The organism is Mesorhizobium sp. P2_C5_2, from assembly GCF_056404535.1.
The window spans coordinates 1-199,677 of sequence record NZ_JBFUDV010000009.1 but is presented as its reverse complement, the minus strand read 5'-3'; the positions used below and the strand labels follow the sequence as shown (position 1 = coordinate 199,677).

General features: G+C 63.5%; 197 protein-coding genes, 1 tRNA gene and 2 pseudogenes. 97 read left to right on the top strand and 103 right to left on the bottom strand.

What is annotated here, in order from left to right:
* Window positions 1-136: 136 nt before the first annotated feature.
* Window positions 137-213, top strand: a tRNA-Met gene (locus AC1D1B_RS28510).
* 131 nt (window positions 214-344) lie between these two features.
* Window positions 345-743 carry a RidA family protein gene (locus tag AC1D1B_RS28505; RefSeq protein WP_477336468.1) on the top strand — a complete coding sequence of 133 codons (399 nt, stop codon included), beginning with the start codon at window positions 345-347 and terminating at the stop codon, window positions 741-743.
* A gap of 346 nt (window positions 744-1,089) precedes the next feature.
* On the opposite strand, the gene AC1D1B_RS28500 is transcribed toward AC1D1B_RS28505, so the two are convergent.
* The 10 genes from AC1D1B_RS28500 to AC1D1B_RS28455 form a co-directional block, all read right to left on the bottom strand.
* The gene (locus AC1D1B_RS28500) at window positions 1,090-1,872 is read right to left on the bottom strand and encodes a SapC family protein (RefSeq protein WP_477336466.1); all 783 of its coding nucleotides are present in this window, start codon (window positions 1,870-1,872) and stop codon (window positions 1,090-1,092) included.
* Between the two features lie 178 nt (window positions 1,873-2,050).
* Window positions 2,051-3,559, bottom strand: a complete 1,509-nt coding sequence (locus AC1D1B_RS28495) for an aldehyde dehydrogenase family protein (protein WP_477336464.1) — start codon at window positions 3,557-3,559, stop codon at window positions 2,051-2,053.
* Window positions 3,560-3,579: 20 nt separating this feature from the next.
* Entirely contained in the window at window positions 3,580-3,924 is a 345-nt protein-coding gene (locus tag AC1D1B_RS28490; protein WP_477266744.1) for a cupin domain-containing protein, read from the bottom strand.
* A 22-nt stretch (window positions 3,925-3,946) separates the two neighbouring features.
* Window positions 3,947-4,318 carry a cupin domain-containing protein gene (locus tag AC1D1B_RS28485; protein ID WP_477336462.1) on the bottom strand — a complete coding sequence of 124 codons (372 nt, stop codon included), beginning with the start codon at window positions 4,316-4,318 and terminating at the stop codon, window positions 3,947-3,949.
* A gap of 44 nt (window positions 4,319-4,362) precedes the next feature.
* Window positions 4,363-4,713, bottom strand: a complete 351-nt coding sequence (locus AC1D1B_RS28480) for a cupin domain-containing protein (RefSeq protein ID WP_477336460.1) — start codon at window positions 4,711-4,713, stop codon at window positions 4,363-4,365.
* 226 nt (window positions 4,714-4,939) lie between these two features.
* Entirely contained in the window at window positions 4,940-6,214 is a 1,275-nt protein-coding gene (locus AC1D1B_RS28475; protein WP_477336458.1) for a glycosyltransferase, read from the bottom strand.
* Between the two features lie 10 nt (window positions 6,215-6,224).
* A complete protein-coding gene (locus tag AC1D1B_RS28470) occupies window positions 6,225-7,298 on the bottom strand; it encodes an ABC transporter ATP-binding protein (RefSeq protein WP_477336456.1) in 1,074 nt (357 codons plus the stop codon).
* Window positions 7,295-8,086, bottom strand: coding sequence for an ABC transporter permease (locus AC1D1B_RS28465; RefSeq protein ID WP_477336454.1), 792 nt, complete (start codon window positions 8,084-8,086; stop codon window positions 7,295-7,297). The genes AC1D1B_RS28470 and AC1D1B_RS28465 overlap by 4 nt, the downstream gene beginning before the upstream one ends.
* A gap of 186 nt (window positions 8,087-8,272) precedes the next feature.
* Window positions 8,273-9,115, bottom strand: coding sequence for an ABC transporter permease (locus AC1D1B_RS28460; RefSeq protein WP_477336476.1), 843 nt, complete (start codon window positions 9,113-9,115; stop codon window positions 8,273-8,275).
* 94 nt (window positions 9,116-9,209) lie between these two features.
* Window positions 9,210-10,274, bottom strand: a complete 1,065-nt coding sequence (locus AC1D1B_RS28455; RefSeq protein ID WP_477336452.1) for a polyamine ABC transporter substrate-binding protein — start codon at window positions 10,272-10,274, stop codon at window positions 9,210-9,212.
* Window positions 10,275-10,510: 236 nt separating this feature from the next.
* Here AC1D1B_RS28455 and AC1D1B_RS28450 point away from each other — a divergent pair, with 236 nt between their 5' ends.
* The 4 genes from AC1D1B_RS28450 to AC1D1B_RS28435 are packed head-to-tail and all read left to right on the top strand — an operon-like array spanning window position 10,511 to window position 15,436.
* Complete coding sequence (locus tag AC1D1B_RS28450) at window positions 10,511-11,449, top strand: GntR family transcriptional regulator (RefSeq protein ID WP_477336450.1); 939 nt, start codon at window positions 10,511-10,513, stop codon at window positions 11,447-11,449.
* 10 nt (window positions 11,450-11,459) lie between these two features.
* Window positions 11,460-12,743 carry a glycosyltransferase gene (locus AC1D1B_RS28445; RefSeq protein ID WP_477336448.1) on the top strand — a complete coding sequence of 428 codons (1,284 nt, stop codon included), beginning with the start codon at window positions 11,460-11,462 and terminating at the stop codon, window positions 12,741-12,743.
* 6 nt (window positions 12,744-12,749) lie between these two features.
* Window positions 12,750-14,132, top strand: a complete 1,383-nt coding sequence (locus AC1D1B_RS28440) for a glutamine synthetase family protein (RefSeq protein WP_477336446.1) — start codon at window positions 12,750-12,752, stop codon at window positions 14,130-14,132.
* Window positions 14,133-14,134: 2 nt separating this feature from the next.
* Window positions 14,135-15,436 (top strand): NAD(P)/FAD-dependent oxidoreductase, encoded by a 1,302-nt coding sequence (locus AC1D1B_RS28435; protein ID WP_477336444.1) that lies wholly within the window; start codon window positions 14,135-14,137, stop codon window positions 15,434-15,436.
* Window positions 15,437-15,471: 35 nt separating this feature from the next.
* On the opposite strand, the gene AC1D1B_RS28430 is transcribed toward AC1D1B_RS28435, so the two are convergent.
* Entirely contained in the window at window positions 15,472-16,173 is a 702-nt protein-coding gene (locus tag AC1D1B_RS28430) for a GntR family transcriptional regulator (RefSeq protein ID WP_181059760.1), read from the bottom strand.
* Window positions 16,174-16,422: 249 nt separating this feature from the next.
* On the opposite strand from AC1D1B_RS28430, the gene AC1D1B_RS28425 reads away from it, so the two are divergent.
* The 5 genes from AC1D1B_RS28425 to ggt all read left to right on the top strand — a co-directional run bounded on the left by AC1D1B_RS28425 (window position 16,423) and on the right by ggt (window position 22,061).
* Window positions 16,423-17,460 (top strand): ABC transporter substrate-binding protein, encoded by a 1,038-nt coding sequence (locus tag AC1D1B_RS28425; RefSeq protein WP_477336443.1) that lies wholly within the window; start codon window positions 16,423-16,425, stop codon window positions 17,458-17,460.
* 97 nt (window positions 17,461-17,557) lie between these two features.
* Window positions 17,558-18,643 carry an ABC transporter ATP-binding protein gene (locus AC1D1B_RS28420; protein WP_477336441.1) on the top strand — a complete coding sequence of 362 codons (1,086 nt, stop codon included), beginning with the start codon at window positions 17,558-17,560 and terminating at the stop codon, window positions 18,641-18,643.
* A complete protein-coding gene (locus AC1D1B_RS28415) occupies window positions 18,640-19,551 on the top strand; it encodes an ABC transporter permease (protein ID WP_477336439.1) in 912 nt (303 codons plus the stop codon). Before AC1D1B_RS28420 ends, AC1D1B_RS28415 begins: the two co-directional genes overlap by 4 nt.
* A complete protein-coding gene (locus tag AC1D1B_RS28410; RefSeq protein WP_477336437.1) occupies window positions 19,548-20,462 on the top strand; it encodes an ABC transporter permease in 915 nt (304 codons plus the stop codon). Before AC1D1B_RS28415 ends, AC1D1B_RS28410 begins: the two co-directional genes overlap by 4 nt.
* A 12-nt stretch (window positions 20,463-20,474) precedes the next feature.
* Window positions 20,475-22,061: a gamma-glutamyltransferase gene (ggt, locus tag AC1D1B_RS28405; protein ID WP_477336436.1), complete on the top strand. Its 1,587-nt coding sequence runs from the start codon at window positions 20,475-20,477 to the stop codon at window positions 22,059-22,061.
* A 22-nt stretch (window positions 22,062-22,083) separates the two neighbouring features.
* Here ggt and AC1D1B_RS28400 read toward each other — a convergent pair whose 3' ends face one another.
* The 5 genes from AC1D1B_RS28400 to AC1D1B_RS28380 all read right to left on the bottom strand — a co-directional run bounded on the left by AC1D1B_RS28400 (window position 22,084) and on the right by AC1D1B_RS28380 (window position 26,534).
* The gene (locus tag AC1D1B_RS28400; protein ID WP_477336434.1) at window positions 22,084-22,248 is read right to left on the bottom strand and encodes a hypothetical protein; all 165 of its coding nucleotides are present in this window, start codon (window positions 22,246-22,248) and stop codon (window positions 22,084-22,086) included.
* On the bottom strand, window positions 22,245-23,300 hold the full coding sequence (locus AC1D1B_RS28395; RefSeq protein WP_477336432.1) for an ABC transporter ATP-binding protein: 1,056 nt from the start codon (window positions 23,298-23,300) through the stop codon (window positions 22,245-22,247). The genes AC1D1B_RS28400 and AC1D1B_RS28395 overlap by 4 nt, the downstream gene beginning before the upstream one ends.
* 11 nt (window positions 23,301-23,311) lie before the next feature.
* Entirely contained in the window at window positions 23,312-24,145 is an 834-nt protein-coding gene (locus tag AC1D1B_RS28390; protein WP_181059742.1) for a carbohydrate ABC transporter permease, read from the bottom strand.
* A gap of 10 nt (window positions 24,146-24,155) precedes the next feature.
* Window positions 24,156-25,085, bottom strand: a complete 930-nt coding sequence (locus AC1D1B_RS28385; protein ID WP_477266762.1) for a carbohydrate ABC transporter permease — start codon at window positions 25,083-25,085, stop codon at window positions 24,156-24,158.
* 66 nt (window positions 25,086-25,151) lie between these two features.
* Window positions 25,152-26,534, bottom strand: coding sequence for an ABC transporter substrate-binding protein (locus AC1D1B_RS28380; protein WP_477336430.1), 1,383 nt, complete (start codon window positions 26,532-26,534; stop codon window positions 25,152-25,154).
* Window positions 26,535-26,696: 162 nt separating this feature from the next.
* Here AC1D1B_RS28380 and AC1D1B_RS28375 point away from each other — a divergent pair, with 162 nt between their 5' ends.
* Genes AC1D1B_RS28375 through AC1D1B_RS28355 form a run of 5 tightly spaced genes read left to right on the top strand, consistent with a single transcriptional unit; the run spans window position 26,697 to window position 31,735 of the window.
* The gene (locus AC1D1B_RS28375) at window positions 26,697-27,374 is read left to right on the top strand and encodes a 4-hydroxythreonine-4-phosphate dehydrogenase (protein WP_477336428.1); all 678 of its coding nucleotides are present in this window, start codon (window positions 26,697-26,699) and stop codon (window positions 27,372-27,374) included.
* Window positions 27,374-28,831, top strand: a complete 1,458-nt coding sequence (locus AC1D1B_RS28370; RefSeq protein ID WP_477336426.1) for a xylulokinase — start codon at window positions 27,374-27,376, stop codon at window positions 28,829-28,831. Before AC1D1B_RS28375 ends, AC1D1B_RS28370 begins: the two co-directional genes overlap by 1 nt.
* Window positions 28,832-28,846: 15 nt before the next feature.
* On the top strand, window positions 28,847-30,139 hold the full coding sequence (locus AC1D1B_RS28365; protein WP_477336424.1) for an iron-containing alcohol dehydrogenase: 1,293 nt from the start codon (window positions 28,847-28,849) through the stop codon (window positions 30,137-30,139).
* A gap of 7 nt (window positions 30,140-30,146) precedes the next feature.
* Window positions 30,147-30,950: an HAD-IIB family hydrolase gene (locus tag AC1D1B_RS28360; protein ID WP_477336474.1), complete on the top strand. Its 804-nt coding sequence runs from the start codon at window positions 30,147-30,149 to the stop codon at window positions 30,948-30,950.
* Between the two features lie 2 nt (window positions 30,951-30,952).
* Window positions 30,953-31,735, top strand: a complete 783-nt coding sequence (locus AC1D1B_RS28355) for a DeoR/GlpR family DNA-binding transcription regulator (RefSeq protein WP_181059722.1) — start codon at window positions 30,953-30,955, stop codon at window positions 31,733-31,735.
* 17 nt (window positions 31,736-31,752) lie between these two features.
* On the opposite strand, the gene AC1D1B_RS28350 is transcribed toward AC1D1B_RS28355, so the two are convergent.
* The 6 genes from AC1D1B_RS28350 to AC1D1B_RS28325 all read right to left on the bottom strand — a co-directional run bounded on the left by AC1D1B_RS28350 (window position 31,753) and on the right by AC1D1B_RS28325 (window position 37,726).
* Window positions 31,753-32,262, bottom strand: a complete 510-nt coding sequence (locus tag AC1D1B_RS28350; RefSeq protein WP_477336422.1) for an L-2-amino-thiazoline-4-carboxylic acid hydrolase — start codon at window positions 32,260-32,262, stop codon at window positions 31,753-31,755.
* Complete coding sequence (locus AC1D1B_RS28345) at window positions 32,259-33,044, bottom strand: ATP-binding cassette domain-containing protein (RefSeq protein WP_477336420.1); 786 nt, start codon at window positions 33,042-33,044, stop codon at window positions 32,259-32,261. The genes AC1D1B_RS28350 and AC1D1B_RS28345 overlap by 4 nt, the downstream gene beginning before the upstream one ends.
* Window positions 33,041-34,033, bottom strand: a complete 993-nt coding sequence (locus tag AC1D1B_RS28340) for an ABC transporter ATP-binding protein (protein ID WP_477336418.1) — start codon at window positions 34,031-34,033, stop codon at window positions 33,041-33,043. The genes AC1D1B_RS28345 and AC1D1B_RS28340 overlap by 4 nt, the downstream gene beginning before the upstream one ends.
* A complete protein-coding gene (locus AC1D1B_RS28335; RefSeq protein WP_477336416.1) occupies window positions 34,030-34,860 on the bottom strand; it encodes an ABC transporter permease in 831 nt (276 codons plus the stop codon). Before AC1D1B_RS28335 ends, AC1D1B_RS28340 begins: the two co-directional genes overlap by 4 nt.
* Entirely contained in the window at window positions 34,857-35,843 is a 987-nt protein-coding gene (locus tag AC1D1B_RS28330) for an ABC transporter permease (protein ID WP_477336414.1), read from the bottom strand. The genes AC1D1B_RS28335 and AC1D1B_RS28330 overlap by 4 nt, the downstream gene beginning before the upstream one ends.
* A gap of 272 nt (window positions 35,844-36,115) precedes the next feature.
* Window positions 36,116-37,726, bottom strand: coding sequence for an ABC transporter substrate-binding protein (locus AC1D1B_RS28325; protein WP_477336412.1), 1,611 nt, complete (start codon window positions 37,724-37,726; stop codon window positions 36,116-36,118).
* A gap of 365 nt (window positions 37,727-38,091) precedes the next feature.
* Here AC1D1B_RS28325 and AC1D1B_RS28320 point away from each other — a divergent pair, with 365 nt between their 5' ends.
* Complete coding sequence (locus AC1D1B_RS28320; RefSeq protein ID WP_477336410.1) at window positions 38,092-39,276, top strand: M24 family metallopeptidase; 1,185 nt, start codon at window positions 38,092-38,094, stop codon at window positions 39,274-39,276.
* Between the two features lie 117 nt (window positions 39,277-39,393).
* Here the strand turns inward: AC1D1B_RS28320 and AC1D1B_RS28315 are convergent, their stop codons facing one another.
* The 3 genes from AC1D1B_RS28315 to AC1D1B_RS28305 are packed head-to-tail and all read right to left on the bottom strand — an operon-like array spanning window position 39,394 to window position 41,889.
* A complete protein-coding gene (locus tag AC1D1B_RS28315; protein ID WP_477336408.1) occupies window positions 39,394-39,813 on the bottom strand; it encodes a cupin domain-containing protein in 420 nt (139 codons plus the stop codon).
* Between the two features lie 3 nt (window positions 39,814-39,816).
* On the bottom strand, window positions 39,817-40,683 hold the full coding sequence (locus AC1D1B_RS28310) for a phosphoenolpyruvate hydrolase family protein (RefSeq protein ID WP_477336406.1): 867 nt from the start codon (window positions 40,681-40,683) through the stop codon (window positions 39,817-39,819).
* Window positions 40,684-40,692: 9 nt separating this feature from the next.
* The gene (locus AC1D1B_RS28305; protein WP_477336404.1) at window positions 40,693-41,889 is read right to left on the bottom strand and encodes a Tm-1-like ATP-binding domain-containing protein; all 1,197 of its coding nucleotides are present in this window, start codon (window positions 41,887-41,889) and stop codon (window positions 40,693-40,695) included.
* A gap of 283 nt (window positions 41,890-42,172) precedes the next feature.
* On the opposite strand from AC1D1B_RS28305, the gene AC1D1B_RS28300 reads away from it, so the two are divergent.
* The 7 genes from AC1D1B_RS28300 (at window position 42,173) to AC1D1B_RS28270 (ending at window position 48,889) form a co-directional block, all read left to right on the top strand.
* Window positions 42,173-42,856, top strand: coding sequence for a TetR/AcrR family transcriptional regulator (locus AC1D1B_RS28300; protein ID WP_477336402.1), 684 nt, complete (start codon window positions 42,173-42,175; stop codon window positions 42,854-42,856).
* Window positions 42,857-43,216: 360 nt separating this feature from the next.
* Window positions 43,217-44,533 (top strand): ABC transporter substrate-binding protein, encoded by a 1,317-nt coding sequence (locus AC1D1B_RS28295; protein WP_181059689.1) that lies wholly within the window; start codon window positions 43,217-43,219, stop codon window positions 44,531-44,533.
* 68 nt (window positions 44,534-44,601) lie between these two features.
* On the top strand, window positions 44,602-45,507 hold the full coding sequence (locus AC1D1B_RS28290) for a carbohydrate ABC transporter permease (RefSeq protein ID WP_181059686.1): 906 nt from the start codon (window positions 44,602-44,604) through the stop codon (window positions 45,505-45,507).
* Between the two features lies 1 nt (window position 45,508).
* Window positions 45,509-46,468: a carbohydrate ABC transporter permease gene (locus tag AC1D1B_RS28285; protein WP_477336400.1), complete on the top strand. Its 960-nt coding sequence runs from the start codon at window positions 45,509-45,511 to the stop codon at window positions 46,466-46,468.
* The gene (locus tag AC1D1B_RS28280) at window positions 46,465-46,686 is read left to right on the top strand and encodes a hypothetical protein (protein ID WP_477336398.1); all 222 of its coding nucleotides are present in this window, start codon (window positions 46,465-46,467) and stop codon (window positions 46,684-46,686) included. The genes AC1D1B_RS28285 and AC1D1B_RS28280 overlap by 4 nt, the downstream gene beginning before the upstream one ends.
* The gene (locus AC1D1B_RS28275; protein ID WP_477336396.1) at window positions 46,683-47,786 is read left to right on the top strand and encodes an ABC transporter ATP-binding protein; all 1,104 of its coding nucleotides are present in this window, start codon (window positions 46,683-46,685) and stop codon (window positions 47,784-47,786) included. The genes AC1D1B_RS28280 and AC1D1B_RS28275 overlap by 4 nt, the downstream gene beginning before the upstream one ends.
* Complete coding sequence (locus tag AC1D1B_RS28270) at window positions 47,786-48,889, top strand: ABC transporter ATP-binding protein (protein WP_181059676.1); 1,104 nt, start codon at window positions 47,786-47,788, stop codon at window positions 48,887-48,889. Before AC1D1B_RS28275 ends, AC1D1B_RS28270 begins: the two co-directional genes overlap by 1 nt.
* Window positions 48,890-48,916: 27 nt before the next feature.
* On the opposite strand, the gene AC1D1B_RS28265 is transcribed toward AC1D1B_RS28270, so the two are convergent.
* Together AC1D1B_RS28265 and AC1D1B_RS28260 are read right to left on the bottom strand one after the other, a co-directional pair.
* The gene (locus AC1D1B_RS28265) at window positions 48,917-49,348 is read right to left on the bottom strand and encodes a DUF4437 domain-containing protein (protein WP_477336394.1); all 432 of its coding nucleotides are present in this window, start codon (window positions 49,346-49,348) and stop codon (window positions 48,917-48,919) included.
* 149 nt (window positions 49,349-49,497) lie between these two features.
* A complete protein-coding gene (locus AC1D1B_RS28260) occupies window positions 49,498-50,469 on the bottom strand; it encodes an AraC family transcriptional regulator (RefSeq protein ID WP_477336392.1) in 972 nt (323 codons plus the stop codon).
* Window positions 50,470-50,643: 174 nt separating this feature from the next.
* Here AC1D1B_RS28260 and AC1D1B_RS28255 point away from each other — a divergent pair, with 174 nt between their 5' ends.
* Window positions 50,644-51,858 (top strand): MFS transporter, encoded by a 1,215-nt coding sequence (locus tag AC1D1B_RS28255; RefSeq protein ID WP_477336390.1) that lies wholly within the window; start codon window positions 50,644-50,646, stop codon window positions 51,856-51,858.
* A gap of 88 nt (window positions 51,859-51,946) precedes the next feature.
* On the opposite strand, the gene AC1D1B_RS28250 is transcribed toward AC1D1B_RS28255, so the two are convergent.
* On the bottom strand, window positions 51,947-52,294 hold the full coding sequence (locus tag AC1D1B_RS28250) for a GFA family protein (protein WP_477336388.1): 348 nt from the start codon (window positions 52,292-52,294) through the stop codon (window positions 51,947-51,949).
* Between the two features lie 122 nt (window positions 52,295-52,416).
* Here AC1D1B_RS28250 and AC1D1B_RS28245 point away from each other — a divergent pair, with 122 nt between their 5' ends.
* Entirely contained in the window at window positions 52,417-53,715 is a 1,299-nt protein-coding gene (locus AC1D1B_RS28245; protein WP_477336386.1) for an amidase, read from the top strand.
* A 12-nt stretch (window positions 53,716-53,727) separates the two neighbouring features.
* Here AC1D1B_RS28245 and AC1D1B_RS28240 read toward each other — a convergent pair whose 3' ends face one another.
* The 5 genes from AC1D1B_RS28240 to AC1D1B_RS28220 all read right to left on the bottom strand — a co-directional run bounded on the left by AC1D1B_RS28240 (window position 53,728) and on the right by AC1D1B_RS28220 (window position 58,066).
* Window positions 53,728-54,114 (bottom strand): hypothetical protein, encoded by a 387-nt coding sequence (locus tag AC1D1B_RS28240; RefSeq protein WP_477336384.1) that lies wholly within the window; start codon window positions 54,112-54,114, stop codon window positions 53,728-53,730.
* Window positions 54,115-54,166: 52 nt separating this feature from the next.
* A complete protein-coding gene (locus AC1D1B_RS28235) occupies window positions 54,167-55,144 on the bottom strand; it encodes an NAD(P)-dependent oxidoreductase (RefSeq protein WP_477336382.1) in 978 nt (325 codons plus the stop codon).
* Between the two features lie 89 nt (window positions 55,145-55,233).
* The gene (locus AC1D1B_RS28230; protein ID WP_477336380.1) at window positions 55,234-55,950 is read right to left on the bottom strand and encodes a FadR/GntR family transcriptional regulator; all 717 of its coding nucleotides are present in this window, start codon (window positions 55,948-55,950) and stop codon (window positions 55,234-55,236) included.
* Window positions 55,951-55,952: 2 nt separating this feature from the next.
* On the bottom strand, window positions 55,953-57,122 hold the full coding sequence (locus tag AC1D1B_RS28225; protein WP_477336378.1) for a mandelate racemase/muconate lactonizing enzyme family protein: 1,170 nt from the start codon (window positions 57,120-57,122) through the stop codon (window positions 55,953-55,955).
* Window positions 57,123-57,178: 56 nt separating this feature from the next.
* A complete protein-coding gene (locus tag AC1D1B_RS28220) occupies window positions 57,179-58,066 on the bottom strand; it encodes a sugar phosphate isomerase/epimerase family protein (protein WP_477266792.1) in 888 nt (295 codons plus the stop codon).
* 401 nt (window positions 58,067-58,467) lie between these two features.
* Here AC1D1B_RS28220 and AC1D1B_RS28215 point away from each other — a divergent pair, with 401 nt between their 5' ends.
* The 3 genes from AC1D1B_RS28215 (at window position 58,468) to AC1D1B_RS28205 (ending at window position 61,924) form a co-directional block, all read left to right on the top strand.
* Window positions 58,468-59,523 carry a sugar phosphate isomerase/epimerase family protein gene (locus AC1D1B_RS28215; RefSeq protein ID WP_477336376.1) on the top strand — a complete coding sequence of 352 codons (1,056 nt, stop codon included), beginning with the start codon at window positions 58,468-58,470 and terminating at the stop codon, window positions 59,521-59,523.
* 148 nt (window positions 59,524-59,671) lie between these two features.
* Window positions 59,672-60,859, top strand: coding sequence for a Gfo/Idh/MocA family protein (locus AC1D1B_RS28210; RefSeq protein WP_477336374.1), 1,188 nt, complete (start codon window positions 59,672-59,674; stop codon window positions 60,857-60,859).
* Window positions 60,860-61,072: 213 nt separating this feature from the next.
* Window positions 61,073-61,924 carry a sugar phosphate isomerase/epimerase family protein gene (locus AC1D1B_RS28205; RefSeq protein ID WP_477336372.1) on the top strand — a complete coding sequence of 284 codons (852 nt, stop codon included), beginning with the start codon at window positions 61,073-61,075 and terminating at the stop codon, window positions 61,922-61,924.
* 237 nt (window positions 61,925-62,161) lie between these two features.
* On the opposite strand, the gene phnE (AC1D1B_RS28200) is transcribed toward AC1D1B_RS28205, so the two are convergent.
* From phnE (AC1D1B_RS28200) to AC1D1B_RS28160, 9 genes are all read right to left on the bottom strand, one after another.
* Window positions 62,162-63,520 carry a phosphonate ABC transporter, permease protein PhnE gene (gene phnE, locus AC1D1B_RS28200; protein ID WP_477336472.1) on the bottom strand — a complete coding sequence of 453 codons (1,359 nt, stop codon included), beginning with the start codon at window positions 63,518-63,520 and terminating at the stop codon, window positions 62,162-62,164.
* Between the two features lie 8 nt (window positions 63,521-63,528).
* Window positions 63,529-64,488 (bottom strand): phosphonate ABC transporter, permease protein PhnE, encoded by a 960-nt coding sequence (gene phnE / locus AC1D1B_RS28195; RefSeq protein WP_477336370.1) that lies wholly within the window; start codon window positions 64,486-64,488, stop codon window positions 63,529-63,531.
* A 56-nt stretch (window positions 64,489-64,544) separates the two neighbouring features.
* Window positions 64,545-65,453, bottom strand: coding sequence for a phosphonate ABC transporter substrate-binding protein (gene phnD, locus AC1D1B_RS28190; RefSeq protein WP_477266796.1), 909 nt, complete (start codon window positions 65,451-65,453; stop codon window positions 64,545-64,547).
* Window positions 65,454-65,539: 86 nt separating this feature from the next.
* Complete coding sequence (gene phnC, locus AC1D1B_RS28185) at window positions 65,540-66,388, bottom strand: phosphonate ABC transporter ATP-binding protein (RefSeq protein WP_477336368.1); 849 nt, start codon at window positions 66,386-66,388, stop codon at window positions 65,540-65,542.
* 135 nt (window positions 66,389-66,523) lie between these two features.
* Entirely contained in the window at window positions 66,524-67,234 is a 711-nt protein-coding gene (locus AC1D1B_RS28180; protein ID WP_477336366.1) for a DUF1868 domain-containing protein, read from the bottom strand.
* An 88-nt stretch (window positions 67,235-67,322) separates the two neighbouring features.
* Window positions 67,323-67,940 (bottom strand): DapH/DapD/GlmU-related protein, encoded by a 618-nt coding sequence (locus AC1D1B_RS28175; protein WP_477336364.1) that lies wholly within the window; start codon window positions 67,938-67,940, stop codon window positions 67,323-67,325.
* The gene (gene phnL, locus AC1D1B_RS28170; protein WP_477336362.1) at window positions 67,937-68,644 is read right to left on the bottom strand and encodes a phosphonate C-P lyase system protein PhnL; all 708 of its coding nucleotides are present in this window, start codon (window positions 68,642-68,644) and stop codon (window positions 67,937-67,939) included. The genes AC1D1B_RS28175 and phnL overlap by 4 nt, the downstream gene beginning before the upstream one ends.
* A gap of 2 nt (window positions 68,645-68,646) precedes the next feature.
* Entirely contained in the window at window positions 68,647-69,423 is a 777-nt protein-coding gene (gene phnK / locus AC1D1B_RS28165; protein ID WP_065009749.1) for a phosphonate C-P lyase system protein PhnK, read from the bottom strand.
* Window positions 69,420-70,310 carry an alpha-D-ribose 1-methylphosphonate 5-phosphate C-P-lyase PhnJ gene (locus AC1D1B_RS28160; protein ID WP_477336360.1) on the bottom strand — a complete coding sequence of 297 codons (891 nt, stop codon included), beginning with the start codon at window positions 70,308-70,310 and terminating at the stop codon, window positions 69,420-69,422. The genes phnK and AC1D1B_RS28160 overlap by 4 nt, the downstream gene beginning before the upstream one ends.
* A 65-nt stretch (window positions 70,311-70,375) precedes the next feature.
* Between AC1D1B_RS28160 and AC1D1B_RS28155 the strand changes: the two genes are divergently transcribed.
* The gene (locus AC1D1B_RS28155; RefSeq protein ID WP_477336358.1) at window positions 70,376-70,579 is read left to right on the top strand and encodes a hypothetical protein; all 204 of its coding nucleotides are present in this window, start codon (window positions 70,376-70,378) and stop codon (window positions 70,577-70,579) included.
* Between the two features lie 2 nt (window positions 70,580-70,581).
* Here the strand turns inward: AC1D1B_RS28155 and AC1D1B_RS28150 are convergent, their stop codons facing one another.
* The 3 genes from AC1D1B_RS28150 to phnG are packed head-to-tail and all read right to left on the bottom strand — an operon-like array spanning window position 70,582 to window position 72,767.
* A complete protein-coding gene (locus AC1D1B_RS28150) occupies window positions 70,582-71,694 on the bottom strand; it encodes a carbon-phosphorus lyase complex subunit (RefSeq protein ID WP_477336356.1) in 1,113 nt (370 codons plus the stop codon).
* Window positions 71,695-72,306, bottom strand: a complete 612-nt coding sequence (gene phnH, locus AC1D1B_RS28145; protein WP_477336354.1) for a phosphonate C-P lyase system protein PhnH — start codon at window positions 72,304-72,306, stop codon at window positions 71,695-71,697.
* A complete protein-coding gene (gene phnG, locus AC1D1B_RS28140) occupies window positions 72,306-72,767 on the bottom strand; it encodes a phosphonate C-P lyase system protein PhnG (RefSeq protein WP_477336352.1) in 462 nt (153 codons plus the stop codon). The genes phnH and phnG overlap by 1 nt, the downstream gene beginning before the upstream one ends.
* A 119-nt stretch (window positions 72,768-72,886) precedes the next feature.
* Between phnG and phnF the strand changes: the two genes are divergently transcribed.
* Window positions 72,887-73,636: a phosphonate metabolism transcriptional regulator PhnF gene (gene phnF, locus AC1D1B_RS28135; RefSeq protein WP_477336350.1), complete on the top strand. Its 750-nt coding sequence runs from the start codon at window positions 72,887-72,889 to the stop codon at window positions 73,634-73,636.
* A gap of 266 nt (window positions 73,637-73,902) precedes the next feature.
* Here phnF and AC1D1B_RS28130 read toward each other — a convergent pair whose 3' ends face one another.
* The 6 genes from AC1D1B_RS28130 to AC1D1B_RS28105 form a co-directional block, all read right to left on the bottom strand.
* Entirely contained in the window at window positions 73,903-74,919 is a 1,017-nt protein-coding gene (locus AC1D1B_RS28130) for a zinc-binding alcohol dehydrogenase family protein (RefSeq protein ID WP_477336348.1), read from the bottom strand.
* Between the two features lie 70 nt (window positions 74,920-74,989).
* Complete coding sequence (locus AC1D1B_RS28125; RefSeq protein WP_477336346.1) at window positions 74,990-75,955, bottom strand: ABC transporter permease; 966 nt, start codon at window positions 75,953-75,955, stop codon at window positions 74,990-74,992.
* Window positions 75,952-77,505: a sugar ABC transporter ATP-binding protein gene (locus AC1D1B_RS28120; RefSeq protein ID WP_477336344.1), complete on the bottom strand. Its 1,554-nt coding sequence runs from the start codon at window positions 77,503-77,505 to the stop codon at window positions 75,952-75,954. Before AC1D1B_RS28120 ends, AC1D1B_RS28125 begins: the two co-directional genes overlap by 4 nt.
* 157 nt (window positions 77,506-77,662) lie before the next feature.
* On the bottom strand, window positions 77,663-78,655 hold the full coding sequence (locus AC1D1B_RS28115) for a substrate-binding domain-containing protein (protein ID WP_477336342.1): 993 nt from the start codon (window positions 78,653-78,655) through the stop codon (window positions 77,663-77,665).
* 302 nt (window positions 78,656-78,957) lie between these two features.
* The gene (locus AC1D1B_RS28110) at window positions 78,958-79,956 is read right to left on the bottom strand and encodes an aldo/keto reductase (protein ID WP_477336340.1); all 999 of its coding nucleotides are present in this window, start codon (window positions 79,954-79,956) and stop codon (window positions 78,958-78,960) included.
* Window positions 79,957-80,007: 51 nt separating this feature from the next.
* Window positions 80,008-81,513 (bottom strand): UxaA family hydrolase, encoded by a 1,506-nt coding sequence (locus AC1D1B_RS28105; protein WP_477336338.1) that lies wholly within the window; start codon window positions 81,511-81,513, stop codon window positions 80,008-80,010.
* 260 nt (window positions 81,514-81,773) lie between these two features.
* Here AC1D1B_RS28105 and AC1D1B_RS28100 point away from each other — a divergent pair, with 260 nt between their 5' ends.
* The 6 genes from AC1D1B_RS28100 (at window position 81,774) to AC1D1B_RS28075 (ending at window position 86,828) form a co-directional block, all read left to right on the top strand.
* Window positions 81,774-82,676, top strand: coding sequence for a GntR family transcriptional regulator (locus tag AC1D1B_RS28100; RefSeq protein WP_477336336.1), 903 nt, complete (start codon window positions 81,774-81,776; stop codon window positions 82,674-82,676).
* Between the two features lie 216 nt (window positions 82,677-82,892).
* Entirely contained in the window at window positions 82,893-83,249 is a 357-nt protein-coding gene (locus AC1D1B_RS28095; RefSeq protein WP_477336334.1) for a DUF2946 family protein, read from the top strand.
* Between the two features lie 105 nt (window positions 83,250-83,354).
* On the top strand, window positions 83,355-83,837 hold the full coding sequence (locus AC1D1B_RS28090) for a copper chaperone PCu(A)C (protein WP_477336332.1): 483 nt from the start codon (window positions 83,355-83,357) through the stop codon (window positions 83,835-83,837).
* A gap of 36 nt (window positions 83,838-83,873) precedes the next feature.
* Window positions 83,874-84,392 carry a YcnI family copper-binding membrane protein gene (locus tag AC1D1B_RS28085; protein ID WP_477336330.1) on the top strand — a complete coding sequence of 173 codons (519 nt, stop codon included), beginning with the start codon at window positions 83,874-83,876 and terminating at the stop codon, window positions 84,390-84,392.
* Between the two features lie 53 nt (window positions 84,393-84,445).
* Window positions 84,446-86,071 (top strand): copper resistance CopC/CopD family protein, encoded by a 1,626-nt coding sequence (locus AC1D1B_RS28080; RefSeq protein WP_477336328.1) that lies wholly within the window; start codon window positions 84,446-84,448, stop codon window positions 86,069-86,071.
* Between the two features lie 100 nt (window positions 86,072-86,171).
* Complete coding sequence (locus AC1D1B_RS28075; RefSeq protein ID WP_477336326.1) at window positions 86,172-86,828, top strand: hypothetical protein; 657 nt, start codon at window positions 86,172-86,174, stop codon at window positions 86,826-86,828.
* Window positions 86,829-86,877: 49 nt separating this feature from the next.
* Here AC1D1B_RS28075 and AC1D1B_RS28070 read toward each other — a convergent pair whose 3' ends face one another.
* Window positions 86,878-87,315 (bottom strand): VOC family protein, encoded by a 438-nt coding sequence (locus AC1D1B_RS28070; RefSeq protein WP_477336324.1) that lies wholly within the window; start codon window positions 87,313-87,315, stop codon window positions 86,878-86,880.
* Between the two features lie 190 nt (window positions 87,316-87,505).
* On the opposite strand from AC1D1B_RS28070, the gene gndA reads away from it, so the two are divergent.
* Window positions 87,506-88,933, top strand: a complete 1,428-nt coding sequence (gene gndA / locus AC1D1B_RS28065; protein WP_477336322.1) for an NADP-dependent phosphogluconate dehydrogenase — start codon at window positions 87,506-87,508, stop codon at window positions 88,931-88,933.
* Between the two features lie 218 nt (window positions 88,934-89,151).
* Here gndA and AC1D1B_RS28060 read toward each other — a convergent pair whose 3' ends face one another.
* Window positions 89,152-90,195: a LacI family transcriptional regulator gene (locus AC1D1B_RS28060; protein ID WP_477336320.1), complete on the bottom strand. Its 1,044-nt coding sequence runs from the start codon at window positions 90,193-90,195 to the stop codon at window positions 89,152-89,154.
* A 393-nt stretch (window positions 90,196-90,588) separates the two neighbouring features.
* Here AC1D1B_RS28060 and AC1D1B_RS28055 point away from each other — a divergent pair, with 393 nt between their 5' ends.
* The 7 genes from AC1D1B_RS28055 (at window position 90,589) to mgrA (ending at window position 97,911) form a co-directional block, all read left to right on the top strand.
* A complete protein-coding gene (locus AC1D1B_RS28055) occupies window positions 90,589-91,827 on the top strand; it encodes an ABC transporter substrate-binding protein (RefSeq protein ID WP_477336318.1) in 1,239 nt (412 codons plus the stop codon).
* Between the two features lie 82 nt (window positions 91,828-91,909).
* Entirely contained in the window at window positions 91,910-92,803 is an 894-nt protein-coding gene (locus AC1D1B_RS28050; protein ID WP_142870207.1) for a carbohydrate ABC transporter permease, read from the top strand.
* Window positions 92,796-93,731, top strand: a complete 936-nt coding sequence (locus tag AC1D1B_RS28045; RefSeq protein ID WP_477266822.1) for a carbohydrate ABC transporter permease — start codon at window positions 92,796-92,798, stop codon at window positions 93,729-93,731. Before AC1D1B_RS28050 ends, AC1D1B_RS28045 begins: the two co-directional genes overlap by 8 nt.
* Window positions 93,732-93,736: 5 nt before the next feature.
* Window positions 93,737-94,831 carry an ABC transporter ATP-binding protein gene (locus AC1D1B_RS28040; RefSeq protein ID WP_477336316.1) on the top strand — a complete coding sequence of 365 codons (1,095 nt, stop codon included), beginning with the start codon at window positions 93,737-93,739 and terminating at the stop codon, window positions 94,829-94,831.
* A 77-nt stretch (window positions 94,832-94,908) separates the two neighbouring features.
* The gene (locus tag AC1D1B_RS28035; protein WP_477336314.1) at window positions 94,909-95,655 is read left to right on the top strand and encodes a sugar phosphate isomerase/epimerase family protein; all 747 of its coding nucleotides are present in this window, start codon (window positions 94,909-94,911) and stop codon (window positions 95,653-95,655) included.
* A 10-nt stretch (window positions 95,656-95,665) separates the two neighbouring features.
* Window positions 95,666-96,808: a Gfo/Idh/MocA family protein gene (locus AC1D1B_RS28030; protein ID WP_477336312.1), complete on the top strand. Its 1,143-nt coding sequence runs from the start codon at window positions 95,666-95,668 to the stop codon at window positions 96,806-96,808.
* Window positions 96,809-96,864: 56 nt separating this feature from the next.
* Window positions 96,865-97,911, top strand: a complete 1,047-nt coding sequence (gene mgrA / locus AC1D1B_RS28025; protein ID WP_477266826.1) for an L-glyceraldehyde 3-phosphate reductase — start codon at window positions 96,865-96,867, stop codon at window positions 97,909-97,911.
* 90 nt (window positions 97,912-98,001) lie between these two features.
* Here mgrA and AC1D1B_RS28020 read toward each other — a convergent pair whose 3' ends face one another.
* Entirely contained in the window at window positions 98,002-99,093 is a 1,092-nt protein-coding gene (locus AC1D1B_RS28020; protein ID WP_477336310.1) for a S1 family serine peptidase, read from the bottom strand.
* Window positions 99,094-99,493: 400 nt separating this feature from the next.
* Between AC1D1B_RS28020 and AC1D1B_RS28015 the strand changes: the two genes are divergently transcribed.
* Both AC1D1B_RS28015 and AC1D1B_RS28010 read left to right on the top strand, forming a co-directional pair.
* Entirely contained in the window at window positions 99,494-100,573 is a 1,080-nt protein-coding gene (locus AC1D1B_RS28015) for a trypsin-like serine peptidase (protein ID WP_477336308.1), read from the top strand.
* Between the two features lie 151 nt (window positions 100,574-100,724).
* Entirely contained in the window at window positions 100,725-102,563 is a 1,839-nt protein-coding gene (locus AC1D1B_RS28010; protein WP_477336306.1) for an MORN repeat-containing protein, read from the top strand.
* A gap of 25 nt (window positions 102,564-102,588) precedes the next feature.
* On the opposite strand, the gene amrB is transcribed toward AC1D1B_RS28010, so the two are convergent.
* The 5 genes from amrB to AC1D1B_RS27985 all read right to left on the bottom strand — a co-directional run bounded on the left by amrB (window position 102,589) and on the right by AC1D1B_RS27985 (window position 110,928).
* On the bottom strand, window positions 102,589-104,304 hold the full coding sequence (amrB, locus tag AC1D1B_RS28005; protein ID WP_477336304.1) for an AmmeMemoRadiSam system protein B: 1,716 nt from the start codon (window positions 104,302-104,304) through the stop codon (window positions 102,589-102,591).
* Between the two features lie 155 nt (window positions 104,305-104,459).
* A complete protein-coding gene (locus AC1D1B_RS28000; RefSeq protein ID WP_477336302.1) occupies window positions 104,460-107,438 on the bottom strand; it encodes a caspase family protein in 2,979 nt (992 codons plus the stop codon).
* A 57-nt stretch (window positions 107,439-107,495) separates the two neighbouring features.
* On the bottom strand, window positions 107,496-108,209 hold the full coding sequence (locus tag AC1D1B_RS27995) for a DUF4760 domain-containing protein (protein WP_477336300.1): 714 nt from the start codon (window positions 108,207-108,209) through the stop codon (window positions 107,496-107,498).
* Window positions 108,206-108,586 (bottom strand): hypothetical protein, encoded by a 381-nt coding sequence (locus AC1D1B_RS27990; protein WP_477336298.1) that lies wholly within the window; start codon window positions 108,584-108,586, stop codon window positions 108,206-108,208. The genes AC1D1B_RS27995 and AC1D1B_RS27990 overlap by 4 nt, the downstream gene beginning before the upstream one ends.
* A gap of 122 nt (window positions 108,587-108,708) precedes the next feature.
* On the bottom strand, window positions 108,709-110,928 hold the full coding sequence (locus AC1D1B_RS27985; RefSeq protein WP_477336296.1) for a caspase family protein: 2,220 nt from the start codon (window positions 110,926-110,928) through the stop codon (window positions 108,709-108,711).
* Between the two features lie 257 nt (window positions 110,929-111,185).
* Here AC1D1B_RS27985 and AC1D1B_RS27980 point away from each other — a divergent pair, with 257 nt between their 5' ends.
* Window positions 111,186-111,590, top strand: a complete 405-nt coding sequence (locus AC1D1B_RS27980; protein ID WP_112562754.1) for a Fur family transcriptional regulator — start codon at window positions 111,186-111,188, stop codon at window positions 111,588-111,590.
* Between the two features lie 200 nt (window positions 111,591-111,790).
* Here AC1D1B_RS27980 and polA read toward each other — a convergent pair whose 3' ends face one another.
* Window positions 111,791-114,730, bottom strand: coding sequence for a DNA polymerase I (gene polA / locus AC1D1B_RS27975; RefSeq protein WP_477336470.1), 2,940 nt, complete (start codon window positions 114,728-114,730; stop codon window positions 111,791-111,793).
* Window positions 114,731-115,150: 420 nt separating this feature from the next.
* On the opposite strand from polA, the gene AC1D1B_RS27970 reads away from it, so the two are divergent.
* The 8 genes from AC1D1B_RS27970 to AC1D1B_RS27935 all read left to right on the top strand — a co-directional run bounded on the left by AC1D1B_RS27970 (window position 115,151) and on the right by AC1D1B_RS27935 (window position 122,072).
* Window positions 115,151-116,536, top strand: coding sequence for a dipeptidase (locus AC1D1B_RS27970; RefSeq protein ID WP_477336294.1), 1,386 nt, complete (start codon window positions 115,151-115,153; stop codon window positions 116,534-116,536).
* Between the two features lie 94 nt (window positions 116,537-116,630).
* Window positions 116,631-117,251 (top strand): ribonuclease D, encoded by a 621-nt coding sequence (locus AC1D1B_RS27965; protein WP_477336292.1) that lies wholly within the window; start codon window positions 116,631-116,633, stop codon window positions 117,249-117,251.
* A gap of 81 nt (window positions 117,252-117,332) precedes the next feature.
* Window positions 117,333-117,539, top strand: a complete 207-nt coding sequence (locus AC1D1B_RS27960; protein ID WP_477336290.1) for a hypothetical protein — start codon at window positions 117,333-117,335, stop codon at window positions 117,537-117,539.
* Window positions 117,540-117,647: 108 nt separating this feature from the next.
* The gene (locus AC1D1B_RS27955) at window positions 117,648-117,902 is read left to right on the top strand and encodes a GlsB/YeaQ/YmgE family stress response membrane protein (RefSeq protein WP_181059576.1); all 255 of its coding nucleotides are present in this window, start codon (window positions 117,648-117,650) and stop codon (window positions 117,900-117,902) included.
* A gap of 25 nt (window positions 117,903-117,927) precedes the next feature.
* On the top strand, window positions 117,928-118,074 hold the full coding sequence (locus tag AC1D1B_RS27950; protein WP_019861232.1) for a hypothetical protein: 147 nt from the start codon (window positions 117,928-117,930) through the stop codon (window positions 118,072-118,074).
* Window positions 118,075-118,242: 168 nt separating this feature from the next.
* Window positions 118,243-118,623, top strand: coding sequence for a hypothetical protein (locus tag AC1D1B_RS27945; RefSeq protein ID WP_112562746.1), 381 nt, complete (start codon window positions 118,243-118,245; stop codon window positions 118,621-118,623).
* 356 nt (window positions 118,624-118,979) lie between these two features.
* Entirely contained in the window at window positions 118,980-121,256 is a 2,277-nt protein-coding gene (locus tag AC1D1B_RS27940) for a transglycosylase domain-containing protein (protein WP_477336287.1), read from the top strand.
* Window positions 121,257-121,319: 63 nt separating this feature from the next.
* The gene (locus AC1D1B_RS27935; RefSeq protein ID WP_023733595.1) at window positions 121,320-122,072 is read left to right on the top strand and encodes an SDR family NAD(P)-dependent oxidoreductase; all 753 of its coding nucleotides are present in this window, start codon (window positions 121,320-121,322) and stop codon (window positions 122,070-122,072) included.
* Between the two features lie 29 nt (window positions 122,073-122,101).
* Here the strand turns inward: AC1D1B_RS27935 and AC1D1B_RS27930 are convergent, their stop codons facing one another.
* Window positions 122,102-123,022 carry a zinc-binding dehydrogenase gene (locus AC1D1B_RS27930; protein ID WP_477336285.1) on the bottom strand — a complete coding sequence of 307 codons (921 nt, stop codon included), beginning with the start codon at window positions 123,020-123,022 and terminating at the stop codon, window positions 122,102-122,104.
* A gap of 103 nt (window positions 123,023-123,125) precedes the next feature.
* Here AC1D1B_RS27930 and AC1D1B_RS27925 point away from each other — a divergent pair, with 103 nt between their 5' ends.
* Entirely contained in the window at window positions 123,126-123,935 is an 810-nt protein-coding gene (locus AC1D1B_RS27925; RefSeq protein WP_477336283.1) for an AraC family transcriptional regulator, read from the top strand.
* A 21-nt stretch (window positions 123,936-123,956) separates the two neighbouring features.
* Here the strand turns inward: AC1D1B_RS27925 and AC1D1B_RS27920 are convergent, their stop codons facing one another.
* The 3 genes from AC1D1B_RS27920 to AC1D1B_RS27910 all read right to left on the bottom strand — a co-directional run bounded on the left by AC1D1B_RS27920 (window position 123,957) and on the right by AC1D1B_RS27910 (window position 126,822).
* Complete coding sequence (locus tag AC1D1B_RS27920) at window positions 123,957-125,747, bottom strand: cation:proton antiporter domain-containing protein (RefSeq protein WP_477336281.1); 1,791 nt, start codon at window positions 125,745-125,747, stop codon at window positions 123,957-123,959.
* A gap of 204 nt (window positions 125,748-125,951) precedes the next feature.
* Complete coding sequence (locus AC1D1B_RS27915; RefSeq protein WP_477336279.1) at window positions 125,952-126,401, bottom strand: baeRF12 domain-containing protein; 450 nt, start codon at window positions 126,399-126,401, stop codon at window positions 125,952-125,954.
* Window positions 126,402-126,567: 166 nt separating this feature from the next.
* Window positions 126,568-126,822, bottom strand: a complete 255-nt coding sequence (locus tag AC1D1B_RS27910) for a hypothetical protein (protein ID WP_477336277.1) — start codon at window positions 126,820-126,822, stop codon at window positions 126,568-126,570.
* Between AC1D1B_RS27910 and cysG the strand changes: the two genes are divergently transcribed.
* The 7 genes from cysG to AC1D1B_RS27875 all read left to right on the top strand — a co-directional run bounded on the left by cysG (window position 126,821) and on the right by AC1D1B_RS27875 (window position 134,188).
* Window positions 126,821-128,272, top strand: coding sequence for a siroheme synthase CysG (gene cysG / locus AC1D1B_RS27905; protein WP_477336275.1), 1,452 nt, complete (start codon window positions 126,821-126,823; stop codon window positions 128,270-128,272). The genes AC1D1B_RS27910 and cysG overlap by 2 nt on opposite strands.
* Window positions 128,269-128,562, top strand: coding sequence for a DUF2849 domain-containing protein (locus AC1D1B_RS27900; RefSeq protein WP_477336273.1), 294 nt, complete (start codon window positions 128,269-128,271; stop codon window positions 128,560-128,562). The genes cysG and AC1D1B_RS27900 overlap by 4 nt, the downstream gene beginning before the upstream one ends.
* 46 nt (window positions 128,563-128,608) lie before the next feature.
* A complete protein-coding gene (locus AC1D1B_RS27895) occupies window positions 128,609-130,279 on the top strand; it encodes a nitrite/sulfite reductase (RefSeq protein WP_477336271.1) in 1,671 nt (556 codons plus the stop codon).
* Entirely contained in the window at window positions 130,254-131,018 is a 765-nt protein-coding gene (locus AC1D1B_RS27890) for a phosphoadenylyl-sulfate reductase (RefSeq protein WP_477336269.1), read from the top strand. The genes AC1D1B_RS27895 and AC1D1B_RS27890 overlap by 26 nt, the downstream gene beginning before the upstream one ends.
* A gap of 119 nt (window positions 131,019-131,137) precedes the next feature.
* The gene (locus AC1D1B_RS27885) at window positions 131,138-131,671 is read left to right on the top strand and encodes a DUF934 domain-containing protein (protein WP_477336267.1); all 534 of its coding nucleotides are present in this window, start codon (window positions 131,138-131,140) and stop codon (window positions 131,669-131,671) included.
* A 93-nt stretch (window positions 131,672-131,764) separates the two neighbouring features.
* Window positions 131,765-133,372: a GMC family oxidoreductase gene (locus tag AC1D1B_RS27880; protein ID WP_477336265.1), complete on the top strand. Its 1,608-nt coding sequence runs from the start codon at window positions 131,765-131,767 to the stop codon at window positions 133,370-133,372.
* 195 nt (window positions 133,373-133,567) lie between these two features.
* Window positions 133,568-134,188, top strand: coding sequence for a DJ-1/PfpI family protein (locus AC1D1B_RS27875; RefSeq protein WP_142868981.1), 621 nt, complete (start codon window positions 133,568-133,570; stop codon window positions 134,186-134,188).
* A 48-nt stretch (window positions 134,189-134,236) separates the two neighbouring features.
* On the opposite strand, the gene AC1D1B_RS27870 is transcribed toward AC1D1B_RS27875, so the two are convergent.
* Both AC1D1B_RS27870 and AC1D1B_RS27865 read right to left on the bottom strand, forming a co-directional pair.
* Complete coding sequence (locus AC1D1B_RS27870; protein ID WP_477336263.1) at window positions 134,237-135,259, bottom strand: fatty acid desaturase; 1,023 nt, start codon at window positions 135,257-135,259, stop codon at window positions 134,237-134,239.
* 84 nt (window positions 135,260-135,343) lie between these two features.
* A complete protein-coding gene (locus AC1D1B_RS27865) occupies window positions 135,344-135,544 on the bottom strand; it encodes a hypothetical protein (protein WP_477266854.1) in 201 nt (66 codons plus the stop codon).
* Between the two features lie 239 nt (window positions 135,545-135,783).
* Between AC1D1B_RS27865 and grpE the strand changes: the two genes are divergently transcribed.
* Both grpE and AC1D1B_RS27855 read left to right on the top strand, forming a co-directional pair.
* Window positions 135,784-136,413 carry a nucleotide exchange factor GrpE gene (grpE, locus tag AC1D1B_RS27860; RefSeq protein ID WP_477336261.1) on the top strand — a complete coding sequence of 210 codons (630 nt, stop codon included), beginning with the start codon at window positions 135,784-135,786 and terminating at the stop codon, window positions 136,411-136,413.
* Window positions 136,414-136,513: 100 nt separating this feature from the next.
* On the top strand, window positions 136,514-137,152 hold the full coding sequence (locus AC1D1B_RS27855) for a trimeric intracellular cation channel family protein (protein ID WP_477336259.1): 639 nt from the start codon (window positions 136,514-136,516) through the stop codon (window positions 137,150-137,152).
* An 85-nt stretch (window positions 137,153-137,237) separates the two neighbouring features.
* On the opposite strand, the gene olsB is transcribed toward AC1D1B_RS27855, so the two are convergent.
* From olsB to AC1D1B_RS27825, 6 genes are all read right to left on the bottom strand, one after another.
* On the bottom strand, window positions 137,238-138,113 hold the full coding sequence (olsB, locus tag AC1D1B_RS27850) for a l-ornithine N(alpha)-acyltransferase (RefSeq protein WP_210285015.1): 876 nt from the start codon (window positions 138,111-138,113) through the stop codon (window positions 137,238-137,240).
* 175 nt (window positions 138,114-138,288) lie between these two features.
* Window positions 138,289-140,580 (bottom strand): response regulator, encoded by a 2,292-nt coding sequence (locus AC1D1B_RS27845; RefSeq protein WP_477336257.1) that lies wholly within the window; start codon window positions 140,578-140,580, stop codon window positions 138,289-138,291.
* Window positions 140,581-140,681: 101 nt separating this feature from the next.
* Window positions 140,682-141,671 carry an acrylyl-CoA reductase (NADPH) gene (gene acuI, locus AC1D1B_RS27840; RefSeq protein WP_477336255.1) on the bottom strand — a complete coding sequence of 330 codons (990 nt, stop codon included), beginning with the start codon at window positions 141,669-141,671 and terminating at the stop codon, window positions 140,682-140,684.
* A gap of 83 nt (window positions 141,672-141,754) precedes the next feature.
* Window positions 141,755-142,243 (bottom strand): signal peptidase II, encoded by a 489-nt coding sequence (gene lspA / locus AC1D1B_RS27835; RefSeq protein WP_477336253.1) that lies wholly within the window; start codon window positions 142,241-142,243, stop codon window positions 141,755-141,757.
* Window positions 142,240-143,097, bottom strand: a complete 858-nt coding sequence (locus AC1D1B_RS27830) for a TrmH family RNA methyltransferase (RefSeq protein ID WP_181059532.1) — start codon at window positions 143,095-143,097, stop codon at window positions 142,240-142,242. The genes lspA and AC1D1B_RS27830 overlap by 4 nt, the downstream gene beginning before the upstream one ends.
* A gap of 34 nt (window positions 143,098-143,131) precedes the next feature.
* The gene (locus AC1D1B_RS27825) at window positions 143,132-144,214 is read right to left on the bottom strand and encodes an RsmD family RNA methyltransferase (RefSeq protein WP_477336251.1); all 1,083 of its coding nucleotides are present in this window, start codon (window positions 144,212-144,214) and stop codon (window positions 143,132-143,134) included.
* 127 nt (window positions 144,215-144,341) lie between these two features.
* On the opposite strand from AC1D1B_RS27825, the gene AC1D1B_RS27820 reads away from it, so the two are divergent.
* The 5 genes from AC1D1B_RS27820 (at window position 144,342) to AC1D1B_RS27800 (ending at window position 146,473) form a co-directional block, all read left to right on the top strand.
* Window positions 144,342-145,028: a helix-turn-helix transcriptional regulator gene (locus AC1D1B_RS27820; RefSeq protein WP_477336249.1), complete on the top strand. Its 687-nt coding sequence runs from the start codon at window positions 144,342-144,344 to the stop codon at window positions 145,026-145,028.
* Between the two features lie 74 nt (window positions 145,029-145,102).
* Window positions 145,103-145,471: a VOC family protein gene (locus AC1D1B_RS27815; RefSeq protein WP_477336248.1), complete on the top strand. Its 369-nt coding sequence runs from the start codon at window positions 145,103-145,105 to the stop codon at window positions 145,469-145,471.
* 11 nt (window positions 145,472-145,482) lie between these two features.
* On the top strand, window positions 145,483-145,917 hold the full coding sequence (locus AC1D1B_RS27810) for an EVE domain-containing protein (protein WP_477336246.1): 435 nt from the start codon (window positions 145,483-145,485) through the stop codon (window positions 145,915-145,917).
* A 122-nt stretch (window positions 145,918-146,039) separates the two neighbouring features.
* Window positions 146,040-146,246 (top strand): hypothetical protein, encoded by a 207-nt coding sequence (locus AC1D1B_RS27805; protein WP_477336244.1) that lies wholly within the window; start codon window positions 146,040-146,042, stop codon window positions 146,244-146,246.
* Window positions 146,216-146,473, top strand: a complete 258-nt coding sequence (locus tag AC1D1B_RS27800) for a VOC family protein (RefSeq protein WP_477336242.1) — start codon at window positions 146,216-146,218, stop codon at window positions 146,471-146,473. The genes AC1D1B_RS27805 and AC1D1B_RS27800 overlap by 31 nt, the downstream gene beginning before the upstream one ends.
* Here the strand turns inward: AC1D1B_RS27800 and lhpI are convergent.
* From lhpI to sppA, 4 genes are all read right to left on the bottom strand, one after another.
* Window positions 146,463-147,428 (bottom strand): bifunctional Delta(1)-pyrroline-2-carboxylate/Delta(1)-piperideine-2-carboxylate reductase, encoded by a 966-nt coding sequence (gene lhpI / locus AC1D1B_RS27795; RefSeq protein WP_477336240.1) that lies wholly within the window; start codon window positions 147,426-147,428, stop codon window positions 146,463-146,465. The genes AC1D1B_RS27800 and lhpI overlap by 11 nt on opposite strands.
* A gap of 30 nt (window positions 147,429-147,458) precedes the next feature.
* A complete protein-coding gene (locus AC1D1B_RS27790; RefSeq protein ID WP_477266866.1) occupies window positions 147,459-147,803 on the bottom strand; it encodes a DUF1049 domain-containing protein in 345 nt (114 codons plus the stop codon).
* A gap of 54 nt (window positions 147,804-147,857) precedes the next feature.
* Window positions 147,858-148,142 (bottom strand): integration host factor subunit beta, encoded by a 285-nt coding sequence (locus AC1D1B_RS27785; protein ID WP_006200394.1) that lies wholly within the window; start codon window positions 148,140-148,142, stop codon window positions 147,858-147,860.
* A gap of 80 nt (window positions 148,143-148,222) precedes the next feature.
* The gene (sppA, locus tag AC1D1B_RS27780) at window positions 148,223-149,179 is read right to left on the bottom strand and encodes a signal peptide peptidase SppA (RefSeq protein WP_477336238.1); all 957 of its coding nucleotides are present in this window, start codon (window positions 149,177-149,179) and stop codon (window positions 148,223-148,225) included.
* 296 nt (window positions 149,180-149,475) lie between these two features.
* On the opposite strand from sppA, the gene lptC reads away from it, so the two are divergent.
* The 6 genes from lptC to ptsN all read left to right on the top strand — a co-directional run bounded on the left by lptC (window position 149,476) and on the right by ptsN (window position 154,757).
* A complete protein-coding gene (lptC, locus tag AC1D1B_RS27775) occupies window positions 149,476-150,189 on the top strand; it encodes an LPS export ABC transporter periplasmic protein LptC (RefSeq protein ID WP_477336236.1) in 714 nt (237 codons plus the stop codon).
* Window positions 150,176-150,769: an LptA/OstA family protein gene (locus tag AC1D1B_RS27770; protein WP_477336234.1), complete on the top strand. Its 594-nt coding sequence runs from the start codon at window positions 150,176-150,178 to the stop codon at window positions 150,767-150,769. Before lptC ends, AC1D1B_RS27770 begins: the two co-directional genes overlap by 14 nt.
* Before the next feature lie 2 nt (window positions 150,770-150,771).
* Window positions 150,772-151,590 carry an LPS export ABC transporter ATP-binding protein gene (gene lptB, locus AC1D1B_RS27765; protein WP_477336232.1) on the top strand — a complete coding sequence of 273 codons (819 nt, stop codon included), beginning with the start codon at window positions 150,772-150,774 and terminating at the stop codon, window positions 151,588-151,590.
* Between the two features lie 215 nt (window positions 151,591-151,805).
* Window positions 151,806-153,332, top strand: coding sequence for an RNA polymerase factor sigma-54 (gene rpoN, locus AC1D1B_RS27760; RefSeq protein ID WP_477336230.1), 1,527 nt, complete (start codon window positions 151,806-151,808; stop codon window positions 153,330-153,332).
* Window positions 153,333-153,625: 293 nt separating this feature from the next.
* Complete coding sequence (gene hpf / locus AC1D1B_RS27755) at window positions 153,626-154,210, top strand: ribosome hibernation-promoting factor, HPF/YfiA family (protein WP_477336228.1); 585 nt, start codon at window positions 153,626-153,628, stop codon at window positions 154,208-154,210.
* Window positions 154,211-154,292: 82 nt separating this feature from the next.
* Entirely contained in the window at window positions 154,293-154,757 is a 465-nt protein-coding gene (ptsN, locus tag AC1D1B_RS27750; RefSeq protein ID WP_135898701.1) for a PTS IIA-like nitrogen regulatory protein PtsN, read from the top strand.
* A gap of 79 nt (window positions 154,758-154,836) precedes the next feature.
* Here the strand turns inward: ptsN and AC1D1B_RS27745 are convergent, their stop codons facing one another.
* Both AC1D1B_RS27745 and AC1D1B_RS27740 read right to left on the bottom strand, forming a co-directional pair.
* Window positions 154,837-155,094, bottom strand: coding sequence for a BQ00720 family protein (locus AC1D1B_RS27745; protein WP_023683072.1), 258 nt, complete (start codon window positions 155,092-155,094; stop codon window positions 154,837-154,839).
* Between the two features lie 65 nt (window positions 155,095-155,159).
* Window positions 155,160-155,585 carry an Hsp20 family protein gene (locus AC1D1B_RS27740; RefSeq protein ID WP_477336226.1) on the bottom strand — a complete coding sequence of 142 codons (426 nt, stop codon included), beginning with the start codon at window positions 155,583-155,585 and terminating at the stop codon, window positions 155,160-155,162.
* A 144-nt stretch (window positions 155,586-155,729) separates the two neighbouring features.
* Here AC1D1B_RS27740 and AC1D1B_RS27735 point away from each other — a divergent pair, with 144 nt between their 5' ends.
* Window positions 155,730-156,671 (top strand): nucleoside hydrolase, encoded by a 942-nt coding sequence (locus AC1D1B_RS27735; RefSeq protein ID WP_477336224.1) that lies wholly within the window; start codon window positions 155,730-155,732, stop codon window positions 156,669-156,671.
* A 150-nt stretch (window positions 156,672-156,821) separates the two neighbouring features.
* Here AC1D1B_RS27735 and AC1D1B_RS27730 read toward each other — a convergent pair whose 3' ends face one another.
* The 4 genes from AC1D1B_RS27730 to AC1D1B_RS27715 form a co-directional block, all read right to left on the bottom strand.
* Window positions 156,822-157,436 (bottom strand): LysE family translocator, encoded by a 615-nt coding sequence (locus AC1D1B_RS27730; protein ID WP_477336222.1) that lies wholly within the window; start codon window positions 157,434-157,436, stop codon window positions 156,822-156,824.
* A gap of 96 nt (window positions 157,437-157,532) precedes the next feature.
* Entirely contained in the window at window positions 157,533-158,984 is a 1,452-nt protein-coding gene (locus AC1D1B_RS27725; RefSeq protein WP_477336220.1) for an amidase, read from the bottom strand.
* Window positions 158,985-158,989: 5 nt separating this feature from the next.
* Complete coding sequence (locus AC1D1B_RS27720; protein ID WP_477336218.1) at window positions 158,990-159,898, bottom strand: ribokinase; 909 nt, start codon at window positions 159,896-159,898, stop codon at window positions 158,990-158,992.
* Window positions 159,899-160,051: 153 nt separating this feature from the next.
* A complete protein-coding gene (locus tag AC1D1B_RS27715; protein WP_477336216.1) occupies window positions 160,052-160,957 on the bottom strand; it encodes a methylated-DNA--[protein]-cysteine S-methyltransferase in 906 nt (301 codons plus the stop codon).
* Between the two features lie 131 nt (window positions 160,958-161,088).
* Here AC1D1B_RS27715 and AC1D1B_RS27710 point away from each other — a divergent pair, with 131 nt between their 5' ends.
* Window positions 161,089-161,904, top strand: coding sequence for a class I SAM-dependent methyltransferase (locus AC1D1B_RS27710; protein WP_477336214.1), 816 nt, complete (start codon window positions 161,089-161,091; stop codon window positions 161,902-161,904).
* 294 nt (window positions 161,905-162,198) lie between these two features.
* Here AC1D1B_RS27710 and AC1D1B_RS27705 read toward each other — a convergent pair whose 3' ends face one another.
* Window positions 162,199-162,690: a DUF2244 domain-containing protein gene (locus AC1D1B_RS27705; protein WP_477336212.1), complete on the bottom strand. Its 492-nt coding sequence runs from the start codon at window positions 162,688-162,690 to the stop codon at window positions 162,199-162,201.
* A 22-nt stretch (window positions 162,691-162,712) separates the two neighbouring features.
* Here AC1D1B_RS27705 and nth point away from each other — a divergent pair, with 22 nt between their 5' ends.
* Window positions 162,713-163,510 carry an endonuclease III gene (nth, locus tag AC1D1B_RS27700; protein WP_477336210.1) on the top strand — a complete coding sequence of 266 codons (798 nt, stop codon included), beginning with the start codon at window positions 162,713-162,715 and terminating at the stop codon, window positions 163,508-163,510.
* On the opposite strand, the gene AC1D1B_RS27695 is transcribed toward nth, so the two are convergent.
* The 4 genes from AC1D1B_RS27695 to AC1D1B_RS27680 form a co-directional block, all read right to left on the bottom strand.
* Window positions 163,507-165,015 (bottom strand): tripartite tricarboxylate transporter permease, encoded by a 1,509-nt coding sequence (locus AC1D1B_RS27695; RefSeq protein ID WP_477336208.1) that lies wholly within the window; start codon window positions 165,013-165,015, stop codon window positions 163,507-163,509. The genes nth and AC1D1B_RS27695 overlap by 4 nt on opposite strands.
* A 9-nt stretch (window positions 165,016-165,024) precedes the next feature.
* Entirely contained in the window at window positions 165,025-165,498 is a 474-nt protein-coding gene (locus AC1D1B_RS27690; RefSeq protein WP_477336206.1) for a tripartite tricarboxylate transporter TctB family protein, read from the bottom strand.
* 93 nt (window positions 165,499-165,591) lie between these two features.
* Complete coding sequence (locus tag AC1D1B_RS27685; RefSeq protein ID WP_210285008.1) at window positions 165,592-166,569, bottom strand: tripartite tricarboxylate transporter substrate-binding protein; 978 nt, start codon at window positions 166,567-166,569, stop codon at window positions 165,592-165,594.
* Between the two features lie 242 nt (window positions 166,570-166,811).
* Window positions 166,812-167,267, bottom strand: coding sequence for a DUF2214 family protein (locus tag AC1D1B_RS27680; RefSeq protein WP_477336204.1), 456 nt, complete (start codon window positions 167,265-167,267; stop codon window positions 166,812-166,814).
* Between the two features lie 152 nt (window positions 167,268-167,419).
* On the opposite strand from AC1D1B_RS27680, the gene AC1D1B_RS27675 reads away from it, so the two are divergent.
* The 3 genes from AC1D1B_RS27675 to AC1D1B_RS27665 all read left to right on the top strand — a co-directional run bounded on the left by AC1D1B_RS27675 (window position 167,420) and on the right by AC1D1B_RS27665 (window position 169,542).
* Entirely contained in the window at window positions 167,420-167,650 is a 231-nt protein-coding gene (locus tag AC1D1B_RS27675) for a YdeI/OmpD-associated family protein (protein ID WP_477336202.1), read from the top strand.
* A 132-nt stretch (window positions 167,651-167,782) separates the two neighbouring features.
* Entirely contained in the window at window positions 167,783-168,322 is a 540-nt protein-coding gene (locus AC1D1B_RS27670; protein WP_477336200.1) for a GNAT family N-acetyltransferase, read from the top strand.
* Window positions 168,323-168,441: 119 nt separating this feature from the next.
* Complete coding sequence (locus AC1D1B_RS27665; RefSeq protein ID WP_477336198.1) at window positions 168,442-169,542, top strand: OmpA family protein; 1,101 nt, start codon at window positions 168,442-168,444, stop codon at window positions 169,540-169,542.
* Here the strand turns inward: AC1D1B_RS27665 and AC1D1B_RS27660 are convergent.
* The gene (locus AC1D1B_RS27660) at window positions 169,529-170,299 is read right to left on the bottom strand and encodes an IclR family transcriptional regulator (protein ID WP_477336196.1); all 771 of its coding nucleotides are present in this window, start codon (window positions 170,297-170,299) and stop codon (window positions 169,529-169,531) included. The genes AC1D1B_RS27665 and AC1D1B_RS27660 overlap by 14 nt on opposite strands.
* A 205-nt stretch (window positions 170,300-170,504) precedes the next feature.
* On the opposite strand from AC1D1B_RS27660, the gene AC1D1B_RS27655 reads away from it, so the two are divergent.
* The 5 genes from AC1D1B_RS27655 to AC1D1B_RS27635 all read left to right on the top strand — a co-directional run bounded on the left by AC1D1B_RS27655 (window position 170,505) and on the right by AC1D1B_RS27635 (window position 175,713).
* On the top strand, window positions 170,505-171,482 hold the full coding sequence (locus AC1D1B_RS27655) for a Bug family tripartite tricarboxylate transporter substrate binding protein (protein WP_477336194.1): 978 nt from the start codon (window positions 170,505-170,507) through the stop codon (window positions 171,480-171,482).
* 124 nt (window positions 171,483-171,606) lie between these two features.
* A complete protein-coding gene (locus tag AC1D1B_RS27650) occupies window positions 171,607-172,143 on the top strand; it encodes a tripartite tricarboxylate transporter TctB family protein (RefSeq protein WP_477336192.1) in 537 nt (178 codons plus the stop codon).
* 4 nt (window positions 172,144-172,147) lie between these two features.
* A complete protein-coding gene (locus AC1D1B_RS27645) occupies window positions 172,148-173,671 on the top strand; it encodes a tripartite tricarboxylate transporter permease (protein ID WP_477336190.1) in 1,524 nt (507 codons plus the stop codon).
* Window positions 173,672-173,686: 15 nt separating this feature from the next.
* Window positions 173,687-174,865: a CaiB/BaiF CoA transferase family protein gene (locus AC1D1B_RS27640; protein ID WP_477336189.1), complete on the top strand. Its 1,179-nt coding sequence runs from the start codon at window positions 173,687-173,689 to the stop codon at window positions 174,863-174,865.
* On the top strand, window positions 174,862-175,713 hold the full coding sequence (locus AC1D1B_RS27635; RefSeq protein WP_477336187.1) for a citryl-CoA lyase: 852 nt from the start codon (window positions 174,862-174,864) through the stop codon (window positions 175,711-175,713). Before AC1D1B_RS27640 ends, AC1D1B_RS27635 begins: the two co-directional genes overlap by 4 nt.
* 3 nt (window positions 175,714-175,716) lie before the next feature.
* Here AC1D1B_RS27635 and AC1D1B_RS27630 read toward each other — a convergent pair whose 3' ends face one another.
* The 9 genes from AC1D1B_RS27630 to AC1D1B_RS27590 all read right to left on the bottom strand — a co-directional run bounded on the left by AC1D1B_RS27630 (window position 175,717) and on the right by AC1D1B_RS27590 (window position 184,950).
* Window positions 175,717-176,193 carry an NUDIX hydrolase gene (locus AC1D1B_RS27630; protein ID WP_477336185.1) on the bottom strand — a complete coding sequence of 159 codons (477 nt, stop codon included), beginning with the start codon at window positions 176,191-176,193 and terminating at the stop codon, window positions 175,717-175,719.
* Window positions 176,194-176,315: 122 nt separating this feature from the next.
* On the bottom strand, window positions 176,316-176,588 hold the full coding sequence (locus AC1D1B_RS27625; protein ID WP_477336183.1) for a hypothetical protein: 273 nt from the start codon (window positions 176,586-176,588) through the stop codon (window positions 176,316-176,318).
* A 171-nt stretch (window positions 176,589-176,759) separates the two neighbouring features.
* Window positions 176,760-177,452: a response regulator transcription factor gene (locus AC1D1B_RS27620; RefSeq protein ID WP_477336181.1), complete on the bottom strand. Its 693-nt coding sequence runs from the start codon at window positions 177,450-177,452 to the stop codon at window positions 176,760-176,762.
* Window positions 177,449-180,184 (bottom strand): DUF4118 domain-containing protein, encoded by a 2,736-nt coding sequence (locus AC1D1B_RS27615; RefSeq protein WP_477336179.1) that lies wholly within the window; start codon window positions 180,182-180,184, stop codon window positions 177,449-177,451. The genes AC1D1B_RS27620 and AC1D1B_RS27615 overlap by 4 nt, the downstream gene beginning before the upstream one ends.
* Window positions 180,185-180,237: 53 nt before the next feature.
* Window positions 180,238-180,804, bottom strand: a complete 567-nt coding sequence (gene kdpC, locus AC1D1B_RS27610) for a potassium-transporting ATPase subunit KdpC (protein ID WP_477336177.1) — start codon at window positions 180,802-180,804, stop codon at window positions 180,238-180,240.
* Window positions 180,805-180,816: 12 nt separating this feature from the next.
* On the bottom strand, window positions 180,817-182,910 hold the full coding sequence (gene kdpB, locus AC1D1B_RS27605; RefSeq protein WP_477336175.1) for a potassium-transporting ATPase subunit KdpB: 2,094 nt from the start codon (window positions 182,908-182,910) through the stop codon (window positions 180,817-180,819).
* Window positions 182,907-183,122 carry a hypothetical protein gene (locus AC1D1B_RS27600; RefSeq protein ID WP_477336173.1) on the bottom strand — a complete coding sequence of 72 codons (216 nt, stop codon included), beginning with the start codon at window positions 183,120-183,122 and terminating at the stop codon, window positions 182,907-182,909. The genes kdpB and AC1D1B_RS27600 overlap by 4 nt, the downstream gene beginning before the upstream one ends.
* 10 nt (window positions 183,123-183,132) lie before the next feature.
* On the bottom strand, window positions 183,133-184,836 hold the full coding sequence (gene kdpA / locus AC1D1B_RS27595; protein ID WP_477336171.1) for a potassium-transporting ATPase subunit KdpA: 1,704 nt from the start codon (window positions 184,834-184,836) through the stop codon (window positions 183,133-183,135).
* 24 nt (window positions 184,837-184,860) lie between these two features.
* Entirely contained in the window at window positions 184,861-184,950 is a 90-nt protein-coding gene (locus AC1D1B_RS27590) for a K(+)-transporting ATPase subunit F (RefSeq protein ID WP_023669708.1), read from the bottom strand.
* A 401-nt stretch (window positions 184,951-185,351) separates the two neighbouring features.
* Between AC1D1B_RS27590 and AC1D1B_RS27585 the strand changes: the two genes are divergently transcribed.
* Window positions 185,352-187,145, top strand: coding sequence for a flavin-containing monooxygenase (locus AC1D1B_RS27585; RefSeq protein ID WP_477336169.1), 1,794 nt, complete (start codon window positions 185,352-185,354; stop codon window positions 187,143-187,145).
* A 148-nt stretch (window positions 187,146-187,293) separates the two neighbouring features.
* On the opposite strand, the gene AC1D1B_RS27580 is transcribed toward AC1D1B_RS27585, so the two are convergent.
* Window positions 187,294-188,520, bottom strand: coding sequence for an amidohydrolase/deacetylase family metallohydrolase (locus AC1D1B_RS27580; RefSeq protein ID WP_477336167.1), 1,227 nt, complete (start codon window positions 188,518-188,520; stop codon window positions 187,294-187,296).
* Between the two features lie 31 nt (window positions 188,521-188,551).
* Window positions 188,552-188,917 carry a RidA family protein gene (locus AC1D1B_RS27575; RefSeq protein ID WP_477336165.1) on the bottom strand — a complete coding sequence of 122 codons (366 nt, stop codon included), beginning with the start codon at window positions 188,915-188,917 and terminating at the stop codon, window positions 188,552-188,554.
* 188 nt (window positions 188,918-189,105) lie between these two features.
* Between AC1D1B_RS27575 and AC1D1B_RS27570 the strand changes: the two genes are divergently transcribed.
* On the top strand, window positions 189,106-189,591 hold the full coding sequence (locus AC1D1B_RS27570; protein ID WP_477336163.1) for a hypothetical protein: 486 nt from the start codon (window positions 189,106-189,108) through the stop codon (window positions 189,589-189,591).
* Here AC1D1B_RS27570 and AC1D1B_RS27565 read toward each other — a convergent pair.
* Both AC1D1B_RS27565 and AC1D1B_RS27560 read right to left on the bottom strand, forming a co-directional pair.
* Window positions 189,564-189,851 (bottom strand): DUF982 domain-containing protein, encoded by a 288-nt coding sequence (locus AC1D1B_RS27565; RefSeq protein ID WP_477336161.1) that lies wholly within the window; start codon window positions 189,849-189,851, stop codon window positions 189,564-189,566. The two genes, AC1D1B_RS27570 and AC1D1B_RS27565, sit on opposite strands and share 28 nt — an antisense overlap.
* 73 nt (window positions 189,852-189,924) lie before the next feature.
* Window positions 189,925-190,155, bottom strand: coding sequence for a hypothetical protein (locus tag AC1D1B_RS27560; RefSeq protein ID WP_477336159.1), 231 nt, complete (start codon window positions 190,153-190,155; stop codon window positions 189,925-189,927).
* A 151-nt stretch (window positions 190,156-190,306) separates the two neighbouring features.
* On the opposite strand from AC1D1B_RS27560, the pseudogene AC1D1B_RS27555 reads away from it, so the two are divergent.
* From AC1D1B_RS27555 to AC1D1B_RS27545, 3 genes and pseudogenes are all read left to right on the top strand, one after another.
* A pseudogene (locus tag AC1D1B_RS27555) lies at window positions 190,307-190,947 on the top strand (glutathione S-transferase family protein).
* A 138-nt stretch (window positions 190,948-191,085) separates the two neighbouring features.
* Complete coding sequence (locus tag AC1D1B_RS27550; protein ID WP_477336157.1) at window positions 191,086-192,588, top strand: helicase HerA domain-containing protein; 1,503 nt, start codon at window positions 191,086-191,088, stop codon at window positions 192,586-192,588.
* Between the two features lie 114 nt (window positions 192,589-192,702).
* Entirely contained in the window at window positions 192,703-193,668 is a 966-nt protein-coding gene (locus tag AC1D1B_RS27545; RefSeq protein WP_477336155.1) for a hypothetical protein, read from the top strand.
* Between the two features lie 70 nt (window positions 193,669-193,738).
* Here AC1D1B_RS27545 and AC1D1B_RS27540 read toward each other — a convergent pair whose 3' ends face one another.
* Window positions 193,739-194,182 (bottom strand): SRPBCC family protein, encoded by a 444-nt coding sequence (locus tag AC1D1B_RS27540; protein ID WP_477336153.1) that lies wholly within the window; start codon window positions 194,180-194,182, stop codon window positions 193,739-193,741.
* Between the two features lie 417 nt (window positions 194,183-194,599).
* Between AC1D1B_RS27540 and eglC the strand changes: the two genes are divergently transcribed.
* The 3 genes from eglC to AC1D1B_RS27525 are packed head-to-tail and all read left to right on the top strand — an operon-like array spanning window position 194,600 to window position 199,111.
* The gene (gene eglC, locus AC1D1B_RS27535; protein WP_477336151.1) at window positions 194,600-196,021 is read left to right on the top strand and encodes an endo-1,3-1,4-beta-glycanase EglC; all 1,422 of its coding nucleotides are present in this window, start codon (window positions 194,600-194,602) and stop codon (window positions 196,019-196,021) included.
* Window positions 196,022-197,788 carry a type I secretion system permease/ATPase gene (locus AC1D1B_RS27530; protein WP_477336149.1) on the top strand — a complete coding sequence of 589 codons (1,767 nt, stop codon included), beginning with the start codon at window positions 196,022-196,024 and terminating at the stop codon, window positions 197,786-197,788.
* 3 nt (window positions 197,789-197,791) lie between these two features.
* Window positions 197,792-199,111 carry an HlyD family type I secretion periplasmic adaptor subunit gene (locus AC1D1B_RS27525; RefSeq protein ID WP_477336147.1) on the top strand — a complete coding sequence of 440 codons (1,320 nt, stop codon included), beginning with the start codon at window positions 197,792-197,794 and terminating at the stop codon, window positions 199,109-199,111.
* On the opposite strand, the gene AC1D1B_RS27520 is transcribed toward AC1D1B_RS27525, so the two are convergent.
* Window positions 199,098-199,412, bottom strand: coding sequence for a type II toxin-antitoxin system RelE/ParE family toxin (locus AC1D1B_RS27520; RefSeq protein ID WP_477336145.1), 315 nt, complete (start codon window positions 199,410-199,412; stop codon window positions 199,098-199,100). The two genes, AC1D1B_RS27525 and AC1D1B_RS27520, sit on opposite strands and share 14 nt — an antisense overlap.
* A gap of 135 nt (window positions 199,413-199,547) precedes the next feature.
* On the opposite strand from AC1D1B_RS27520, the pseudogene AC1D1B_RS27515 reads away from it, so the two are divergent.
* Window positions 199,548-199,677, top strand: a pseudogene (locus tag AC1D1B_RS27515) (ISAs1 family transposase); the annotation flags it as partial.

Genomic DNA, 199,677 nt, shown 5'->3' with positions numbered 1-199,677 from the left:
CACATCCAGAAATTGGATGGAGTGGAATCTTCTCTTTTACGATAGGCCCGCCAAACGGGAGCTCGGGCCGCGCAAGCGGCCCTTTCATTTGGCGGCCCTTCTAATCCAGTAAGCCTCGGCTTACTTGTAAGGTTGACGCGGGGTGGAGCAGCCCGGTAGCTCGTCAGGCTCATAACCTGAAGGTCACAGGTTCAAATCCTGTCCCCGCAACCAAATCAAAAGGCCCGCCTCGTGCGGGCCTTTTTGTATCCGCTGCCGGTTGGACTGGTTCAACCACCGCCGCCTGCCCTAGTATTTCGATCTGCGCGAAGCAGCCAGCTCCCATCAGCCAGGAGACTTATCCAATGCCGCTCGAATGCATAAATCCCAGTGATCTGCCGGTGCCGGAAATCTACAGCCAGGTCGTCATCGCGACAGGAAGCAAGCTGGTGTTCGTCTCGGGCCAACAGCCGGAAGACATACACGGCAAGCTCGTTGGCTATGGTGATTTCGCGATCCAGGCGCGCCTGGCGTTCGGGAATCTTGGCCGCGCGCTTGCTGCCGTCGGCGCTCGGCCTGAGCACGTCTGCAAGATCACAATTTACATCGTCGATTACAAACGCGACGAACACGTGCCGATCATCGAACAGGCCCAGATCGAGTTGTTCGGGGAGCACAAGCCAGCAAACGTGGTGGTCGGCATAGCTGTGATGTCTCCTGGCTACCTGATAGAGGTCGATGCGATCGCGGTCATCGACTCCTAGGGCTAAGTGAGGACGCGTAAAGCCGCCAAAGCGGCCTGAAGCGAACATCCTTTTCTGCCGCCTGCCGAAGCCGCTTGTCAGCGGTCTGCTCGACCTCGGGTTTCACTTCTACCACGACCGCTGGGAGCCAGGCATCGTCCGCTTTGTGACCTCGTTTTCGACCACGACCGAAGACGTCGCCGATCTGGCCGGAGCGGCGTCATCGCTGCAGCATGGCAGGAAATCCGCCTCGACCGCATAGCGCCAACCAGCGTTATCAGTAAGGTTTGGCTTACTTTCTGATCCTGGCTCAGATCCAAAAACGGCCCGCTCTGTGCGGGCCGTTTTCGTTTGTGTCCGTTGCCACTCAATTCCGCAACGATGCCTGATAGATCAGCGAGGTCCAGCTATTGCTGGAAGCGAGGTGGCAATAGAGCAGCGCCAGCGCGCCGGATTTCCTCAGATCGAGAAATGCCTCGTCGCTCAATTTGTTGAAGGCCGGCTCGTCGATCACCTGGAAGTCGGTGAGGTTGAGGGTCTCGCCGCCTTCCAGCGTCACCTTGCTCTGGCGCGGCGCGAACAGGCCGTGCGCGTCGATCTTGTCGATCATGGCGCGCGTGGCGTTGAAGTCGGTCTGGAACTGGCTGCAGAAGGCGAGCGCCTGTTTCGAGGCCTCGGCTGGCTCATTGCCGTCGAAGAAGGGCGCGATCTTGCCGCCGTCTGCGCGCGATGATGCCTGATCAACGACGCGATCGCTGGTGCGGTCGACGCACAGTGTCAGCCGGCCGGTCGTCTTCGATTCATCGGCGAGGATGAAGGGATAGCGGCGGACATAGGCGGGAATGTAATGCGGCTCCGCCCATTTGCCGTCGGCGCCGACGAACAGGTTCTGGTCCTGGCGCAGGCCCGTGATGATAACAGGCGCCCTGGCGGCGCCAATAAAGACGATGGGGTAGGAGCGCATCGCCGCCGGCATCTCCGAGGCGACCACGGGTATTGCGTGCGCGGTGCGGGCAAAGGAGAAATCGGCCCGCGCGGTCAGGCCAAGCGAACTGTGCCGTGCCGGATTGAGCGCCTCGGGCTTTGCGTAGAACAATGGCAACGCGTTGACCGCCGGGGCCGGGGCCGTCTCCTGTTTCGCATCGGTCATCGTCGTTGCTCTCCTCTTGCGCCCAACCCGGGTTTAGGCCCGCAGCGGCTAGGGTGCAATGTGCCGCCAGCGCCTATGGGCAGCTTGTCGCCGAGCGGCGACATTGGCGGGCAAGGGAGGCGATTCAAGGCGAGCGAGCGGCACGGCATCGGCTGACGCAAAGCCCTGCCGCATCACCTCACACGTGCTTGCGGCCGCCGCTCGCGCGGAACCAGCTGTCGGGGTAGGGATACCACCAGTCCTGGATTGCCGGCTTGTGGTCGATGATCACCATCTTCGAGCGGCGGAAGGCATCGAGCCCCTGGCGGCCGAGTTCGCGGCCAAGGCCTGAGGCCTTCCAGCCGCCGAAGGGCAGGGCGTCATTGTCGATCAGCGGGTTGTTGACCCAGACCATGCCGGCCTCGAGCCGCTCGGCCGCCTCATGCGCCTCGGTAAGATCGGTGGTGAAGACCGAAGCGCCGAGCCCGAACGGGCTGTCATTGGCAAGCCGGATCGCCTCGTCGAAATCCTTCACGCGGCAGATCGCGGCGACCGGCCCGAAACACTCTTCGCGCACGATCGCCATATCGGGGGTGACGCTGGTCAGGATCGTCGGTTCGTAGAACCAGCCTGTGTTGTGCGCCGGCGGGATGCGGCCGCCGGTAACGGCTGTGGCGCCGTTGCTGATAGCATCGTCGACCAGCCGCATTACTTTCGCCCGGGCCGCCTCGCTGACCAGCGGGCCGATCTCGGTCTTGTCCATGCCGTTGCCGATGCGAAGCGCTCGCGTCTTCTCGGCGAAAAGTTCGACGAAACGATCATGCACGGAATCTACGACGAAGAAGCGCTCGGCCGAAGTGCAGACCTGGCCGGTGAGGTGGAAGGCGGCGGTGACGCTGCCGGCCGCGGCCACCTCCAGCGGTGCGTGTTGGCTGATGATCAGCGGATCGCTGCCGCCGGCCTCGATGACGCAAGGCTTCATGCGTTCGGCGCAGGCGACCGCGACCGCCTTGCCGGCGGCGACCGAGCCGGTGAAGGCAACGGCGTGGGTGCGGTCGGAAGCGATCAATGCCTGCGCGGTGGCGGCTGCGCCGGGCAGGCAGGAGACAAGTCCCTGCGGCAGCGAGCGGAACACCATCATGTAGTCGAGCGTGGACAGCGTCGTCGCCTCGGCCGGCTTGATGATGCAGGCATTGCCGGCGGCAAGCGAGGCCGCGACCGTCCAACACATCAACAGGATCGGGAAATTGTAGGGCATGATGTGGACGGAGACGCCATAGGGCTCGTAGCGCGCATACTGGAACGAGCCGGCCTGCGTCGTGCCGGCGACCTTGCCGGCATCGTCGCGCGCCATTTCGGCGTAGTAGCGGAAGATCGGCGCGCAATTGGCGATCTCGCCGATCGCTTCGGGATAGGGCTTGCCCATCTCGCGCACCATCAGTTCGGCGCAGCGGGTGAAGTCCGCCGCCTCGATGGCGTTGGCGACGGCATGCAAGTGCTTGGCCCTGCTCTTGGCGTCGAGTTTCTTCCAGGCGGCCTGCGCCTTGGTTGCGGCAGTCAGCGCGGCGTCGATCTCGCCATCGCTGGCCGCGGCGATGGCGCCAACCGTTTCCAGCGTCGCCGGGTCGATCACCGGTTTTGCCGCGCCGGTCATCGGCCGGTAGTCCGGATTGACGAAGAAAGCCGGCCGGTCAGCGGAGAAATGCATGGTTGTCCTTTCAGGTCCGCTCAGCGGATCATGTAGACCTTCTTGATTGTCTCATGGACGGTGCAGACGCCTTTCCAGTCCTGCGGAAAGAAGGCGGCCGTGTCCGGCTCGATCTCGATCACTTCGCCGGATTCATGGACATAGGTGCAGCGCCCTTCGAGGAAGTGGCAGAACTCGTCGCGGGTGACATGGCAGTGCCATTTGCCGGGGGTGCAGACCCAGAGGCCGCATTCGGAGCGGCCTTCCGGACCCTTGTAGAGCAGCTTGCCCGAAGTGTGGGACTCTCCTTCGATCATGGTCGGGATGACGCCCCAGTCGACGAGGTCGGTGATGGCGAGCGGCGATTTCATGATGGGCGTGGTCATAGCGATTTCCTTGAAAAAGAGCTCAGCGGCACATGAAGGCCTTGGTTAGCGTTTGGGTGACTGTCGAGGTGCCGGTCCAGCCGGCCGGGAAGAACACCAGCGTGCCGGCCTCGACCGGAATTTCTTCGCCATTCTCGTGGACATAAGTCCCGTGGCCGGACAGGAAATGGCAGAACTCGTCAGCGGCAAAGGTGACCTTGCGGCTGCCCGGCGTGCATGACCACAGGCCGCATTCGCTCGACCCGTCCGGGTTCTGCGACAGGATCTTGCCCGAGGCTCGCGGTGAGCCGGCCAGCGTGTTGCTGCCCGCCCCCCAATCCTCCAGTTCTACGGTCGAGGCTTTTGGCCAGTGCGGTGTCGGCATGTCGTGCTCCCTGGATTCTTGGTTAAGCATGATCTCGTCCGAAAACCGGTTCCCACTTTTCGGGATCAAGCTTCTCAAGCCAGCATGTAGACGTTGCGCATGGTCTCATGCACCGTGCACTCGCCAGTCCAGCCGGCGGGGAACATGACCACGGTCCCGGCAGCGACTTCTATCACTTCCCCGACATCCGACCGGTAGGTCGCGCGGCCGGCGACGAAATGGCACAATTCGTCGTGCGGGATCGAGAGGCGCCAGCTGCCGGGGGTGCACACCCAGATGCCGGCTTCCGGCTGGTTGTCAGGTCCCTTGTGAACGAGCTTGCCGGTCGAGTGCGAAGCGCCGTCCAGCGCATCCGGCTGGACGCCCCAGTCGACGAGGTCAGTGCGGGAGGAAGCCTGATAGAGGTGCGGGGCGGAGGAGGTCATGCGGATGCTCCGGCTGCGCGAGGCCTCACGCTGACATGTCGCGCCAGGGCACCCCCCTCTGGCCTGCCGGCCATCTCCCCCGCAAGGAGGGAGATCAGATGTCGTCTCGGCTTTCGCCAATCACCAAGGCTGCAGGGTGAGAACCGGCGGTGAAGCCGCCAATCTCCCCCCTTGCGGGGGAGATGTCCGGCAGGACAGAGGGGGGTGCTCAGGCTCGACATCGCACTCACAGCAGCGCCTCCAGCAGCCCGGCAGCCTTTTCCGGACCGTTCTGCGCCTGCATCTGCGCCGAGGTCTTGGCCAGCTTCGCCTTCATCTTCGGGTCGGTCAGGCAGGTCTCGATCTTGCTGATCAGCTGGGCATCGCTCCAGTCATAGCGCGGCATGCCGAAGCCGTGGCCGGTTTCCTGGACCCTTGTGGCGTTGTCGTGGCCGTCCCAGACGTAGGGCATGATGATGGCCGGCTTGCCGAAGTAGAGGCACTCGGTGAACGAGTTGTTGCCGCCATGGTGGATGACAGCATCGACCTGCGGGATGACTGACGGCTGCGGGAACCAGCTCTCGACAATGACGTTGCCGGGCACATCGGTATACTGGTCCTTGTAGCCGCCGACATTGACCAGCGCGCGGTAGCGCGTCTTGCCCAGCGTCGCGATGATGCGCTTCAACAAATCGACGTCGCCGGCGCCGAGGCTGCCGAAGGAGACATAGAGCAGCGGCCCGTCATTGTTCTCGGCGAAGGTCGGTATTGCGTAGGGTTTCTCCTGCCGGACGCAGCCTTCCAGATACTGGAACTTCGCCGGGTCGAGCGGGTCTCGGCGCTTGAATTTTGCCGCTTCGGGGTAGAGCAGCAGATTGAGATAGGGCGAGGCCTCGAAGAACTGACCGATCGGATAGGGCGCCTCGTTGTTGGCGGTGAGGAAGGCGTTGAAGTCGTCATGGATCGGCTTGATCACCGCGTTGAAGTGATCGCGGTAGCGCTGATGGCCGACATGGTCGTTCTCGCCGCAGCCCGAGAGATGCGGCGGGATGTCCTCATCCTCGATCTCGTTTTCGGAGCAGGAGATGACGCGCACCCACGGCTTGCCGAACTGTTTTATGCCCGGGAACAGGATGACATTGTCGACGCAGATGACGTCCGGCTTTATGGCGGCCAGAACGCGCGGCAGATCCTTCTGCGCCCATTTGGCGCTGTCGACGATCGCCGTCCAGCAATCCTTCACATAATTGTCGACCTGGTCGTAGGGCGACTTGCGGAAGTTCGGGATGTGGCCGTTGATAAAGTCTTCCCAGAATTTCGCCATCTGCTCGGGCGGCATCGGCTCCGACAGGTTCACCGGATGCGCCTCGAAGCCGTAGCCCTTGTAGACATCGACGAAGCCGGGATCGGACAGGAACACAGCCTTGTGGCCGCGTGCCTCGACGGCTTGCGCGATGCCGACGGAATTGAGCGCCGGGCCGTAGGCCGCTTCGGGAAAAAACGCGATCGTCTTCTGCGCCATCAGGCTTCTCCTATTCTGCGAAAATTCTGACATCGGCAGCGTCCCAGCCGAGTTCGACCTGGTCGCCCGACGCGACCGGCCGGCGGTCTGCCGCATCGGCAGTGACACGTACCAGGAAAGGTTTCGGCGACAGGGCAGTGCGGACATGCAACTGCAGGTCCAGCCCATGATAGGCCAGCGCCTCGACCGTGCCCGTGGTGCGGTTGGCGGTCTCGGCTGAGGGGAACAATCGGATGCGCTCGGGCCGTACCGAGGCGACAGCGGAAGCACCGGCCGAAAGCGTTGCGGGAACCTTGCCCGTGATGTGTGCGCCGTTCGCCGCTATCACGCCGTCGGCTGATGCCTTGCTCGGCACGAAATTCATCACGCCGATGAAGTCGGCGACGAAACGGTCGGCGGGGTGTTCGTAGATCGCGTGCGGCGTGTCGCATTGCAGCAGTCTGCCGTCTTTCAGCACCGCCATGCGGTCAGCCATGACAAGCGACTCCTCCTGATCATGGGTGACGATGACGAAGGTGATGCCGACCTCGTGCTGCAAGCGCTTCAGTTCCAGCTGCATGGCGCCGCGCAGCTTCTTGTCGAGCGCGCCGAGCGGCTCGTCGAGCAGCAGCAGGCGGGGCCGCTTGACCAGGGCGCGGGCGAGCGCAACGCGCTGCTTCTGGCCGCCCGACAACTGCTCCGGCTTGCGGTCGGCGAACGGGACGAGTTCGGTGGTCGCCAGAATGGCGTCAACGCGGGAGCGAATTTCAGCCGCCGGCAGGCGCTCCATCTCCAGGCCGTAGGAGACATTGGCGCGAACGCTCATATGCGGGAACAGCGCGTAGGACTGGAACATCAGATTGACCGGCCGCTTGTTGGGCGGGGTGCGGGCGATGTCCTTGCGATCGAGTAGGATGCGTCCGTCCGTGGGCGTCTCGAAGCCAGCCAGCATGCGCAACAGCGTGGTCTTGCCGCAGCCGGAGGGACCAAGCAGGGCGAAGAACTCGTTTTCCCTGATATCGAGCGAGATACCGTCGACGGCGGTGACGCGGCCGAAATTCTTCGACACGTTGTCGATGGCGAGCAGCGTGCGCGGTTCGCTCATTGGCCGATGATCCCACGGTTGAGCCGCTGCGACAGGGTGAGCGCGGTGATCGAAACCGCCATGACGATGGTCGCCAGTGCGTTGATCTCCGGCGTGATGCCGAAGCGGATCATGGCGTAGATCTGCATCGGCAGCGTGGTCGAGGCGCGGCCGGCGCCGGCGGTGAAGAAGGCGATGATGAACTCGTCGACCGAGAGCGTGAAGGCAAGCAGGGCGCCGGCGATCACCGCCGGCGCGATGACCGGCAAGGTCACGCGCCGGAAGGTGGTGATGGCCGAGGCGCCGAGATCGGCGGAGGCCTCGACGATCGACCAGTCGAAACTCTTCAGCCTTGCACGCACCACCGAGCAGACGAAGGCGAGGTTGAAGACGACATGGGCGAGGATGATGGTGTGCAGGCCCATGGTCAGGTTGAGCATGGAAAAGAACGACAGCAGCGCGATCGCCAGCACGATGTCGGGGATGATCATCGGCGCGAAGATCAGGGCTTCGAGCCCCTTGCCGTATTGCCGGCGCATCTCGACGCCGATGGCCAGCAGCGTGCCGAGCAGCGTGGCGATGGCCGTTGAAACCAGCGCCACGATCAGCGTGTTGAGCGCGGCGGACAGGATCGCGGAATTACTGGCCAGAGAAATGTACCATTTCAGCGAAAAGCCCGACCACGCCGTCGGCAGCCCGCCTTCGTTGAAGGACAGCGCCACCAGCACGGCGATCGGGATGTAGAGGAAGGCGAAGACGAGAATCAGGATCGTCCGCATGCCGAGCGTACGGGTGAAGGAATGGGTCATCGCTAGCCTCCGACAATTGGGAGGCTAGCGAACGACCAGAGTCCTTCTCCCCGTTCACGGGGAGAAGATGCCGGCAGGCAGATGAGGGGCAGCGCTGAGCGTCGCAAAGGTTGACGCGGCCCCTCATCCGCCCCTTCGGGGCACCTTCTCCCCGTGAACGGGGAGAAGGCAAGGATCGCGCCGCGCTCAGCCATCGGCGTCACCCTTTGCCTCAGCCGCACGCCCCGAGGCGCGGTCGGCGGCGAGCGCCTGCGCCATCAGCACCAGAAGCATGATGGCGATCAGCGCCATGGCAAGCGCTGCGCCGAACGGCCAGTCGTTGGCGGTCAGGAACTGATCGTAGACAAGGTTGCCGATCATCTGGAAACGCCCGCCGCCAAGCAGTGCCGGGGTGACGAAATTGCCGATCGACAGCACGAAGACGAAGACGGCGCCGGCCGCAATGCCCGGCACGGTCAGCGGCAGGATGACACGGCGGAAGGTGGTCGCTGCCGACGCGCCGAGATCGCGCGAGGCCTCCGCGAGTTCCGGGTTGAGCCGCGACAGCGGCGCGTAGCAGGCGAGGATGACGAAGGGGAGGTAGTTGTAGACTAGGCCGGCGATGACGGCGCCTTCGGTGTAGAGCATCGATGGCGGCTCGCCGGTGTAGCCGAACCAGCGCAACAGCTGCGTGATCAGACCTTCGCGGTTAAGCAGCACGATCCAGGCATAGGTGCGGATCAGATAGTTGGACCAGAACGGCAGCACGGCGAAGAACAGGAAGATTGGCTGCCACCGGCGCGGGGCGGCCGCGATCGCATAGGCGGCGGCATAGCCGATCACCACCGCGATCAGGGTCGCGGTGCCGGCGATGCGCGCCGAATTGAGGAAAATGCCGGCATAGAGCGGGTCGAAGACCAGGCCGAAATTTTCCAGCGTAAAGGTGTAGTCGATGCCGCCATAGATGCCGCGCCGGAAGAAGGCGAGCGCCAGCACCAGCGCACATGGAATAACCATCAGCGCAGTCAGCCAGACCAGCGCCGGGGCCATCAGCAAGGAGGAACGAAGTCGGGTCTGGGACAATTCTTCAGGTACCGCTCAGGACCGGCAGCAGAAGCACCGCCGGCCGTGATGTCTGCGCCGCTTACTGCGCGGCCTTGATCTCGCTGACGATCTTGGAATAGTCGCGCTGGGCTTCGCCGACGTCACGCAGCTGTTCGAACTTGACGAGGTCGGCCACCGGCATCGCCATATTGGGGAATTTGGCCAGGAAGTCGGCCGGCAGGCTTTCCATGGCCGGCTTGTTCGGCACCTTGTAATCAATGTTCTGTGCCGCCCAGGCGTGGTTCTTGGCGTCGAGCATGAAGTTGATGAACTTGAAAGCGTCGTCCTTGTGCTCGGACGCCTTCATCACCACCATCGTGTCGACCCAGAGATCCGAGCCCTCTTTCGGGATGACGTATTTGATCTCGGGCTTGTCGGCGATGCCGTAATTGCACCAGCCGTCCCAGGCCTGCACCATCAGCGCCTCGCCGGACACCAGCTTGGAGTAGAAGGTGGTGTCGTCATAGGCGAGCAGGGTTTTCTTGGCCGAGATCAAGAGGTCCTTGACCTCGGCCATCTTGGCCGGGTCGGTCTCGTTGACCGAATAGCCCTTGTCCAACTGCCCGGCGGCCAGCAGCCAGCGATCGGTCGCCAACATGGTGGTCTTGCCCTTCAGCTCATCGGAAGGCGCCAGCAGGTCGCTCCAGCTGGTGGGCGCTACCTTGACCAGGTCCGAGCGATAGCAAAGGCCTGTCGTGCCCCAGGTGTAGGGCACGGAGAAATTGTTGCCGACATCGTGCGGCAGCTTGGTCGCTTCGGGGTAGAGGTTGGCAAGGTTGGGGATCTTGGCGTGATCGACCGGCTCGGTCAGGCCGAGCTTGTTCAGCACCTCGGCGAAGGGCGAGGAGACGAAGACCACGTCATAGCCCTTGCCGCCGGCGGCAATCAGCTTGCCCATGATCTCTTCATTGGTGGCGTGCACCACCACTTCGCCGGAGACGCCGGTGGCGGTCTTGAAGGCGGCCATGGCGTCGGGCGCCATGTAGCCGTCCCAGTTGGAAATGACGAGGTCGGCGGCCATCGCCGGCGCCGAGAGCGTCAGAGCGAAGCCGAGAGCGATTGAAGATATATTGAGCGCACGGCGCCGCAGGCTGGTAGCGGTCATGGCAGACTCCCATTCGGTTTGATCGTCGAAATCATTTGCCGGACCAAAGCCGGCGACCCGCGCCGCTGCCTCGATCCTGTTCCCTCGGTCTTTTCTCGCCGATTGTGCTGACAGTACTATTGCAGAAAAAAGTACGTCAATCCATAATTTGTCGACCGACCCAGGAATCTGGCCGATTGCACCCGTTCCGGCAGCCGGCCAAACCAATGCGGTCACATTCGTATTCGGGAATTGTCATGCAAGCCGTAGCCCGACGACCTCGCACCAACCATCTCGATCTGGCGCAGCGCATCCTGGATGTGGCGCGCCAGCGCCGCTTCGAGCCCGGCGCGCGCCTGCCCGAACAGCAGATCGCCTCGCTATGCAATGTCTCGCGCACGCCGGTACGTGCTGCGCTCAGTCTGCTCGCAGAGCGGGGCGTGGTGCGCTGGGAGGCCGATACCGGTTATCATCTGGCGGTCGACCTCGCCGCGCAGCCGGCTATCGCAGCCGAGCTTCCCAACGCCGAGGAAGACGAGCTTGCTGAAGCGATCCTGCGCGACCGCTCGGCGCGCAGGCTGGACCAGACGGTGACCGTCGCGGGGCTGATGCGGCGCTATGATGCCGAGCGCAAGACGGTACTAAAAGCGCTCAACAAACTGACCGATGAGAATCTTCTGGACCGCGCACCCGGCCAGTCCTGGCTGTTCCGCCGCGCGCCCGACGATCCGGAGGCGCAGGGTGAAAGCTACGAGTTTCGGCTGCTGCTGGAGCCGGCAGCGATCCTGATGCCGGGCTTCCGGCTTGACGGCACGCGGGCGGCAGCGTTGCGCCAGGGCATGGAAGCGCTGTCGGCATTGCCGGACGCGTCATTCGACACGCGCGAGTTCCAGCGGGTGGACATGGATTTCCATGGCATGATCGCCGAGGGCTGCGCCAACCGCTTTGTGTCCGATGCTCTGGCCGACCATCTGAGACTGCGCCGGCTGCCGGGCATCTATGCCGGCGTCAATGTGTTCCGGCTGCGGCAATCGCTGCGCGAACACTTAGGCATACTCGACTATCTTGAAAGCCGGCAGTATGAGGTGGCTGCCGATCTGCTTCGCATCCACCTGCGGCTCTCCCGCAACCAGCGACCGCAAGCGGCCAGCCGCGGAGCTCCCGCACTGTTCGGCATGATCAGCCGGCCGGACTGAAGAGGAATAATTGACGCGTAAAGCCAGCCCGACCATCGCGCTGTTCCCCGAAGCCAGTTTCGGCGCCGCATTGAATTGCGTCGGTATCGCACAGGCATTGCGCGCACGGGGCGCCCGGCCCGTCTTCATCTGCCATGCCGGTTTCTCCGGCGTCTTTGCCGACTATGGTTTCCAGGAATACCAGCTGCCGACCGACGAGCCGCTGAGCGACAGCGAACGCCAGAGCTATTGGCAGGCCTTCGTGCGCCGGCATCTGCCGCATTTCAGGTTGAGCCCGATCGACCAGCTCGAAACCTATGTCGCGCCGACCTGGCAGGCGATCGTCGACACCGCGGTCAATGCCGAGGCGCCGCTGCGCCAATTGCTGGCGCGGCTGAAGCCGGATGCAGTGGTGCTCGACAATGTCATCATGTTTCCGGCGATTGCTGCCGCCGGCTGTCCGTGGGTGCGCGTCGTCTCCTGCGCCGAGACGGAACTGCCCGATGCCGAGGTGCCACCTTACCTCTCAGGGATGGCTGCCGATGACCCGAAACGTGGGGCGTTCGAAGCGCGCTATCTCTCTGCATCGGCGCCGGCACATGACCGCTTCAACCGTTTTCGCGCGGATGCCGGCCTGGCGCCTTTGCCCAAGGGCCTGTTCCTGGAGACATCGCCCGACCTCAATCTGCTGCTGACGCCGGCGATCGTACGGCGCGGGCGCGCCGAGCCGCTCGACCCGGATCGCTTCATCTATCTCGAAGGCTGCGTTCGGTCGGAAGGACCGTTCGAAGTGCCGGTGTTTCCGCGCAATGGCGGGCCGCTGGTCTATGTCAGCTTCGGCAGCCTCGGCGCCATGGATGTGGGACTGATCGAGCGCATGCTCGCGGTCTTCGACCGGCTGCCGGCGCGCTTCATCGTCAATGCCGGCGGTCTGCGCGACGCCTATCGCGCGGTGCCGGACAATGTCTATCTCGACGCCTGGTTTCCGCAGCCTTCGGTGGTGGCGAAGTCGGACCTGTTTATTCATCACGGAGGAAACAACAGTTTTTGCGAGGCGCTGCGGTTCGGCGTGCCGTCGCTGATCATGCCCTATTGCTGGGACGGTCACGACAATGCGCAACGCGCGGGAGAGACGGACGTCGGCGACCATATCGGCCGCGACGCCTGGACCGAAGGGGGATTGGAGAGAGCCATTCTCGGCCTGTTGGCCGACGACGCCATGCGCGCCCGCCTCAGGGACAATGCTCCCAAGATGGCGCTGACCCCTGGAACGGATGTGGCCGCGCAAGCCATACTCTCTCTCATAGGTACGTGAACCAAAATGCAGGACAAAAATACGAACACCGCTCTCTTCACCGGCAACGATCCCAAGAGCTGGCTCGCCCAGCACGGCATCACGGAAGTCGAGTGCCTGGTGCCCGACATGAACGGCGTGCTGCGCGGCAAGGCGCTGCCGACGGCCAAATTCCTCAAGGCGCTCGAAGACCGCGCTCTCTATCTGCCGAGCAGCGCTTTCCTGGTCAGCATCGATGGCCGCTATTCCGGCTCGATCGACGAGGGCTTTGCCTATCAGGACCCGGATATGCGCATGGTGCCTGACGTCTCGACGCTGTGCCTGGCGCCGGGCGGCGGTGCCGGCAAAGCCTATGTCTTCGCCGATGCCTTCCACATGGACGGCAGGCCATGGATGGCCTCGCCACGCCATGTGCTGCGCGCCGTGCTCGATCTCTACCGCCAGCGCGGCTGGCGCGCGGTGGTGGCGCCCGAGGTCGAATTCTATCTGACCGCGCCCAACCCAAACCCCGATCAGCCGCTGACCGCGCCGGTCGGCGCCAATGGCCGCGCCGAAGGCTCGCAGCATCCCTATGACATGGTGGCGCTGGAAGAATTCGAACCGGTGATAAGGCGCGTCTATGACTGTGCCGCGGCCGCCGGCCTGCCGCTCGACACGCTGATCCATGAATCCGGCACGGCGCAGCTGGAAATCAATCTGCTGCATGGCGACGCGGTGCCGCTGGCCGACCAGGTGCTGCTGTTCAAACGGCTGACGCGTCAGGCGGCGCAGCAGAGCGGCATGCACGCCACCTTCATGGCCAAGCCGATCGCGGCGCAGGCGGGAAGCTCGATGCACCTGCACATGTCCATCATCGATGAGAAGACGGGTGCAGCGCTGTTTGCCAACGCTGACGATACCGACACCGAAATGTTCGGCCACTTCATCGGCGGCCTGCAGAAATACGTGCCCGAGATCATGCCGCTGTTTGCGCCGAACGTGAATTCGTTCCGCCGCATAAGGCCAAACCACAGCGCGCCGGCCAACATCGAATGGTCGCATGACAACCGCTCCTGCGGCCTGCGCGTGCCGGCCGGTGGCCGCGCCGCACGGCGGGTGGAGAACCGGCTGCCGGGTGCGGATTGCAATCCCTATCTGGCAATCGCCGGTTCGCTGCTCGCCGGCTATCTCGGCGTCGAGCAGAAACTGGCGCGCTCGGCCGAAGCGTCGGGCAATGCCTACAAGATCAAAAGCACGCTGCCGAAAACCATGGAGGAGGCGCTTGATCGTTTCACCGCTTGCGAGCCGGTGCGGGCGCTGCTGGGCGAGGATTTCTTCCAGACCTATCTGCGCGTCAAGAGCGTCGAGCTCGACCTGTTCCAGAGCGTGGTGACGAGCTGGGAACGTGACCACCTGCTGCTGAAGGTGTGATCATGGCCTCCAGTTCAACGGGTTTCAATTCCGGTCTCGATATCGGCAAATCCTATTATGTCGCCACCGCCAATCCGGCGCCGGATCATCCGGCGCTGGTGGGCGATGTCGACGCCGACCTGGTGGTGGTCGGCGGCGGCTGCACCGGCCTGTCGGCCGCCCTTCATGCCGCCGAGCGCGGCCTGAAGGTGGTGCTGCTCGAAGGCGGCAAGATCGGCTGGGGCGCATCGGGCCGCAATGGCGGCCAGATGATCCCCGGCCTGCGCAAGGGCGCCAAGGGGCTGGTCAAGCTCTATGGGCCCGAGCGGGCGAAGGTGCTGTTCGACCTCGCCTTCGAGGCGCGCGGCCTGGTGCTCGACATCATCGAGCGCCACGCCATCGATTGCGATCTGAGGCTGACCGGCCATCTGGTCGGTGCAGTCAACAGTTCGGACCTTAGGGACCTCGAAGAAGAGGCGAAATGCCTCGAGACCGCGATGAAGTTTCGTGACGTCGAGATTCTGTCGGCGGCGCAGGCACGCGACAAGGTGGACACGCCTTACCATGGCGCGATGTATGAGCCGCTCGGCGGCCATATGCATCCGCTGAACTATACGCTCGGCCTTGCCCGTGCAGCCGTGGCCGCCGGCGTCGTCATCCATGAGAATTCGGTGGCGGTGAAGCTGGAACGCGAGCCTTCGATCCGGGTCTCGACAGCAAAGGGGTCGGTCAGGGCCAAGCATGTCGTGCTGGCGGGCGACGCGCTGCTGCATGGGCTGGAGCCGCGCGTCAACAGCCGGATTATGCCGGTCGGCAACTATATCGTCGCCACCGAGCCGCTGGAGGGCAAGCGCAATGTCATTCCGGCCAATGTCGCGGTGTCCGACACACGCTTCGTCGTCAACTATTACCGTATGTCGGCGGATGGACGCCTGCTGTTCGGTGGCGGCGAGCGCTACACGCCGTCGCCGCCGGCCGATATTGCGGGCTTCGTGCGGCCGCATATGGAAGCCACCTTTCCGCAGCTCAAGGGCTGCCGCATCGACCATGCCTGGGGCGGGCTGGTGTCGGTGACGACATCGCGGCTGCCGCATGTCGGGCACTATGGCGAGGTCTATTTCGCGCATGGCTATTCCGGCAAGGGCGTCATCCTGTCGACGCTCCCGGGCAAGCTGCTCGCCGAAGCCATCACCGGTGATGCCTCACGGCTCGATCTGTTCTCGACGCTGACGCCGATGCCGTTCCCGGGCGGAACGGCATTGCGCGGTCCGCTCTATGTGCTGGGCATGTTGTGGTACGCCATGCGCGACCGCATCAAGCATTGAGGCTGCGGAGAGACGATGGAGAGGTTTGCGCCGCGCTACGATGCGCGGGCAAGAAAGGTCTGGTAGTCGGATTTTGCCTGCAGCAAACGAAGGATGTTGTTGCGTGATCCGCGGATGTGCGCGCGGGTCAACTCGACGGCCCGCGCCGCGTCGCCAGCGCAGATGGCCTCGACGATCTCGAAGTGCTCGTCGCGGGCTATTCCCCATTCGTCCAGCCTGAGCAGTTCCATCCAGACATAGTGCTGGCATTTGTCGAGGATGCCGTTCAGCAAACCGCTCAGCATCACATTGCCGCTGATTTGAGCAATGGTGCGGTGGATGTCCATGCCGATCTGCAGTTCCTGGAACATGTCATCCGAACTGCGTGTCGGCAGCGCGGCCAGCCGCTCGCATTCCCGCACCATTTCGCGAAGGCGTTCCTTGTCCGCGGCCGTGACCTTGGCGGTCGCCAGCTCGGTCGCATAGCCGTCCAGCAATTCCCTGATCTCGAATGCCTCGCGGAACATATGGATGTCGAATTCCTTGACGAGGTAGCCCTGGCGCGGGCGGCCGACAACCAGGCCGTCCTGTTCAAGCCGGTTGAGCGCCTCGCGCACCGGCGTGCGGCTGACCTTCAACCTGATCGCCAGATCGTTCTCGGTGACGCGCGCTCCGGGAGGTAGCTGTCCGGTGACGATCATCGCTTTCATCGATCCGTAAACGGATTCGCGAAGCGTGTTCTTTTTTCTCGTGGGCATTGCGATGTTCCGTCTCCCGTACCGGTCGTCGAGGCCTGATCCAAAAGGCCTTGCGCTGACGAAGTCACGCCCGGACGGCGTGGCTGCGAACCCTGCGAAGACCAAGGTGCATCTTCCGCCATGGCGCGGCAAGCCTGTTGGAAAAAGCGCGATCTTTCAAGTTGACATCCGTTTTCTGAGCAAGTTACATTCGAAATTGTATACAAAATAGAATGCCAGATCAACAAATGGCTTCAGGGGAACACGACGATGAGAAAATCGAGAGTTGCCAGCGCGTTAGCTGTGATTGGGATAACCATACCTGTTGCACAGGCGCTTGCCGCAGATACGATTGCGGTGGCTTCCTGGGGCGGTACTTATCAGGAAGCGCAGGCCAAGGCGTTCTTCAAGCCGACCGCCGATGCGCTCGGCATTACGATCAAGGAAGACACCACCAACGGTCTCGACGACGTCCGACTTCAGGTAACCGGCAATGCCGTCAAATGGGACATCACCGAGCTTGGCGCGGATGAATGCGCGCGGGGCTCCAAAGAAGGCCTGTTCGAGAAACTTGACTACAATGTCATCGACAAGAGCGGGATCAATCCGAAGCTTGTGCATGATGACTGGGTTGGCATCTCCTATACCTCGGTCGTGCTGATCTACAGGACCGATGTCTTCGGCGAAAAAGGACCGAAGACCTGGGCCGATTTCTGGAACGTCGAGAAGTTTCCGGGCCGGCGTGCACTGAGCGGAAGCCAGGCGACTGAAACGCTCAGCGTAGCAGCGCTTGCGGAAGGCATCCCCATCGACAAGGTCTATCCCGTAGACGTCGACGGCGCGCTGAAATCCGTCGACAAGATCCGCGGGCATATCGATGCCTGGTGGACCTCCGGCGCCCAGGCCATGCAGTTGGTCAAGGACGGCGAAGTCGACATGGCAAGCATCTGGAACGGACGCGCCGGCACCTTGAAGAAAGAAGGGGCCCCGGTCAGCTTCTCGTTCGATCAGGGTGTGCTGACAGCAGACTGCATGGTCATTCCCAAAGGTTCGAAAAACAAGGACATCGCTATGAAGGCGCTTGCCATGTTCGTGAGCCCGCAACTCCAGGCCAACCTGCCATTGTATGTCGACAATGGGCCAGTGAACGAGAAGGCTTTCGAAACCGGCAAGATTCCGCAGGAGAGGATCAAGGACATCAATTCCGCTCCCGAGAACGTCAAGAAACAAGTTCTGCAGGATGCGGAATTCTGGCGCGACAACCTCGTGGAGGCCACGGAGAAATTCGACAATTTGATCCAGCAGTGAGCAGGCCAATCGATGATTGGCTGATCCAGCGGACCGACGCAGGTTCGATCGGCCGGCTGTCCGCTTCGCGCCGCAAGTATCCGAAGGAGCACTGAAATTGTCCATTGCGCGTTCGGCGCCGCCGATCAACATTCGAGGGATCGCCAAGCGTTTTGGCAGCGTGCCAGTCCTCAGCGACCTCAACCTCGATGTGGCTCCCGGCGAATTCCTGACGCTGCTGGGTCCATCGGGATCGGGCAAGACCACACTGCTGATGATCTTGGCCGGGTTCGTCCGCGCCAATGCCGGAAGCATCGGCATTGGCGGCGAGGAAGTCATCGCCAAGCCGCCGCACAAGCGCAACATCGGCATGGTGTTCCAGAACTATGCGCTTTTCCCGCATATGAACGTCTTCCACAACATCGCCTTTCCGTTGAAGCAGCGCCGCACGCCCGCGGCGGAAACGGCCGAGCGCGTGGAGAAGGCGCTTGATCTGGTGCAGTTGCAGGGTCTGGCCGACCGTGGTGTCGACCAATTGTCGGGCGGACAGCGTCAGCGCGTCGCGCTGGCGCGGGCGATCGTGTTCGAGCCGCGCATCGTGCTGATGGACGAGCCGCTTTCGGCGCTCGACAAGGGGTTGCGCGAACATATGCAGATCGAGCTGCGCAGCCTGCACCGCCGGCTCGGCATGACCACTGTCTATGTGACCCACGACCAGCGCGAAGCGATCACCATGTCGGACCGCATCGCGGTCATGAACAAAGGCCGCATCGAGCAGCTCGACCGGCCCGAAACGCTCTACGCCAGGCCCCGCACCAGGTTCGTCGCCGGCTTCATCGGCGAATCGAACTTCATTCCCGTCGAATGCCGCAACGACAGTGTCTGGTATGCGGCAAAGCGTGTTTACACCGCTTCGCCCTTGCCCTCGCCGGGGCGGCACTGGCTGGTGGTGAGGCCGGAAAGGGTGCGGCTCGCCGCCGATGCCGAACCAGTTGCCAACGCCAACCTGCTCGACGCCACGGTGCGCGATGTCGTCTATCAAGGCGACAGCTTCATCTGCTACGCCACGCTGGCGGATGGCCAGCAGATCGCGCTGCGCGATTACTGCCGTGGCGACGTGCTGACCCGTCTGCCGGGCGCCGGCCAACCGGTGCGGCTTCGCATCGAGGCGGAGGATGCGATCCTGTTGGCGGACGAGATATGAGCGCAGCACCCGCAGACCTTCCAGACCGCGGCGGCCTGAACGCGGACGTGCTGAGCGCCGACGCCCGGCGTGAGTCTTTGGCTCTGCTTGGCCTGTGCTCTCCCGGTATCGTCCTGGTGGGCATCATCATCGTCCTGCCGATCGGATGGCTGTTCTGGCTCTCGCTGTTCGACGAGACAGGAATGCTGAGCGGCGCGAACTACGCCCGCTTCGTCGAGCAGGCTTCCTATGTCAGGACCTTCATCACGACATTCGAGGTGGCGTTCATCGTCACCGGTCTGTGCGTTCTCCTCGGTTATCCGCTGGCCTATATGCTGTCGCAGCTGCCACGGCGCGCCGCCTCCATCTGCCTGATCTTCGTCATCCTGCCGTTCTGGACATCGGTGCTGGTACGCACCTACGCCTGGCTGGTGATCCTGCAGCGCAAGGGCCTGTTGAACACCTGGCTCATGGATCTTGGTGTGATCAGCCAGCCGCTGCCGCTCGCGCATAACTTCACCGGCGTCGTCATCGGCATGACGCACATATTGCTGCCGTTCCTCGTGCTGCCGCTCTACGCTTCGATGAAGGCGATCGATGCCGACTATCTGCGCGCGGCGATGAACCTCGGCGCACCGCCAACGGCGACTTTCTGGCAGATATTTTTTCCGCTTTCGCTTCCGGGTCTCGCCGCCGGCGTGGTCATCGTCTTCATCCTGTGCCTCGGGTTCTTCGTTACCCCCGCCTTGATGGGCGGCGGCAAGGTCATCATGTGGGCAATGCGCATGGAGCAGACCACCAGCCTCTATTCCAACTGGGGCGCCGGCAGTGCGCTGGGTGTCGTTTTGCTCGCCGTCACGCTCGGCTTGCTCGGCGTGTTCCGGTGGCTGTTGGGCGCGCGGGCGACCAGCGCGTGGGGTGCGCGATGAACGACGATCTCGGCCTGCCGATTTCGCACGGGCGACGGCTTTGGCTCTATACAGTTGGCGCCCTTGTGCTGTTGTTCCTGATCGTGCCGTCGCTGATCATCGTGCCGATGTCATTCTCCGGCTCGACGCTGTTGCAATTCCCGCCGGAAAGCTGGTCGCTGCGATGGTACGAAGCCTATTTCCAGTCGGTCGAATGGCGCGACGCGACGATTGTCTCGCTGAAGGCGGCGGTGTTGACGACCATGGTCGCGACACCGATCGGTGTCGCCGCCGCCTATGCGCTCAATTCGGGGGCGCTGCGTCTCGCCGGGTTCATCAATGCGGTGCTGACCGCCTCGCTGATCATTCCGGTTATCCTGATCGGCATCGGCACGTTCTTTCTCTATGCGCGCATCGGCCTCAACAACACGCTGACCGGCCTGGTGCTGGCGCACACGGTGCAAGCGCTGCCGCTGGTCGTGCTGACGGTCCTTTCGGGCTTTCGGTCCTACGACATGAACCAGGAGCGCGTCGCACGCAGCCTGGGTGCCGGGCGCCTGGCGGCCTTCTGGCAAGTGACCGTGCCGCAGATCCGGTTTTCCATCGTTTCCGGCGCATTGTTTGCCTTCATAACCTCATTCGACGAGGTGGTGGTGTCGCTATTCATATCAGGCGGCGAGACGACAACCCTGACGCGTCGCATGTTCAGCGCGCTGCGCGATCAGATCGATCCGACGATCGCCGCGATTTCGACATGCCTGATCGTGCTGTCGGTGGTCCTGCTTTCGGCAGCACAGCTTTTTGGCCGCAAGCGTTGGAGCATGACGCAAAAAAGTGGAATCCGGTTTTCGGAAAAGATCATGCTCAAACAGAAAGTAGAGGCCCATCCCAATTCCATCGGGGTGGCACAGGCTCGGAATTTTCCTCGGTAGATTGGACAGTGCATGCGTGATTTTCAGTTCCCCGGCCGCTCGCCGGTTCGTGCCACGGAAGCTATGGCGGCGACATCGCATCCGCTGGCGACGCTGGCCGCTATCGACATGCTGCGCTCCGGCGGCAACGCCATGGACGCCGCCGTCTGCGCGGCGGCGGTACAAGGGGTGGTCGAACCGCAATCGACCGGCATCGGCGGCGACTGTTTTGTGCTCTACTGTCCCAAGGGCGAGGGCGAGGTGCTGGCCTTCAATGGCTCAGGGCGCTCGCCCGCTGCCGCGACAGCGGATTGGTATCTCGGCAAGGGATATGCGGAACTGCCCGGAACCGGACCGCATGCAGTCACCGTGCCCGGTGCCATCGATGCCTGGTGCCGATTGCTCGAGGATCACGGCAAGAAGGGCATCGACGCCGCCTTGGCGCCGGCCATTCGCTATGCCGAACAGGGCTATGTCGTTCACGATCGCGTCGCCTTCGATTGGGCGGACGATGCCGCCCTGCTCGCTGCCGACGAACATGCCACGCGCATCTTTCTGCCGGAGGGAAAGGCGCCGCTAGCTGGCGATATGCATCGGCAACCAGAACTCGCGAAAACCCTGCGCATCATCGCGAGCCAAGGCCGCGTCGGTTTCTATGAAGGCGAGGTCGCGGACGATCTGGTGGCGCGTCTTCGCGCGCTTGGCGGGTTGCATGCGTTGGACGATTTCGCCGAGACGAAAGGCGACTACGTTCAGTCAGTGAACTCGTCCTATCGCGGCTACGACATCCATCAGATGCCACCGAACAATCAGGGCATGACGGCGCTGATCATGCTCAACGTGCTGTCCGGCTTTGCGCTTAATTCGCTGGAGCCGAACAGCGCCGAGCGGCTGCATCTGGAGATCGAAGCCGGCCGGCTTGCCTATCAGGACCGCGACACTTTCATCGGTGATCAGAATTTCGTCAATGTGCCGGTGGAGCAATTGCTGTCCGGCGCCTATGCCGACCGGCTGCGCGCCGCCATCGATCCGGCTCGCGCCATGACGCATCTGCCACGGCTCGAGCTTCCGCGCAGCGACACCGTCTATATCTCGGTGGTCGACCGCGACCGCAACGCGGTCAGCTTCATCAACTCGACCTTCGGCTCGTTCGGCAGCGGCGTCGTCGGTCCCAAGACCGGAGTCATACTGCAGAATCGCGGCAGCAGTTTTCGACTGGCGGAAGGCCATCCAAATCGCATCGCGCCGCGAAAGCGACCGATGCACACCATCATGCCCGGCATGGCGACGCGAGGGGGTAAGGTGGTGATGCCGTTCGGGGTGATGGGCGGCGGTTACCAGCCTTTCGGTCATGTCCATCTCCTCACCAACATGTTCGATTTCGGGATGGACCCGCAGCAGGCGCTGGATGCGCCAAGGGTGTTTTACAAAGACAATGCGGTATTGGCGGAGCGCGGCATCCCCGCCGAGGCGATCGCCGGCTTGCGCCAACGCGGTCATCAGGTTTCCATTGCAGAAGAGCCATATGGCGGCGGTCAGCTGGTGCTGATCGATTGGGAGAAGGGCACGCTGACCGGCGCCTCCGATCCACGCAAGGACGGCTGCGCGCTCGGCTACTGATCTGCACTACTGGTATGGGTATTCAGAACCAGATCAGCCAGACCAGTTGCAGGATGACCAGGGCAATGGCGTCCCAGAAAATGAGTTCGCCGGTCGAGAACCAGTGCCTCGACCGGTTGAAGCTGTAGAACAGCCGCCAGACCAAGACTGCAACGGCCAGAGGCACCAAAGCGAGCAGCGTGCTCACGGCAGTCGTGCTCCCGACACGGAATCGAACACATGCAGCGCTGCCGGCGGAAAACGCAGATGCAAAGGCTGGCCGGGATTGTAGGCGCTGTCATCGTTGACTGTCCTGACGATTAGCGTGTTCGCCTCGCTCTTGGCGAAGATCAGCACGTCCGGCTCGACCGGCTCGACGACATCGACGGTAAACCGGATCGCATCGGCGGCGGAGACGTCGACAAGCTGGATCTGCTCGGGGCGGATGCCGAGCGTAATCGGACCGTCAGGCTTTCCCGGCAACGGGCAGGTAAAGCCGCTGGCGTGGAAGACGCCGTCGCGGACATCGCCGTCGAATGTGTTCATCGCCGGACGGCCGATGAATTCGGCGATGAAGCGGTTGGCCGGTCGCCGATAGATTTCGCGCGGGTCGTCGTACTGGATCAGTGCGCCTTCGCGCAGCACCGCGACCCTGGTCGCCAGCGTCATCGCTTCTTCCTGATCGTGGGTGACGAAGACGAAGGTCTTTTTCAGTTCGCGATGCAGCCGCTTCAGCTCGGTGCGCATGTGGAGCCGCAGTAAGGCGTCGAGGTTGGACAGCGGTTCGTCCATCAGGCAGAGGCTCGGCTGCCAGACCAGCGCGCGGGCCACCGCGACGCGCTGCGCCTGGCCGCCCGACAGTTGCGAGGGGCGGCGGTCGAGGTAGCGGGCGATTTCGAGCAGTTCGGCCATGGCGCGCACGCAGCGGTCGAGCTCGGCGGTCGGCATCTTTCGGATGCGCAAGGGATAGGCGATGTTCTCGTAGACGCTCTTGTGGCTGTAGAGCGCGTAGTTCTGGAACACCATGCCCATGCCGCGCAGCCGCGGCGGCAGGTCGGTGACATCGCGACCTTCGACCATGATGCGGCCGGCTGTGGGACGTTCGAGGCCGGCAAGCAGCCGGCAGGCCGTCGTCTTGCCGGATCCCGACGGGCCGAGCAGGACCAGGAATTCGCCGGGCTCGAAAGCAAGGTCGAGCGCCTGCAACGCCACCGTCCCGTCCGGGAAGGCCTTGGTGACGCCGTCGAAAACAATTGCCATGCAAGATCCCTTCAACCCTTGACCGCGCCGAAGGTGAGGCCGCGGACGAGCTGTTTCTGGACAAGGAAAGTGAAAAGCACGATCGGCAGCGTCGCCACGATAGCGACCGCCGCGACCTGGCCCCAAAGCGTGCCGTGCGGTGTCACCAATCCCGGTATGCCGACGGTCAGCGGCCGCCCGTCGAAGGCGACGAGAATGAAGGCATAGAGGAACTCGTTCCACGACAGGATGAAGCAGAGCACGGCGGTGGCGCCGATGCCGGGAGCGGCCAGCGGTGCGACGACAAACAAGAAAGCGCCGAGCCGCGAGCGGCCGTCCATCATCGCGGCTTCGTCGATCTCCCTGGGGATTTCGGCGAAGAAGCCGCGCATCATCCAGACGACGAGCGACAGGTTGAAGGAGGTGTGGGCGATCACCACGGCATAGATAGTGTCGATCAGGCCCAGCGACGTGAAGAACAGGAACAGCGGCACGGCGATCGAGATCGGCGGCGCCATGCGCGTGGTCAGGAAGAAGAAGAACAGGTCTTCCTTCCCCGGAAAATCCGAGCGGGCAAAGCCGTACGCCGCCGGCGCGCCGATGACGATGCACAGCACCGTCGACGACACCGAGATCAGCACCGAATTGATCGCCAGCGGCCAGTATTCCTTGTCTATGAAGACGGCCGGATAATTGGCGAGTGTCGGCGCGAAGCTCCATTTCGGTACCGACGACAGAAGGTCGACGCGGTTCTTGAACGAGGCCAGCACCATCCAGACGTAAGGTGTCAGCGCCACCACCACGGCGACCAGAAGTACCGCCCAGGCAAAGCTCTTCCAGGCGCGGTTCGAGGATTGGTCGATCATCGCGGCGTCCTCAAAACGCCGCCGCCGGCTTGCGGCTCGACCAGTAGACGGCCTTGTAGAAGACCGAGCACAGGATCAGCACGACGAGATAGATCATGAAGGCGACCGCCGCGCCGTAGCCGAGGTCCCAATTGCGGAAATTGACGCGGTAGGCGTAGATCGAGACCAGCTCGGTCAGCGTTCCCGGACCGCCGCCGGTCATCAGGAACACCTTGTCGAATTCCTTGAAGGCGTCGATGCCGCGCAACAGCAGCACCAGCGCGATCACGGGCCGCAGCAGCGGCAGCATGACGTCGCGAAAAATCTGGAACGGTTTGGCGCCGTCCATCATCGCCGCCTCGAATGGCGCGCGCGGCAGGCTCATCATCCCGGCCAGCATGATCAGGGTGACGAAAGGCGTCCACTGCCAGACGTCGATGGCGACGATGGTCGGAAACACCAGGTCGGGCGCCGAAAGCACTGCGGCGTTCTGCGCCAGCAGGCCGACCTTCCGCATGTAGAACGTGAGCATGCCGAAATCGCCCTGCAAAAGCAGGCGCCAGATCAGCCCGACGGCGATCGGCGCAATCATCATCGGGATGAGCAGCAGCGTGGTCAAAAGCCGCTGGCTGGCGACGAAGCGGAAGATCAGGAAGGCCAGCGCAAAGCCGAGTAGAAATTCGAGCCCCACGGCGATGATGACGAATTTCAGCGTCAGCAGAAACGACGCCCAGAAGAACGGGTCGTTGCGCATCAGCTTGCGAAAATTGTCGAAGCCGACGAAGGCGCCGGCATGGCTGGCATCGGCGAAGCTGAGGTCGGTCAGCGCTGTGTAGACCATGTAGTAGAACGGGCCGACCAGGAAGACGACGACGAGCAACGTCGCCGGCAGCATCAGCAGCGGTCCCACCCCACGGTCGAGAAGCGGCATTCCGCGCGGCGATGGAGTGCGGTTCGTCACGGGCGTTTCCTGCGGACAAGAACGGCTACCCGCTTGTGCGGGTAGCCTCTGCGCGACATTTGAGACCTATCGTGCCGGATAGGTCATGGGTGCGCAAGAACCGAGCAATGTCGAGATGTCGGTGGCGGCGGTGTCGAGGGCAGCCTGCGCTTCCTTCTCGCCGGCGAGGTAGGACGACAGCTCGCGCACCAGTATGTCGGTCATCTCGGCCGATTGCGGCAGCGTCGCCTTCGGCACCGCATGCTCGTTGGCCTCCATCGATGCCTTGGCGTAGGGCAGCTTCTGCACCTCCGCCGAGGCGTAGACATCGGGCCGGCCGGAAGCGCCGCCATTGAGATGCTGCTCGAGCTGGCGGTCATAGCCCATCATCCACTGGACGAAGAGGAAGGCGGCTTGCTGGTTCTTCGAATAGACCGGGATGAGATAGGTCCAACCCTCGACCTGGCCGATCTTGCCGCCGTCGCCTTGCGGCACCAGATCGAAGCCGACCTTGCCGACGACGGTGGAAGCCGTCGTGTCGACCGACACAGCATAGGTGGCGTCATTCCACATGATCAGCTCGGCGACCTTGGCCTGCTGCATCAGCGCCATGACGTCATCCCAGAAATAGTTGAGGCTGTCCGGCGGCGAGAATTGCAGCAGGCTCTTGTAATATTCGAGCGAGGCGACAGCCTTGGGGCTGTTGACGATGACCGGGCCGCAGGCCGAGCCGCTCTTCACGTCGAGCACGTCGCCGCCGAAGGAATAGAGGAAGTTGAGCCACTCATACCACAGCGCCTCGTGGCGCTTGCCCTGCAGGGCGGTGCCGTAAAAGCCCTGGTCGGGGCGATAGAACCATTCGGCGATATCGCGATACTGCTTCCAGTCCTTTGCAGGCGCCAGGTCGTAGCCGTACTTGGCCTTGAAGCCGGCCTGCTCCTTGGGATCGGCGAGCAGGTCCGAGCGATACCACATGAACATGTTGAGCACGGTGAAGGGGAAGCCGTACTCCTTGCCGTCATACCAGGAGATTTCGTGCCAGGCGGTCTGGTAGAGTTGCTTCTCCGGCTCGAACGTCGGATCGCGCAAAGCCGGGTCGGCCATCATCTTGGCGATTTCCACCAGATGGTTGTTGGTGGCGAACTTGCCGAGTTCGCGGTGCGGCTGGATGATGACGTCGTAGCGGCCGCGATGCGAATTGAGATCGAGCTGCACCTTGTTGACGGCTTCCGAGTGCTCATACATCTCGACTTCGACATGGATGCCGGTCTGCTTTTCGAACTCCGGCGCCATCTTCTTCAGCGCTTCGAGCGGCGGCAGCGCCTCGCCGACCATGCGGATGGTCTGGCCGCTGTAAGGCTTCGACGCCTCCGTCAGGTCCCACGCCGCAGCCTGTGTGATTTGCCACATAAGGGCGGCGACGACGAGCAGTCCGGATGCGGTACTCCCACGTCTCAGCGGCTTGAGCATTCTTCCCTCTCCCTAGAAGTCGTGCCTGGCGGGCCGGCGCCCGTTCTGTCACAAAATGTGTGGTACTGCAATTTAAAATGTGGCACCTTGCAACAAATGGTTGGGAGATGTTAACGACCGGCAGCAAGCCGGCATTCCCGACCCAGGCGAGGGACCTTTCGGATGGACTTCATCTTCATGCTGACTCGAAACGATCGCACGGTCGAGGACTGTCTCGACCTCGTCGACCTGATCGAGCCGGTCGGCCTGAAGCATGTAGGCTTCAAGGATGTTGGCGTTTCGCCGGATGTGCTGCGAAGGCTCGCCGGCGCCATTCGCCGGACAGGCGCTACCACTTACATGGAAGTTGTCTCGACGACGGCCGAGGCCTGCCTCAATTCCGCGCGCATCGCGAGGGATCTCGGCATCCAACGCTTGCTCGGCGGCACCCAGGTCGATGAGATCATGGCGCTGCTGGAAGGGAGCGACACCGAATACTACCCTTTTCCGGGTCGGCCGGTCGGCCATCCGACCAAGCTCGGCGGCTCCCCCGGAGATGTCGAGGCCGACTGCCGCACCTTTGCCGAGAAGGGCTGTGCGGGATGCGACATCCTCGCCTATCGAGCCACCGAGGCCGACCCGGCCGAACTGGTTCGCGCCGCCCGACGCGGGCTTGGTCCGACGCGGCATCTGATCGTCGCCGGCGCCGTTGCCTCGGCCGATCGGATCAAGGCAATCAAGCAGGCCGGCGCAGACGCTTTTACCATTGGCACAGCGGTTTTCGACGGTTCCTATTCGCCGACGAAAGGTTCTATCCTCTCGCAACTGCGGGATGTCCTCGCGGATTGCGAGCGTGTCTAATGCCAGTCATCGGCATCGATCTCGGCACACAAAGCCTGAAGGCGATCGTCGTCGATGACGAATTGCGGCTGCGTGGCGAGGCCAGTGTGCTTTATCAACCGGCCTTCCCGGCGCCGGGATGGGCCGAACAGAACCCGGCGCTGTGGCTGGCTGCGCTCAAGCCGGCCATTGCCGGCGCGCTCGACAAGGCTGGGCTTGCACCGTCCGACATCAAAGGCATTGCCATTGCCGGTCAGCTCGACGGCTGCGTCGCGGTCGACGGCAGTGGTGAGGCACTGGCGCCGTGCATCATCTGGATAGACCGGCGCGCATCGGGAGAGATCGCGGGCATAGATCCCGGTTTCATCCGCGAGCGCACCGGTCTCGTCCTCGACGCCACCCATATGGCGGCGAAAATCCGCTGGGCAGCGCGCAACCTGCCCGAAGCGCGCCGCGTGGCGCTCTGGCACCAGCCGGTTTCGTTCGTGGTCGCTGCGCTGTGCGGTCGTGCCGTCATCGACCACGCACTTGCCTCGACGACCATGCTCTATGGGCTGAAGGAGCGCGACTATGCCAGCGATCTGCTCGCGGCCTTCGACATCGATGCGGATAGGCTGCCCGGCATCGACGATGCATCGGCGGTCGCCGGCGCCTTGACTGCGGCCGGCGCCGGACTGACCGGCCTGCCGGTGGGGATGCCGCTGGCAGTCGGTACCGGCGATGATTTTTCCGCCGCCATCGGCGCCGGCGTTGTCGTGCCCGGTGTCGTTGCCTGCAATCTCGGCACGGCCGAAGTGGTCGGTGCAGTGTCCGACACGCTTCGCCTCGATCCCGGCGGCCTGGTCGAGACGCATGGTTTTCTCGGTGACCGCTATTTCGTCTCCAATCCCGGATGGCTCTCGGGCGGCGCGGTAACCTGGTTTCTATCCACCTTTGGTGTCGATTCGCCGGCGGCGATGTCGGAGCTGGCGGCGACGGTGGTTGCCGGCAGCGATGACCTGCTGTTCCTGCCGGCATTGTCCGGCGCTATGGCGCCGCGCTGGATCGCCGAGGCGCGAGGCGCATTCTACGGGCTCACATCCTTCCACGGCAAAGCGGCCTGCGCCCGCGCAGTGCTGGAAGGCTGCGCGTTCGCCATGCGCGACGTGGTCGACCGGCTGGACGAGCTTGGCATCGCCACAGGGCGCATCAGGCTTTCCGGCGGCGGCGCCCGCAGTCGGGTGTGGGCGCATATTCGCGCCGATGTCAGCGGCAGGCCGGTGGAAATCGCCGACGCCGCCGATGCCTCGCCGATCGGTGCGGCAATCCTTGCCGCCACAGCCATCGGCCTTTCCTCCTCGGTGCAGCAGGCGACCGAAAGGCTGAGCGGCGGCATCGAGACGATCGATCCCAATCCTTCGGCCAAGGCCGCCTACGAAAGAGGTTACCGCCGGTATCGGACCCTGTTCGATGCCTTGACCCCCCTTTATGCTGACTGATTGGACGGCATCCCGATGTCCAGACAAATGCTCGATCGCCTCATCGCCGGTACCCTGCCTGACCCGGATAGCGAGGGGATGCTGTCGGTGCCTCTGAAGACCATCGTCATCGGGCGCGGTCTCGGCGACGAGGCCGATGCGCTGGTCAAGCCGCTGCCGCTCGGCCGCAAGCTCGCCGTGGTGATGGATCCCGACACCCGCCTGGCGCTGGGCGAGAGGGTGTCGATTGCGCTGCGCGGCTCGAGCGATGTCGACAAGATCATCCTGCCGCGCCATCCGCATCCGGACATGGACGCCGTGCGGTCGGTGATCGCCCGCACGCAGAATGCCAGCGGCCTGGTTGCGGTCGGATCGGGCTCGATCAACGACATCACCAAATATGCCGCGCATCTGACCCAAAAACCTTATGCGGTGTTCGGCACCGCGCCGTCTATGAACGGCTACACCTCTGTGTCAGCGGCAATCACCGAGGACGGTCTCAAGAAATCGCTGACGGCGAGCCTGCCGGTGGGCGTATTCCTCGATCTCGATGTGATGGCGCGGGCGCCGCACCGGCTGATCGCCGCCGGCTTCGGCGATTCGATGGCGCGGCCGACCGCCCAGACCGACTGGCTGATGGCGCATCTTTTGATCGGCACGCCCTACAGACAGGCGCCGTTCATGCTTCTGGCCGAAGACGAGAAGGCACTCATCGCCAAGGCCGGCGACCTCAGGACAGGCGACCTTGAGGCAATGGAAGTGCTGGTGCGCACGCTGGTCATGTCCGGCCTCGGCATGACACTGTGCGGTGGCTCTTATCCGGCCAGCCAGGGCGAACATCTGATCGCCCACTATATCGACATGCGGGGCAAGGGATTGCCCGAGGCGCATCACGGCGAACACATAGCCGTGACGACGTTGACGATGGCGCGGCTGCAGGAGCGGGTGTTGGCATTGCCGGAACTGCAGCTTGCGCCGTCCGCCGATACACCGGACCGTTTCATCGAGATCTTTGGCGAAACCCTCGGACGCTCCTGCTGGGCAGCGTTCAAGCCCAAGCTGCTCGACCATGAGCGGGCGACTGCCCTCAACACCATGCTGACCGAGCAATGGCGTTCGTATCGCGAAAGGCTTTCCCGCGTGGCCCGCCCGGCGCGTGAGATCGCAGCAGCACTGCGTGCCGCCGGCGCGCCGACGACGCCGCAGGAGGTCGCCATACCGGCTGCCTTCTACGAAGAGGCGGTCGCCAATGCCCGGCTGATACGCGACAGGTTTACGATGCTCGATGTCGCCGCCGCTTCGCTCGAAACGGTCGCGGCGGGAGCCTGAGCGGGTGCTGCGTCCGCTCGCCGACTTCACCGCCCTGGACCGGCGCAGGATCGCCGTCGTGCTGACCGATATCGACGACACCTTGACCGATAAGGGACGGCTGCCGGCAAAGGCCTATGCGGCACTGGAGCGGCTGAAGCAGGCCGGATTCATCGTCGCGCCTGTCACCGGCCGGCCGGCCGGCTGGTGCGACCTGATCGCGCGGCAATGGCCGGTGGATGGCGTGATCGGTGAAAACGGCGCGTTCTATTTTCGCTACGACGACGCCCAAAAGCGGATTGTTCGCCACTACGCCAAAAGCGCTGCCGAACGGCAGGCCGATGCCGCGCGCCTCAAGGAGATCGAGCAGACCGTGCTTGCGGAAATTCCGGGCGCGGCGGTCGCTGCCGACCAGGCCTATCGTGAGGCCGATCTGGCGATCGATTTCTGCGAGGACGTGGCGCCGCTGCCCAAAACCGAGGTGCTGAAGATCGTCGGCATCTTCCAGCGCTATGGCGCGACGGCGAAAATTTCGTCGATCCATGTCAATGGCTGGTTCGGCAAATACGACAAACTGTCGACAAGCCGGCTATTCTTGCGCGACTGTTTTGGTATAGACATAGACCACGACAAGGACAGCATTGTCTTCGTCGGCGATAGTCCAAACGATGCACCAATGTTCGGCTTCTTCCCCAACAGCGTCGGCGTCGCTAATGTGCTGGACTTCGCCGGCGAACTTCTTGCGTCTCCCGCCTTCGTCACAAGCGGGCGAGGTGCGGAAGGATTTGCCGAGCTTGCCGACGCACTGATTGCTGCAAAGGGAATGGAATAGTCATGGATCAAGGCCGACTGACGAAGAAGGAGCGGCACGCGCTTATCCTTTCGGAAGTGCGCCGGTCGGCGTCCATACGCATCTCCAAGCTCGCCCGGCGAATCGGCGTCGCCGGCGAGACCATCCGCCGCGATCTCATCGAACTCGGTGATGCCGGGCTGATCAACCGCACTTATGGCGGCGCGACGATCTCGCTGGTGACGTCCGAACCGGTGATTTCCGAGCGCGGCCTGACACTTGTCGAGGAGCGCGCTCGCATCGGCCGCGGCGCGGCGGGCCTGGTTCAGAAGGGCCAGATCGTGATGATCGATGGCGGTTCGACTACCTATGAGGTGGCGCGCAACCTTTCGCAGTTGAAGCGCGACCTGACTATCATCACCAATTCTACCGGCGTGGCCTCGGTAGCCGGCGCCAATCCGACCTTCCGCGTGCTGCTTTGCCCCGGGACCTATGACAGCCGGGAAGGCAGCGTGCTTGGCGAAGACACAGTCGAGTTCGTGCGCCGCTACAATGCCGACGTCGCCATCATCGGGGCGTCGGGACTAAGTGCCGACGGTCCGAGCGACATGATCTCGGGCGCCGCGGCAGTCAAGCGCGCAATGATATCGCGTTCACTGTCCGCGGTGCTGGTGGTGACCCACGACAAGTTCGGCCGCTCCAGCCTGGAACGCATCTGCGGACTTGACGACATTGCCGATATCGTCACCGACAGCGAACCGAAGGCCGACCTGCGCACTGCCGCCGAACAAGCGGGTACGGAGCTGCATGTGTTTGCCGGCGACTGATCAGCAACTGCCGCGGCCTATCCGGCGGCATCCCGGTTGGTCAGCGCGATGTGGCAGCAGCCGGAGCCGTGGCCCGGCGTCCAGGTGACATTGTCGAAGCGCACGCCCGTCGCCTCGAACAGGCCGCGGTCGAAAGCGCCGGCGATGCGGCAGAGCGTGGCAAGCTTTTCGTCACCGACGCCGGCCTCGACCCAGGCGTCTTTCAGTGGACAACGCTTCACCTTGAAGGCGATGTGGTCCGGCCCGCGCTCGACATCGGTCGGATACATCAGGCCGCCATCCGGGCTGACAGCCAGGAACGCTTCGCCGATGGCCGGTGCGTCGTTGGGTCCGAAGCGGCCAAAGGCCGCCGCCGCCACTTCCTTGCCGCGCTGTTCAATGGTGCGGATCATGATCGCCTCGGCCTTCTCCGCGCCAAGTTCGCCAGTCAGCTCGTCGAGAAACAAACGGTAGAGATCGGCGCGGTTGCGGAAGGCGGAATCGAGTTCTCGCGAGAGTTTTTCAGCTCTGGCTTCTGGGTCGGTCATGGTACCTGCCTGCTGCTTCTGTTCAATCTTGGCGCCGCCACCACCAGCGCCTTGCCGATTGCCGATTGCGGCGCGTCGATGACGGCGCGGGCATCGCCGCCCTCGGCGATCCGCCCGGCGTCGAGAAGGACGACGCGATGGGCGATGGCACGGACCACGCCGAGATCATGCGAAATGAAGAGATAAGCGATCCGTTCCCTGGCTTGCAGGTCAAGCAGCAGCTCGAGGATTTGCCCGCGCACCGAAACGTCGAGCGCCGACACCGCCTCGTCGAGCACGATCAGCGACGGGTTTGTGGCGATGGCGCGGGCAATCGCCACACGCTGACGCTGGCCGCCTGAGATTTCGTGGATGGCGCGCGGGGCGAGATCGACTGCCAGCCCAACGCGCTCAAGCAAGGCAGCGATGCGGGCCGGCCGCTCGGTGCGAGAAGCTATGCCATGAATGCGCAAGGGGTCGTCAAGCACGCGCGCCACCGTGGCGCGCGGGTTGAAGGCGGAAAGCGGATCCTGGAACACCATCTGCAGGCGAGCGCGGCGCGCGCGCAAGGCCGTACCACTCAGGGCCAGGAAGTCATCGCCTTCGAACTGGACGCTTCCGGCATCGGGTTCGATCAATCGTAGCACCAGCCGCGCAATTGTCGACTTGCCGCTGCCGGAGGGGCCGGCCAGCGCCAGCGTTTCGCCGGGTTCGATGGCAAAGGAGACGCCGTCGACGGCGGCGATGGTCTTGCCGCCGCGGCGATAGCGCTTGGTGAGGTCGCGGACGGCGAGCAGGCTCATGCCGGCGTCCGTCGCAGCAGCGGCGATGCGTCGAGGCCAAGATGGGCGTCGAGCAGTGCACGCGTGTAGGCCTGGCGCGGGGCGGTGACGATTTGCTCCGTCGCGCCGATCTCGACCAGTTCGCCATGCCGGAACACAGCGATGCGCTCGGCAAGCTCGGCGGCAAGTGCGATGTCGTGGCTGATGAACAGCAGCGTCATGCCGTCCTCTGCCACCAGTTGCCGAATGAGGCTGACGATCTCGGCTTGTACGATGGTGTCGAGCGCGCTGGTCGCCTCGTCGGCGATCAGCAGTTTCGGTCCGGCGGCAATCGCGGCGGCAATCGCGACACGCTGTTTCTGGCCGCCGGAGAGCTGATGCGGGAAGGCGCGCATGGCCGAGTCCGGGTCGGGCAGGCGAACACGTTGAAGCAGGTGCTTTGCCTTGGCATAGGCCTGCGGCCAGTTGAGGCCGAGATGGGTGCGGGCGACTTCGGCGATCTGTTTGCCGATGGTCATGACTGGATCGAGGCTGGCGGAGGGGTCCTGGAAGACGAAGCCGATATCGCGGCCGGGGAGGGGACTTGCGCCGGATAGGGCGCGTTCTGTCGCGCCCCCCTCTGTCCTGCCGGACATCTCCCCCACAAGGGGGGAGATTGCATTGTCGCTTCCGTTTTCGCCAATCTCCAACGCTGCAGACCGAGAGCCGGCGGCGGAGGAGCTGCCAATCTCCCCCCTTGTGGGGGAGATGTCCGGCAGGACAGAGGGGGGCGCGAAGGAATGAGAAGATTCCGATATGTACCAATCGATGCGCCCATCAACCCTGACTGACCCCGGCAACAGCCCCGCAATCGCCAGCGCCAGCGTGCTCTTGCCCGAACCGCTTTCGCCGATGATCGCCAGCCGCTCGCCTGCGACGACATCAAAGCTTATCCCCTTCAGCGCCGTCACCTTGTTGCCATCGTGGCGATAACGCACCGACAAATCGCGTATCTCAGCCAGCGCGGTCACGACAGGCTTCTCCTCACGGCCGTCGTCTCGACCACGCCTTCGCCGGCGAGGTAGACGCCGAGCACGGTCAGCACGAGTGCCACGCCCGGGACGATCGACAGGAAGGGTGCGGTGCGCAGAACGGTGCGGCCCTCGGCGATCATACCGCCCCAGGTGACGCGGTTGGGGTCGCCGAGGCCGAGGAAAGACAGTGCTGCTTCGGTGAGGATCGCGGCGGCGACGATCACCGAGGACAACGCCAGCACCGGCGGCAGAGCGTTGGGCAGCACTTCGCGGAAAGCGATCGCAAGCGGATGCATGCCGATGACGCGGGCGCCGGCGACGTAGTCGCGCTCGCGGATCGACAGCACTTCGGCGCGCGCCACACGCGCCGGTCCGGTCCAGGCGCCAAGCGCGATGGCCGCGACGACGATGCCGAGCGAGGGGCCGACGACGCTGACGAAGGCCAGCGCCAGCAGGAAACTCGGCACGGTCTGGAAAGCATCGGTGATGCGCATCAGCACCTCATCGACGAAGCCACCGGCAAAGCCGGCCAGCGTGCCGACAACCGCACCGATGAAGAGCGCGGCTGCTGCTGCTGCCAGCCCAACCGCCAGCGAGGTGCGGGCGCCGTGGAAAAGCTCGGCCAGCACATCGCGGCCGAGCCGGTCGGTGCCGAGCGGCAGCGACCAGTCCTTGAACGGCGGCAGCAGCGCCGGTCCGGCAATCGCCTGTGGGTCGCCGGGGAACAGCAGCGACGCAAACAGTGCCATGGCGAACAGCAGCGCCAGGATGATCGCGCCGGCGACCGCTTCCGGCCGGCGCAGGAGCCGACTGAGCGGGCTCACGCGCCGGCCTCGCTGGCGCCGACGCGCGGGTCGAGGAAGGCGTAGGCGATGTCGACGGCAAGGTTGATGGCGATGACCAGCACAGCGCTGGTGAGGATGATGCCGAGCAGCAGCGGCGTGTCACGCGATGCCACCGCCTCCTGTGCCAGCCGGCCGAGACCGGGCACGGCAAAGACGCTTTCGATGACGACGCTGCCGCCCAGCATCTGCGCCGATTGCAGACCGAGCATGGTGATGAGCGGCAGCAGTGCGTTGCGGGCGACATGGGCAAGCACGACGCGGCGCCGTGACAATCCTCTGGCGCGGGCAGCGAGGACAAAATCCTGCCGCCAGGCCTCCGCCATGCCGGCGCGCATCATGCGCAGATAGAGCGCGAGATAGATGAAGCCGAGGGCGGAAACTGGCAGCACGAGATGGACGGCGATGTCTGCGGCGCGGGCGAGCCCGGTCTTGTCCGAGGCCAGGCTCTCGATGCCGCCGATCGGCAACCAACGCAGGTCGACGGCGAAGATCACGATCAGCACCAGGCCGAGCCAGAATCCCGGCACGGCATAGAGTGCGAGCGAGCCGATGGACAGGAAGCGGTCGCGAAAGCTGCCGGGTCTGGCGCCGGCATAGATGCCGAGCGCCGAGCCCAGACCGAAGGAGAGCGCGGTGGCGCTGACCATCAGGAGCAGTGTCGTCGGCAAGCGCTCGAGGATGATGTCGCGGATCGGCCTGGAGAAGGTTACGGACTGGCCGAGGTCGAGATGCAGCAGCGCCCAGAGATAGTTGGCCAGCCGCGTCAGCTCCGACTGGTCGAGGCCCCAGCGATGGCGCAGCAATTCGATCATGCCGGCGTCGCCGCCAGTCGAGACAATGTAGGCATCGACGGCGTCGCCAGGCGCGGCTTCGAGCAAAAGGAAAGTGCCGATGACGACGATCAATAGTACGAAGATGCTGCCGACGAGGCGACGGCGGATGAGGGTGAGGGCGCGGGTCATAGGGAAAAGGGGTCGCGCGCAGGCATCTGAAGTTGCGCTCTACGGCGCCCCCCTCTGTCCTGCCGGACATCTCCCCCACGAGGAGGGAGATCAGCTGTCATCGCTGCCTTCGCCAATCTCCAACGCTGCAGGACTGAGCGGGCGGCGAAAACTGCCAATCTCCCCCCTTGTGGGGGAGATGTCCGGCAGGACAGAGGGGGGCGCGAAGGAACTCTCATCCCTGATGATGAACATTCGTCCAAACGATGCGCAAGCATCCCATGCGGATCGTGCTAACCCGCCAGATACGTGTCCGCCCAGTTCGAAACCGCCCAGCGCGGGTTGTTGGCGATGTTGCCGACCGTATCGCGCGCAACGCTGATGAAACTCCATTCGGCGACGTTGATCAGCGGCAGGTCGGCGGCCACCTCCTTCTGGAATTCCTTGTACAGATCGGTGCGTGCCGTGGTGTCGAGCGTCTCGGATGCCTTGGCGATCAGCGCGTCGAGCGCGGCGTTCTTGTAGCCACCCTGGTTGGAGAACGGCACGCCGTCGGGAATGCCGCTCTGGACCAGAATGGTGGTCGAGATCGCCGGGTCGCCGCGGAACACCGGCGGGCCGACGGCGAGGTCGAAGGCGTGGTCGGTGTAGACTGCCTTGATGTGCGCTGCGGAGTCGTTGTTGACGATCTCGGCGTCGATGCCGATGGCTGCCAGCGCCTGGCGCAGATAGTCGCCGAACTGTTTTGTCTCGTTGAAGTAGGGCGCCGGCAAAAGCCTCAGCGCAAAGCGCTTGCCGTCATCGGCCCTGGTATAGCCGGCGGCATCCAGCAAGGCGTTGGCCTTGGCGACGTCGAATGGATAGGTCGGCACGTCGGCTGTGTAGAATTGCGGATCGTTCTTCGGCACCGGGCCGGTGGCGGTGGCGGCATAGCCGAGGAACACCGTCTTGACGACGAAATCCTTGTCGATGGCATGCGCGATCGCCTGCCGCACGTTCAAATCGGCCAGTTCCTTGCGGCGATGGTTGATCTCGACGACGAGCTGATAGGTCAGCCCCTCATAGCCCTTGGAGATGACCTTCAGGCCGGGCACCTTGGAGATGCGGTCGAGGTCGGCCAGCGGCACGGCGGAGAAGGCGGCGAGCTGGATCTCTTCGGCCTCGAGCGCAGCTGCAGCCGAGGTGCGGTCGGGCAGCACCTGATAGATGATCTCGTCGAGATAGGGCTCGTCCTTGCCCCAGTAGTCCGCATTCCTGGTCAGCTTGTAATATTGGCCGGCCTTGTACTCGCCGAACTTGAACGGCCCGGTGCCGATGGGCGCGTTGTTGGCCGGGTTGTCCTCGATCTTGCCGACCTCGTAAATGTGCTTCGGCACCACGCTCGACAACGCCGGCAGCGCGTTGCGGATGAGCTGGAACGGCGTCGGCTTGGCGAATTTGAACACGGCGGTGAGATCGTCGGGGGTGTCGACGCTGGCCAGATCCTTGAACACGGTGCGGCCGAGATTCTGCAGCGGCTTCCAGATCTGGAGCGCCGAGAAGGCGACGTCGGCCGAGGTGAACGGCTTGCCGTCATGCCATTTGACGCCGTCGCGCAGTTTGAACGTCACTGAGAGCCCGTCGGCGGCACCTTCCCAGGAGAGCGCAAGGCGCGGCTCGAGCCCGTCCTTGCCGTCGAACGAGGCTTCGGCCAGCGTTTCGACGATCTTGCTGGAGATGAAGAAGACGCCGTTGGAGGCGACGATCGCCGGATTGAGGTTGCGCGGTTCGGAATCGGCGGCGAGCACGAGGCGGCCGCCCTTCTTCGGTGTCTGCGCCCAGCCAATCGCCGGCATGGCGGTGGAGGCCAGCAGCAAGGCTGATCCCGAAAGCAACGTGCGCCTGGAAATGGTGAAATCTGACATGATCGAACTCCGTCCTCTCCGCGACCCAATTGGGCGCGCCCCTTGATGCCGGCGGCCCCGCCAGCATCCTTGCGGCGATTATGGCCCTTGCCAAGGGTTTCGCCAGAGACGGAATTGGCGCATCCTTGCTTGGCTTTGAAATTTTCGTCCGCTGGACCAGTTTTAGAGGTGGCCTTCCATTCTGATATTCTGGTAGGACCAGAATTGCCTTGATGTGCATCAATGACGACTTGGTGACCGCCTGCTGAAGCAATTTGACCTGTTTCTGGCTGGACCAGAGTGGACAAAATGGTGCAGATTTGACCGACAGCCAAGGGATCGGGCGCAGCGCGACCGGCGATCCCGGACAATTCAGGGAGGGAGAGATGAACATTGCCCCGGGCAAGAATGCCGTCAGCAATATCCCGTTCGACCAGGCGAGAGTCGACCGGCTGATGGAAGAGGCCGGCATCGAAGTTCTGCTGGCGACCTCCAAACACAACACGCAATACCTGCTCGGCGGCTACAAGTTCATCTTCTTTGCCGCCATGGATGCGATCGGCCACAGCCGCTATCTGCCTGTCGTTGTCTATGAGAAGGGCGGGCCGGACCATGCCGCCTATATCGGCAACCGCATGGAAGGCGCCGAGCACCAGAACAACCCGTTCTGGACGCCGACGCTGCACGCTGCCTGCTGGGGCACCCTCGACGCCGCCAATCTTGCGGTCGAGCACGTGCGCAAGATCGGCAAGGCAGGCGCCCGCATTGGCATCGAACCGGCTTTCCTGCCATCGGATGCCTATGCGTTGATCCGCAAGGCGCTGCCGGATGCCAAGCTTGTCGACGCGACCGACATGCTGGAGCGCATGCGCGCCATCAAGACCGATGCTGAGCTGGAAAAACTGCGCATCGCCTCCGAGCTGATCACCGATTCCATGCTGGCAACCATCCAGTGGGCGCGCGAAGGCACGACCAAGGCCGAAATGATCGAGCAGTTGCGGCGCGAGGAAACCAATCGCGGCGCGCATTTCGAATATTGCCTGCTGACGCTGGGCGCCAGCCACAACCGCGCCGCCTCACCGCAAGCGTGGAAGAAGGGCGAGGTGCTGTCGATCGATTCCGGCGGCAACTATCACGGCTATATTGGTGACCTCTGCCGCATGGGTATTCTGGGCGAACCGGATGCCGAGCTGGAAGATCTGCTGGCCGAGGTAGAGACGGTACAGCAGGCGGCATTCTCCAAGGTCAAGGCAGGCACAATCGGCGGTGACATGATTTCGCATGCGGAGGGCGTGCTGAAGGCGTCGAAGGTCGCGCCCTACACCGATTTCTTCGCCCACGGCATGGGGCTGATCACACATGAAGCGCCGTTCCTGATGACCAACCATCCGGTGACCTACGAAGGCACCTACGCGGCCAAGCCGTTGGAGACGAACATGGTGCTGTCGGTGGAGACGACCATGCTTCATCCGACGCGAGGGTTCATCAAGCTGGAGGATACGCTGGCGGTGACGGATGCGGGGTATGTGATGTTTGGGGATAGGGCGAGAGGCTGGAACAGGGGTGGGTGAGCAGCCGGTTCGCGAAGCGAATTCATCGTGCCAGTGGCACGATGAAAGGCCGGCGATCGCCGGGACGCTGCGAAGCAGCGGGGACCGGCTGGGCAACCGTCGTACCGTCTGAAACGCTTACTTCCCGCCCGCCGGAATCAGCCTGAAATCCGGCAGTTCCCGCAGCACCAGTTCCGGCCCGGCCGGCGAGTAGACGACGAAGAGCTGCATCGGCCCGTCGCCCGTGTTCAGCGTCGAGTGGAAACGGCTTTCCGGCACATAGACGGTGCAGCCGGGCCCGACCTTGGCGACGACCGGATTGCCGTCCTCGTCCTCGACCATCTGCTCGCCATTGCCCGAGATGACGAAGATGATCTCTTCCGCGCCGGGATGATTATGGCGCGTGTGGCCCTGGCCCGGAGGCAGGTCGACGACGCCACCGGAAAAACGCTCAGCGCCATTCACTTCCGGAGCGACTGTCAACGACAGTTTCCCCCAGTCGAAGCCGAAAGCGCTGACGTCTTTCGGGTATACGAATACCTTGCTATTGTCGGCCATCTCTCATCCCTTCTTCCTGTTCGGCGTTGTCTTGCGGTCATGCAGCGTGACGGCCTTGAAATCAGCAGTCTGCCTGGCGATCGCGGCTTCCGCCGGCAGCCGTTCCATCGAGCTTGCGCCATAAAAGCCATGCAGGCCCTTGCAGCGGTCGAGGATGTAGCGGGCGTCGTCCGGCATCGAGATCGGCCCGCCATGGCAAAGCAGGATGACGTCCTTGCGAACCGAACGCGCGGCGTTGGCGATGGCGTCGATCTGGACGACGCAGTCGTCGAGCGACTTGGCCGACGTGGCGCCGATCGAGCCGCCTGTGGTCACCCCCATATGGGCGACGATGATGTCGGCGCCGGCCTTGGTCATGGCGCGGGCCTCGTCCGGGTTGAAGACATAGGGAGTGGTCAAAAGGTCGAGCTTGTGCGCCTCGGCGATCATGTCGACCTCGAGGCCGAAGCCCATGCCCGTCTCTTCAAAACTCTGGCGCATGCTGCCGTCGAACAGGCCGATGGTGGGAAAATTCTGGACACCCGAAAAGCCCATCGTCTTCAGCTCGTTTAGAAGCAGCGGCATGATGACGAAGGGATCGGTGCCGTTGACGCCGGCCAGCACCGGCGTCTTCTTCACCACCGGCAGCACCTCGTAGGCCATTTCCTTGACGATCTCGTTGGCATTGCCATAGGCCAGCAGGCCGGCGGCCGAGCCGCGCCCGGCCATGCGATAGCGGCCGGAATTGTAGATGATGATGAGGTCGATGCCGCCGGCCTCCTCGGCCTTGGCCGACAGGCCGGTACCGGCGCCGCCGCCGACGATGGGCACGCCGTCGGCGATCATCGCCTTGAACTTCTTCAGTATGTCCTTGCGCGGTATGGCGGGCATGTCTGGATCTCACTGTCTGGCGATGTCGAGGAAGGCCGCGGTTGCGGCCCTGGCAAATTCCGGGTCGTTGATATGCAACGGCAGCCGCGTCACGCGGCGCGTGGCGTTCGGCTTGATGGTGCGCTCGATAGCCTCGAACAACACTGCGTCGGCCTCCGGATCGAAAAAGGCGCCGCCCTCGATGTCGAGCGCCGAGACGCCCTTTTCCGGGATCAGAAATTGAACGGGACCCTCGCAGCGGGCGAGCCGGCCGCCGATCCATTCGCCGATGCTGCGGCATTCGTCCGCGGTGGTGCGCATCAGTGTGACGTTGGGATTGTGCTCGTAAAACAGCCGGCCCCGATATTTCTCAGGAATGGTCGGCGGCGCCCAGAAATTGACCATGTCGAGCGCGCCGACCGAACCGACATAGGGCAAGCCGGCGCGGGCGATGGCGCCGAAGCGATCCTCGGTTGCCGGCAGCACGCCGCCGAACAGCAGGTCGCAGACCTCCGTCGTGGTGATGTCGATGACGCCGGCGAGCAGGCCCGAATCGGACAGCTTCTCCATCGAGCGGCCACCGGTGCCGGTGGCGTGGAACACCATGCAGTCGTAGTCCCCGCGCAGCTGGTCGGCGATGGCTGTCACGCAAGGGGTGGTGACGCCGAACATGGTAAGCCCGAGCGCCGGCTTACCGGTTGCGGCCGGCGCCGGCTTGGCAGCCATTCCCGCGATGGCCTGCGCCGCATTGTGCAGCACTGTGCGGGAGAGCCGGTTCAGTCCCGCCATGTCGGTGACCGACGGCATCATGATGATGTCGGAGACGTCGACATAGGGTGCGGTGTCGCCTGAGGCGAGCGTCGAGACCATGACCTTGGGTAGCCCAAGCGGCAGTGCGCGCATGCCGGCAGTGATGATCGACGTGCCACCGCCGCCGCCAATGCCGATCACGCCTGAGATGTCGTCGCGCGACTGGATGAAACTGGTGAAGGCGGCGCCCATGCCGGCCACTGCCGTGCCGCGATCGTCGATGCCGAGCACGCCGCCGGCTCCAGCCGGATGATGTGCCGCGACCTCGCCGGCGGGAATATCGACCGGCACGGTGGCGCCGCGCGTGCCGATGTCGACGCGGGCTACAGGGCTGCCGGTGGCAGCAATCGCATCGGCCAGGAAGGCAAGCTCCTCGCCCTTGGTGTCGGCCGTGCCCACCACGTAGATGCGCTTCATCTGCGCCTCCCGGTGCTGGCTAGCGCATGAGAATGCAGCGCTCTACGGCGCCCCCCTCTGTCCTGCCGGACATCTCCCCCACTTGGGGGGAGATTGGCTGGCGCGGACCACAACACTTGTTCCGCAACGTTGGTAGTTGGCGAAAGCGGAGACAAAGTTCGATCTCCCCCCAAGTGGGGGAGATGTCCGGCAGGACAGAGGGGGGCGCCGTAGAGTGTCAACATAACCACTCCGAAACTGGGGAGGCCATTGCAATTTTTTGAGACGCGCGTATCGTATTGATATGAATGTCTCACGTCAACAAGCGGCAGTGAACGACGACACCAAGGAGGCTGCCGAACGCGGCCCCCGTGCCCGCACAAAACGGTTGATGCTGGAGACGGCGACAAGGCTGATGCAGGCGGGCGTCACCCCATCAGTCAGCGAAGTCGCGGAGGCGGCTGAAGTGTCGCGCGCCACCGCCTATCGCTATTTCCCGAGCCAGGCAGCCCTGGTGCATGCCGTGGTCGACGAGGGGCTGGGGCCGATCCTGACCTGGCACTCGGCCTCGAAAGATCCACAACGCCGCGTCGCCGAACTGTTCGACACCGCCATGCCGCGCATCGAGGCCTTCGAGGCGACCTTCAAGGCGGCGCTGAAACTGTCGCTCGACCAGTGGGCGCAGCGCCAGGCGGGTACGTTGGGGGGCGAACCGCAGTTCACACGCGGTCATCGCGTCGAGCTGTTGAAGGATGCCATTGCGCCGCTCAAGGGGCAGCTGCCGCCGCGCGAATTCAAGCGCCTGGCGCAGGCGCTGTCGATGATGTTCGGCGTCGAATTGCTGATCGTGCTGAAGGACATATGGGGGCTCGACAGCCGCGGCATGCGGTCGGTCGCGCAATGGGCGGCGGGCGCCCTGGTGCGCACGGCGATGGCGGAATCGATGACAGAAGCGGATGCGGTTCGGCCGGCGGCGGCGGCGACATAGCGCCAATCTGGTTCGACCAGATTTGAGCGACCACTACTGATGTTAACCAGGATGCAGGTGCCGAAACAAGGCTCTCCTATATCAAGGAGTAGGAAAATTAAGGGAAAACAGTCGGATACATGGAGAATCCGGTCATACAAGCTCCGGTAGCGATCCAAGAAAGAGCTTGACGGCTATCCAAAATTGGTAATACCAGATCAGGACAGAAAAAGCGGATCGAAAGTGAGAGCTGCGATCCATTTTCCGGCAGGGCGAGGAGGCCCGGAACCGGAAAGGCGCGATCTCGGGAGGAACTACCAGGGCCGGCTTTATCGCCGGCTCGCATGACAAGGTAGAATGCGCACAAGGGAGGAAATCATTATGCGCAAGACAATGACCAGCCTGCTTGCTGGTATCGGCTTAGTGCTTGCCTGCGGAACGTCCGTTTACGCGCAGGACAAGGAACTCACCATCTTCTGGGCGGAATGGGATCCGGCCAATTACCTGCAGGAACTCGGCAACGAGTACGAGAAGGAAACCGGCGTCAAGATCACGGTGGAAACCACGCCCTGGTCGGACTTTCAGACCAAGGCCTTCACCGAGTTCAACGCCCATGGCGACGCCTATGATATGGTCGTCGGCGACTCGCAATGGCTCGGTGCCGGCTCGACCGGCGGCCACTATGTCGACCTGACCGACTTCTTCAACAAGCACAAGGTCGGCGAAGTGATGGCACCGGCGACGGTGAAATACTACGCCGAATATCCGGGCGGCAGCAGCAAGTACTGGGCGATTCCGCTCGAAGGCGATGCCGTCGGCTGGTCCTATCGCAAGGACTGGTTCGAAGACCCCAAGGAAAAGGAAGCCTTCAAGGCCAAGTACGGCTACGATCTCGACGTGCCGAAGGATTTCAAGGCGCTGCGCGACATCGCCGAATTCTTCTACCGGCCGGATCAGAAGAAATACGGCATCGCCATCTACACCGATAATTCCTATGACGCGATGGCGATGGGCTTCGAGAACGCGCTGTTCTCGTATGGCGGCGAGCTGGGTGACTATTCGACCTACAAAGTCGATGGCATCATCAACTCCGACAAGGCGATCGCGGCGCTCGATGCCTACAAGGAACTCTACAAGTTCACGCCTCCGGGCTGGGCCAAGTCATTCTTCGTCGAGGACAACCAGGCGATCACTGAAAACCTGGCCGCGATGAGCATGAACTACTTCGCGTTCTTCCCCTCGCTGATCAACGAGGCGTCGAATCCGAACGCCAAGAACACCGGCTTCTTCGCCAATCCTCCAGGCCCCGGCGGCGACCAGTTCGCCGCGCTCGGCGGTCAGGGCATCTCCATCGTTTCCTACTCCAAGAAGCAGGAAGAGGCGACGAAGTTCCTTGAGTGGTTCATCAAGGACGAGACCCAGAAGAAGTGGGCAGCGCTCGGCGGCTACACCTGCAGCGCCGCCGTGCTCAAATCGGAGGAGTTCCAGAACGCCACGCCGTACAACAAGGCCTTCTACGAGACCATGTTCAAGGTGAAGGACTTCTGGGCGGTGCCGGAATATGCCGAACTGCTGCAGCAGCTCAACCAGCGCGTCTATCCCTACATGATCGGCGGCGAAGGCACCGCCAAGGAAACGCTGGACGCACTCGCAGCCGACTGGAACGCGACCTTCAAGAAATACGGCCGCGGTCAATAAACAATATATCTCGCGGAGGGGGTCCTTGTGCCTCCTCCGTTTTCTTTTTGTGAAACGGGAGCAGGGTCTTGGCGACCACGATGATCACCACGCTGGACAGGACCTCACGGGCCGCCGCGCGCGGCCTGAGCGACATGTCGATCCGCAATCTCTTCATCATTCCGACGATCCTGTTCCTGATCGTCTTCAACATTTTCCCGCTGATCTATTCGCTCGGCTATTCCTTCACCGATTTCCGCGCGTCGACCAACGCGCCGGCAAATTTCGTCGGGCTGCAGAATTATCGCGACCTGCTCAATGACCCCTATGTCTGGTCCAACTTCGCCATCACCGCGAAGTACGTCATCATCTCGGTCGCCGGCCAGCTGCTCGTCGGCTTCGGCGTGGCCATGCTGCTCAACCGGGATATTCCCCTCAAGGGTCTCATCACAACGCTGCTGTTGCTGCCGATGATGCTGTCGATGGCCGTCGTCGGTCTGTTCTGGAAACTGCTCTATGATCCGTCATGGGGGGTCATCAACTATGCGCTCGGCCTCGGCAATTTCGAGTGGCTGGCCGACCCCAAGATGGCGCTCTATGCGGTTGCGCTGACCGACATCTGGATGTGGTCGCCCTTCGTCATGCTGTTGTCGCTGGCCGGCCTTTCGGCGGTGCCGAAGCATCTCTACGAAGCAGCGGCGATCGACCGCGCCGGACCGTTCTACACCTTCTTCCGCATCACGCTGCCGCTGGTCGCGCCGATCCTGATGATCGCGGTCATCTTCCGCACCATGGAAGCGTTCAAGACCTTCGACCTTGCCTACATCCTGACCAGCCAGCCGACGGCCGAGCTGATCTCGATCCGGCTCTACAAGATGGCGTTCCAGGAATGGCAGACCGGGCGCTCCTGCGCGCTCGCCTACATCGTGCTGATCATGGTGCTGGCCATCACCAACATCTACGTCAAGTACCTCAACAAAGTGAAGGAGCGCTGAGATGGCCGCCGTCCGCACTTCTTCCGAAATAGGCTTCAACCGCGTCGCCATCGTCGCCGTCCTTTTGGTGACGATCATCTTCCTGGCGCCAATCTACTGGATCGCCTCGACGGCGTTCAAGCCGCGCAATCTTGCCACGACGATCCCGCCGACGGTGGTGTTCCAGCCGGAGATTTCGCCCTTCGTCAAGCTGTTCACCAAGCGCTCGCAAATGCGCAACCCGCCGTCGCCTGAAGAGTATGCAGCAGCGCCGTGGTGGGAACGTGTCGTCTTCGACGGCGGTGAAAAAATCGTGCGCGACGGTAAGGGCCAGGTGCAATGGTCGGGTTATCCGAGCCGCTTCATGAACTCGCTGATCATTGCCATCACCTCCACCGTGCTGGCTGTCGGCATGGGCACCTTCACCGCCTACGGCTTCTCGCGCTTCAAGGTGAAGGGAGAGGCGGACCTGCTCTTCTTCATCCTGTCGACGCGCATGCTGCCGCCGGTGGTCGTCGCCATCCCGATGTTCCTGATGTACCGGGCGGTAGGGCTCAACGATTCCCATGTCGGGCTGATCATCCTCTATACCGCCTTCAACCTGTCCTTCTCGGTCTGGCTGATGAAAGGCTTCATGGACGAAATTCCGAAGGAGTATGAGGAAGCAGCCCTCGTCGACGGCTATACGCGCATGGAAGCCTTCTTCAAGATCGTGCTGCCGGAGGCCGCCACCGGCATCGCCGCCACTGCGGTTTTCTGCTTCATCACGGCGTGGAACGAATATGCCTTCGCGCTGATCATGACCAACCGCCGCGCCCAGACGGCACCGCCCTTCATTCCCAGCCAGGTTGGCGCCGGCTTGCCGGACTGGACGGTGATCGCTGCCGGAACCTTCCTGTTCCTGCTGCCGGTCGCAATCTTCACCTTCCTGCTCCGCAACCATTTGCTGCGCGGCATGTCCTTCGGAGCGATCCGCAAATGAGCTTTCGTGACATCAACCAGAAATATCTCGAACCCGGCTCGCAGATCCTGATGGTGCTCGGCATCATCGCGCTTTGCCAGCCCTGGAACCTCCTGCTGCACAGCTATGGCGTGACCATCATCCTGATCGGCCTGATCGGCTTCAACATCACCTCGAAGATTGCGCCGGAGGAGAAGGCCGGTACCGGCCAGGTGCGCAATCCGGGAGCAGAGCATTGACCCAGATCGAGCTTCGCGGCGTGCAAAAATATTTCGGCGCCGTCCAGGTCATCAAGGACCTCAACCTCAAGATCGACGACAACGAGTTCATCGTGCTGCTCGGTCAGTCGGGTTGCGGCAAGACGACGACGCTGCGCGCCATTGCGGGGCTGGAGACGATCGACGGCGGTGACATCCTCATTGACGGCAAGCCGGTGCAACACCTCAAGGCCGCCGACCGCGACATCGCCATGGTGTTCCAGTCGTTCTCGCTCTATCCGCATATGAGCGTCTACGAGAACATTGCCTTTCCCTTGCGTGCCACACGCAAGAGCAAGGCCGAGATAGACCAGGAAGTACGCTCGGTCGCCAAGACGCTTCAGATCACCGACCTGCTGGGCAAGAAGCCGTCGGCGCTGTCGGGTGGCGACATGCAGCGCGTCGCCATCGGCAGGGCGCTGGTGCGGCGTCCGAAGGCAATGCTGATGGACGAGCCGATCGGCGCGCTCGACGCCAAATTGCGCGAGGAAATGCGGGCCGAGATCAAGCGGCTGCACATCAAGCAGGGCTCGACCACCATCTATGTCACCCACGACCAGATCGAGGCGATGAGCCTCGCGGACCGCATCGTCATCATGCATGAAGGCGTGCTGCAGCAGGTCGGCTCACCGGACGAGGTTTATTCGCGGCCGGCCAATCTGTTCGTGGCGCAATTCGTCGGCAGCCCGGTGATGAATGTCGCCGATGCGTCGGTCGCCGAAACGGCGTCGTCGGCCTCGGTCACGGTTGGCGGTGCTGCCACAGGTTTCGAATTTCCGCGCGCGCTTTTGTCCAAGCTCAACGGCCATGCCGGCGGCCAGCTTGCGCTCGGCATCCGGCCGGAAGGTGTGCTGGTTCGCCACGAGGCGGCGGAAGGGTTTTTGCCGGTCGAGACGCAGATCGTCGAGCCGCTCGGCTCCTTCGACATTGTCGACCTCAAGGTCGGCACCGAGATGCTGCGCGCACGCACCAAGAGCGGTTTTGTCGGCGGTCCGGGTGAAAAAGTCTTCGCCAGGATCGATCCGACGCAGGCGCATTTCTTCGATACGGCAAGCGGCAAGTCGCTCGAGGTGAGGCTCTGATGGCTCATATCCAGCTCAAGAATATTTCCAAGAGCTTCGGCAACCACACCGCGCTGACCGGGCTCAATCTCGAGATCGGCGATGGCGAGTTCTTCGTGCTGCTCGGCGAGACCGGCGCGGGCAAGACGACGACGCTGCGCATGATCGCCGGTCTGGAGAAGCCGACCGAGGGCCAGGTCTTCATCGACGGCGTCGACGTCGCCGACTGGGGCGCTGCCGAGCGCGACGTGGCGCTGGTGCTGCAGCAATATTCGCTCTACCCGCGCTATACGGTGCGCGAGAATCTCGAATTCCCGCTGAAGCCGAAGATCCGCCGGCTGCCCGACGCCGAGATCAAGGACCGGGTTGCGCGCGCCGCCAAGACACTGCGGATCGAGCATCTGCTCGACCGCAAGACCGATCGCCTCTCGGGCGGCGAGATGCAGCGCGTCTCCATCGGCCGCGCCATCGTGCGCAAGCCGCGCGTGTTCCTGATGGATGAGCCGCTGTCGGCGCTCGACGCCAAGCTGCGCGAAGCGCTGCGCACGGAACTGAAGAACCTGCAGATACAGCTTGGCGCCACCTTCCTGTTCGTCACCCACGACCAGATCGAGGCGATGTCGATGGGCGACAAGGTCGGTGTGTTGAACCATGGCCGCATCGTCCAGACCGGCACGCCGCACGAGATCTACAACAATCCGCGCGACACCTATGTGGCGAGCTTCGTCGGCTCGCCGCCGATGAACCTCATCGACGGTCGGCTGGTCAACAACCGTGCGGTGATGGCGCCGATGAATTTCGAGCTGCCACTTACAATCGGGGCCAAGACTTTTGGGGGAGCCAAGACGGGCGCGGCGACGGAGGGGCGCCCGCTCGTCTTCGGTATCCGTCCCGAGGACGTCTATCTCGAGAGCGGCGCGCCGGTCGAGGCGCGCGTCCATGACGTCGAGAACCATGGCGTCGAAAAAATCCTGACTCTGCGGGTCGGCGACACCACGCTGCGCGCTACCGTGCCGGCAAGGACCGATGTGGCGATCGAGCAATCGGTGCGCTTCGCCTGGAATGCGGACAAGGTCGTGCTGTTCGACAAGGGCAGCGGCGTGAGCTTGCGGCACGCCAGCTAGTTGCGGTCGAACGACGGTACCGCCTGACTATTTCTGGAAATAGGTCTCGTAGGGCGTGTCGTTGATCAGCAGGATCACGCACTCTGTCTCCGACAGGCAGGCGTCGTCGTGCATCTCATTGGCCTTCTGGGTCCAGTAAGACCCCGGCGGCAGTTCGACCTTGGTCGCTTCGCCACCCTCCATCTGCCAATGCGCCCACAGCCCTTTTATGACCACCGCGCGGTAGTCGGCGGTGTGCGCATGGACCGGCGCTCGCCAGTTGCCCGGAACTTTCAGCAAGGTGCCGGCCGGGCCCTTGGGGCGCTCACCCCATAGTGGGCCAAGGCGATGCGGCTGGTCGGGCACTTCGGCGACATAGGGGATCTTGCCGGCCGGGAGGTAGCTGTCCTCGAGGGCAAAGGCGCGAGCGGGAAAGACGCATAGAATGGCGAGCGCCAGAAACGCAGAACGATTGGTCATGGCGGGTTTCCTCCACCTCCCAGACTATGGACGTTCGGGCGGCTTGCAATGACATGCCGTCCAAAAGATTTGGCAATTTCTCCAGCCCGCAGGGGACTGACGGGACGTCCGAATCGCAGGAGTGCCTGAATCTCAGGGGTGTCTGAAGCTCAGGGGTGAATGTTGCCGTCGCCGGTGTTGCGCAGGTGGCTCGGCGCCACGCCCATCACCCGTTTAAAGGCGCGGCTGAAGGAAGCTTCCGAATCGTACCCGAGTTTTGCCGCCGCCACCGACACTCTCAAACCGTCGCGGGTAAGCCATTGCCGGGCCTGATGCATGCGCACGCGCAGCACGTATTTGGCCGGCGTCTCGCCGACGACGGTGGCGAAGCGCTGGGCGAAGGCGGAGCGCGAAGCTCCCATCATCCTGGCCAGCGCCTCGACCGTCCAGTCACGGTCGGGCTGCAGGTGAATGGCGGCGAGCACCTTGCCGACATCGGGATTGCGGACGGCGGCAATCCAGCCGGAGGCATCGCCGCAGCCATTCTCCACCCAGGAGCGGATGATGGTGGCGGCGAGGACGTCGGCAAGACGCGCCAGAATGCCGCCGGAGCCGACCCGGTCCATCGTCACTTCGCCTGCCATGGCATCGAGCAAATGCTGGATGCCCGGCGCGTTGGTCATCAGTTTATGCGCCTGCATCAGATTGGGCATCATGTCGAGCAGCGGGTGCGAACCGTCGAGGTTGAAATGCATGCTGCCGCAGAACAACAACGTCTTGCAGCCATCGCAGCCGTTGGAGACGTCGTAGATGTTCTCGCATACCGGTTCGATTGAGTAGCGGCCGATCGGGACGGGCGGCACGCCTGGCGCGCTGGCCAGAATATGCTCGTCGCCGCGCGGGATCAGCAGCGCGTCGCCGACCGACAGTTCGATCCACTCCTTCGACGGCGAGAACAGCCAGCAGCGTTGCTGTCCAATGAAATGGAACCGCGCCGCTTTCTGCGCGGGAAAGGAAACGGCCCAAGGCTCGCCAAGCACGCAGCGGCCATAGTCGACACCATCGAGGCGCAAGCCGCGCAGCATGTCGGTCAGCGGGTCGCCGGACGCGGGTAAAGCGGCTTTGGACGAATTGTAGTTCATTTCGGTGTTTTTAATATGGAAACTCCAGGCCGTCACTCCCTATGTTGCAGTGCAGCGCCGCAGACAGATCAGGGAACGGCCTCATAGCCAAGCCGCGACGGCAAGGCATGTAACGGGTGGAGCCTCCATCCGGTCGTTCCCTATGTGGCGCTGCAAACAGATCGGAGACTGACCATGGCCGAATCCTCGACGGGCGTCATCGACGCCACAGTTCTAAACCCTGCCGAATCCGATGAGCGAACCGAGCCTGCCTGGGGCGCCGTGGTCTCGCTGGCGCTTGGTGTGTTCGGTTTGGTGACGGCGGAATTCCTGCCAGCCAGCCTGCTGACGCCGATGGCGCGCGATCTCGGCGTCAGCGAAGGCATTGCCGGACAGGCGGTGACGGCAACGGCAATCGTCGGCGCCATCGCCGCCCCCACAATGGCCATCATCACTAGGCGGATGGACCGCCGGCTGGTGATGTGGATGCTGTCGAGCTTCCTGATCGTCTCCAATCTTCTTGCCGCCTTTGCCTCGTCGCTGCCGATGCTGCTGCTCGCCCGCGTCATACTCGGTGTGGCGCTTGGCGGCTTCTGGGCGATGTCGGCAGCCATGGCGCTGCGGCTGGTGCCGATGCGGTTGATGCCGCGCGCCATGTCGATCATCCTGACCGGCGTTTCGCTGGCCACCGTCACCGCTGCGCCGGTCGGCGCCTATGTCGGCGACATCTGGGGTTGGCGCACGGCGTTCATGATCGCGACCATCGTCGGCGGCCTGGCCTTGCTGGTGCAACTGGCGACCATTCCGAGGCTTCCGCCGGTCGGCGTCGCAAGCTTCCGCACCTTGCTCGAAGTGCTGGAGCGGCCGTCGATCCGCGTGGCGCTGCTGGTCGTGCTGCTGGTCGCATCCGGCCACTTCGCCGGCTTCACCTATGTCCGCCCCTTCCTTGAGAAAGTGCCTCTCTTGCACATCGAGACGATCTCGCTGGTGCTGCTCGCCTATGGCATTGGCGGCTTCTTCGGCAACATCGTCGGCGGCATCGTGGCCGAACGCAGCCTCAAGGCGGCCGTGGCGCTGGCGCCGTTGCTGATTGCGGTCGCCGCCGCCTCGATGCTGTTCCTCGGCGCCTCGCCGACGATCGCAGCGGCTTCGGTTGCCATTTGGGGCTTTGCCTTCGGCGCGGTTCCGGTCGGGCTGCAGAGCTGGCTGGTGCGGGCCGCACCCGACCAGGCTGAAAGCGCCGGCGGACTGATGGTCGCGACGTTCCAGATCGCGATTGCGCTCGGCGCAGTCTTCGGCGGCCTGCTGGTCGACAATGCAGGTGTAGCCAGCGCCTTCGCCTATTGCGGTGCGGCAACCTTGCTGGCGGCGATCGTGGTGTTCGCGCGCGGCCCGAATAGCGTTGAGTAGCCAATACCCGTCCGCGGCTTTCGAAGCGGCTCGAGAACCATCAAGGTTTTCGGGCCGTTGTTTTTATGGTGAGCGGCTACCGGTAAGGTCAGACCGCGCGGCCGTCGAAGTCGAAGACCGTCAGGCTGGTCGGATCGATATCTGCAACGCAGTTGAGGTTGATGTAGGCGCTGCGTTCACCGCCTTGGCGAACATCCTCGGCAAAGGGATGGATGCCGCAGGTGCGGCAGAAGCGATGCGCCATTGCGTGATTGCCGAATGTATAGGTGCCGAGATCGTCGCCCCAGGCGAGCAGCCTCAGGCTGTCATGCGGGATGGCGCATAGAAGCGCGCCCTTGCGCGAGCAGATCGAACAATTGCACCGCACGGCGCCGGTCAGCTCCGCCTTGAATTCGAACGCGACCTTGCCGCAATGACAGCTGCCTTTATGGAGCATTGGTTTTCTTCCTTCCGTCCGGCAGGATATGAAACGACCTGCGCAAGTTTCAAGTTTCGGCAAGCCATGCGCTGGCCTCTACCCCTTAAGACGTTGCAGCCATCCGGAGTCCGACATCCAAAATGCAATCCGTGCGCGATCATCTGGAAACCTTGCTTGCGCGCCTTGCCGCCCGTGCCGGTGACGAACGCGTGTTCACCAGGCTCTATGCCGAAGCCGCGCGGGCCGCGGCCGATGCCAGCGATGCCCGCAAACGGGTCGGTGTGAGCCTCGGGCCGCTCGACGGCACAATTGTCTCGATCAAGGATCTATTCGACGTCGCCGGCGAGCCGACCACGGCTGGTTCGCTGATGCTAAGGGACACCGCACCCCGTCGGCACGACGCGGCAATCGTCAATCGGCTGCGGCAGGCCGGCGCTGTCATCATAGGCAAGACCAACATGACCGAATTCGCCTTCACCGCGATCGGTGACAACATGCACTACGGCACACCGGGTAATGCCGCCGATGCCAGCTTGATACCTGGCGGTTCGTCGTCCGGCGCCGGCGTTTCCGTGGCCGAGGGCACTTGCGACATCGCCATCGGCTCCGACACCGGCGGCTCGGTGCGCATCCCGGCATCGCTGAACGGTGTCGTCGGTTTCAAGCCGACGGCGCGGCGCGTGCCGCTAACCGGCGCCTATCCCCTGTCCGGGACGCTGGATTCGATCGGGCCGCTTGCGCTGAGCGTTGCCGCCTGTGCGCTTGCCGACGCGGCGATGTCGGGCGACGATCTGCCACCATTGCACCTGACGCTGCCGCTTGCCGGGCTTCGTGTCGGCATCCCGCGCGGCCTGCTTTTCGAAGACACCGAAAGCGGGATCGGCACGGCGTTCGATCGCAGCCTTGTCAAAATCGAGCAGGCAGGCGCGCGGCTGACGGATGTTTCGATCGACGATCTCGTTGCCGACCTGCGCGCGGCCACCAAACGCGCTTCGATCGCGGCCATGGAAGGCGCGGAAATCCACGCCGACTGGCTGGCGACAGGCGCATCGGTGCCGGTCGATCCCTATGTCAGCGGACCGCTGTCGCGGGCGGCGGCAATACCGACGCCGGTCTATATCAGGGCGATGCGCCGCCGTGCGGCACTGTGCATTGCCATGGACGAGCGATTGGTCTCGGTCGATGTGCTGGCGCTGCCGACCACACCGGTAACGGCGCCGACCATCATCTCGATGGCCGGGGATTCCGCCCTGCATGAACGCACAGAAGGCCTGCTTCTGCGCAACACCCAGGTCGCCAACCAGTTCGATCTCTGCGCCATCTCTCTGCCGATGCCCGGCATGACGCTGCCGGCCGGGCTGATGCTGGTGGCGCGCAACGGTCATGACCATCATTTGCTGCGCATCGCGGCTGAAGTCGAGCGCTTGCTTGGCCGCTGATCGGCGTGCTCGTCAGGGCGACGAGCAGCGCTTGCGTTCGCTGTCCTTGGCTGTGCGTAGGATACCGGTCGCGACCAATGTCGGCAGGCTGTACCGCTTGCCGTTGAAGCTGTGCGGCCGGTTCTCGATCGTACCCGTGACAACAAGCTTGCCGGCATAGAGCTTGTCGGACAGGTCGAGCGCCTTGTCCTGCTGCGGCAGGCCGTCAGTATCGACCCACACCCCTTTGACGATCTTGCCGGTGGTGAGGTCGAGCGCGCTGGTGGAAGGGCAGGGCGCCATCACGCAACGCAAGCCATTGTCGCAGGGCACGTAGCTGCCTTGCCCATCGGCGTGAGCCTCAGCCACCACGCAGGTGCCGGCAATCAGAACAAGAATTCTGGCGACGCTCTTGAGCATGGCGGCGAAGGTCGTCGTCAAATCCGCGAAAATTGAGGCGGCTCGCAGAACGTCAGTCTGCCGGAAACCGCCTGCGGTAGTGCTCGACCACGTCGGGGTTGCGCAGATTGACCGGCAGCCGGTTCGCCAGCACCAGCAGCGTTTCGCCGGCCGCGCCGACGCCCATGCGCATCATCGACTGCTCCGTAATCCCGGCCATGTGCGGGGTGACAATGACATTGTCGAAACTGAAATAGGGATGATTTGCCGGCAGCGGCTGCGTCGCAAAGACATCGAGCGCGGCGCCGCCAATGCGGTCTTTGCGCAAGGCATCGATGAGCGCCTCATCATCGATCACCGGCCCGCGCGAAATGTTGATCAGCAGCGCATCGGGCTTCATGCGCGCGATGCGTTCGCGGTTGATCAGGCCGCGCGTCTCCTCGGTCAGTGGGCAGCAGAGCACGATGATATCGCTCTGTTCGACCAGCGCGTCGATCGACAGGAAGCCGATCCTGTCGGGTGCCGGCTGCATGCTGCGCGTCGTCGCCACGACGTTGAGGCCGAAGCCATGCGCGGCGATGTGGGCAACCGCCTGGCCGATGGCACCGAAGCCGATGATGCCGATGGTCTTGCCGGCAAGCTCGTTGGCATGGCTGGCGTGGTCGCGGCCGGCATTCCAGCCCCTGGCGCGCAGATCGCGGTCGACCGAGCGGAAGCGGCGAAGCAAAGCGAGCGCTGCGAACATCACATATTCGGCGACCGAGCGCGCATTGACCGCCGGCACGTTGGCGACCAGCACGCCGGCGGCTGCCGCGGCCTCCATCGGCACCATATCGAGCCCGGCGCCGTGGCGGACCGCTGCCCGAAGCTTCGTTGCGTTTTCGAACAGCGCCGGAGGCAGCGGCGCGCGAACGATGATGACGTCGGCGTTCTTCGCCTCGTTGGTCAGCGTTGCGGCATCGAGGGCCGAGGCGACGACGAGTTCGCCGGCGCCCGCCAGCATGGCGGAGGCACGCGGATGCAGCGTGTGCGTCGACAGGATTCTGGGCATGGGGCTCCCGTTTTTTTGTCGCAATTCCCTAGGGAAAACGCCACGCGCTTTTCCCGGGAAAGCGTTTTCACACTTTTCCCGGAATTGCTCTAGACCTTTTCGAGCGCGGCGGTTTTCTGCTCCATGCCGCGGCCCTCGATGATGCCCTTCCAGTAGCTTTCCGCGCCTTGCAGATGGGCGCTCATCAGCGCCTGGGCGAGGTTGCCGTCGCGACGCAGCAGCGCCTCGTAGATCTGGATGTGCTCGGCATGCGAGCGCACTGAGCGCTCGGGATCGTTGAAGTAGATCGGCAGCCGCTGTTCGCCCATCAGATAGTAGACACTGCAGATGTTATGGAAGACGCCGTTCTTGGTCGCCCGGACGATCTCGAGGTGGAATTCGCGGTCCTCCTTAGCGAGGCCTTCGCCGGCGGCGATGCGCTCCTCCGAGGCTTTCAGGATTTCGCGCAGGCGCTCGAAATTCTCCTCGGTGGCGCGCGAACAGGCAAGTTCGGCGGCCTTGATCTCATGGATCTTGCGCAGTTCGACGGTCTCGTAGATCTGCACCGGATCGAGCGGCAGGCCGGCGCGGGCAAAAAGGGCCAAGGCTTCCACACTGGCCTGCCTGGTGTCGACATAGATGCCGGATTTGGCGCGGCGTTCGACGATGCGCATGGCTTCGAGAATGGCCAGCGCCTCGCGGATCTGGCCGCGGCTGACGCTGAAATGCTCGGCCAGTTCGCGCTCCGAGGGCGTGCGGCCGGTCTCCTTGTCCGAATGGGAGAACAGATAGGCTGCGAGTTCGGCGAGAAGGTTCTTTTCTTTCATCGTCAACCGCGTTGCGCGTGCGCCTCCAGGAACCGCTCCGAAATGGTGAATCCCAGACCCGGCTTTTCAGGGATCGCTATCATACCGTCCTTTGCTTCGACAGTCTCTTCGATAAGATCGTGGATCATCGGGTTGGCGCCGAGCGAATATTCGACCGTGAAGCTAGCCGGCGAAGCAGCGCAGACATGCAGCCCGGCAAAGAAGCATGGCGCGCCGGCCCACAGATGCGGCGCGAAGCGCAGGTTGAAGGCGCTAGCGATGGTGCCGATCTTCATAGCTTCGCTGATGCCGCCGCAAAAGGCCGGATCGGGCTGGAATATGTCGGCCGATTTCAGCACGGCGAGATCGCGGAAGGCATAGCGCGTCGCTTCGCTCTCGCCGGTGGCGATCGGGATCGAGCCGGAGGCGCGCACCTCTGCCATACCAGCCTTGTCGTCGGCGATGACCGGCTCCTCGAACCAGGCGAGGTCGAGATCGGCGGCGAGGTGGATGAAGCGCTTGGCTTCGGCCACCGTATAGGTGCCATGCGCGTCGACCATGAGCTCGACATCGGGGCCGAGCGCCTGCCGTGCGGCGCGGGCGCGGGCGGCGGAAATATGCGGGGCGCCGTCCATGGCGCCGACGCGCATCTTCAGCGCCTTGAAGCCGCCCTTGGCGATGTAGGATTTCAACTGCTCGCCGATGGCGTCGGCGGCAGCCCAGCCGCCCGAGGCATAGGCCTGCATGCGGTCGACCTTGCGGCCGCCGAGAAGCCGCCACACCGGCTGTCCCAGCGATTTGCCCAAGATGTCCCACAACGCGATGTCGACGGCGCTGATGGCCGCAACGCTCATGCCGCGCCGCGCCAGTTGCGGCATGGCGTGGCCGGCATGCGCAGCTGTCTCGTGGCGGACGCCATTGTAGAGCATCTCCCAGATGATGCCGATATCGGCGGGATCTCGGCCGATCAATTGCGGGCCGACCTCGTGGTTCAGCATGTGGACCAGCGCGCCGTAGCTGCCGGCACTGCCGGCGGCGTTCTTGCCTTCGCCCCAGCCGACCAGCCCGTCATCGGTCTCGATGCGCAAAATGGCGGCGTCGAACGTCGTCACCTGGCCGAAGTCGCTGCGATGCTGCTTCGCGGCTTCGATCGGTATGCGGACCCACCAGGCCTGGACGTTTCTGATGCGCATGGTCATCCCCGGCCCCACCGCCGGCAGGCGGAAGGGCGCATTCCAAATCGGATCGGCTACTTGATCAGCGGCAATATTGTTTCGGCGGTAATGCGCATCTGGTCGGTGTAGAATTTCTCCGTCAGCACGCTGGAGCCGTGATCCTGGATGAACTTCAGCTGTTCGGGCGAGATGTCGACCGGATGGCGCTCGACCATGTCGGGATAGGGCGCGGCCGGTGTGCGGTCGACGGGTGCGACGAACTCGTTGGTCAGCGCGCCGTCATAGCCGACTTCCCTCAGCGTCTGCACGATCCGTGGCCAGTCGATCTGGCCGAGGCCGGCGGCAAAGCGGTTGTTGTCGGCGACGTGGAAATCGAACAGGCGTTTGCCGACCTGACGGATGGCGTCATGGACGTTAAATTCTTCCATGTGGATGTGGTAGGCGTCGAGGCAGACGCCGCATTCGGGGCTGACCGCGTCGGCCAGCGCCAGCGCCTGGGCGCCGCGGTTGAACAGATAGGTCTCGAACCGGTTGAGCGGCTCGACCGCAATCTTGACGCCGACCTTCTTGGCATGGGTGAAGCATTCGCGGGTGGCGTCGACCACCCACTTCCACTCCTCTTCTTCGGTGCCGTCAGGCACCACCTTGCCGACGGTCGCAGGCACCAGCGTGATGATCTCGCCGTCGAGTTCGCTGATCATGGTCAGCACGTCCTTGACGTACTGCACCGAGCGCTCGCGCTGGCCTTGATCCCTGGCGGCCAGGTTGCGTTCGCCAAGCATCAGCGTCACCGCGCCCCAGCAGCGTATGCCGTGTTCTTTCAGCAGCGCGCGGGTCTCCTTGGTCTTGTATTGCTCGGGCTCACCGGAAATCTCGATCGACTCGTAGCCGAATTTCTTGATGCGCTTCAGCGTCACCTCCAACGGCTCCGCGCGCATCCAGTTGTGCGTTGAAAGATGCATGGTCTATCCTTCCCAGAATTCGTCTGTGCCAGTTCGCCTGCGATGCGCCTCAGCGAAGCGCGTCTCATGATTCCTCCCCAAGGCGCTCCAGCATTTTTAAGCAAACTGGTTCGACCAATTGGGCCTGAATGGAGGTCTACAGCAATTTTCTTCGCGCGGCAAGAACTGCCGCTGCGCGATCGCGGCATCCATGTACTGTGTTGATTATGCTTGCATATGTTCCGCGTTTTAGGGTGCGCGGTCTGCTGCGCTCGGGAGTCAAATGGCTTGACCCATTTTCGGTATTTGGTAATACCAGAATGGCAATACGAGAATGGACATCACAAAAGACCAAAGAGGCTGGCCCTGCTTTCATCAGGCGCTATGCTTGGTCCTTGGAAAAATGAATTGGGAGGATGCCGATGCCGTCGACAATGAAAGGTCCGGGGCTGTTTCTGGCGCAGTTCGCGGGCGATGCCGCGCCGTTCAATTCGCTGGCCTCGATCACCAAATGGGCGGCCGGTCTCGGCTACAAGGGAGTACAGATCCCGACTTGGGACGCACGCCTGTTCGATCTCAAGAAAGCGGCGTCTTCCAAGACCTATTGCGACGAGGTGAAAGGCATCTGCGCTGACGCCGGCGTCGAGATCACCGAGTTGTCGACGCATCTTCAGGGGCAGCTGGTGGCGGTGCATCCGGCCTATGACGGGCAGTTCGACGGTTTTGCGCCGGCGTCGGTGCACAACAACCCGAAGGCGCGGCAGAAATGGGCGGTCGAACAGATGAAGTTCGGCGCCAAGGCTTCGAAGAATCTCGGCCTCAAGGCGTCGGTGACGTTTTCCGGAGCGCTGGCCTTCCCTTACCTCTATCCCTGGCCGCAGCGGCCGGCCGGCTTGATCGAAGAGGCCTTTGCCGAACTCGGCAAACGCTGGAAGCCGATCCTCGACGTCTATGACGAGAACGGCGTCGATGTCGGCTATGAGATCCATCCGGGCGAAGACATCTTCGATGGCGCCACCTTCGAGATGTTCCTCGACGCGGTCGGTGGCCACAAGCGCTGCAACATCAACTACGACCCGTCTCATTTCCTGCTGCAGCAGCTCGACTATCTCGAATTCATCGACATTTATCACGAGCGCATCAAGGCCTTCCACGCCAAGGACGCCGAGTTCAATCCGACCGGGCGGCAGGGCGTCTATTCCGGCTACCAGAGCTGGACCAACCGCGCCGGCCGCTTCCGCTCGCTGGGCGACGGGCAGGTCGATTTCGGCGGCATCTTCTCCAAGCTCACCCAGTATGGTTACGATTCCTGGGCGGTGCTGGAATGGGAATGCTGCCTGAAGCATCCGGAGGACGGTGCGGCCGAAGGCGCGCCCTTCATCCAGCACCACATCATAAGGGTGACGGAGAAGGCATTCGACGATTTCGCCGGCGGCACGACTGACAAGAAGATGCTGCGCGCGATGATGGGAATTTAGCGTTATTTCCCCTCCCCCTCGAGGGGAGGGTGGCCCGAAGGGCCGGGTGGGGTCGGTTCGTACTGGGCTCTACTTTTCAACGACCCCACCCGATCCGCTGTGCGGATCGACCTCCCTAAAGGGGGAGGTGAACAACGAGGAGAGAAAAATGGTCGGCGCATCGAAGTCGGAAGCGGGAGGCGGTCCGATCCGCTATGGCATGGTCGGTGGCGGCCAGGGCGCCTTCATCGGCGCCGTGCACCGGATCGCGGCGCGCATGGACAATGACTTCGTGCTGGTGGCCGGCGCGCTGTCGGCCAATCCCGAGCGCGCCAAGGCTTCCGCCGCCGAACTCGGGCTCGATCCGGCGCGCAGCTATGCTTCCTATGCCGAGATGGCCAAGGCCGAGGCCAAGCGTCCGGACGGCATCGAGGCGGTGGCGATCGTCACGCCCAACAATGTGCATGTGCCGGCGGCCAAGGCGTTTCTCGAGGCCGGCATCCACGTCATCTGCGACAAGCCTCTGGCCACGACACTGGCCGAGGCCAAGAAGCTTGCGGCCGTGGTCGAGAAGACCGGCAAGGTGTTCGTGCTGACACACAACTACACCGCCTATCCGATGATCCGGCAGGCACGCGAGATGGTGGCCAAGGGCCAGCTTGGCGATATCCGCATCGTGCAATCCGAGTACCCGCAGGACTGGCTGACCGAAGATCTTGCCGCCACCGGCCAGAAGCAGGCGGCATGGCGCTCCGATCCCAAGCAGGCAGGGGCGGGCGGCGCGCTCGGCGACATCGGCACGCATGCCTACAATCTCGCCCGCTTCGTCTCCGGGCTGGAACTCGATTCGCTCTCGGCCGATCTCGACGCCTTCGTGCCGGGGCGGCAGCTCGACGACAATGTCAACGTCATGCTGCGCTTCAAAGCGGTCGGCAAGACGCACCCGGCCAAGGGCATGATCTGGGCGAGCCAGGTGGCGCCCGGCCACGAGAACGGTCTGAAGCTGCGCATCTATGGCTCGAAGGGCGGGCTGGAATGGGTGCAGGCCGATCCGAACTATCTCTGGTACACGCCGTTCGGCCAGCCCAAGCAGCTGCTCACCCGCAACGGCGCCGGCGCGCTGCCGGTCGCCGGCCGCGTCAGCCGCGTGCCGTCGGGCCATCCGGAGGGCTATCTCGAAGGCTTCGCCAACATTTATCAGGAGGCCGCGCGGGCGATCCGGGCTGCACGCAAGAAGGGCGGCAAGCCGGGCAAGGAGGTTGTGTTCCCGACCATCGAAGACGGCGTCGAAGGCATGGCCTTTATCGAGGCCTGCGTGAAGTCTTCGAAGAAGAATGGGGCGTGGACGAAGCTTTAAGCGGCGCCTTCCCCTCACCCGGATTACCAGCCGAATTGCGAAGCGCAATTCGGGGCAATCCGACCTCTCCCCGGGAGGAGAGGAGGTGCTGGCGCCGACGCTAAGTCTCTTCTTCCCTCGGGGAGAAGGTGGCCGCGAAGCGGCCGGATGAGGGGGCATGGCGCGAAGCTGGCGAAAGAGACCAGCGCGCCGTCACATGGGGAGGAATTGTCGATGAAAATCGGCATGTGCATGTTCTTGTGGACCACCAGCGTCTCGAAGAAGCACGAGGCGCTGCTTCGGGACATCAAGGCGACAGGTTTCGACGGCGTCGAGATCCCGGTCTTTGCCGGCGCGCCTGACGACTATAGAAAGCTCAGCGATCTGCTCGATCGCATCGGACTGGAGCGCACCGCTGTTACGGCGATGGGCGATCCGGCGATGAATCTGATCTCGCCGGATGCGGCGACCCGCAAGGCCGGCATCGACTACATGAAATGGGCGATCGACTGCAGCGTGGCATTGGGCGCGGATAGGCTGAGCGGTCCGTTGCATTCCACGCTCGGCGCCTTTTCCGGCAGCGGTCCGACTGCGGCGGAAAAGAAGCGCTCAATCGCCTCGCAGCGCGCCATCGGCGATCATGCCGGCAAGCGGGGGGTCACGATCGGGTTGGAAGCGCTCAACCGCTTCGAATGCTATCTGCTCAACACGATGGCGGATCTGTCAGAGCATATCGACGCCATCGACCGGCCGCACATCAAGGCGATGTACGATACGTTCCACGCCAATATCGAGGAGGCCGATCCGATCGGCGCCTATACGAAGCATCGCAGGAATATCGTGCACATCCACATTTCCGAGAACGATCGCGGCGTGCCGGGGCGCGGCAACATTCCGTGGAAGGAAACGTTCTCGGCTATCCGCAAGAGCGGCTATGACGACTGGCTGACCATCGAGGCGTTCGGGCGTTCGCTGAAGGATTTGGCCGCGGCGACGAAGGTGTGGCGCGATTTTTCGGAGAGCCCGGAAGCGGTTTATCGCGAGGGGTACAGGCATATCAGGGATGGGTGGAAGAAGGCGGCTTAGGGTAACGATGCGCCGTCTGACGAGCGCCGCGTTCCCTCACACCCCCCTCTGTCCTGCCGGACATCTCCCCCGCTAGGGGGGAGATTGGCGGTTCCGCTGGCGGCGCCGTTCTTCCAACGCTGAAGATTAGCGAAGGCCGATGGACATCCGATCTCCCCCCTTGCGGGGGAGATGCCCGGCAGGGCAGAGGGGGGTGTTGTCCCGCCGACCTCTCCCTCGATCACTCCACCGCAGCGATCACCCCTGCTCGGCCTGGATCCTGTTGTAATCATGGATCGTGCGGCTCAGCCTGCGGCGCAGGAAATTCGAGATGTTGTCGAAGATGAAGACGACAAGCAGCGTCAGCAGCACCATGTAGAAGACGTTGGCCCAGTTGGAATTGGTGCGCATCGCTTCCCAGAGTTTCAGGCCGATGCCGCCGGCGCCGACGGCGCCGATGATCGTGGCGCCTCTTGTGTTGGATTCCCACTGGTAGAGCGTCTGGCTGATGAAGACCGGGATGACTTCCGGCATCACGCCGTAGCGCTGCACCAGCAGGCCGTTGGCGCCCGTCGACTTGATGCCTTCGCGCGGTTTGTCGTCGATGTTTTCCAGGCTTTCCGAATAGGTTTTGCCGAGCGTGCCGATCTCGGTAAAGAAGATCGCCGCGCTGCCGGCGAGCGGGCCGGGGCCGAATGCGCGGGTGAAGAACAGTGCCCAGATCAGCATGTCGACCGAGCGCATGAAATCGAAGAAGCGCTTGAGCACCTGGCTGAGCAATCCGCTCGGCGTGATGTTGCGGGCGGCGAAGAAGGCCAGCGGGAAGGCGACGAAAGCGCCGAGCAAGGTGCCGAGAAACGCCATGACGATGGTCTGCAGCAGCTTCGTCCAGACGTCGCCATGCTGCCACTGCGCATTGTTCCAGATGTTGTCGCCGGCCAGTGCGAGGTTCGAGGTGCCCGCTTTCAGTTCCGGTCCGGACCAGATCAGCGAGATCACTTCACCGGCCGATTTGCCGAAGAAGGGCGAACGGGTGTCGAAGACGAAATTCGCCCAGCCGAGGAAGCGCTTGCGAACTTTCACGCGGTCGACGGTGACGCGCACTTCGCCGACAAAGCCCATCTTGGCGACGACCTCGTCGTCATGCGCGGTGATCCAGTCGGGCACCGGACCTGATATCACCGGCTTGCCGCTGGTCAGGGCGACAGGCACCGTTTCGCCATTGGCGACAATCGTCGCCTTGGTCTTGTCGAAGGTGACGGACTTGGCCTGGCCGTCGATCAACACGGTGAAAGTGCCGTCGGCGTTCCTGATGACCCAGTCAGGATTGGGGTTGTCGCCAAGGGCGGAGAAGCGCGGGTATTTCGGCGTGATCTCGGGCTGGTCGAGGCGGAATTCCGGCTGCAGGTCGTAGCTGATCCATTGCGACAGGAAGAGCGGCAGGCGCTCCCAATGCGATTCCCTCAGCACCTGCGGCAGGCTGAAGAACCACAAGGCATAGATAAGGTAAAGCACGGTGCCGGCAACCAGGAACAGCGGCCAGAAGCGCTGGAGGAACGGGCGATGGAACACGTGCGGAAAGCGTTCTTCGATCGCTTTGATTTCGTCGACAGTCATGGCCATGGTCACGCGCCTCCCATCAGGAAGGCCTGCTCACCCACCAGCTTGCGGCGCAGCCAGGCGGAGAACTGGTCGATGATGAAGATGGTCGTGAACAAGAGCAGCACCAGCGCCAGCGTCTTGGCGCCGAAGCCGCGCGAGATGGAGAGCTTCAGTTCCTCGCCGATGCCGCCGCCGCCGACGGCGCCGATGATGGTCGATGCCCGTACGTTGATCTCGACGCGCAGCAGCGTGTAGGACATGAAATTAGGCAGCACCTGCGGCAGGTCGGCGAAGCGCACCCGCTCGAACCAGTTGGCGCCGACCGCTTTCAGGCCTTCCTCGGCGCGCATGTCGATGTTCTCGTTGATCTCGTAGAACAGTTTGCCCAGCGCGCCGATCGAATGCAGGCCGATGGCGATGATGGCGGCGATCGGCCCGGTTGACACGATGGCCGCGAACAGGCCGGCAATGACGATCTCCGGAAAGGCGCGCAGCAGCTCCATGAAGCGCTTGACGACGAGCCGCAGCGCCGGATGCGGCGTCAAATTGCGCGCGGCGATGAAGGAAAACGGCACGGCGAAGATGAAGCCGATGAAGGTCGAGACCAGCGCCACGTTCACCGTGGTCAGCATCAGCTCGAAATATTCGGGGATGTAGAAGCCGCCCCAGATATAGACGCGGCCAAGCGGAAAGTTGAATTCCTGGGTGCCGGTATCATGCGGCGAGGCGATGTCGAACAGCGCCCGCCAGACATCGTTCCAGTCCTTGGGGACCAGCCAGCTAAGAAAGTCGAGGAGATGCGGCAGCCGGTCGAAGAAGTGTCCGGCATTGGCCTCGTCGGCGAACCACATGCTGGAAAACATGGCGGCAAGCAGCAGGCCGATGCCGAGCACTGTATAGAGCCGACGCAACGATGTCTGGCGTCGCCAGGCATCGGCCATCTGGTGGGTGACGCCGGAGGGCGCTGTCACGGAAAGGGTCATGATCGGAGATGCAAAAAGGGCGGTGTTTTAGAACACCGCCCTTTCCGATTTCGCCGTTAGCCGCCGATGGCTGCCTTACGGGCTTCGACGATGACGCTGTAGAAGTCAGGCTTGACGGGAACGTAGCCGGTGAAGTCGCCACCTTCGACGCCTTCGAAGCAGGCCTTGTCCTTCTTCGGCAGGTCGGTGAAGAACGCGGTCAGCTTGGCGGTCATGTCGTCACCGAGCGCGGTGCGCACGACCAGCGGGCCGTTCGGGATCAGGCCCGAGCGCCAGACTTCGACGAAGTCGTTGGGGTCGACGGCGCCCTTGGCGACTTCCTTGTGGAAGGTGCCGGAGGTGTAGCCGTTCTTGAAGTCGCCGATGCCCGAGGAATCGTCCACCGCCACGTCGACCTTGCCGTCGCGGACAGCCAGAACGTTGTTCTCATGGCCGCCATTGAACTGGGTCGAAGCGAAGAAGGTTTCGTTCGAGGCGCCAGTGTCCTTCGGGATCTGGGTCAGCGGGATCAGGTAGCCCGAGGTCGAATCCGGATCGGCATAGCCGAGCTTCTTGCCCTTGGCCGACTTGATGTCGGTGATGCCCGAGGACTTGAGCGCCAGGCCGATCGAATAGTAGCCGGTGGCGCCGTCGGTCTGCTGGGTGGTGAGGATCGGGGTGACCGCCTTCGGGTCCTTGATGTAGACGCTGGCGTAGCCGGAAGCGCCGAGTTCGGCGAAGTCGAGCGTACCGCCGAGCAGGCCCTGGATAACGCCGTCATAGTCGGCGGCCGGGAACAGCGAGACCTTTTCGAAGCCGAATTCGGTCTTCAGGTGGTCGGCCAGGCACTGGTAGTTGCGCAGACGGTCGGTTTCGTTTTCACCGCCGAGGATGCCGACGCGGAATTCCTTGAGGTCGGCCGCGTGAGCCATGCTGGTTGCCATGGCGAGCACCGATACGGCGCCGAATACCATCTTCCTGAACATTTTATCTCTCCTGTAGGTTCCGGCCCCGCGCCGGCAGCGTTCTTGATTTGAAGGTGCCCTTGACGCGGGCTGGCGATCCCAGCCGCTCAGTATCCCGGGAATGCGGGCTCGAGCGGGCTGGCGGATGCTTCGATCTTTTGCTTGTAGGCGATGCTGGTCGAGGTGATGGCCTCGGAGATTTCAGCGCCGTTGGCGTCGGCGCCATAGACCTGGCGCACGGCTTCGCGGTTGAGCGCTTCAGGCGGGCCGTCGAAGACGATTTTGCCGGCAGCCATGCCGATGATGCGGTTGCAGTAGGTGCGGGCGGTGTCCAGCGTGTGCAGATTGGTGACGACGGTGATGCCTTCGCGCAGATTGATGTCCTGCAGCGAGTCCATCACCACCTTGGCGTTGAGCGGATCGAGCGAAGCGATCGGCTCGTCGGCGAGCAGCACCTTGGGCTGCTGCATCATGGCGCGGGCGATGGCGACGCGCTGCTGCTGGCCGCCGGACAGCGTGCCGGCCGGCTGGAGTGCAGTGCGGGCGATGTCGAGGCGTTCGAGCGCGGCGACGGCTTCGGCGCATTCGGCGCGGGTGAACATGCCAAGCAAATTGGAAACGGTCGAACGGTGGTTGAGTCGGCCGAGCAGCACGTTGGTCAAGACGTCGAGGCGCGGCACCAAATTGAACTGCTGGAAGATCATGGCGCAGTCGCGCTGCCAGCGCCTGAGCGGCGAGCCGCGCAGCCGCGAGACTTCGGCGCCGTCAAAAAAAATCGACCCCTGGCTGGGGTCGATGAGACGGTTGATCATGCGAAGGAGGGTGGATTTGCCGGCGCCCGAACGGCCGATAATGCCGACCATCTGGCCCTGCGGGATCGACAGGTCGATGGCGCTGACGGCGGTGTTCTTGCCAAATCGGCGGGAGACGCCGCGGATTTCGAGCGTTGCTGACATGGCGTAACTTTCAGTCCGGTCGCAGTTCGAAGGTCTGTTAACCTTCGCTAGCGCAGCCGCATGAACCTGCGGTGTCGGATTGATGTCAGTTTTGTTACTGCCCACAGGCGCGGGCGGCGGCGATAGTGCGGATGGTCAGCCCAGCACCAGCAGCTCCTCGAAATGCTTCATGTCCTTGAAGTTGCAGAAGGCTGGCGGCTGCAACTCGATCACCTGTGCCCTGCGGGTGAACTCGGCGAGACTGTCGTCGAACAACTCCTGCCACGCGGCAGCCCGGTCATCGGCGAGGCGCTGGATCTGGTAGGCGAAGGTGACGTGGAAGGCGTAGCTGTCGTGATCGGGATGGCGGTAGCCGAACGGCACCGACAGCGCATCGCGCCACGCGCCCATGACGCGCCGGTCTTCCTCGGTTGCGCCAGCAACGGTCAGCCCGGTCGGCACGACTTCGATGACTTCGACATTGAATGCACCGCGGCCCTCAAAGCCCTTGAGCCGCTCCAGATAGAGACTGGTCATGTCGTCGATGCTGGTGTCGAGCGGCACGTCCTGCGGCCAGTAGGGCAGGCGGCGACGGTATTCAATGATGCCCTGGAACAGCGTCATGTGCAGGCTGGAGATCGGCGTGAAGGCCAGCCGGTCGGCATCCGGCATGGCACGCATGCGCTCACGCACCTCGATGACGACGGCCTCCGAAGGCGATCCACTTACGAGATGGCTGACGACGGTGTTGCCAGGCTCAAGCAGGAAGTTGCCCGCTGTGTCGTAGCGGGTGCCGAGATGCACAGGTGGCTTGGGGTTGGTGCCTTCGAAGAAGCCGGCGAGCGAGGGTCTGATGGATTGAGGCATTGCGATCTCCTTGGGAAGACCGCTTCCTGTCCCGAGTCCTGTGTCAGGGATATGAATCGGGCCGGTCTTATGACGATGATGTGATCGGCTATCCGCCGTATTTTTCCAAGAAGGCGTCCGCTTCCAGCTCGCGGAAATCATCGAGCGCGGCGCGCAGCCTGGCGTGGTCCCAGTCCCACCAGGCAAGCGCCTGGTAGCGCTCGGCAGTGCGGCGGTCGAAACGCTCGCGGATCGGCTTTGCCGGCACGCCGCCGACGATGGTGTAGGGCGCGACATCCTTCGACACCACCGCACCCGCACCGACCGCGGCACCGTCGCCGACAGTCACGCCGGGCAGGATGGTCGAGCCGTGGCCGAGCCAGGTGTCGTGGCCGATGGTGACGCGTTTGGCACGGCGCTGGGCGAAGAATTCTGTTTCGTGCTCGGCGTCGTCCCAATAGTCGGAGGCGCGGTAGGTGAAGTGGTGCAGCGTCGGCCGCCATGTCGGGTGGTTGGTGGCGTTGATGCGGACGCTTGCTGCAATGTTGGAGAACTTGCCGATGGTCGCGCACCAGACGGCGCAGTCTTGCATCATGTAGGAATAGTCGCCGAGGATGCTCTCGGACACCCGACTGCGGTCGGCGATCTCGGTCCAGCGCCCCAATGTCGAATTCTCGACCTGCGCCGTCTCATGGACGAATGGCGCTTCCGACAATTTCCGGCTCATGCGGCGATTTTTCCAGCGGCGAAAGAGGTGACGTCGATGATGCGATCGGCGACGGCGTCACGCACATCCAGGTCGTGGAAGATGCCAAGCAAAGCGACACCGGCTGCCTTCTTGGCGGCGATCAGGGCAACCACCACGTCACGGTTTTTCGCATCGAGCGAAGCGGTAGGCTCGTCGAGCAACAGAACCGGATGTTCGGTGATGAAACCGCGCGCGATGTTGACGCGCTGCTGTTCGCCGCCGGAGAAAGTCGCCGGCGGCAGCGCCCAGAGTTTTTCGGGCAGGTTGAGCTGGGAGAGCAAGGCGCGGGCCTTTTCGCGCGCACTCTCGCGCTCTTCGCCGCGCTCGACCAGTGGCTCGGCAACGACATCCAGTGCCGAGACGCGCGGCACGGTGCGCAGGAACTGGCTGACATAGCCGATCGTCTGCCGGCGCACGGCGAGCACCGTGCGCGGGCTGGCATTGGCGAGATCGATCAGGCCGCCCTCATGCTGGACGATGATCTGGCCCTCGTCGACGGCATAGTTGCCGTAGAGCATTTTCAGGATCGAGCTCTTGCCGGCGCCCGAGGGGCCGCCAAGCACAGCGCATTCGCCGGCCCGGATCGAGAACGAGACACCAGCGACGACCGGCAGTTTGATGCCGTCGCGTAGATGCATTGTGAAGCTCTTGGCGACGTCGGAGACAACGAGGGGCGTAGCCATGGTCACACCTGGAGAATCGAGGAAACGAGAAGCTGGGTGTAGGGCGCGCGCGGATCGTCGAGGACGCGGTCGGTGAGACCGCTTTCGACGACGCGTCCATCTTTCATCACCATCATGCGCTGCGACAGAAGCCGCGCCACCGCGAGGTCGTGGGTGACGACGATCGCCGCCAGGCCGAGATCGGTGACCAGGCCGCGCAAGAGGTCGAGCAGGCGTGCCTGCACCGAGACGTCGAGGCCGCCGGTCGGCTCGTCCATGAACACTAGCCGCGGTCCGGTGACGAGGTTGCGGGCGATCTGCAGGCGCTGGCGCATGCCGCCGGAAAAGGCGCGCGGCTCGTCGTCGATACGGTCCTCGTCGATCTCGACGCGCGACAGCCAGTCGACAGCCGTTGCGCGGATCTTGCCGTAGTGGCGGTCGCCGACCGCCATCAGCCGCTCGCCGACATTGGCGCCGGCCGATACCGTCATGCGCAGGCCGTCGGCGGGGTTCTGGTGGACAAAGCCCCAGTCGGTGCGCATCAGGAAGCGGCGCTCGGCCTCGCTCATGCGGTAGAGTTCGCGAAACTGGCCATCGCGCATGCGGTAGCTGGCGGTGCCGGAGCTTGGCAGCAGCCGCGTCGACAGGCAGTTGAGCAGCGTCGTCTTGCCGGAGCCGGACTCGCCGACCACCGCCAGGACTTCACCCGGCCACAGGTCGAAGGTGACGTTCTCGCAGCCGACGCGCGAGCCGTAGAATTTGGACAGTGCTGAGACGCGCAGCAGCGGTTCGTCGGTCATTGCGCCGGCTCCATGGTTTCCGAGGTTTCGGGAGCAAGGTGACCGCGATGGCCATCGGCACGCCGCTTCTCGCAATGGTCGGTGTCTGAGCAGACGAACATGTGGCCGCCATGGTCGTCGAGGATGACCTCGTCGAGATAGACATTCTCGGCCGCGCACAGCGCGCAGGGCTGGTCGAAGGTCTGCACCTCGAACGGATGATCCTCGAAGTCGAGGCTGACGACATCGGTGAACGGCGGCACGGCGTAAATGCGCTTTTCGCGTCCGGCGCCGAACAGCTGCAAAGCCGGTGAGCGGTGCATTTTCGGATTGTCGAATTTCGGCGTCGGCGACGGGTCCATTACATAGCGGCCCTCGACCTTGACCGGATAGGCATAGGTTGTGGCGATGCGGCCGTGTTTGGCGATGTCCTCATAGAGCTTCACATGCATGAGGCCATATTCCTCCAGCGCATGCATTTTGCGGGTCTCGGTCTCGCGCGGCTCGAGGAAGCGCAGCGGCTCGGGGATCGGCACCTGATAGACCAGAATTTGGCCGGCGCTGAGCGGATGCTCAGGGATGCGGTGGCGGGTCTGGATAATCGTGGCGGTTGCCGTGTCGGTGGTGACGGCGACATTGGCGACCTTCTTGAAGAAGGCGCGGATCGAGACGGCATTGGTAGTGTCGTCGGCGCCCTGGTCGATGACCTTCAGCACATCATCCGGGCCGATGATCGAGGCGGTGACCTGCACGCCGCCGGTGCCCCAGCCATAGGGCATCGGCATTTCACGCGACGCGAACGGAACCTGATAGCCGGGGATGGCGATGCCCTTGAGGATCGCCCGGCGGATCATCCTTTTGGTCTGTTCGTCGAGATAAGCGAAGTTGTAGGTGGCGATGTCGGTCATGGCGATCACATCCACATTGTGCTATCGAATTGGCGTCCAGGACGCGCAAACAAGGGCGAAATCGGATGACCCAAACCGGTTGGATGCATCTTGGAATTCTGCTGCTGGCATTCGTCGGCGTGGTCGCTTTTCTTCTTCGAAGAATGGTTCTGCCTGCCCCAAGGGAGGGCGCGCATGGCGAGAACATCGGCGGCAGCGACAATTACGGCGGGGGGTATGGCGGCCATTCCCATGATGGCGGCGGCGGTCATAACGGGTCGGGCGACTAGGCTCATTCCGCGGCCTCTTTCTTTTCTTCCAGCACGTCGGTATTTTCGCGCGCTTCGTACTCGGCGCGCATGCGGCGCACGAGGTCGAGTTCGGCCTGGAAGTCGACATAGTGTGGCAGCTTCAGATGCTCGACAAAGCCGGTCGCCTGGACATTGTCGGAGTGCGAGATGACGAACTCCTCATCCTGCGCGGCGGCGACGACATCCTCTCCCAGTTCGGCAGCGCGCAGCGCGCGGTCGCAGAGCGCCATGGCCATCGCCTTGCGCTCGCTCTGGCCGAAGACCAGGCCATAGCCGCGGGTGAATTGCGGCGGTGCCTTGGCCGAACCCTTGAACTGGTTGACCATCTGGCACTCGGTGACGCGGACCGAGCCGAGCGGCACGGCGAAGGGCAGTTCCGGCACGTCGAGCTCCAGCTCGACCTCGCCGATGCGGACCTCGCCGACAAAGGGATGGTTGCGGGCATAGCCGCGCTGGGTCGAATAGCCGAGCGCCAGCAGAAAACCTTCATCGCCGCGCGACAGCGCCTGCAGGCGGATGTCGCGCGCCATCGGGAATTCCAGCGGCTCGCGGGTGATGTCGCCGGGAACATGGTCCTGCGGCATCTCACCATCCGGCTCGATCAGGCCTTCACGGGCGAGGATCGCCGAGACGCGCGGCATGGCCTGCGCTTCGGTTTCGCGCTGCAGCGGTTCGGCGACGTCGGCGCCGGCGGCAAGCTCGGGATCGAGTAGCCGGTGGGTGTAGTCGAAGGTGGGTCCAAGCAACTGGCCACCCGGCAGGTCCTTATAGGTCGCCGACACGCGCCGCTCGACCAGCATGGCGCCGGTATCGATGGGATTGCTGTAGCCGAAGCGCGGCAGCGTGGTGCGATAGGCGCGGACCAGGAAGATCGCCTCGATCATGTCGCCACGCGCCTGGACGATGGCCAGCGCGGCCAGTTCGCTGTCGTAGAGCGAACCCTCGCTCATCACCCGGTCGACGCCGAGCGCCAGCTGCTCGACGATCTGGTCGAGGCGCAGTGCCGGCACCGAACGGTCGCCGCGCCGGCGGTCGGCGAGCAGGCTGTGGGCATTGGCAATTGCGGCTTCGCCGCCTTTTACCGCGACATACATTTACGCCTCCATCGTCTTGATGCGTGTCGTGCGCGGCAGGCAGGCGATACCGTTGGGTGCCGCCAGGATGATGTCGACGCCGCGTGGAAAGCGTTGGCTGTTCTGCTTCCACTGTTCGACGAAATGACGCGGCATCTGTGCCGGCGCGATGGTGGTAGAGGTTTCGATGCCGGGACCTTCGAGCAGCAGCGGCGCGCCGGAGACGAGATCGCTGACCTGCAGGATCAGCGTCGTCGACCGGTCGGGATAGTCCTGCGTGCCTTGCGAAAAGCCGTCGAGGGCCGCCATCTCCGCCGGGTTGGCGATCACAGCGAAATGCGCATCGGCCGGGGTGTTGGCGAGCGGCGCGCCTGTGTGGAAGCCGAGCCAGGACTTGACCGCCGCGGACCCTTGCAGAGCGGGGTCGAGCCAGAGCGGGGTGTCGTTGTCGCACAGCGCCAGCGCGATGGCGCCGGCGGTGGCCGACAGCGGCGCCGGCGGGCGGGCGAAGGCCGGCAAAGGCTGTACGCTGCCCGGCCGCGCCATGGCGTCCATGACGGCGCGGAAGACGGTCTGGGCGTTGAACACCGGATCGGCGAAACCGCCATCGATCGATTGGGCTGCGATGTCCATCAGTCTTCTCCGCGCACCATGGTGAAGAAATCCACTTTCGTTGCCGCTGTCTCGGCGCGGCGTTTTTCGCGCGCCTCGCCTTGGGCGGCGCGTAGCGGTGCGACCAGCGCGGCCTCGACCGTCTGGCGCTGCGCCGGGTCCTGCCAGAGCGCGTCGGCGATTGCCGCGAGCCTCGCCTTCTTACGGTCGCGGCCGAGCGTGTAACTGTGGCCGACCTGCCCGGAGGGGAGCCGGACGGTGGCGCGCGTGACCGTGGTTTCACCGACATTGAACGGCGCGCCGCCGCCGCCGATGCGGCCACGCACGGTCACCAGGCCGGTTTCCGGCCCGCGCAAAAGTTCGGCTTCAGAGGTCAGGCCGGCCTCGTTCCAGAGCCGGGCGATGTCGTCGCCGCTCGCCTGCGCCAGCGTCGCCATGACGGCCTTGCGCTCGGCCTGGTCGCGGGCTTCCTGTCCTCGCATGGGTAACTCCCTGAATGTGTGAAATTTGTCTAGTGATATAGACAACTATACAAATTATACCTATTATCTAACCCGTGTCCATGACGGGTGGATGACATGGGTGTGATCGGGGGGCAAAAATGGCTGGCCAACAGATGGTGAGCAGCATCGAGCGGCGCAGCGGTGTCTCGCTATGGCGGCAGATCGCCGACCAGATCCTGCATTCGATCGCCGCCGGCGACTTTGCCGAGAATGCCGCTCTGCCGCCCGAAGTGACGCTGGCCGAGCGCTACGGCGTCAACCGCCACACGGTGCGCAGCGCCATATCAGCGCTGGTGCAGGACGGGGTGCTGAGGGCCGAGCAGGGGCGCGGCACTTTCGTCTTGTCGCGCAAGCGGCTGTCCTATCCGATCGGAGCCCGCACGCGGTTTTCGACCGGCCTGCAAGGGCAGACATCGGAACGGCATATCGTGCTGCTCACATCCGCGATCGAGCCGGCCAATCAGCGCGTCGCCGAGGGGCTCAGCCTTGCGAGGGGTACTGAAGTGATCCGGCTGGAGACGCGCGGCGAAGCCGACGGACGGCCAGTGTCGCGGGCTGCCAGCTGGTACGAGGCCAAGCGTTTCGCCGGCATCGATGCCGCGATGGGCGAGACCGGTTCGATCACCGCCTCGCTCCGGCGTTTCGGCGTGGACGATTATCTCAGGCAATCGACAGTTCTGTCGGCGCGCCATGCCGATGCCGCCGACCTTGCCGCCCTCAACCTGCAGCCGGGGGCCATCGTGCTGGTCGCGGTCGCCGTCAACGTCACGCCGGATGGCCGACCGATCCAGTTTTCCGAAACGCGGTTTCCGGCGGAGCGGGTGGAACTGAAGCTATCTGCGCTGTAGCTAACGTCGTCATCCTTGGCGAAGCAGGAGCGTAGCTCCGTCGCGGAGACCCAAGGATCCATGCCGCGATCTCGGGCGAAGAGCGCAGCGGAGCAGAATTCTGCACCGAAGCAACGCTTCGAGGTCACGGCATGGATCCTATGGTCTGCGCCGCGTCGCTTCGCTCCTTGCTCCGCCATAGGATGACGAAGCGAGGGATGTTTCGGCTAGTTGCCAAGGCAGACTCAGAGCGCAACGATCCGCCGAATTCGTGTCGGAACGACGTCTTATCCGATCTCTATCACAGCTTTGATCAGCCCAGATTTCTCGTGCGCCCAGCGCGCGAGATCGTGCGGCGTACCGGCCAGCGTGGTGCGGTGGGTGACAAGTTTTGCCAGCGGCACAGCGCCGTTGCGGATGGAGGCGGCGACGTGGTCGAAGTCGGCTTTGAGCGCGTTGCGGCTGCCGACCAGTGTCATCTCGCGCTTGTGAAACTCAGGATCGGAAAAGACGATATCGTCCTTGACGACGCTGACCAGAACCAGCGTGCCGCCATGCGCGACATGGGCGAAGGCCGACTGCACGGAAGCAGTATTGCCGGTGGCGTCGAAGACGACGTCGAAACCTTCGCCGCCAGTTGCCTCGCTCACCAGCTCCGTTGCCGGTTTTTGTGAGCCGTCGAGGGTGGCGAAGCCGAGTTCGCTTTCGGCAAAATCCAGCCGCTCGCTGCTCATGTCGAGCAGGCTGACATCGAGCCCGGCGATACGGGCAAACAGGGCTGCGCCGAGCCCGATCGGTCCGGCGCCGATGACCAGTGTGCGGGCGCCTGGTTCGGCGCGGGCGCGGCGCACGGCATGTGCGCCGATAGCGAGGAACTCTATCGCCGCGGCATCGGCGAGCGACAGACCATTCGCCGGATAAAGATTCTCGGCCGGCACCAGGATCTGCTCGGCCATGGCGCCGTCGCGATGCACGCCGAGCACTTCGATCCTGACACAGCAATTCGGCTTGCCCTGGCGGCAGGCGATGCATTTGCCGCAAGCGAGATAGGGGTTGATGATGACGGGCTCGCCGACGGACAGGTCAATCCCTTCGCCGGTCTCGACGACGGTGCCCGACACTTCGTGGCCCATGATGCGGGGATAGGCGAGGAACGGGTGCTTGCCTTCGAAGATGTGGTAGTCGGTGCCGCAGATGCCGACATGGCTGACGGCGACCAAGGCCCAGCCGGCAGGCGGCGCGCCGGGTGCGGCGCGGTCTTCCAGGACAAGGTCGCCGGGTGAGCGGCAAACGACGGCTTTCATGTGCAATTCCAGTGTTCAAAAAGGCGCCGGCCCGTTGAATGATCGGACCGGCGCAGAAGTCAGGGAGGATTCATTTGCTGCGACGGCGCAGCCCGTCGAAATAGACGATGATGATGATCAGTGCGCCGGTGATGATGCGCTGCCAAAACGAGTTGACGTTGAGCAGATTGGCGCCGTTGTTGATCGTGGCCAGGATAAAGGCGCCGAGCAGCGGACCATGCACCGAGCCGACGGCGCCGAACAGCGAGGTGCCGCCGATCACCGACGACGCGATCGCCTGCAGTTCCCAGCCCTCGGCCTGGGTCGGATTGCCGATGCCGATGCGGGCGGCGAGCAGCACGCCGACGAAGGCGGCGCAGAGGCCCGACAGTGTGTAGGCCATGTAGATGGTGCGCTGGACGTTGACGCCGGACAGGCGCGAGGCCTCGGCATTGGACCCCACCGAGAAGAGATAGCGGCCCCAGCGGCTGTGGTGGAGGAAGATGTAGGCCGGAATGCCGACCAGGATCACCATCCAGAACAGATTGGGGATGCCGATAAAGGAGTTGCGCGAGAATGCCGTGAAGCTATCGCTGTTGATGTTGATCGAATTGCCGTTGGTCATCAACAGGCCGATGCCGCGCAGCGAGGTCAGAGTCGCCAGCGTGATGATGAAAGGCGGCAAGCCCATCTTGACGATGCCGAAGCCATGGAACAGGCCGATGGCGACGCCAACCAGCAGTGTCGCCAGAATGGCGACCCAGATCGGGAAGCCGGCATTGATCATCATGGCAACGATGACGGTGGCGAAGCCGACCACGGCGCCGACCGACAGGTCGATGCCGCCGGTGATGATGACGAAGGTCTGGCCGACCGCCATGATGGCGATCATCGAACCCTGGCGCAAAAGGTTGGCGATGTTGTTGGAGGAGGCGAAGCTCGGCGTCGCCACCGACAGAACGATCCAGAGCAGAACCAGCAACGCCAGAAGTGTCAACCCGAACAGGACGTTGTAGTTCCGTTTCGGCTTTTCGGCTGCAATCGCCTCGGTGCTCATATCTGTCCTCCCAGCTTTTCTTGTTTCTCGGCGAGCGCCTGCGTGAGAATGTCCTCGTGATTGGCGGTGCGGAACCCATGTGTGGCCACAAGTTTGCCGCGCCGGAACACGTGCAGCGTGTCGGCGAGTTCATAGACCTCCGGCAAATAGGACGAGATCAGGATGATGCCGGCGCCCTTGGACAGAAGCTCCCCGAACAGGCGGTAGATCTCGGCCTTGGTGCCGACATCGACGCCGACCGTCGGCTCGTCGAAGATGAACAGCTTGGCGCCGTGCGCCAGCCATTTGCCGATGACGATCTTCTGCTGGTTGCCGCCGGACAGGCTGGAGGCCAGCGCACCGCGCGTCGGCGTCTTGATGCGGAGACCTGCGATCTGGCGATCGGCCTCGGCCTTTTCCTTCGCGCCAGAGATCAGCAGGTTGCTGGAGATGCGCTTGTAGATCGGCAGATTGAGGTTGAGGCCGACCGGCAGGTTCAGGCACAGGCCCTGGTCGCGGCGGCTTTCCGGCGCCAGCGCCATGCCGAGCTTGATCGCGTCATGCTCGGAATTGATGTGGACCGGCTTGCCTTCCCAAAGGACCTGGCCGGCGGACTTGTGATGACGGCCATAGAGCGTGGTGACGAACTCGCTGCGCCCGGCGCCGATCAAGCCGTAGAGCCCGACGATCTCGCCGGCGCGCACCGTCATCGAGACATTTTCAAAACCCTTGCCCGACAGGCTTTTCGCTTCGACGATCACGGCGCCCGGGGTGAAATGCTCCTTGTGGTAGACCTGCTCGATCGAGCGGTTGATCATCATCTTGACCAGCTCGGCGTCGTTGGTCTCGGCAATGTTCCTGGTGCCGACCAGCGTGCCGTCGCGCAGCACTGAGACGCGGTCGGCGAGTTCGAACACCTCTTCCATGCGATGGCTGATATAGATGATGGTGACGCCTTCGCCTTTGAGCCTGCGGATCAGCGTGAACAGCTGGTCGGCTTCCTTGCGGGTGAGATAGGCGGTCGGCTCGTCGAAGATGAGGAATTTCGTGCCGCGCACGGTGGCGCGGGCGGCGGCGATCAGCTGCTGCTGGCCGATGGTGAGGTCACCCAGCATGACATGCGCCGGCAGGTCGAAGCCGAGACCGTCGATGATCTTCTGCGCTTCCTTGACCATGGCGCGCTGCTGCAGGATGCCGAAGCGGGAATTCTCCTCGCCGAGGAACATGTTGGCGGCGACGGTGAGATGGCGGCAGAGCACCACCTCCTGATGCACGGCGTTGATGCCGAGCGCCATCGCTTCATGCGGGGTCGCCAGCGCTGCCGGCTTGCCCTCCCAGATGACATCGCCGGAGGTGCGCGGCATGACGCCGGTCAGAAGCTTGATCAGGGTGGATTTACCGGCGCCGTTTTCGCCGACGATGGCGTGGATCTCACCTGCCTTGAAGGCAAGGTGCACCGGCTTCAACGCATGTGTGCCGGGATAGCGCTTTTCCAGCCCATGCAGTTCGAGGATCGTCCTGCCTGGCTCCAGCGTCGGGGCCGGGTGCAGTTCCTGCGCCGTGGACGTCATGACAATCCTCCCAGATTGGTCTTACGATTGGCACGCGGCGAGGCAAGGGATGCCTCTAAAATCAGCCTAGCCGAAGCCTGTATATTGCCAAGCCGTTTGTGCCGGCGGCCGGTGTTTCCGGGGCGCGAGGCCCCGGAAACGATTTGGATTGACGGGCTCAGAGCTTCGGGTTGAGCAAGGCGTCGATCTTGGGGTCTTTCATGTTGGCCTTGGTCACCAGATTGGCGCCGGTGTCGACATTGGCTTCGACCTTCTCGCCCTTCGAGGCGGCGAGCGCGGTCTTGATGCCGTCATAGCCCATCCGGTAGGGGTCCTGGACGACGAGCGCGGAAATGACGCCGTCATTGAGGAACTTGATCAGCTTCTCGTCGCTGTCGAAGCCGACCAGCGCCAGCTTGCCGCCAAGGTTGTTTTCAGCGACAGCCTGACCGACGCCCTGCGCCATGATCAGGTTGGACGCGAAGATGCCCTTGAGGTTCGGGTTGGCGGTGATCAGGTCGGTGGCGATGTTGAGACCGGTCGTTGCCTGGCCGTCGGCATATTTGTCGGCGACGAGCTTGAGGCCCGGATATTTCGCGGCCAGCTGCTCGGTGAAGCCCTGCTTGCGCTGCTCCAGCGAACCGGCGCCCGGTGCGTTGGTGATCAGGGCGACGTCGCCCTCGATCTTGCCGCCATTGGCGGCGCCGATGGCTGCTGCGAGACCGTCGGCGGCGACGCGTCCGCCCTGGACATTGTCAGTGGTCAGGAACGAGGTGAAGGCCTTGGAGTCGGCGCCGGAGTCGATGCCGATGACCTTGACCTTGCTGGCTGCTTCATCGATCGGCTTGCCGAGCGCCTTGAATTCGGTCGGGGCGATGACGATCGCGGCCGGGTTGCCGGCGACGGCGTTCTCAAGGATCGAGACCTGGCCGTTGACGTCGGTTTCAGCCTGGGCACCAAGTTCCGGCACGTTGACGCCGAGATCCTTGCCGGCCTTGCGGGCGCCGGCCAGAACGATCTGCCAGTAGAAGGACGTGGTGTCCTTGACGATGATCGGAATGGTCACATCCGCCGCCGAAGCCGGCGCCGTGTGCAGCGCGCCGGCAAGCATCGAGGCGGCTGCAAGCGCCACAAGTGAGCGGCGGTTGAGAATGCTGGTCACGAATTTCATTAGGAATCCTCCCTAGATCGCCCGGTGAAGGTTACGGAAGCTCCATTCGGATAGGCGCGGCCCAAACAGAACTTTATCAATAAAAAACAGTTGCCGCTTTTTGATAGTGCATCGGTCCGGCCGACGCAAGCGGTGTTTCATATCGGCCTGCGCATGGCTCGGCGAAGAAGCCTCCCGCCGATCCTCAATGCCACGTCCAGACGCTCCCGATCCTCCTTGATCATCATGGAATATTAATTCCACTCTCTAGTCAATATGGAATGTTCATTCTTTCTTGAGGATCGCGTGATCGTGGCGTTTCGTCAGCCGAGCTCCTGCACGATGGTGTAGGGAGCGTATTTGGCGAATTCCGCTTGCGGCACCTTGATGTCGAACAGGTCGAGGTTGCGTGTCAGGTTGGCAGGCTTTGCCGTTCCGGTTAGCACGCTGGCCACGACAGGCTCGTGCAGCGGAAACTGCAACGCCGCTGCCGCCAGCGAATAGCCACCCTCGGTGGCAATTTTCTCCATCGCGCCGACGCGCTCGAGTATGTCCTGCGTCGCCGGCACATAGTCGAAATGCGCGCCGTTCACCGGCCCGGTCGCCAGGATGCCGGAGTTGAAAACGCCGCCGATGATCAGCGAGGTCTGCCGCTGCCGGCAGAGCGGCAAAAGGTCGGCTTCGGCCGAGCGGTCGAGCAGCGAATAGCGACTGGCGAGCAGGATACAGTCGAGCGGGGCGCGGCTGAGCACGTCGAGGCAGATTTGCACCTCGTTGACGCCGAGCCCGTAGGCGGAAATGATGCCCGACGATTTCAGCTCGTCCAGCGCCTTCAGACCGCCATCCATCAGCTGGCGAAAGTGCAGCTTCGTCTTCTCGACGCCATGCGTGTAGGTGCCGATGTCGTGAACAAACAGGATGTCTATCCGGTTCAGCCCGAGCCGCGCATAGGAGAACTCGACCGAGCGCATGATGCCGTCATAGGAATAGTCGTAGTCGAGCGCGAAAGGCAGCGGGTCGACATAGGAGTGATCGGGAACCTGGTCTTCCGGTACCGGGCGTAACAGCCGCCCGACCTTGGTCGACAGCACATAGGAGTCTCGCGGCTTGTAGCGCAGGAAATCGCCGGTCCGGCGTTCCGACAGGCCAAAGCCATAGAATGGCGCGGTGTCGAAATAGCGCAGGCCGGCCTCCCAGGCGGTCTGCAGCGTCTCCATCGCCGCTTCGCGCGGACAGGCCCGGTAGAGCCCGCCGATCGCCGCCCCGCCGAAGCTTATCTCGGTGACCTCGAGCGCAGTCGTGCCGATGCGGCGTTTGTCCATCCAAAGCCTCCCCTTGCCGGTTCTTTCGACCGGCTCTGTTCTTGACGGTGTTTACAGTGTCGCGCCGAGGTGCCACGGCACGAACTCGTTGTCGCCGTAGCCGAACGCCTCGCTCTTGGTCTTGCGGCCCGACGCGGTTTCGACGATCAGTTCGAAGAGCTCGCGGCCCATGCCGGCGATGGTCTTTTCACCCGAAGCGATGACGCCGCAATTGACGTCCATGTCCTCTTCCATCTGGTGGTACATGGTCGAGTTGGTGGCGACCTTGATCGACGGCGTCGGCCGGCAGCCGAAGCAGGAACCGCGGCCGGTGGTGAAGACGATGATGTTGGCGCCGCCCGCCACCTGGCCGGTTGCCGAGACCGGGTCGTAGCCGGGCGTGTCCATGAACACCAGGCCGCTGCCGGTGACCTTCTCGGCATAGCCGAAGACGCCGTTGAGCGGCGTCTGGCCGCCCTTGGCGACGGCGCCTAGCGACTTCTCCAGAATGGTGGTCAGGCCGCCACGCTTGTTGCCGGGCGAGGGGTTGTTGTCGATCGAGGCGCCATGCTTGGCGACGTGATCCTCCCACCACTTGACGAACCCGTCGAGCTTCTTGGCGATCTCCGGCGTTGCGGCGCGATAGGCGAGCAGATGTTCGGCGCCATAGATCTCCGTCGTCTCGGACAGGATGCCGATGCCGCCGACGCCGGCCAGGATGTCGACGGCGGCGCCCAGTGCGGGATTGGCTGTGATGCCCGACATGCCGTCGGAGCCGCCGCATTGCAGGCCGACGACGATCTCGCTGACCGGGATCGGCTCACGCTGAAACTGGCCGACTTCCTCGGCGATTTCAGCCAGCACGCCCATGGCCTTTTCCACCGATTTGCGCGAGCCGCCGGCATCCTGGATGTTGAAATGGCGTTTTCCCGCCGCCGCACCCTTCTGGCCGTAAAGGGTAAGCTGATTGACCTCGCAGCCCAAACCGACCATCAGCGCGCCGCCGAAATTCGGGTGGCGGGTGTAGCCGGCGAGCGTCCGGTGCAGCACCATCATGCCGTCGCCGGTGCCGCTCATGCCGCAGCCCTGGCCATGGACGATCGGCACGAAACCGTCGATCCCGGGATATTTCGGCAACAGCACGCGATTGGCTTCGTCGGCAATGGCGTGGCAGACGGTGGCCGAGCAATTGACGCTGGCAATGATGCCGATGAAGTTGCGGGTGCCGGCACGGCCATCGGCGCGGCGGTAGCCCATGAAGGTGCGGGCGCGATCGGCCTCCGTCGCGTGCTCGGCCTCGCTCGGCGGCACCACCGGCAGGCGGCCGGACTCAAAAACCAGATTGTGCGAATGGACATGGTCGCCGGGCGCGATGTCCTGCGTGGCGCGACCGATGGCCTGGGCATACTTGACCACCGCCTCGCCGGTGGCGATAGGCTTGATCGCCACCTTGTGGCCGGGCTCGATCAAGGCCGTGGCGACGGCGCCGCCGGGCAGAGCGGTGCCGATCTCGATGCGGCCATTGGCGACCGCGACATTGTCGGCGGGGGACAGAAGAATGCTGTTCGAGGCGTTCACGGGCAGTTTCCTGGGTCTGTTCCTGGGGGGATGCGCGGATTGACACGCGTTTGTTTACATATAATGTCTTTTATCGGGAAAAAACATTTGTGCGTCAATTGTTTTTTCAGGAGGAGACCAAGCGTCCGATGGACGCCTGGGTTGCAGGGAGCGGCGTCTGGCACGCAAAGCGTTTTGCTTTGCCGGGTCATGCGCTAGGACATGTGTGATATCGCGCTTCAAGCCAGCCACAGCAAGCGCCGGCGCGCAACGGGGCAGGGATGTCGAAGAGCAACAACGTCTACAAGGACGCTTACAACAGGGGTCTGCGGCTGCTCGGTGAGACGCAGAGCCTGCCGTCCGAGCCGGAGCTGGGAACTCTGCTTGGTGTCAGCCGCACCACCGTGCGCACCATCTTGGCGCGCATGGAAGAGACCGGGCTGATCGCCTGGAACAAACGCAGCAAGACAGTGCTCAGGGCACCGAAGCCGGACGATTTCTTCCCCGAAGAAGAGACCGACACGCTGGCCCAGATCATCGAGCGCTCGTTCATGCGCAGGCTGCTTGCCGGCGGCGCCGAGGCCGGCATGCAGATCAACGAGCTCGAGCTGGCGCGCGAGATCGGCGTCGGCACCACCAGCGTGCGCGAATTCCTGATCCGATTCTCCCGCTTCGGCCTGATCGAGAAGCGGCGCAACAGCCATTGGGTGCTGAAAGGCTTTACCCGCGCCTTTGCGCTCGAACTCACCGAAATCCGCGAGATGTTCGAGATACGCTCGGCGGCGGCCTTTGCCGCCTTGCCGCAGGACAGTCCGGTCTGGGCCGATCTCGACCGCCTGGAGGACGAGCACCGGCTTCTGGCCAGCGAGATCGCCACCCGCTTCAACGAATTCTCGGAGCTCGACGAGCGCTTCCACCGGCTGATCCACCGGGCGTCGCACAACCGCTTCATCGTCGATTTCTACGACGTCATCGCCATGATCTTCCACTACCACTACCAGTGGAACAAGGCGCAGGAGCGGGAGCGCAATGAAGTCGCGGTGAGCGAGCATCTCGCCTATATCGCAGCGCTGAAGTCGCGCGATCTCGGCAAGGTCGACGCCGCCTGCCGCAAGCATCTCAAGTCGGCGCGCAACACGCTGCTGACCTCGATCCCTGAAATTGGCGGCCGCCCGGTTTCCTGAGCGAGCGACGTCCGAAGGGACGCTATGTGCTCAAGGTCTTTGCCTATGCATGTCGTTATCCCAAAACCGCTGCGCACTTTTGGGCGACATGCATTGAACGCGCCGCGTTGCCGCAGCGATGATTTGGCGATTTTCCGGCCGCGTGGCACGTGCTAGGTATCTGCCGTCGCTGCGTGAAGAGGCAGATCTTTGAACATCCGGCGTAAGAGATGGAGCATGACGGCCGCGTTTGTCGCGGCCTGTGTGTTGCTGCTCCAGTCGACGCTCGGCGTGTTTGCTTTCGGCATTGCGCCGGATGCGTCACAGATCGACGCCTTCGGCAATGTCATCTGCACCCATGAGGGAGCGGTTAAGCTTCCCGGCGGCGATCCGCACCAGCAGCACATGCCGGCATGCTGCATGCTCGGCTGCAGCATGGCTTTCGTGGCCTATGCGCCGCCGGCCGGCGCCGGCATAGCGCCGGCCAGCCTGTCCTTTGAGACCGTCGCCTTTGTGCTTGCTTCTGTCAGGCATCCCGACGTCACGCGTGAGCGCTCTCCGGCCAATCCGCGCGCGCCGCCGCTTGCGGGCTGAAAACTGGCGCTCGCCCTCGCGTAACCTGCACAGGCGACAATCATCCAATGACAGACAAGTTCGTGGCCGGGCAACGGCGCGACCTCATATTCATGGAGCTTTATTATGTACCATTTTCTTCGTGCCGCCGCGCTCGCCTTTGCGCTTGTGTTGACAGGCGCTCATTGCGTCCTTGCGCATGAGTTCAAGGCTGGCGACATCGAGATCGAGCATCCCTGGTCGCGCGCCACGCCGGCCGGCGCCAAGGTCGCCGGCGGCTATTTCACCATTGTCAACAAAGGCAGCGCGCCGGACCGGCTGCTGTCAATTGCCTCCGACATTTCGGCAAAAGCCGAACTGCATGAAATGAGGGTGAAGGACGGCATCATGACCATGCGCCCGGTCAGTGGCGGCCTGGAAATTCCGGGGGGCGGCAAGGTCACGCTGGGTCCCGGCGCCTACCACATAATGTTCATGGATCTGAAGCAGCCGCCTAGGGAAGGCCAGATGTTTGCCGCCACGCTCACCTTCGAGAAGGCCGGGACGGTGACCGTCGAGTTTGCCGTGCAAGCCATCGGCAGCGCGCCGCCCCAGGAAGACAACGACTGACCAATTATTTGCCAACCGATTTTTCGAGGGACCATCATGAACAAGTATCTTTTGCCGGCCGCTGCATGCCTCGTCCTGGGGACGAGTGCCGCCTTCGCCCATATCACGCTTGAAACCCAGGAAGCGCCGGTCGGTTCGACCTACAAGGCCGTGCTGCGGGTGCCGCATGGCTGCGACGGCAAGGCGACGATTGCCGTGCGCGTGCAAATCCCGGAAGGGGTGATCGCGGTGAAGCCGATGCCGAAGCCGGGCTGGACGCTGCAGGTCAAGAAAGGCAAGTACGAGAAATCCTACCAGCTCTACGGCGAGGCGGTGACGTCGGGCGTCAAGGAAGTCGACTGGAGCGGCGGCAGCCTGCCGGATGAATTTTATGACGAGTTCGTCTTCCGCGGCACGCTGGCCGCCGATCTGCCGACCGGTCAAAAGATCTATTTTCCGGTGGTACAGGAATGCGATGGCGCCACGACTCGTTGGATAGAGATTCCTGCGGCGGGTCAGGATGAGGATGCGCTGGAAGATCCGGCGCCTGGCCTCAATCTGCTGCCGAAGAAGTGATGCATCGGCGGCGCGCTGCTTCGACGCGGCGCGCCGCTGTTTTGGTGGGTGGCATGAGCGTGGCCTATTTCCAGCTGATGGAACGAACAACCGGCAGGTGCTTCGGCCTGCTGGCCGCGATCGTGCTGCTTGCCGTCCTCGCCACGCCAAACGCGGCCCTTGCCCATGCGGCGCTGATCAAGGCCGAGCCGGCCGACGGTGCGGTGCTGGCGCTAGCGCCTACGCAATTTTCGCTGACCTTCAGCGAGCCGGTGTCGCCGCTGGTGCTGACGCTGGTGCGGCCCGACGGCACGCCTGTCGCGCTGACCTCCTTTCGCCTCGACGAGCAGACGGTCGAGATCGACAACCCTCAGAAGCTCGGGTCGGGCACGCATGTCTTGAGCTGGCGGGTGATTTCCGCCGACGGTCATCCGGTTGGCGGCTCGGTGCTGTTTTCCGTCGGCGCGCCAAGTGCGGCGCCTGCGGTGGCGGACGCCGTTGACCTGGATCTGCGGTCGGCGATCTGGACCGGCAAGGTTCTTCTCTACATCGGCCTTTTCCTCGGCGTCGGCGGCGCCTTCGCGCTTGTCTGGCTGGCGCAAGGCGTGCGCTCAGGCCAGCGTTTCGTCATTGCCGCCATCCTGTGCGGCCTGGTCGCCGCACCGCTGTCGCTCGGGTTCCAGGGGCTGGATGCTCTGGGCGCGCCGCTTGCGCGGCTGGCGCAACCGGTGGTCTGGCAAACCGGGCTCTGCACCAGCTTCGGCTGGACGGTGCTGATTGCGCTGGCGGCGCTCGGGTTTGGCCTTTTGTCGCTGGTCGGGCCGCGCGCCACCGCCCGGCCGCTGGCGCTCGCCGGACTGGCCGGCGTGGGCGCAGCGCTTGCCGTCAGCGGCCATGCGAGTGCGGCCGAACCGCAATGGCTGACGCGGCCGATGGTGTTCCTGCATGGCGCCGGCATCGCTTTCTGGGCCGGGGCGCTGCTGCCGCTCGGTCTGGCGCTGAACAGCCAGTCGGCGGAGGCCGGCACGTTCCTGCGCCGGTTTTCACGCACGATCATGCCCGTGGTGGCGGTGCTTGCCGCCGCCGGCATCGTGCTCGCCATCATCCAGGTGCAGACACCGGCAGCACTGGTCGACACCGCCTATGGCCGGCTGTTGCTGATCAAGCTGGCGTTGTTGGTGTTTCTATTCACGCTGGCGGCGGTCAACCGCTGGCGGCTGACCGCCTCGGCCGAGGCAGGTGCGACGGAAGTGCGGCGCCGGCTCACCCGATCGATCTCAGTCGAGACGCTGATCGTGCTGTTGATCTTTGGCGTTGCCGCCGGCTGGCGCTTCACGCCGCCGCCACGGGCGCTGGCGATCGCCGCGGCGCAGCCGACATCAACCCATATCCATACGCTGAAGGCGATGGCCGACATCGACATCACGCCTGGCCACACCGGAGAGGTCGCTGCCTCCATCGTCATCATGACCGGCGATTTCGGACCGCTCGACGCCAAGGAAGTGACGCTGGTGCTGTCCAAGCCCGACTCCGGCATCGAGCCGATAAAGCGTCCGGCGACCAAGCCCGGCGACGGCACCTGGCGCGTCGACGATCTCGTCATCCCGGTTCCCGGCCGGTGGACGGCGCGGCTCGATATTCTGGTTTCGGATTTCGAGGTGGTAAAGATCGAGGCGCCTATCGATATTCGCGCTGAGTGATGGCTATGTTTTCGGTTCCCGCACATGTTGCGGGTCGCCTTGTGCAGTTCATTGGTGTTACTAATGCTTTGAGATGTTCGGGATCGGGACGGTGCCACAGATGGTTGTATCAACCCGGTATATACTGAAAGCATGTTGCGGCCTTCTGGTCTTTTTTCTTGTCTGCGGATGCGATCTCACAGGTAAATCAAGCTTGATGCAGCCGAGTTTGACCCGTGAGGAGCGTCTGAAATTTGCCGCAGACTCCTACTTCAAAGACCAATGTAAAAAGCAGTGGGCGCTGCTTTGGCCCATGGCGCGAGAAGGCGATGGCGAAGCCCTTTCAGAGCTTGCCTCTGAGCTTGGAACAAGGCTTCAGATGCCTGCCTCGGATTCGGATATCAAAGCTGATCGGGGAGATCAGTCATTTGCCAATGTGCTTGTCATGACGATCTACGGTGCGACAGCGTCAAAACATCCTGGCAAGCCCAATCTTCACTACATCTTTGACCCTGCTCAATGGAACAGGGGAGATGTCACGGTTGTATCCATTCGTTCAGGCTCGATCAGTTATAGCTCGATCAAGGCTCCTCCTCCGGTTTTAATGACAAAGTTGGAAGATTGCCTTTCTCAGGCAAACTCCTCGAACGTTGGCGACAGATGCGTCGCCCAAGCCAGCAAATTGGGGCTCATTCCAAACTTTTCCGAATACAGCAAAGCCTTGGACGCAGTCCTGACCACATACCGCCCGGAGAGCTGCATTCCTCGTCCCTGGTAAGAGGATAGCACCCAATGTCAGAGCGTAAACTTCTCCCTGGGAAGTGCGCTCAGCCGAGTTCCTCGGCCAGTCCGATGAGATGCCCTTCAGGCCCGCGGATGTAGCAGAGCCGATAAACGTCCTGGTAACGGACGACTTCGCCGACGAGCTGCGCGCCGCGCTTGCGGAGCCTTTCAAGCGTGTCGTCGATGTCGTCCACGGTAAACATGACGCGGAGGTAGCCCAGAGCGTTCACCGGGGCGTTGCGATGATCCGCGACGACAGGCGGCGTGAGGAAGCGGGAGAGCTCGAGCCGGCTGTGGCCGTCCGGCGTGCGCATCATGGCAATCTCGACGCGCTGATCGCCCAGTCCGGTGACACGTCCGGCCCATTCTCCCTCGATCGTCGCCCGCCCTTCGAACTCGAGGCCGAGCTCGGGAAAGAAAGCAACCGTCGCTTCGAGGTCCTCGACGACGATACCTACATTGTCCATTCGTTTGACTGCCATAAGTCCAATCTATCGCCATATCTCCAATCGACAAGGCGTCGCCTGATCCACCAACGAACCCTTCTTGGCTCGGCCCGACCTCAGCGCGGGGTCGTCACAATTCAGCGAAGCGGTTGACGCGGCGCGAAAGGCCCGTCAATCATCCCGGCAAAACGCGACCTCAACAAAATCCGAAAGCAGGGAAGAAACGATGGAAAAAGCCGAAATCGGCCTGATCGGCCTTGGCACGATGGGCTCCAACCTGGCGCTCAACATTGCCGAGCACGGGCACCGCATCGCCGTCTTCAACCGCACCAAGGCGCGCACCGACGCCTTCCTCGAAAGCGCCGGGGAGCTCAGGGACAGGGTGGTGCCTTGCTACAGCCTGGAGGAACTGGCTGAAGCCATCCGGCCGCCGCGTCCAATCATCATCATGGTGCTGGCCGGCAAGCCGGTCGACGAACAGATCGAAGCGCTGCGCGGCGTGCTGTCTGACAACGACATCGTCATCGATGCCGGCAACGCCAATTTCCGCGACACGATGCGGCGCTTTTCCGAGCTTTCCGGCTCCGGCCTCACCTTCATTGGCATGGGCGTGTCCGGCGGCGAGGAAGGCGCGCGCCACGGGCCGTCGATCATGGTCGGCGGCACCGAAGAATCCTGGAAGCGCGTCGAAAGCGTGCTGACCGCGATTTCGGCCAAGTTCAAGGACGAACCGTGCGCTGCCTGGCTCGGCACCGACGGCGCCGGGCATTTCGTCAAAACCATCCACAACGGCATCGAATATGCCGACATGCAGATGATCGCCGAGATCTACGGCATTCTGCGCGACGGTCTCGGCATGGGGCCGAAGGAGATCGGCGTCGTCTTTGAAAACTGGAACAAGGGCCGGCTTAACTCCTACCTGATCGAGATCACCGCCAAGGTGCTGGCCGCGGACGACGAGAAGACCGGCAAGCCGGTGGTCGACATCATCGTCGACCGCGCCGGACAGAAGGGCACCGGCAAATGGTCGGTCATCGAGGCGCAGCAGCTCGGCATTCCGGCGACAGCGATCGAGGCGGCGGTTGCTGCGCGCGTGCTGTCGTCGATCAAGGACGAGCGCCAGGCGGCCGAGAAAGCCTACGGCAATATCGGCGTCACCAAGATTTCCGGCGACAAGGCGGCGCTTCTCAAGGACCTGGAACTGGCGCTGTTCGCCGGCAAGATCGCCGCTTACGCGCAAGGTTTCGCGGTGATGAGCGGCGCTTCGAAGGAGTTCAACTGGAACCTGCCGATGCCGACCATCGCCAAGATCTGGCGCGCCGGCTGCATCATCCGCTCGCAGATGCTCGATACGATGGCGGAAGCCTTCGGCTCCGGCGGCGCTTCCACCAACCTTCTGATGGCGCCGGCCTTCATCACCATGATGCAGGAAGCGCATCCGTCGCTCCGGCGCATCGTCGCCAAGGCTTCCGAAGCGGGCTCACCGGTCCCGGCTCTGGCGTCGGCACTTGCCTATTTCGACAGCTATCGCCAGGGCCGTGGCACCTCAAACCTGATCCAGGCGCAGCGCGATTTCTTCGGTGCGCATGGCTTCGAGCGTATCGGCGAGCAGGGGGCGTTCCATGGACCATGGGGCAGCGGCGCGGCTGGCTAGAGTCAGGCGAGGCCGGCCTGCAAATGGCTGATACCTGCGCTTCCGGCCTTCGCCGGCCGAAGCCCTCAGGAGGGTTGAGGTAGCTAAGGCTACGGTCGGCGTAGGCCGGTGCGCACGTACGAAAAGTACGCTCCGCTCCGGTTCTCGGTATCAACCCAGTTTGGTCGCTTCGCGCCCGTCTTCGACTCCGACTGACCTGCCTCTCAGGGTAGCGCAAGTCAGCCGCGATAGGCGACGACGTCGCCCGGCTTGACCACAGTCTGCAAAGAACCGGGTGCGCCGCCGCCTATCCAGCCCAGAACGGCGCGGGCAAGTTCGGTGCCTGCGAGCCGGAAGTCTTCGTTGACGACCAGCAATTCTCGACGAAACAAATGCAGCAGTTCGGACGACTGCTTGGACACCACGTCGACGTCGCGGCCGAGTTTCAGGCCGGCATCCTCGATGCCGGCAACGATGGCCAGCGTTGCCGCGGCGGCACTGCTGACGAAACCGTCCGGCCGGACGTCGCGGCGCATCAATTGCGCGGTCCGCGTCCTGATCTGATCGATCGACTGGTCGATTGAAACGGTGTTGAACGGCACTTCGCTGGCGTCGACCTCGCCCAGCGCATCGGCAAAGCCGTTCACCGTATGGCCGTAATAGGTGAGCCCCACAGGGGGTGTCACCAGGGCCAGCCGGCGCCGGCCGATGCCGGCCAGGTGCCGCACCGCCTCGGCGGCAAAGGCGTAGTTGTCGAAGTCATGATAGGGGTGGACGAGCCCCATATCGGTGCGGCCATGCGTGGCAAAGGGAATGCCGCGCTCCAGCATGTACCGGGCGCGTGGGTCATTGGGCTGCGTGCGCGAAATGATGACGCCGTCGGCCGAGCCGGACTCGACCAGGTACTTCACCGGATCGAGCGGATCCTGCGAGCGTGAATAGGGCGTGACAATCAGGTGATAGGGCGTGTCGGCAATGACCTCCGAGACACCGTAGATGATGTCGGAGACAAAGCTCATGATCTCGCGCTCGGTGTTGAGCACCAGGCTGATGACATTGGTCTTGCCGGTCCGCAGGCGCACGCCGGCGCGGTTCGGCCGGTAGCCAATCTGCCTGGCGACGAGCTGAACCCGCCGCCTGGTCTCGGCGCCGATCTCGGGCGCGTCCTTCAACGCTCGCGAGACGGTGGTGACGCCGAGCCCGGTCATGAAGGCAAGCGTCTTCAGCGTCGGCCGCTCATGCGCCGACGCCTCGTCGTCCTTGTCCGTCTGGTCCCTGTCCATTCGTCCCGCCCGTCAGGCGCTTAGCAGCCGCCGGGTCTGCCGACAATCGTTTACATGACGATGTGGCACGGCAGTCCGCCCGCTAAGCGTCAGTATACTGAAACGTTACAGATTGCCAATCTTGCCACCGCAGACTGCCTAATTCATGGTTCCGACAGGGTTTTCAGGCCCGGTCGACGCCGCGCGAGAAACGAGACTCGAGGTGGATTTCTTGCACTGCAGCATGATTTTGCAGCGCAACAGCCGCTTTTGTGCGGAGTTTGCCGGCTTACGCGAAAGGAATTTGTTCGCGCCTCGAAAAAATATCGGACCGCTTTTGTCCGAGGGGTTGCGCGCACCGCACAATTGCCGTATCGAAAATCTGTAACGTTTCAGATTCTGGGAGGAACCGAAATGCGCTATAAACTTTTGACCGCTGCTTTTGCCGCGACGGCCGCGCTGCAGTTTGCCGGCCCGGCAGCCGCGACCGACCTGGAAGTCACCCATTGGTGGACTTCGGGCGGCGAGGCAGCGGCGGTTGCGGAATTGGCCAAGGCCTTCGATGCGACCGGCAATCACTGGGTTGACGGTGCCATCGCCGGGTCCGGCGGCACGGCGCGACCGATCATGATCAGCCGCATCACCGGCGGCGACCCGATGGGCGCCACCCAGTTCAACCACGGCCGGCAGGCCGAAGAGTTAGTGCAGGCCGGCCTGATGCGCGACCTCACCGATGTCGCCACCAAGGGCAAGTGGACGGAAATCGTGCGGCCGAAGAGCCTGCTCGACAGCTGCACCATCAACGGCAAGATCTATTGCGTTCCGGTCAATATCCATTCCTGGCAGTGGCTGTGGCTGTCGAACGAGGCCTTCGAGAAGGCCGGCGTGCCGCTGCCGAAGGACTGGAATGAATTCGTCGCGGCAGCGCCCGCCCTGGAAAAGGCCGGCATCATCCCGCTCGCCGTCGGCGGGCAGGCATGGCAGTCCTCAGGCGCCTTTGACGTGCTGCTGGCGGCCGTGGGCGGCTCCGATGCATTCCTCAAGGTCTACAAGGACAAGGATGCCAAGTTCGCCGCCGGGCCTGAGATCGCCAAGGTCTTCAAGGCCGCCGACGATGCCCGCAAGATGGCCAAGAACACCAATGTCCAGGACTGGAACCAGGCGACCAATCTGGTCATCACCGGCAAGGCCGGCGGCCAGATCATGGGCGACTGGGCGCAGGGCGAATTCCAGGTTGCCGGCAAGGTCGCGGGCAAGGACTACACCTGCTTGCCGGGCCTCGGCCTGAACGAAGTCATCGCCACCGGCGGCGATGCCTTCTACTTCCCGCTGCTCAAGGATGCCGACAAGTCCAAGGCGCAGGAGGTGCTGGCCGAAACGCTGCTCGATCCCAAGACACAGGTCGCCTTCAACCTGAAGAAGGGCTCGCTGCCGGTGCGCGGCGACGTCGATCTCAATGCCGCCAACGACTGCATGAAGAAGGGCCTCGCCATCCTCGCCAAGGGCGCCGTCATCCCGTGGACGGACCAGCTGATGTCGCAGGACACCCAGAAGCAGAAGGAGGATCTCTTCGCCGAATTCTTCGCCAAGCCGGACATGACGGTGGAAGAGGCGCAGAAGCGCTTCGCCGACCTCATAGCGGCGGCAGACTGACGTTGGCGGCAATCCATTTCGCTCCCGGCCTTGCCGCAAGCAGGGCCGGGACCGCACCGCCCTTACCCAGCCGGCTGACGAGATGAGCAAGAGCGAGCGCCCCAACCCGCTGTTCCGCAACCTCAATGCGAAGGTCGCCTCGATCCCGATGATCCTCACCGCGTCGGTGGTCTTCGTTGGCGGGACGTTGTGGACGGTGCTCTATTCCTTCACCAATTCGAAGCTGTTGCCGCGGCTGAATTTCGTCGGTCTCGACCAGTATTACCGGCTGTGGTCGACGCCGCGCTGGCTGATCTCGATCGAGAATCTGCTGATCTACGGCGCGATCTCGCTGGTGTTCTCGCTGGTCATCGGCTTCCTGCTGGCGGCACTTCTCGATCAGAAGATCCGCTTCGAGGACACGTTCCGCACCATCTTCCTCTATCCGTTCGCGCTCTCTTTCATCGTCACCGGCCTTGTCTGGCAGTGGCTGCTCAATCCGGATTTCGGCATCCAGCACGTCGTCAGGGACCTCGGCTGGACAAGCTTCAGTTTTGATCCGCTCTACAACTCCAGCATCGTCATCTACGGCATTTCGATCGCGGCATTGTGGCAAGGGACCGGGCTCATCATGTGCCTGATGCTGGCCGGCCTGCGCGGCATCGACGAGGACATCTGGAAGGCGGCGCGCGTCGACGGCATCCCGATGTGGAAGACCTATCTGTTCATCGTCATCCCGATGATGCGGCCGGTCTTCATCACCACGCTGGTCATCATCGCCTCCGGCATCGTCAAGGTCTACGACCTCGTCGTCGCCCAGACCAGCGGTGGTCCGGGCATCGCCTCCGAAGTCCCGGCAAAGTACGTCTACGACTACATGTTCTTCGCCCAGAATCTTGGCCAGGGTTTTGCCGCCTCAACCATGATGCTGCTCTCGGTGGTGATCGTCATCGTGCCGTGGGCCTATCTCGAGTTCGGAGGCAAGAAGCGTGGCTGACCCGGCCGTCTCCTTGCCCGCCGGCGCGGGTGCCGCCGAGCGCGAAGCCTTGGGGCCGAGTGGGCCACGGCCGCGGCATGTCTTCTCGCGTCGCAACATCTTCCTCTATGGCACGCTCTTCGTGGTGGCGGTCTACTATCTGCTACCGCTCTACGTGATGGTCGTCACCTCGCTTAAAGGCATGCCCGAGATACGGCTCGGCAACATCTTCTCGCCGCCGCTCGAAATCACTTTCGAGCCGTGGGTCAAGGCGTGGGCGACAGCCTGCACCGGCCTCAATTGCGACGGGCTGTCGCGCGGCTTCTGGAATTCGGTGCGCATCACCGTGCCGTCGGTGCTGCTGTCGATCGCCATTGCCTCGGTCAACGGCTACGCGCTCGCCAACTGGCGGTTCAAGGGGGCCGACACGTTCTTCGTCATCCTGATCGTCGGCGCCTTCATCCCCTACCAGGTGATGATCTATCCGATCGTCATCATCCTGCGCGAGATCGGTCTCTATGGCAGCCTTAGCGGGCTGGTGATCGTGCATTCGATCTTCGGCATGCCGATCCTGACGCTCCTGTTCCGCAATTATTTCGCTTCGATGCCGGAAGAACTGTTCCGGGCGGCGCGCGTCGACGGTGCCGGCTTCTGGGGCATCTTCCTGCGCATCATGGCGCCGATGTCGCTGCCGATCTTCGTCGTCGCCATCATCCTGCAGGTGACCGGCATCTGGAACGACTTCCTGTTCGGTGTCGTCTACACCCGCCCCGACACCTATCCGATGACGGTGCAGCTCAACAACATCGTCAACTCGGTGCAAGGCGTGAAGGAGTACAACGTCAATATGGCCGCCACCATCCTGACCGGCCTTGTGCCACTCATCGTCTACTTCATTTCCGGCAAGCTTTTCGTGCGCGGCATCGCCGCCGGTGCGGTGAAAGGGTGATGGCGATGACGGCAGCCAACGGCACCAGCGTTTCGATACAGGACCTGTCGTTGAATTTCGGCGCTGTATCGGTGCTGCAGACCCTCAACCTCGATGTCGCCGAGGGCGAGTTCATCGTGCTGCTCGGTCCCTCAGGCTGCGGCAAGTCGACCTTGCTCAACTGCATCGCCGGGCTGCTCGACATTTCCGAAGGCCGCATCTTCATCAAGGGCAAGAATGTCACCTGGGAAGAGCCCAAGGACCGCGGCATCGGCATGGTGTTCCAGTCCTACGCGCTTTACCCGCAGATGACGGTTGAGAAGAACCTGTCCTTCGGCCTGCGCGTCGCCGGCGTCCCCAAGGACGAGATCGCCAAGCGCATCGCGCGCGCCGCCGAGATCCTGCAGATCGAGCCGCTGCTGCAGCGCAAGCCGGCCGCCTTGTCGGGCGGCCAGCGCCAGCGCGTGGCGATTGGGCGGGCGCTGGTGCGCGACGTCGATGTCTTCCTGTTCGACGAGCCGCTGTCCAATCTCGATGCCAAGCTGCGCTCGGAACTGCGCGTCGAAATCAAGCTGCTGCACCGCAAGCTGCAGAACACCATGATCTATGTCACCCACGACCAGATCGAGGCGATGACATTGGCCGATCGCATTGCGGTCATGCGCGGCGGCGTCATCCAGCAGCTCGATGCGCCGCAGACGATCTACAACCGGCCGGTCAACCGGTTTGTCGCCGGCTTCCTCGGTTCGCCGGCGATGAATTTCCTCGAAGGGCAGTTGGAGGCCGGTCCGACGTTCAAGACCGACGGTATTTCGGTGCCGCTTGAGCGCTATGCCTTTGACGGCACGGAGCGTTCCACGGGTACTTGCGTGCTCGGCATCCGGCCCGAACACATCGCCTTCGGCGACGCGGCAAAGTCGTTGCCGTTTTCCGCCAGCGGTTCGGTCGAGATCGTCGAGCCGATGGGCTCCGACACGTTGGTGTGGACGAAGCTCGGCGGCCGCAACCTGTCGTTCCGCGTCGAGGCGGAACGGACGCTGCGCAGCGGCGACCCGGTCCAGTTCGGTTTCGATCCGGCACGCGCCTCGCTGTTCGATGCCGCCACCGGCAATCGCCTGTAACTTTTGAAAATCATCCCAATCACATCCCCCCAAGAACGATCCCCCAAGACCCACCACCCAAGAAACGGACAGAGACGATGAACTGGTCATTCCAACTCTACAGCGCCCGCAATTTCCTGCCCTGGGACGGCATCCTGAAAATGCTGGGCAAGCTTGGCTACAAGGAAGTCGAAGGCTTCGGCGGCGTCTATGACGACCCCAAGGCATTCCGCGCCGAGCTCGACAAGAACGGGCTTGCAATGCCGACCGGGCATTTCTCTATCGATGCGCTGGAGAATGATTTCGATGGCGTGCGCAAAACGGCCGACGCGCTCGGCATCACGCTCGTCATTTGTCCCTTTCTCATGCCCGATTCCAGGCCGGCCGACGCGGCTGGCTGGCGCGGTTTTGGCGAGCGTCTGGCCAAGGTCGGCGAGACGGCCAAAAAGGCCGGCTACGGCTTTGCCTGGCACAACCACGATTTCGAGTTCAAGAAGCTCGCCGACGGTTCGGTGCCGCAGGATCATATCCTGGCGGCCGCACCTGACATCGGCTGGGAGATGGATGTCGCCTGGGTGATCCGTGGCGGCGTCGACCCGCTGCCGTGGATCGAGAAGTACGGCAAGCGCATCAGCGCCGTCCATGTCAAGGACATGGCCAAACCGGGCGAGGGCCTCGACGAAGACGGCTGGGCCGATGTCGGCCACGGCACCATCGACTGGGCCGGCCTGATCAAGACGCTGCGCGCCAAGAGCGCGGCCAAATATTTCGTCATGGAACAGGACAATCCCAACGACATCGAGCGTTTCGCCAGCCGCTCGCTCGCTTCCGTCAAGGCTTACTAGGAACATCATCATGGCAAAGAAACTGGGTATCGGCGTCATCGGCTGCGGCAACATCTCGAAGGCGTATTTCTCGCTGGCGCCGCTGTTTCGCGGCATCGAGATGCGCGCCTGCGCCGACATCAACATGGACGCAGCAAGGGCGCGGGCGAAGGAATTCAAGCTGCGCGCCGAGACAGTCGACGGGCTGCTCGGGGCCGACGACATCGACATCATCGTCAACCTGACCATTCCGGCGGTCCATTATGAGGTGTCGAAGCAGATCCTCGACGCCGGCAAGCATGTCTATTCGGAAAAGCCGTTCGTGCTGTCGGTCAAGGAGGGGCTCGACCTGAAGAGTCGCGCCGAGAAGAAAGGGCTGCGCATCGGCTCGGCGCCGGACACTTTCCTCGGCGGCGCGCATCAGCTGGTGCGCGCGCTCATAGACACCGGTGCACTCGGCAAGATCACCAGCGGCACCTGTCACGTGATGGGCCATGGCATGGAACACTGGCATCCCAATCCGGACTTTTTCTTCCAGCCGGGCGCCGGGCCGGTGCTCGATATCGGGCCTTACTACGTCACCAACCTGATTCAGCTGATCGGACCGGTGAAGCAGGTGGCGGCCTTCGCGACGACGCCTGCCAAGGAACGCACCATTTCGTCGAAGCCGCGCGCGGGCGAGAAAATCCCGGTCAACACGCCGACGACGATTCACGGGCTGCTGGAGTTCGAGAACGGCGCCGTGATCACACTCAACACCAGCTGGGACGTCTGGGCCCATGGTCACGCGCCGATGGAACTCTATGGCGAGGCGGGTACGGTGTATGTGCCGGATCCGAATTTCTTCGGCGGCGACGTGCGCATCACCGAGGCGGCCAAGCCGGTGAAGAAACTGCCAAAGTGGAAGCATCCGTTCGGCGTGCCGAACGAAATGCACGGCCAGGGCATGATGGCCAACTACCGCACCGCTGGCCTAGCCGACATGGCGCTGGCGATCGCCGAGGGTCGGCCGCACCGCTGCTCGATGGAACTGGCGCTGCATGCCGTCGACGTCATGACCGGCCTGTTGCGGTCGGGCGAGACCGGCAAGTTCGTCGCCATGCAGACCACATGCGAGCGGCCGGCCGCGCTTGGCGTCAAGGACGCAAAAGGGCTGTTGGCGAAGAAGAAATGAGGTAGAAGGGTGTCGGTGCTTTCGCGCCGACACCCATTCAATCCAGGATATGACCCATGCGCTGGCAGCCGGCTGAAAACCGCTATGAGAAAATGCTCTACAACAGGTGCGGGCGATCCGGCCTGAAACTGCCGGCGATCTCGCTCGGGCTGTGGCACAATTTCGGCAACGACACGCCGCACAAGACCAAGCAGGCGATTGCACGTAAAGCTTTCGATCTCGGCATCACCCATTTCGATCTTGCGAACAATTACGGCCCGCCGCCCGGCTCGGCCGAGATCGCCTTCGGCGACATATTGCGCACCGATTTCGCCGGCTATCGCGATGAGCTGATCATTTCGACCAAGGCCGGTTACGAGATGTGGGCCGGCCCTTACGGCGAATGGGGCAGCCGCAAATATGTGCTGGCCAGCCTCGACCAGAGCCTGAAGCGGATGGGGCTCGACTATGTCGACATCTTCTATTCGCATCGCTTCGATCCGGATACGCCGCTGGAAGAAACGATGGGGGCGCTCGACCATGCGGTGCGTTCGGGCAAGGCGCTTTATGCCGGCATCTCGTCCTACAATTCGCAGCGCACGCGCGAGGCGGCCGACATATTGAAGCAGCTCGGCACGCCCTGCATCATCCATCAGCCGAGCTATTCGATGCTCAACCGCTGGGTGGAAGAGGACGGACTGCTCGATACGCTCGAAGGTCTGGGCGTCGGCTCGATCGTGTTCTCGCCGCTGGCGCAAGGGATGCTGACCGACAAATATCTGGGCGGCATTCCCGAGGGCAGCCGCGCTTCTCAGGGTAAGTCGCTGCGGCCCGCCTTCATCAACGACAAGACTATCGCCAACATCCAGGCGCTGAATGCGATCGCCGGCAAGCGTGGCCAGACGCTGGCGCAGATGGCGCTGGCCTGGGTGTTGCGCAAGGGACGTGTGACCTCGGCGCTGATAGGCGCCAGCCGGCCCGAACAGGTCGAGGACTGCGTCGGTGCGCTCAAGGTGCTCGACTTCAGCGATGCCGAGCTCGCCGAGATCGACACTTACGCGCGCGAGTCCGACATCAATCTGTGGGCGGCCTCGGCGGAGCGCAAAGGTCCGCCGCGGAAGTAAGCCAAAACATAGCCGGCAAACGATACGAATCAAAACGGCGGGGAGATCCCGCCGGTTTTCGTTTTCATGAGACGATGTACCGCTCTTGCCTCAGGGCTTCTTGGCCGTGCCGAGACCAGCCTTGGGCGCCGCTGCGGCTGCCGGAGCCGGGGTCTTCATCTTGGCTTCGATCCAGCCAGTGTAGTTGGCCAGCCGCGTGTAGATGCCATAGGCGTTCTTGTGGCCGCAGGCTGCGGTGCCGTCCGACGGGCCTTCGCCCCAGGAGACGACGCCGACCTGGACCGGACCGTCGGCACCGGTCATGAACAGCGGCCCACCGCTGTCGCCGTTGCAGGCGTCGCGTTCGCCGCTGTCGGTGCCGGCGCAGATCATGTTGTTGGTCAGCGGATCCGACATATCGGCGGCAATCGCATTGGCGGCGGCGTCGATGCCCTTTTCCGAATAGCGCATGCGACGCGAAAGATCGCTGAGCGCCGCCTTCAGGTCATGTGCGTAGATCGACTTGATGCCGCTGTTGCAGGCTGCGCTCGGCTCGAGATCGAGATCGGCGACCATCAGTGCGGTCGGGAAGGTGCCGTCCTGCATTTTGCCCCAGCCGATGACCGTGGTCTTGCCACTATCGGGCGTCGGCTCATGCGTGATCTTGATGACCGGCGCATCGGCGGGTTCGGCCAGCCGGAGCAGGCCGAGATCGTTGTCCAGCGTCTGTTCGCTGTAGCCCTCGTTGACGATGACCTCGACCACCTTGTAGCGCTTGCCCTCGGTGAGATCGGTGGCACCGGTCAGCACAGTCACCGTGTCGGGCGAAATCGGCCGACCCTTGTCGTTGAGGCAGTGCGCCGCTGTCAGCACCCATTGCGGTGCAATCAGGCTGCCGCCACAAAATTGCGCGTTCGGCTGCGAGGCCGGGCTGGGGTCGAGCCGGGCGGTGGTCAGCAGCGCCACCTGGAACGGATAGGCGCCCTTGTCGGCTTCCTTGCCGCCATAGACACGGTCGGCGCCGTCGGGGTTCTCGGCCTTGGCCCTGTCCCGGGCTTCGGCGACGCGTTGCATCGGCGAGACCGCCGCTTCCGGCCTGACGGCGTCGTCTGCCGCATGCAGCGCGTTGACGGCGGGAAAGGTGGCTGCGATGCCCAACAGCGATGCAGCGGCAAGCGGCCTGAACCGATGGAAAATGTTCACCTTGAAACCTCCTGACGACAATTGGCGGGCGATGCCAGCCTAGCGCAAAACCAGCCTGAGCGAACCCGGTACGCAGATCGCACACTCCGCCAGATCGAACGGCGCCCGCGCGGTCATAAAACCGAATACGACTTTTGCTAATCGTGCCCCGTCGGGCAGAGCCCACCCAAACCCTATAGCCCCCCACGGGCTACGTGGAAGCGATTTGTCATTGCCAATGTTGGATTATTTTAGGCAGTATATCGACGCGGGTGCGTTTGGCGGAGGGCTTTAACGGGGCCGCCTGGCACGATGATCCGACACAAGCCAGTAACCAATTTGATTTTTTGGGGTCACCACGATCTCGACAATATTTCTGTATTTTGATCCAGTCCTTGCTGACTTTTGGGAGAGTCTCACCATGACGAAACTGACAAGCACTATCATTGCGTCCGCATTGCTATCCACCGCACTATGGGCGATGCCTGCCTTCGCCGCCGATCCCGGCTCCGCGAATGCCGGCAACGGCGAAAGCATGCGCGATGTCGGGACGGGCGACTACCAGCCTGGCCGGGCAAAACCGATCGCACCACCGAGACTGACCGAAGACGAAGCCAGCCGGGCGGCACCGCTGACCGACGAGGCGACGGCGGTCAAATCCTATGGCATCGTCGGCCGTTCCGCCGATGGCAAGGACATCAAGATCGATGCCGGCGAGACGCTGAAGGACCTTGTCATCAAGGAACTGAATGCGCCTGCCAACGCACCGAATGCCGACAAGACCGGGCTGACGGGTGGCGACGAAGCCGGCCGCCAGGTGTTCGGGGCCGACGACCGCGAGCAGATCAAGAACACCAAGACCTATCCGTTCACCGCGATCGGCTATCTCGAAGGCAAAGCCAAGAGCGGCTATGGCAGCTGCTCGGCGACGCTGATCGGCCCGCGCACGGTGCTCACCGCCGCGCATTGCCTCTACAGCAACGAAGACAAGGCCTGGCTCGACGACGTCATCTTCGTGCCGGCGCTCAACGGCAACACCGCCGACGATGCTCCGTTCGGCGCTTTCAGCTATGAGAGCGTCTATATCCTGCAGGGCTTCATCGACAATTATCAGGGCTACTACGGCTCGGTCATTCCGTGGGACCTCGGCATTGTCACGCTGAAGCAGGATGTCGGCACCAATCTCGGCTGGCTGGGTTATGCCAACTACGAGAACCTGGGCGATTTCACCGCCAACATCATCGGTTATCCCGGCGACAAGCCGATGGGCACGATGTGGAAGGCGACCTGCGAAGTGCACGCCGAAAATATCGGCCCGGAGTATTTCCAGTACGACTGTGATACCTATCCGGGTTCGAGCGGAAGCTCGGTCTACGCCTATGACAATGGCGCCAAGCAGCGCGTCGTCACCGGCGTGAACGTGGCCGAAAGCCCCAACGCCAACACCGCGGTGCGCCTGAGCGCCGCCAACATCGAGTGGATCAACGGCCTGTACAAATAAGGCCCGATCTTTCGCCGGCAAACAGCGGCGAAAACCAGCAATACCAAACCGGCGGCGGGACTTTCCCGCGGCCGGTTTTTTGTATCGAAATCGCTCCCTTGCACAGTTTTGCGGCGGCGCTTACGCTAGGCGATCCAAGGGGTTGGGAACGATGGCGCGGGCAAGAATGATCTTCGGGGTCAGGGCGATGGCGGCTGCATCCATGCTGGCCGCGCTGACATGTTTTTCCGCTATGGCCGACCAAGGCGGAACCTCGTCGGGCGGCGCCTGGGCCGAGCGGGTGCAAATTCTCTATCAGAGCCAGACGCGGTCAGTGCTTCGCAAGAATGTGCGGGTCTGGGATTTCCATCCGGAACTCGGCCTCGACTTCGTCTGGGAGCCGGCCGCCGGCCAGTCACCGGACCGAACGGTCGCGGCCGACGGCATCGTCAACGGCAAGGGCAGGCTGGTCTGGCGCGTGCGTGGCTCCGCGAGCTACGACCCCAAGACCATCTATTCCAGTTATTTCGGCGAGATCAGGAATGGCCGGGCCGATGGGCAGGGCCGACTGGAACTGCGCTCGGGCGAGATCCTCGACGGCCATTGGGTCGCCGGCCAGCTCGACGGCCACGGCATCCACGTCGATGCCGACGGCAATCGCTATGAGGGGGAATTCAGGGCTGGCGTGCCGAATGGCGAGGGCCGGCTGGAGACGAAAACGGGCGAGATATTCGTCGGCTCATTTGTCGATGGACTGAAGAATGGCAAGGGCCGCACCCGGCTGCCGGGCGGCACCGTCTACTGGTCGCAATGGGTGATGGGCAAGGAGATCGGCGGCGCGCGCCCCGATGTGCTGGCCGATACCAGGGTGGGCGGGCTGCTCAAGGCGCAGACCGGCGGTGGTGCGGCCGACAAGGTCGAGATCGGCATTGCCGTCGACCAGCGCATGACGCAGCAGGCCGACATGCAGTACCAGCATCTGGTGCGCGACGAAGACATTGCGATCTATCCGGTGTCGGACGAGTACAATGACGCCTGGAACGGCACCGGACAGGTTCGTACCGGCAATGTCTATGACGGCATGGATTGGGAGCAGGCGCCGGCCTTCGCCGAAGTCGACCTCAAGACCACCGATCAGTCCAGGGTCAAGCTCGACAGTCTGGAAATCAAGGTCGCTTCCAGCGAAGCCTACCGCAAGCCGATGCTGTCGATCAGCGAGCACTATGGCTGCGTCGGCTTCCGCCCTGACTTTTCGATCGTCAACAATGGCTGGGGCGACGTGAAGGACATGAAGATGTCGATCCAGTTCACCAGGACCGACGAGGAGGACAACGCGACCGGCGAGCCGAGCCGCATGTTCACAAAAGACATCGGCAATTTTGGTGACGGCGTCGATGTGTCGGTCAAGAACGTACTGGCCGAGGCGGGCGTCGACACCACCACGCTCGAGACCCAGCGCTTTACGTGTCCGTCACGGGACAGCCTCGATGTCTGCCGCGCCCAGGTGGCCAACAAGGTCAAGTTCGGCGATGTTGCCGATTACATCAGTGGCAGCGTCGAGAAGATGAGCGTGACCGGGATCGGCAAGCTCGATTATTCCTGGGCCGACGATCAGGGCGCTGTCACCCAGCAGAGCGAGCCGTTTCGCGTCGTCGTTTCGCTGGTCAGCATCGAGGTTCCCGAATCGCTGGCCGAATGCGGCGATGGCGGCGGCGCTTCACCCGAAGCCCTGCGTTACCAGAACATCGAATTTCCGATCGGCAAGACCGATTACAGCATCCCCATGGCGGTGCGCGGCAACAAGAACCTCAGCAGCTACACGGCGCGGCTGAAGATGTGGTCATCGATGTCGTCGATCCATCGCTTCAGCATCGCTGCCCATTTCGCCGACGGCAGCACGCGCGAGAGCAAGCCGTCGACATTCTTCTATTTCAGGCCGAAGCAATCCCTGTTCGAAACCAGGACCAAGCCGGCGGTCTGCTACCTGCCGGCCGATCTTGAGGGCTGCTGAACCGTCTCCTGGTTTTGGACCGGCGCTATTTCGAGCCCATCTCGAAGTAATTGGGCAGCGGGATGAGCCTGGCAAAGATCGTGCCCTGGCCGAAGACCCTGAGTTCCAGCATTGAGCCGGACGATCGCTCGGCCTTCTGGTCGAACAGGAAATTGCCGAGCGAATAGACCTCCGCGACATCGCCGCCGGCGAGCGGAAGGATCGCCTCGCTCGACACATGCGGATGGCCGCCGACAATGGCGGTGATACCGCGCAGCCGCATCTGGTCGGCCAGCATCTCCTCGCGCGGCGACGGCTCGGTCTTGTACTCGCGTCCCCAATGGACGAAGGCAACCACCGGCCGCTCGGCATTGTCGTGCAGCAGCCGGTCGAGCAAGGCAGGCGTCAAGAGGTCGGTGTTCCTGGAGCCGTTGGTGTCGATGTCGGTCAGCCCGACAATGTCGAGATCGGCAAGCGCCAGCGTCTCGCCCTGGCCGAAATGGGCGATGCCGGCGGCATCGAGCGCGGCCAGCGTTTCGGCATAACCGGATGGCCCGAGGTCGTAGGCATGGTTGTTGGCAAGGCTGACGGCGGCGACATGCAATTTCTTCAACATGCCGATGGCGAGGTCCGCCGGCATGGCCAGTGTCATGTCGTCGATCGCTTCGGGCACATTAGGCAGGATGACGCCTTCGAGATTGACGATCAGCGGCCGCGAGCGGGTTAGGGCAAGCACGCTGTCGACGACCTTCTCGGCAACACCGTCGCGGACCAGGACCTTTTTCATGGCGCGGCCGAAATTCACGTCGCCGGCGAAATAATAGAGCTTGTCGTCGGGCCGGGCCGGGCTGTTGAAACCGGGGCCGAAGGTGCCGAACAGGGCCACGACATAGCTGGTGGTGCGCTCGACATAGTCGCTTGAATGCGCCTGCGAATTCTCGTTGGCGACGACCAGCGGCGCAGCACTGAACAGCTCGCGCTGCAGCCTGGTCTGGATGTAGAGGGCACCGACCGAGTCGGCATGCGCTGGCTGCTGCAGCGCCGCAATGCCGTCGAGCGAGCTGGCGGCAAGCGTGTTCAACGTCTGCTGGTCGAAACGCCGGGCCTCATGCTGCGGCAGATAGTGCGAGAAATCGGTGGATTCGACGATCAGCGTGTCCTTGTCGACGATCGCTTTCAGGGCCTGCGCCAACCGGTCCCAGTCGGCGCGCTTGGCTTTGACCGACATTGCCACCGGAACGATTTCGGCCTCGGGGAAGTAGTGATGCAGGAAGGGCAGCATGGCCTGCACGCCATGCTCCTTGGCGAACAGGCAGGACTCTTCGATGTCGCTGTTTGCTTCGAGAAGGCGCACAGCCGCCGTATCAGCCAGGACCGGACCAAGCGGTGTCTCGAAACCGCGCGTCGTGGTGGCGAAGAGTTTTTGCGTCTTGTGGAAATGGTCCGGCGACAGGATCACGATGCGCTTGTAGCGGAAGCCGGACGAGGCATGGAAACCGAGCGCGACGAGGTCGGCGACGAGCAGGTGGTGCGGCACGGTGATGCCGGTGAGACGTTGGTTGGAGGGCTCGATTTTGGCGACGGCAGCGATGGCTTCGGTGAAGAGGGTGGGGTCGGAGTAGAAGGACGGGAAGTTGGCGTCGCCTGGTGGGCAGGGGATGGGGGCTGCTGATGCATGAGGAGAAAACAAGGTGAGAAGGGTGACTGCAAGGATCAGCAGAAAGGTCTGCGTCCAGGCACCCCCCTCTGTCCTGCCGGACATCTCCCCCTCAAGGGGGGAGATCGGCTGTTTTGCGGCTTTCGCGAATCTCCAACGTTGAAGAAAAAAGCGCCGCCAAAGAAGCAGCCAATCTCCCCCCTTGAGGGGGAGATGCCCGGCAGGGCAGAGGGGGGTGTCTTGGCGCTGGCGTTTCACTCTCACGGCTCGGCGAGCACGATGTTTTCGACGCCGCCGACATAATAGAACGGCTTCTGCTTGGAAGCGGTCAGCCGCACCACTTCGCGCGAGATATAGTCGGCGAGGCCGAACAGCGTCACGCCGCCATCGGAGGTCTTGGCCCGGCCGCGCAGGCCTTCGAGGATCGAATAGGTGAAGACGCCATGGCCGAGCTCGGGCAGTTCGGCGGCGGTGTTGTTGGCGGCGGTGGCTGAGAACACGACGATGCGTGCGTCCTGCGCGTCCTTTTCCAGGCGCGGATTGAAGGCGTTGGCGGCATGGCAGGTGTCGAGCAGCATGAAGCGCATGCCCTTGGCCCGCTCGACCGATTTCTGGATGTCGCCCCAGTCGACCAGCGACGAGCGTTTCCAGCGGTCGGCGTCTTGTTTGCGGCCGTCGGTAGGGATGAAATAATAGTCTTCGTCGATGTTGATGCCGTGGCCGGCGACGAAGATGATGGTGGTGTCGTTCTCGCCGGGCTTGTCGAGGAAATCGGCAAGCTGGTCATCGATGGTGTCGGAATCCGGTTCCAGGATGCTGTCGGCGCTGGCGACCTTGAACACGTCTTTGCCGGCGTCGGGCGCCTCGTCCAGCGCTTCGCGGTTGACCAGCACCAGCGTCTCCATCGACGAGAACAGAGGTGCGGATTTCTGCGCAATCACCCTGAGGAATTCCGTCGCGTCGTCGACGGGATAGCGCAGATCGCAGGCGCGGCCGGCGCAGGCATCGGTCAGGAAAGGATACTTGTCGACGCCGATCACGGCGACGTAGAGCTTGCCCTTGTTGGCGGGCTTTTCGGTTTTCCGGCCAAGGGCTGTGACGCTGCGCTCGGTCAAATAGCCGAATTCATTGGTGCCGGTGATGCGGATGGTGTTTTCGCCATTCTCGACCGGCACTTCGACGATGGTGCTTTTGCCGCCATCGGCCGAGCGTGCCGTGACATCGCCGACATTGCGGCTGTTCGACAGGATCGAGAAACCGGCGACATCGGCGCCGGCTTCCTGTGCGCCCGTGATCTCGACGGCGACATAGCCGTCGCGCACATTGCTCTGGTCGGTGGCAAGCTTGATACCGAATTCCGGCGGCTTGCGCTCAAGCAGCTTTTCCAGTTCGCGGTCGACGCCGGGCCGCATTTCCTGGACGGCTTGTTCGGCGCTGCGCAGGACGATGGCCCGGCGCACCATTTCCGGGCTCCAGAGATACTTTTTCAACTGGCCGGCGCTGATGAAACGGCCCTCATGATCGCGGCCCTGATTGACCTGCCAGCCGATCAACTTGTCGCCGTCGGCGGAGGAATAGTAGTAACCCTGCGGCATCCAGACGATCCATTCGGAGCCGGCAAAAAACATCGAGACGATCAGCTTGTGGGTCTTCAAATTCCACAGCCGCACGGTCTGGTCGGCACTGCCGGTGACCAGAAGTCCTTCCTTCCCGGAGGCGGCAATAGCGTTGATCTCGCCGGTGTGACCGGTGAATTCGCCTGACACCTCGGCGGTGGCGGTCTTGTATTCCAGCAGCGTCCCATCGCTGCCGCCGGTGATCAGGCCAAGCCCTTTGTCGATCAGCGTATAGGCCGAATGGACGAAGCCATTGGTGGCGGCGTTCTCGATGCTGTGCACCACCTTGCCGCCGCTGGCGATTTCCAGCACGGCGTTCTCCAGGCCGTCCTTGCCGCCGGGGACGGCATGAAGCGACCGCTCACCGTCGGCCAATGCGGCGCGGGCATAGGCGCCCTGTTCAGCCAACGCTTCCGGATCTTCGAAGAACCGCTCGGCCGTCGGCAGTGCCAGCGTCTTGTCCAACGTGCCCTGGAGTTCAGGACAGGACACGCGTTCGGGGCAGGGGTTGGCATTGCCCCAGGCGATGGAGTTGCTTACCCCATCGAAGCCGACGGCCGTTACCGGTTCGCCAACCCCTTGCAGCAGCGCCTTGCGTTCGCCGGTCGCGGGGTCCCAGAGCTGGATGGCGTTGCGGGTGCCGCCGGCGGTCGCCATCAGCGAACCGTCGGTATTGCTGGCGCTGGCAAACACTGTGCCGTCATGGCCGGCATAGTCGAGTACCTGCTCGCCGCTGTCCGTATTCCAGACCACCGTGCGATACTTGTCGGCGCAGCGATAGCTGCAGGACGCGACAAGCCGCGAACCGGTAGCGAAGCTCAGCGCGCCGATCTGGAAATCCTGCTTGGGCATGGCGCGGACGAGCTTGCCGTCGCTGGCCTGCCAGAGCTGGACATCGCCGTCCTTGCTGCCGGAGGCGAAGAGGTTGCCATCCAGCGAGACAGCGAGGGCGGCGACGCTGACGTCGCGCAGCGGTTCGGCCTCGTCGGGCAAGGCGATTTCCTCGCCCTTGGCGACATCCCAGAGCCTGATGCCATTGTCGGTGGTCGTCGCTGCCAGCCGGGTTCCGGCGGCGGCGAAGGCGAGCTTTTCGACACGCCAGGAATCGGCATCGAGTTTTGCGGCCAGCGTCCAGCCCGAAGCGGAGTTGTCGTCCGCTCGCCAGAGATAGACGAAGCCGTCGCCACCGCCGGCGGCGAGCATGTTTCCGTCGGGCGCGAAGGCGACATCATAGATCGCATAGTCGGCGACCTTGAGCACGGCCTTGATCTTGCCGGTGGCGAAATCGAACAGCCTGACATCGCCATAGGGCGGCTTGTCGCCGATGCCCGCGCCGAAATAACCGCCGGCGGCGATCGTCTTGCCATCCGGCGACACGGCGATCGCAAAGATCTTGCCGTCATTGCCGTTGCCGAGATAGCCGCGGATGGTGCGCAGCGTCACCCCACTCTGCCAGTCCCAGATGCGGATGGTCTTGTCGTCAGACGCCGAGACCAGTTCCTGGCCATCCGGCGTGAAGGCAAGGTCGCTGATCCTGGCGCTATGACCGCCGGTGTTGAGATCGAGATGGAAATCGAGCTCTTCGGCACGGGCGACGGACGCCAGCGCCAGAAGACCGACCATGATCAGCCACCGGAAAGCACGCAAGGGGTGAGAGCTGCCCGGCACCTTGTCGCGCCGCTATTTGGAGTCAGCGGGCGGCGGCGACCCGTGGCGCACGTAATTTTCAATCGCCTGGGCATAATTCGCCGAGCCGGTCTTGCGTTCCTTTTCTATGTAGCCGGCAAAGTAGCTCCAGAACGACACGGCATAGTCGCGAAAATAGGCGTCGGCGACATCGCGCGAGCAGAGCTTGCCTTCGACGCAGATGGACAGACGGTTGAGGAAATAGACGATGCGGTCGAAATTGTCGTTGAAATCGGCGATCGGCATGGTGCCGCCGCTGGCGGTCATCGCCTCGATGCCGATGCGTTGCCGAAACACCTGTTCCTCGGTCGGCGACGGCGTGGCGCTGAGCAGATTGTCGTATTTGGCGTTGAGTGCGGCCAGCCGTTCCTTGAGCGCGCGTTGTGCCTGCTGGAAATCCTTGCTTTCCCAAAGCTCGACCAGCGACATCGTCTGCTCGACGCGCTTCTGTTCCTGGCTTGCCAGAAACTGGAAGACCGAGAAGCCGAGGGTGAAGATGATCGCCAGGCGCACGGCGAGGCCCGACCAGGCATAGGCCAGCATGCGCCAGTCGCGATCGGTGAAGGGGTTTGATTCCTTCTTGATTTCGTGGCTGCTCGGCCACGGAAAACCTTCGGTGGTTTCCGGCAAGCTCTCCGGCTTCTTGGCCGGTGCCGGCGCCGATGTGGTTGGCGATTTTTGTGTTGCAGTGCCCCCCGGCTTTTTCATCCGCAGCTGTCCAGTTGGATGGTGGCGGAGGGGTCGAGCACGATACCAGGCGCCTCCAGCTTCTTTTTCAGGCAATCGAGCTGCGTTCGCGAAATCATGAACTGCACATCCGGCTCGGCGGCTGCCTTGTTCGGTGACGGCAAGGGCTCGACCACGCCACGCGAGGCGCAACTGGAGAGATCGACGACGACGGCGGTGCTGCCGGTCTTGGCGATCTGGTCGTACTGGTCGAGAAAACAGGTGGCGAGCTCGGAATTGGTGACGATCTGCTTGGCGCACAGGCCGCAGTTTTCGTCCGCCGAGGCGCTGCCAACCAGCAACAAGCCAACTGCAAGGCCGACGGTCGCTGCACGCCAGGAGAGCATGGGGATAGGCACTGATGTCCTCATCTGTTGCATCCCGCCGCAGCACATTGAGGCGCCGCGAACCGGGAAATGTTTCACTCTATCATGCCAGTAGCGCAAGAGCCGACAAAGCAATGTGAAGGTCGGGGCAATGCTCAGGCGCGCGGCACCGTCTCCATCGGGAAGATCATCACCGCGCCCTTCGGACCGCTCTTGTCGGCGAGCCGCATCACCGAGCGCGTCGCCGGCGCCATGCCGATATCGGCGAGCATGTCGGAGAAACCCGGTGTTCCCGATGCAGCTCGCGTCACGGCGCGGACGCCCTCCTGGGCGAGGAAGCTCAGATCTTCTTTTTCGCTCTGCGGCGGCGCCTCGGTCAGCACGGCGATCATGCGCTCCATGCCGAAGCTGGTGTCGGTGAAGGCGAGCAGGCCTTCCTTCAGACCCTGATCGGCCTGCTGGTTGATGGGCGCCAGCCGCTCGGCGACGATGTGGGTGATGGAATAGTCGCTGCCGATATAGAGCACGTTGATGTCGACGAATTCGTCGGATTCGTTCTTGGCTGAGATATGCACCTGGTCGCCCGGCGAAACGCGCGGCACGGTCGAGGATTCGATCGGCTCCATCGCGCCGCTGTCCCGCCGCTTGATCAGGAACTGGACGCTGACCTCGTCCGGCCGGTAGTCGGAAGCGGCGGCGAGCCGCGACAGGCCGGTGGCGCGGAAGACGGTGGTCAGGTTCTTGGCGGTGTTTTCGGCGAGCTTGTTGCGGCCATCTTGGTGGATGACGATGCGCGGCGGCTTGCTACCGTCCTTCAAGCTGATATCGCCGGATGCCGGCAGGAACCATAGCGCCGGCTCGTCGGTTGCATCTGCCGCGGCGCCAGCGATGGATTTTTCGCGTAGCACCGCCAGCCGCAGATCGGCGCTCTTGCCGGGCTCGACCAGCGCGATGTGGAAGCCGGAATTCGGCTTCGCCGCCAGTTCGTCGAGAACCGAATTGACGAGCTCGGTTTCCTTTTCGAGCCCTGCTGTCGGCGCCGGCCTTGCCACCAGCAGCTTGTAGTCGACCGCCAACTCGGCAACGCGGGCATAGGCGCCGGCAGGCACGGCTGTCGGCGCAAGCGCCGGCTTGCCGTCGAATTCGACCGGCTTGAGATTGCTCTCGAGGTTCCTGGCCGATTGCACTTCGAGATAGCCGACCGCATCGGACAGTTTCGACAGCGCCGAAGGCAGGATGGCGAGCTTGCTGCCGGGGGTGAGGCCTTGCAGCAGCCCGGCGCCGATCGCGACGTCGCCGTCCTTGACGGCAATTGGCCATTGCATGACGGCGTCGGTCTTGTCGGTGCCGAAGACGCGGGCGTCGAGCTCGCCCTCGAACAAAGGTGTCGGCCTTGTGCGGCCGTCGGCCGAATATTGCTGCAGCACGGCCTGGCCGAGCTGGCGATAAGTGACGTTGGGGTTCTCGGCCAGTTTCGACAGGATGGTGAAGGTGAACAGGCCGAAGCGCGGCGCGTCGGGCGTGCCCTTGGGCAGCGGCATTTCCGGCGTCGTCTCGACCGTCTGTGCAGCATAGAAGGCAACCAGCTTGCCCCGGGCGATCGGCTCGGCGCCGGTCGGCGTCAGGTTGAAGGCGGGCTTGCGGGCGCCGTTCTCGTCGAAACCGCGCGATGCGCTTGCCGAGATGTCGTCATAGGCCTTCACGGCCGCCGCTCTCGCCGCATCATCGCCACCGACGAGGTCGGCGAATTCCACCTTGCGCTCCAGTTCGTCATCGACCTCGGCGGCACGCGTTGCCGTGCCGGAATGGCAGCAATCGAACACGACCCAGACAAAGGCGCCCTTGTCTCGGATGGCGTCGAGTGCGGCGCCGACCTCGTTGTCGACCAGCGCGTTCGGCACGCCCTCTTCGCGGTTGATCCATTTGTCGATATCGGAGGGCAGGAAGATTTCGTCGAGGCCATCAGTCTCGTCGCCGGCCTTGGCCTGCGGCTGTTGCGCGCCGTGGCCAGACAGATGCAGATAGACGAAATCGTCGCGTTGCACCTTGCCGGCGAGATCAGCAAGCGCGGCCTTGATCGCCGCATGCGTCGGCGGGCCGTTGGCGCCTTCGACATCCTTGGCGAGCAAGGTCACGTTTTCGGTGGCGAATTTCACCGGATCGGGCGTGTTCTTCAGCAGGTAGTCGCGGACCAGGCCGGCATCGTTCTTCGGCCCGATCAGCCAGTTCTTCTGCGGCAGGTTGGGATAGTCGGTGCAGGCGACCAGCAGCGCATGATAGGTGCGCGAAGCGGCGAGGGTGCGGAACGAGACCGTACCGGCGGCCACAAGCGCCGACGTGCCGACGAGCAGCGTCCGCCGAGTCAGTTTGATCATGATTGCTTCCCCAAGCCCGATCGAATTTGCAAGTGCGGCACCTTTTGCCGAGGATTTTGTCAGTATTTTGAATGTGGTCGGTGCCGTCAACCGACGGTAGCGGTCATGGTGTCGATGGCGATAACGGAAACAGTGGCAAAAAGCCCGTTTCATCGCTATCTCAAGGAACTGAGAGTCAAAGAGATGGAGCATGACGTCGTCCGAAAACCGCTTCACACTTTTCGGCATCATGCTCTAAACGATCGGAAAACAGGATCATGGCGGCAAGGGATGTGCTGACGAAGAATCAGCTGAGCGTGCTCGAAAAACTCGAGGCCGCCAGCGGACCGCTCAGCGCCTATACGCTGCTCGACCAGCTGCGCGAGCGCGGTTTCCGCGCGCCGCTGCAGGTCTATCGGGCGCTCGACAGCCTGGTGAAGTCAGGTTTTGTGCACCGGCTCGAAAGCCTCAATTCCTTCGTCGCCTGCGCCGAGCCGCACGACCACAGCCATTCGATGACCGCCTTCGCCATTTGCGACACCTGCGGGCAGGTGACGGAAATGTCGGATCACGATGTCGACCATCGGCTCGACGAATGGGTGCGCTCTACCGGGTTCGCCGCCAAGAAGGCGGTGATCGAGTTTCGCGGGACGTGTGCGAAGTGTAGAGCTGAGGCTGCTTAGAGCCTTCGCTTCGTCATCCTAGGGCGAAGTGAACGCGAAGCGGAACGGCGACCCTAGGATCCATTCCGTGACATTTCGGACGATTGCAGCGGTGCAGAATAAATCTCCACAGCCTCGACGCTCAAGCGTCACGGCATGGATCCTAGGGTCTGCGCCGCGTCGCTACGCTCCTTGCTTCGCCCTAGGATGACGAAGCGGCGCTAGTGCGCCTCGTCCCAATTGTTCGCCGCCCGCGCGTCGACATGCAGCGGCACCGACATCGAGATTGCCGGCATCGGCGCGTTCTCCATGACACGTCGCACCACCGGGATTGTCGCTTCGACCTCCGCTTCCACCGTCTCGAAAATCAATTCGTCATGCACCTGCAACAGCATGCGGGCCGACAGGCCGGCCTTCTCCAGCGCCTCGTCCATATGCACCATGGCGCGGCGGATGATGTCGGCGGCGGTGCCTTGCAGCCTGGCGTTGATCGAGGCGCGCTCGTTGAAGGCACGGATCGACGGGTTTGACGACCGGATCTCCGGATAGTGGATGCGGCGGCCGAAGATGGTTTCGACGAAGCCATGTTCGCGGGCATAGGCCTTGGTCGCCTCGATATAGTCGCGGATGCCGGGGAAACGCTCGAAATACTTCTTGATGTAGGCGCCGGCTTCCTCGCGCGGGATCGACAGCTGGTTGGCGAGGCCAAAGGCCGAAATGCCGTAGATGATGCCGAAATTGATCGCCTTGGCGCGGCGACGCACTTCCGAAGGCATACCTTCGACCGGCACGGAGAACATCTCCGAGGCGGTGATGGCGTGGATGTCGGCGCCGTCGGCAAAAGCCTGCGTCAGCTGCGGAATTTCGGCGACATGGGCCAGCACGCGCAGTTCAATCTGGCTGTAGTCGGCCGAGACCAGTTTCTGGCCCTTGTCGGCGATGAAGGCGGTCCGGATCTTGCGTCCCTCGGCGGTGCGCACCGGGATATTCTGCAGATTGGGATCGGAGGAGGACAGCCGGCCCGTGGTCGTCGCGGCCAGCGCATAGGAGGTGTGCACGCGCTTGGTGTCGGGATGGATGAAGCCGGGCAGGGCGTCGGTGTAGGTCGATTTCAGCTTGGTCAACTGGCGCCAGTCGACGATCTTGCGCGGCAGTTCGTGGCCTTCAGCGGCGAGATCTTCCAGAAGCTGCGCCGAGGTCGACCATTGCCCGGTCTTGGTCTTGGAGCCGCCGGGGAAGCCCATGCGGCCGAACAATATATCGCCGAGCTGCTTTGGCGAACCGATGTTGATGCGCTCGCCGATGAGGCCGTAGATTTCCTCTTCCAGTCGCGCCGCGCCTTGCGCCAGCTCGCCGGAGAGCCGCGACAGGATCTGGCGGTCGACCGAGATGCCGCGCTGCTCCATCCGGGCCAGCACCGGCACCAGCGGCCGCTCCAGCCGCTCATAGACAGAGACCAGCCCCTTGGCCGCCAGCCGCGGCTTCAGCACCTGCCACAGCCGCAGCGCCACGTCGGCATGGCCTGCGGCGTAGGCGGTTGCCCTGTCGATGTCGACCTGCTCGAAACCGACCGAGCTTCTTCCCGAGCCGGCGAGGTCCTTGAGCGGGGTCGTGGCATGGCCAAGCCATTTGTCGGCAAGCGAGGACAGAGTGTGGTGACCGGTGCCGGCGTCGAGCACGTAGGAGATCAGCATCGTGTCGTCGAATGGCGCGATATCGATGCCGTGGCGGCTCATGACGACGATGTCGTATTTCGCGTCCTGGGCGATCTTGAGGACCGATTTGTCTTCCAGCAGCGGCTTCAGCAGCGCCAGCGCCTCGCGGACCGGAATCTGGTTCTCCAGCGTGCCGCCGCCAAGCAGGTCGCCGGCGCCGCTCTTGTGGGCGAGCGGCACATAGGCGGCGCGGCCGGGGCCGATCGCCAGGGAGAAACCGATGAGGTCGGCCAGCATCGGGTCCGACGAGGTGCTCTCAGTGTCGAAAGCGACGATGCCGGTCTCCTTCGCCTGGGCCAGCCAGGTCTTGAGGGTTGCCGTGTCGCGGATCGCGACATAGGCGCCGGGCTCGATTTTGGCGGCGGACGCCGCCTCGAGGCGAAGTGCCGAAAGCAAAGAAGGCGTATCACCGGCCTTGGCGCCGTCAGCCTTGGCTGCAGCTTGTGCTGCTTCGTTCGTTCCGGCGCTCACCGGTGTGCCGGACCCGACATCGGGACCATGCGCGGTGTCGGCGCGCTCGACGGTTACAGCGACGGCCTGGACGTCGCCGGCCTCGGTGCTGGTCGCTTCGGCCACGCGGCGGGTCAGCGAGGTGAATTCCATGGTCTTGAGGAAGCCGATCAGCTTCGGCCCGTCCGGCGCGTGCAGCACGAAATCGTCGAGACCGTCGGTGACCGGCACGTCGTTCTTCAGCGTTACCAGTTGGCGCGATATCCGCGCCTTGTCTGCATTGGCGATGATGGATTCGCGTCTTTTGTCCTGCTTGATCTCGCCGGCACGGGCGAGCAGCCCGTCAAGGTCGCCGAACTGTTCCAGCAATTGCGCTGCCGTCTTCGGCCCGATGCCGGGCACGCCAGGGACGTTGTCGACGGAGTCGCCGGTCAGCGCCTGCAGGTCGATCATCTTTTCCGGCGGTACGCCCCATTTCTCGATCACCTCGGGGATGCCGATCTGGCGGTCCTTCATCGGGTCGTACATGCCGACCGTGGGGCCGACCAGCTGCATCAGATCCTTGTCGGAGGAGATGATGGTGGTGTCGGCGCCGGCCTCGCAGGCAAGCTTGCAATAGGTGGCGATAAGATCGTCGGCCTCGAACCCTTCCATCTCGATGCAGGGCAGGTTGAAGGCGATGGTCGCCTGGCGGATCAGGCCGAATTGCGGGATCAGGTCTTCGGGCGGCGCGTTGCGGTTGGCCTTGTATTCCGGGTAGAGCTCGTTGCGGAAGGTTTTCGACGAATAGTCGAAAATGACCGCGAAATGCGTCGGCACAGTGCCTACATCGGTGTTGCGGGCGTCCTGCATCAGCTTCCACAGCATGTTGCAGAAGCCGGACACGGCGCCGACCGGCAGCCCATCGGATTTGCGGGTCAGCGGCGGCAGCGCATGGTAGGCACGAAAAATGTAGCCGGAGCCGTCGATAAGGAAGAGATGATCGCCTTTTTTCATGCCGGCAGGGATAGCGCGGCCAAGCGGCGCGGTCCATGGCAAAGGCGGGCTTCCACAGAGGTTGCGACGACATCCTGACAGAGCCTGTGCTCACACTGATGTTACAAAAGTGTAATTTTCGTGCCCTTGAAACGCCACGTTCGAAGACACAAATACAGGTTATCGGCAGTTTTCGCCGAGTCCGGAGCAAGGCCCGTCCCCCGCCTATCCCGGACAACTGCGGCAGCCTATCCCCCCTCTCCGGGCTGCCGCAACGTTTCGAGTAAAGGCCGCCGTGGTTCCCCCTCCACCACGGCGGCTCTTTTTTTGCCTTCTGATCTTTGATCAAGCAATTGCAGCCCGTGGTCCAACGATCGCGGGCTTTTCGTTTTGATGCGCTGCCTTTACGGTCCCGGCACCCAATCGAAAGGCTCGCCAGACATGTCCACCATTTCCCCCGTCCTCGACCGTCTCGACAAAAATCTCGACCAGAGCCTGGAGCGCCTGTTCGGCCTGCTCCGCATCAAGTCGATCTCCACCGATTCCGACTATGCCGCCGACTGCCGCAAAGCCGCCGAATGGCTGGTGGCGGAGCTCAAGCTGATCGGCTTCGATGCGTCCGTGCGCGACACGCCGGGACACCCTATGGTGGTTGCGCATCATGACGGCCCCGCCGGTTCGCCGCATGTGCTGTTTTACGGCCATTACGACGTGCAGCCGGTCGACCCGATCGAGCTGTGGGAAACCGACCCGTTCGCGCCGGCGGTGAAGGAGATCGAACCCGGCCACAAGGTGATCACCGGCCGCGGCTCGGCCGACGACAAGGGGCAGCTGATGACCTTCGTCGAGGCCTGCCGCGCCTGGAAGCAGGTGCATGGCAATCTGCCCTGCCGCATCACCATCCTGTTCGAGGGCGAGGAGGAGTCCGGCTCGCCGTCGCTGAAGCCGTTCCTCGAGGCCAATGCCGAAGAGCTGAAGGCCGACTTCGCTCTGGTCTGCGACACCGGCATGTGGGACCGCGAAACGCCGTCGATCTGCGTTGGCTTACGCGGACTGGTCGGCGAGGAAATAACCGTCAAGGCCGCGGATCGCGACCTGCATTCGGGCCTTTATGGTGGTGCCGCCGCCAATCCGATCCGCATCCTGGCGAAAATCCTGGCCGACATCCATGACGAGAACGGCCACATCACCATTCCAGGCTTCTATGACGGGGTCGAGGAGACGCCGTCGCAGATCCTGAAATCCTGGGAGACGCTGGGCGAGACCGCCGAGACCTTCCTCGGGCCGATCGGCCTGTCGATCCCGTCCGGCGAAAAAGGCCGTTCGGTGCTGGAACTCACCTGGGCGCGGCCGACGGCCGAATTCAACGGCATCATCGGCGGCTATACCGGCAAGGGGTTCAAGACGGTGATCGCGGCGGAAGCCTCGGCAAAAATCTCCTTCCGCCTCGTCCACAAGCAGAATCCCGAAAAGATCCGCGCCGCGTTCCAGAAATTCGTCAGGGAACGCATTCCCGCGGACTGTTCGGTCGAATTCCACCCGCATGGCGGCGGGCCGGCAATTCAGCTTTCCTACGACTCGCCGTTCCTGGCCAAGGCCAAGAATGCGCTGTCAGATGAATGGCCGAAGCCCGCCGTGACGACGGGCAGCGGCGGTTCGATTCCGGTGGTTGGCGACTTCCAGACCTATCTCGGCATGGAATCGCTGCTGGTCGGATTCGGCCTCGACGACGACCGCATCCACTCGCCCAACGAGAAATACGAGCTGACCTCCTTCCACAAAGGCCAGCGCTCCTGGGCGCGCATTCTTGATGCGCTGACGCGCTGAAACGTGAAATCACGAATAGCGTGAGAATCAACTTTCTGTTGATTTTTCTCCGGATCGCGGCGACGAGGGGGCACGCCGCGATCCGGAGAAAACAATGGCCGACATCCGCTTCCACAAAAATGATCTTCCCGACCTTTCGCACTACAATGTCGACGCCGTGGCCATCGACACCGAGACGCTGGGGCTGAACCCGCACCGCGACCGGCTGTGCGTGGTGCAGATCTCGCCGGGCGATGGCTCCGCCGACGTGATCCAGATCGCGCCCGGGCAGAAAAAGGCGCCGAACCTGGTGAGCCTGCTCCGCAACCGCGGCATCACAAAGCTGTTCCATTACGGCCGTTTCGACCTTGCCGTGCTCTACAACGCCTTCGGCGTCATGCCCGAGCCGGTGTTCTGCACCAAGATCGCCTCGCGGCTGACCCGTACCTATACCGACCGGCACGGGCTGAAGGACATCTGCTTCGAACTGCTCGGCGTCGGCCTGTCGAAGGCGCAGCAATCGTCGGACTGGGCGGCCGAGACCTTGTCGCCCGAACAGCTCGAATATGCCGCTTCCGACGTGCTCTATCTGCACCGCCTGCGCGATGTGCTGGCCGGACGCCTGGCGCGGGACGGGCGCACCAAAGAGGCCGACGCCTGCTTCCGCTTCCTGCCGACCCGCGCCAAGCTCGATCTGATGGGCTGGAACGAAGAGGATATCTTTGCCCACAGCTAATGGCCTTCGGATGATCTGCTTCCGGTGGCCTTGGAACCAGATGAACGCCGCGGCGTTCTGTCGGCTCAATGAGGGGATGACATGACAGACCGAAAGCCGATAGCAACCGCTCCGACCGACGGGTCCAAGGTCACTGTCCTGTGGAAGGACGGCGCCGGTGTCGTCAGCGAATCCGTCGGGCAATATCGTGACGGCGCCTGGTGGGTCTACACCGACAGCGATACCCAGAAAAAGGTCGATCCTACCAGTTGGCGGCCGGCCTCCAGCGACGCTGACGACGACCAATGAGCGCCGCTGGCGAGGTAGCCTGCTTTCGCATAGCCTGAAGTCGTTGAAAACGAGGCTGATTCGGGGCCTTCCGCTCCGTCGCCGCCTCTCTTCCTGGAGGGACTCGCCATGGGCATCGAAAGCCTTCTCATCTTCCTGATTATCGGCGCCATTGCCGGCTGGCTCGCCGGACTCATCGTCTCGGGCTTCGGCTTCGGCCTGATTGGCAACATCGTCGTCGGCATCATCGGCGCCTTCATCGCCGGCTGGCTGTTCCCACGACTCGGCTTTGCCATTGGTGGCGGCATTCTCGCTGCCATCATCAACGCCACGATCGGCGCCGTCATCCTGCTGGTGCTGGTCAAGGTCCTGAAACGAGCCTGAAGCTCAAGACGACAAAGGGCGCGCCATGAAGCAGAACACGCTCTATCTCATCATTGGCGCGCTCGTCGTCGTGGTCATCGCGCTCGGCGTCTATGTCTACCGCGAGCAGACCAAGCCGAAAGGCGTCGAGCTCAAGATCGACGACAAGGGCATTTCGATCCAGCAGAACTGAGCCTGCCGTCGACGGCGGCGGGGCGCCGGCTAGCTGCATGTAAAAAGGCATTGGCGAGGTCTCCCGCGATTGCCCCGACATGGAATTCGAATGACGGATCGACGCTTCGGCGCTATGATGTCGACATAGGACGTTTGGGGTCAACCAACCTACTACTAGGAGGTTGCCATGAAACACCAAACACTGGACCAACTGCATGCAGTGGCCGAGGTCAACACACAGCCGGTAATGAGCCGAACCCAACGTCTCGTACGTTGGGCCGAACTTCTTGAACGTGAGCCCAGCCGGCTCCTGACCGCGCTCGCCGGGACTGAATACCGTGCCCCGCCGGAGCGCGATGTCATGCGAGGCGATGGCTCGCCGATAGCGGTTGCCTTCACGGACCCCATATTGCACGACGAAGGTCTGAAAGACGACAGCTATGGCGAAGCCAAGCGCTTCTTCGAGCTGACCGACCACCAACTGCACGAGATCGTCTGCTACTGCCATGTCGGCGAGGTTATGCAATCGTCCAGGGCAGCGCTCTCGGTTCGTGCGGCGATCGGCTGACGCATGTCCACCAGGTGATTACCTGGTGACGGGTGATTTTGGGGCGCGGTCGAACGCGAAGCTGCGACCATTTGCGATCGCGCCCCAACGCGGAACATGTCCGCGACTGCCTGGTCGCGGCTGAGAATGGCTCGGGCCTTGGCGCCCGGACAAAATGCCACGCGAGGATTGTTCCTTCGCGGCGGGCGCGACTGCTTGCCAGCGCCAAAATCAGGGGCTCGAACAGCGCGATCACTGCCGGACCCCAGGCATTTGATTATCAATCGCCTTGAATTTTTCCGACTTAACGCGCCCTTAAACCGCCGCATCTACCCTCCAACCCGAGCGCCATTGGCACCGGGAAGACAGCGCAACGCATGGCGAACCGCAGAGACAGTCGCATCGAACCCAGCTTCGAGGGATCGCCAAAGGCGAAAACTCCGGCCGGTTTTTCGGTGAACGAGGAGGATCGCGTCGTGCCGGGCAATCGCAAAACCTCCACGGCGCGCAAAACCTCCAAGGCAAAATCATCGTCGCGCGGTAGGCGCGGCAAAGGCCGGCGCGGCCTGTTCGGTGTGCTGGCGCGAATGTTCTACTGGTGCTTCGTGCTCTGCATCTGGGGCGGCATCGCGGTGGCCGGCATTGTCGTCTATTACGGCGCCAAGATGCCGGCGGCCACCACCTGGTCGATCCCCGACCGCGCGCCAAACATCAAGATCGTTTCGGTCGACGGGCAGTTGCTCGCCAACCGAGGCATGAGCGGCGGCGAGGCCGTCGGCCTGCACGAAATGTCGCCCTACATTCCCGAAGCCGTCATCGCCATCGAGGACCGCCGCTTCTATTCGCATTTCGGCATCGACCCGATCGGCCTGTCGCGCGCCATGGTGACCAACATTCTGGGCGGCCATTTCTCGCAAGGCGGCTCGACGCTGACCCAGCAGCTGGCCAAGAACCTGTTCCTGAAGCCCGACCGCACGCTGGAGCGCAAAGTGCAGGAGGTGCTGCTGTCGCTCTGGCTGGAGCACAAGCACACCAAGGACCAGATCCTCGAAATGTACCTCAACCGGGTCTATTTCGGCTCCGGCGCCTATGGCGTCGAGGCGGCTTCGCGGCGCTATTTCGGCAAGAGCGCGCGCGATGTCACTCTGTCGGAGGCAGCCCTTCTCGCTGGTCTGCTCAAAGCGCCGTCGCGGCTGTCGCCGGCGCGCGACCCGAAGGCGGCGGAACAGCGTTCGCAGCTGGTGCTCGCCGCCATGCGCGACGAAGGCAAGATCAGCGCCAAGGAACTGGCCTCGGCGATGAGCGCGCCGGCAACGCGCGCGCCGTCCTACTGGACCGGTTCGGAAAACTATGTCGCCGACACGATCATGGAAGAACTGCCCGACCTGATCGGAGACGTGCGCAGCGATATCGTCGTCGACACCACTGTCGATCTGAACCTGCAGAAGCTTGCCGAACAGTCGATCCGCCGGCTGATCGACGACAGCGGCAAGAAGCTCAATGTCAGCCAGGGCGCCCTGGTGTCGATCGACAATTCCGGCGCCGTGCGCGCCATGGTCGGCGGTTACGACTATTCGACCAGCCAGTTCGACCGCGCCTCGGAAGCGCGCCGCCAGCCCGGCTCGGCGTTCAAGCCGTTCGTTTATATGGCCGCGCTCGAAGCCGGTCGCACACCCGACAGCGTGCGCAACGACGCGCCGATCAAGATCGGCAAATGGACGCCGGACAACTACGGCGGCAAATATTTCGGCAAGGTGACGCTGGCGACCGCGCTGGCGAAATCGCTCAATTCGGTCGCCGCGCAGCTGACCATGGAGGTCGGGCCTGACGCGGTGGTCGAAGCGGCGCACCGCATGGGCATCCAGTCCGATCTGATCGCCAACACCTCGATCGCGCTCGGCACTTCGGAAGTGACGCCGCTGGAGCTGACATCGGCCTATGTGCCCTTCGCCAATGGCGGCTACAAGCCTGACATCCATTTCATCCGCCGCATCACCACCACCGAAGGCAAGGTGCTTTTTGACGACAATGGTGGCAGCGCGCCGCGCGTCGTCAAACAGGACATTGTCGGCATGATGAACTCGATGATGACCGGGACGGTTGAGATCGGTACGGCAAAGAAAGCGGCTTTCGCCTGGCCGTCGGCCGGCAAGACCGGCACCAGCCAGAATTCACGCGACGCCTGGTTCGTCGGCTACACCGCAAACCTCACCACCGGCGTGTGGTTCGGCAATGATGACGGCACGCCGATGAAGAAGGTCACCGGCGGCGCGCTGCCGGCACAGGCCTGGCACGAGTTCATGGTCGCCGCGCATGAAGGCGTGCCGGTCAGGCCGCTGCCCGGCACCTGGAAGTCGACGCCGCCCGACACCATTGTCCCCGACGATATACCGTCCGCCGACAACAACCAGCCGGCGCCGTTGCCTGCCGTATCCGTTGGCCAGTCGGCGCCCGCTGCTGCTCCGGCGCCTTCTGCTGCCCCAGCACAAGCGCCGGTCCGCCGTCCGTCCGAAACCGTCGATGCCGACGGTTTCGACATGCCTGGCGACGGCGGCACCACCGCCTCGATCAAGCATCCGGTGCCGCCCGGCAGCGTCGGCGGCCCGACCAAGAAGCGCAAGACCTCGATCCTCGATATTCTCGGCGGCGGCTGAGCGACAAGTCGCCTCTCGCCAGCAAGGTTACCTTCGGCTACATCTCCGGCCGGAGACTTCGCTATGGCCGAAACCGACACCAGAAAAACCATCGTGCTGACCGGCGCCAGTCGCGGCATCGGCCATGCCACGGTCAAGCGCTTTTCGCGCGAGGGCTGGCGGGTCATCACCTGTTCGCGCCAGGCCTTTGCTGAGGACTGCCCGTGGCCGGCCGGCCCGGAGGATCACATAAAGGTCGACCTCGCCGACCAGGAGGATGTCGGCATCGCCGTCTCGGAAATACGCCATCGGCTGGAAGCGCATGGCGGCCAGTTGCACGCGCTGGTCAACAATGCCGGCATTTCGCCGAAGCTCAAGGACGGCAACAGCCGGATGGATTCGATCGACACGCCGATGCATGTCTGGCGCGACGTTTTCCAGGTCAATTTCTTCGCGCCGATTATGCTCGCGCGTGGCCTTTTCAAGGAGCTTGCTGCGGCCAAGGGCTCGATCGTCAACGTCACCTCGATCGCCGGCACCCGCGTGCATCCTTTCGCCGGCACCGCCTATGCGACCTCGAAGGCAGCACTTGGCTCGCTGACGCGCGAGATGGCGCATGATTTCGGCCCGCACGGCATCCGCGTCAATGCGATTGCGCCGGGCGAGATCGACACCGCGATCCTGTCGCCGGGCACCGACAAGATCGTCGAGACGATCCCGCTCAGAAGGCTCGGCGCCACGGCTGAGGTCGCCGACATCATCTTCTTCCTGTGCTCACAGCAGGCGTCCTATGTGACGGGCTCGGAAATCCACATCAATGGCGGCCAGCACGTTTGAGCCGGCCGATTTCAGGCTAGGGGCCGTTCCTAGTCGGCGATTGTGAGGACAGCCTTGCCGCTGAAGCTGCGCTGCCGCAGGGCGTCCAGGGCCTGGGCGATGTCCGTCCACGGCAGGGTCAGCGACACGCGGGTTTCCAGCCGGCTAGCTGCGACCAGAGCGAGCAGCGAGGCTATATCGGCGCCGATGGCCGGACCGGACGTATAGTACGCGAAGGTTTGAAGCCTCGCCCCCTCGTGGCCGGGAACGAACTGTCTGAAGCCAATCGGCGTCAGCTCGCCACTGCTTGAGCCGAACATGACGATGGTGCCGCCCGGTGCGACGCGTTCGATGGCCTGGGCGAGGCTTTCGCCGCCGACCGACTCGGTGATCAGCGAGAACAGCCCTTTGGCCAGCTCGATCGACTCGACAACCTGTTTGGCTCCAAGGCTGCGCAGATCCTCGGTGTGCCGGGCGGCGGCGATCGCGGTTACGCAGGCGCCTTGCTCGCGAGCGACCTGGATCTGGAAACGGCCGACCGCGCCGCTTGCGCCGGTGATCAGGACCTGCTGGCCGGCAAGGTCGCCGCCATGGCGCAAGACCCTCAGCGCCGTCGTGCCCGCGACCGGAAGCGTAGCGGTGGAAACGAAGCTGACCTCGTCCGGGATGACGGCGAGACGGTCGGTCGGAACGGCGACGCGTTCGGCCCAGCCGGCCTCGTCGACCAAAGCCACAACCCGGGCGCCCACAGCTGGTCCGGAACCATCGGCCGCTGCCCGCTCGACAACGCCAACCACATCCTGGCCAGGTATCCAGCCTTCCGGGCGTATGGTGAGCAGGCGCAGTTCGCCGCGGTTCAACGAGGTTGCGCGGACCGACACCAGCGCTTCGTTGGCAAGTGGCCGGGGTTCTTCGATTTCGGCGAGCCTGAGCCGGGTGGCGCTGGCGGGAGAGATGACGAGGGCGCGCATGGGTCGAACCTTCCCGGTGGCTTGTGGATGCCCCGGACTCTATCGACTTCCCCGTTCAAAGAATTTAGCTATCATGGCGAGTAATCGCTAAAATTGGTCAATGATGAGACAGCCGCTCCGCTACCCCTGGGTCAATTTCGACGTCGATGAAATGGCCGCGCCTGCAATTGCCGTGCGCGTCGACGTCACCGAAACCAGGGCGGAAGTGGCTACCCATTGGCACCGCAAGTGCCAACTCGTCTTCGCGCTCGGCGGTGGCGTTACATGCCGCGTCCCAAGTGGCTTGTGGATGGTGCCGCCGCACTGCGGTGTGTGGATTCCCGGCGGTATGGAACACAGCAACATCGCGACCGCCAATGCGCGGATTTTCTTCGTCTACATCGAGCCGGGAGCTACCGATCTGCCGGACCGGTGCTGCACGCTGTCGATCTCGCCGCTGCTGCGCGAGCTGATCATCGAGCTGGCGGATCGCGTTGAGGAGGATGAGGCGAGGGACGAACTCCTGGCCCGAATACTGCTCTCCGAACTGCCATGCATGCCGGTCCAGCAGCTGCATCTGCCGATTTCCTCAGAGCCGCGCTTGCGGCGGATCGCCGAGGCGCTGGCGCAAGACCCTGCCGACCGCAGCACGCTGGCGGAATGGGCCAGTCGCGTCGCGCTCTCAGAGAGCAGTCTCGGCCGTCTGGTGGTGAAGGAGACCGGCCTGAGCTTCGGCCGCTGGCGCCAGCAATTGCACTTGATCGTCGCCATACGCGAGCTGGCCTCCGGCGCCAGCGTGCAGCAGGTTTCGGGCGATCTCGGCTATGGCTCCGTCACCGCCTTCATCACCATGTTCAAGAAGGCGCTTGGCAAGCCGCCGGCAAAATATCTCGCGAGCGTCGCGCACAATGGCGGCTCTGGCTTCGTGGCGTAGTCAACGCTCTACCGACAAGCCTCAAGCCGGGGAGGGTTCGATGGCCTCGGGTCGCGGCGTTGGCTTTGGCCCCATCACCTCTTCCACGATGCCGCGGGCGATTTCGCGCTCGCCCATGATGACGGTGTCGGCGCCGAGCCCCTTGAGATGCTCGACCTCGGCGTCGGAATGGGCGCGTGCGATGACGTTGATGCCGGGGTTGGCGGCGCGTGCCCTGATCACGACCTGCCCGGCCTCGAAGGCGTTGGGGATGGCAAGGATCAGGCGTTTGGCGCCTTGGGGATTGGCGGCGGCGAACACGCCCGCATTGGCCGCATTGCCGGACACGGTCTCGACGCCGTCGTCTCTCAGCCTGGCCAGCGTCTTGTCGGCGTCCTCGATGACCAGGAAGGGCAGCGACGCCTCTCTCAGCGCCGCACCCACTAGGCTGCCGACGCGGCCATAGCCGATCAGGATGGTGTGACCGGAAAGCGTCGTGCGCGGCGGCGGACCATCCTCTTTTGCTGTGGCGGCCACCGAGGCCACCTGTCCGGGTTGCGTCGCCGGGCCGACCGGCCTGGCCTCTTCCGGTGGCGCTGCCTTGGCGGCGCGCGCGTCCAGCCATGGCTTCATCCAGTCAAGCGCGAGGAACATCAGCGGATTGATGAGGATCGACAGGATGGCGCCGGCCAGGATCAGGTCGCGTCCCTGTTCGGGCAACAGTTTCAGCCCGACGCCGAGCTCGGCCAGGATGAAGGAGAATTCACCGATCTGGGCAAGGCTGGCCGAGATCATCAAGGCGGTCGCCAGCGGATAGCGGAAGGCGATGACGATGACGAAGGCGGCCAGAGATTTGCCGATGACGATGATCGCCAGCGTCGCCAGGATCGGCCAGCCGTTGCTCATCAGGCTGAACGGGTCGAACAGCATGCCGACCGAGACGAAAAACAGCACCGAGAAGGCGTCGCGCAACGGTAGCGATTCTTCCGCCGCGCGGTGGCTGAGTTCGGATTCGCTCATGATCATGCCGGCAAAGAAGGCGCCCAGCGCCAGCGAGACGCCGAACAGTTTGGCGGCCCCGAAGGCGACGCCGAGCGCGATCGCCAGCACCGCCAGCCGGAACAGCTCACGCGAGCCGGTATGGGCGACATAGTGCAGGATCCACGGGATCACCCGGCGGCCGACAACCAGCATGACGACGACGAAGGCGACGACCTTGGCCAGCGTGAGCCCGACGACGCCCCAGATGCCGTAACTGGCCGGCAGTGACAAAAGGCTGGCATGGTCATCGACCTGCGGCTGGCCGCCGAGCACGCCGGCAAGGGCCGGCAACAGCACCAGCGCCAGCACCATGGCCAGGTCCTCGACGATCAGCCAGCCGACGGCGATGCAGCCGCGCTCGGTCTCGATCAGCCGCCGCTCCTGCAGGGCGCGCAGCAGCACCACGGTCGACGCCACCGAAAGCGCCAGGCCGAAGACAAGGCCGGCGCCCATCGACCAGCCGAGCATCCAGGCAAGGCCGGCGCCGAGCGCGGTGGCAAAGCCGATCTGGACGATGGCGCCTGGTACGGCAATGGCGCGGACCGACAGCAGGTCCTTCAGCGAGAAATGCAGGCCGACGCCGAACATGAGCAGGATGACGCCGATTTCGGCGAGCTCATTGGCAAGGCCGGCATCGGCGACAAAACCAGGCGTGTTCGGCCCGACCAGCACGCCGGCGACGAGATAGCCGACCAGCGGTGGGATGCGAAAACGGTTGGCGAGCGCCCCGAAGATGAATGCCAGCCCCAGACCGGCGACGATGGTTGCGATAAGGGGCGTGTCATGCGGCATTGTCTATGGAGCGCCTTTCCGGAAATCGTGATGTCGGGTGTGCGCCGCCCGAAGCCGCCGCCTTTGCAATATGGTGGATGGGGTGTCGGCGATGCAACCCGCAAGGCGGAAATTGGTGGCGAGAGGTGCCAAAAAACAGAGGCGCGCGCAGCCAACCGCCGCGCGCGCCCATAGCTGATACCGCATGGTCAATCCGGTTGGATGTCAGGCCGCCTGCAGCATGGCTTCGATGTCGGTCACTGTGCGATTGGTCAATGTCTTTGGGATCTCGGCCTGCACCTTGTCGGTGACTTCCTTGTGCAGCTTCTTGCGCATCGTGCCGAGCACCAGCGGTGGCGCGATCAGCACGATGTCGTCGAAGATGCCGTTGTGGGCGAACTTGTAGAGCCGGTCGGCGATCTCCTCGGCGAAGCGTTCCTTGCCCTGCCGGTGCCAGTCTGTATCCTCGCCAGTGCTGCGGTTGCCAGATGCGCCGTCATTGTAGCGGCCAGGGCTGTCGCTGCCTTGTTCGCGCGTTGCCGGATTGTCCTGTTTCATCTCCTGGAAGAGCCGCAGGTTCGGATAGAGGTTGTCGCCCTCGTTCTTCAGGAACAGCGCCTTTTCGCCATCGGCCACCATGACCAACAGGCCATGTCTCAGGTTGATTTTGCTCATCGCGCGCTCCTGTTTTAAGGTTCAGATCCAGCCGACGATTGTCAGCATCGGCAGGGTCAGAACGCGTGGCGGAGCGGGAACGTTCCACCCCTTCACGCGGAGCGGCGGCGGCTCCTCTCAGAGGCCGGCTTTACGATCTCGGCGGGGCGTTCTCCGGTCGGCGGCTTTAATCTACTAAATTTGTAGAATTTAGAAAAAACAATTTTGCCGCTTGGCCGCCTGACGGATAAAAGAGCCGCAGAACAAGGCCTGCGGCAGCTGCTTGAATCCGCTTGATATGCGGATGTGGAATATTTTTCTCTTGGCCTTCAGGCTTGCGGAAAACCGATTGCCTCCCGTGAGGGGATGCGCGAGTGGGTTCCTTCAGCTTTTTCACGCCCGCGCGTAAAACTGCCGTCTTGTTCCGGAATCTGTCTCTCATGTCGCAGGCCCATCCCAAGCTCAACGCGTTCCCCGTGTTCCTGCGGGTCGACGGCGAAGCCGTGGTGATCGTCGGCGGCGGCGCCGAGGCGCTGGCCAAGGCGCGGCTGCTCGATCAGTCGAGCGCTGCGCTGCGCGTCGTAACCGATGCTGCCGATGCCGAATTGCTGGTCTTCATCGCCGCGACGGGCGCCACCCACATTGACGCTCTCTACGATGCCGCGCATCTCGAAGGCGCGGTCATGGTGTTTGCCGCCAGCGGCGACGAGACGCTCGACCGCCGCGTGGCTGAAGATGCACGCCGGCTGGGTATCCCGGTCAACGCCGTCGACCGGCCGGAGCTTTGCGATTTCTTCACCCCGGCGCTGGTCAACCGCGCGCCGGTCGCCATAGCGATTGGTACTGAAGGCGCCGGCCCGGTGCTGGCGCAGATGCTGCGCAGTCGCATCGACCGCATGCTGTCGCCGTCGCTCGGGCCGCTGGCAACGCTCGCCGCCTCGTTCCGTGTCGCCGCCGAAAAGCTGCTGCCGAAAGGCAATGCCCGCCGGCAATTCTGGGGCAGTTTTTTCCAGGGCGCGCCGGCGCGCGCCGTCGAAGCCGGCAAGCTTTCGCAGGCGCATGACGCCGCCGTCGATCTTTTGTTGTCGAAAGCGCCGGCTGCGGGTCATATCGCCCTGGTCGGCGCCGGTCCCGGCGCCGAGGATCTTTTGACGCTGCGGGCGCATCGACTTTTGATGGAAGCCGACGTCATCGTCTATGACGCGCTGGTGCCGGAGGCGATCGTCGCCATGGGCCGCCGCGACGCCGAGCGACTGCCGGTCGGAAAGCGCAAGGGCTGCCACACCAAGAGCCAGGCCGAGATCAACGCGCTGCTGGTCGAACTTGGCCATGAAGGCAAGCGCGTCGTGCGGCTGAAGTCCGGCGACCCGCTGGTGTTCGGCCGCGCCGGCGAAGAGATGGCCGCACTGCGCGATGCCGGCATCGCCTATGACGTCGTCCCCGGCGTCACCGCAGCCTTCGCCGCCGCAGCCGATTTCGAACTGCCGCTGACGTTGCGGGGCGTGTCGTCGTCGATGGTGTTCACCACCGGCCACGACCTCAAGGGCAATTCGCTGCCCGACTGGGCCAAGCTCGCCATCTCCGGCGCCACCGTTGCCGTCTATATGGGCCGCTCGGTCGCGGCCGAGGTTGCCGGACGGCTGATCGAGGCCGGCCTGTCGCCGGACACGGCAGTGGCCGTGGTCGAGAATGCCAGCCTGCAAAACCGTCGCCGTTTCCACGGCACGCTGGCCGATTTGCCGTCGCTGGAAGCGCGCGCTGACCTGACCGGCCCGGTGATGACCATCATCGGCGACGCCGTTGCCGGCGCCAACTTTGAACGTTCCGAGCCGCTCGCGGCACATAAGCATGAGGGCGTTGCCGATACGGCCGCCGCAGAGGTCGAACAATGAAGATACTGACCGCAAACCGCCTCACCGACGGCATCGCCGTCTGGTACGCCGACGGCAGTTGGGCCGAGACGGTGGACCACGCCGATCTTGCCCACGACAAGGCGGCCGAGGATCGGCTGGAGGCGATCGGCGCCAAGGCCTATGCCGACAACGAAGTTGTCGACGTCAATCTGATCGATGCGGAAGTCGTCGATGGCGTCGTCGAGCCGGTGCGGCTGCGCGAAAAGATCCGCGCCGCCGGTCCGACCATCCGGGAAGATCTGGGCAAGCAGGCTGATCGGGCAGCCTAGCCAGAATACCAAGTGAAACGGGCGGACGCGCCCTGAAAGACGAAACATGTACCGTTACGATGAGTTCGACCACGATTTTGTCCAAGCCCGCGTCGCCGAGTTCAGCGACCAGGTCGAGCGCCGGCTGTCCGGCGAGATCACCGAGGAGCAGTTCCGGCCGCTCAGGCTGATGAACGGCGTCTACCTGCAACTGCACGCCTATATGCTGCGCATCGCGGTGCCCTATGGCACGCTGAACGGCGCCCAGCTGCGCATGCTCGGCCACATCGCGCGCAAATACGACAAGGGCTACGGCCATTTCACCACGCGGCAGAACATCCAGTTCAACTGGCCGGCGCTGTCGGACATTCCGGCGATCCTGGCCGATCTCGCCAGTGTGGAGATGCACGCCATCCAGACCAGCGGCAATTGCATCCGCAACGTCACCGCCGATCATTTCGCCGGTGCCGCCGCCGACGAGGTCGCCGACCCACGCCCCTATGCGGAAATCCTGCGGCAGTGGTCGTCGGTGCATCCGGAATTCTCGTTCCTGCCGCGCAAATTCAAGATCGCGGTGACCGGGGCGGAGCGCGACCGCGCCGCTATCCAGACGCATGACATCGGCTTGCATGTGAAAAAGAACGCCGCCGGCGAACTCGGCTTTGCCGTCTATGTCGGCGGTGGCCAGGGCCGCACGCCGATGGTGGCGAAGAAGATCCGCGATTTCCTGCCGGAGGCCGACCTGTTGTCCTACTGCACGGCGATCCTGCGCGTTTACAATCTCTACGGCCGCCGCGACAACAAGTACAAGGCGCGCATCAAGATCCTCGTGCACGAGACCGGCGTCGAGGAAATCACCCGCCAGGTCGAGGCCGAGTGGCAGGAATTGAAGGACGCCGAGCTGAAGCTGCCGGATGCCGACATCCGCGCCATCGACGCCTATTTCGCGCCGCCGACACTTGCTGACCGGCCGGAAGGCGACGCGGCGATCAAGCTGGCGCGGCTTGATTCCAAAAGCTTCTCGGACTGGCTCGACCAGAACGTCGTGACCCATCGCCATCCCGACTATGCGGCTGTGACGATTTCGCTGAAAGGCATCGGCGAAGTCCCGGGCGACGCCACCGACAGCCAGATGGAAGCGGTTGCCGACATCGCCGAGAAATACGCTTTCGACGAGTTGCGCGTCAGCCATGAGCAGAACCTGATCCTGCCGCATGTGGCGCGCGCCGATCTCAAGGCGGTCTATGACGCGCTGGTCGACATCGGTCTGGCGACAGCCAATTCCAATTTGATCAGCGACATCATTTCTTGCCCCGGCCTCGACTATTGTGCGCTGGCGACGGCGCGTTCGATCCCGATCGCGCAGGAGATATCGCTTCGCTTCGCTTCGCTCGAGCGGCAGCGCGAGATCGGCGAATTGAAGCTGAAGATCTCCGGCTGCATCAATGCCTGCGGCCATCATCATGTCGGCCATATCGGCATTCTCGGCGTCGAGAAGAAAGGCTCCGAGCTCTACCAGGTGACGCTTGGCGGCTCTGCCGACGAGAACACTTCCGTCGGCGAGATCATCGGCCGCGGCTTTTCCTCGGAAGAGATCACCGACGCCATCGAGCAGATCGTCGATACCTATCTCGGCCTTCGGCTTAATCCAAGTGAACGTTTTATCGACGCCTACCGCCGTGTCGGTCCCGCGCCGTTCAAGGAGGCGCTCTATGCTGGCGAAACCAAGGCCGCTTGACCGTATCGTCGACGTCGATGACAGCATCGCCGCGAAAGCGGCGGGCTTCGATGCGCTGTATGGGCATCTGAGCGCGCTCAAGATCATCGAACGCGCGGCGAAAGAGCTGTTTCACGACGAGATCGCCGCCGTGTCGTCCTTCGGCGCGGATTCGGCGGTGCTGCTGCACATGATCGCCAAGGTCGACCGCACGCTGCCCGTCATCTTCCTCGACACCGGCAAGCATTTCGAAGAGACGCTCGGCTATCGCGATGCGCTCGTCGCCGATTTCGGGCTAACCAACATCCGGGTGATCAAGCCGGAAGAGGCGGCGCTCGAACGGATCGATCCGACCGGCAATCTGCACCAAAGCAACACCGACGCCTGCTGCGACGTGCGCAAGGTCGAGCCGCTGGCGCGCGGCGTGGCGCCCTTCCGCGCCTGGTTCACCGGCCGCAAGCGCTTCCAGGCCGCGACGCGGTCGGCGCTGCCGGTGTTCGAGGCGGTCGGGCCGCGCGTGCGCATCAACCCGCTGGCGCATTGGACGACATCCGACCAGGCCGATTACATGCGCGCGCATGCGCTGCGCGAAAATCCGCTGGTCGCGTACGGCTATCTGTCGATCGGCTGCTTCCCGTGCACGCAGCCGGTGCAGCCGGGCGAGGACGCGCGCAGCGGCCGCTGGGCCGGTCATGCCAAGACCGAGTGCGGCATCCATCTGTCGGGCTTGGAGAAGTCGCTGACCGACGCTTCCCTTTAGGCTATGTAGATATTCAGGTGAGGCTGGCCTGTAAACGGCGGCTTCCACTAGGAGGCCGTCGATTTCGTGTGGACTGGCCTTCAGCGGACTTTCGATTTTTTGGGCTTTAGGAATTTTCGATGACTGAACCGACGACACCGGAGACCCGGCTCTGGACCCCGGAGGGTTTTCGCGAAGACGAATGGGCGCATGCCGAAAGCGCGGATGCGTTGTCAGGTAATGGCCGCTTCATCCTGCCGTTGCAGGCATTTCTCGGCCTCGATGCCGAGGTCCGGCGCTCGGCCAAGGAGCGGCTGGGCGTTTTGTTGCAACCTGGCGACCAGTTGGAAAAGATTGCGGATCTGCTCGACCAGCTGTCGCTGGTGGCGCTTGCCTTTCCGGCCTTCAACGATGGCCGTTCCTTCTCCAAGGGCGAGCTGCTGCGCAGCCGCTACCAGTTCGAGGGCGCCGTCCGCGCAACTGGCCAGGTGCTGGTCGACCAGCTGCCGCACATGCTGCGGCTCGGCTTCGACGAATTCGAGATTTCGAACCCGGTGCTGCTGAAACGGCTCGAAGAAGGCCGCATCGGCGGGCTGGGGCTGTATTATCAGCCGACCGAAGCGTCAGAGCCGAAGGGACCGAAATATTCCTGGCGGCGCGTTCGCGACAGCTGACGCAGCGGTAATTCCACCCGCCTTTACATCGGCTGAAATCAGGCCTTCTCTTGGCCGTCCGGACGGAAATATCCGCCGGCCAGGGAGGGAGACATGGATTTCGACTATGTCATCGCCGGCGGCGGCTCAGCCGGCTGCACGCTTGCCGCACGGCTCTCCGAAGATCCTTCGAAAACGGTCTGCCTGATCGAAGCCGGCGGTGAGGGCAGGAACCTGCTCATCCGCGCGCCGGCAGGCATCATCGCGCTGCTGCCCGGCCGGCCGAAGATCAACAATTGGGGATTGCAGACGGTGCCGCAGCAAGGGCTCGGCGGCCGCAAGGGCTACCAGCCGCGCGGCAAGGCGCTTGGCGGCTCCAGCGCCATCAATGCCATGCTCTACACGCGCGGCCACCGCGGCGACTATGACGAATGGGCCGGTCTCGGCTGCCAGGGCTGGTCGTGGGACGAGGTGCTGCCCTATTTCAAGCGCGCTGAAGGCAATCAGCGCGGCGCGGGTGCGCTGCATGGCGGCGACGGGCCGCTCAGGGTCGGCGAACAGCAGGAGCCGCGCCCGATCGCGCGCGCCTTTGTCGAGGCCTGCGGCGAAAACCAGATCCGCCGCAACGACGACTTCAACGGGCCGGAGCAGGAAGGGGCGGGGCTCTACCAGGTCACGCAATTCTGGGGCGGGGCCAGGAATGGCGAGCGCTGCTCGGCGGCGGCCGCCTATCTGCATCCGGCGATGAGCCGGCCGAACCTCACCGTCATCACCGGCGCGCATGCCACCGGCGTCGTGCTCGACGGCAAGCGCGCCACCGGGGTGCGTTATCGCAACGGCAACAGCGAGGCGGTGGCCAAAGCCAGGCGCGAGGTCATCGTCTGCGGCGGTGCCTTCGGCTCGCCGCAGCTCCTGCTGTTGTCCGGTATCGGTCCGGCGGATGAGCTTGCCGCGCAGGGCGTTGCCGTCGCCCATGAGTTGCCCGGCGTCGGCAAGAACCTGCAAGACCATCTCGACTTCATCCTGGCCTGGACATCGAAGAATGCCGACATGATGGGAATCGGCCTGCGCGGTCTGCCTGGCCTCATCGGGCACGTGCTGCGCTGGCGCAGAAACGGCACCGGCATGATTGCCACGCCCTATGCGGAAGGCGGCGCCTTCCTCAAATCCGATCCGGCGATCGACCGGCCCGATTTGCAGCTGCACTTCTGCATCGCCATTGTCGACGATCACGGCCGCAAGCTGCATCTGGGCTACGGCTTCTCCTGCCATGTCTGCGTGCTTCGGCCGCATTCCCGCGGCGAGGTCGGGCTGTCGAGCCCGGACCCGCTGGCGCCGCCGCGCATCGATCCACGCTTTTTGTCCGACGAGCGGGACGGCGACCTACTGCTCAAGGGGGTCAGGATGATGCGCGCCATATTGGAGGCGCCGGCGCTGGCAAAGTACCGCGACAAGGAAATCTACACCGCTGGCGTGTCCAGCGATGCCGAGCTGATGGCGCATATCAGGGCTCGCGCCGACACGATCTATCACCCCGTCGGCACCTGCAAGATGGGCGTCGACGCCATGGCCGTGGTCGATCCAGAGCTCAAGGTGCGCGGGCTACAGGGTTTGCGCGTGGTCGACGCGTCGGTGATGCCGACCTTGATCGGCGGCAACACCAATGCGCCGACCATCATGATTGCCGAGAAGGCGGCCGACATGGTCAGAGCCGCTGCCTGATTTTCCCGCCTCGTGGTCGGACCAACTGTGCTGTTTCTCCCTGGATGCGCTGCTCTGCCGCTCAGCTCAAGGCGTACAAACTCAATCTGGTCAGACCAATTGTGCGATTTGGGCTTTCCCTGTCGCGAGCCTGCCCTTAGGATAAGGCTATTATTTCACGATCCGAAATAATGGCCAGCAAGGGAGGATACCGGCATGGCAGGCAAGAAGATATTGATGCTCGTTGGCGAGTTCAGCGAGGAGTATGAGATTTTCGTCTTTGAACAGGCCATGCATGCGGTTGGCCATACGGTGCATGTCGTCTGCCCCGACAAGAAGGCCGGCGACATCTTGAAGACCTCGCTTCACGATTTCGAGGGGCACCAGACCTATACCGAAAAGCTCGGCCACGACTACATCCTCAACAAGACGTTTTCCGAGGTCGATCCGGCGCAATACGATGCCGTCTACGCCGCCGGCGGGCGCGGCCCCGAATATATCCGCATCGACAAAAGGGTGCAGGCGCTGGTCAGGCATTTCCACGAGACCGGCAAGCCGATCTTCACCATCTGCCATGGCGTGCAGATCCTGATCGCGGTCGACGGCGTGGTGCGCGGCCGGGAAGTCGCGGCGCTGCAATATTGCGAGCCTGAGGTGACGCTCGCCGGTGGCATATACATCGATGTTGCGCCGACCGGCGCCCATGTCGACGGCAATCTGGTATCGGCCAAAGGCTGGCCGGGCCTTGCAGCCTTCATGCGCGAATGCCTGAAGGTGCTGGGCACCGAGATCCGCGACGGCAAGGCGCTGATGCGCGACGAGCGCAAGGCTGCCTGAGCCGGTTTTTTGGGAGATGCCGCCGCGCCTTTGGTGCGGCGGTTTGTTCTAGGCTAAGGCCCGCGCTTCGCGAAACGAGATCAGCTTGCGGCGCTGTTCGTCCCACAGCGCCAGCTTGACGCAGCGCAGGCTGTCGAGCAGCGTGACGCGGCCGATGCCGCGCAGTTCCGGATAATCACGCAGCACTTCCTGCAGCCTGTAGCCCGGCACCTTGGCCGAGAGATGGTGGACGTGGTGGACGCCGATATTGCCGGTGAACCAGTTCAGCACCGGCGGCAGGTCGTAATAGGACGATCCGTGCAGCGCGGCATGCTGGAACTCCCACTCTTCGTCGTTAGCCCATTCCGTCTCCTCGAACTGGTGCTGGACGTAGAACAGCCAGATGCCGGCCGAACCGGCGAGAATGACGATGGGCAGATGGACCACCAGGAAAGCGCCGGGGCCGATCCACCAGATGAGTAGGGCCGCGGCAATCGCAATGGCGAGATTCGTCGTCATCGACGACACCCAGGGTGTCAGGCCGCCGCGCATCATGCCGATCGGCAGCCGCTGTTCGAAGATGAACAGCCAGATCGGGCCAAGGCCGAACATCACTAGCGGATGGCGGTAGAGCCGATAGGCAAGGCGTCCCCGCCAAGACAGCTTCCGGTATTCAGCAACCGTCAACGTCCTGATGTCGCCCATGCCGCGCTCGTCAAGATTGCCGGCGCTGGCGTGATGGGTGGCGTGCGCGCGCCGCCAACAATCGTAAGGGGTCAGCGTCAGCACGCCGAGCGCGCGGCCGATCCAGTCGTCGGCGGTGCGGTTGGCAAAGAAGGAGCCGTGGCCGCAATCGTGCTGGATCATGAAGATCCGCACCAGGAAGCCGGCGGCGGGGAGGATGAGGACCAGGCCCCACCAGTGGCCGTAGGAATAGGCGGCCGAAGAAAGCGCCCACAGCGTAACGAAAGGAATGAGGGTGATGGCAAGTTCGAGGGTGCTGCGCCGCCGGTCGGGCTTCTTGTAGCGCGCCAGAATCTTCAACCAGGCGCGCTTGCTGTTGGCGGCCGTCTCGGGGGAAATCATGTTCATCAGGAAGCATAGGCGTGGCTTGCCGCCACCGCAAGGCAAAGCTCACGCAAAATTACTGCGCGTAATTGTCGCGCGATTGCGTCGCTATTGCCGGCGTTGGCCGCCTGCCACGCTGGCTTCTATGCCGTCCAGACGGTCGAGCAGGTCCCGAAAATGCTCCGGAATGTCGGCCTCGGTTCGGAATGCCGGCAAGCTGCGCAGGAAGCGCTTCGTTGCCTCGGTGCCGAACTGGCGTCTGATGTCGGCGGCGAGCTCTTCGCTCCTGTTGCCGTTGTTGCCTGTCATTGTCCCAAAATCCTGTGTTGGCTTCGAAACTCCTCCGGCCTCGGAATGGTTCCCCCATAGCGGGGTATTGGCAAGCAAAGCCGGCGATCACGGTAAAATTTGAATTAATATCGAAAGATCTTTGCGATCCGTGCCAAGGTCCTCCGAACGGCTCCAAGCATCGCTTGCCCCTTGATTTTTGACCGCCAAACCTCGATATCGGGCGCAAATCCAAACCATTCGAATGACGGGAAACGGCGATGAGCGACCAGACAAAAGACGAACGCGCGCCCGAGGATATCGAAACGGCCGAGGCCGAGCGCACGCAAGGCGGCATCGACGGCGACTATGAAGCGCTGGTGCGGCTGCTGAAGGAAAACGAGGAATTGAAGGACCGCGCGTTGCGCGTTGCGGCCGAGATGGAAAATCTGCGCCGCCGCACCGCCCGCGACGTGCATGACGCGCGCACCTATGCGGTGGCCAATTTCGCCCGCGACATGCTTTCGGTCTCGGACAATCTGCGCCGCGCGATCGAAGCCATCCCCGCCGAGGCCAAGGCCGGCGGAGATGCCGGCTTCAAGGCGCTGATCGAGGGTGTCGACCTGACCGAGCGCGCCATGCTTTCCGCGCTCGAGCGGCATGGCGTGAAGAAACTGACGCCGGAAGGTGAGAAGTTCGACCCGAATTTCCACCAGGCGATGTTCGAGGTGCCCAATCCCGACGTGCCAGCCAACACCGTGGTCCAGGTCGTGCAGCCGGGCTATTCGATCGGCGAGCGGGTGCTGCGGCCAGCCATGGTCGGCGTCGCCAAGGGCGGCCCCAAGATCGCGGCCGCCGAGGCGCCGGTCGAGCCGGGTCCGGTGAACGATGAGGCCGAGAGGGATGCGTGATTAGGCAGTAGGCAGGTAGGCAGTAGGGAACAGGCAGGCGTATCAATCGCGCGGCTTCGTGTTATTCATACTTCCCCCAATTCCTAATCCCTATTGCCTCATGCCCTTAAACGCCATCGACCTCCTCGACTATGCCGGCGTCGCCGTCTTTGCCGCGACCGGGGCGCTTGCGGCTTCGCGCAAGCAGCTCGACATTATCGGCTTGCTGTTCCTGGCCAGCGTCACCGGCATCGGCGGCGGTACGCTGCGCGATGTCATCCTCAACCTGCCCGTCTTTTGGGTCGCCAACTCCGGCTATGTACTGATCTGCGCAGTGGTTGCGGTGCTGGTCTTCTTCATCGCTCACCGTGTCGAATCCCGCTGGAAATGGCTGCTCTGGCTCGATGCCATCGGATTGGCCGCCTTTTCGGTGATGGGCGCGGCCAAAGGGTTGGCGATCACCGGCTCGCCGGTTGTCTCCGTCATTATGGGCGTGCTGACCGCCACATTTGGCGGCATCCTGCGCGATCTGCTGGCCGGCGAGCCATCGGTGCTGCTTCGGCCCGAAATCTACGTCAGCGCGGCGCTCGCGGGCGCCGGCCTTTATACGCTTGGCGATCTTGCCGGTCTGCCGCCGCTCGCCTCTGATATCGCCGGTTTTGTCGCGGCTTTCCTGGTGCGCGGCGGCGCGCTCAAATTCGGCTGGACGTTTCCGTCCTACAAGAGTCGCCCGGGGCGGCGGCCGGAGGATATTCCGTGAAGAAGCGAATAGCGAATAGGGAGTAGCGAATAGTTGAACGGGACAAGGCCCGCGCAACTTTCTATTCGCTATTCGCTATTCGCTATCACGCCGCAAAGCGCTGGGCTTCGCCGCCATAATAGTTGACGTAGCGGGCGCCGATCTCCTTGACCGGCATCACCACGAACACATCGACGGTGGAGAATTCACGGTCGATGACGCAGCCGTCGCCGATGCGGGCGCCGACGCGCAGATAGCCTTTGACCAGCGGCGGCATGGCCGCAATCGCCGCCTTGGCGTTGACCGCCTCGATCGGCATCAGATCCATCGAGCAATAGCGCCCGGAGACAGCCCGCACATCCCAGGCCGAATTGGTGCGGCAGTGATGGGCAAGGTAGGTGAGCGCCTCTGCATGCGCCGCCGGCACCGTGCCGTGGAACGAGGCGCAGCCGGTCATCACGCCGATCTCATAGTGCTTGATGTAGGCCCAGATGCCTTGCCACAGCGCTTCGATGGTGCGCTTGGAGCGGTATTCCTTAAGAACGCAGGAGCGGCCGAGTTCGAGGAAGCGCTGGCCGGGATGCCGGGCAATGAGCTTGGTCAGCTCGAATTCGCCTTCGGAATAGAAGCCGCCGGCAGTCGCTGCGATTTCTTGCCGCAGCAGGCGGTACGTGCCGACGATGCGGCGGTGCTCGGGACCGGAGATCGAGGTGTCGAGCACCAGCAGATGGTCGCAGAGGGGGTCGAAACGGTCGGCGTCGCGCCGGTCCTGCGCCTGGAACAGATCCTTCCTGGCGCCGAGCTCGTCATAAAATACCCGGTAGCGCACTTCCTGCGCGGCAGCGATCTCGGCCTCGTTGCGGGCAAGCCGCACTTCGAGATTGCCGATCCGGCCCAGCGGAGCGCCTGTTGCGACGGCATCGGCGTTCCGCGCGGCGAGCAAAGCGCCGCCCGCGTTGGGCCGAGTGTCACATTCCGGCATAACTGTATGCACGAGTGATTCTCCTTCGAGCCATCCCTCTTGGCACGGGGATACGGTGTAGGTGCAACAGGATTGTGACAGTACCGTGATACGGCGTTACGGGCAATACTTCGTCGGCTGGCGAAAACCCTCAACCGGCTACCTTACGCGATGGGGAGGGGCCGCCAGGACGGCCTCAGGCGGCCACCTGGCCCTCGACGGCATGGACCAGCGCGTCGGGGTCGAGCGGCTTGGTGACGAAGCCGCTGGCGCCATGGGCGAGCACTGTGTGGCGGGTCTTTTCCTGGCTGTCGGCCGACAGCACCATGATCGGAACCGGCGGCACGGCCATTTCTTCCTCGTGCCGGCGGATGGCGGCAATCGCATCCAGCCCGTCCATCACCGGCATGTGCAAATCCATCAGCACCACGTCGAAGCGGTGTTTCATTCCGGCTTCGGTGACCGCCTCGACGGCCGCCTTGCCGTTGCCAACAACCTTGACCCGATGCCCTGCCTTCAAAAGCGTGGCGCGGGCCAGCATGGCGTTGATATCGTTGTCTTCGGCGATCAACACCGACAGGCCATGCTGGCGTCCGCCAACAGCCCGATGCGACGCGGCCCCGCTTTTTTCCGGCTTCTTGGGCAGGGGCAAAGCAGGGGCATGGCTGGTCAACAGCACGCGCATCAGCGTTTCGCCGCGCACTGGCCTTGCCAGGAAGGTGGCGTAGCCGCTGGCGCGGAATTCGCCAAGCATGCCGCGGTCGGTCGGCGCGATCAGCGTGATCGCCTCACAATCGGCAAAGCCGCTCTGGCGCAGGCGCTTGAGCAGCCTGCCGTCGCTGTCTTCCATGGCGGCGTCGATAAACAGCGCGTCGCAGTGTTCGGCGAACGGCGCTGCCTGAGGAGCAGTTGTAGCGAGGTCGATAGCGCCGCCATGGGCGCGGATGGTGCGGGCTATGGCATTGGCCTCGACAGCGTTCTTCGACACGATCACGGCGCGCCGGCCAGCGAGGATATTCTGCCGGTTCTGCGGCGCTTCGGTGGCCCCTGTGGCCGGGAGCTCGAAGACGAATTCCGATCCCTCGCCAAGCCGGCTCGACACCGAAATGGCGCCGCCCATGGCCGTCGCCAGGCGCCTCGATATGGCAAGGCCGAGGCCGGCGCCGCCATGGGTGCGGGTCGAGGTGCCGTCGGACTGTTCGAATTCCTCGAAGATGCGTTCCATGTCCTCTTCGCGCAGGCCAGGGCCGGTGTCGGCGACGGTGAAGCAGATGCGGTCGCTGGTCTCGGTGCGGACCCGCGCAACCGAGACCAGCACACCGCCGGTGTCGGTGAACTTGATCGCATTGCCGATGAGGTTGAGCAGCACCTGCCTGACCCTGCCGGGATCGGCCATGATCATCTGCGGCACGTCGGGTTCGACATGACAGCCGAGGCCAATGTTCTTGGCGAAGGCTTTCGCCGCCATCAGTTCGATGATGTTGTCGGCAACCTCGCGCAGCGATGTTGGCTGCGGCTCCGGGTCGAAGCGGCCGGCCTCGATCTTGGAGTAATCGAGCAAATCCTCGATCAGCGCCAAAAGGGCGCTGGCCGAGGTCGAGACGGCGGCGACATAGGTGCGCTGCTCCGGCGAGAGATTGGTGTCGGCCAGAAGCTTGGCCATGCCCATGATGCCGTTCATCGGCGTGCGGATCTCATGGCTGACTGTGGCGAGGAAGCGCGACTTGGCCTGGCTGGCATATTCGGCGCGCTCGCGCGCTGTAATCAGCGAAGATTCGGCGCGCTTGCGGGCGGTGATGTCGCGGGCAATCGCCCGGTGCGAGACGGCGCCGCTATCCTTGTCGCGCACCGACAGTTCGATCCACGAAAACCAGCGCGGACCGTTCGGCGTGCGGATGGAGACGTCGGTGGAACTCAGGCATTCGTGATCGGAAAAGGCGGCGTCGGGAACGACACCGACATCGATGCCGAGGTCAGCCAGCGTCCTGCCGGCAAGATCGCGCTGATCGGTTCCGACGAGGCCGGCGAAAACCTTGTTGGCATAGACGATGTTGCCGTCGCGGTCGCGGTGGACGACGAGATCGCCGAGCGCATCGATCAGCCCGCGAAAACGCTCCTCGCTCTCCTGCATCTCCCACATACGGTCGGCCAACGTCTCGATCTCGGCGCGGCTGCGGGCGGCGGTTTCGTCGAGCAAGGCGTTCGCGCGGTGTACGGTGCGGCGGCCGCGCAGATGCATGGCGACGCCGGCGAGGCCTGTCACCAGCAGGCCGATCGTGATGAAGATCGGCGCGCCGGTGAGGTGGGACAGGCCCGCCAGCACGACACTGGCGACGACCGTCAGGAACAGCAGGCCCTCGTGCGTGGCGCGCGGAAATTCCGGCGCCAGCGGCGGCGGGGCAACATGCTGCCGCCTAGGCGTCGCCGGGCTCGGCCCTTCGACGCTCTCGGCATGGCTCTTCTCTTTCCTGGCGGACTCCGCGATCATGCGGAAATCCTTGCCAGATAGAGATTATGGAAAAGCGCGGCGGATCGTTCGAATTTTAGCGGTCATGCATTTTTGCCGCTCGTTCTGGTGGCTTCGGGGCCTCACATATCCACGACCACGCGGCCTCTGATCTTGCCCTCGACGATGTCGTGGGCGGCGCCGATGATGCCGTCGAAACCGATGGTCGTCGACAGGCCGGCGAGCTTTTCCAGATCGAGATCGGTGCCGATGCGGCGCCAGGCTTCCAGGCGCACGGCCTTGGGCGCCATCACCGAATCGATGCCGAGCAAAGAGACGCCGCGCAGGATGAAGGGTGCAACGCTCGACGGCAGATCCATGCCGCCGGCCAGGCCGCAAGCGGCGACCGCGCCGCCATAGGCGGTCATCGACAGCACATTGGCCAGCGTGTGGCTGCCGACGGCATCGATGCCGCCGGCCCAGCGCTCCTTGGCCAGCGGCTTGGCCGGCTGAGAAAGCTCGTCGCGCGAAATCACTTCGGCGGCTCCGAGGTCGATCAGATAGGGGCTCTCGGCGTTGCGGCCCGTCGAGGCGATGACGTGGTAGCCGAGGCTGGACAGGATCGAGACCGCGACCGAACCGACGCCGCCGGCTGCCCCCGTCACCACCACTGGGCCGCGATCCGGCAGGATGCCGTGCCGCTCCAGCGCCATGACGCACAGCATCGCCGTATAGCCGGCGGTGCCGACCGCCATCGCGTCGTGCGCGCTGATGCCGTCGGGCAGCGGCACCAGCCAGTCGCCCTTGACGCGGGCGCGTCCGGCATAGGCGCCAAAATGCGTTTCGCCGACGCCCCAGCCGTTGAGGATCACCTTGTCGCCCTTGCGCCAGTCGGCATGCGACGACGAGAGGACGGTACCGGCAAAATCGATGCCCGGCACCAGCGGCCAACGGCGGATCACCGGCGCCTTGCCCGTGATGGCCAGCCCGTCCTTGTAATTGACCGTCGTCGCCTCGACCGCGACGGTGACGTCGCCTTCCATCAGCTCGGCTTCGCTGAAATCGACGATCCCGACCGATTGCTTCTTTTCGGCGTCGCGAGAAACGAGGATGGCTTTGAAGGTTTCGGACACTTTTTTCTCCTCGGTCGAGCAATAGCTGGCCGGACTGTGCGGCGACCGTCCGGCGAGGTCAATTGGTCAAAAGAGGCGGGCGTTCAAGCGTCGGGATTTTGCGGTTTGGCCTCGCGCCGCCAGCCGATGAACTCTTCGAAGACGACCAGCGCGGCACCCACCGAAATAAAGGCGTCTGCGAGGTTGAAGACGGCGAAGGACCATACCGGCGTGTGGAACAATATGTAATCGATGACATGGCCGTAGACGGCGCGGTCGATCAGATTGCCGATCGCGCCGCCGATGATCAGGGCAAAACCGATGCGGGCCAGCACATGGCCGGCCGGGGTGCGCGTCGCCAAATAAAGCACGAAGGCGACGACCACGACGGCGATGACGACCAGTCCGGTGTCGCCGAAGGAGGAGAACATCGAGAAGGCGATGCCGGTGTTGTAGGTGCGAAACAGCGCCAGGAACGGCACCAGATCGAGCTTTTCCTGGAAAGCGAGGCCGGTCTCCACCAGATGCTTTATCCACTGGTCAAGCGCGATTGCCACCACCACCAGCAGCGCGTAGGGGGACCATGATTTCACGATTTGGCGTCCTCGGGAGCAAGCTTCAGCGCGCCGCGCCGGATCTCGAAAAGCATGACGCCGGTGGCGACCGCCAGGTTGAGCGAATCGGCGCGGCCGGCCTGCGGAATCCGGAGCAGCCGGTCGCAGCTTTCGGCCAGATTGTCGGGCAGGCCCTGCTGCTCATTGCCCATCATCAAGAGCACCGGACCTCTGGAGAAATCGACCGAGCGGTAGTCGACCGCCCCTTTCAGGTGGGTGCCGACGACGAGGCCTGAAAAGCTGTTTCGCCAGGCAAGAAATGCTTCCGGCGTCGCCTTGGTTACCGGCACGGCGAAGATCGAGCCCATGGTGGCACGCACGGTTTCGACGGAGAAAGGGTCGGTGGTCTCGCCGACCAGGATGACACCCTTGGCGCCGACGGCATCGACGGTGCGGATGACGGTGCCGAGATTGCCGGGATCGCGCACCCGGTCGAGCGCCACCCAGACGTCGCCATCGTGAGCGCGGATGTCTCTCAACGGCAGCAGTTTCTGCTGGAAGACGCCGACCACCATTTGTGGATTGTCGCGGCGGGTGATGGCGACCAGCACTTTTTCCGACACTTCGAGCACGGTGCCGCCGGCGGCAACCGTGCGCGCCGCTACCTTCTCGACCGCTGCATTGCCGCGTCCGGCCTTGGCGAAGACCAGCGTCCTTATCGACCAGCCGAGATCGAGCGCGTCGATCACCAGCTTCAGCCCTTCGGCCATGAAGGCGTTCTGCTGGTCGCGGAATTTCTTCTGCGCGAGCGCCTTGATGTCCTTGATCAGCGGGTTGGCGAGGCTGGTGACTTCCTTGACCTGCCCCGGCGCGCCGGCGTGCCGCTCATTCATTTATGACACCCGGGCATTCAGGACTCCCGGACATTCAGGCCACCCAGCGCGAAAACAGCGATGTCGACAGCGCCCGGCCGGCGGATTGCTCGCGGATGATGAGTTCGCCTGACTCAACCGTGCCGCCCATGCCGGCAAAGGTATCGCGCATCAAGGCATGGATGGCGAAGAAGGAGGCGCGGATCGAATAGGCGGTCAGCACCACGGCCAGCGGCTTCGGCGTCAGGATCGCGCGGCAGAGATCGGTCAGGCCGGGCAGATCCTCGAACAATTGCCAGACCTCACCCTTGGGGCCGCGGCCATAGGCGGGCGGGTCGAACAGGATGATGTCATAGCGGCTGCCGCGGCGCTCCTCGCGCTCGGCGAATTTCACCGCGTCGTCGACGATCCAGCGGATCGGCTTGCTGCCGAGCCCCGCCATTTCCTGGTTCTCGCGCGCCCAGCCGATCGCCTTCTTGGAGGCGTCGACATGGGTGACCTCGGCGCCGGCGCGGGCTGCCACCAGAGAGGCGAGGCCAGTATAGCCGAACAGGTTCAGCACCTTGACTGGGCGCTTGGCGGCTGCGATCAGGCTAGCCATATGGTCCCAGTGCGAGGCCTGCTCGGGGAAGACGCCGACATGGCGAAACGAGGTGAAGCGGCCGAGATAGTCGATGCCGTCGTGCTTCATCGGCCAGGTCTCGCCGAGCGGCGTTTTGGGAAAGCGCCAGCGGCCGATACCTTCCTCGTCGGTGTCGCCGGTGAAGACGGCGTCTGCGCGGTCCCAGTCCCTGGCCGGCAAGGCCTTTTGCCAGATCGCCTGGCCTTCGGGCCGCACGATGCGGTAGGGCCCGTATTGTTCGAGTTTTTCGCCGGCGCCACTGTCCAGCAGCGCATAATCCTGATTGGGCGCCACTTCGAGGATCACCGGCAGGCGTTCAGCGGGCAGAGCGCCGTCGCGGCGCGCAAGGATGCGCGGCGCAGGCTTGGGATCAGACCGGTCGTCCGGTTTTGTTTCGTAGCGTTGCGGTTTGGCTTCCAGTCGCACTGGCGCAGCGGCCGGCTGCGGCCGCGCGTGTTCGGCCCTGCCCTTTGCGGGCGGGCGGTTGTCGCGGCGTTTGTCGCGAAAAGACTTCAAGCAGGAGCGTCTCCGGAGGCGGCTGGCCGCTTTTGACATAGGGTCACCGGCTGCGCAAACAAAATGGTCCAGCATACGAATGTCTGAGGTGGTGGACCTCGCCGAGGAAACAGGCAAATCTGGAATCATGTCCCGTTCCGAACGCCTGCTCGACCTGATTCAGATCCTGCGCCGGCATCGCCGGCCGGTCAGCGGCCGCACGCTTGCCGGCGAGATGGGCGTTTCGATCCGCACGCTCTATCGCGACATCGCTACGCTGCAGGGGCAAGGCGCGCCGATCGAGGGCGAGGCTGGGCTGGGCTATGTGCTGAAGCCCGGCTTCATGCTGCCGCCGCTGATGTTCACCGACGAGGAGATCGAGGCCATTGTGCTGGGATCGCGCTGGGTTGCCATGCAACCGGACAAGCGTCTTTCGGCGGCCGCCGCCGACGCGCTGGCCAAGATCGCCGCCGTGCTGCCAGACGATCTGCGCGAGGATCTCGATGCGACCACGCTGCTGGTCGGGCCGCGCGGCGAGGCGGTCGAAAGCATCGATCTCGGCACGGTGCGCCAGGCGATCCGCAATGAGAGAAAACTCGGCTTTCTCTATCGCGACGCTGGCGGCGCCGCTTCCGAGCGCATGGTCTGGCCGTTCGCGCTCGGCTTCTTCGATAAGGTGCGGGTGGTGGTGGCCTGGTGCGAGACGCGCCAGGACTTCAGGCATTTTCGCGCCGACCGCATGTCCGGTCTCAGCGCAACCGACATCCGCTACCCTCGCCGCCGCCAGGCGCTGCTCAAGGAATGGCGGGTGGTCGACAGGCTGCGCAGTCGATGATGGCTGCTGCCAGAATCTGACAGTAGGCAGTCCTATGGTCGCCAAGTCGAAACATTCAACTTGGAGACAGACCCATGGCAACCCCGAATTTCGTCATCCTTTATGTCGATCAGCCGCAGCAGAGCGGCGCTTTCTACACCGCTTTGCTCGGCCGTGAGCCGGTGCAGAGTTCACCGACCTTCGTGTTGTTTGCGCTCGACAACGGGCTGATGTTTGGGCTGTGGTCGCGCCACACTGTCGAGCCGGCGGCAAGTGCAGCCGGTGGCGGCGGCGAGGTCGCCTTCGCGGTCGGTGACATCGCCACCGTCGCAGCAACGCATGACGAATGGGCGCAGCGCGGCCTGAAAATCCTGCAGGCGCCGGTCGATATGGATTTTGGCCACACCTTCGTCGCGCTCGATCCCGATGGTCATCGCCTGCGCGTCTTCTGCCCGAACGATTGAGGACAACAACCATGACCAAATACTGGATCGCGGTTGCGTCCGCCGAACATGTGCGGCGCGGCCGCGAGGCCGGCTTCATGCAGGTCAATCACGGCAAGGCCGCGCCCCTGCGCCGCATCAAGCCCGGCGATGCTGTTGTCTACTATTCGCCGACCACAGTTCTGCGCGAGAAGGACGGCCTGCAGTCCTTCACTGCGGTTGGCACCGTGCGCGAAGGCGAGCCCTACCAGGGCGACATGGGCGCCGGCTTCACGCCGTTCCGGCGTGACGTCGAATGGACCAAGGCAAAGGAAGCGCCGATCAAGCCGCTGCTCGAACAACTCGACTTCACCGCGGGCAAATCGAACTGGGGCTATCAGCTGCGCTTCGGCCTGTTCGAAATCACCGCGCATGATTTCTCGCGGATCGCCGAGGCGATGGGCGCTGAACCCACGAAGGCAGGCTGAGGTCTTTAGCCGCCGGACCGGCACGGCAAATGATGACAAGGCTGCTGACAGCAAGTTGTCAGCAGCCTTGTGCGACAAGCGATTGTTGTCAGATTCCGTTGCGCTTGCCCCAGGAGAATAAAATGGACTTCGTCTCGATCCGCATCATCACTGACCAGATCAAGCCTCTGGTGGCATTCTACGAGACGATCACCGGCCTGACCGCAACCTGGTTCACTCCGGATTTCGCCGAACTGGCAACGCCTCCTGCACGCTGGCGATCGGCAGCACGCGCACCCTGGCGCTGTTCGGGGCTGATGTGGCGCAGCCAGCCGCCAACCGTTCGGTGATCATCGAGTTTCGCGTCGGCGATGTCGACGCGGAGTACAGCAGGTTGGCGAAAATCGTCGGCGGCTTCGTGCAGACGCCGACGACGATGCCATGGGGTAACCGGTCGCTGCTGCTGCGCGATCCCGATGGCAATCTGGTGAACTTCTTCACCCCGGTCAGCGCGGAAGCGATCCGGAAGTTCGATCGCAAGGCTGGCGCCTTGGCGCCGGCAGACGCTACGGCTTGAGAGCGTTGTAGACGGCAATGCCGGCCGCAAGGTCCTCGAGCGCGGCGCCGACCGACTTGAACAGCGTGATCTCGCCTGCGTCCTGCCGGCCCTGTTTCTCGCCGCGCGCCAGTTCATGTAAATCGGCGACGATGGCCTCCGGTTTCAGCACGCCGGAGGCGAGCGGCTGGACGATGTCGCCTGCTTCCTTGGTGGCGCCGGCGCGGGTGTCGACATAGATGCGGGCGCGCGTGATTGCATCATCGTCGCTTTCGCGCATGATCGGCGTGAAGCCGCCGACCAGATCGATATGCGCGCCTGCTTTCAGCAGCGCGCCTTTGACGAGTGGCGTCGTCGTGATCGTCGCCGATGAGACGATGTCGGCCTGACCAAGCTCGGCGTCGAGATCGCTGGCTGCTTCAGCCGCAAAACCGTCCTTGCGCAAATCGGCCGCGACCTTTTCCGCGTTGGCCGGCGTGCGGTTCCAGATGCGAATGGTCTTGATCGGCCGCACCGCGGAATGCGCCTTGGCGAGGAATGGCGACAGCGCGCCGGCGCCGACCACCAAGAGCCGCGAGGCGTCCTGGCGGGCGAGATAGGAGGCGGCCAGAGCCGAGGCGCAAGCGGTGCGCCACTGCGTCAGCCGCTGGCCGTCGATCAGCGCCTCGGGCTCGCCGGTGGCGCCGTTGAGCAGGAGATAGAGCCCCATCACCGCCGGTTTGCCGATGGCGTTGTTGTCGGGCGATACGGTGACGATCTTGACGCCGATATGGCCGCCAACCGAGGTGCCCGCAGCATGGAAGTCGGTCCAGGCCGGCATCAAAAGCAGCGTGGACGTAGCACCGTCCGGCCGCTCGACCCCGTGATGATGCCGGACGGGTTGAACAGCACCCTCGCGGAAGGCCGCGCGCAATGTCTCGACCAGTCCGGGAAAGGTCAGCGCCTGGTCGACAGCGTCGGCCGAAATGGTCAGCATGCAAAACTCCGCGAAGATAAAGGCGCCGGCTCAGGCCGTTGGCTTCGGCAGCGCCGTCCCCTGGCCTGAGCCTTGCGGCGCGGCCGGCACGCGGCTGACCGCCTGGCGCAAATTCTCGGCCTCGACACCGCGCTGGCGCGCCAGCTTGCGGTAGCGGCCCTGCTTGACCCAGGTCGCCAGGCTGCCGACGACCATGCCGATGGCGAGCGCCACGAACAGGAAGATGAACAGCGGCAAGTTCAGCGTCAGCTTCGGGTTGCCGGGGTTGAACGGGTCGAGCGTGAAGGCGACCAGTTCGCGGTTGGCGACGGCCAGCGCAATCAGGATGACGGCCAGCGGCACGAAGACCACGATAAGTATGAAGCGGTTGAACATAGAGATTCCTTGGGGAGGGCAGGCCTTGAGAAGGCCGACGCGTCAAGTCCGCGCTTATTTGCCGCCGTTCAGCCTTTCACGCAATTCCTTGCCGGTCTTGAAGAACGGCACCCACTTCTCCTCGACCTCGACGGATTCGCCGGTGCGCGGGTTGCGGCCGGTCCGGGCAGGGCGGTTTTTCACCGAAAAAGCGCCGAAGCCGCGCAACTCCACCCGGTTGCCTTCGGCAAGGGCATCAGTGATCTCGTCGAATATCGCCCCCACGATGTTTTCGACGTCGCGCAGGAAAAGATGCGGGTTGCGCGTGGCAATGATCTGCACAAGCTCGGATTTGATCATCAGAAAGGTCCCCGTGAAAGCGCTGCGGTCAAATTATCAGGATGATTTTATTTGCTTTTTCACTCGCCCCAAACGGCAGGTCAAGGGTGCCAGACGGAAACGAGACCGTCAAGAAACAAGCGATCGGCGCCAATTTCGTGAAGAACGTCGCTGCCGGCGTCCGACAGGCCGAGCGCGCCGCCGACGCTGCGCGCTATTGCCTTCGAGAACAGGAAGCCGCCACGCCGCTCGGTGTCTTTCCATTCCACCACCTTGAGCTTGGCGTCGACACCCTTGGTTGCCAGCCAGTCGATCGCCACGCTTTCGCCGCCGACAGCGTCGATCAGACCGTTGGCGAGGCCTTGGCGGCCGGTGAAGATCGAACCGTCGGCCAGGGCGAGTGCCTGCTCGCGGGTCATCTTGCGGCGCTCGGCGACAATGCCGACGAACCAGTCGTAGCTGTCGAGGATAAGCTTGCGGACCATGGCGCGCTCATCGTCATTGGTCGGCTTGAAGGGCGAGGGCGCGGCCTTCAGCGGCGAGGATTTCACTTCCTCGAGCTTGATGCCGACCTTGTCCATCAGGCCACTGACATCGGGATACTGGATCAGCACGCCGATCGAACCGACGATCGAGGTCTTGCGGGCGACGATGTGGTCGCTGGCGCTGGCGATCATGTAGCCGGCCGATGCGGCCAGCGTGCCGACCTCGGCCACCACCGGCTTGTCGGCGGCGAGCTTGCGCACCTCTTCGTAGATCGATTCGCCGCCGACCGTGGTGCCGCCGGGTGAATCGATGGCCAGGATGACGCCCTTGACCTGCGAGGACGTGCGGATGGTCTCCAGCCGCTTGATCAGCTCCTCGTCCTCGGTGATGGTGCCTTCGATCCGGACCTTGGCGATATGGTTGGCCGAGGAGCCGCCGAGGTCTTCGCCATAGAACCAGCTTGCAAGCGCAATCACCCCGAGCGCCACGATGGCGACGGCGACGCCGCGCCAGAAGGTCAGCTTGCGTCGCAAGCGGCGGCGGTCGATCAGGTCGTCGGCTCTCAGTGCCATGGTCTGCCTCATAGTCGGTGGGAAGCGATGCTTTTAAAGCAAGCGTCCGCGCCCGGCTACCTCTTCCTGATGGGCCTGCGACGAAGCGACCTTCACGACCGAGGCATTTCAGGAAAAAATGACGCGGCGCCTTCGTTTCTGCTATGAAGTGCCGAAATTGTGTCGCCTGATTTCCGTTTGCAAAAACAACGGCCGTCACATTTTTGCGGTTTTCCTCCGCTTGTGCTTGCTTGCGGGGGCCGGCAACCCACCTATAGCAGGTGTTTTGGCGGACAAGGGTTTATTAGAAGACAGTCATGCTAGCGCGATCGAACGAAACGACCAACGCCGATGCGGCCTTGGCGCCCACGGCGCCAACGGGCACGCGCGGGGATGCCTTCGACCGCGCCCAGCGCCATTCGCGCCGCGTGCGCGTGCTGAAGTTTGCAGTGCCGGTGCTTGCCGCCGGGATCGCGGTCGCGTTTCCGGTCTATTCCTATCTCGCGGCGCCGATCAACATTTCGATACAGGCAGACGGCACCGCTTTCGCGGATGGCAAGCTGGTGATGGCCAATCCGAAGCTCAACGGTTTCACCAAGGGTAAGCTGCCCTATTCGCTGACGGCCTTGCGCGCCATCCAGGACGTCGGCAAGCAGGACATCATCGAACTCGAAGGCATCCATGCCAAGTTGCCGCTGACGGCCGACAATGTGGCGACCGTGGACGCCAAGCGCGGCATCTATAACCGCAGCGCCAACACGATGGACATGACCAGCGACGTCACCGTCACCACCACCGACGGCGTCGCTGCCATCTTCAAATCGGTCTTCCTCGACATGGGCAAAGGCTCTATGAAGACAGGTGATCCGGTCGATGTCAGCCGTAACGGCTCGCGGATCACGGCGGGTTCGATGGCGGTCGAGGACAATGGCAAGGTTGTCGTTTTCGAGAACAAGGTAAGCGTTCACATCGATCCGGCCACTATGAAGGCGGCAGAGGCAAAGAGCGGAGAATCGAATGCGTCCCAGTAATTCGGCACGGCTTGTCGCCGCAGCTTCGGCCTTGCTGTTGCTGGGTATGGCGCCGTCCTGGGCTCAGTCCAGCGCCAGCAGCCAATCCGGGCTCAAACTGTCGGGCGACCAGCCGATCCAGATCGAGAGCGATAAGCTGGAGGTCCGCCAGGCCGACAGCATGGCGCTGTTCAGCGGCAATGTCACCGTCACGCAAGGGCCGACGCTGCTCAAGGCCGGCAGCATGGAGGTTTACTACGTCAAGGACCCCAATGCCGCCAAGGGCGCGGCGGCCGGGGCGTCGGCGATGACCGGTTCGGCCAACATCGACCACCTGGTGGTCAAGAACAAAGTCTACATCAAGTCCAATGACCAGATCGCCACTGGCGACAACGCCACGTTCGACATGAAGACGCAGGTGCTTGTCCTGTCGGGCAAGGAGGTCGTGCTGTCGCAGGGCCCCAACGTGCTCAAGGGCTGCAAGCTCACCGTGCAGATGAAGAGCGGCCTGGCTCAGGTTGATGGCTGCGGCGGGCGCGTCATCATGTCGATGACGCCTCCGCCGAAATCCGAGGCGCCGAAATCCGAGGCGCCGAAATAGTAATGGCCGGCGTATCGTCGTGGCTGACCCGTCTTCCGGGACGGGCAGCCAGCAAAGTTGCTACACCTGACACAGTCACCGTCGATTCCGCGAAGTTCAAGGGCACCCTGATCGCCAAGGGTCTGACCAAGAGCTACAAGGGTCGCAAGGTGGTCAGTGGCGTCACCATCGGCGTGCGCGCCGGCGAGGCTGTCGGGCTGCTGGGCCCGAACGGCGCCGGCAAGACCACCTGTTTCTACATGGTCACCGGTCTGGTGCCGGTCGACGAAGGCACGATCGAGATCGACGGTTTCGACGTCACCTCGATGCCGATGTATCGCCGCGCCCGCCTCGGCATCGGCTATTTGCCGCAGGAAGCCTCGATCTTCCGCGGCCTGAATGTCGAGCAGAACATCCGCGCCGTGCTCGAAGTGGTCGAGAAGGACCGCAAGGTGCGCGAGCGCAGTCTCGACGAACTGCTCGAGGAATTCCACATCAGCCATTTGCGCAAGTCGCCGTCGATGTCGCTGTCCGGCGGCGAGCGGCGGCGGCTGGAGATCGCCCGGGCTCTCGCGACGCGGCCGGCCTACATGCTGCTCGACGAGCCTTTCGCCGGCATCGACCCGATTGCCGTCGCCGACATCCAGCAGCTGGTGCGCCATCTGACGGCGCGCGGCATCGGCGTGCTCATCACCGACCACAATGTCCGCGAAACGCTCGGCCTGATCGACCGCGCCTACATCATCCATGCCGGCCAGGTGCTGACGCATGGTCGCGCCGACGAAGTGGTGGCGAACCCCGATGTGCGGCGGCTTTACCTCGGTGAGGGTTTTACGCTCTGAGCGTGAAATTTGTTTCCTGACACTACTTTTGCCGCCCCGCCGGGCCTTTTTTCTCCGATTTTGCGTGAGATAATGCGACGGTAGGCCTCTTTTGCCGCCATTCGCCTTGACAAGCAAAAGCCGGGCCAGTTTCTATGGAAGGTCGGAAAAATTCATTTTCCGGCAGCTTCTGATGTGTAGGCTTCCGGGTGTAGAAGGGCGTTTGAAACCGAACCATGGCGCTGGCGGCGAAATTACAGCTACGACAATCCCAGTCGCTGGTGATGACGCCGCAGCTGATGCAGTCGATCAGGCTGCTGCAGCTCACCCATATCGAGCTCGACCATTTCATCGACGACGAGATCGAGCGCAATCCGTTGCTGGAGCGCGCCGAGCCCCAGGATGATGCCGCAAGCGACCAGGTGCAGAAGGCCGATACCGCGCCTGAGCCTGCCGCCGATGGCGACTGGTTCGAGAGTGAGACGGTCTGGAGCGCCGAAGCGATCTCGGACAAGCTCGACAGCTCACTGGAAAACCTGTTTCCCGACGATCCCGGCACCCGCGAGCGGCTCGGTCCCGACCTGACGGCGCAGTGGAAGTCGGCCACCGGCAATGGCTCGTCCGGCTCGTCCGAAGGCTTCGACGTCGGCGACATGGCCGCCGCGGCCATCACGCTCCGCCAGCATGTCGGCGAGCAGATCGCGCTTGCCTTCGCCGATCCGGCCGCAAGGCTGATTGCCAGCGAACTGGCCGATGGCCTGGACGAGGCCGGCTATCTGCGCGCCGATCCGGCCGAGATCGCGAAACGGCTCGGCGCCGATCAGGCCATGGTGGCCAAGGTGCTGGCGGCCTGCCAGACATTCGAGCCGGTCGGCCTGTTTGCGCGCGACCTTGCCGAATGCCTGTCGCTGCAGCTTGCCGTGCGCGATCGGCTCGATCCGGCGATGAAGACGCTGGTCGGCAACCTCGAACTCCTGGCGCGGCGCGATTTCCAGACGCTGAAGCGGCTTTGCGGGGTCGACGAGGAGGATCTCCTCGACATGCTGGCCGAAATCCGCGCGCTCGATCCGCGCCCGGGCACGGCGTTTTCGGGCGGCACCAGCGACGCCATCGTCGCCGATGTCGAGGTGCGGGCGGCCAATGACGGCAGCTGGACGGTCGAGCTCAATGCCGAAACGCTGCCGCGCGTGCTGGTCGACCACATCTATTTCGCCCAGGTCTCGCCGCAGGCGAAGAACCAGGCGGAGAAGGATTTCCTGGCCGAATGCCTGCAGAACGCCAACTGGCTGACACGCAGCCTCGACCAGCGGGCAAAGACGATCCTGAAAGTGGCGTCGGAAATCGTGCGCCAGCAGGATGCGTTTCTCGTCCACGGCGTCCGCCACCTCAGGCCGCTCAACCTGCGCACGGTGGCCGACGCCATCGGCATGCACGAATCGACCGTCAGCCGGGTGACGGCCAACAAATACATGCTGACGCCGCGCGGTGTGTTCGAGCTGCGCTATTTCTTCACCGCCTCGATCGCGGCGTCAGGCGGGGGCGACGCGCATTCCTCGGAAGCGGTGCGCGACCGCATCAAGCAGCTGATTGACGAGGAAAAGCCCGCCGACGTGCTGTCCGATGACGCCATCGTCGACATGTTGAAGGAGAGCGGCGTCGATATTGCCAGGCGCACCGTGGCCAAGTACCGGGAGGGCATGAACATTCCCTCATCGGTGCAGCGGCGGCGTGAAAAGCGCGCTTTGGCCAGCGCCGGGCGCTAGTTCTGCTTGCCCGGCAGGGCTTTTGCTATGGCGGGATTTCCACAACTTTGGACCTTCATTGACAAGCCGCAATGAAGTGTCTAGAAGCCCGCCCGCATGAGATGGGCTTGCGGCCCGCATGCGGATGGTCCGTCACGATGAAGGCCACGGGACGGCCAAGAAGGCGGATTGTGATCAACCGGAAAGTTCGGATCTAAAATCGGCGCGAGTTGACGCCGCAAAGCTTGTGCGCACGGACCACGAGTATAAACTCTGGCCAGTTTGAAGCCTGAGCAAGGAAGGTCAGTTTTCAGATGAAGCTGCGCATATCGGGAAAGCACATGGATATCGGTGATGCGTTTCGTACGCGCATCACCGATCGTGTCGGCGAAGCGATCGGAAAATATTTCGATCGCGGTTTTTCAGGGCATGTCACCGTCATCAAATCGGGGTCGCGCTATTCGGCCGATTGCATGATCAGGCTGGATTCCGGCGCTTCGCTGCAGGCGACCGGCGATGCCCAGGATCCAACGCTTGCCTTTGAGGCGGCGGCGGATCGACTCGAAACCCGGCTTCGACGCTACAAGCGCCGTCTGAAATCGCACAATTCAGGCAGTGGCAACGGCGAGATCACCGACATAGCCTATACGGTGATGGCTCCGCTTGCCGACGACGATGAGGAGTTTCCGGAGGATTTCGCCCCGGCCATCGTCGCCGAATCAACCATGACGCTGCAGACCATGTCGGTGGCGTCGGCAGTCATCGAGCTCGACACCAAGGAGAGCCCGGTCTTCGTCTTCCGCAACGCTGGAAACGACCACCTCAACATCGTCTATCGGCGGCCGGACGGAAATATCGGCTGGATCGACCCGTCCACGACCAAAGTCGCACAAGCGTGACGACAACAGTCGCACAGAGATAATAGCCAGCCGCGCGAGGGGCGAGGACTGGCGACGGCAGGCGAATAAGGGATTTTCAAGCATGGATCTGAGCGATCTTATCAACGTTCCGGCGATCTTGCCGGCGTTGAAGGCGAACTCCAAAAAGCAGCTTCTGCAATTGCTGTCCGAGAGAGCGGCGGCGATTTCCGGTATTCCGGAGCGCGAAGTGTTCGACACCATCCTGCAGCGCGAACGGCTGGGCTCCACCGGCGTCGGCAACGGCATCGCCATTCCGCATGGCAAGCTCGCCGGGGTGAAGCGCATCGCCGGCGTCTTTGCCAGGCTGGAGACGCCGGTCGATTTCGAGGCGCTGGACGACCAGCCGGTCGATCTGGTGTTTTTGCTGCTGGCCCCGGAAGGCGCCGGCGCCGATCACCTCAAGGCGCTGTCGCGCATTGCCAGGGTGCTCCGCGACGCCGATACGGTCGCCAAGATCAGGGGTACGCGCGATGCGGTCGCCATCCACGCCCTGCTGTCGGACACACAGGCCTCGCACGCGGCCTAAAGTTTTGTTGGATTAAGTCTTGCAGGGGCCGCCATGGGCGGCCCTCGTCATTTCAGCGACTGACCAAACCGCTATCGCGTTAGTGGATGGCGACAGTCGTCAGGTCGTTTTCCATGGCGCCGGCCAGAGCCCGGTCTTTCGCATCCGAAAGCAGGATCGGCTGGCCGTTGGCGGCAAACAGGGCCCACAGGACCATTCCGGGCGCGATTTCGCCGAGATTGGGGAAGCGGCCGAGCAGTTCGTCGCTTGAGACCTTGCGGAGGTAAGCGACCGAGCCTTCGCCGAGATGGGCGAATTCGCCGCTAGTCATGGTGATGGTTTCGTCAGTTCTGGTCATTTCAAAGCCTCCTTGGCGCGCGGACGCCGCTCAGGGCCATCCCGCATGAGAGCCATCGGTAAAGATCAGTCTTTCACCGATATATTTATTTTCCGTACCAGCCGTTCGGACTCCGGCCGATCGAGATCGATCGACAAAAGGCCGTTCTTCAGTTCCGCTGCGATCACCCGCATGCCGTCGGCCAGCACGAAACAGCGCTGGAACTGGCGCGCGGCAATGCCGCGATGGAGGAATTCGCGCTCGGTGTCGTCGGTCTGACGGCCGCGCACGACCAGCTGGTTTTCCTCCGTGGTAACATCGAGATCGCTTTCGGCGAATCCCGCGACAGCGAGCGTAATGCGCAGCCTTTCGGCGTTGCCGTCGGCACCGCCGAGGCGCTCGATGTTGTAGGGAGGATAGCTGTCACCGGATTTCGCCAATCGTTCCAAGGTCTTTTCCATGGCATCGAAACCCAGGAGAAGCGGGCTGGAGAAGGGCGTCATTCGGCTCATGTTACACTGTCCTCTTTGGAGCGACATAAAGTGGAAAAACCCGGATGGCATTTTTCCCGATGGTCTTGATATGGTCCGCGCCGCGGCCAAGTTCAAGCCGTCTAAAACCCCCGCCAAAAAGACTCCCCCGCATAAGGAAATGAAATGCCCCAGACCCGCAAGATCATCATCGACACGGATCCCGGCCAGGATGATGCCGTCGCCATATTGCTGGCGCTCGGCAGCGCCGAACTCGAGATCGTCGGCATCTCCGCTGTTGCCGGCAACGTGCCGCTGAAATTGACCGAAAAGAACGCCAGAAAAATCTGCGAACTGGCCGGCCGGCCCGATATCAAGGTCTATGCCGGCGCCATCCGCCCGCTGGCGCGCGAACTCGTCACCGCCGAGGAAGTGCATGGCAAGACCGGCCTCAACGGCCCGCAACTGCCCGATCCGAAGATGAAGCTACAGGGCCAGTATGCGGTCGATTTCATCGTCGAGACGCTGATGAAGGAAGAGGCCGGCACGATCACGCTGTGCGCACTCGGTCCGCTCACCAATGTCGCGCTGGCGCTGATCCGCGAACCAAAGATCGCACCGCGCATCAAGGAAATCGTGCTGATGGGCGGCGGTTTCTTTGAGGGTGGCAATGTCACGCCGACCGCCGAGTTCAACATCTATGTCGACCCGCAGGCCGCCGATCTGGTGTTCAAATCGGGCATTCCGATCGTCATGATGCCGCTCGACGTCACCCACAAGGCGCTGACCACGGCCAAGCGCACGCAGGCCATCCGCCAGCTCGGCACCAGGGTCGGCACCGCGACGGCCGAGATGCTGGAATTCTTCGAACGCTTCGACGAGGAGAAATACGGCACCGATGGCGGTCCGCTGCACGACCCGTGCGTCATCGCCTATCTCTTGAAGCCGGATTTGTTCAAGGGCCGCAACTGCAACGTCACCGTGGAAACGGCCTCCGAGCTCACCATGGGCATGACCGTGATCGACTGGTGGGGCGTGACCAAGCGGCCGAAGAACGCCATGGTAATGCGCGACATCGACCATGACGCGTTTTTCGCGCTGCTGGTTGAGAGGTTGGCGCGGCTTTAGAAGCTTCCTTCTCCCCGTTTACGGGAGAAGGTGCCGGCAGGCGGATGAGGGGCGGCGCCAACGTTGAGATTTGCTTCCAACCCGGCGCTGCCCCTCACCCGATCGCTTCGCGACCACCCTCTCCCCGTAAACGGGGCGAGGGAAGGGTGCTTACTTCGCCTTGGAAAAAGCCAGCCACAGGCCGCCGCCGACCAAAAAACTGCCGCTGATCCTGGACATCAGCTTGATGCGGCTGGCCGAGAGCAGGCGCCCGGCGCGGCTGGCGGCGAGCGCATAGGTCGAATCCGAGACGGCGGCGAAGATCATGGCGGTCAGGCCCATGACGACGATCTGCAGCGTGTAGTTGCCCTGCGGGGCGATGAACTGCGGGAAGAAGGCGCCGAAGAAGACCAGCGTCTTGGGATTGCTCAGCGCCACCAGCAGGCCCTGCAGGAAGAAGCCGCCGCGCGGTTTCCTGGCCGTGCCGTCGGCGTTCAGCGTGCCCTTGGCGCGAAACATCTGCACGCCCATCCAGATCAGATAGGCGGCGCCGATCAGGCGCACCCATTCGAACCAATGGCCCATGCCCGCGATCAGCGTGTTGAGGCCGATGCCGACGATGGCGATCATGACGGCAAGCCCGGCCTGCGTGCCGGCGACATTGGCAAGTCCGGCGCGCGCGCCATGGCGGATGCTGTTGGCGATGATCAGCGTCACCGTCGGGCCGGGCACCAGGATGATGACGATGCAAGCAAGGACATAGGCGGCGTAGAGTTCCAAAGACATGGGGGATTTCCTCAAGACAGCGCTGAAGCGGCTGGCTGCAATCAATGCATGACGGCGAAGCCGGTGCAAGCCGGTCGCTGTGCCGCAATCCTCGCGTCAGGAGGCTCCGACCTGCCATGGCAGCGTCGCCTCATAGGCCGCGCCCGCACGCAGCACGGCGAGGTCGCCGCGCGGCCGGCCGATCAGCTGCATGCCCATCGACCTGCCCTTGGCGTCGAAGCCGACGGGCACGTTGAGCGCCGGGCAGCCGCCGAGCGTGGCCAAGGCCGACACCTGCATCCAGCGGTGGTAGCTGTCCATCGCCCGTCCGGCGACTTCACGCGGCCAGTGGATGCTGACTTCGAACGGGAACACCTGCGCCGTCGGCAGAGCGATGAGGTCGAAGCGCTCGAACAGCGACAGCAGCGTCCGGTGCCAGGACGTGCGGATGACCGAGGCCGCGCGGATTTGCGGCGCCGTCAGCCGCATGGCGTTCTCCACCTCCCAGATGGCTTCCGGTTTCAGCAGGGTCCGTTTGTGTGGATCGTCATAGTGGATTTTGAGCGACGAGCCGCCGGTCGCCTGGCGCAGGGTCACGAAGGCCTGCCACAGCGCTTCGAAATCGACATCCGGCAGCAAGGGCTCGGTCACGAAGGATGCCTCCGCGAAGCGTCCGAGTGCGAATTCGCACAGATCGAGGATGCCAGGCTCGACAGGCAGATGGCCGTTGAGATCGCCAAGCCAGCCGATGCGGCCACCTTTTGCCGGCGTGGCCAGGCCCTCGAGGAACGAGCCGGGTTTCTCCCAGGACAGTGGCGCGTGCGGATGGTAGCCCGCCTGCACATCGAGCAGCAGCGCCATGTCACGCACACTGCGGCCCATCGGCCCGTCGACGCCCATCTGCGCATGAAAGACCTCGACGTCCGGTCCGCCGGGGACAAGGCCCTGCGACGGGCGGAAGCCGTAGACATTGTTCCAGGCGGCCGGATTGCGCAGCGAGCCGCCGAAATCGCTGCCGTCGGCGACAGGAACCATGTCCAGCGCAAGGGCAACCGCAGCGCCGCCGCTCGAGCCGCCGGCGGTCAGCGTCGGATCGAAAGCGTTCAACGTCGGACCGAACACGTTGTTGTAGGTGTTGGAGCCGAGGCCGAATTCGGGAACGTTGGTCTTGCCCATGATAATGGCGCCGGCATTGCGGATGCGCTCGACGAAGAAATCGTCTTCCTGCGGCACGAAATCGGCAAAGATCGGCGAGCCGAAGCTGGTCCTCAAGCCGTTTGTCATGGCGAGGTCTTTGATCGCCATCGGCAGGCCGAACAGGGAGCCGGCAGGCTTGCCCTGCGCCAGATGCGCGTCCGCCGCGTCGGCCTCGCGCACAATGTCTGCGCGCTCGCGCAATGAGACGATGGCATTGACCAGCGGATTCACCGCGTCGATGCGGTCGAGGAACGCGGTGACCACCTCGCGCACGGACAGGCGGCGGCGCCGGATCGCCTCGGCAAGGTCGATGGCGGACGTCCGGCAGATATCGCCGGCCGGCGGCACGGCGTGTTTCGTCGCGGGGCGCATGACTGCTATCCGGCGTTGTTTTGCAGAGCGGCGTTGACGTCCGCCGCCAACGGGATGGCCGGCTGGGCGCCCGGCTTCAGGCAGGCCAGCGAGCCGGCGGCGGCGGCGCGGGTGAGAGCCTGTTCGAGAGGCAGGTTGGACGCCAGCCCGGCAGCGAGATAGCCGCAAAAAGTGTCGCCAGCGCCGACCGTGTCGACCGGTGTGATCTTGAGCGCCGGCACGGTCAGGAAATCGTCCGGGGTTGCGGCCAGCACGCCGTCGCCGCCGAGTGTGACGACGATGGTGCGGCCGGTCTTGCCGGCGAAGTCGCGCATGCGCGCCGGCCGGTCGCGGCCTTTCAGCGACAGCGCCTCGCCGTAAAGGTCGAATTCGGTTTCGTTGGCAACGGCATAGTCGGCCTTGCCGAGAAAGGAAGCCGCCTCGCCGCGGAAGGGCGCGGTGTTGAGCACGGTGATCGCGCCGGCGGCACGTGCGGCGTCAAGCGCTGCATCGACGGTCTGCAGCGGGATCTCGTGCTGCAGCAGGACGACGTCGCCCTTCCCAAGGAAGGCTTTGGCGAGATCGCCCGGCAGCACCGAATCGTTAGCGCCCGGAACCACGGCGATGACATTCTCGCCGTCGGCGCCGACCAGGATCAGCGCCGTGCCGGTGGAGGCGAAGCTCTGGCCGACGCCGGAGAGATCGACCATGCCGGCCACAAGCAGGGCGAGCGCATCGGTGGCGAAGTTGTCCTTGCCGACGGCACCGACCATGCGCACCTTGGCGCCGGCGCGCGCAGCAGCCAGCGCCTGGTTGGCGCCCTTGCCGCCGGGCGCGGTGGTGAAACCGGAGCCGCGGACCGTCTCTCCCGGCGAAGGCAAGCGGTCGACATTGGCGATAAGGTCGAGGTTGATCGAGCCGACAACGATGATCAAGAAAAAGGCCTCCTGCGGGAATGCGCGGGAAGCTAACCCGTAAGCCGGCGGCTTGCCAGAGCGTGCGGATCTTTTGCTCGATTTCCGAGGGCTCGCAAAAAGAAAAACACCGGCGAAGGGTTTTCGCCGGTGTTGTTTGATGCGGGGCTGTCTTCAGGAAGCGGTCTGGCCCGCTTCCCAGCCAAGGATGGCGCGTTTGCGTGTCAGGCCCCAATGATAGCCGGTCAGCGCGCCGGACTTGCCGATTGCCCGGTGGCACGGCACGACAAAGGACAACGGGTTGGCGCCGACCGCCGCACCCACCGCCCGGCTGGCCGTTGGCGCACCAATGCCGGCGGCGATCGAGGAATAGGTGCAGGCCCGGCCCATCGGGATCCTGAGCAGCGCGTCCCAGACACGCAGCTGAAAGTCGGTGCCGATCATGACCACGCGCAGCGGCTGGTCGGCGCGCCACAGCGTCGGATCGAAAATGCGCGCGGCATAGGGCTGGGTGGCGCTCATGTCCTCGACATAGGTGGCATTCGGCCAGCGGCCCGACATGTCGGCGAAGGCCGCCCGCTCACCGCCCGGATCGTTGAAGGCGAGGCCGGCAAGGCCGCGGTCAGTGACCATGATCAGGGCAATGCCGAAGGGCGAGATGTGGTAGCCGTAGCGGATGGTCAGCCCGGCGCCGCGCGTCTTGTAGTCGCCCGGCGACATCGCTTCGTGGGTGACGAACAGATCGTGCAGCCGGCCGGGGCCGGACATTCCGAGCTCGAACGATGTTTCGAGCAGCGGCATGCCGGAATCGAGCAGCTTGCGCGCATGATCGAGGGTGACGGCCTGCAGGAAGGCCTTTGGCGACAGGCCGGCCCAGCGGGTGAACAGTTTCTGCAGCCCGGTCGGCGTCTCGCCGACATCGGCGGCCAAGGCTTCCAGCGAGGGCTGGTCGCGGTAATCGAGGCTGATCTTCTCGATGGCGCGACGAACGACCTCGTAGTCGCTGCCTTCCGGGGTGATGTCGTTCTGCAGGATCGCTGTCGGTTTCATCTGCGTATTCATGGTCATCTGGGCGTTCATGGCAATATCTCCTTGACCGCGAATATCGTTCTTTGCGCCCTTTGCAACCACCCGAAACTTGCCTTGTTGCGGCGCAAACCCAGATAGAAGCTGGCCCAGATAGACAGTGGACTGCGAAGCAGGAGATGCCGATGGCCGGCCAAAAGGTAAACCTGACCGGGGCGAGAGAGACCTTGCTGATGACGCTCTACGGCAAGGCGCTGGAGAGCCGGTTGCAGCATTCACTGCTTGGGGATCGTTTCGCCGACGAGGCGGTACGCAAGATCGACTATGATTTTTCGCGCCTCAAGGTCGACACCAATCTCGGCATCGGCCTGGCGATCCGGGCGAGGACGTTCGACATGCGCGTCCAGGACTTCATCGCCAGAAATCCCGGCGCCATCGTGCTGCATCTCGGCTGCGGGCTCGACACGCGCATCTTCCGCGTCGATCCGCCCGACGGCGTGGAGTGGTTCGATGTCGACTATCCCGATGTCATCGCGCTCCGGCGCAAGCTTTACCCGTCCCGCGACCGCTACCACCTCGTCAGTTCTTCGGTGACCGATCCGGACTGGCTGGCGCAAGTGCCACGCAATCGACCGGCGGTCGTGGTGATGGAAGGGCTGACGCCCTATCTCCCGGCCGAGGAAGGGCCACGCTTGTTGTCGCGTCTCGTCTCGCATCTTGCCGGCGGCGAGCTGATGTTCGACGCCTACAGCCGCTTCGGCCTGAAGATGCTGCGCCTCAATCCGACCATCAGGGCGACGGGCGCCGAGGTCCACTGGGCGATCGACGACCCGCACGAATTGGAGCGCGCCGTTCCGAAGCTGCGGTTTGTCGATGATATCTCGGCCTACAGCGCGGAACGCACCGCCCACATGGGCTGGTCCGCAAAACTGTTCATCGAGCTGTGGAGACACATTCCAGCGCTGCGCAAGGTCGGCAGGATTCTGCGCTACCGGTTCTGAATAGGGATCCTCAAGCCGTTTATTTGCTGACTCTTACCGAAGTTGTGTCGCTCTCCGAATAGAGACCACTTTGGGGTTGAGTGGTAACAAAACATGCTTCGCTTGCCGACCACCCGCAATTTCGACTTGATGTCCTGTTTTGAGCCACGGCATCACGCAACGACAGCTGAATTGAAATTACGCCAAGCATGACCCCAATAAAAGTGAGAACCACTTTCGTATAGCGATCGATCATGACTTTTTCCCCATCACTATTGAATAGCGATAGAAGCAAAAAATAGCTACGTGTTCAAGTCACAATCTGGCTTTTGCCAGCGCGCGTGAGAATGCCGTGGCAAAACTTTCGCGAGAGGCGGGGTCCAGGAATGACCCGATCGGCACATTCTGTCCCTGCGCTTCCACCGTCATCCTGGTGATGCCGATCTCGGCATGGCGGGCGACGGAAAAGCGCGCCCAGAACGGGTTGAAGCGATGCGCTTCCGACTTTCCCGAGGGCGCGGTCTTGCGGATGTCGAGGCTGGTGCGCGACACCGACACTTCCTCGCGGGCGCGGGCGGCGCGATAATTGACGCGGAAGGCGATGTAGACCGCGATGACGTCGAGGCCGAAGAAGCCGAAGACCGGCCAGGCGCCGCGCGACAGGAAGAACGCTCCGGTCACCACCCAGCCGAACAGCAACGCGCCCATCAGGATCAGGAAACCCGTTCTGCCCAGCGACCGGTGTGGAGTCAGCAATGCGTGAAAGAAGGGCTCGTCAGCCTGAAACGAGGCGTTTGTGTCGCTCATGGTGGGATATTATAGGAGGGAAATGGCGAGCCCCAAGTCCAAAGATTCTTCCGTGCCCAAAAATCAGCCGCTGCCCGGTCGGCGTGACGGCTCGAACGCCAAGCCGCGGCCGCGGCCGGCAAGGGCCAGCTCGCTCTACAGCGCCGCCGAAGTGCATGAGATATTTCGGCGCTTTTCGGTGCAGCGGCCCGAGCCGAAGGGCGAACTCGAGCACGTCAATGCTTTCACGCTGCTGGTGGCGGTGGTGCTGTCGGCGCAGGCGACCGACGCCGGCGTCAACAAGGCGACGCGGGCGTTGTTCACGATCGCAGACACGCCTGAAAAGATGCTGGCGCTGGGCGAGGCCAGGGTCGGCGAATACATCAAAACCATCGGGCTTTGGCGCAACAAGGCCAAGAATGTCGTCGCGCTCTCAGAGGCGCTGATCCGCGACTATGGCGGTGAGGTGCCTGGAGACAGGGATGAGCTGGTCAAGCTGCCCGGCGTCGGACGCAAGACCGCCAATGTCGTGCTCAACATGGCGTTCGGCCAGCACACGATGGCGGTCGACACCCACATTTTCCGCATCGGCAACCGGCTTGGCCTGGCACCCGGCAAGACGCCCGAACAGGTCGAGCAAGGGCTGCTGCGGATCATCCCGGACGAATATATGCGCCACGCGCATCACTGGCTGATCCTGCATGGCCGCTATGTCTGCAAGGCGCGCAAGCCGGATTGCCCGGCCTGCGTCATCGCCGATATCTGCAAGGCGGTGGAGAAGACCACCGATGTGCCGGCGCCGCTGGTGAAGATCGCGGCGCTCGGCCCAGCGGATATCTAGTTCTCCTCCACGAACACCTCTTCGCGCTTCTTCTTGACCGATGGCAGGAACACGACAACGAGCACGGCGAGCGCTACGAGTAGCAGGCCGGCGCTGATCGGTCGCGTCACAAAGGTGCTCGGATCGCCGCGCGACAGGATCATGGCGCGACGCAGATTTTCCTCGAGCAGCGGGCCGAGCACGAAGCCGAGCAGCAGCGGCGCGGGTTCGCAGCGCAGCTTGGTCAGGACGTAGCCGAGCAGGCCGAAGAAGGCGACGGCATGCAGGTCGAAGGCGTTGGTGTTGACGCTGTAAACGCCGATCGAGCAGAACGCCATGATGATCGGGAACAGCACATAATAGGGGATCGTCAGCAGCTTCACCCACAGCCCGATCAGCGGCAGGTTGAGCACGATCAGCATCAGATTGCCGATCCACATCGAGGCGATGATGCCCCAGAACAGCGCCGGCTGTTCGGTCGCGACATTGGGACCGGGCACGATGCCCTGGATGATCATGGCGCCGATCATCAGCGCCATCACCGGGTTGGCCGGAATGCCCAGCGTCAGCATTGGAATGAAGGAGGTCTGGGCGCCGGCATTGTTGGCCGATTCCGGTCCGGCGACGCCGGCGATGGCGCCCTTGCCGAACTCCTCGGGGTGTTTCGATACACGCTTTTCGACCGTGTAGGAGGCAAAGGCGGCAAGCACCGCGCCGCCGCCGGGCAGGATGCCGAGCGCCGAACCGATAATGGTGCCGCGCACGATGGGTGCTGCCATGGCCTTGAAGTCGTCGCGGGTCGGCATCAGCCCGGAGACCTTTTTGATCAGCACCGAACGCTCGTGCTCGTTTTCGAGGTTGCGCAGGATCTCGGCGACGCCGAAGACGCCGACCGCCACCGCGACGAAATTCAGCCCGTCGGCATATTCGCGGATGCCGAGCGTGAAGCGCGGCGTGCCGGTGTAGATGTCGGTGCCGACAATGCCGAGCAGCAGGCCGAGCACGACCATCGCCAGCGCCTTGACGATCGAGCCATGGGCGAGCGCGATGGACGAGACGAGGCCGACGATCATCAGTGAGAAGTACTCCGCCGCGCCGAATTTCAGGGCTATCATCGTCAGCGGCGGGGCAAAGACGGCGACCAGGAAGGTCGACACCGTGCCGGCGAAGAATGAGCCGATCGCGGCGATCGCCAGAGCTGCCCCGGCGCGGCCGTTCTTGGCCATCTGGTAGCCGTCGATTGCGGTGACGGCCGAGGAGGATTCACCGGGCATATTGATGAGAATGGCGGTGGTCGAGCCGCCATACTGGGCGCCGTAATAAATGCCGGCAAGCATGATCAGCGAGGAGACCGGGTCGCCAATCTGGAAGGTGATCGGCAACAGCATGGCGATGGTTGCGGTGGCGCCGATGCCGGGCAGGACGCCGATCAGGGTGCCGAGCAGGACGCCGATCAGGCAGAAGCCGAGATTTGCCGGCGTTGTGGCCGTCGAAAAGCCGAGTTCGAGATTTTTGAGAAGGTCCATCTCATCACCTCAGAATGCCGGCCATTGGGGCAGCCAGGGGCCGAAGCGCTGGAACGGCAGCCCGAGCGCGTAGCTGAAGACCAGGACCGAGAACAGTGTCAGGCCGGCCGACAGCAAAAGCGCGGTCAGCGGCTTCATACGGGCGCTGGCAAAGGAGGCGATCAGCGCCGTCAGGAAGATCGACGGGACGAAGCCGAGGCCGCGCACCGTCAGGCCGAAGAAGATCGGAGCCGGCAGGATGAACAGCATGCCGCGCCAGGCGATGGGACCGATCGGTTCGCCCTCGAAGCGCACGGCCTGGACGAGGATGATGGCGCCGAGCACGATCAGCACGATCGCCAGCACCAGCGGGAAATAACCCGGTCCCATGCGGAAGGCGGTGCCGATTTCGAGGCCGAGCGATTGTATTGCGAAAAAGGCGCCGAAAAAGATGAACAGCGCGGCGCACAGGCCGTTTGTCCTGTCGATTGCGAAAGGTTTCATGGCGGTCCTCCCAGGCCTCGGGGCCTGCCGTTGCAAATGCGAAAACGGATCGAAGCAAAAAAACGGGGCGCCAGAAGCGCCCCGTTCAAGCCATCAGTCGGCGTACTGGCCGGCGGCTTCGATGATCGGCTTCCAGCGCGTGATCTCGCCTTCCAGCTTGGCCTTCAGGGCTGCCGGTGTAGCATCGGCTTCGGATGACGGCTTGGTGCCGAGTTCGGCGAAGCGGGCGATGACGTTGGGGTCCTTCAGCGCGACCTGGAGCGATTTCGACAGGCGGTCGGTGATCTCGGCCGGCGTGCCCTTCGGCGCATAGAGGCCGTGCCAGATGCCGACCTGGACCGCGGGCAGGCCACCTTCGATCGTCGTAGGCACGTCCTTCATGACATCGAGGCGTTCCGGCGTGGTCACGGCATAGGCCTTGATGGTGCCGCCCTGGATCTGCTTGGTGGTGTTGGTGGTCTGATCGCACATGATGTCGACCTGGCCGCCGAGAAGGTCGGTCATGGCCGGGCCGGTGCCTTTGTAGGGCACGGTGACCAGCGGCGTACCGATGGCGCTCATGAACAGCATGCCGCACAGATGCGAGGCAGCCCCTATGCCGGCGTTGGCGACGGTGATGGTGTCCTTGTTGGCCTTGGCGTATTCGACCAGCCCTTTCAGGTCTGTCGGCTCGAGGTCCTTGCGGGCGACGATGGCCATCGGCACCTCGGTGACGAGGCCGACATATTCGAAAGCGTTCAGGGTGTCGTAGGCGAGCTTCCTGTAGAGCGTAGCGCTCGTCGCCATGCCGATGTGATGGAGGAGCAGCGTGTAGCCGTCCGGGTCAGCGTTGGCGACACGGCCGGCGCCCAGCGTGCCGCCGGCGCCGCCGACATTCTCGACGATGATCTGCTGGCCGAGATCCTTCGACATGGCTTCGGCGACAAGGCGTGTGACCGTGTCGGTCGGACCGCCGGCCGCAAACGGCACAACGACGGTGATGGTGCGTTCGGGATAGGTCTGTGCTGAGGCGGTGAACGAATAGAGCGTGACGGCCGCGGCGGCGGCCAGGGCGGCAACAAATTTCCTCATCTTAATTCTCCTCCCAGGATATCAATTTCCAATCGCTGTGCAGGTCCGGCAGCGATGGGGCAACAAAGGCAAGCTAACAGATTGTCGCCTGACGAAAACTGTTAAATACAGTCGTCCGCAACCATGGCGCTCAGTGGGCAGTATGCCCGGCGGAGCTGGGGTTTCGTGTTGGCGTTGCTTCAGAGCAATTCCAGGAAAAGTGTGAAGCGGTTTTCCGTCCGGAATTGCGTAAAAACAAAGCTCTAGTAACCGTAGCCGCGCGCCATGGCCGCCGCGAAGATCGGGATCAGCAGGAAGATGAAGGCTTCGGCGCGCACATAGGTCTTCACCGAGGCGAGCTCCGCCGCCGGCACCTGGAAGCCGGGGCTGGTGCTGGCCTGACGGTTCCAGGAGATGAAGCGGATGGTGGGCACGATAGACAGCAGACCGACGACAGCGAATGCCGCCATCTTGGCCCAGAACACCCAGTTGTAGACGTAGAACTCCCAGCCCTTCAGGCCGTAGATGACACGGCCGACGCCGATGATGATGATCAGCGTGGCGATGATGCCGTAGTGGCGGTCGATGCCGGCAAGGCGCTTGAGCGTAGCGGCAGACAGGTCGCCGCGGATCAGGACAAATTCGGCGCCGATGATGCCGGCCAGCGAGAACACCAGCAGATGATGGAAAATGGCAAGCACAAGATCGGTGGTGTCCATGGCGTTCTCTTCTCTTTGGCGGTATCGAGACCGGCCCTCGCCGGACCGGTTGCGGAAGGTAGCATCGTTCGTCAGAATTCCCAGAGGCGGGCTTGCCTTCGAACCGGCCATCGGCGCCATTGACGCCACATCCTGACAGCTTGGGTTTTTGAATGACTGGACTGAAGCGCGCCTTGAACCCGATGCCCGATGACGTCCGCGCCGTCCTGACGGAGCAGGGGCTGATGGCGGCCTACGAGGCGCGGCCGGACTACCAGAAGAACGATTATCTTGGCTGGATCGCCCGCGCCAAACGCAGCGACACCAGGCGCAAGCGGCTCGACCAGATGCTGGACGAATTGCGGCGCGGCGGGCTCTACATGAAGATGGTCTGGCACGGCTGAACCTTGGCAGGTTTCTCCAGCCGGATGCCCGTCTCGTCGGATAGTTTCCCTGGCCGTACGATGATACGGCTTGGCCCTTGTCCGGGCGCGCTGGTTTGCTAAGCGCTGCCACGTCAACGGAGGCAGAGTTTCATGGGCAATCCAAAAGCAGCCGGCGTTCCGGTTCTCGAAACGGAACGGACCATCCTGCGGGCGCACCGGATCGATGATTTCGAAGACTATGCCGTCATGTGGGCCAGTCCCGTCACCACCCGCTTTATCAGCGGCAAGCCGCGGACGCGTGAGGAAAGCTGGATGCGGTTCCTCAGGCACGCCGGCCTGTGGTCGCTGCTCGGCTACGGCTTCTGGGCGGTCGAGGACAAGGCCAGCGGCCGCTTCATCGGCGAGGCCGGGTTCCACGATCTCAAGCGCGATATCGTGCCGTCGCTCGAGGGCATTCCGGAAGCTGGTTGGGCGCTGGCGCCGCAAGCGCATGGCAAGGGTCTTGCCAGCGAAATCGTCAAACGGGCGCTTGCCTGGGGCGACGAAACCTTCGCCGGCGCCAGAACCGTCTGCATCATCGATCCGGAAAACACCGGCTCGCTGAACGTCGCGGCAAAGTGCGGCTACACCAAGGTGCTGGAAACCACCTATCACGATGGGCCGACGATCCTGCTCGAACGGCTGGTGTGAAGCACTTCATCGATGCTATTCCACCGCTCTGCTAGGATTGGCCATTCTGATGTAGCTACGCAATTCCTGTGGGAAAACCGCTCACACTTTTTCTGGAATTGCTTTGGGGGAGCCGACCAATGCGTGCGATCAATGCGATACTTCTGAAGTTTTTCTGGGCGGCGCTGCTGCTGCTTGCGGCAGTGCGGCTGGCGGGTGCCGATGCGACGGTGCCGACCGCCGACATAGAGGGTGCGGCCGACAATCATCTGGCCAAGCGCTATGAGGGGTCGTTCATCGTCTCCTACGAGAAATTCGCCTACACCGACTTCACCGTACCGCTGTCGCCGTTGAAGCCGAGTGCTGATGCGGACGCGCGTGATGCGATGAACAATCGCATCTATGCGCCGGACAAGAAGGCCGAGGTCGAGGGCGCCTTGACCCGCATCGCCTATGTGCTGCCGGCCGAGCGCTCGCCACTCGAAGTGCTGCGCAATTACCAGGATGTGATCGAGGCCGCCGGCGGCGAAGTGCTGTTTGACTGCAAGAAGGAAGAATGCGGCGGCGCTGCCGACCGGTCGTCGAGCGGTGGCGGCGGCGACATGAGCCTGATGATGTATTTCTTCCATGAAAGCGACGTCAAGGACGCGGCCTTTTCCAACGGCGCCTGTGCGGTGACCACGGGCATCAACGACCAGCGCTTCTTCGCCGCCAAGGTGCCGCAGGATGGCGGCGACGCCTATGTCACCGTGCAGGCCTATTCGCTGATCGACGACCTCTATTGCAAGGAACTCAACGGCCGAACCATAGCCGTCGTTCAGGTGCTGGAGCCGAAGGCGCGCGACAAGAAGATGGTGGTGGTCGAAGCCGCCAAGATGGCGGATTCGTTGTCGGCCACCGGGTCGATCTCGCTCTACGGCATCTTCTTCGACACCGACAAGGCCGACATCAAGGCGGAATCGGAACCGACGTTGAAGGAGATCTCGACGCTTTTGACCAACGAGCCCGGCATGGCGGTGATCGTCGTCGGCCACACCGACAACCAGGGCGCCTTCGACTACAATATCGATCTGTCGTCGCGGCGGGCGCAAGCGGTGAGGGCAGCGCTGGTTTCGAAATACGGCATTGACGGTGCGCGGCTGACAGCCGCCGGCGCCGGCATGATGGCGCCCGTCGCCAGCAACGATGACGAGACAGGCCGCGCCAAGAACCGCCGTGTGGTTCTGGTTAAACTGAACTGAGGCTTGCCCCTGCGGGGCCTGCCAGGCGCGCCGCCTGCTCGAGTATCGAAGCGTCCTCGCCGAAAGCGCGGGTGGCGCGGGCGGCTGCTTCCAGCAAAGCCGGCGTCATGCGGCGCAGGAAGGCGGTATCGACGCGCGTCGATGGGCCGGCGAGCGTCAAGGCGCCAAGCAGAATACGGCCCGGTCCGAACACCGGGGCCGACACGCCCGCCGTCTCGGGGTCGCGGTCACCGATCGACAGATAGTGGCAGGTCTGGCGAATGGTCTCGTAAGGCTCGCCCGGCTGGCCGGTAAACGCCGCCAGCACGCGCCCGCCCGAACCGGCGAGCAACGGCAACAGATCGCCTTCCCGGATGGTGTAGCGGATCGGGTGCTTGGATTCGACGCGGTAGAGGCAGGTGCGGGCATCGCCCGAGCGGACATAGAACGCCACACTTTCCCAGCTGCGCTCGGCGAGATCGCGCATGATCGGCAACAGGATGTCGACCGCCACCACCGAGCGCTGGTAGAGCGCGCCAAGCCGGAAGGTGGCGGGTCCGATGCGATAGCGACCATCGTCAAGCCGTTCCAGCAACTGGCCACGCAGCAACGAGTTCGCCAGCCGCAATATGGTACTCTTGTAAAGCCCGGTCCGCGCGGCGATTTCGGCCAGGCTGAGCGAGCGGTCGGCGGTGGCGAAAGCGTCGAGAATGGCGATCGCGCGGTCGAGCGCGGCAACGCCATCGGCCTGTAATGGCTGGGATCGCGCTTCGGTCATCTCACGGACAGTTTCATTCCAGTTACTCGTTCGGACCAAGGCCGATCGGGACGATTGTGCCGCATGCGATGTGTTCTGTCTAGTAGAACGGCGTTCCTGTTGACAGAACGTACTGAAATCGGCATGAATTTTTGCCGAGCGGGTCTGTTTTCAGGCTACGTTTCTGGCAGGCACCGGAGGAGGTGTCGTGATTTGGAGGAATCCCATGCTGAACAGACGCAGATTTTTGATGAGCACCGCGGCCGCAGGCGCTGCCGGTTTCGTCGCAACGCATTTGACGCCCGCCTTCGCTCAGGATGCACCGCAGATCCAGATCTTCGTGCCGGCCGCGCCCGGTGGCGGCTGGGACCAGACAGGGCGCACCATCGACCAGGTGCTGCGCAGTGAAAAGCTGATCTCCGGCTCGCAGATCACCAATGTCGGCGGCGCCGGCGGTACGGTCGGCCTGCCGCAGTTCATCAGTCAGTGGAACGGCAAGGGCAATTCGCTGATGGTTGCCGGCATGGTCATGGTTGGCGCCATCATCGCCAACAAATCCGCCAACAACCTCTCCGAAGTCACGCCGATCGCCCGCCTCACCGGCGAGTTCGAGGCGCTGGTGGTGCCGGCGGATTCGCCGTTCAAGACGGCCGGTGATTTCGTTGCGGCGCTCAAGGCGGATCCGACCAAGGTTCCGGTGGCCGGCGGCTCGGCCGGCGGTTCCGACCACATCCTGTTTGGCCTGATCGCCAAGACGGTCGGCGTTCCGGCAACCAACCTCTCCTATGTGCCGTTCGCCGGCGGCGGCGAGGCGCTGTCGGCGCTGCTCGGCAACCAGGTCGCGGCCGGGATTTCCGGCTTCGGCGAGTTCTCCGAGCAGATCAAGGCGGGCGCGCTCAGGCTGCTGGCGATCTCCGCCGACAAGCGCCAGGACGGCATCGACGCACCGACGATGAAAGAAGCCGGCATCGATGTTGAATTGTTCAACTGGCGCGGCGTCTTTGCACCGCCCGGGGTCTCCGACGCCGACAAGGCGGCGATGGTCACGATGATCGAAACCATGGCCAAAAGCGACGCCTGGGCGACCGAGTGCAAGAACCGCAACTGGACGCCCATCCTTCTGACCGGCGACGACTATGCGAAATTCCTCACTGAGGACACGGCCCGCATCACCGCGATCCTCAAGGATCTCGGCCTCGCCTGACACTCCAAGGGGGCGGCCAACACCGCCCCCTTCCGACTTTCGCCTGTCGCATGGACATATGATGCGGTGGGAGTGAAACTGCGGATGCGGCCGGCGGGAGGATGCCGGCCATATTGGGAGGACATTGATGAGCAGCGACCAGCAGCCGGCGCCCCCGCGCCTTGCCATGCCCGAATTGTTGATCGGCGTCGGGCTTCTCGCCTGCGCCGGGGCCGTAGCCTGGCAGACCCTGGCGATCCCTGTGTCGCCGCTCTATTCGAAGGTCGGGCCGACCGTCTTTCCCTATATCACCATGACCGGCATGATCGTACTTTCGCTGCTGCTCATCCTCGCCGCGGTGCGTGGCGGCTGGCAGCCGCAGGAGGAAAAGGAGACACCGACAGACTGGAAGGCGATGGGCATCGTCGTTGCCGCGCTGGTCGCCAACCTGGTGCTGATCCAGCCGCTCGGTTTCACCGCCGCCTCCGTCATCATGTTCGTGCTCGTCTGTTACGGCTTCGGCAGCAAGCACACGCTGCGCGATGCGCTGACTGGTCTGATCCTGGCGCTGGCCGCCTATTTCGGCTTTGCCAGAGCGCTGGGCGTCAACATCGGTGCCGGCTTCATCGAAAACCAGCTGAACACGGTGATCGACGCGATCATCGCGACGTTGAGGGGCTGACGCCATGGAAACGCTCGGTCATCTCGCCCACGGATTTTCCGTCGCCTTCTCGCCGATGAACCTGTTGTGGTGCCTGGTCGGCACTACGCTCGGCACCGCCATCGGCGTGCTGCCCGGGCTAGGGCCGGCGCTGACCATCGCGCTGTTGTTGCCGATCACCTACCAGGTGGCGCCGGAGGCGTCCTTCATCCTGTTCGCCGGCATCTATTACGGCGCCATGTATGGCGGCTCGACGACGTCGATCCTGCTCAACACGCCTGGCGAAAGCGCCACCATCGTCACCGCGCTGGAGGGCAACAGGATGGCCCGCTCGGGCCGTGGCGGCGCAGCGCTGGCGACGTCGGCGATCGGCTCGTTCGTTGCCGGCACCATCGGCACGATGGGCGTCGCCTTCCTGGCGCCGGTGGTGGTCAAGTTTGCGCTGGCCTTCGGGCCAGCCGAATATTTCTCGCTGATGGTGCTCGCCTTCATCACGGTCTCGGCAGTGCTTGGCTCGTCGTCGGTGCGCGGCCTCACCAGCCTGTTCATCGGCTTCGTCATCGGCATGATCGGCGTCGATCTGCAGACCGGCCAGCCGCGCTTCACCTTCGGCACGAACGAGCTGCTCGACGGCGTCGATGTCATCATTGCCGCGGTCGGCCTGTTTGCCGTAGGCGAGACGCTCTACATGGCCTCGCGCCGTTATGCCGGGAAGGATGAGATCGTGCCGCTCAAGGGCTCGCTCTACATGACGGCGGCCGAATGGGGGCGCTCGTGGAAGCCATGGCTGCGCGGCGCTCTCATCGGCTTCCCGATCGGCGCCATGCCGGCCGGCGGCGCCGAGATCCCGACCTTCCTGTCCTATGCCATCGAAAAGAAGCTGTCGAAGCATAAGGAGGAGTTCGGCACGGTCGGCGCCATCGAGGGCGTTGCCGGTCCTGAAGCCGCCAACAATGCCTCGGCCGCCGGCGTGCTGGTGCCGATGCTCACACTCGGTCTGCCGACCTCGGCAACGGCCGCGATCATGCTGTCGGCCTTCCAGAGCTACGGCATCAATCCGGGGCCGCTGCTGTTGACGACGCAGGGCGATCTGGTCTGGGGCCTGATCGCCAGCCTGTTCATCGCCAACGTCATCCTGGTCATCCTCAACCTGCCGCTGATCGGGCTGTGGGTGCGGCTGTTGAAAATTCCGGCGCCGCAGCTCTACGCCGGCATCCTGGTGTTCGCGACCGTCGGCACCTACGGCATCTCGCAATCGCCGATCGACCTCGTCATCCTCTATCTCTTGGGGGCCGCCGGCTTCCTGATGCGGCGCTTCGATTTCCCGACAGCACCTGTCATCATCGGCATGATCCTGGGGCCGCTCGCCGAGACCCAGTTCCGCCGGGCGATGACCATCTCGAACGGCGACTGGTCGGTGTTCTACACCCACAAGCTGTCGCTGGTGCTGCTGATCCTCGCCTTCATCGGTCTGGCCGGTCCGCATATCTGGGCCTTCATCGAGCATCGCCGCCGGCGCGGACCGGAGCATGTGCCGGGCGATGCCTGAGCGATCTGGAGCATCATGACCGATCTGCTTGCCGGTATCCGCGTTCTCGACCTGACCAATGTGCTGGCAGGCCCGTACTGCGCCTACCAGCTGGCGCTGCTCGGCGCCGACGTCATCAAGGTCGAGGCGCCGCAGGGCGGCGACCTGGCGCGCCAGCTCGGTGCCTCGCCGGCGCTCAACAAAGCCGGCATGGGCGCGTCGTTCCTGGCGCAGAACGCCGGCAAACGATCGGTGGTGCTCGATCTCAAGAACGAAGCCGACCGCGAACGTTTCCTCGACCTGGTCGCCTCTGCCGACGCGCTGGTCGAGAATTTTCGACCGGGCGTGATGGAGCGCCTCGGGCTCGGCTATGAAGCGCTGAAGGCAGTTCGTCCGGGTCTCGTCTATTGCGCCATATCGGGGTTCGGCCAGACCGGGCCGATGCGTGACAATCCGGCCTACGACCAGATCATCCAGGGGCTGTCCGGCATTATGAGCATCACCGGCACACCGGAGACCGCACCCTTGCGAGTCGGTTATCCCGTCGCCGACACGTTGGGCGGGCTGGTCGGGGCCTTTGCCATTGCCGCGGCGCTGGTCAAGCAAAAGACCTCGGGCGAGGGCGCCTTTCTCGATGTCTCGATGCTCGAATGCACGCTGTCGGCGCTCGGCTGGCCGGTCTCCAACTTTCTGACGGCCGGCGTCGAGCCGAAGCCGATGGGCAATGAGAACATGACGGCGGCGCCCTCGGGTGCGTTCCGCACCGGTGATGGGTTGCTCAACATCGCCGCCAACAAGCAGGAGCAGTTTGTCACGCTGTGCCGGCTGATCGGACAGCCGGAACTGGCGTCGGATCCGCGCTTTGCCGAGCGCGAGACGCGCAAGCAGAACCGCGCAGCGCTGAAGGTGCTGATCGAGGCAGCGCTCGCGAGCGCCTCGGCTGCTGCCTGGGAGGAAAAATTCAACCGCGCCGGCGTGCCGGCGGGACGGGTGCTGACGATCCCGCAGGTGCTGGAGGAGCGCCAGGTGACCGAGCGCGACATGACCACCCGCTTCGAGGGTCTGCCCGGCATGGAGCATCCGCTGACCGTGGTGCGCGGCGGCTTCATGGTCGATGGCGCGGCACCCCTCCCGGTCCTGCCGCCGCCTGTGCTCGGCGAACACATGGACGAGGTTTTTTCCGACTTGCCGCCGCGCGCCAGGAGGCGGGCGTGAGCGACCTTGAGAAAAAGACCGGCCGCGAGCGCGGCGAGGAATGGTGGCAGACCGGCATCATCGAGATGAGCCCCGGCATCATCCGGCTGCGCGGCTATGAGATCCAGGATCTGATTGGCCGCATCAGCTTCCCGGCTGTCATCTGGCTGATGCTGCGCGGCGAACTGCCGAGCGAGGAGCAGGCGGCGCTGCTGGGCATCGCGCTGGGCGCGGCCGTCGATCACGGACCGCAGGCGCCGTCGATCGCCATTGCTCGCATGGCCATCACCTGCGGCGTCGGCATCAACAGCGCCATGGCTTCGGCGGTCAACGTGCTGGGCGATATCCATGGCGGCGCCGGCGAACAGGCGCTGTCCTTCTACGGCGACATCGCCGTGGCGCTCGACCAGGGTGCTGCACTCGACGAGGCGGTCTCGGCGCGGCTCGATCGCTTCTTCGCCGAGGAGAAAGGCTATGTGCCGGGATTTGGCCACCGCTTCCATCCGGTCGATCCACGCGCGCCGCGCCTCATCGAGGTGACCCGCGATTTTGCCGCGCGCGGCGTCGTCAGCGGACGGTTCGCCGACATCGCCGAGGCTGTCGAGGCGGAGGTCGCACGGCGTAAGGGCAAGAAGATACCGCTCAACATCGACGGCGCCACTGCCGTCATCTATGGCGAGCTCGGCTTTCCGCCGCCGCTGACGCGCGGCCTGTTCGTGCTGTCGCGCTCGGTCGGGATCCTGGCGCATGCCTGGGAACAGTCGCAGCAGAGCGACCGCAACAAAGGCCCGCTGCCGCGCGAATGGCTGTGGGCCTATACCGGCACGCCGCTGCGGCCATTTCCCGTAGAGGATGACGAGGGCAAGTGAGGCTCAAGCCGGGTCCGGCACCGCTGGCTGAGGCGTTGCCAGGTTTGCCATCAGCGTGGAAAGATCGGGCTCATCGATGAGCAAGGCCGCGTCCTGCGGCTTGAGCCATGCCCGCTGGCGGCTTTTGGCCTCCTGCCAGTTGCTCAGTTCTTCCGAAACCTCAAGGAGATAGACGACGACGTCGACGCGCACGAAGTTGGTTTCCAGCCGCTTCCAGTAGGAATAGCTGCCGGCCGGCTCTTTGAGCGTCTTGCCGAGCACGCCCGCCTCTTCGCGCGCCTCTATGGTGGCGGCCTTGCGCCCGCTCTTGCCTTTCATCGGCCAGCCCTTGGGCACGATGAAGCGCTTCGTCGTGCGCGACGTGACCATCATCACTTCGAAATTGCCGTCAACACCCAGGCGAAAGGGGATGGCGGCGACCTGGCGAATGCGTTCGCCTCGCCTTGCCTTGCGCACCGCCTTTTTCTTCGTCGTCGCCATTTGCTAAAAACCCGGTCGGCCGGCGCGCCGCCGCACGCCGCCTGCAAACCCCAAAAATGCCCGCGAGGCAATGAAGCATTCTTATTAAATAAGTCGACTAAGTAAATCGCAAGCGACCGATATCAACGGCAAACACGCACAATCTGGTTGTTGACGATCTGAATCGGGCAACTTTGCCTGACGACCGGCACTTCGGGGCGCGGTTGCGGCACGATCCGGCGATCCTGGTCGCGGTATTGTTGCTGCTGTTGCTGGAACTGCTGCCGCTGCAGGCTGTTGCGCAACTGCTGCAGCTGGTTCTGCTGGATCAGCCGGTTTGTGCCGGGATTGACGGCCTGCGCCGAGGCAGATTGCACCATGCCCGGCAGCGTCGCCGCCGCCAGCATCGCCGACATCAGAATTGTCGATAGACGAAGCGTCGACATCCGTTCATTCCCGTACAGACATAACCTCCTCCCTATATAGGGCGTTCGTCCCGATCTGCCATGGGCTACGAAATCGGAAGAACCTGTGGCGCGCTCGCCCGGACAGCGGAATTGTCCGCCGATTGAGCGGCTAGCGCCCGCTCACTCAACCTCGCGCAGCCGATACCCCACGCCGGTTTCGGTGGTGATGTAGCGTGGCTGGTCGGGTAATTTTTCGATCTTCTGCCGGAGCTGGCGGACATAGACCCTGAGATACTGCACGTCGGTCGAATCGCCCCACACCTGCTTCAGCAGGAAATGGTGGGTGAGAACCTTGCCGGCGTGCTGCACCAGAATGCGCAATATGTCGTACTCCTTCGGCGAGAGCTTGATCTCCTTGCCCTCGACCTTGACGATGCGCTTTACCAGATCGACGCTGAGATCGCCGGTCTGAAACACCGGCTTTTCGCCCTGCTGCTGGAATTTGTGGCGCAGCGCGACGCGGATTCTGGCGACCAGCTCGTTCATGCCGAATGGTTTGGTGACGTAGTCGTCGGCGCCGAGTTCGAGTGCGGCGACGATTCCGGCCTCGTCGGTGCGGCTGGACAGGATGACCACGGGGACGTTGAGGCCGTCGTCGCGCCATTTGCGCAAGAGGTCGAGGCCGCCCATGCCGGGCAGGCCGAGGTCGAGCAGAATCAAATCCGGCTTTTGCGCGTCGACGAGTTCGATCGCGGCCCTGGCGTTGGGCGCCTCGCTGACCGCATAGCCCTGGCTGCCGAGGCCGACGCGCAGCAGCTTGCAGATCGGCGGTTCGTCATCGACCACCAATATGCTGACGTTGGAACTTGTCATGCCGGATCACCAGATGTTTGCCCGTCCGCGCCTGCTACGTCCATGCCGGACGATTGCGACGGCCTCGGCATGCGGATGGTGAAGACCGCGCCCGGGCGGTCGCTGCGGTTTGCCGCCGTGATCGTGCCGCCCATCGCCTCGATGAAGCCGCGGCAGATCGACAGGCCGAGCCCGGTACCGGCTTGGACCTGGTCGCGCTTGTGTACCCGATAGAAGCTATCGAAGATCCGCTCCAGGTCGGCGGGCGGAATGCCCAGCCCTTCATCCATGACCTGCAGCACGACGGAGCCATTGTCGACCCAGCCCTGCAGCCGGACCGTCGACCCCGGTGGCGCGTATTTCGCGGCATTGTCGAGCAGATTGAACAACACCTGCTCGAACAGGACGGGATCGAGTTTCAGCATCGGCAGGTCGGCCGGAATGTCGACCTCTGTCTTGTGCCCGGCGACGATCTTGCGCGCGCGCTGCAAGGCCGAGCCGACGATGTCGCCGACATAGTGGAGAGCGAAATTCGGCTCCATTGCGCCGGATTCGATCTTGGTCATGTCGAGCAGATTGGCAATGAAGCGGTTCAGCCGCTCGGATTCGTCGAGCACGGTCGTCAGCAACTCGGCCCGATCGTTCTCGGGTAATGACTGGGCAAATTCCCTGAGCGTGCCGGCCGCGCCCATGATGGCCGCCAGCGGTGTCTTCAGATCATGCGAGATCGACGTCAGCAGCGCCGAGCGCAAGCGGTCTGCCTCGGCCGCGAGCCTGGCGCGATCGACATCGGCGACCAGCTGGATGCGCTCGATGGCGACCGCCGCCTGGTCGGCCAGCGCGTCGAGCAGGCGCTGCTGCTCAGGCGTCAGCAGCGGCCCTGGCTTGTCGTTGTCGAGACCGACGACGCCGATGGCGGTGCGGCCCGTGCGCAAGGGCAGATAGAGGCGCTTGGCGCCGGGCAGCGTGTCGGCGCCACGGCCGGCGGCACGGTTGTGCTCCCAGGCCCAGCGGGCTGCGGCAATGTCGGCCTCGGCCAACGTGTCGTCGGGCGGATAGCCGGCCTTGACGGTGATCGTGCCATCTTCCGGCAACAGCAGCACCACGCGCAGCTTCAGCATCGAGGCGATCTGGAAAGCGGTGGCCCACAGCACGTCGTCAAGCGTGCCGGCGCCGGCGAGCTTTTTTGAAAAGAGGTAGATGTCCTCCGTGGCTCGCGCGCGTGAACGGGCGGCAACCGCCTGGCGCTGCATGCGCGCCGTCAGATTGCTGGCGATGACGGCAACGACGAGGAAGACGGCGAGCGCGACAATGCTCTCCGGATCCCGGATCGTCAGCGTGTAGCGCGGCTCGAGGAAAAAATAGTTGAAGGCAAGGGCGCTGGCGACACAGGCGTACAAAGCCGGCCACAGACCACCAGCCACCGCCGACGTCAGCACGCCGATGAGAAAGATGATCGCGAGATTGCGGACGTCGAGAAACTGGTCGAGCAGCGCGGCGAAGCCGAGCGAGCCGGCAACGAAGGCCGTCGCCTTGAGATAGGGCCAGACATCGAACTGCCACTGCTCGTCCGCTGCCTTGACATTCCTCGAAGTCGCCTCGTTGCCGCGCTCGGTTCCCGAAATGACATGGACGCTGATGTCACCGGCATTGCGGATGAGATCGTAGGTCAGCGAACCTTCGATCAGTTCGCGCCAGCGCGACCGGGTCGGCCTGCCGACGACGATGTGGGTGAAGTTGTTGGCCGTCGCGTGGCGCACGATGTCCTGCGCGACGTTCTGGCCCGGAATGGTCGTCACCTCGGCGCCGAGCTGCTCGGCCAGGCGCAGCAGCGTCGCCAGCCGGTCCTTGTCCTCCTCCGACATGGTGGCCGAACGCGGCGTGTCGACATGCAGCGCCGTCCACGGCGCGCGCAGCCGGTCGGCCAGCCGGCGCGCATAGCGGATGCGGGAGGCGCCGCCCGGACGCGCGTCGACGCAGACCAGAACCCGTTCGCCTGCCGCCCAAGGGCCCTGGATGGCATGCGACTGCATGTGGTTGAGCAACTGCTCGTCGACGCGCTGGGCGGTGCGGCGCAGCGCCAGTTCGCGAAGTGCCGTCAGGTTGCCGGGCGAGAAATAGTTTTCGACCGCACGCTGGGCGGTGTTGGGGAAATAGACCTTGCCTTCCTTCAGCCGCTTGATCAGGTCGTCGGGCGTGAGGTCGATGATCTCGATGTCGTCGGCCTGGTCGATGATGGAATCGGGCACGGTTTCACGCACCCTGACGCGGGTGATCTGCGCCACGACGTCGTTCAGGCTTTCGACATGCTGGATGTTGAGCGTGGTGTAGACGTCGATGCCGCGCGTCAGGATTTCCTGGACGTCGAGATAGCGCTTGGGGTGGCGGCTGCCGGGCGCGTTGGTGTGGGCGAGCTCGTCGACGAGCACCAGCGCCGGCCGGCGGGCGAGGATGGCGTCGATGTCCATCTCGTCGAGAACGCGGTCCTTGTAGCTGACCTTCTGGCGCGGGATGACCTCGTAGCCCTCGACCAGCGCCAGGGTTTCCTTGCGGCCATGGGTTTCGACGATGCCGATCACCACGTCGACGCCGTCTGCCAGCCTGGCGCGGCCAGCCATCAGCATTTCGTAGGTCTTGCCGACACCGGGTGCCGCGCCGAGAAATATCCGCAGACGGCCGCGCTCTTCCCGTTCCGCATGCTCAAGCAGTGCGTCCGGAGAGGGTCTGTTATCGTTGCTTCTGTCGTCCGGCATCAGGCTCGATCATGAACGGCGCCGGGGATCGTGTCGATCCCCGGCGCTCTCTCTCACTGCTTGGTATCGTCCAGCGCCAGGTTAAGCGCCAGCACATTGACCACCGGCTCGCCGAGGAAGCCGATTTCGCGGCCTTCGACATGGCTGTCGACAAGCGCCTTGACCTTGGCTTCGTCGAAGCCCCTGGCCTTGGCCACCCGGGCGACCTGGAAATAGGCGGCGTCCGGGCTGATATCGGGGTCGAGGCCGCTGCCCGAGGTCGTCACCAGATCCATCGGCACCGGCTGGTTCGGATTTTCCGCCTTCAGCTTTTCGGCGTCACCCTTGATGCGGTCGATCAGCTTGGGGTTCGTCGGGCCGAGATTGGAGCCGCTGGAGGCGGCGGCGTTGTAGCCGTCGCCGGCAGCCGAAGGGCGGCCATGGAAATACTTGTCGCCGGCAAAGCCCTGGCCGATCAGTTCGGAGCCGATGACCTTGCCGTCCTTCTCGATCAGGCTGCCATTGGCCTGGTGCGGAAACAGCACCTGGGCAATGCCGGTCATCCCCAAGGGATAGATCAGGCCGGTCAGGACGGTGAAGAAGACGATCATGATGATCGCGGGTCGTATCTGGGTGAGCATGGACGTGTTTCCTTAAGCGAGGCCGAGGCCGGTGACGATCATGTCGATCGCCTTGATGCCGACGAAGGGAACGATGATGCCGCCGAGGCCATAGACCAGCAGGTTGCGGCTGAGCAGGGCGCCGGCGCCGATGGCGCGGTATTTGACGCCTTTCAGCGACAGCGGGATCAGCGCGATGATGATCAGCGCGTTGAAGATGATGGCCGACAGGATGGCACTCTGCGGCGTCGCCAGGTGCATGATGTTGAGCGCCTGCAGCGGGCCGGTGGTATGCCCCGGCGCGACGTAGAAGACGGCGAACATCGCCGGGATGATGGCGAAGTATTTGGCGACGTCGTTGGCGATCGAGAAGGTCGTCAGCGAGCCGCGCGTCATCAACAGCGCCTTGCCGATCTCGACGATCTCGATCAGCTTGGTCGGATCACTATCGAGGTCGACCATATTGCCGGCCTCGCGCGCCGCCACCGTGCCGGTGTTCATGGCGACGCCGACATCGGCCTGGGCGAGGGCCGGGGCGTCGTTGGTGCCGTCACCGCACATGGCGACCAGCTTGCCCTTGGCCTGTTCGTCGCGGATCAGCTTCAGCTTGTCCTCGGGCGTGGCCTGGGCAAGGAAGTCGTCGACGCCGGCTTCGGCCGCGATTGCCGCCGCCGTCATCGGATTGTCGCCGGTGATCATCACGGTGCGGATGCCCATCTTGCGCAGTTCGGCAAAGCGCTCGCGAATGCCGCCCTTGACGATGTCCTTGAGGTGGACGACGCCGAGCAGTCGGCCGTCACGCTCGACCGCCAGCGGTGTGCCGCCCGACTTGGCGATCTCGTCGGCAATCGCCTGGAGATCCTTGACGGTGTCGCTGCCGGGGCGCGCGCCATGGGTGGCCGATGTCGACTGGTTGACGTAGGCGAGAACCGAATCGACGGCGCCCTTGCGCACCGACGAGCCGTCGATGTCGACGCCGCTCATGCGGGTCTGGGCGGTGAAGGGCACGAAGGTGGCATGCAATGTTGCCATGTCACGGGCGCGTATGCCGTATTTCTCCTTGGCCAGCACGACGATCGAGCGTCCCTCGGGTGTCTCGTCGGCGAGCGACGCAAGCTGCGCCGCATCGGCCAGTTCCTGCTCGGTGACACTTTTGACGGGGCGGAACTCGGTGGCCTGGCGGTTGCCGAGCGTGATGGTGCCGGTCTTGTCGAGTAGCAGGGTGTCGACGTCGCCGGCGGCCTCCACGGCACGTCCCGACATGGCCAGTACGTTGAAGCGCACCAGGCGGTCCATGCCGGCAATGCCGATGGCCGACAGCAGCGCGCCGATGGTCGTCGGGATCAGGGTGACGAACAGCGCGACCAGCACGGTCACCGAGATATAGCCGCCGGAATAGGAGGCAAAGCTCGGGATCGTCGCGGTGGCCAACACGAAGATCAGCGTCATGCCGACGAGCAGGATGTTGAGCGCGATCTCGTTCGGCGTCTTCTGGCGCGCGGCACCCTCGACCAGCGAGATCATGCGGTCGAGGAAGGTGTGGCCGGAGGCGGCCGATATGCGCACGCGGATCCAGTCCGATAGTACCTGGGTGCCGCCGGTGACGGCCGAGCGGTCGCCGCCGGATTCGCGGATGACCGGCGCGGACTCGCCGGTGATCGCCGCTTCGTTGACCGAGGCCACGCCTTCGATCACCTCGCCGTCGGACGGGATGATGTCGCCGGCTTCGACCAGCACGATGTCGCCGACCTTCAGGCTGGTGCCGGGCACCAGCTTGAATTTGGAGCGGTCATCGCCGTTAAGCAGCTTGGCCTGCGTCTCGGTGCGCGCCTTGCGCAGCGAGTCGGCCTGCGCCTTGCCGCGGCCTTCGGCGACGGCTTCGGCGAAGTTGGCGAACAGCACGGTGAACCACAGCCAGATGATGATCTGCAGCGTGAAGCCGAAATCGCCGCCGCCGGTGAAGCGGTCCCTGATGAACAGGACCGTGGTCAGAGCTGAGACGATGGCGACGACGAACATCACCGGGTTCTTGATCAAGGTGCGCGGGTCGAGTTTCTTGAAGGCGCCGCCGATGGCGGGCCACAGGATGCGGGCATCCATGATGACCGCGGATTTGGACTGGCTCATTTGGTGGCTCCAGTATCTGAAATGTTGGCCGGCACCGATCGATCGGATGCCGAGAAAAGGTGCGGCGGCCCGTAGGCCAGCAGCCAGATCACGATCATGACTGCCGCGAGGCCGAGGAAGGTGGATACGGTGGGGAAGGGAGGGGGAGTTTCCTCCCCCTCGGTGCCGGCTCGCGGCCGGCCCTTCCTGCGCTTTCGGTTGAACCAGGACATGGCCGTTTTCTCAGAATGTCTGTCCGTTGATGGCAGCCAGGTGCTCGACGATCGGTCCGATCGCCAGTGCCGGGAAGAAGGTCAGGCCGACGACGATCAGGATGACGCCGACGAGCAGGCCGACGAACAGCGGACCATCGGTCGGGAAGGTGCCGGCCGAGGCAGGCACAGTCTTCTTCGCCACCAGTGAGCCGGCAATTGCGAGTGCCGGGATGATGACGAAGAAGCGACCCACCCACATGGTGATGCCGAGGGTGATGTTGTACCAGGGCGTGTCGCCGGAAAGGCCGCCAAAGGCCGAGCCGTTATTGGCCGCTGCCGAGGTGTAGGCATAGAGAACCTCGGAGAAGCCGTGCGGCCCGCCATTGGCCATGGAGGCCACGGCGCTTGGCAGCACCACGGCGATGGCGGTGAAGGTCAGCATCGCCAGCGGCAGGCACAGGATGGCGAGCATCGCCATCTTGACCTCCTTGGCCTCGATCTTCTTGCCGAGATATTCCGGCGTGCGGCCGACCATCAGGCCGGCAACGAAGACGGCGACGACGATGAACATCATGATGCCGTAGAAGCCGGCGCCGACACCGCCGACGATGACCTCGCCGAGCTGCATGTTGACCATCGGGATCAAGCCGCCAAGCGCTGTAAACGAGTCGTGCATGGCGTTGACGGCGCCGCACGAGGCGGCCGTGGTGATGACCGCGAACAGTGCCGAGGCGGTAATGCCGAAGCGGGTCTCCTTGCCTTCCATGTTGCCGCCGTCGATACCGAGCGCGTGAACCAGCGGATTGCCGGCGGCTTCGGCCCAGTAGCAGACGGCGACGCCGGCGATGAACAGCACACCCATCGTGGCCAGGATCGCCCAGCCCTGGCGCTGGTTGCCGACCATGCGGCCGAAAACGTTGGTGAGTGAAGCACCGAGCGCGAAGATCGTCACCATCTGGATCAGATTGGAGATCGCGTCGGGATTTTCGAACGGATGCGCGGCATTGACGTTGAAGAAGCCGCCGCCATTGGTGCCAAGCATCTTGATTGCGACCTGCGAGGCGACGGGGCCGAGCGCGATGGTTTGCTTGGCGCCTTCCAGCGTGGTGGCATCGACATACGGGCCGAGCGTCTGCGGCATGCCCAACCAGACATAGACGAGGGTCAGCACGATGCAGAGCGGCAGCAGGATGTAGAGCGTGCAGCGGGTCATATCGACCCAGAAATTGCCGATCGACTTGACCGAGTGCCGGGCGAAGCCGCGGATCAGCGCCACCGCAATGGCAATGCCAACAGCAGCCGACATGAAGTTCTGCACGGTGAAGCCGGCCATCTGCACGAGGTAGGACATCGTGCTTTCGCCGCCATAGTTCTGCCAGTTGGTGTTGGTGACGAAGCTGACGGCGGTGTTGAAGGCGAGGTTGGGCTCGACCGACGTCATCCCTGCCGGATTGTAGGGCAGCACGCCTTGCAGGCGCTGCAGGAAGTAAAGCACCAGGAAGCTGGCAAGGCTGAAGAAGATGATGCCTGCCGCATAGGTCGTCCAGTGTTGCTCTTCGCGTTCGCTGGTTCCCGAGATGCGATAAAGGCCGCGTTCAACCGGGCCGAGTATCGGCGACAGGAATGTGCGGTCGCCGTTGAAGACGCGATACATGTAGCCGCCGAGCGGCTTCACCAGCAAAACGACGATCCCGCAATAGACGAGGATCTGTATCCATCCGTTGAGTGTCATGAGAATAGCTTTCCGTGCCTTGCGTCAGAAGCGTTCTGGACGAACGAGGGCGTATGTCAGGTAGACGAGCAGGAACAAGGTCACGCCGCCACCGAGGATGTAATCGACAAGCATGGTGTGATCCTTCCGCTTAAAGAGCGTCGCAGGCTTTGATGTAGGCGAGGGAAAGAGCGAAAAACAAAACGTCGATCCCGATGACGACAATGTCCATTGTAGTGTTCCTTGCTTCTTCTTGTATTTGGCGCCAGCTGCTGGCAGGCCAGAAATTCCATGAGAACGACCCGCCGTACCCCAGTGGATTACGGCGCCCGGAGCGTTTTGCTCGCAATGGAATATGGACCCGATCGCCATAAAGGTTCGAGACGGGCCGCGGAGGAAAGATATAAAATTCCTATAAAGATTTTCGGCAGATGGCTCGGTTCCGGGCTGCCCAAAAAACCGATGCCTTGATATCGCGGCCTCTTGCAGCGGCGCCGTCTTTCGAAACAATGAGAGCGCAAAACAAGGAAGAACAGATGCTCGACATGGCCCCATCGAAACAGGCGGCGACATGGCTTTCCGCCCTTGCGCGGGCGCTTGAAGCTGACGACGCGGAGGCTGCCGCCAACCTGTTCGTCGAAGACTGCTACTGGCGCGATCTGCTGACCTTCACCTGGAACATCACGACCATGGAGGGCAGCGATGCCATCCGCGATATGCTGCAAGCGACGCTGGCGGTGGCGCAGCCTTCACACTGGACGCTGTCCGGCGAGGCGACCTCGGATGAAGGCACCGTCGAGGCCTGGTTCAGCTTCGAAACCTCTGTCGCGCGCGGCGAAGGGATTGTGCGGCTCAAGGACGGCCGTTGCCGGACCTTGTTCACGGCGATGCGCGAGCTCAAGGGGTTCGAGGAACAAAAGGGTCCGGCGCGGCCGCTCGGCATTCGCCACAAGGCCGATCCTGAGCGCGAGACCTGGGCGGAGGCGCGGGCGCGCGAGACGCGCGATCTCGGCGCCTCCGAGCAGCCTTATTGCCTGGTCATCGGCGGCGGCCAGGGCGGCATCATGCTCGGCGCGCGGCTGAGGCAGCTCGGCGTGCCCACCATCATCATTGAGAAGAATGCGCGCCCCGGCGATTCCTGGCGCAACCGTTATCGTTCGCTCGTGCTGCACGATCCGGTCTGGTACGACCATCTGCCCTACATTCCGTTCCCGGAGAACTGGCCGGTGTTCACGCCCAAGGACAAGATGGGCGACTGGCTGGAGATGTATGTCAGGGTGATGGAGCTCAACTACTGGGTCGCCACCAAATGCGTCAGCGCCAGCTATGACGAGGCCGAGAAAGTGTGGACGGTGGTGGTCGACCGCGTCGGCCAGCATATCACGCTGAAGCCGAAGCACATCGTCTTTGCCACCGGCGCCTATGGCCCGCCCCGGAAGATCGCGCTGCCTGGCGCCGAGACCTTCAAAGGCGAGCTCCTGCATTCCAGCCAGTATGCCAGCGGCGAAAAATTCCGTGGCAGACGTGTCGCCGTCATCGGCGCGGCAAGTTCGGGACACGATGTCAGCGTCGACCTGTGGGAGAGTGGCGCTGATGTGACCATGATCCAGCGCTCGCCGACGACGGTGGTGAAATCCGATACGCTGATGGAAGTCGGTTTCGAGATATTTTCCGAGAAGGCCTTGGCGCGCGGCATCAGCACCGACAAGGCCGACCTGATCGTCGCCTCGACACCGTTCGCGCTGGTCCCCAAGGGCCAGCGGGACCTCTACGAGGTGATCAAGGAACGCGACGCTGCCTTCTACGACCGACTGCGGGCTTCAGGCTTCGCCATCGATTTCGGTGAGGATGAGACCGGGCTGTTGATGAAGGCCTACCGCACCGGTTCGGGCTATTACATCGATGTCGGCGCCTGCGAGCTGATCATCAACGGCGAGATCAAGGTGAAGAGCGGCGTCGGCATCAAGTCGCTGACACCGAGCGGCATTCTCTTCGACGACGGCAGCGAACTGGCGGTCGACGCGATCATCTCGTGCACCGGTTATCAGTCGATGAACGAAACGGTGGCGGCCATCGTCTCGCGTGAGGTCGCCGACAAGGTCGGGCCCTGCTGGGGGCTCGGTTCGGGCGTCAAGGGCGATCCCGGCCCGTGGCAAGGCGAATTGCGCAACATGTGGAAGCCGACCGCGCAGGACGCGCTGTGGTTCCACGGCGGCAATTTGGCGCTGTCGCGGTTCTATTCGAAATATGTGGCGCTGCAGATCAAGGCGCGGATGGAAGGGATTGCGACGCCGGTTTATGGGGCGGTGAGTAATTCGGGGCGCTGCTGATCTCCCCCCCCTCGAGGGGAGATGTCGCCGAAGGCGACAGAGGGGGTCGCCGCGCATGGAGCGCCTACGTCATCCGCCGCAAGGAGGTCGCGTCCGGTCGAACCGACCCCCTCTGGCCTGCCGGCCATCTCCCCCTCAAGGGGGGAGATTACCTCTGTCCGAAATGCCTCGCAGCAACCTCGACATGCGTATGCTGCCTATGCGGCTCGAATCTCTCTGTCTCATTGTAGTCGCCGGCCTCGTTCGGCCACCAGACACCACCGATGACGATCCCCTCCGAGGTCAGCCTTTGGTCGGCGACAAGTGCTGCGCCGACCGCATCGACGAAGGTGTAGCGGCCGGGGCGCAGCCTGAGTATTGCCACATCGCCGACACCGCCAACTTTCAGCGCACCCAGCTCCGGCCTGGCGATCGCCTCGGCCGGGCGTTGCGTGGCGGCGCGCAGCACTTCGACCAGCGGCATGCCGAGCGCCATCAGCTTCGACATGCAGACCAGTATGTCGAAGGCGGGGCCGTCGACGCAGTAGAGATGCACGTCGCTCGAAATGACGTCCGGCGCTAGGCCCTCGGCCAGCATCGCTTTTGCCACCGCGAAGTCGAACGATCCCATGCCGTGGCCGATGTCGAAGATGACGCCGCGTTCGCGCGCCAGCCGCATGTCGGGCCGCACCGCACCGGAGGCGAAGACCGGCGCGTTGGGGAACGGCCGGAAACAATGGGTTAGGATATCGCCCTTTCGCAGGCGCGGCAGCACTTCGGAGCGGCCGGGCGGCGGCTCGTCTATATGCGCCATCAGCGGCAGGCCGGCCTGGTCGGCGGCTTCCAGCGCAAGGTCGACCGGCGCAATGCCACTAGTGCCGCCGGCATGCTTGCCGGAGCGGACCTTTACGCCGACGACGACATCGGCGTGTTCGCGGACGGCAGCGACCGTCTCGCGCGGTTCGCAGAGCCTGAGATCGCTGCATTCGCCGACCGAGACCGTCTGCGAGAAGCCGAATATGCCGGCGAAGGAGATGTTGACGTAGGCCAGGATCCGCACTTTCGAGCGCTCGATGACATGGCGGCGAAGGCCGAGGAAATTGCCGGCGCCGGCACTGCCGGCGTCGATGAAGGTGGTGGTGCCGCTCTTGGCCGCCAGCCGGTCGGCATCGACGCCGAGCGATGTGCCGCCCCAGTAGACATGGCTGTGCAAGTCGATGAGGCCGGGCGTGACGATGCAATCCCTGGCGTCGACGACCTGCGTGGCGTGTTCGGCATCGATGGCGGCTTCGATGGCCGCAACGCGGCCGTTGGTGATGGCGACGTCACGCACTGCGTCCACGCCCGAGGCCGGATCGATCAGGCGGCCGCCCTTGATCAGGAGATCGAACTGCATCGGCGCCTCCGCTGGCATTTGTGTGTAGCGATCAAACCGGCCGGTAGGCGACGGCTTCGACCTCAATCTTGATGTCAATCATCAGCCGCGATTCGACTGTGGTGCGGGCCGGCGGGTTCTTCGGGAAATGCCTGGTATAGACGACATTGAAGGCGCCGAAATCGCGCGCGTCCTCGAGCCAAACCGTGGTCTTGACGACATCGTCCATGGTGCAGCCGGCCAGCGCCAACGCTGCCTTCACATTCTGCAGCACCTGCTCGGTCTGCTCGGTAATGCCGCCCTTGACCACGATGCGGTCGCTGTCGACCGGCACCTGGCCGGAGATATAGACGAAATCACCGGCGCGCACCGCCGGTGACAGCGGCACATGGGATGTTCCAAAACACTCTTTGGGCAAGGGAAAGCTCCTGTTCTGACTTGGCGGATCGCGCCAGCGGTTCAATTTCAGCCGACGGCTCTACGCCTCTCCCCATGATCCTCATAGCGGCGTTTTGGGAAAGCAAGATTTTTCCAGATGCGTGTTGCTTTATCGGGGGACGGCCAGCATCTTCGCGCGGCGCATTTTCCCGACAGGAGATTTTTTCAATGACCTTCGACAAGAACCCGTTTCCGGAAGGCGACGCCGATCGTCACGCGCTTTGGGAAATGCTGGTGCGGCGCGACATCGACGCCTTCATCGGCCAGGATTGGTCGATGGTCGAGGATGATTTCATCGCCGACAGTTTCTTCGGCATGCATGCGCATTTCCTCAGTGATGCCGACGCCTGGCGGCTGCAATTCCCATCGCTTGCCGTCTATCGCGACGAGTGGCTACGCCAGGCCAAGGAGACGGCGGCGACCAAATTCGCCGAACCGTTGCGCGAGGCGCTATTCCGCGTCACCAACATGCGCGACATCGATGTCGATGGCGATCGCGCCGTGCTGCACAAGAAGTTCAACGGTTCGGTGACCAAGGCCGACGGCACGGTCGACCAGCTGAAATGGCAGACGCTGTATTTCTGCCGGAAAGTTTCGGGACGCTGGAAGATCGCCGGCTTCGTCGGCTACATGCCACATCCGCTGGGGAGCTGAGGCGCGTTCTGCCGGCCTTCGCGCACGAACACATGCGCTTCCCGGGCCGCGGCGGTGAAGGCGCGGCGCGCCGTGCCGACCGCGCGGCGCTGCTCCATCGCATCCATCATCGCTTTGAGGGCAGAGCGGTATTTCGGCCCGCGCTCTTCGTCAGGCCATCCGTCGACAAGTAGGGAGGCTGCCTGGACCGTTCCGGTAACGGTCAGGCCGCTGCCTTCGCTTTCGATGGTCACGGGAACGTCGAATTGTTCATCGCGCATTGACGCTACTCCTGGAACTCAACTCGAACTTGAAGACAATCGAAAACGGCGCAATCTGCGTTTCGTTCCAGCGTCACTGCTTGCGGTGGTCGAACACGACCGCCATGGTCTTACCAATTGCCGCCATGACGATCAGTTCGACCAGATCGTCGTCGCTGTCGACACAAGTCGAATCCATGCGGCGGATGGCGTCGAGCGCCGCCCTGGTCGAGACGGTATCGCCGGCGCGGAATTTGGAAAGCACAGAGGAAACAAGGTTCTGAGCTGTCAGGTCGATGACAGGTACGCTCGATACTGCGTTCATTGGCTTCCTCCTGCCAAGAACCCTCTCCCGCAGGAATGATACGCCGAACGGCGGCGCGCGCCAGCGGAATCGTGGTCCGACCAGATTGCCGAGCGGGCACGTTTGCGTGTTTGATAGAATCGAACAAACAGCGTCTAGGACCAGCTCGGAAATGAAACTATACTTCAGCCGCAATCCCAATCCGCGCCTCGCCGTTGCAACGGCACGCCATCTGCAGGCAAGGGTCGAGTTTGAGTTCGCGGCGCCCTTCGCGCCGGGGCAGGCCGAGCGTTTTCGGCCGCTCAATCCCAATCTTTCCGTCCCAATACTGGCATGGCCGGGCGGCAGCCTGTGGGAAGCCGACGCCATAGCCTGCCTGCTGTCGCGCGAGGCGGGTTCGGATTTCTGGCGCAGCGGCGACGACCAACCCGACATGATCCGCTGGCTGAGCTGGGGCAAGGAGAATTTTGTCAGGGCCTGCGACACCGTGCATTTCGAGCGCGGAACCAAGCAGCGCTACGGGATCGGCCCGATCGACCAGGGCAAGGTCGAGGAGGGCCTGGCGGAGTTCCGTATCGCCGCGGTAATTCTCGAGGCGGAGCTTGCCAAACGGCACTGGCTGGTGGGCAAGTCGCTTTCCTATGCCGATTTCCGCATGGCGACGTTCCTGCCCTTCAACATGTCGCCGGCCTGCCGCTGGGCGATTACCCCAGCGTTTCCGCCTGGTATCGCCGGGTCGAAGCCATCGAGGCCTGGCGTGACCCCTTCGACGGTCTTGATGCGCCGCTATTGCCGCCGGTGAAGCTCGCTTGAGGCGGCCTTCCCAGGGGTTAGGTCGGCTGAGGTGTGGCGCTTTGGCAGCATAGGTGTGGAACACCGGGCCTGTTGCCTCGGCGCGCTCGACGGCTTGCGGTCAGGTTGGTAAGCCCTCTCCTCAAGGAGAGTCGTGACATGACCGTAGCCATCGAGATGGGACAGACGACGGCGGGCGCGCCGGCGGCGCTCGACCTTGAGGAGCTGCTGGCCACCCGGCTTCTGGTGCAAGGCAATTCCGGCTCCGGCAAATCGCACCTTTTGCGTCGGCTGCTGGAGCAGAGCGCACCCTGGGTGCAGCAGACCATCATCGACCCCGAAGGCGATTTCGTCTCGCTGGGCGACCATTACGGCCATCTGGTCATCGATGCCGAGGAGCATACCGAGCGCGGCCTGCAGGCGGCCGGCGAGCGGGCGCGCATCCACCGCGTCTCCACCGTGCTCAATCTCGAAGGGCTGGATGCCGAGAACCAGATGCGGCGCGCCGCCGCCTTCCTAGGCGGGCTGTTCGAGGTTGCGCGCGAACACTGGTATCCGATGCTGGTGGTGGTCGACGAGGCGCAATTGTTTGCACCCGCGGTGGCAGGCGAGGTGTCGGACGAAGCGCGCAAACTCTCGCTCGGCGCCATGACCAATCTGATGTGCCGCGGCCGCAAGCGCGGCCTTGCCGGCATCATCGCCACGCAGCGGCTGGCCAAGCTCGCCAAGAACGTCGCCGCCGAAGCCTCGAATTTCCTCATGGGCCGCACCTTCCTCGATATCGACATGGCGCGCGCCGCCGACCTTTTGGGCATGGAGCGGCGGCAGGCGGAAGCATTTCGCGACCTCGAGCGCGGGCACTTCATGGCGCTCGGGCCGGCGCTGTCGCGCCGTCCGCTCGGTGTGCGCATCGGCCAGACCGAGACAAGTCCGCGCAACGGCACGCCGCGGCTGATGGCGATGCCGGAATCAGCGCTTGAGGACGCTCGCGCGATCATCCTGGCCGTGCCGCCGCCCGAGACGATGCGCGCGCCGCGCCGGGTGGCATCGCCGGATCTGCTCGACCAGCTGATGGCGGCAAAGTCGGCGGCGCTGGAAATACGTCCCGAGCCGATGGAGCCGGCAATCAGCGCCGAGGATCTGGCCGAGCGGCGCGGGCGCGTCGACCGCGTGCTGCGCGCCGTGCTGGCCGAACCCGACGCGGGCTTTCGCGTCATCGGTGTGCTCTATCAGGAGTTCGTCGTCCGCTGCCGCATCGAGGGCCTCGCTTCGGTGGTGCCGGACCTCACCGAATTCCGCCGCATGCTGACGCGCGCCCGTGCCGGGTTGGGCGCCGACATGGCAGGCGACGACGCCTGGCAAGATGTTTCCGTCCGCGCATCGCTGCTGCCCGAGGACATGCAGGGCGTGTTCATGATGATCGCCCGCGCCGCCAAAGAGGGCTGGCCGTGCCCGAGCGACGCGGCGATCGCGCGCGCCTACGGTTCGCACTCGCTGCGCCGCGCCAGGCGCCTGCTCACCTATATCGAGGAGCAGGGCCTCATCGTCTGCCAGCTCGACGGCACCGGCCGCCGCACGGTGACGCTGGTGGAACTTGCCTGGGCGACGGCGCCAGGCGATCCCAATGCAGCGGAGGCAGAGCAGGGGAGTTTGGCGCTGTAGCCGGCGCGAGGGGTGGCTGCGGTTCTGAACAAGATGTGTTTCGCCGATCGGCGCGCGGCGATTTATGATGGCTTTCCGAGAATCGCAGAACGGTTCGGGCGGGAGGGTTGTTCGGTGCGGTTGAAATCTCTGGCTGTTCTTATCCTCGGCATCCTTGCCGTCGCCGTTATTGCTGTGACGGTATCGGCCCGGTCTTTTGCCGGGCCGTCCAATATACCGGACTGGCTGCAGGCCCATGTCGGCGATGGCGATGGCGAGATTTCGCAAGTGGTGCTGGAGCGGGCGCGTGCGCTTTATCAGAAGAAGGTCGCGCAGGGCGCGGTCCACAATGGCTGCTATTTCGCCATGGATGCGACACGTCCCGGCGATCTCGGCAATGGCGTGCTCGCGCGCCGCTACTACGTCATCTGCGAAGCCAAGCAGTCGTTTCGCGCGATATCGTCGGGTCATGGCGGCGGCCGCAATCTGAAAGGCGTTGTCGATTTCTCCAATGGCAGGCGGTGCGCGAAGAATTTCGGCAATGCGCAGGATTCGGAACTGACTGCCGGCGGCGCCTACATAACCGGCGAGGCAAAAACCTCGTTCAAGGGGTTTTATCGGGTGGGCGCAAAGCAGGACCAGGCGCTTATGCGCACCTTCATCCAGTTCGACGGCGAAGGCGAGACGGCGAATGCCAGGCAGCGGGTGATCGGCGGCCACGCGGCGCGGTTGCTGCGCGGCATGTGCCTGCGCAAGAACCCGAACAGTTCCTACGCCGACCATGACGGCTTTGTGCCCTACGGCAAGCTGGTGGATTACGCCGGCGGCCGCAGCAATGGCTGCACCAGCTGGTCGCCGGCCGATGCCGACCAGATTATTTCGATGGTGAAGGGCAACCCGACGACGCTCTACATCTACCCGGAATCGCGCGACATCGCCGCCGTTGGCAAATCCGGCGCCTATTGGAATGCGTCCTGCCTGAAGGAGATCGGCAGGCCGAAATTCTGGCCGCGAAAAAACCTCGAGCCGATCATCGCGCAATACAAGAAGGACAATCCGCCGCCACCGCCGCAGCCGCTGCCGATCTGCAGCGGGCCGTGAGGCGATGAGCGCTCGGCTCAGCTTTGGCGGCGCGGGCTGGGCCGCGCTACCGACGGCGCTTCGGGTGGCTCTACTGATTGATCTCGGGTTCGACGAGCTTTGCCGGGTTGCGCAGTGACTCCTGCCAGCCGAGATAGCAGGCCTCGGCCGGAATGAGGTCGGGAATGCCTGCCTGCGTGACGTCGAGTTCGGTGCCGACCGACACTTTCTTCAAGATCACGGTCACCTGCATCTCGCCGGGCAGGTTGGGGTCGTCGAACCTGTCGGTGTAGCGCACGCGTTCGCCGGGAACGAGCTCGAGATATTCGCCGCCGAAGGCGTGACTGCCGCCCGTGGTGAAGTTGCGGAAGGACATCTTAAACGTGCCGCCGACTTTCGCGTCAAAGCTGTGCACCGAGCAGGTGAAGCCGTTCGGCGGAAGCCATTTTGCCAGCGCATCGGCTTCCGTGAATGCGCGGTAGACCTTCTCAGGGCTGGTGGTCAGCACACGGTGCAAACGTACGGTGCTTGGCATGTCTTCGGTATCCTTTGTGGTTTCGTTGATCTATGCCCCAAGGACGGGTGAACTTCACCCGGTCCGACACAGCCTGTCAAATTTTTTGGGCACGTTGCCTGCGGCCATCCGTCTCGAGATTTCGAACCGCCGCCTCAGGCAGGCGGCCGCGTCGCGACAAATTGCATGCATTATTGACAATCTGCCTAATCTTTCGGCATAAATTTCACAATATTTATTAAAATTTTTGAAGTCTCGCTCTAAAATTGTATTAGGTTCAGCTTATTATACTCAACATGATCTATTAATGGATGAATGGCGATCTTCTTGGTGTACTATAGGATGATTCCCTGGAACGACGGATTAATCTAAAATTTGATCCGGTGGTCGCTCGAAGGCTGTCGAGCGGCCAAGGCAACACGCACAAGGAGTGTCCGAATGACCACCGTCCTGAACGCCAAAGGCATTCCTCTTCCCTACACCGGCGCTTCCACCCACTGGTTCTCGGCGACCGGCGCGCCTTACTTCTACGGCACCTCGGGCAACGATTCCTTCTGGGGCGACACCAGCGTCAAAGTCACCATGTATGGCGGCGCGGGCGACGACTATTACCATCTCTATTCGACGATCAACAAAGCGGTCGAGAACTACGGCGCGGGCGTCGACACGATCGACACCTGGATGAGCTACAAGCTGCCCGCCAATTTCGAGAACCTCGTCGTCACCGGCGACGGCCACTATGCCTTCGGCAATGGTCAGGACAACATCATAACGGGCGGCGCCGGCAGCCAGACGCTGGACGGCGGCAAGGGCAATGACGTGCTGATCGGCGGCGCCGGCGCCGACACCTTCATCATCACCAAGGGCAACGGCAGCGACCTGATCTCCGATTTCGACGCGACCGACACCGTGCGCCTCAACGGCTACGCCTTCACCTCATTCGAGGCCGTCCAGGCCAATATGGTCCAGGTGGGATCGAACGTGCAGCTGAACCTCGGCTCGAGCGAGGTGCTGGTGTTCAACAACACCACGATCGACAAGTTTCAGCCCGCCCAGTTCGAGCTGCCGATCGACAAGACAGGCATGACGCTGTCCTTCAACGACGATTTCAACACGCTGAGCCTGTGGAACGGCCAGAGTGGCACCTGGGATTCCAATTTCTGGTGGGGGGCGCAGAACGGCAGCTCGCAGCCCCAGAACGGCGAACTGCAATGGTATATCGACGCCAATTATGCGCCGACCAGCTCAGTCCATCCGTTCAGCGTGACAAACGGCGTGCTCACCATCACCGCGGCGCAGGCGCCCGACGACATCAAGCCGCTGATCAACAATTACGAATACACCTCCGGCATACTGACGACGCACGACACCTTCTCGCAGACCTATGGTTATTTCGAAATGCGGGCCGACCTTCCGGAAAACGCCGGCGCGTGGCCGGCCTTCTGGCTTCTGCCCGAAGACGGTTCCTGGCCCCCGGAACTCGACGTGATGGAAATGTATGGCCAGAACCCGAATGCGCTTCTCATGACCGCGCACACAAATGAGACGGGAACCCACACCACGGTCGGGTCGACGGTGAATGTCTCGAACACCGACGGCTATCACACCTATGGCCTGTTGTGGACGCCGGACAAGCTGGTCTGGACCTATGATGGCGTTCAGGTCGCGGAAGCGGCGACGCCGTCCGATATGAACAAGCCCATGTATATGCTGGTCGACCTTGCGGTCGGCGGTCAAGCCGGCGCGCCGCCCGACCATCTCGCCACGCCCGCGCAGATGAAGATCGACTATATCCACGCCTATACGCTGAACGATTTGCAGCAGAGCCATCTGAGCACATCAGCCGAGCACGCGGTTTAGATGTCGCGGGACCGCGCGCCGCTCAGGGATGCAGCCATCGGGCTGCGCCCGGTTTTCCTGCGCGCCATCGCCGATATCGGCGTCTTCTCGTTGCTGATCAACATACTGCTTTTGGTGATCCCGCTCTATCTGCTGCAGGTCTATGACCGGGTGCTGCCGTCCTCCAGTGTCGAGACGCTGATTTATCTGTCGGCCATGGCGGTCGTTGCGCTCGCCTTCCTCGGCTTGATGGACGCGGTTCGCGCCATTTATGCGCAGCGCGTTGCGGCTACCGTCGACCAGAAACTGGGCACGCGGACATTCGCCGCCTCGCTTGGCGCCAGATATGCCGGCAGCACGCTGTCGCTGCTGAGCGACCTTGCCGCGGCCTGCGCCTTCATCAGGTCGCGCGGCGTGGCGGTGCTGTTCGACCTGCCGTTTGCTCCCGTCTTCCTCGCCTTGCTCTATTTCATCCATCCCGTGCTGTTCTGGCTGACGCTCGCCGGTGCCGTGCTTCTGTTTTTGCTGGTCGTGGCCAACCAGCTTGCCATCGGCAGGAACGATGCCATGTCGGCGGAACGCTCGGCCGTGGCCAGCCAGGCGGAGCAGGCCTTTGCCCGCAACGCCGAAACCCTGCGCGCCATGGGCATGGTGCAAAATGCCGCCGCGGTTTGGGGACAGCACGTCGCCGAAGCGCTGGCCCTGCATGACCGTTCCGGCAGCGCCAACGCGATCTTCAGCGCGACATCGCGAGCGCTGCGCATGATGCTGCAACTGGCGATCCTCGGCGCCGGCGCGTGGCTGGTGCTGCAAGGGCAGATGACCGCAGGCATGATCTTCGCTTCATCGCTGGTGTCGTCGCGCGCGTTGCAACCTCTCGACCAGCTGATCGGATCCTGGCGGCAGATCGTCGATGCCAGGCGATGCTGGAAGCGGCTGGACACCGCGCTTGCTGCGCAACCGGCGCAAGCGCGCAAGCTCGTCCTGCCCGATCCGTCCGGTGCGATTTCGGTGCAGGATCTTTTCTTCATCGCGCCGAATGCGTCTTTCGGCACGGAGCCCATCCTCAAGCGGTTGAATTTTGCCATCGGTGCCGGCGAAGCGGTAGCGATCGTCGGCCCGAGCGGCGCCGGCAAATCGACGCTGGCGAAGTTGCTTGTGGGCGCGCTGCAGCCGACCGGCGGTGCGGTCAGGATCGACGGCGCCGATCTGAGGAGCTGGGACGAAATCCAGCTTGGCAGGCATATCGGCTATCTCCCGCAGGAGGTGGAGCTTTTTCCCGGATCGATCGCGCAAAACGTCGCCCGCTTCGATCCCGCCGCCGATGACACCGCGATCGTCGAAGCGGCCAGGCGTGCCGAGGCGCATGGGCTGGTCCTCACGTTGCGCGACGGCTATCAGACCGTGATCGGTCCGTCGCATACCGTGCTGTCGGGCGGCGAGCGGCAGCGGATCGGCCTGGCGCGCGCCTTCTACAGGAAGCCACGCATCCTGGTGCTGGACGAGCCCAACGCCCATCTCGACGGCAGCGGGGAGGCGGCGCTCGAAGCGATGCTGTCGGCCGCGCGCGGCGCCGGCGTCACGGCGCTGGTGATCACACATCGTCCTTCGATCGCCGCGGCCTGCGACCGCGTGATGGTCCTGCGCAACGGCGCCATCGAAGCCTTCGGCCCCTCGAGCGAGGTGCTGCGGCAATCGGCGGCCGGCAAGGGTGTTGCCGGGAGCGCGGTGGTGACGGGGTCGTTCGTGCCGACCGCGCGTCCTCACAGCGTCCGCTTCGGGTCATAGACGATGGTGCAGCAGAGCCTTGCCTTCGAGAGCCGACCGCGCACCGACTTCCGCCGCACGGCCATCGTCGGCTACGCGGCCGTAGCGCTCTTCGTTGGCTGCTTCGGCTATTGGGCGGCGAGCGCGCCGCTCTCCGGCGCGGTGATCACGTCCGGTACGATCTCGGCGACGGGCGGCAACATCCTCATCCAGCACCCCGAAGGCGGCATCATCGAGCAGCTGCTGGTGCATGAAGGCGACCGCGTGCAACAAGGCGAGCCGCTGGTCCTGCTCGACCGCACGGCGGCCGAGGCCGACCTCAACCGGCTGACCCGGCAGTCGATCGCGCTGAAGGCAAGTGCCGCGCGGCTGGAAGCCGAACGCGACGGATCGGACAGGTTGGCGCCAATCACCGAGGCGGCACCCGCGCCGTTCCAGACCGATTTCGACAATCTGGTGCACGAACAGCAGAAGGAGTTCGACGCCAGGTTCGCCCGGTTCCGCTCCGAGCAGTCGATCCTGGCGCAGCGCGTCGCCATGCATCGCGAGTCGGCGCTGGGACTGGACGCGCAAAAACTGGCGATCCAGCAACAAGCTGACATCGTGAAGAAGGAACTCGGCATCAAGACCAGCCTGCTCGACAAGGGCCTCACCAACCGCAGCGAATATTCGCAGCTTTTGCGCAGCGAGGCCGATCTGGTCGGCCAGGCCGGCGCGCTGGAGGCGGACCTTGCAGCGACCAAGACGCAGATCGTCGAAGCCCAGGCACAGGTCGAGCGCGCGACCACGCAACGCGTCGAAGAGGCGCTGACCAAGCTCGACGAGGTTCGCACCAATCTGGCCGACATCGGCGAACAGATCACAGCGGCCGAGGCAGTGCTGAAGCGCACGACGATCAAGGCGCCGGCGGCCGGCATCGTGGTGTCGTCGACCTATAATTCCAAGGGCAGCGTGATTGCCCCGGGGCAGAAGATCATGGAGATCCTGCCCACCGCGTCAGGCCTCATCGTCGACGCGAAGCTGCGGCCGAGGGATGTGGACCTGGTACGTGTCGGCCAGCCGGCGAAGCTCAGACTGTCGGCCCTGAACGCGCGCCTCACGCCTGAGGTCCCGGCGACGGTGACCCAAATCTCCGCCGATCGGCTGATCGATGAAACCACGCATGAGGCGTATTTCCGCGCCAGGCTGAAGATCACGGACACGCTGCCGCAGGGCGTGAAAGCCGAGCAGCTTTACCCGGGAACGCCGGTCGAGGCGTTTATCAGCACCGGCGACCGGACCTTCTTCGAATATCTGGCGCGACCGATGCTGGATTCATTCGCGCGGGCGTTCACGGAGCGGTAGATCCCAACTCGTCCTCCCAGTTAGCGCCGCCATAGAACACCCGGAGAATCACCACCTGATCGCCTTCTATGGCGAACGCCACAGTCAGGCGCCGCTCGAAACCAACGATGCGAAGCCCCGGCCGTAAATCATCCCTTCGGGTTCCGCGCTCCGAGGCGTAGTCCAGATCCAGGCAAAATCGTTCGATCCGCTCAATATAGCGAATGGCGGTGAGGTTTCCGGTCGCATGAGCGACCGTATCGTATATCCATAGCAGGTCCGCCTGGGCTTCCGGCAACAGGACAACATGCCGGCGCTTCACACGTCCCCCTTGAGGCCAGGGGAATCGCATATGGCGATTTTAGGCTTGAAGTTGGTTTGAGAAGGGATTCTTTGGGAAGGCAGTCTTAGCGAAGGAGCGACTGCCATTTCCAGCCTTGAGAGCTATTTCGGCGCGGTGCCTGACCCGCGCGCCGCCAACGCCACGCACCGGCTTGGCGACCTGATCGTGATGATGATCGCGGCAAGCCTGTGTGGTGCGAGCAACGCGACGGAGTTTTCGTTGTTCGCGCAAGAGCGCAAGCAGG

What these genes read in the sequence shown, in the direction of transcription:
- AC1D1B_RS28505 (WP_477336468.1), top strand. Translation starts at nt 345, where the DNA reads ATGCCGCTCGAATGCATAAATCCCAGTGATCTGCCGGTGCCGGAAATC.
- AC1D1B_RS28500 (WP_477336466.1), bottom strand. Translation starts at nt 1,872, where the DNA reads ATGACCGATGCGAAACAGGAGACGGCCCCGGCCCCGGCGGTCAACGCG.
- AC1D1B_RS28495 (WP_477336464.1), bottom strand. Translation starts at nt 3,559, where the DNA reads ATGCATTTCTCCGCTGACCGGCCGGCTTTCTTCGTCAATCCGGACTAC.
- AC1D1B_RS28490 (WP_477266744.1), bottom strand. Translation starts at nt 3,924, where the DNA reads ATGACCACGCCCATCATGAAATCGCCGCTCGCCATCACCGACCTCGTC.
- AC1D1B_RS28485 (WP_477336462.1), bottom strand. Translation starts at nt 4,318, where the DNA reads ATGCTTAACCAAGAATCCAGGGAGCACGACATGCCGACACCGCACTGG.
- AC1D1B_RS28480 (WP_477336460.1), bottom strand. Translation starts at nt 4,713, where the DNA reads ATGACCTCCTCCGCCCCGCACCTCTATCAGGCTTCCTCCCGCACTGAC.
- AC1D1B_RS28475 (WP_477336458.1), bottom strand. Translation starts at nt 6,214, where the DNA reads ATGGCGCAGAAGACGATCGCGTTTTTTCCCGAAGCGGCCTACGGCCCG.
- AC1D1B_RS28470 (WP_477336456.1), bottom strand. Translation starts at nt 7,298, where the DNA reads ATGAGCGAACCGCGCACGCTGCTCGCCATCGACAACGTGTCGAAGAAT.
- AC1D1B_RS28465 (WP_477336454.1), bottom strand. Translation starts at nt 8,086, where the DNA reads ATGACCCATTCCTTCACCCGTACGCTCGGCATGCGGACGATCCTGATT.
- AC1D1B_RS28460 (WP_477336476.1), bottom strand. Translation starts at nt 9,115, where the DNA reads ATGGCCCCGGCGCTGGTCTGGCTGACTGCGCTGATGGTTATTCCATGT.
- AC1D1B_RS28455 (WP_477336452.1), bottom strand. Translation starts at nt 10,274, where the DNA reads ATGACCGCTACCAGCCTGCGGCGCCGTGCGCTCAATATATCTTCAATC.
- AC1D1B_RS28450 (WP_477336450.1), top strand. Translation starts at nt 10,511, where the DNA reads ATGCAAGCCGTAGCCCGACGACCTCGCACCAACCATCTCGATCTGGCG.
- AC1D1B_RS28440 (WP_477336446.1), top strand. Translation starts at nt 12,750, where the DNA reads ATGCAGGACAAAAATACGAACACCGCTCTCTTCACCGGCAACGATCCC.
- AC1D1B_RS28435 (WP_477336444.1), top strand. Translation starts at nt 14,135, where the DNA reads ATGGCCTCCAGTTCAACGGGTTTCAATTCCGGTCTCGATATCGGCAAA.
- AC1D1B_RS28430 (WP_181059760.1), bottom strand. Translation starts at nt 16,173, where the DNA reads ATGCCCACGAGAAAAAAGAACACGCTTCGCGAATCCGTTTACGGATCG.
- AC1D1B_RS28425 (WP_477336443.1), top strand. Translation starts at nt 16,423, where the DNA reads ATGAGAAAATCGAGAGTTGCCAGCGCGTTAGCTGTGATTGGGATAACC.
- AC1D1B_RS28415 (WP_477336439.1), top strand. Translation starts at nt 18,640, where the DNA reads ATGAGCGCAGCACCCGCAGACCTTCCAGACCGCGGCGGCCTGAACGCG.
- AC1D1B_RS28410 (WP_477336437.1), top strand. Translation starts at nt 19,548, where the DNA reads ATGAACGACGATCTCGGCCTGCCGATTTCGCACGGGCGACGGCTTTGG.
- ggt (WP_477336436.1), top strand. Translation starts at nt 20,475, where the DNA reads ATGCGTGATTTTCAGTTCCCCGGCCGCTCGCCGGTTCGTGCCACGGAA.
- AC1D1B_RS28395 (WP_477336432.1), bottom strand. Translation starts at nt 23,300, where the DNA reads ATGGCAATTGTTTTCGACGGCGTCACCAAGGCCTTCCCGGACGGGACG.
- AC1D1B_RS28390 (WP_181059742.1), bottom strand. Translation starts at nt 24,145, where the DNA reads ATGATCGACCAATCCTCGAACCGCGCCTGGAAGAGCTTTGCCTGGGCG.
- AC1D1B_RS28380 (WP_477336430.1), bottom strand. Translation starts at nt 26,534, where the DNA reads ATGCTCAAGCCGCTGAGACGTGGGAGTACCGCATCCGGACTGCTCGTC.
- AC1D1B_RS28375 (WP_477336428.1), top strand. Translation starts at nt 26,697, where the DNA reads ATGGACTTCATCTTCATGCTGACTCGAAACGATCGCACGGTCGAGGAC.
- AC1D1B_RS28370 (WP_477336426.1), top strand. Translation starts at nt 27,374, where the DNA reads ATGCCAGTCATCGGCATCGATCTCGGCACACAAAGCCTGAAGGCGATC.
- AC1D1B_RS28365 (WP_477336424.1), top strand. Translation starts at nt 28,847, where the DNA reads ATGTCCAGACAAATGCTCGATCGCCTCATCGCCGGTACCCTGCCTGAC.
- AC1D1B_RS28355 (WP_181059722.1), top strand. Translation starts at nt 30,953, where the DNA reads ATGGATCAAGGCCGACTGACGAAGAAGGAGCGGCACGCGCTTATCCTT.
- AC1D1B_RS28350 (WP_477336422.1), bottom strand. Translation starts at nt 32,262, where the DNA reads ATGACCGACCCAGAAGCCAGAGCTGAAAAACTCTCGCGAGAACTCGAT.
- AC1D1B_RS28345 (WP_477336420.1), bottom strand. Translation starts at nt 33,044, where the DNA reads ATGAGCCTGCTCGCCGTCCGCGACCTCACCAAGCGCTATCGCCGCGGC.
- AC1D1B_RS28330 (WP_477336414.1), bottom strand. Translation starts at nt 35,843, where the DNA reads ATGACCCGCGCCCTCACCCTCATCCGCCGTCGCCTCGTCGGCAGCATC.
- AC1D1B_RS28325 (WP_477336412.1), bottom strand. Translation starts at nt 37,726, where the DNA reads ATGTCAGATTTCACCATTTCCAGGCGCACGTTGCTTTCGGGATCAGCC.
- AC1D1B_RS28320 (WP_477336410.1), top strand. Translation starts at nt 38,092, where the DNA reads ATGAACATTGCCCCGGGCAAGAATGCCGTCAGCAATATCCCGTTCGAC.
- AC1D1B_RS28315 (WP_477336408.1), bottom strand. Translation starts at nt 39,813, where the DNA reads ATGGCCGACAATAGCAAGGTATTCGTATACCCGAAAGACGTCAGCGCT.
- AC1D1B_RS28310 (WP_477336406.1), bottom strand. Translation starts at nt 40,683, where the DNA reads ATGCCCGCCATACCGCGCAAGGACATACTGAAGAAGTTCAAGGCGATG.
- AC1D1B_RS28305 (WP_477336404.1), bottom strand. Translation starts at nt 41,889, where the DNA reads ATGAAGCGCATCTACGTGGTGGGCACGGCCGACACCAAGGGCGAGGAG.
- AC1D1B_RS28300 (WP_477336402.1), top strand. Translation starts at nt 42,173, where the DNA reads ATGAATGTCTCACGTCAACAAGCGGCAGTGAACGACGACACCAAGGAG.
- AC1D1B_RS28295 (WP_181059689.1), top strand. Translation starts at nt 43,217, where the DNA reads ATGCGCAAGACAATGACCAGCCTGCTTGCTGGTATCGGCTTAGTGCTT.
- AC1D1B_RS28285 (WP_477336400.1), top strand. Translation starts at nt 45,509, where the DNA reads ATGGCCGCCGTCCGCACTTCTTCCGAAATAGGCTTCAACCGCGTCGCC.
- AC1D1B_RS28280 (WP_477336398.1), top strand. Translation starts at nt 46,465, where the DNA reads ATGAGCTTTCGTGACATCAACCAGAAATATCTCGAACCCGGCTCGCAG.
- AC1D1B_RS28270 (WP_181059676.1), top strand. Translation starts at nt 47,786, where the DNA reads ATGGCTCATATCCAGCTCAAGAATATTTCCAAGAGCTTCGGCAACCAC.
- AC1D1B_RS28265 (WP_477336394.1), bottom strand. Translation starts at nt 49,348, where the DNA reads ATGACCAATCGTTCTGCGTTTCTGGCGCTCGCCATTCTATGCGTCTTT.
- AC1D1B_RS28260 (WP_477336392.1), bottom strand. Translation starts at nt 50,469, where the DNA reads ATGAACTACAATTCGTCCAAAGCCGCTTTACCCGCGTCCGGCGACCCG.
- AC1D1B_RS28255 (WP_477336390.1), top strand. Translation starts at nt 50,644, where the DNA reads ATGGCCGAATCCTCGACGGGCGTCATCGACGCCACAGTTCTAAACCCT.
- AC1D1B_RS28250 (WP_477336388.1), bottom strand. Translation starts at nt 52,294, where the DNA reads ATGCTCCATAAAGGCAGCTGTCATTGCGGCAAGGTCGCGTTCGAATTC.
- AC1D1B_RS28245 (WP_477336386.1), top strand. Translation starts at nt 52,417, where the DNA reads ATGCAATCCGTGCGCGATCATCTGGAAACCTTGCTTGCGCGCCTTGCC.
- AC1D1B_RS28240 (WP_477336384.1), bottom strand. Translation starts at nt 54,114, where the DNA reads ATGCTCAAGAGCGTCGCCAGAATTCTTGTTCTGATTGCCGGCACCTGC.
- AC1D1B_RS28235 (WP_477336382.1), bottom strand. Translation starts at nt 55,144, where the DNA reads ATGCCCAGAATCCTGTCGACGCACACGCTGCATCCGCGTGCCTCCGCC.
- AC1D1B_RS28230 (WP_477336380.1), bottom strand. Translation starts at nt 55,950, where the DNA reads ATGAAAGAAAAGAACCTTCTCGCCGAACTCGCAGCCTATCTGTTCTCC.
- AC1D1B_RS28225 (WP_477336378.1), bottom strand. Translation starts at nt 57,122, where the DNA reads ATGCGCATCAGAAACGTCCAGGCCTGGTGGGTCCGCATACCGATCGAA.
- AC1D1B_RS28220 (WP_477266792.1), bottom strand. Translation starts at nt 58,066, where the DNA reads ATGCATCTTTCAACGCACAACTGGATGCGCGCGGAGCCGTTGGAGGTG.
- AC1D1B_RS28215 (WP_477336376.1), top strand. Translation starts at nt 58,468, where the DNA reads ATGCCGTCGACAATGAAAGGTCCGGGGCTGTTTCTGGCGCAGTTCGCG.
- AC1D1B_RS28210 (WP_477336374.1), top strand. Translation starts at nt 59,672, where the DNA reads ATGGTCGGCGCATCGAAGTCGGAAGCGGGAGGCGGTCCGATCCGCTAT.
- AC1D1B_RS28205 (WP_477336372.1), top strand. Translation starts at nt 61,073, where the DNA reads ATGAAAATCGGCATGTGCATGTTCTTGTGGACCACCAGCGTCTCGAAG.
- phnE (WP_477336472.1), bottom strand. Translation starts at nt 63,520, where the DNA reads ATGACTGTCGACGAAATCAAAGCGATCGAAGAACGCTTTCCGCACGTG.
- phnE (WP_477336370.1), bottom strand. Translation starts at nt 64,488, where the DNA reads ATGACCCTTTCCGTGACAGCGCCCTCCGGCGTCACCCACCAGATGGCC.
- phnD (WP_477266796.1), bottom strand. Translation starts at nt 65,453, where the DNA reads ATGTTCAGGAAGATGGTATTCGGCGCCGTATCGGTGCTCGCCATGGCA.
- phnC (WP_477336368.1), bottom strand. Translation starts at nt 66,388, where the DNA reads ATGTCAGCAACGCTCGAAATCCGCGGCGTCTCCCGCCGATTTGGCAAG.
- AC1D1B_RS28180 (WP_477336366.1), bottom strand. Translation starts at nt 67,234, where the DNA reads ATGCCTCAATCCATCAGACCCTCGCTCGCCGGCTTCTTCGAAGGCACC.
- AC1D1B_RS28175 (WP_477336364.1), bottom strand. Translation starts at nt 67,940, where the DNA reads ATGAGCCGGAAATTGTCGGAAGCGCCATTCGTCCATGAGACGGCGCAG.
- phnL (WP_477336362.1), bottom strand. Translation starts at nt 68,644, where the DNA reads ATGGCTACGCCCCTCGTTGTCTCCGACGTCGCCAAGAGCTTCACAATG.
- phnK (WP_065009749.1), bottom strand. Translation starts at nt 69,423, where the DNA reads ATGACCGACGAACCGCTGCTGCGCGTCTCAGCACTGTCCAAATTCTAC.
- AC1D1B_RS28160 (WP_477336360.1), bottom strand. Translation starts at nt 70,310, where the DNA reads ATGACCGACATCGCCACCTACAACTTCGCTTATCTCGACGAACAGACC.
- AC1D1B_RS28155 (WP_477336358.1), top strand. Translation starts at nt 70,376, where the DNA reads ATGACCCAAACCGGTTGGATGCATCTTGGAATTCTGCTGCTGGCATTC.
- AC1D1B_RS28150 (WP_477336356.1), bottom strand. Translation starts at nt 71,694, where the DNA reads ATGTATGTCGCGGTAAAAGGCGGCGAAGCCGCAATTGCCAATGCCCAC.
- phnH (WP_477336354.1), bottom strand. Translation starts at nt 72,306, where the DNA reads ATGGACATCGCAGCCCAATCGATCGATGGCGGTTTCGCCGATCCGGTG.
- phnG (WP_477336352.1), bottom strand. Translation starts at nt 72,767, where the DNA reads ATGCGAGGACAGGAAGCCCGCGACCAGGCCGAGCGCAAGGCCGTCATG.
- phnF (WP_477336350.1), top strand. Translation starts at nt 72,887, where the DNA reads ATGGCTGGCCAACAGATGGTGAGCAGCATCGAGCGGCGCAGCGGTGTC.
- AC1D1B_RS28130 (WP_477336348.1), bottom strand. Translation starts at nt 74,919, where the DNA reads ATGAAAGCCGTCGTTTGCCGCTCACCCGGCGACCTTGTCCTGGAAGAC.
- AC1D1B_RS28125 (WP_477336346.1), bottom strand. Translation starts at nt 75,955, where the DNA reads ATGAGCACCGAGGCGATTGCAGCCGAAAAGCCGAAACGGAACTACAAC.
- AC1D1B_RS28120 (WP_477336344.1), bottom strand. Translation starts at nt 77,505, where the DNA reads ATGACGTCCACGGCGCAGGAACTGCACCCGGCCCCGACGCTGGAGCCA.
- AC1D1B_RS28115 (WP_477336342.1), bottom strand. Translation starts at nt 78,655, where the DNA reads ATGAAATTCGTGACCAGCATTCTCAACCGCCGCTCACTTGTGGCGCTT.
- AC1D1B_RS28110 (WP_477336340.1), bottom strand. Translation starts at nt 79,956, where the DNA reads ATGGACAAACGCCGCATCGGCACGACTGCGCTCGAGGTCACCGAGATA.
- AC1D1B_RS28100 (WP_477336336.1), top strand. Translation starts at nt 81,774, where the DNA reads ATGTCGAAGAGCAACAACGTCTACAAGGACGCTTACAACAGGGGTCTG.
- AC1D1B_RS28095 (WP_477336334.1), top strand. Translation starts at nt 82,893, where the DNA reads ATGACGGCCGCGTTTGTCGCGGCCTGTGTGTTGCTGCTCCAGTCGACG.
- AC1D1B_RS28090 (WP_477336332.1), top strand. Translation starts at nt 83,355, where the DNA reads ATGTACCATTTTCTTCGTGCCGCCGCGCTCGCCTTTGCGCTTGTGTTG.
- AC1D1B_RS28085 (WP_477336330.1), top strand. Translation starts at nt 83,874, where the DNA reads ATGAACAAGTATCTTTTGCCGGCCGCTGCATGCCTCGTCCTGGGGACG.
- AC1D1B_RS28080 (WP_477336328.1), top strand. Translation starts at nt 84,446, where the DNA reads ATGAGCGTGGCCTATTTCCAGCTGATGGAACGAACAACCGGCAGGTGC.
- AC1D1B_RS28075 (WP_477336326.1), top strand. Translation starts at nt 86,172, where the DNA reads ATGGTTGTATCAACCCGGTATATACTGAAAGCATGTTGCGGCCTTCTG.
- AC1D1B_RS28070 (WP_477336324.1), bottom strand. Translation starts at nt 87,315, where the DNA reads ATGGCAGTCAAACGAATGGACAATGTAGGTATCGTCGTCGAGGACCTC.
- gndA (WP_477336322.1), top strand. Translation starts at nt 87,506, where the DNA reads ATGGAAAAAGCCGAAATCGGCCTGATCGGCCTTGGCACGATGGGCTCC.
- AC1D1B_RS28060 (WP_477336320.1), bottom strand. Translation starts at nt 90,195, where the DNA reads ATGGACAGGGACCAGACGGACAAGGACGACGAGGCGTCGGCGCATGAG.
- AC1D1B_RS28055 (WP_477336318.1), top strand. Translation starts at nt 90,589, where the DNA reads ATGCGCTATAAACTTTTGACCGCTGCTTTTGCCGCGACGGCCGCGCTG.
- AC1D1B_RS28050 (WP_142870207.1), top strand. Translation starts at nt 91,910, where the DNA reads ATGAGCAAGAGCGAGCGCCCCAACCCGCTGTTCCGCAACCTCAATGCG.
- AC1D1B_RS28040 (WP_477336316.1), top strand. Translation starts at nt 93,737, where the DNA reads ATGACGGCAGCCAACGGCACCAGCGTTTCGATACAGGACCTGTCGTTG.
- AC1D1B_RS28035 (WP_477336314.1), top strand. Translation starts at nt 94,909, where the DNA reads ATGAACTGGTCATTCCAACTCTACAGCGCCCGCAATTTCCTGCCCTGG.
- AC1D1B_RS28030 (WP_477336312.1), top strand. Translation starts at nt 95,666, where the DNA reads ATGGCAAAGAAACTGGGTATCGGCGTCATCGGCTGCGGCAACATCTCG.
- mgrA (WP_477266826.1), top strand. Translation starts at nt 96,865, where the DNA reads ATGCGCTGGCAGCCGGCTGAAAACCGCTATGAGAAAATGCTCTACAAC.
- AC1D1B_RS28015 (WP_477336308.1), top strand. Translation starts at nt 99,494, where the DNA reads ATGACGAAACTGACAAGCACTATCATTGCGTCCGCATTGCTATCCACC.
- AC1D1B_RS28010 (WP_477336306.1), top strand. Translation starts at nt 100,725, where the DNA reads ATGGCGCGGGCAAGAATGATCTTCGGGGTCAGGGCGATGGCGGCTGCA.
- amrB (WP_477336304.1), bottom strand. Translation starts at nt 104,304, where the DNA reads ATGTCCGGCAGGACAGAGGGGGGTGCCTGGACGCAGACCTTTCTGCTG.
- AC1D1B_RS28000 (WP_477336302.1), bottom strand. Translation starts at nt 107,438, where the DNA reads ATGGTCGGTCTTCTGGCGCTGGCGTCCGTCGCCCGTGCCGAAGAGCTC.
- AC1D1B_RS27995 (WP_477336300.1), bottom strand. Translation starts at nt 108,209, where the DNA reads ATGAAAAAGCCGGGGGGCACTGCAACACAAAAATCGCCAACCACATCG.
- AC1D1B_RS27985 (WP_477336296.1), bottom strand. Translation starts at nt 110,928, where the DNA reads ATGATCAAACTGACTCGGCGGACGCTGCTCGTCGGCACGTCGGCGCTT.
- AC1D1B_RS27980 (WP_112562754.1), top strand. Translation starts at nt 111,186, where the DNA reads ATGGCGGCAAGGGATGTGCTGACGAAGAATCAGCTGAGCGTGCTCGAA.
- polA (WP_477336470.1), bottom strand. Translation starts at nt 114,730, where the DNA reads ATGAAAAAAGGCGATCATCTCTTCCTTATCGACGGCTCCGGCTACATT.
- AC1D1B_RS27970 (WP_477336294.1), top strand. Translation starts at nt 115,151, where the DNA reads ATGTCCACCATTTCCCCCGTCCTCGACCGTCTCGACAAAAATCTCGAC.
- AC1D1B_RS27965 (WP_477336292.1), top strand. Translation starts at nt 116,631, where the DNA reads ATGGCCGACATCCGCTTCCACAAAAATGATCTTCCCGACCTTTCGCAC.
- AC1D1B_RS27960 (WP_477336290.1), top strand. Translation starts at nt 117,333, where the DNA reads ATGACAGACCGAAAGCCGATAGCAACCGCTCCGACCGACGGGTCCAAG.
- AC1D1B_RS27955 (WP_181059576.1), top strand. Translation starts at nt 117,648, where the DNA reads ATGGGCATCGAAAGCCTTCTCATCTTCCTGATTATCGGCGCCATTGCC.
- AC1D1B_RS27950 (WP_019861232.1), top strand. Translation starts at nt 117,928, where the DNA reads ATGAAGCAGAACACGCTCTATCTCATCATTGGCGCGCTCGTCGTCGTG.
- AC1D1B_RS27945 (WP_112562746.1), top strand. Translation starts at nt 118,243, where the DNA reads ATGAAACACCAAACACTGGACCAACTGCATGCAGTGGCCGAGGTCAAC.
- AC1D1B_RS27940 (WP_477336287.1), top strand. Translation starts at nt 118,980, where the DNA reads ATGGCGAACCGCAGAGACAGTCGCATCGAACCCAGCTTCGAGGGATCG.
- AC1D1B_RS27935 (WP_023733595.1), top strand. Translation starts at nt 121,320, where the DNA reads ATGGCCGAAACCGACACCAGAAAAACCATCGTGCTGACCGGCGCCAGT.
- AC1D1B_RS27930 (WP_477336285.1), bottom strand. Translation starts at nt 123,022, where the DNA reads ATGCGCGCCCTCGTCATCTCTCCCGCCAGCGCCACCCGGCTCAGGCTC.
- AC1D1B_RS27925 (WP_477336283.1), top strand. Translation starts at nt 123,126, where the DNA reads ATGAGACAGCCGCTCCGCTACCCCTGGGTCAATTTCGACGTCGATGAA.
- AC1D1B_RS27920 (WP_477336281.1), bottom strand. Translation starts at nt 125,747, where the DNA reads ATGCCGCATGACACGCCCCTTATCGCAACCATCGTCGCCGGTCTGGGG.
- AC1D1B_RS27915 (WP_477336279.1), bottom strand. Translation starts at nt 126,401, where the DNA reads ATGAGCAAAATCAACCTGAGACATGGCCTGTTGGTCATGGTGGCCGAT.
- cysG (WP_477336275.1), top strand. Translation starts at nt 126,821, where the DNA reads ATGTCGCAGGCCCATCCCAAGCTCAACGCGTTCCCCGTGTTCCTGCGG.
- AC1D1B_RS27910 (WP_477336277.1), bottom strand. Translation starts at nt 126,822, where the DNA reads ATGAGAGACAGATTCCGGAACAAGACGGCAGTTTTACGCGCGGGCGTG.
- AC1D1B_RS27900 (WP_477336273.1), top strand. Translation starts at nt 128,269, where the DNA reads ATGAAGATACTGACCGCAAACCGCCTCACCGACGGCATCGCCGTCTGG.
- AC1D1B_RS27895 (WP_477336271.1), top strand. Translation starts at nt 128,609, where the DNA reads ATGTACCGTTACGATGAGTTCGACCACGATTTTGTCCAAGCCCGCGTC.
- AC1D1B_RS27890 (WP_477336269.1), top strand. Translation starts at nt 130,254, where the DNA reads ATGCTGGCGAAACCAAGGCCGCTTGACCGTATCGTCGACGTCGATGAC.
- AC1D1B_RS27885 (WP_477336267.1), top strand. Translation starts at nt 131,138, where the DNA reads ATGACTGAACCGACGACACCGGAGACCCGGCTCTGGACCCCGGAGGGT.
- AC1D1B_RS27880 (WP_477336265.1), top strand. Translation starts at nt 131,765, where the DNA reads ATGGATTTCGACTATGTCATCGCCGGCGGCGGCTCAGCCGGCTGCACG.
- AC1D1B_RS27875 (WP_142868981.1), top strand. Translation starts at nt 133,568, where the DNA reads ATGGCAGGCAAGAAGATATTGATGCTCGTTGGCGAGTTCAGCGAGGAG.
- AC1D1B_RS27870 (WP_477336263.1), bottom strand. Translation starts at nt 135,259, where the DNA reads ATGAACATGATTTCCCCCGAGACGGCCGCCAACAGCAAGCGCGCCTGG.
- AC1D1B_RS27865 (WP_477266854.1), bottom strand. Translation starts at nt 135,544, where the DNA reads ATGACAGGCAACAACGGCAACAGGAGCGAAGAGCTCGCCGCCGACATC.
- grpE (WP_477336261.1), top strand. Translation starts at nt 135,784, where the DNA reads ATGAGCGACCAGACAAAAGACGAACGCGCGCCCGAGGATATCGAAACG.
- AC1D1B_RS27855 (WP_477336259.1), top strand. Translation starts at nt 136,514, where the DNA reads ATGCCCTTAAACGCCATCGACCTCCTCGACTATGCCGGCGTCGCCGTC.
- olsB (WP_210285015.1), bottom strand. Translation starts at nt 138,113, where the DNA reads ATGCCGGAATGTGACACTCGGCCCAACGCGGGCGGCGCTTTGCTCGCC.
- AC1D1B_RS27845 (WP_477336257.1), bottom strand. Translation starts at nt 140,580, where the DNA reads ATGATCGCGGAGTCCGCCAGGAAAGAGAAGAGCCATGCCGAGAGCGTC.
- AC1D1B_RS27830 (WP_181059532.1), bottom strand. Translation starts at nt 143,097, where the DNA reads ATGAATGAGCGGCACGCCGGCGCGCCGGGGCAGGTCAAGGAAGTCACC.
- AC1D1B_RS27820 (WP_477336249.1), top strand. Translation starts at nt 144,342, where the DNA reads ATGTCCCGTTCCGAACGCCTGCTCGACCTGATTCAGATCCTGCGCCGG.
- AC1D1B_RS27815 (WP_477336248.1), top strand. Translation starts at nt 145,103, where the DNA reads ATGGCAACCCCGAATTTCGTCATCCTTTATGTCGATCAGCCGCAGCAG.
- AC1D1B_RS27810 (WP_477336246.1), top strand. Translation starts at nt 145,483, where the DNA reads ATGACCAAATACTGGATCGCGGTTGCGTCCGCCGAACATGTGCGGCGC.
- AC1D1B_RS27805 (WP_477336244.1), top strand. Translation starts at nt 146,040, where the DNA reads ATGGACTTCGTCTCGATCCGCATCATCACTGACCAGATCAAGCCTCTG.
- lhpI (WP_477336240.1), bottom strand. Translation starts at nt 147,428, where the DNA reads ATGCTGACCATTTCGGCCGACGCTGTCGACCAGGCGCTGACCTTTCCC.
- AC1D1B_RS27790 (WP_477266866.1), bottom strand. Translation starts at nt 147,803, where the DNA reads ATGTTCAACCGCTTCATACTTATCGTGGTCTTCGTGCCGCTGGCCGTC.
- AC1D1B_RS27785 (WP_006200394.1), bottom strand. Translation starts at nt 148,142, where the DNA reads ATGATCAAATCCGAGCTTGTGCAGATCATTGCCACGCGCAACCCGCAT.
- sppA (WP_477336238.1), bottom strand. Translation starts at nt 149,179, where the DNA reads ATGGCACTGAGAGCCGACGACCTGATCGACCGCCGCCGCTTGCGACGC.
- lptC (WP_477336236.1), top strand. Translation starts at nt 149,476, where the DNA reads ATGCTAGCGCGATCGAACGAAACGACCAACGCCGATGCGGCCTTGGCG.
- AC1D1B_RS27770 (WP_477336234.1), top strand. Translation starts at nt 150,176, where the DNA reads ATGCGTCCCAGTAATTCGGCACGGCTTGTCGCCGCAGCTTCGGCCTTG.
- lptB (WP_477336232.1), top strand. Translation starts at nt 150,772, where the DNA reads ATGGCCGGCGTATCGTCGTGGCTGACCCGTCTTCCGGGACGGGCAGCC.
- rpoN (WP_477336230.1), top strand. Translation starts at nt 151,806, where the DNA reads ATGGCGCTGGCGGCGAAATTACAGCTACGACAATCCCAGTCGCTGGTG.
- hpf (WP_477336228.1), top strand. Translation starts at nt 153,626, where the DNA reads ATGAAGCTGCGCATATCGGGAAAGCACATGGATATCGGTGATGCGTTT.
- ptsN (WP_135898701.1), top strand. Translation starts at nt 154,293, where the DNA reads ATGGATCTGAGCGATCTTATCAACGTTCCGGCGATCTTGCCGGCGTTG.
- AC1D1B_RS27745 (WP_023683072.1), bottom strand. Translation starts at nt 155,094, where the DNA reads ATGACCAGAACTGACGAAACCATCACCATGACTAGCGGCGAATTCGCC.
- AC1D1B_RS27740 (WP_477336226.1), bottom strand. Translation starts at nt 155,585, where the DNA reads ATGAGCCGAATGACGCCCTTCTCCAGCCCGCTTCTCCTGGGTTTCGAT.
- AC1D1B_RS27735 (WP_477336224.1), top strand. Translation starts at nt 155,730, where the DNA reads ATGCCCCAGACCCGCAAGATCATCATCGACACGGATCCCGGCCAGGAT.
- AC1D1B_RS27730 (WP_477336222.1), bottom strand. Translation starts at nt 157,436, where the DNA reads ATGTCTTTGGAACTCTACGCCGCCTATGTCCTTGCTTGCATCGTCATC.
- AC1D1B_RS27725 (WP_477336220.1), bottom strand. Translation starts at nt 158,984, where the DNA reads ATGCGCCCCGCGACGAAACACGCCGTGCCGCCGGCCGGCGATATCTGC.
- AC1D1B_RS27715 (WP_477336216.1), bottom strand. Translation starts at nt 160,957, where the DNA reads ATGAACGCCCAGATGACCATGAATACGCAGATGAAACCGACAGCGATC.
- AC1D1B_RS27710 (WP_477336214.1), top strand. Translation starts at nt 161,089, where the DNA reads ATGGCCGGCCAAAAGGTAAACCTGACCGGGGCGAGAGAGACCTTGCTG.
- AC1D1B_RS27705 (WP_477336212.1), bottom strand. Translation starts at nt 162,690, where the DNA reads ATGAGCGACACAAACGCCTCGTTTCAGGCTGACGAGCCCTTCTTTCAC.
- nth (WP_477336210.1), top strand. Translation starts at nt 162,713, where the DNA reads ATGGCGAGCCCCAAGTCCAAAGATTCTTCCGTGCCCAAAAATCAGCCG.
- AC1D1B_RS27695 (WP_477336208.1), bottom strand. Translation starts at nt 165,015, where the DNA reads ATGGACCTTCTCAAAAATCTCGAACTCGGCTTTTCGACGGCCACAACG.
- AC1D1B_RS27690 (WP_477336206.1), bottom strand. Translation starts at nt 165,498, where the DNA reads ATGAAACCTTTCGCAATCGACAGGACAAACGGCCTGTGCGCCGCGCTG.
- AC1D1B_RS27685 (WP_210285008.1), bottom strand. Translation starts at nt 166,569, where the DNA reads ATGAGGAAATTTGTTGCCGCCCTGGCCGCCGCCGCGGCCGTCACGCTC.
- AC1D1B_RS27680 (WP_477336204.1), bottom strand. Translation starts at nt 167,267, where the DNA reads ATGGACACCACCGATCTTGTGCTTGCCATTTTCCATCATCTGCTGGTG.
- AC1D1B_RS27675 (WP_477336202.1), top strand. Translation starts at nt 167,420, where the DNA reads ATGACTGGACTGAAGCGCGCCTTGAACCCGATGCCCGATGACGTCCGC.
- AC1D1B_RS27670 (WP_477336200.1), top strand. Translation starts at nt 167,783, where the DNA reads ATGGGCAATCCAAAAGCAGCCGGCGTTCCGGTTCTCGAAACGGAACGG.
- AC1D1B_RS27665 (WP_477336198.1), top strand. Translation starts at nt 168,442, where the DNA reads ATGCGTGCGATCAATGCGATACTTCTGAAGTTTTTCTGGGCGGCGCTG.
- AC1D1B_RS27660 (WP_477336196.1), bottom strand. Translation starts at nt 170,299, where the DNA reads ATGACCGAAGCGCGATCCCAGCCATTACAGGCCGATGGCGTTGCCGCG.
- AC1D1B_RS27655 (WP_477336194.1), top strand. Translation starts at nt 170,505, where the DNA reads ATGCTGAACAGACGCAGATTTTTGATGAGCACCGCGGCCGCAGGCGCT.
- AC1D1B_RS27645 (WP_477336190.1), top strand. Translation starts at nt 172,148, where the DNA reads ATGGAAACGCTCGGTCATCTCGCCCACGGATTTTCCGTCGCCTTCTCG.
- AC1D1B_RS27640 (WP_477336189.1), top strand. Translation starts at nt 173,687, where the DNA reads ATGACCGATCTGCTTGCCGGTATCCGCGTTCTCGACCTGACCAATGTG.
- AC1D1B_RS27630 (WP_477336185.1), bottom strand. Translation starts at nt 176,193, where the DNA reads ATGGCGACGACGAAGAAAAAGGCGGTGCGCAAGGCAAGGCGAGGCGAA.
- AC1D1B_RS27625 (WP_477336183.1), bottom strand. Translation starts at nt 176,588, where the DNA reads ATGTCGGCGATGCTGGCGGCGGCGACGCTGCCGGGCATGGTGCAATCT.
- AC1D1B_RS27620 (WP_477336181.1), bottom strand. Translation starts at nt 177,452, where the DNA reads ATGACAAGTTCCAACGTCAGCATATTGGTGGTCGATGACGAACCGCCG.
- AC1D1B_RS27615 (WP_477336179.1), bottom strand. Translation starts at nt 180,184, where the DNA reads ATGCCGGACGACAGAAGCAACGATAACAGACCCTCTCCGGACGCACTG.
- kdpC (WP_477336177.1), bottom strand. Translation starts at nt 180,804, where the DNA reads ATGCTCACCCAGATACGACCCGCGATCATCATGATCGTCTTCTTCACC.
- kdpB (WP_477336175.1), bottom strand. Translation starts at nt 182,910, where the DNA reads ATGAGCCAGTCCAAATCCGCGGTCATCATGGATGCCCGCATCCTGTGG.
- AC1D1B_RS27600 (WP_477336173.1), bottom strand. Translation starts at nt 183,122, where the DNA reads ATGTCCTGGTTCAACCGAAAGCGCAGGAAGGGCCGGCCGCGAGCCGGC.
- kdpA (WP_477336171.1), bottom strand. Translation starts at nt 184,836, where the DNA reads ATGACACTCAACGGATGGATACAGATCCTCGTCTATTGCGGGATCGTC.
- AC1D1B_RS27590 (WP_023669708.1), bottom strand. Translation starts at nt 184,950, where the DNA reads ATGCTTGTCGATTACATCCTCGGTGGCGGCGTGACCTTGTTCCTGCTC.
- AC1D1B_RS27585 (WP_477336169.1), top strand. Translation starts at nt 185,352, where the DNA reads ATGCTCGACATGGCCCCATCGAAACAGGCGGCGACATGGCTTTCCGCC.
- AC1D1B_RS27580 (WP_477336167.1), bottom strand. Translation starts at nt 188,520, where the DNA reads ATGCAGTTCGATCTCCTGATCAAGGGCGGCCGCCTGATCGATCCGGCC.
- AC1D1B_RS27570 (WP_477336163.1), top strand. Translation starts at nt 189,106, where the DNA reads ATGACCTTCGACAAGAACCCGTTTCCGGAAGGCGACGCCGATCGTCAC.
- AC1D1B_RS27565 (WP_477336161.1), bottom strand. Translation starts at nt 189,851, where the DNA reads ATGCGCGATGAACAATTCGACGTTCCCGTGACCATCGAAAGCGAAGGC.
- AC1D1B_RS27560 (WP_477336159.1), bottom strand. Translation starts at nt 190,155, where the DNA reads ATGAACGCAGTATCGAGCGTACCTGTCATCGACCTGACAGCTCAGAAC.
- AC1D1B_RS27550 (WP_477336157.1), top strand. Translation starts at nt 191,086, where the DNA reads ATGACCGTAGCCATCGAGATGGGACAGACGACGGCGGGCGCGCCGGCG.
- AC1D1B_RS27540 (WP_477336153.1), bottom strand. Translation starts at nt 194,182, where the DNA reads ATGCCAAGCACCGTACGTTTGCACCGTGTGCTGACCACCAGCCCTGAG.
- eglC (WP_477336151.1), top strand. Translation starts at nt 194,600, where the DNA reads ATGACCACCGTCCTGAACGCCAAAGGCATTCCTCTTCCCTACACCGGC.
- AC1D1B_RS27530 (WP_477336149.1), top strand. Translation starts at nt 196,022, where the DNA reads ATGTCGCGGGACCGCGCGCCGCTCAGGGATGCAGCCATCGGGCTGCGC.
- AC1D1B_RS27525 (WP_477336147.1), top strand. Translation starts at nt 197,792, where the DNA reads ATGGTGCAGCAGAGCCTTGCCTTCGAGAGCCGACCGCGCACCGACTTC.